Source organism: Propionicicella superfundia DSM 22317 (assembly GCF_000423465.1).
Classification (GTDB): domain Bacteria; phylum Actinomycetota; class Actinomycetes; order Propionibacteriales; family Propionibacteriaceae; genus Propionicicella; species Propionicicella superfundia.
This window is the reverse complement of sequence record NZ_AUIA01000012.1, coordinates 1-175,508: the sequence shown is the minus strand read 5'-3', so window position 1 is coordinate 175,508 and position 175,508 is coordinate 1. Positions and strand designations below refer to the sequence as shown.

Genomic DNA, 175,508 nt, shown 5'->3' with positions numbered 1-175,508 from the left:
TGTACGGTGCACACCGACAGAGGGTCGCAATTCCGCAGCAGAAAATTCGTCGGTGCGCTCCACCGCCACTCGATGGTCGGATCGATGGGCAGGGTCGGTGCCTGCGGCGACAACGCCGCCATGGAGAGCTTCTTCTCCCTGCTCCAGAAGAACGTCCTCAACCGGCACGCCTGGACCACCCGCGAGGAACTCCGGATCGCCATCGTGACCTGGATCGAACGCACCTACCACCGACGCCGGCGCCAAGACGGGCTGGGCCGATTGACCCCCATCGAGTACGAGACCATCATGACCACGACAGCCACTCAGGCTGCGTGACTAACCACTGTCACCTGATCGTGCAGCAGACCCCATCGTGGTGGAGCGAGCAGACGTGTTGCTCGTCGATCACGACGAGGTCCTGGGAACATGCTGATCCGCACGCTTGCCGCCGTCGGACTGACTGTAGGGGCGCTCCTGCTGGGGCCTACCCCAGCCGAAGCCGCCGGCCCACCCGTCGACTGCGGCTCGGATGCGCAGTGGGATGGTCGGCAGTGCAAGATCACGGCCACCAACTCGGGGCGAACCGGCGGTACGACGCTGAGCGACAGCGGAGGCGGCGGGCGGTCGGCGCCGCGAACCTGCTCCTTCGGGTCCATCCCGATGCCCTGTCAGGATGACCAGCTCGGGTGGTGGTCAGCTTCGAAGGGCTGCTACATCCAGCTCACCGATCCCCAGCCGCCCCAGTCGGCAGCTGCGTGGGGAGGGCGCACCGAAGGCGCCATCTACGATTGCGCGTTGCCACGCCGCGGGGTGTTCGGCGGCCTGCAATACAGGTTCTGGTCAGCCACAGCGCCCGCCGGTCCGGACCCTGAGGTCCTGGCGCAGCAGGCGATCGCGAGCATGAACTTGCGGCCGATCTCGATCGGGATCGTGCCGGAGGACCGGCCCGGCTCGGTGGGTCTGGTCGGCATGCCGGTGTGGCTGTGGGCTGCCAGTCCGGACGCGCAGTCGTGGGGCCCGATCACGCGGACCGCGTCTGCGTCCGGGGTGACGGTGACCGCGACGGCGAAGGTTCAGCGAGTCCGTTGGCAGATGGGCGACGGCGCCGTGGTCGTCTGCGGGGGGAAGGGCACGGTGTACGAGGACCGGTTCGGCAAGGCCGACTCGCCCACGTGCGGCTACACCTATCGCAAGCAAGGCACCTACACGGTGCGCGCTGAGTCGCAGTGGTCAGTGGCCTGGTCGGGCATGGGTGCCTCGGGCACGATCCCGGTCCTCCTCACCGATTCCACGACGATCACGATCGGCGAGCTTCAGGTCATCACCACCGGTTGATCGAGCGTCGCCCAACCCATCCACCCCCGTCCGTGCCCGCCCCCCACGAGAGCGAGTTACCCATGTCAGTGATCACCCGAACCAACGCGAAGACCCGACCGACGCCCCCGGGCGTTCCCGAGCCGCCCGAGCTGGCGCCGCCTCCGAAGCTGCGCCGACGTCCGGTCGCCCTCGTGGTGTCAGTGGCAACCGTCGTCGTCGGCTCGCTGCTGGGCTTGTGGCTGTGGACTGTCGCCGGCAACACAAGCGAGGTGCTCGCGGTCCGCACACTGGTGCATCGCGGCGAGGTGATCGACCGTGACGACCTGATGGTTGTGCGAGTCAGCCTGGATCCGGCGGTGAAGACAGTGCCCGCGAATCAGGAGGACGTGGTGGCCGGCCAGCGGGCGGCGCTCGACCTGGCGCCGGGTGGACTACTCACTCCGGACGACCTGACCGCCACGGTGGTGCCGGCCAGGGGCACATCGGTGGTGGGCATCGGCTTAGCGCCCGGGATGCTGCCTGCGGAGCCGATCGCGCCCGGGGACGCGGTGCGCGTCGTGCAGACCCCGGGCCAGCAGGGCGAGGTCGCGGGCACTCCCGTAACAGTTTCGGCAACCGTCGTTGGCGTCCACCCGTCGGAGGCAGGCGACCAGACGATCGTGGACGTGCTGGTCCCGTCGGAGGCAGCCGCTGATCTGGCCGCACGGGCAGCCACAGGCAAGGTCGCCCTGGTGCTGGATTCCCGGGAGAGGTGACCGACGTGTCGATCGTCGCGTTGACCGCAGTCTGCGGATCGCCGGGAGTGTCCACCACCGTAGTGGGGTTGGGCCTGTGCTGGCCCCGGCCGGTGGTGCTCGTGGAAGCCGACCCGACGGGCGGCTCGAGCATCTTGGCGGGCTACTTCCAGGGGCAGGTCGCCCACGAAGGCGGCTTGATCGAGTTGGCGATGGCTCAGCGGGAAGATCTGGTCGCGGCCGAATTGCCGCACCAACTTCTCGACCTCCCCGACTCGCAGGCCCGCCTGCTACCGGGGAGCAGATCCCACGCTCAGGCTGGCAGCTTGACCGCCTTGTGGCCGGCCCTGCTGGAGGCGTTGCGGGACCTGGACGAGACCGGCCAGGACGTGATCGTGGACGCGGGTCGTTTGGGTTTGGAGGGCTCCCCGGCGCCGCTGCTGTATGGGGCTGACGTGACGCTGCTGTTGACGCGGAGCACGTTGCCGGCGGTCATCGCCGCCACCTCGTGGGCCGAGACGCTGCGGGATCAGACGGAGGGCGCCGCGACCCGAGTCGGGTTGGTGGTGGTCGGCGAAGGCCACCCCTACTCGGCTCGAGAAGTGTCCGACGCGCTGGGCCTGCCGTTGGTGGGCACATTGCCGTGGGACCGCCGTTCGGCGGCGGTCCTCTCGCGCGCCCGGGGCTCGATCCCGAGGCGCGCACCGCTGCGCTCGGGCTTGTCGGCGTTGGGGGAGGCGATCCGCGCCCACGCCTCGGCGGGGGTGGGTCGGCCGGCGTCCCCGTTGGCGTGGTTGGCCCGTTCGGTTCCCCAGACCATGGGAGGTGCACGATGACGATGCCAGTCGATGACGGACGACCGGATCCGCGGTCGTTGCCATTGTTCGAGTCCCGCACCCGCCGCCCAACCCCGGCTGAGGGAGGGACGCCGCGGCGTCCGCCCCGGCCCAGGTCGGCCTCGGGGCTGCACGCTGTCACCGCCGTCGGCGAGTCCGCCGAGGACCTCACTCCGCGCCGCGCCGCTGGCACCGATGTGGACTGGGCGGTGGTGGCGGCGTTCCGGTCACAGGCGTCGGAGCTGCTCACCAAGCAGTTGGGTGACGACCGGCTGCACATGGACAAGGCGGCGCAGGAGGCGCTGGGTCGCTCGATCATCGTGGAGTTGCTGGAGGCGGCCGCAGCGGACGCTGTGACGGCTGGTCGGCCATCGTTGACGCTGACCCAGCAAGACAACTTGGCCCAGGCAATCTTCAACGCCTTGTTCCGGATGGGTCGCTTGCAGCCGCTGGTCGAAGACGACCGCGTCGAGAACATCATCATCACCGGCTACGACCGGGTGTGGCTGGAGTTGGCCGACGGCACCCGCCTCCCGGGCCCGCCGGTCGCCGATTCGGATCAGGAGCTGATCGACTTTCTGGCGTTCTTGGCGTCCCGGTCGGAGGTGAACGCGCGCCCCTTCAGTGAGGCCCAACCCCGGCTGCATCTGCGGCTGGACGACGGCTCACGGTTGGCGGCGACCGCGTGGGTGACCCCGCGGCCGTCCGTGGTGATCCGTCGGCACCGGCTCACCGAGGTGACCTTGGATGACCTGGTGACCCGCGGGTCTTTGTCGCCCCTGGCGGCGTCGTTCCTGACCGCGGCGATCCGAGCCCGGTTGTCGGTGGTGGTGTCCGGGCCGCAGGGTTTCGGGAAGACAACGATGGCTCGGGCCCTGTGTGGAGCGTTCGATCCGGCGGAGTCGGTCGCCACCTTGGAGTCGGAGTACGAACTCGCGTTGCACGAGATGCCAGGGCAGCACGCGATCGTGCACGCCTGGGAGTCACGGCCGGGTTCGGGCGAACGGGGCCCGGACGGCCGGACGGCGGGGGAATTCACCCTCAGCGACGCCTTGTTCGACTCATTCCGGTTCACAGTGGGCCGCACGATCGTCGGCGAGATCCGCGGCCCGGAGGCCTGGTTGATGATCAAGGCGATGGAGTCCGGGTCGGGGTCGATCTCGACGACCCACAGCGTGGACGCCGCCGGTGCGATGCGGAAGCTGACCACCTGCGCGATGGAGTTCGGCCCGCAGATCACCCACGAACTCGCCACCCTGAAACTCGCCGAGACGATCGACCTGATCGTCCAGCTGGACATGGATTCCGAAAGCTTGCCGAACGGCGCCGTGCGGCGCCGGCGATGGGTGTCGGAGATCATCGCGATCACCCCCGGCGAGAAGGAGAAGGGGTATGCGACCACCACGGTCTTCCACGCCGGGGACACCCGCCGCGCGACCGCGCAGACCCTGCCTGACAATCTGCGCCGCCTGGAGCGCCACGGGTTCGATCTGGCCGGCTTCCTCGCCGAAGCCCGCACCCACGGGGCGATCTCGTGACGGGGCTGCTGGCTGCCCTCGCCGGTGCCCTCGTCGCCGGTGGGGTCCTGGGCGTCATCGCCTCGCTCCGGCCGGTCCCGGTCGAGCCGGCCCTTGGGCCGCGCCGGAGTCCTGCTCTGCTGCGTCGGGTCCGCGCTATCCGTCCGCGCACCCGCGTGTTGGTGCTGGTCGGCGTCGGTGCGGGGGTGCTGGTGGCCGTCGTGACGGGTTGGCTGGTCGCGGTCGTAGCGGTCCCGCTGGCGGTGGTCGGCTTGCCCAACCTGTTGGCGTCCCCGGCCGCAACCGCCCAGATCGAACGCCTCGAGGCGCTGGCGGAGTGGACGCGGAACCTCGCCGGGGTACTCACCGTCGGGGTGGGCTTGGAGCAGGCCCTCGCCGCGACGTTGCGCTCGACGCCCGAGCCGATCAAGCCGGAAGTGTCCCGTCTGGTGGCCCGGCTCCGCGCCCGCTGGTCGACCGAGGAAGCGCTGCAGGAGTTCGCTGATGAGTTAGATGACGCCACTGGTGATCTGGTGGCCGCCTACCTGATTCTCGGCGCCCGCCGCCGCGGCAACGGCTTGGCGAGCGTGTTGCAGGGCCTGGCCGAATCGGTCGCCGAGGACGTCACCGCTCGCCGCAAGATCGAAGCCGACCGGGCCAAGCCCCGCGCGACGGCCCGGAATGTCACCTTGATCACGTTGAGCGTGTTGACGCTGCTGGCGTTCAACGGTCAGTTCATGGCCCCCTACGGCACTCCGCTCGGCCAGGCGCTGCTCGCGGTGCTGTTGGCCGCCTACGCCGGAGCCTTGGCGTGGATGCGCCGCATGTCCCAGGGCGAATCGTTGCCACGCTTCCTCGGCGATATGGAACGGCCAATGGACGTCGACCGTTCCAGCGCGGCGGGGGTGACGTCATGACCGGGGCCCAGCTCGCGATGGCCTCCGGCGCGCTGATCACGCTCGGGCTCGTCCTCGCCGGGTGGCGGCTCGTGCCAGCCGCCCCGGATCTGGCCGACGTCGTCGACCGGCTCTCACCCACCTACAGTCGCCGCCAGCGCGCCGTCGCCGCCGCGCCGGTGACCGGCGGCAAGGAGCGGCTCGGCCTGTGGGCCCTGCGGCACCTGCCGCCCTGGGTATGGGGCGCGATCCCCACTCGGGAACTCGCGCTGCTGCGGATCCCCCTGCCGCGCTACTACGGCGAGAAGATCACTTTCGCGCTCCTCGGCCTGGTGTTTCCCAGCCTGCTCACGCTGGCGGTGGGCCTCTTCGGCTTCCAGCTGCCCGTGGTGATTCCGGTCGCCGCGAGCCTGGCCCTGGCGGGGTTGTTGTGGTTCCTGCCGAACTGGAACGTTCGCGATGACGCCAAACGTGGCCGGCTTGAGTTCAACCGTGCCCTGGGCGCCTACGTCGACTTGGTCGCCCTCGAACGCAACGCCGGGTCGGGGCCCCGCCAGGCCATGGAGATCGCCGCCGGCATCGGCCACAGCTGGGTCTTCCGCCGCGTCGGGGAAGAACTTGCCCGCTCCCGCTGGTCCGGGCAAGCACCCTGGGATGCACTCACCGAGCTGGCCGACGACCTCGGAGTCCCCGAACTGGCCGATCTTGCCGACATCATGCGCCTGTCCGGGGAGGAGGGCGCGCAGGTGTACGCCACCCTGCGGGCCCGCTCCACCTCGATGCGAACGGCCATGCTCACCGGCGAACAAGGCAAGGCCAACGAGGTGTCCGAACGGATGGTGGTCCCCGGCAGCCTCCTCGGGGCCGTGTTCATCGCCCTCCTCGTCACCCCAGCCCTGCTGCGCCTCCTCACCTCCTGACCTCCCGCTACACCCAACCCACCCGAGAGGAAACAACCATGATGAACGCCCGCCTGATGACCGCGCTGCTGCTGGTCAAAGCCTGGCTCGACCCGAAGCTTCGAGACGAGCGTGGCAGCGTCAGCACCGAGCAGGCCGTCGTGACCAGCGCGATTGTGCTGCTCGCGGTGATCGTCGTCGCCGCGATATCCGCCTACGCCCAAGGGAAGATCGCCCTCCTCGGCTGACGAGGGCACGCTCATGAAGGGTCCACGGTCCGTCCGCCTCGAGGAGCGCGGATCGGCGTCGGTCGAGTTGGTCGTGCTGATGCCGCTGCTACTGCTGATCCTGTTCAGCAGTGTCCAAGGAGCGGTCTACTACCACGCCAGCGCGCTCGCGATGGCGGCCGCCCAGGAGGGCGCCCGGGCTGCCTCCCGCGAGAACGGCACTCTCGCTGCGGGGACCTCCGCAGCGTCGGCGTTCGTGACCGACACCGCCGGGGACTCCCTGACCGCCGTCACGATCCGTGGATCGCGGACGGCGGCCATCGCCTCCATCACTGTGACCGGGTCCAGCCTGAGCCTCGTGCCGGGCTGGACCCCCACGGTGGAACAGTCCGCCAGCCTGCCCGTCGAACGGATCACCTGATGGCCCTCCGAACCCGGAACGAACGCGGATCCGCCAGCGTCGAAGCCGTCATCGGCGTTCCCGCATTCCTACTGCTCGTCGGGTTGCTCGTCCTCGGCGGCCGCCAGGCGATCGCCCAGCAGGCCGTCCAAGCCGCGGCCAGCGACGCCGCCCGCGCGGCGTCCATCGCCCGCACCGCCACCGCCGCTCGCACGGACGCCACCACGGCCGCACGCCACAGCCTCGCCAACCAGGACCTCGATTGCGCCACCACGAGTGTGACAGTCGACACGGCTGCCTTCGCCACGGAGGTCGGGACGCCCGGTCAGGTTCGCGCCACCGTGTCCTGCGACCTCCGGCTGGACGACATCGGCCTGCCCGGCGTCTCGGGCACCAAGACCATCACCGCCACCATGTCCAGCCCCCTGGACACCTACCGGGGAAGGTGACGGCCATGACGGTTCGCACCCGACGTCTTAGTGACGAGCGAGGCTCGGTGAGTGTGTGGCTCGCCCTCGCCGCTGTCGCGCTCGTGCTGTGCGTCGGGATCGCCGTCGACCTGGGCGGACAGGTCCACGCCCAGCAACGGGCGCGCGCTATCGCCGCCCAAGCCGCCCGCACCGCCGGCGAGGAGGTCGCCGCCGCTCAAGCCATCCGCGGCCACACCCCCACGGTCGACGTCTCCGCCGCGAAGCGGGCCGCGTCGGCCTACCTCGCCCAGGCGGGAGTCACGGGCACGGTGACCGTCCGGTCCGGCAACGTCCTCGACGTCACCGTCACCGACACCTACACCCCGATGTTCCTCAGCTCGATCGGTGTCGGCACCCTCACCGTCACCGGACACTCCAGCGCCCGACTCGTCCGCGCCGTCCAAGGAACCGAACGATGATCCGCCGCCGGCTCGTTGGCCTGGCAGCCACCCTCGGTCTCGCCGCCCTGCTCGTCGGCCTCCCCTGGCTCCTGCTCCAGGTCGGGTTCGGCACGCTCCCCACCATCACCTCGTGGGCCGACCTGGCCGAGGTGCTGCTCAGCCGCGACGACGGCACCCTCGCCCTGGTGGCGATCAAGGGCATCGGCTGGCTCACCTGGGCGCTCCTCGCCGGTCTGATCATCCTCGAGATCGTTGCTCGTGCGCGCGGCGTCCAGCCCCGCGACCTGCCCGGCCTGCGGCTGCCCCAGGTTGCTGCAAGGCAACTCGTGGCCGCCGCGGCCGCCCTGTTCGTCGCCGTCCACGGCCCCACCCTCTCTGCCAACGCCGACCCCCTCCCCATCCCGACCGTCACGGCCAGCGAGACCGTCGCGCCGGCGGAGACGCACGAGATCACCGCCGTCGAGGAAGCGCCCCGAGCACCCGCCCACACCAGGCAACACACCGTGAAGCGGGGCGAGTCCTTGTGGTCGATCGCGGACGCCGAACTCGGGAACGGCCGCCGCTACACCGAGATCGCGGCCCTCAACACCCGCCTCCTGGACGGCAAGGGCGACGACTTCCTCCGCCCCGGCTGGGTGCTCACCCTTCCGGTGGACCAAGCGAAGTCCGCGTCCAGCAACGCCACCAGCGAGAGCTACACGGTGCGCAAGGGCGACACCCTCAGTGAGATCGCCCTCGACCACCTCGACGATGCCCGCGCCTACCCAAGGATCGTCAAAGCGTCCCGGGCGATCACCCAACCCGGCGGGCAACACCTCACCGACCCGGACGTCATCGATGTCGGCTGGACCCTCGCCATCCCGAAGGACAGTCCGGACATCACGAAGGAACGGCCGACGACGGTGAGTCGTCCACAGCCAAAGAAGGACGCGGGCCCAGGGTCCGAGGTCGACCAGCCGGCGCCGGCCGAGAACACCAAGGCAAATCAGCCGGCGGTCGTGGCGTCCCCGGCCACGACGCCAACCCAGACCGCGACCCCCCCGTCCACAACCACCGCGACTCGCGCGCCGGAGACGCCTGCCAGTTCCGCGGTCACCGCGGAAGATGCGGCACCCACCCCCGGCTGGCTGGTGAACGGATTAGTCGGTGCCGGCAGCATCCTCGCCGGGTCCCTCTGGCTAGCCCTTGGCCGGCGACGCGCCGCCCAACTGCGCAGGCGGCGTCCCGGTCGGATGATCGCCACCCCGCCCCCCGAGCTTGATCCAATAGAGAAGACGCTTCGCACCCAAGGCGCAGCCGCCGCCCTCGACGTCGCGTTCATCGATGAAGCCCTCCGCAGACTCGCCGCCCGCCAAGGCCGAGCCGGAGAGCCGATGCCACACCTCGCCGCGCTGGAACAGGCCGGTGACGTCCTGCGTCTACACCTTGCCGACCCGATGGACCTGCCCGAGCCGTGGCGGACGGCCCCCGACCGGCTCCGATGGGAGATCCCCACCAGTGTTGATCTCGCCCAGCTCGGACCGCTTGCCTCAGCCCTGCCCGCTGCCTACCCACAACTGGTCACCCTCGGCCTCGACGACCAGGGCCACCGTTGGCTGTACAACCTCGAAGAAGCCGGCGTCCTGCGCGTCACCGGCAACCCTGAACGAGTTCGCGGCTTCGCCCGGCACACCGCTGCCGAACTCGCCGTCCACCCCTGGACCCGGGACGTCCAGGTCGAGTGCGTCGGCGTCGCCGCCGAGGCCGTCGCTCTCAACCCCCGCCGCGTCCGCCACCACGACGCCGACGACATCACCGCCCACGTCATCGCCGACACCGTCGCCATGATCGACCGCACCAGGGAAGCCAACCTGGACATCACAACCGGACGTGCCACCCTTCTCGACGACCCGCTGTGGGACAGCCGCCTTCTCCTCCTTGACGCCCCCCGCACCGAGCTCACCGAGCAGCTGGTCCGACTCCTCAACGACCAGCACCGCCAGACCGGCACCGTCCTGGTGCTCATTGACACAGCCGACGCTCAGGCTGACCTCGACGCTGAGGTCCTCCAGTTCACCGGGGACGGCCGTGTCGTTCTGCCCGGGGTCGGGCTCACCCTGATCGCCGCCGGGCTCACCGCCCAGGAGACGGCTGGGTGCGCTGCGATCTTCGCTCAGGCCGACGAGCCCGACGTCGAGTATCCCGAGCACCCCGAACCTGCCGACGGCTGGCGGGCCCACACGAACCAGGCCGGCCAACTCCTGCCCGACCACACGATCCCGCGCGACGCGACTCCCAACGAGCCCGTCACCAACATGCTCCCTGAGGACGACGAGTTGTACCTCGACGTCGCAGCCGTCACCAGTGAGGACCTGGCAGCCCTGGCCCCGCACGTCCCGGAGCAGGTCGCTCGGCAGGTCGAGCGGGATGACCCCACCCTCGACGACGACCTGAGCACTTGGTTCGATCCCCACTGCAACCTGCCCAAGCTGATGCTGCTCGGCCCGCTGACCGTCCGAGTCGCGCCCACGGGAAAGCCCACAGCCGCCGCCGGACGCAAGCCCTACTTCAGCGAACTCCTCGCCTACCTGGCCACCCGCCCACACGGCGCCACCACCGAGGAAGTCGCCGACGCCATGCGCATCCCCACGGATCGCGTTCGCAAGGACATCCTTGCTCTTCGCAACTGGCTGGGGATCAACCCGCGCACCGGTCGCCAGCACCTCCCCGACAGTCGCCAAACGGACGCCGCACGCCTCCGGGGCCAGGCCGCGTATCAGGTCGAAGACGTCCTCGTCGACGCCGATCTCTTCCGCCGCCTCCGCGCTCGCGGGGAGGCCCGGGGAATCGCCGGGCTGGACGATCTTCGTCAGGCCCTGGCCCTGGTCCAAGGCACTCCGCTTGGACAACTCCGCCGAGAGGGCGGTGCTTGGCTCAGCGAAGGGCAGCGCCTTGACCAGCTCCTCCAATGCGCGATCGTCGACGTCGCCCACCTTGTCACCACTGCCAGCCTTGCCCTCGGCGACCACGCCACGGCCCAGGAGGCTGCCGAGATTGCCACCCGCGTCGCCCCTGCCGAAGAGACGGCTCAGCTCGACCTCGCGGCAGCACTCGCGGCCCAAGGGCACCACCGTGCCGCCGAGCAGCTCCTCCGAGACCAGGTCTTGAACCGCAGCGACGACGAGGACGAGATCCCGGCGGAGTTGCCGACGCGCAGCGAAAGAATCATCGACAACACGGAGAGGCCCGCGCGCTCCAGAGCCAGAGCCTCAGCGTGAAGGCACAAGGCGTCTAGGTCGGTGATCCCCAGAAGCAAGCCGCCCTCAGTCGAGGTCGAGTGGGACCGGAAGGGCTCGGACCACAGCCGGGAGAGCGGCGACCGGATTGTCAAGGTAGCGCTGCTCGACCGCTTCGCCGCTGAGCAGGCTCCGATGAAGGACCAAGCTCTCGAAGAGCGGCGTGCAAGTCGCGAGTTCCCACTTCACGGCATCCCCCTTGGTTATCGACGCCCCCAGTGAGGCCTCAACTGCGTCGAAGCCCGCCAAACCCGACGACAGGTCGAGGCCAACCCGCGCCTCCGCGCCAGCTCCCCTGGCGATCAACAAGAGGCAGTAGGCGAAGGACCGCACTCCCGTTACCAGTTGCCACTCGTCTCGCCACGCGTCCTCCGCCGCGAGTTCGACGATGGCCTGACGGGCTAACACGAGACGCTCGTAGCTGCTGGAGGATCCGTCCAGCGCGGCGAAGACAAACGAGTGGGCTCCGGTGAAGGCCACTCTGGCCCTGGCCAAGCCGCCGTCAACCTCAAGTCCGATGTCCATCGTGGCCCCGCGTTGGAAGGCGAGCCGCGCTGGCCCCGAAGTGGTGGTCACCCTGCTGAGCTCTGCGGCGCCACTCAGAAGGTCCGTGATGTTGGATTCAACCGTTATGGCGCCGGTACTCCGGTTTCGCGAAACGACGTCCCCAACTTGGAGGACGCGATCAGGAAACCACGTCGCCAGTACTCCTTGCTGCTCGTAGGCTGCGCGCGCGTATCCCGTTCCCACGCCTTCCGCCATCTCGGCCGCTCCTATTCTGCCGCCCAGGGAGGGATTCGGCCTGTAGCCATCAAACCCCACCCGTCGGCGAGCGCCAACGGGGCGAGCCGACCTGCCGCCAATGCCTCGTGGAGTGAGCAACCGTGGGCAAGTGCACGGACGCAGTGCGCGAGCAGTTCTGCGGTAGGACGTTGGGGCAGCGCCCAGGCTCCCCCGACCGCACAACTGGCTCCGCCGACGAGCAGACTCACCGGAAGGTTCAACGGAATGGTGACCGGGGGGGCTTTGGCCGACCAGCAACTTGCGACCAGAGCGGTTCGGCTACGTGAGCGAGTTGCGATCTCTTGGGCGCCTAGGACACCGCCAGGCAGGGCGAGCCTGAAGCGCAGGCCCTCCCCCAGACCGTGACCGAGGATGAGGAGCAGGTCGGTTTCCCTTCCTAGGCTTGCAGGCGCGAAGTCGACCAGAAGCCGCCCCGACGCGCGGGCTGCCATGAGTTCGTCGAGCAGGAGATCGGCGCCGTCTACCTGGTCGTCCACGAGCGCGGAGATGCTACGGACGCCAGTTGTCAAGGGATGCAGGCCTGCGTATGTGGTCAGAGAGGGCACTAGGCTTGTGCGACGCGTCTGTAGCGTTGGGACCGCCTGCCATGGGACGGTCCACAAGGGCCCCTCAGGGACGATCACAACGCCTCGGCGAGGCTCCGCCCGAAGGCGGCGAACAGCGTCGGAATGCACCAAGGATCCGAACAGGCCTTCCAGCTGCTCTTGACGAACGCTTCCAATGAAGCCGTGGTTGCCCGAAGCGAAGGCGTCAAGAACCGCGACGTGCTCTGGCCCAAGGGGACCGTCCTTGATCAGCACGCCCGTGGGCGGCACGATGAAGAGGCTGATCCAACGCTCCGCTGAAGAATTGCCGCCGCCCATGCGCCGACACAAGAAGCCGAAGTTGCCCTCGAGGCCAGCAACGCAATCGGCGAGATCAGGCCAGAGCCGGAAGTCCGCTGCGCCCTCGACTAGCCTTGCCTCCACCTCGGCAGGTCCTGCGTCGGATGGCAGTACCGTCACTTCCGACATCCCGGCATCGGCTAGCGCCTCCAAGAGTTCACAGAGAACGGAGCCGGTGGCCTCTGAAGTAGAGCATTTCAGGACGAGCACCACGAGTTCCAGTGCTGCGCGAACCGCCGGGGGGACGTTGCCGAAGCGCTGGCGCTGCCTGAGTTGCCGGACCACGACGATCAGCCCGCTACGCAGTTCGGGGACGTTCACGTCGTCGCCAGCCATGGCCTCGAAGGCGCGGACCAGACCGTCAAGGTAGCTGTGATCGCGGGCGCTGGACGCGCGGAGCGCACGAGTGACTTCGGCCATCAGGTGGGCCGCTCGCGGTCGGTCGCCGGCGATGGTGGCGTCACGCGCATCGGCCCAACGATGATCGCCTCCCGTCTCAGGAAAGAGAGACCGTGTGTCGATGGCCGCGCCCACCTCGTCCGACCAAGCCATTCGCGCGCTGTCTAGGCGCGTCAAGTCGTCGGGCGCCCGAGTGATCCGGGCGACGAGCGTGAGGGCTCTGGCGCGATCGAGCTCTCCGAGGGTCTGGGTTGACAATGCTTGCTGGCAGGCGGCGAGCGCGAGCGCGTGGTGCTCCAGCTCCCACGCGGCCTGGCCCGCACGCAACAGATCCTTGCCTGGATCGTCGGTGAAGCCCCGCCGCGCCATCAGGACTAGGGCCGCGCTGGCCAACGCCACCAACCCGTCGAAGGACTCCAGGCTGAGGAAGAGCCGGGCGACGTCGACGATCGCTCTCAGAGTCTCGTCGTCGATCTCACCGTCGGGCCGGTAGGCCGCCCAGACGCCTCCTGTCGCGACGGCAATGATCTCGGCCGGCGCACCTACCTCGACCAAGCGACGCGAAAGCACCCTCCCCTGGTCGGCGTCACCGGGTTGCGCGGCGCCCTCGCAGCAACGTAGCAGCAGGCCACTCAGCGCCGTGATTAGCGCAGGCACGGGATCCGCGGCGGCGGGGGTGTCGGACATGGATGGGCGCCGGGTCAGTTGGGCACTTGGAACACGAGGCTTGCACGGTCGCCGATGACGCCCACGAATCCCGTGATGGGCAGGTCTGTGCAGCGGGTCGCTTGGACGGCGATCGCGTAGTAACCGTCGCCCATGGAGTCACTTGCGGGCGTGTAGTCGATGCGGTCATGCACACCGCTCGACAGTTGGGGCGGAGTTCGCGCGGTCAATATGTCGTTCACCTCCACCTGCTCGGCACGGATCGAGACGATGGCTCCCGCTGGTTCGCACGCGCGGCCAGTCACTCCTGAAACGGTCAAGTGGGGGGTGTTGCCGATCGGTGGGCCAGTGAGGGCGGGGTCCCTCCGCTGTGCCGGGAGCTCGATGGTCGCCCTGGTCGAAAGACCCGTCCGGAGGTCGGAGACGACAGTCGCATACGTACCCGCGGTCTCCGGAAAGACCCCGTAGGTGAACTCCATCTCAGGCTGAGAGGTGAGGATTTCGGCCGACATCATGTACTCGTGATCGTCCGGACCGCGCATGCTGATCTGGATGATGGAGATCCCGAGATCGGAGAGCATGACCCTCAGCATCCGGTTCGACCCTGACGCGGCCACTGGCGTGAGGGTGACTTGAGGGGGAACAGTCGGGGGCCTGAGCACGTATGGGTGGACCCCGTTGTCCACCTCTGGGAAAGAGAAGCGCACTTCGCCCGCATTGAGCCCGGACACCGTCGTGGTCGGCGCGGTGTTGGGACCCGAGGAGTCAACCGAAACGGTGGGCGAGTCGGAGGCTCTTGGGGCAGCGGTGGATCGCACAGGGGTGAACGAGTCGTTCGTCGCTGTAGGGTTCCAGCGCCAATCGTTGATGCCGAGCACGTTGAAGGGGAGCGTTACCAGCACGCCAATCAGTGCAGCCGCGATGGCCAGCAGTACCCACTTGATTGCTCGACTCACCGGGCTCCGACTCTTCACCGTGGGGTCCCCCTGCACCTGCCCGAGACTTGGAAGGGGCCTCACGTCGACCGTGGCGACCGGGCTGGCCAGCGGTCGTCCTCATCCCCCGAGACCGACTCGACCAGCGTATCGGTTTCACTCCGCACCAAACCGATGCGTCCGCCGTCAAGGTGCTTAGGCTGACGAACATGGCTTGGACAGAGTGGCCCATTTCTTCGCCGTGGACATGCCACGCGACCAGCGTTGTCCTGCGCAACTGGGAGGAGTCCGATATCTCGTCGTCTCCTGGAGGGTCACCGCCTTGTCGGGCGTCCTTCGCGCGGGTTCCAACACGTCTTAGGGGACATTGGGGGACATAGCTCGGACATCGTCTGACAAGGGGGAACATCCGCCTTGTCAAGATGTCCGGGCCGAATCTGTGGATAGGAATACTAGGTTAGCCACGTTCTGGGGACATCTCGGGGTACATCGGTTTGATCCCTTTTCGTTGTGTTCATCCGCAACGGAAAGGCCAGATCGTGAGCGTGGAAACCGAATTGGGACTCGGCAGCAACCTGGAATCAGTCATCGTCGAATCGTGGCCATCCTGGGCCGCCACCCAGCCTGCGTTGGGCCGGGTCGACGACCCGCGCCAGCTCCGGGGTTGGCTCCAGAACGCCGACCCGGCGGAGGCCGATGAGGTGGTGTACGGGCTGGCTTGGCTGGCCTCGACCGACGGCGGCCACGACGTGGACGCCGCGCAGGCGCTGGCGTGGCTGCTGGTGCCCGGCGCGTCGTTCCTGGCCCGTCAGCTCCGGACCTTGTCCCGCGACATCGACCACATGGTCGCCGCCGAGCTGTGGATCTTGGTGTGCACGTTCCCGCTGCACCGGCGGAAGGTCATCCGCAATCTGATGTGGGATCTGCGCGCCAACGTGCTGGCGGCCTGTGAGGCGCCGGCGACCTTGCAGCGAAAGGACCCGACCTGGTACGCGTCGGTCGCTTCCCTCGACAGCGATCTGATGGCCGCGATTCCTGTCGAGCACGACCCGTCGGCGTTGGAGGAGTTGGCCGGCGTCCTGAACTGGGCGTGTGACCACCGGGTCATCGCCGCCGAGGACCGTAAGCTCGTGCTCCTGCTCGTCGAGGCGTCCCAGGATCTGCGGCTGCGCCAGACCCCCAGCCACGGACTGCTCGGCAACGAAGCGACCGCCACGGTCGCCGCCCTGCTCGGGGTGTGCGAGCGCACCGTGCGTCGTCGGGCTCGCCGCACCATCCGGGCCCTGACCGACGCGGCCCCTGCCTACACCCGGGTCGCCTGAACCTCTCCCGATTCGCTGCAGTCGGGGTGTCCGCGAACGGCGTCCCGGCTCACTTCTGGAGGGTGAGGTGAAAGCGCACATGACCAAAGACCTGAAGGCGTCGGCCCAACTGTTCGACGTCGCCAATACCGACGACGAGGTGATCGACGTTCTGGAGCGGCTGCTCGACACCCTGAAGCGGGGCCGGCAGGCGAAGGCCGACTTGGCCGGCCTGCCACCGGCTGACCTTCGCGCGGTGCTGATGTTCCGCGCCAACCGGCAGGCGTCCCGGTGACCGCCCAAGCTATGCGTCCGGTCGGGGTGGACGAGCTTCGCCGGGCATGGCTTGCGGTGCAGGCCGGAGACTTCCGCCGCCCGCACCCCAAGCAGCGCGCCGTCGCGCCAGCCTCGCCCGCGGCATCCGTGGAGTGGACGCCGGCGTCCGACGAACTCGTCATCCCGGTCGTGGGCGCGGCCGGCTCGTGCGGGGCCACCACGGTCGCTCTCGCCTTGGCGACCGCGGCCAAGGGTCGAGCCCGGGTGGTGGAGTGCGCCTCGGCTTCGCTCAGCGGGCTCGCTGCCGCCAGCACCGCCGAACTCGGTGCCGACGACCATGGCTGGGTCAACGGCACCCGCGACCACGTCCAGCTCGCCCGGGCCGAAGGCGTCCGCGCAAACCCGGATTCAGTCCCTTGCCCCTCGCCAACCGGCTCTCCTGTCGTGACGGTCGTCGATCTCGGCAGCCAGCTCGCGCAGGTCCTGGCCGGACACGGGTGGCTGGCCTCGCTCCTGGCCGGCGCCCCGACGGTCGTGGTGGTGGCCCGGGCTACCGTCCCAGGTCTTCGCCGCCTCGAGTCGTCGCTGCATCTCCTGGACGCCGACGGGGCTGTGGCCGCTGTGCTGGGTCAGCCGCACCGGCGTTGGCCCCGCGCCGTGGCGCACACCGTCGGTCCACTCACGGGCGCGCTGATCGACTCCGGGCGCCTCGTCGAGATCCCCGAGGATCGGACGTTGGCCGTCCACGGCCTGACCCCGGACCCTCTGCCGACCCCACTCCTGACCGCCGCCGGCGTCCTGCTGTCACTCATAGAAGGGAACTCCCACCATGCCCTCTGACTTGTTGGCCATGCTGCCATTGAAGGTCTGCCCGGTCGCCCCGGGCAACGCCGCCAAGTACGTCGACCAGATCACCGGCAACGTCTTGTGGGGGGTTGGGGTGCTGTTCCTGCTCGCCATCGTGGTCGGCATCGGCGCCATCGTCGCCGGCCGGCTGTTCTCTATGCCGCACGCCTCGAAGATCGGCATCATCTCTGTCGTCGTCGTGTTCGTCGCCGCGATCGGCTACCTCACGCTGCCCGGCATGCTCACCACCCTGCTCGGCGCCGGCTGCATCTGACCATGGCCACCACACCCACTCCCGAACCCGGCGCCTGGCCCCGCTGGCGACTGCTCGCCACCCTCGCCGGCGTCGTCCTCACAGCCCTCACCCTGCTGATCGGACTGGGCATTGCCGTGTGGACGACCCTCGTCACCGCCCCGGCACCACACCCGAGGACCGAGGAAGCGGCTGCGTTACCGGGCGAGGTCCGCGGGGACGCCTACCGCGACCAGCTGGCAGCTCAGCCCATGTTGCAGGTGCCCGCGGCCGCTGCGTCCACCCCGGACGTCTCCACCGCCCTCGCGCCGACCCTCGCGGTCGATGTCACGGACGCGGTCGGCCCGGCCGGGGTTCCCACCGGCTTCCCGCACACCCCCGGAGGCGCGGTCGCCCAGCTCGCCGCGATCGAGGTCACCGTGGTCGAGGCGATGAACATCCCCGTCGCCCACCAGGTCCACGCCGCCTGGAGCCTGCCGGGCGGGATCTCGGCGGGGGAGTGGACGATGACCCGCAACGTGCAGGTCTTCCTGAACGCCCTCGGCGACCAGGGTAATGCCAAGGACGACAGCGTCTTGGTCATGGCCAACCCGGCCGCCGGCCAAGTCAAGGGCACCGACGGTCCGGACTGGGTGCTGGCCTGTGTGCTGCTGGACGTCCGCGCCGCCGTCGCCACCACCGCCCGGATCGGCTACGGCCACTGCGAACGCATGTCCTGGCACGAAGGCCGTTGGCAGATCGGGCCAGGCACCCCACCCGCCAAGGCGCCCTCCACATGGCCCGGCTCCGACCTCGCCGTGCAGGCCGGCTGGCGCACCTGGCAGACCGGGTAGAGGGCGGACGCATGGGTGACCTGTTGAACCCGTTCGGGGCGCTGGCCTCGGCCGCCGGCAAGATCGTGGCGGACGCCTGGACCGCCGCCATGCTCGGGTTGTGGAACGCCGGGCTGTGGCTGCTTCGGCTGGCGCTGACCTTCCTGGACTTCCTACTCACCCCGGACCTGTCAGAGGACGGGCCCGGCTCTTGGCTGTACCGGGTCATGTTCTGGATCGCTGGCGCCCTGCTGCTGATCATGATGCTCGTCCAACTGGGGGTGGCAGTCACCAAACGCGACGGCCGCGGCCTCGCCCAGATCGCGATCGGCCTGGGCCAGTTCCTCGTCGTGTGGGGCGGCTGGATCGCCTACGGCATCACCATTGTCACTGCCGCCGGCGGGCTGACCCGCGCCCTGATGAAGGGCCTGCTCAACGTCACCAGCTGGACCGCCTGGCAACCCTGGGAACCGTTCACCCCCGCCGACATCACCGACGGCACGGTCGCCACCGTCCTCGGCCTGATGGGGCTGCTGCTGTGGATCGCCGCAATCGGTCACTTCCTGGTGATGCTGGTGCGCTCCGCCGCCCTCATGGTGCTGATGGCCACCACCCCCATCGCCGCCGCCGGCCTCGTCTCCGACGCAGGCCGGTCCTGGTTCTGGAAGAGCCTGCGCTGGTTCCACGCCGCCGCGCTCTCGCCGGTGCTGATGGTCCTGGTCCTCGGCGTCGGCGTCCAGTTCACCACCGGCGTCGCCAACGGCCTCACCGGCGTCCAAGGCGCCATCGGCACCGCAGTCCCCGGCGTCCTGCTCATCTGCGTCGCCACCGTCTCCCCGCTCGCCCTGTTCAAACTGCTCTCCTTCGTCGACCCCGCCACGACCAGCGGAGCCTCGCTGCGGGCCAGCATGGCTGCGGTCGGCGGCCTCCAAGGGCTCCTCACCGGAGCTGCCACTGGCGGCGGGGGCCGGGCGGCGGCCACCGACGAGCAGGGCCGCAGCGCCGGTGAGGACGGCGCGAGTGACGCCACCACGGGCCGGTTCAACAACGCCGTCGCGGGCGGACTCGGCCAGCTGGGTCCGGTCGGGCAGGTCGCCAGCCGAGGCCTGGGGCTGATCTCCGGTCTCGGCGCCGCCGGCGCCTCCGTGGGAGCCGACGTCACCAACCAGATGGGCGTGGGCCACAACACCTACCCGCCCGACTTCACCCGGGCCGGACGCCGCGCCACCTACGACGGTGGAGCATCCGGCGACCCCTCCGGGTCCTCGGGCGATCCGGACGCCGGCAGTACCAGCGGCGCGGGCGGCGACCCGGACGCCGCGCCGTTCGGCGCTGGTGGAACGGACGCCAACCCCTATACCTCCCCGTCCATCGCCGGAGGCGGCGCCGGCCGACCGCCCACCCCACCCACAACCCCGGCCGGTGGGGGGGCGGGCGCGGTGGCCGGTGACGTCAGCGTCGCCGATGCCGCCGTCCTCGTCGTCTGACCCCCACTTCAAAGGAGCACACCGTGGCCGTCTACTCCGACTACGCCAAAGACCGGATCGGCTGGTTCTTCGGGCTCACCGGCTGGCAACTGGGCACCCTCGCCGTCACCAGCCTGCCCGCGTTCTGGGCCCTGAACACCCAACACTGGGCTCTGGTCGGCACCCTTGCCGTCGCCTGGGCGCTGCTGACGCTTCTGGTGGTCGTCCCCGTCCGCGGCCGCTCCGCGACCGGCTGGTTCACCGCCACGATCAAGTACGCAGTCGGCACCCTGGCCGGCTGGACCCGCTTCCGGTCCCACGCCGCCCATGGACGCGCCGACGACCTCGCCCAAGCCGACCTGCCCGGCGTCCTCGCCGGCGTCACCATCCACGACGGCCCACCCCACGGGCCCACCCTCTCCCGGGCCGCGATCGTCCAGGACAAGGCTGCCCGCACCTGGGCCGTCACCTGCGCGATCACCCATCCCGGGATCGGCCTCGCCGACGCCGACGTCCGCCGCCGGCAGGGCGCCGGCCTGGCCGACCTCCTCGACGTCTGCGCCCGCACCGAACTCATCGACGAGATCCTGATCCTTGTACGAACGGTCCCCGACGACGGCGCCGAACGTGACCTGTGGATCCGGCACCACCGCCGCCCCACCAGCCCAAGGCTCGCGACGACCGTGAACGACGACCTGGCCGCCACCCTCGCCCGCGCCTCGGTCCGCACCGAAGCATTCGTCACAATCGTGGTTCCCGAAACCCGCCTGGGCCGCGAAGCCCGCGAGGCCGGCGGGGGTCTGGAGGGCCGCGCCCGCGTCCTGTACTCACTGATGGGCGAGGTCGAGGCCCAGCTCCGAGGCGGACTCTCCGCCACCGACGTCTCCTGGCTCACCTCACCGCAGCTCGCCCTCGCCGTCCGCACCGGCTTCGCCCCCGGCGACCGCGCCGGCATCATCGAAGCCCTCGCCGAGCGCGACACCAACCCGACGGTCAACGCCGACGTCCCGTGGGCGCAGGCCGGACCCTCCGGCGCCGACCACGCCCCCCGCCACTACTCCCACGACGCGTGGAACTCGATCTCCGCCACCGTCAAGCTGCCCGACAAGGGCGCGGCCCTCGGCGCGCTGGCTCCCGTCCTCGTCCCCTCCGAACCCGGCGAACGCCGCAGCCTGGTGGTGGCCTTCCCGATCCTGCGCCAGACCACCGCCGACCGGCAGTCCGCCAACCAGGAGTGGGCCGCCGACATGGGCGCCAGCCTCCGCGCCAAAGCCGGGGTCAAGATGCGCGCCCGCCAACGCGCGGACGCCGCGAAGACCTACCACCTGGACGACAAGCTCGCCCGCGGCCACGCCCTCACCCGCCCCTACGCCGTCGCCACCGTCACCGCCGCCAAGACCGCCCGCATCACCGAGTACGGCCGCAAACTGGACGCCGCGATCCGCCGCGCCGGCTACGCCCCCCTGCGTCTCGACCTTGCGCAGGACGCCGCGTTCGCCGCCTCCACCATCCCCCTCGGCGTCAGCCTCACCCGCCGGAGCGACGCATGACGCCCACCCGAGGCAGGGACACCGCGCGCCTGCTCGCCGACTTCGGCCACCAACTCCCCACCCTCCCGGCGTCCGCGCCGCCGGCCCGCGAGCCACGGCTGTTCCCCTCCACCCCACGCCGCGGCCCCCGCCGGCGCGGCCGAGGCTGGAGCCCTGCGGGGGCGCCGGTGTCGGTGTGGCGGATGACCTCCGACCAGGCACCGGTGTTCTGGCCGCTGATCGCCGCCCCCGGGCTGCCGCCCACCGGCGCTCAGATGGGCATCGACCACCTCTCCGGCGGCTCGTTCTACGCCGACCCCAACGGGTGGGTCCTCGACGATGCGATCCCGGTCACCAACCCGAACATCTTCGCCTTCGGGAAACCCGGACGGGGAAAGTCCGGAACCGTCAAGGCGTTCTGCCTGCGGATGATGGACTTCGGCTACCGGACCCTCATCCTCGGCGACCCCAAAGACGAGTACGAGAAGCTCTGCCACGCCCTCGGCGTCCAACCCTTCGCCATCGGACACGGCCTCGGCGCGCGGATCAACCCCCTCGCCTTCGGACCCCTCGCCCAAGGCTGGGGCGACCTCCCCGCCGCCGAAGCCCAACGCCGGGCGGCCATCGTGTTCGGACGCTGGCTCACCCTCGTCCGCGGCCTCGTCGGCTCCCAACGCCTCGGCGACCACCGCGTCCCCTTCGGACCCACCGACGAAGTCGTCGTCAAGACGGCCCTCGCGCACCTGACCGGCTACACCGCGGGCAACACCCAGCTGACCGAGACGACCATCCCGCAACTGTGGCGTCTGCTCGACCAACCCAGCCCCGAGCTGGTCGCCGCGTGCCGGTACGCCACCGAGCGCCAGTTCCTCGACGAGACCCGCCTGCTGAGGGACGCCCTCGGCCAGCTCGTCTCCGGAGCCTTGGCCGGGCTGTTCGACGACCACACCACCATCCAGGTCGACTGGACCGCGCCCATCCAATCCCTGTCGCTGTCGAGGCTGGAGGCCCTCGGCGACGAGGCCATCGGCATCGCGCTCACCTGCCTGAACTCGTGGGGGAGAGGGATGCGCGAATTGGCCGCCCCCGGCGACCTGCGGATCGTGGTCCGAGACGAATCCTGGAAACAACTCCGCCTCGGCCCCGACGCCGTCAAGAGCTTCGACGCCGACCTCAGGTTGTCCCGCCGCGACGGCGACATCCAGTTCGCGGTCGCCCACAAGCCCAGTGATCTGCTCTCGGCCGGGGACGCCGGGTCGCAGGCCACCGCGATCGCCAAGGACCTGCTCCACCTGGCCGACATCAAGATCCTCCACGGCCAGGACCAAGCTGTCGGCGAAGAACTCGAACGGCTCCTCGGCCTGGGACCCATCGCGCAAGACCTCGTCACCGGCTGGGCCATGCACGGCAAAGGCCGAGCCCTGTGGTGCGTCGGCGACCGCCAGTACAAGGTGGCGACGATCCTGCACCCCGCCGAGATGGCGCTCGCCTACACCAACGACGCCCTCGACGCAGCCCGATGAGGCCCGAACATGAGACCCCTCGCCTGGCTACTCGCGCCCGCCCTGGTGTTCCTGCTCGGCGTCCCACTCGGCACCGCCCTGATGGTCGCCACCATCGCCACCCCCGCCGCAGCCAGCGTCCTCGCGGGCCCCTGCAGCACCGTCGGCGCCGACGGAACCCTCGACGTCCTCGAACCCCTACCAGCACCAGGACCGGAACGACGGGCCAGCCTGACCAACCCGCCCACCGACATCCCCGCAGCGGTGCTGGCGCTCTATCAGGAGGCGGCCGCCGCCCACGGGCTGCCATGGCCCCTGCTCGCTGGCGTCGGCATGGCCGAGACCAACCACGGACGCCTCAACGCCACCTCCAGCGCTGGCGCCCAAGGACTCATGCAGTTCATGCGCGCCACCTTCGCCGCCTACGGCGTCGACGGCAACGGTGACGGCCGGGCGACCATCACCAACGACGCCGACAGCATCCACTCAGCGGCCAACTACCTCGCCGCCCTGGGCGCCGGCGAGGGCGGCGATGGCGTCCGAAGGGCCCTGTTCGGCTACAACCACGCCACCTGGTACGTCAACGACGTGCTCGCCTACGCCGCTCACTACGCCACCCAAGCCTGCGCCGCAGACGACGGGACCCTGCCGGGCGGGCCTGACGGGCCATGCCCGCCCACCGGCAGCGCCGCGGAACGAGGACTCCGGCCCTCGGCCCTCAGGGGGTTGCGGTGCGTGAAGGATGCCTTCCCGTGGATCCGGTCGATGGGTGGAGTTGGGCCGCGACCCAACGCTTCAGACCACCCCGCTGGCCGCGCCGTGGACTTCATGATCCCGGCCTGGAACACTCGCGCGGGCCGAGCTCGGGGCTGGCAAGTCGCCCACTGGCTCCAAGCCCACGCGGCCGAACTCAACGTCAAGTACCTGATCTTCGACGACCACGTCTGGCGCGCTTACCGCCCCTCACAAGGCTGGACGCGCTACACGCACCCAAATGGAGCCACTGCCAACCCGACGCTCCGCCACCTGGATCACGTTCATCTCTCAACGTTCTGAAACTCGAAGACGTGCTCTCGCGGGTCGTCCAAGTCGCGCGCCCTCCACCAATGCACGCCAGATGCCCAGTAGGGAACGTCGACATCGGTGGACAGAACCTCGCGGATCTGCTTGATGTGCGCAAGGCCCTTTCACTGGGCAAAGCAGCATGGTGGCGGCGATCGGTAGAGGCCGCTCCACTCTCGCTTGCCCAGCTGGCGGGCCGCTCCCGAAGATGAGCCCTTCGCCGGATGGCATCAGCGCGCCGGCGCTGAACTCGGAGGAGGGCGTCCGACTCGAAGGCGGCCGCGCGACGGCTTGGCAAGGAATTCGAGTTAGGCCAGGCTTCGGCCTAGCTCGGGATGCGCTCGCGGGCACGCTCCCGCGCCTGCTGGCGGAGCCTGGCCCGCACTTCGTCGTGGATCGTCGTGGAGACTTCCTCGGTGGTCTCGACCGAGACGACGACGGTATAGCGGACGTTCTTGCCTGCGCCGAGGCGTTGGGCATCGTCCATGCAGACGATGTGGATCGGGAACGCATCGCCGTCTCCGAACACCATCGCCCGCGTTCCTTGGACCAGTTCGTGCTGGAGGCTCCCTCGGCGGACGGTAAAGTGCTCGCCCTCGATCCGGTCGCCGGCCGCGAGGGCGGTGTCCGGGGTGTCGAAGTAGACCTTTGCACCGCGGTAGCGGGTGAGGTGCCCGACGGTGGGAACCGCGTACGCAAGGGTGATGGTGAAGCGGTGCCACTCCGCACGGGTCCGAAGCGACGGCGGCAGCGGGAGCTCGTAGGTGTGGCGCTGGTCTCTGCCGATCATGCCACCAGCGACAAGCACCGCGCGGTTCGTGGCGGCGCTGCCAAGGCGGGAAGTGTCGAGCCTTCCGTAGCCGAGCAGCGCCGATAGTTTGCGTCGGGCGTCCTGACCGTTGATACCGAGCTCTCGCCGGAAATGGGAATCCCAGCCTCCCCAACTGCTGGCATGAGCCAGCAGGGCGCGTACGAGCAGCGGGTGGTACTGCGGATCGGGCAGGGGCAGATCATCTTCGCTGTCGGCTCCCGCCTCGAGGATGTCGAACAGGCGGCTGGCCTCCCGAGTCACCAGGGCTGTGGCGTTGCTGGTGCCGACGCTGAACACCGTGTTGTTGGTCGCGCCGCCGCGGCCTGGTGCGGCGACTTGGAGGCCAGGTCCGGCGAGTGCAGTCGGGGCGAGCTCGAGCGCGACGGTTTCTTGGCCTGGCACGATGACGGGACGCGTGTAGAGGGCTCTTCCGCCGGTGTGGTGTATATCTGGCTTGACGGAGCGATCGACGCCGGGGCCTGTGGCTCCGTAGTGGGCCGGCGCCGATGGAGCGGTGATGTCCCATGCGGTGTCTGGAACGTTGAGGTCACCCAACGCGTCGTCGTGCGTCGCGCCGACCGTCAGGGCATTGAGGGCATCTCCAGGAGGGAGGATTCCCCGCAGAAGGCTTCCTTCGTACACGGCGTGAGTCGCGGCCGAGCGGGCGGCATCGACATCGTTCGTAGCCGTTGCGGGAATGATGATTGGGTCGTTGTGGTTCCCGGCGCTGACGATGAACAGAAGGTTGTAGGTGTGGGCGAGCCAGTCCAGCAGACGGCCGGTCGGACTCATTCTGCGGGTGAGTGCGCGTGCCGGGGCGCCGATGGAGAGGTTGACGACGCGGACGCTCGGCGCGGCTGCCTCCCGGCCCTCTTCGCCTTCTTGGATTCGTCGGATGGCACAATGGAGCAGGTCGGTGAGTAGCCGATCAGGCATGACCTGCTCGTGGATGGTTGGGAGATCCTGCGGGCGCATGATGGGCCGCACGTACACGGGCCGGCTCAGGGGTTCGCCCTGGGTGGTTAGGTCACCGTGGATAATGAGCGATGCCATCGCGGTGCCGTGGCTTCGGGCGGATACCGGATAGTTTTCGCCGAGAAGGTCGGGGTCGTCGACGATGAGCCGGCCGGCGAGCGCGTCGTGGTTTTGGAAGGGCAGGCCGTCTAGGAGCGCGACGCGGGGCAGGCCCTCGATACGTTCGCTCGGCGGGATGCGCACAGTGGCGATGGGATCCGACGTGGCTGGCGCGACGCTCATGGGTGTGAAGGGGCTGACGAACATCACCTCGTCCGTGGTCAGCAGGCGGATCGCTTCGGCTCCGTCATTGAGGACCGAATGGACCTGCTGGATCGGCAGTTCCGCGAGGAGTGCGTGGTAGCCAATGCCGCCGATCTGGGAGCGATCCAGGACCGTTCCGCCGCTGCTTGTGATGATCTGCTCGACGTACGTCTCAGCGGCTGAGCGCTGCGCGAGTTCGCGCCGGTACCAGAGTTCGACTTCGACGCGGACGGTGCTGACAGACTGGCCAATCATGTCGAGCGTTTCCTGCCAGCGCTCGCGCAGCCCGGTCTCGCGGATACGGTCCTCCGGCCCCCAGCGACGGATCGAAGTCAACTGCTGGAAGGCATCCTTGAACTTCCCCAGCCCGTGTACGAACGACACGTTCTGGTCCTGCTGCCACAAGGCGAACAGGCGGATGAGCTCGTCAATCGCCTTGGCGCTCGACATCACTAGATACAACGAGTGCTGCACCAGCTTGTCAGTGCGGCCGGTCTCCCGCTCGGTCATGTGGAAGTCGTCGTCGGGATCAGACCTGTCGCCGAGGAACTGGGAGAGAAACTCCAAGCCGTCGATTCGGTTGATCGCGTTCTGGAAGTCCTTGATGCTGCCAGCCAGGTCGAACACGACGACGAGAGCAGGATCGACCTCGTCGGGTGTGCCATCGGAGAGGCGGGCTCGCTCGGCGTCGAACGCAGCAGTCAGCTCACGGAACTGAGGCGTCAGCCGTTCGCCTTGGCGACCAGCGCCAGGCCGCGACAAGCGGGGCCGGTCACGAGACGACTGGGCGGGCCGGACATCAACGACTGGTGGCCCAAATGCCAGGAGCGACCTAGGCTCCGCGGTCACCCCGCTGCCTGCCCTCGCCGGTGCTCAAGCCGTTCCTGCACGATCCTGCGCACATTGCTGTCCGGAAGCTCAAGAACTGCCCGCCGGCGAACGTCGAGCGCGAACTCCTCTAGGTCCGCATAGCTCGACCCTGCGAGCTTGTCGGCTAGCGTGCGGGGCGCGAATCCGAGGTCGCCGCCCAGTCGAGCCGCGAGGCGTTCCAGGAAGCGCGTTGCCTGATCGCGGCTGGGGCGGTCGAGCTCCACGCGGACTTGGAACCGGCGCCAGGCAGCTCGGTCGAGCAGCTCGCCGTGGTTGGTTGCTCCGACAAAGATCACATGCGCCGGCAGCCTGTCGATTTGGAGCAGGAGTGTGGATACCACTCGCTTGATTTCGCCAGTCTCGTGCTCGTCGGATCGCTCCTTGGCGATCGTGTCGAGCTCGTCGAAGAACAGCACGCATCGACGGGTTCTAGCGAACTCGAAAGCGTTGTCGAGCCGTGCTGCAGTCTCGCCCAGGAAGCTCGACACAACGCCTTCGTAGCGGATGACGTAGAACGGCAGCATCAACTCGGCCGCGATAGCCTCGGCGACGCTCGTCTTGCCATTGCCGGGAGGCCCGGAGAGCAGGAGGCGGTTTCGCGGCTCGATGCCATAACTGCGCAGCAGGTCGGCGCGAGTCTGCTCCTCGACGAGCTCGCTGATAACGCGGCGGGCCACAGGGGCCAGCTCGATGTCGCTCAGGCGGTGACTCGGCACAATCTCCTGGACCAGATCGCGGATTGCCGCTGCTCGGTCATCGCGGACATGGCTCTGACCCGTGGTGGTGATGAGCTCCGAGAGCCGGTCAGCGAGCAGATGGTGCTGGTTGGCGCGCTCTTCCGAGATGACGGCCTCAACGAGCACCCGGAACCTGTCGCGATCACCGCGACGTTCGGCTTCTACGAGGTCAAGGAGCAGGTCCGCGCGTGCCATGTCCTGCCCTCTCTACCCGATGCTGCCACCTGCTTGCGATCCTAACGTTGACGGTACCGAGGCTACCGAACCGCGCCGACACGAGACGCCCCGTATCGCGCACTTCGTCGCTCCCGCACCCGCACGGCGACGAGCAGCGAAACGCTGGCCGGCCGCATCGTGATGAACTTCACCGCGTTCGAGAACGAGACGCAGGTCGTTCCCGAGTTCGCCAAGGACTGAACGATAACTAGACACCGGGCCTGCCCCGCCCACACATCCGGACAAGCCGCGGTGCGCGGACGATACCCTCCGGGTCGGTCGCCGCGCACTCACTGCCGCATGAGGCGTAAGGCGACGCCGTTCTTAGGCGAGCCGCGGCTGCCCTTAGGCGAGCCGCGGCTGCTGTGACGGCCTGAGTGGTCAATGCCACTGGACAGGATTGAAACCTACTGGCGGCTGAAGGTGCGGGCCAGCTTGAGCGCGTCCGTGGGGACTCCCTCGGCGTGCGGGCGCCAAATCGCATCACGGTGTCCGTAGAGGCCCCCGTTCATCACTTCTGGATGGTGAGAGCCCACCATCAGAAGGAGCGACCCCGATGAGCACAACAGCCTCGGGCACCGACGACGTCATCAACGGCGCGGATGTGCCCTTGATCGTGGAGGACCTGCTCTGCCAGATCGAGGTTCTCCGCGCGGTCAGCGGCGATCCGGCGGCGATCGCAGACCTGTGGGCGCAGGTCGACCTGCTTCGGGACCGGTGAACCGGATGGCCAGCACAGTTGGGCGGCGTCCGTCGTATGACCGGGACGCCGCAGAGACAGCCAGGAAGGCGACGTTGGAGTCGATGCACTCCCAGCTCGCCGAGCGGGTCGGGTCGTTGGACTCGCTGGAGGCGTGGGGAGCCTGGTTGCGGTTCGCGAACAGCTTCCACCGCTACTCGTTCAACAACACGGTCTTGATCTGGTCGCAGAAGCCGGAGGCGACGATGGTGGCCGGCTACCGGGCCTGGCAGGCCAAGGGCCGGCAGGTGCGGCGGGGTGAGCAGTCGATCAAGGTGTTCGGGCCGGTCACGACCCGCGAGCCGAGGCTGGACGACCAGGGACGCCCGGTACGCGGTGCAGATGGCAAGCCGGTCCAGGAGGTGCGGATCGTCGGGGTGAAGCCCGTGAGCGTGTTCGACGTGTCCCAGACCGACGGGGACCCGCTGCCGGAGCCACCGCAGGCGACGTTGTTGACCGGTCAGGCGCCCCCTGGGCTGTGGGACGCGTTGCAGGCGTTCGTCGAGGCTCAGGGCTACACGGTGACCCGAGGTGACTGCGGGGACGCGAACGGCGTCACCATGTTCGACTCCCGCCAGGTGCGCGTGCGGGCAGACATCGACGACGCAGCCGCGGTCAAGACGCTCGCCCACGAGGCGGGTCACGTCCTGCTCCACGCACCTGATCAGCGGCAGCCGTTCACGTGTCGCGGCGTCATCGAGGTGGAAGCCGAGAGCGTCGCGTTCATGGTGACCGCCGCCCACGGCCTGGACGCCTCGCAGTACACCTTCAACTACGTGGCCGGCTGGGCCCACCAGGCCGCGACCCCGAACGGGCCGAGCGTGGAGGAGATCGTGAAGGCCACCGGCCAGCGCGTGATCGGCGCCACCGACCGCATCCTGCAGACAACGCAACCCGCCCCCACCCTGGTGGACGAAGCCCTCGCCGACCTGGCCGTTCAGGTCGGCCGCCCCGTGGACGCCGTCACACCGACCCCAAGGACCACCGTGGACGCCGACGCGCGTGATGCGCGGGCGGTGACGACGCCCATCACCACGGACATCCCCGGGGCCAGGGCCGCGTCCGTGCCGGTGTCGGTGTGGGAGCGCGTGACGACTCCCGCGTTGGACAGCGCCGCCCGTGAGCGGCAGGCGCTGCCACAGCGGCCGGTTGGTCCAGCGCCGGCGCTGCGCCGATGACTGTCGACGAGGAGAAGGGAGCCTTCGATGCGGCCCGATGAGACGCCCAGTCGGTACCCGTACCTGATTAGTGTGCGGGGCGGACGCCCGGTCCCGGCGCGCCGGGATGGCAGCTACTACGTGTGTGCCTACGAGACGTTCCTCGGACTGTGGTGGCCCCCTCGTGATGTGCGCGTGCTCAAGTACGACCCGCACCGCGACTTCTACCGCGAACAACACCGGGCCCAGCAGGCCGAACAGTCAGACGCGAAGGACGCCGGTGCGCCGGTAGCCGACAGCCCCGCAGCCGCGGTCGAACCGGACGCCAACGGCGACACCCCACTGTGGGAGCGCGTGGAAAGCCCGAGCCCGCGTCCTCCGGCGCCCCCAACAGCCAGCTCGACGCCGCAGGCACCTCAGCGAGCGTGGAGGCGATGAGCATGGACGACACCGACCCGCTCGAGACCGACCGCGTCCACCCATGGTTCCTCAACAGCGAGGAGTTGGCCGCCACTCGGGCGAAGGTGGCCAAGCTGCAGCAGCGGGCCGTGCGAAAGGGGTTCACCGGCCGGATCGAACTAGCCGCGGTCCCGGCGTCGCGCAGCCACCAGTCGGCGGGCGGCCTGCCCGTCACCGAACACGGCTTCGACGTGACGATCACCGGGGAGCCACCCCGCTACCAGGGCTGGCGGTTCGTCGCTGCGGTGGACGCCGTCGACGGCGGCACCGTTCTGCGCTACCCGCCCGGCAACACCGCCACGATCGGCAACGACCAGATCCGCGCCGGGGAGTGCGACCACTGCCACACCACCCGCGACCGCCGGTCCACCGTGCTGGTCGCCCACGACGACACCGGCCAGGTGCTGCAGGTGGGCCGCTCCTGCCTGAAGGACTTCCTCGGCCACAACGTCCTGCCCGTGTTCCTCACCGACGACGAGGTCCGCGCCAGCCTCGGCGCATTCTCCTCGGGAGGCCCGGCTGCGTGGGACGTCCACAGCGTCCTGACCTACGCGGCCGCCGCGGTGGAGGCGTTCGGGTGGACGCCGGCGTCGGCGTCCGAACACGGACGCGTCCCCACACGCGATGTGGTCCGGCTCGCCCTGACCGGCGGCCGGGGCGCCGATCAACTTCGCGACCAACTCGCGCCACACCTGTCTGAAGCCACCGCCCGCTCGCCGCAGATCCGCACCGACCTCCTCGCTGGCCTCGTCAGCGACTCGGGGTACGAGGCCAACCTGGCCACCGTGCTGCGCGGCGAGGCGGTCGAGGCCCGGCACCTGGGGTTGGCAGTCAGCGCGATCACTGCCCACCAACGCCTGATCGCCGACCAGGCGCGTGAGACGACGCGCCGGGAGGCCACGGCGACGGTCGACTACGCCGGGACGGTGGGGGAGAAGGTCACGCTGACGGGCACTGTTCGCACGGCGATGCGCGTCGACGGGTTCACGTACCGCTCGCCCGAGCAAGTGCTGCTGGTCGTCGACTGCGGGACTGCCGTTGCGAAGATGACCACCGCCTCTGCTTGGGCGTATCCGCTCAAGGTCGGCGACCCGCTCACCGTCACCGGCACCGTCAAGGCCCACACGGAGTGGAACGGCATCAAGCAGACCGTTCTCACCCGCCCCAAGAAGCACGACCCACTGCCGATGCAGGCACCGCTCGCGGACGCCACCCCGCGCCTGTGGGAAACGGTGACTTCACCCCGGCTCGACGGCGCGGCCGCCGCCCTCAACACCACCACCCGGACGCCCGCCCCCGGCGTCGCCCCAGCCCGCTGACCCTGCCAGGAGGCTCCCGATGCAGCGCGATCGTCGCCACAATCCCTACCCCTGGACGTGGGAGATCCCCGCCGGAGTCGCCTGCACCGTGCTGCTGGTGCTCGCCGTGGGCGTCCATCTCGGCAACGGCCTCGCCCACCTCGCCAGCGGGCAGGGCTGGACATGGCCAGCCCAGTCGCAGCTGTTCGCCAGCATCCCTGCCGTCCTGAACAGCGCTCCAGCGACGAGCCCGGTCGGCGTCCACGCCTGGGTGATGGCCGTGGAGCTGCTGCTGCTCGGCGGGCTGGGCTGGGCCACCGTCGCCGGCTGGCAGCGGTGGGGACCTCCCCGGCTGAAAGGGGTCGCCACGCGCGATCAGGCCGAGCAGGTCCTCGGCGTCACCCGCCTGCGGAAGGTCGCCACCATCGTCCGACCCGACCTCCACCCGGTCCGCCGCATCCCAGGAGGCAACCGATGAAGCGATTCGATCCGACCCAGATCGGCTGGCGGATCGGCAGGGCATGGGAGCCACGCGGCGGCGAGTTGTGGTGCCCGTGGGACCGCACCGCCGGCGTCATCGGCCCACAAGGCTCCGGCAAGACCCTCGATCTACTCACCCCCGCCCTGTTGACGGCGCCGGGAGCGGCGCTGGTCACCCTCACCAAGGTCGACGACCTGCTCCTGACCATCACCGACCGTTCGGCCGGTGACCGGCCCTGCGTGGTCCTGGATCCGTTCGGGCTCGCCACCGGGCTCCTCGAGCTGGTGTGGGATCCCGTCGTCGGCTGCGTCGACCCGATGGTCGCCGAGCGCAGAGCGAAGGCGTTCACCGCCGGCACGGTGAAAGGGTCGATCCACTCCGGGCACGGCGACACCGCCGCCCGCTTCTACGCCGCCGAAGCCGCCAAAGTGCTCCAGGCCTACTTCCACGCCGCCGCCCTCACCGGCCGGACGCTGGACGACGTCCTCCGCTGGGTCGCCCAACCGCTCGCGACCACCGAGCCGTCCGAGATCCTGCGCGAGCACCCACACGCCGCACCGTTCTGGCACGGCCTCCTCCACGGCGCCTTGCACGGCGACGACCGCACCTCGAGCAACACCATCACCACCGTCCAACAAGCGCTGGCGCTGTTCTTCCAGGCCGACATCCGCCGCCGCTGCGTCCCCTCGGCGTCCCGGCCCGCCACTGACATCGCCGACCTCCTACGTCGTTGCGGCACCATCTATCTGCTCGGTCGTGAGGACCCTTACGCGTCGGCGTCGCCGCTGATGACCGCCCTCGCGGAGCACGTCCTCGACACTGCCCTCGCCCTGGCCAACACCTCGCCGTGGGGTCGGCTGTGCCCCCCCATGCTCGCCTGTCTGGACGAGCTCCCGTCCACCGCGCCGCTGCCGACCTTGCGGACGCGAATGGCCAACGAGCGCGCCTTGGGGATCAGCTTCATCTACGCCGCCCAGACCTGGCGGCAGCTCACGGCGATCTTCGGCGACCAAGAAGCCAAGGCCCTGTTCGGCCTGACGAACGTGATCGTCGTGTTCGGCGGCAGCAAGGACGTGGCGTTCAACCAAGAGATCTCCGACCTCGTCGGCACCGTCCGCGTCCCGCGTACTACCTGGCAAACCGGGCGCAATGGCCGAACCGTCTCGGGCGAGGACATCCCGATCCTGCGCTCCGAGGAGATCCGCCAACTCCCCGAACGCCAAGCCCTCGTCGTCGCCGAGAACAGCAAGCCCATCATCGCCAAGCTCACCCGCTGCATCGACGGGAAGCCTGGACGCGCCCTGCTCGAACGGCAGCGGTCGGCCCGCGACCGCGTCGCCGCTATGCGCCACGGCCAAGTGCCGGCGGACGCCCGCGCCACCGCCGCCCTGGTTGCCGCCCAGCGCGGCGGCCTCACCGACGACAGGAGGACACGGTGACCAGCACACCGGACGCCGACGGTGGGCTCGTGCGCGCCTTCCCGACACCCGGGCCGCTGCTCGGCACCGCGTACCGCGACTTGTACCTGGCCGCTGAAGGCAGCGACAACCAGAAGGCCACCATCGGCGACCCCAGCCTGCTGCCCAAGCCGTGGGACCCGCCGACCTGCCGCAACCCGCACCTTCGGGCCGAGCTGTGGGACTGGCTCGACCAGGTCGTGCTCTGGATCAACCACGAGTATGTCTGGGACCCGGACGGCATCATCCCGCCCTGCTGGCCGCACCACCCTCACGCCGTCCACGAGCTCGCAGTCCTCGCCGACCAACGCCGCCGCGTTGGGATCGCCCTCGACAGCAACGGACTCGAGGAATGGCACCGCTACACCCTCCCCGGCTTCCTCGACCGCCTGCGCGCCCGGCTCAAAGCCCACTGCGACCAAGACCACCAGCCTTGGCCATCCCGAGGCCGCAGCGCCCGCCACACCGATGAGCGGCAGAGTCAGCGAAGGCAGGACGCCTTCGACGGTGACGTCCGAGCACTCCGACCAGCCGAGCCGTTTGTGTCCTCACGGCCCAGACTCGCCGTGCTCAACACCGACACCCGAGAGATCACCACCGACTGATCACCCGCCGAACCGATCGTTGCCGCGGTCGCGTTTCCGGCCGCTGTCATGCTCACCTCTCGGGGCAACGCGGACGAGACACATCAGATGGGCCAACCTGCCCGTGCGTCTGTGCCACCTACTGGCGGCTGTCCGCCGACCGGCCTTCCGCCGTTCCGAAGGGCGATAGGGATAGCCTCAAACCATGGAAGCATCGATTGATCTCGCCGACGCAGTTGAGGCCCTTCGGAGAGATCTGGCCGAAGCAGCGCGGAGGGCCGAGAACCAAGGTCTGCAGTTCGAGATTGACGCCATCAACCTCACCATTCAGGCGACCGTGAGTCGCGGGGCTGACGGAAAGCTCGGTTGGGGGGTACTGGGTGTCGGAGCGAGCGCATCCACCACCTCATCACACACAATCTCGATTTCGCTCCTCCCGAAGGGCGAGACGGCCGATTTCAGAATTGCTTCGGTAGGCCGCGACTGATGGTTCTACCGACCGCAGAAGACTCTCACTAGTCGTGACGATCGGGGCTGGCATGACAGACTCCCAGGCGCACGGCTGGACATCAGCGCATCCGTTCCTAGAGCGTATCGTGAGAGTCCAAGTCGTCAACTCCGACGGTATCGCTCAGCACGGGAGCGGCTATCTTCTTGCAAACGATCTAGTCATCACGGCTGACCACTGTGTCCGCGGTCTCAACCCTGATGCCGACACTTCGAGCCTGAGAGTGACGCTTGCCGTAAATGGCCAGGATGTGCCGGTGGAATCAGTTACATCAGACCGCCAGACTGATATCGCTCTAATTAAGCTCGTTCACGCATCGGAACTTGCATCTGAGGACGTGAAGCTAAGCTCGATTGATCGATCGGCAAGTGGAATATTGCATGACTGCGCCGGGATTGGCTACCCAGAATTCTTTCGGAGCCCTCACACTCGTTCACTACGCACCGCCGAATTCCACGGAAACGTCTACGCTACCGACGGGCGCGATGAAGGGAAACTCTTCGTGCGCGAGCTCCAAATCGGCTTCATGGTGAACAGCATGGACAGGGGCCGAATACGCACCCGGCGCTTGGGCGCTCCGCCCGAGAGCGAATGGGCAGGTCTCTCCGGCGCCGCGGTCTTCTACAGGAATCGCCTAATCGGCATCGTTATTGAGCACGAACCTCACCTTGCTTCAAATATCATATCCGCGAGAGCGACGGATTCCTTTCTTCTGCGCGGAAATCCGGTTGGTGAGATGCTCCTCGGCGAGCATCGAGCTCTAATTGGAGAAGATTTGAAGCCCCCGCTTCCCCAGATTCGGCGGATTGCTACAAGTACCCGCGAGCCGTCGGTCGCACAGGCAGCACTTCCGATCCACCCCCTCGTGAAATCCGAGGCTCAGCGATACCGGCCTGTGTTTCTTCAATACCTGAATCCAGAAATACGGGCATGCTATGGGCGTGCTTACAACACAAGGTGGAGAGAGCGAGATCTCGCCGAAGCGCTACAGCTTACAAAGATATGCCTGCTTTGCACCGAGCATAGCCTCATCTTTCCTGCGTCTTACCTCTTTGAGGTTCCGATTATGCAGCCGTATTTATCGCGACTGGCTCCATTACGCGAAATGGGCCTAATACAGTATTCGTCTCACGTTCCTGACATGCGGGATTACATTGAGCACAAGGCAGGAGAATATCGCACCGACTTTCGGAATCCCTACAGCAAACGCCAGGGTGCGCGCATCGGCGGGTTAACCTACCGTCCGCTAGTAGGGCCAAGTGCCGCGGACGATATCGGTGAGGAGTGGATCGATTCGATTGAAGAAGGTGCGCTATCCGCAACCAAGAGGTCATTGTGGTCGAGGTGGCCAACGGGACTCGGGGATCCGTCCGACATCTTGGTTTCGATTCCGAATCGACTGGAAGGGCGCGCTTTCATTGCGAGATTCGTGAACGAGGCATTGCCGGTGTCGCTCGCACCCACTGAAGCGGCCGAGATTGCCATGTTCTTGTCTAGGTCGTACTTGCGTAGCTATCTGCTGAGGCTCGATGCAGCTATCGTTGGTCGGCTTCCCATCGGCGACTTCACTTGTGGGCTTGAAAGCGATCCTGGTGCCGCGCCGCGAATCGTTTCGTGGCGCATGGTGGTGGGCGCGCTCCAGTATCTGGGCTTGCGGGAGTGGCTACTAGACCATGCCTCCTGGGTTGAATTGGCCGAACTCTCAGAGGTTCCCGAATTGGGCGTCCTAGTGAGCCTAGCTACTGATGTTGATTCGGAGGGCATGATCCGACGTGCGGCGGTGCGTGCTCGGCGGCGGTTTCAGGTGACAAACTCGATCGGATTGCCCGCAGCGATAGAGCGCCTATCGGTGTTGGCGGAAGAGCTTCTTGTGGATCGACTCTACAGAAGGGAAGGAACTGATGACGATGATCTCTAAGTCTGTCTATTGCTCCGGGTCCATCGTGAAAGGAGGCGAGTCGACGCGAAAACTTGTCTGGTCGGCAACGGAGCGCGCTGAACTAGCTGGGGGTGCCCGGCCGGAAGAAGTGGTCTTCCTCAATCCTGACGATCCAATCTCCGATGGAGCGCAGGACCTGCTAGCTCAGTTCGGGCGCGACATGTTCCAGATCCACCTCGCCGACGCCGTAGTCGTGGATGGTCGGGAACGGCGTGGAATAGGTATTGGAGTCGAGATCGCCGCCGCCACAGCCATGGGTACCCCCGTCATCTTCGTAGCTCCGGCGGAGTCGGAGTATAGGCGAAGCAGGCTCGAATTCCGTGGTGCTGTTGTTATGGATTATGTGCATCCTCACGTGCATTCACTCGCTTCTACCATTGTTGATAGTTTTGCGGAGGCGGGAAAGGTGTTGAACTCACTTGAGCGGCGCCGACCACCTCGACCGATTCCACCTTGGATTAGACCTGCCATCGACCAGTATCGAGAGGTGCTGCTTCCGGACGACGAGCCGATGCGCCGAGCCCTCTTCGTCCTGAATCGAGCGGACGGCGTACTGTGACCGGGAAGTCCGAGATCTACGACGCGTCCGGGACGTGCGGTGTTCGCCACCTAATTGTTTCAGAGGATCCAGCACTTGAGGATCTCCTATTTACGCGCACAATTACCGGGGCGCCTTTCTGGGATGTGTGCTTGCGTTCGGCGCGCGCCCTAGTTCGTGCGGCTGGTCCTGATAGCTTCCGGGGCGCCTCCGAGCTCGTGCTCCTCAGCAAGGGTCTGCTCTATCAGCTCCAGGCGGCACTCGTTTCTGAGTTTGACTTTACGATTCCGGTGAACCTCATGGCTACGTCCCGAGTTGCCGCTGGAGCCGAGTCCAGCAGGGTGGTCGTCAGCTACAGTCAAGTCGATGCGGGGGGTAGCAGTCTGGTCATTGCAGACACGGTGGCTTCCGGATCAACCGTGCTTGCAGCGTTGGAAGAGTACCGACGCTCGAATGTGGTTGACTCCCTTATGGTGCTGTCGTTTGCTGGCTCCGCCGTCGGAGCGCGAAAGATAGATCGCTACTGCCAGGCCGAGGGCATAGAGTGTAAGTTTGTTTACGGGCTCGCTGCGTTTGGTCTCGCGCCGAATGGGTTCGATCTTTCCTTCTTGCATCCGGACACCGTCACGTCGGCTCGCTATGTTGAGCGCGCCTCCGCTCTCTTCGGCGGAGTGCCAGTCTCGGCTGTGGGCTGGGACTTCGGCTCTCAAGCGATGGCCCCGGAGAAGTATGGAGCCCTTTGTTGGCTCGAGGCCGAGTATTGGGGGATGCATGGTCACCCTGAGTTCAGGCTAGAGCGACGTCCCGAAGACTTCCGCATCGTGGAGAAGGAGCACTCGGCCTTTGACAGATAGGGAAGCTCGGCGTTGCCTGGTGAGCGTGTTGGGGCTTCCTGGATCCGGCAAGACCTCACAGGCGCGGACGTTGGCGAGGAGTCTTGATTGGCCGTACCTTGGCGCGGGCGGGTGGCTAAGAGGGCGAGCGGCGCAGGGCGACGTGGCCGCCGAGAGATGTGTGGCGAGCGGGCGCCCGATGAGTCCGAGGCTCTTCTCCCAGTTTTGGGATGGGGTCGCAAGCGTGCTCAGGGAAACAACAGGGCCGGGAGTGGTATTGGACGGCATCCCGCGCGATAGGAATCAACTGACGCTGATGGAGAGCGTGCTTTCGCCGGGTGGTCTTTGTCACGCTGTCTGGATCCTGGGTCTACCGGCAGACCTTGCACTTGAACGAGTCGTCGGCAGGCATTCTGGGCGAGCAGACGACGCCGCCGAAACAGCACAAGCAAGGATTGAGGGCGAGGTCCGCAATCTGACTGCGCTTCGACTCGCGTTCGATGGCTACCCAAAGGCACGTCTCTTGGTCTGCGACGCAACACTGCCGTTGGATCGGGTTGCGAGGGGGGGCGCCGACTTTGTGAGTGCGAACATCAGTGCTTGGCAGTATGAAGGACGGGGCACTTCCTGATCATCGGCGGGAAGCTCGGGTGTGCGGGAGCCGCTCGTGGTGCGCTGCGCGCGGTGGTGGATCTAGGGTTGAGTGATTCGACACCTTCCATCCCACAAACGACCACTTATCCGATCCCGCTGACGTTGACTCCTTGGCATCCGCCCAATCGAGCGAATGCGTAGCCCTGACCTGAGTCAGGCCCATCTGGCCGCAGTGAGTTGCACGTTCATGCTGGGGCGTCGGCTTGTTGGTCAAATCCCCGGAAGTGGTGTAGCCCGTTGATCCTTCGAGGGCCTGGGTTTAGAAGGGTTGTTCTGCTGGGTTGAGGGGGATGGGGTCGCCGGTGCCGGGGCGCCAGCCGCTGTGGGGGTCGAGGAAGTCGTCGGGCCAGGGGGCGGGGATGCCGTGTTCGTTCCACCAGCCGGTTTCGTGGCCGGCGGCGAGGGTGGCCAGGTATTCGGCGTGGGTGTGGCCTTGGGCGTAGCGGGGTCGGGTCATGCTGCGGTCTCCAGTTCGGGCAGGGCCAGCTCGGTGGTCGTGGTGGTGGGGGCGGGCTTGACGCGTGAGCGGGTGAGGACGTCGAGGGCGAGGTAGCGGCGGCCTTCGGCCCATTCGTCGTGTTGTTCGGCCAGGACGGCGCCGACGAGCCGGGTGATGGAGCCGCGGTCGGGGAAGATCCCGACGACGTCGGTACGGCGCCGGATCTCGCGGTTGAGGCGTTCGTTGGGATTGTTGGACCAGATCTGTCGCCAGACCTCTTTGGGGAAGCTGGTGAACGCGAGTACGTCGGCGCGGGCGGCGTCGAGGTGGTCGACGACCGCGGGCAGCTTCCCGGTCAGGGTGTCGAGCATCTTGTCGTACTGGGCGTGCACGGCGGTGGCGTCGGGTTGGTCGTACACCGAGTGCAGCAAGGCCTTGACCGCTCCCCAAGCGCTTTTGGGGCATACGTCGATCAGATTGGCCGCGTAGTGCGTGCGGCATCGTTGCCAGACGGCGCCGGGCAGGTTCGCCGCGATCGCCTCGACCAGCCCGGCGTGCGCATCGCTGGTGACCAGCATCACCCCTTGTAGACCGCGGGCGACCAGGTCAGCGAAGAACGTGTTCCACGCCTGTTTCGTCTCAGACGTGGCGACCTTGATCCCGAGCACCTCGCGGTGGCCGTCGGCGTTGACGCCGGTCGCGACCAGAACCGCGGCGTTGACGACCCGGCCGTCTTCGCGGACCTTCATCGTCAACGCGTCGGCGGCCACGAACGTGAACGGGCCGGCCTCAGCCAACGGCCGGGTCCGAAACGCGGTCACCTGGGTGTCGAGGTCGGCGGCCATCCGCGATACCTGCGACTTCGACAACGACGTGATCCCCAACGTGTGGACCAGCTTGTCGACCCGGCGGGTCGACACCCCCAGCAGGTAACAAGTCGCGACCACGCTGATCAGCGCCGCCTCGGCCCGCTTGCGCCGCTCGAGCAGCCACTCGGGGAAGTAGCTGCCCGAACGCAGCTTCGGGACCGCGACATCGACGGTGCCGACCCGGGTGTCCAGCTCGCGGTGCCGATACCCGTTGCGCTGGGTCACCCGATCCGGCGACGGCTGGCCCCACTCGGCGCCACACACCACGTCGGCCTCGGCCGACAACAACGCGTTGATCACCGTGGCCAGCAGGTGCCGCATCAAGTCCGGCGACGCATCACCCAACGCTTGGCCCAACAGGCGCGCGGGATCGACAATGTGAGGAGCGGTCATCGTGATGGTTTCCTTTCGAGAGTGCTGTGAGAGGTTCACTCGAAGGATCACGCGGTGGCCGCGCTCACGTCCCGGCGACATGCCGGGAAACGATCACACGAACCGCGCTACACCACTATCAGGGACGCAACTGGCTTGTTTGCCATTGAGCGATAGGGATCCTGGGCTCGCGCTTTACACGTCCATGCTGGGGCGTCGGCTTGTTTGCCATTGAGCGATAGGGATCCTGGGCTCGCGCTTCGCGGCTCCGGCTTGGGGCTGGGGCACGTGTTCTAGGACGCTCACATCGGACTGGCGGAGGAGCCGATTCTTAACGTCGCCGAGGCCACGAAGGGCGACCTGCGCCGCAGCGCTGGGCTGGTCGTTCCAAGCGTTCACCAGGTCGGCGAGGGTGAGGCGAAGCACGCATTCGGGGATGTCCAGCCTGTCGGTGAGGTCCTGCAGCCCGTTCTCCCACTGCTGGGACGGCTGGGCGGCGATGACGCGGAGGGCGTCGAGGGCTGCTTCGCCCGCGGGCAGGTGGCTGCAGCGTTCGTCGATCAGCCGCCGCGCAAGCGGTGAGGCGTTCTCGAGGGCTGACTCCAGGGCGTCGGCGCGTCCGGTGGCCAGGAGGTCTGCGGGGTCGGTTCCGTCGAGCAGGACGGCGTAGCGGGGGTCGTGACCGCACGGGGTAAGGATCCAGTAGTCGCGTTCGGCGGCGACGCGGCCGGCGAGGTCCGCGTCGGTGGCGACGATCGGCGTCCGATACCCGAGTTGGCGGAGTTGGGCCGCTTGTTCGTCGGTGAGTGAGGTGCCCAGTGGTGCGACGCCCATGTACTTGCCGCCGGTGGCGAGAGTGACGGCGATGGCGTCCATGGGTCCTTCGACGATGACGGGGGTGACTCCGGGCACGAGGGGTCCGGTGGTGTAGAGCTGGTCGCCCTTGTGGAACAGGGGCGTGTCACCGGTGTTGAGGTACTTGGGTCCGGCCTTGTCGTCTTCGGTGCGGTCGGGGTGGCGGCGTCCGACGAAGCCGAGGATGACGCCGTCGTGGCGGATCGGGAAGACGGCGCGGTCGCGGAACCGGTCGATCAGTCGCCCGGTCGAGGCGCGTGTGGCGACGCCGACGGCGAGCATCTCTTCATCTCTGACACCAAGCCGGTGCAGATGGGCGACGAGGGTGTTCCAGCCGGCGGGGGCGTAGCCGGGTTGCAGGTCGGGGTGTCCGGTGAGGTCGACGCCGAAACGCGATTCGAGGTAGGGCTGGGCCCAGGAGCCGGGGAGACGGTCCTGGTAGAAGGCGGCGGTGAGCCGGTTGATCTCGGCGAGACGCTCAGGGGTGGAGGGACAGTCGCGCCACGCGTCGGCGCGTTCGAACATCTTGCGGATGTCCTGATCGGTGGGTTCGGGCGGGCCGAGGGTGTCGCGGATCATCGCTTGCAGCGCCAGCCCGGCGCCACCATCGAGGTCATCCTCGTCGGCGTCCCACGGCCTGTCGTCGATGGGGTCGACAGCCACCGGCTCGTCGCCCTCAGCAGGATCGCCGATGATGACCGGGTGGGTGGGCTGGAACCCGTTCCACAGGTCGGCGGGGGGTTCGTCCGCGGGGTGCGGCGGTTCGGGTTCGTCGTCGACGGGGTGAGGCGGATCGGTGAGTGTTGAGATCCGCCAGACCAGGGCGAGGCACTCGTCGACCTGGTCGTCTTCGCTGGCGCCCACGCCGAGGAGATCGGCGGGGGTCCAGCCTTGTCGGACGCCATGGTCGACGGCGGTGACGAGGGCGGGCCACCAGCGGCTGGCCTGGAGTTCCGCGGCGCGTTCGGTGCCGACGGCCTCGGCGAGCGTGGTGGTCCAGGCGGTGGTGAGGGGCTGGTCGGTGTCGAGGGCGGCGGTGACGGCGGGGGTGAGGTGGCGGGCGATGCGCCACCACAGGGCGGCTGCGGGGTGGTCGTCGGGCAGGTTGCCCTCACCGGCTGCGGTGCGCAGCAGGGTGCGGGCGTTGAGCCCGGACGCGGACAGTTGCGCGAGCCTGGCCGCGAGAGTGGGGGTGAAGTTGTCCCCGGCGAGGCGGGGTTCGAGGCGCCGAAGGAGGGGGCACCATTCGGCGAGGGCGGGCTGGCGATCACCGGTGAGGCGGCGCTCGAGGTGGCGTTGCCAGCGCGCGGCGGCCTTCGGGAACTGTCGGTCCCCGGTGGGGCGCAGGTCGGCCTCCGGGACGCCCATCGCGGCCCTCCACACTGTGAGGTCAGCGATCGTCTGCCCGGTTAGCTGCCCGAGCGTGGACGCCAACCAAGCCGGCGTCCGCCCTGTGGTGATCGCCTGGAGGTGGACCGCGTCGGCCAGCTCGACGACCAAGCGGGCGCGGGCGTCCAAGTACGGTCCCCACGCGGAGTGATCGCGCAACCGGCTCGGGACCGCGGGGATCCACGGCAGCGGCCCGGGTTGGCTGCCGCGCAGGCCGGTGGCGTCGAGGCGCCAGTCGAGGACAGCTGCCGGATCGCCAGCCCCGGTGAGGGGCTGTTCGGCGGCGGCGCGGCGGAGTTCGGCGAGGGGGTCGTGGCCGTCGGCGGCGATCAGGAGCAGGTGGGCGCGGAGCGCGGGCCAGGCGTCGCACCACGGGACGCCGGGCAGGGCGCGGTCGACTTGGCGCTCGAGGGCGCGGACGGCGAGATCGCCGGCGAGGTCTTCGGCGGCCGCGGACAGGGCGTCGGTGTAGCGGGCGACGGCCTCGCCGAGCCGGACACGCGGATCAACAAGCTGCTGCTGGAGGCTGGTCGCCGAGGTGGGGGCGGTGTCGCGGGCGAGGATCTGTTCGAGTACATCGGTGGCCGTCAACGGGTGGATGGTGTCCGGCCGGATGACGCTGTGGGGGTCGCCGTCGCCGACGACTTGGAGGTAGACGTGGTTGGCGTGACGGCCTCGGGTCAGCATTGTGTAGAGCTGCTGGCGTCCCTCAGTTCCCGTGGCGAGGCCGTGCATCGTGTCGACCGACACGCCTTGAGCGGTGTGAACGGTGGACGCGTAGCCGAGTTCCACCGAGCTCGCGACGTAGTCGGCGGGCAGCACCACGCTGCGTCGGCTGCGGGTGTGGAGGGCACGGACGCCGCCGTCGTTGATGGCGGTGATGGTCCACCGGTCGCCGTTCTTCACCCAGTCCGTCGCCGACACGCGCAGGCGGCGGTCGTTGGTGCGGGTGATGATCACGTCCCCGACCGACGCGGACAGCCCGTCAGCCAACTCGACCTCGCCGCCGGGAAGAGTGCCGGCGAGACGATGACTGCGGGCGCGGGTGTTCAGCTCGGCGACGAGGTCGCGGGTGGGGGCGAGCATGATCGTGTCCAGACCGGCGGCTTCTTCGGTTTGCCAGGCGTCGAACACGGCGTCGGTCATGGTGGCCAGGTCGCCGACGTGGACGCGGCCGTGGTCGAGGTAGAAGCCGAGCGCTTCGGGGTTCCCGTCACGCAGGGCGAGGGAGGCGCCGCCTTCGGCGGGGTCGGCGAAGCGGACGAGCTCGTTCAACCGGGCCGCGCCGTGGCGGGTGGCGATGTCACGCAGGACGCCGCCGGCGCCGATTGCCGCCAGCTGTTGGTCGTCGCCGACCAGCCGGACGCTCGCCCCCGCGGCGAGGATGTGCCCGACAGCGGCGTCCAAAGAGAGGGTGTCGGCCATGCCGGCTTCGTCGATCACCACGAGCGTAGTGGGGCCGATCTGGGCGGCCCAGTCGGGCAGATCGTTGTGCTCGATCGACCAGGTGAGCTTCGCGAGGGTGTCGGTGTGGGTGTCGATCTGGTCACCCAACGCGGCGGCGGCGGCCGCGGAGGGGGCAAGGCCGAGGACGGTGCCGCCGGCGTCCGACCATGCTCGGGCGAGGGCGCGCATTGCGGTGGTCTTGCCCGACCCGGCGGGGGCGATCGCGACCTGGACGCGTGCCCCCGAGCACGCCATCGCGCGAACAAGGGCCACCTGGCCGGCGTTCAGCTCGACCCCGTTCGCCGCCGTCTCCAGTAAGGCGAGGTCGACGGTCGCCGGGTCGACCACCTTTCCGTCGCTGCGTCCGGCCGCTTCCACGAGCCGTTGTTCGGCGGCGAGGATCCGCGGTGACGTGAACAACTCGGCACCGGCCACGGTGTAGACGGACTGGCCGTCCACGCGCTGCAACGCGGCGGGTTCGGTGATCCCGTCGGTGGCGACGGCGAGCGGCAGTGAGTGATCGCTCAGCGCCGTGGCGACAAGCCGTTCCACGGCCGCTTCCAGATTGGCGGTGGGGACATTCGCAGCTCGGGCGCGGCGCTGGGCTTCGGCGCGCAAGTGCCAGGACTGCCACGTCGCCCGCGAGCTCTCGACGGTGCCGACGATGCTGGCCGCTGTCGTGGTGAACCAGGCGTCGTCCAGCACCGGGCCGGCGATGCGCCCTGGGTGGAGGGCAGTGTGGATCATGCGGCGAACGCCGTCCTGACCACCCAACACGGCTTCGGCCTGAGTGCGCCAGGCAGTGCGCTGCTCGGCCAGGGTGCGCGGCTCGTGCTTGGCCTCCCGGGTCTCGAGGTTCGCCTGCTGGGCCAGGCCGAGAGTCTCGATCGGGGTCGGCGGCCGCCCATGGGTGGCTTGGAACTCGACAGCGAGTTCGTCGCGGCGGGCTTCGATGCTGCGCCGGCGTGCCGACCAGCGGGTGTTCAACGCGGGGTCGACGCCGTCGATCTCGCGGACGGGGCGGCGTCCGGCCGACGTGGCGCGGTCGATGAACTGGACGCCGAGGGCGTCCGCCAGATGCCGTTCCAGGGCGGTGTTGTAGGTCTCCGAGGCGGTGACCTTCGCCTTGAACAGCACCCGCCCGTCGATGGACAGCCAGCGGCCATCGTGGGTCTGGACCTTATTCGCGACCGCGACGTGGGTGTGCAGATCGGGGTCGCCTGCCCGAGAGTCGCGGTGCGTGAACGCCGCCGCAACGAGGCCGCGGACGTTCACCTGCCGGACGCCCTTGGCGCCAGTCCGGGTGAACAGAGCGTGCGTCTCGACGAAGCGGAGCGAGTCGGCAATCGCCGCTTGGTGGCAGCGTTCGATCGTCGCGGCCATGTGCGGATCCGCCAACGCCCACAGGGTCGACACGCTCTTGACCGGCGAGAACGTCAGGTCGAAGCCGGCGATCGCCGTCGTCTGCGGACGCGACAACTTCGCGATCAACCCCGCCAACTCCCGTGCGTCCGCCGGTTCGCGGCCGAACTCGGCGCGGAAGAACTCCCGCCCCACCTCGGTACGAATCCGCGCCCGCTCACTCGCAGCGACCGCCGACCGGCTCGGCGCCCCTTCCAGCAGATTCAGCGCCGCAAATCGTTTGGCGACTTCAACGCGGAACGGGGACACGTCCGAGGTGTGGATCTTGAACGGCGACCCGAGCCGGGACGCCTCCCGGTAGTCGGCTTCGGTGAGCCCGGGGCCGTGCAAGGCGTCCATGCGCTGCTGCGCGAGGGGGTGCATCCCAGTGCCGAAGAGGTTCTGCATCTGCTCGGCGGTGACCAGGTCGCCGGCGTCCAGACCGTCGACGCCGGCCATGCCGGAGCCCAACCACACCCCGGGGGTCTCGCCGCTTTGCGTGTAGTAGGAGGCCAGGCCGGTGTGGCCCTTCTCGGTAGAGTCCTGCACCGCCACCTGCCGGGTCAGGTAGTCATACCCCGATCCGGCGGTGATCTTGTGAAGGCTCATCACACTCTCCAGAAGTGAGATTCAGGGCCTTCCACGGACACCTTCGCCGGGTCGACTTGCCTGGGTGCACCAGGTGTGTGCCACATGAGGACATCGGGACATTGGCAGGGACATGCTGGTCGGAATGGCGACGGCGGGTCCCAGGGGTGAACTCGTCACGGTTCAGATGGACGCGGCGAGGCGCGGAGCAGCATAGGGGTCAGGGGAACTCAGGACGGCTGGTGGCGACCGTCGGGGTCGAGCCGAGCTGTCCGTAGGTCCCCGTTTCACCCGCTCGGCACCGCGCGGATCTGGTTGAATGGCAGCACTACCGGGAGGGGACCCAACCATGGCGGAACTGGCGGCGTTGGACGCTGCCATGAGCTCGCAGAATGACCGGCCGGAGGGGCTCTCGGAGTTGTACGCGCAGGCGTGCGCTGTAAGCGGCAGCCGGAACACGGTCGCCACGTTCGAGACCGTGTTCACGTCCGAGGGGCACCCGTTCGACAGCATCCGGCCGAGGGGCGTCGCCTCGGTCGAGCGGGTGGAGTCCGGTCCTAACGTGTTCCTGCACCTGCGCGACCACGAGGGCCAGTGGGTCGTCGGCGCGTTCCCGACGCAGTTTCCGGGCGTGTTCGAGCTCGCGAGCGGGCTGCCTGCGACGCACCGGCAGTGGCGCAACGTGAGCAACTGGGTGGCGGCGTCGTCCACGGTGTCCCGCTGCTACCTCGACCACGACGACTTCTCCGCCATCGGGGACCGGTTGTCGGAGTTCGGGGATGTGGAGGTTGTCCGCATGTCCGCGCGCAAGCTGGAGGACGGCTCCGCGGTGAACCGCAGCTTCAAACAGCGCGAGAACCGTCTCCGTCCGTCCCACCTCGACCTGATCGAGGAGACCGAGGACTTCGGCGCCTCGGTCCGCACCTTGGAGCTCATGGTGTCGTCCACCATGCACGTGCACGTTCGTCGGCTTGCCGGCGCGACTCTCTACTCGGGAGACTTCGGCGTGTTCGCAGACCAGGTGCTCACCCGACTGGAGGAAGCGACCGCCCGCCGGAAGGGGCTGTTGTCCGGGCGTGCGCGCCGCCCGCAGCAGACCGTCCGGCCCGTGTCAGTATTCCTCCCGTTGGAGATGCTGAACACGCCCGCCGAGACCGGGGAGCTGTTGACGATCACGAAGTCGCTTCCGGACGTGTCGGTGGCCGTGTTCCACCGCAACCCCTACCTGCACTTTGCGGCAACGGACGAGCGGGACGGTTCGAACTTCGACGTGATGGTGACACGGCCCGACCGGATCGACCTCTATCCGGGGTACCGGGCGTCCGCGACCGCGCTCGCCCGCGTCGCGCAGTACCTCGGCGAACGGCTCGGCGCGGTCGCCATCGCCGACCCGCCCCCGGTCGAACCGGTAAGCCTCGACGACCTGCGCGCTCCCGTCGGGTAGGCCCATGCCGCGGGACGAGGGGGAGTTCACGCAAGCCAAGATCCAAGGACTGCTCGACGCCTACCGGCTCTACGACCGGTCCGTCGACGTGGTCTCCGCCTACCAATGGCTGTTCAGCGACCCGAGCAGCGCCACCCTGCCCCCAACGGTCGCCCACTTCGAACGGTTCCCGAACCTGGCCGGCCCCGACGGGAAGAAGGCCACCCCCGACTTCACCATCCTGTTCAAGGACGGCACGGGCATCGCGGCCGAGATCGCCAACATCGCCCTCCACGACAACTCGGTCGACAAGCTGTGCCGCCAGCTCGACCGTTACTCGCGGCTGGACCGGCTCCCTTCGGGACCGACGACGACCAGCCCGGTCAGCGTTTGCGACGTGCTGTATCTGTCCCCGTTCGACCTTGCACCGTCGGCCGCAAAACGCGTCTACGCTGACCGTCTCGACGCGGCCGGGCACGCGTTCAAGCCCCCGAGGCGGCCTGTCCTCGTTGCGTTCTCACAGCAGCCGGACAGGTACACGTTTACGTTCTGGCCCTTCCCTGCCAACGGCGCCCTGCACAAGGACAACGGGCGTCATCCCAACTACGGCGACTGGGACGAGGCGCTCAACATCAAGCCGCACATGTTCCAGGGCGTGAAGGTCACCCAGCCGTTCGTGAACGACCCCATCCCCCCGCTGTACCTGGCAACCAGGCTCTGGGCGAGCGTGTTCCCCAGCCTCGCCGGCGGACGCGGCACCGTGTTCACTGCGGGCACCCGCACCATCGCCGACCACCTGCGGACAATGTACGGGCGCTGCACCGTGGACGACGTGGAGTCGGCCATGGGCATCCTGTACGCGGCGAGACTCACCACCCGCGACAAGACCGGCACTTGGCACGTCAAACGCGTGGGGCTCCGCGCGGCGGACACTCACCAGGAGATCGCCGACAGGCTCCTACCGAAGCTGGAAACCGCCACGATCGCGCCGCAGAAGCCGAGGCGTCGCCCCGCCGGAACCCAGCCCCTGCCGGGCCAGACCAGCCTGTTCGACGATCTCCCCTGACGCACGGCCGCGCGAGCGGGCGACAAAGGGTCCTACGTCGTCCACCTCCGGGCCAGCAGCCGGTCGAGCGCCGTCCGAAAGATCTGCGGCGGCCGCGACCAGCTGTGCGCGTCACGGTCGGAACTGGCACGCGCCGCCTCGGCGAGGTCCACTCGGGCCTCGTTCACGGTGCGGACGAGCCCATCGAGAACGGCAACGTCGTCATGGGTGTGCGCGGGGCCTTGTGTTGCGTGGACGCCGACTGGCCCCTGATCGGCGGGGACTTCTTGATCCGCGACGTCGCCGTCGTTTGGCCCAAGAAGCTGTTCAAGCTCCTAACCCCGCCCGGTCCCTCGAGCCCGATCACATCACCGCTTTGCGGTGGCAACTCCCCGAGGCCTCCCCGCGAGTGAAGGGACAGCCTGCCGCCCCCCGGACCTGAGGCCGTCCTCCGCCCACGTGCGCGGCGGTGGTCGCCATTCGTCGCCGGACTGTCCGTGGACGGACCCTTGGCTCACTTCTGGAGGGTGAGAGGACTCACCGACCAGAAGGGAGCCGGCCCCTATGACCGACGCCAGAACGAGCGGGCAATCCATCCGCCGCGCCGCCCGGCAGGCGGCGATCGCCGCGCAGGCCAAGCGCCGCGCCCAGGCAGCCGAGCGCGACAAGCGACTGGACGCCGCCGCCCTCACGCTGATCGTCGCCCTCCGCGAGCGGGACGCCCTCGAACGCCAAGCCGGCGCCGCCATCTCGGCGATGCTCGCCGACGGACTCACTCTCGCCGACGTCGTCACCTGGATCGATGGCGAGACCACCCTCAAGGAAGCCAGCCGACTCGCCGAGCTAGACGCGGACGGGGGCCGGTCATGACGGTCGTCAACGTGGAGAGCCGGCTGCACGGAGGACGCTCCCTGGTCGGCTTCACCGAACAGGGCGAGTACGTGGCGGGCTGGCCCGAACTCACCTACGAGTCGCTCCGCGCGATCAACCACCTCACCAACCAAGGACCGATTCCTGCCCCGACCCTCTACCGGGTACTGGGCGAACTCAAGGGCATCGGCCATCTCCTCCCGCAGGCGTGCGCCCAGCTCGCCCGCGGCCTCGAGGAGTCCCTGCACGTCCTCGACGTGTACGACCACCGCCGCGATCCCGCGGCGTCCGTGACCGAAGCCGTGCTGCTCCTCAACCAGGCGCTCCGGGTGGCCACGGAACTGGGTTCCCTCCTTGAGGCAGCCCAGAGTGTGATCAGCGAGCAGGGATACCGCCCCGACGACGACCACCCCTGCCTGTTCGACGACCAGGACCACGAGCGATGACCTATCCGATCTCGACCGACCGGCCCCGAACCGTCCTGAGGAGCCTGCTGCTCAAGGCCGCCGTCGTCGTCCCAGACGTCCTCATCAGCAGCCTGCTCTGGCTGCTGATCATCGCCGCACTGCCGCCGGTCGTTGGATTCGTGCTCGCTGTCGGAGGCTTGGTCATCGGCGCGGTGCTCGCAGCCGGACTCGGCGAGGACACCGCGGTCCGGTTCCTCTACCGCGCTCGCCGCGCCACTCCCGCTGAGGCGCCGCGGCTGGCCGTGGCGTGGCGGAACGCGACCCACCAGGCCGACGCCGACGGCGTCCGTCTCCGGATCGTCAGCCACGGTCCGCCTGTCGGCACGGCCGGACGCCACCACGTCCTCCTGCGGCGGGACGTCGTGGCCGCCTACTGCACCAACCAGATCACCGCCCACCAGGTCGCCGCCCTAATCGCCCACGGCATCGGACGTCTCCACCACGGCCACACCCGATTCGACCTGCTCTGGGCTGTCTGGACCATCCCGTGGGACTTCGTCCGCGGCCTCGCCCATGCGATCGGACGCCGCGTCGCCTGGATACCAATGGTCCAGTTCGCCTGGCGCACCCGGTTCGTCGTCGGCACCATCGCAGTCGTTCTCGAGGCTCAGGCCGGACGCTGGCCGTCCCCGATCATCATCGCGGCGTTCATCATCCTCAGCTATCTGATGCCGATCGGTCGTCAGATCAGACATGGGATTGATATCTCTCTTGTGGTGCCGTGTCCGAAACGCGGCCCTTCCTTACCTGACCCTCCGGACAACTTCGAGCATGAGTCACGTCGGATCAGCTGAGGACGTGATCTGCACCTGCGACACCGAGAAGCCCTTCCGCGGGCGGGTGCGGTGAAGCGACGCCGAGCTCCCCCATTAGTTCGTGTGCAATGAGTGGCGCGTCCACAAGCCGTCCGTGTCGAACAAGGCCCAGATGGCTTCCATCCTCCATCGAGGTGATGGGGCCGAGCAGTGGTCCCAGTTGTTGGTGACGCCAGCGCGTTGGGGCCGTGCCGGAGTTGACGGCTTTGACGAGGTTCGGCCGATCCCAGATGACGAGGGCCCATCCTTTGCCGACTTGGCTGACTGCCCACACCCCGATCGGCAGGCTGCTCTCCGGCACATGGCCCGCTGCCAATCGGGCCACGCGATCAGGATCGCGGAAGTCGCCGGAGACGCAGAGGAGTCTCTTTCCGGGACGAGTGACCGAGTATCCAGCGCTCTCCAAGTCAGCGACGACGTCCGCGTAGGGGTCTTCCTGTGACCATTCGGCGACGTTCTCCATGACTTGTTCGGGATCAACGGGCATGCCGGAAGGTCTTCTCAGGAGCTTGCAGTACTCCTCCACCAGGTCGCGGCGTGCGTCCAGAACCCAGTAGGCGAGCTCGTCGCGAAGTCGGAGGAACCGCAGCGCCTTCTCGTCTCGTATGGTCAGATCGACCCTATCTCGCATCAGGGTTAGCGCCACTAGACCAAGGCTGGCAACCCGCTCGTCGACTTCCTTCATGTTGCGCGTATCGCGCCGCGAGATGGCTTTCAGCATCGTGGCGATGACGCGTTGAGGTTCTGGATCCTCTGCGTCCCAATCACCTGCCGACCACCAGATCATGGACAGTCGAAGGACAATCAGGCTCGAGGCCACCGGCACGGTGTTGATCACGTCGGCCCACTTGGCGATCCGGCGGCGGCGCGCGATACGAATGTCATCATGATCACCGGTGTGATCTGGTGGATCCAGCGGCGTCTCGTCCACAACGTCTGGGTCGGCGTCGACGGTCTCCGCTGTGTCGTCGGACAGCCCTGCCTCGGCATCCTCGACGAGAGTGTCCTCCCAAGCCAGGTGTTCACCATTGGGTGTGCTTGGAGGTGCTGGCATGCCGAGCCCGAACGCGGCCAGAGACCGGCCGTGGTGGGCCGCGGCTTGCTCTTGGCACCAGAGCCAATCGCTGGAGTCCGTGTCCCGTGCAGGCTCGGGCTGCCCGGGGAGGGCGTCTGAGCCGGGCGTCACTCGGGGAGCCTTGGAGGCCGAGAGATCGCTGGCGAGGTCCGCCAAGTCGCTCGCCAGGGCCGCAATGACGGTCAAGTCGGAACCGAACAAGTCACTCGGTTTGATGGTGGTCGTTCGAGACTTGATCGTCACGACCTGACGTCGGCTCACGCTGACCTTGTCGGTCACGAAGACGAGCCGGCCAGCATGCTCCGCGCCCTCGGCATCGTACGAGAGCAGTCTGAGGCGGCTGTTGGCTGGGACGGGGTCTGCCACCCGCACGATTGGCGTCGAGGTGCCGGCCGGCACTTGCCCGAGCGCTGACCAGATGCCTGGAGCCTCGCTTCGCAGGGACAGCTCGAGCGCCCCCGGTGACGCCAGAGGGCGGTTCAGCGTCAGGCTCAGATCCGAACCGGTCATCACCGCCGACAGCAGGAGCGGATGTGCTGCTGGAGCGCCCGCTCTCTGTTCCTCAGGGCCAGAGATGCTCACGCGAGGCACCTGTGCGATGCTCAGCGGAGCGCATGGAGGGAAGAGCGATTCCTGGACCCGGGCAAGAATGGCAATCTCGGTGTTACCGCTTCCGCTCGGGTCAAGTCCCCGGAAGTGGTGTAGCCGCTGATCCTTCGAGAGCTCGGGTCAGAAGGGTTGTTCTCCTGGGTTGAGTGTGATGACGGGGTCGAGGGTGCCGGTGTGCCAGCCGCTGTGGGGGGTCGAGGAAGTCGTCGGGCCAGGGTGCGGGGACGCCGTTTTCGTCCCACCAGCCGGTCTCGTGGCCGGCGGCCAGCGTGGTCAGGTACTCGGCCTGGGTGTAGCCGGGTCCTTGGGCGAGGATCTTGGGTCGGCGGGTCATGCTGCGGCCTCCTCGAGTTCGGGCAGGGTGACCTCGGTGGTCGTGGTGGCGGGTGCGGGCCTCATGCGTGAGCGGGCGAGGACGTCGAGGCCGAGGTAGCGGCGGCCTTCGGCCCATTCGTCGTGTTGTTCGGCCAGGACGGCACCGACGAGCCGGGTCACGCTGTCGCGGTCGGGGAAGATGCCGACGACGTCGGTACGGCGCCGGATCTCGCGGTTGAGGCGTTCGTTGGGGTTGTTCGACCAGATCTGTCGCCACAGCTCTTTGGGGAAGGCGGTGAACGCGAGCACGTCGGCCCGGGCCGCGTCGAGGTGGTCAACCACGTCGGGCAGCTTGCCGTCGAGGGTGTCGAGCATCTTGTCGTACTGGGCGTGGACGGCTTTGGCGTCGGGCTGGTCGTACACCGAGTGCAACAGGGCCTTCACCGCAGGCCAGCTGCTCTTGGGGCACACCGACATGAGATTGGCGGCGTAGTGGGTGCGGCAGCGTTGCCAGGCCGCGCCGGGCAGGTTCGCCGCGATCGCCTCGACAAGGCCGGCGTGAGCGTCGCTGGTGACGAGCATCACCCCGGACAGGCCGCGGGCGACCAGGTCAGCGAAGAAGCTGTTCCACGCCGGGCCGGTCTCCGACGTGGCCACCTTCACCCCGAGAACCTCGCGGTGCCCATCAGCGTTCACCCCGGTCGCCACCAGCACCACGGCGTTGATCACCCTGCCGGCTTCGCGGACCTTCATCGTGAGTGCGTCCGCGGCCACGAAGGTGAACGACCCGGCATCATCGAGTCGGCGGGTCCGGAACGCGCCGACCTGGGCGTCCAGGTCGGCCGCCATCCTGGAGACCTGCGACTTCGACAAGCTGGTGATCCCCAAAGACTGGACAAGTTTGTCCATCCGGCGGGTCGAGACGCCGAGCAAGTAGCAGGTCGCCACCACCGAGATCAGCGCCGACTCGGCCCGCTTACGCCGTTCCATCAGCCATTCCGGGAAGTAGGTCCCGGTCCGCAGCTTCGGGATCTCGACGTCGATCGTGCCGACCCGGGTGTCCAGCTCGCGGTGCCGGTACCCGTTACGCTGCGCGGTCCGATCAGGGCTGGGCTGACCCCACTCGGCGCCACAGATCGCGTCCGCCTCCGCGGACAGCAACGCGTTGATCACCGTCGCCAACAGCTGGCGCATCAGGTCCGGTGACGCGTCGGACAGGGCTTCGCCAAGCAGCCGGCCAGGGTCGACAATATGAGGAGCGGTCATCGTGGATGTTTCCTTTCGAGAGTGCTGTGAGAGGTTCACTCGAAGGATCACGCGATGACCGCGTCCACGTCCGGCGACATGCCGAACAACAGGATCACGGGAACCGCGCTACACCACTATGCGGGACTCAACTTCCGCTCGTCGCGCACAGCGCTGCATACGACAGGTTGGGGCTACCAGTCAGTGCGAAGACCTGCCCGTCCGGCGTGGTCCACTCGATGAGCTTGCCGTGTCGGTATCGCAGCCTTGTACGGGACAACTCGGCGTCTTCCACAATCTCCCAGTCGACGTGACTCGCTCGAAGGACTTGCTCCAGGGCAGTGGGGTTGAGCACCGTCCAGCCAGGTTGCACCATGACCGTCACGTGGCTGGGTCGCAGCCGCTGGATGACCGCGGCGACCCCTCGTGACGCGTCGTCGTGGAACGGCGCGTAGAGCCGGAGTTCCTCCGCCTTCGTTGTCGGCAGTTGTTCGATGATGGGGCCTCTGGTGCTCGATACAATCTGGTGGCCCGAGTCGAGCACGTTCGCGCAGCCCGCCAGGAGCGCCTTCAGTTGTCTGGACGCCCGGGTCAGCGACTCGGCTGCCAGAAGGTCAACCCCTTCGCCAGTGATGTCGTCAACCACGTCGGCGATCTGAGCCATTGCTGCGGGTGCTTCGACGAGATCGCCATACAGGATGGTCCAGGTCTCTGCGTTGTGCTGCCAGCCGCCCATGGTCACGTTGCCGGACCCCACCGCCACGAGGGCCCTCTTCGGGCCTACCAGCAACACGAGCTTGGGGTGGAAGGCGCCGGGTCGCGTGACCAACCCGATGTGGTAGTCCCTCCCGGCGTGCTTGGTGGCGTACGGATCCGGGTTCCACACCGAGCCGTCGCCTATCAGACAGACCCGTGCGCCGGCGCTTACGCATGCGCCAAGGATGCGAGCTTCGAAGAAGCCCGGGTCGGCGTTGAAGGTCAGGAATACCGCTTCGGTGGCTTGGTGGTCGCCGTGCGCTTCCTCGTTGAGGAGGAACGGCAGCGGATTCGCTACTTGCTGGACCGTGTCCGGATTCATCCGAGCAGCGCCTCTCCGCGTTGGGTTGGACGCCAGACAAGCGCTTCGTCCTTGCGTGATGCCAAGCAGAGCCCGGCACCCGCCATCACCGAGGTCAATTGATCCCACCGGAGGCTCACGGCCCCTCCGCTTTCGCTGCTGTCCCTGAAGATCAGGCCGTCACGGACGAACACGCGCGCCGGCACCCGGAAGGTTCCCGACTTCCGGGAGAACGAAGCCTTCATCAGCGCGATCCTTTGCGACCGGGCAACCAGGACCCCGACCAGCCAGCGCGCGAAGTCGGGCAGAGACCGGGCACTCCACTCTGCCCGCCACTCCGCCACCCATGAGGGGGCCAGTTCCTGCATCCCTTCGCTGGGATCTTGGAAGTAGGCCGCGACGCGGTCCGGCAGTCGTTGCACTCGTGATCCGCCCAGCAGGAGCAGGGCGAGGGAGCGGTCAAGGACGTTTCGCGCGACTAATGCTGGGTCTATCTCCGCTGGCAGGAGCCTGTCCCGATCTCCGACGTCGGGTAACGACTCGCAGTAGGAATCGATGGTCCCCGATGGCAGGGCCTCAGCCAGAACGTCACCCAAGCTGGCGATCGTGGTGAGCCCTGCGATCGAGTTCACTAGCTCCGCCCACAGGTCCCGCCAAGCGAGCACTGAACGGTTTCGTAGAACCACTCCCCGCCAAGCGTCAGCGATGTCGAGTGATGCGCATAGGGGGTCATCGGTCAGGGATTGGTCATAGGCCAGGATCGGCCATGCGTCTCGGGTGACCGACCGCACCTCGTGCAGCTGCAGGATTCGCAGGATCAAGCGAATGGTGGCTGACCTCCGCCCTCCATTGGAGCGGGGATCTGGGTTCGTCGGAACCAGGAGGCCGCGAAGCAGCCTGCCGTCAGCGGCGTCCGCGCATCCACACAGGCAACATCCCAGGCAAGCCCCGAGATCCCCGTTGTCGACGACATCATGGGCAGCCAAGTCCAAGACCGGTTCGAGAGCCACACGTACCTCGTCGAGCTTGAGGCCAACGCCCGGGGCGATGTTGGACGCCTCCCACTTGGTGAGGCCCAGCAATGACTCGGAGCCTCGATACGGGCCCCAGAAGCCCCAGCTGGCCTGGGCGTAGGTCCCAGGCCTAGAAAGCTGGGCGATGTCCAGCGAACCGGAGCTCATCGCCGCCCGGATGATGTCCGCGCCGTGGGGGGCCGACATGCCCGGATGTGCCCCGTGTTTCAGCGTGATGGCGGCCAGAACCACCTCGGCGCGCCGCAGAAGCTCCTGGGCTTCGGCCGCAACGAGGCCACGCCGGTGGGCCTCGTGGGCGACGAGCGCGTGCAGTGTGAAGTAGCGAGCGTGGGGAGTCACGGTCGTCACCCCGGGGAGCAGGCGAGCCACTTGGACCAGGGCATGACGCTCGACGGACAACGGATAGCGTCCTGCGTGACGGGACTCGAGTCCACCCCAGAAGGGACCGATCACCGCCGACCCGGAACTCATGCAAACCTCCTCGCCATCGATTGGGACTCCGTGTGCACGGCTCTGTTCCTACTCCACGCCTCGGCTTTCCCAGCGGCCGAATGTTTCGCCGTCAGCAGAGATCCACGCGTCGCGCCCGTTGCAGGAGCGCCCGAGGGCGATGGCCCCCGCGGTTGAGGGCGAGGAGAAGACTGCGTCGCGGGTGAGGCGTCCGTGTCCGTCTTCGACGACGATGGTGCCGTTGGCGACGAGCTTCTCGTGCAACGCCCTGTAGGACGCGTACGCGCGGGCCGTGCTTGGGGAGTACCGAGCGCTCTCGCGAACTGTCGCGACAATCACCGAGCTGGCGAGCATCGTGAACTCGCCGTCTACCTGCTGGGCGCGGGCGTCCACCCCGAGCTTGGAGTGGGTGAGCCGGAAGATGGGCGAGACTTGGTCCGCCGCCGCGGTGGCGACGAGTGGCTGTTGCTCACGCACCCGGATCGCGTTGATCCCCAGCACCGGCAGGATGACGTGCAGTTGGTCGACGAAGTAGTCCATGTCGGACCGATCGGCCTCGGGCAGTGGTGCGCGGGGTGGCTGAGTACCGTTCTCGAGTTCGACCCGAGCGGCCCGGGTCGCTAGCTCGATCAAGCGTGCCTCGAGGTAGCGGATGTGGCCCTTGGTCAGGTTCTCATCGGTGGACGTGATGACCACCACCCGGTCCCAGAACTCCTTGTTGCGCTGATGGTTCCGCAGGCGATCGGCGACGTCCTCGGCTTCGCCGACGTAGCACCGAACGCCCCCGATCGCGGTCTCATCGTCGCCCAGGAGCAAGTAGACGCCGGGGCGTTGGGCTTCCGGGCGCCTCAGCAGGTCCGCAAGGTCGGAGCGGCGTCCGGAGAGAACCTGTCCGGTCCAGTTCATGATCTGGGCCGTCGTGAGGCCCCCCGGCGTCCCGTCGACGAGAAACAGTCGTAGCTGTTTGCCTCCCATGATTCGACGCTATCGTCCTCACCCGACAACTTCTCGCCGGAACTCGTCGTAGGTGCCGATCAGGTAGTTGACCAGCGAGACCTGGAAATCGGGGTTGGCGAAGAACAGGTCGAACAGCATGCCGTTCTTCTCGTGCCGGTCGACAAGGAGGTCCTTGATCTTCTGTTCCAGCACGAGTCGGTACTGGCCTTTGTCGTTGTTCTCGGCTACGGCGCGCATGTCGTCGTCGCCCTTGACCACGACCCACTGCTGGTCGACCCACACCTTGTCGGCTTCGCCGAGGTCGGCGCCGTACTTGTCGTTCATCGCCGAGATCAACGCCGACAGCTTGTCCATCACCGGTTCGGTCTGCGGCCCCTTCCCCGCGCCGGGCAGGGCCGTCCCCGGCTCGTCGGACGCGGTCAGGGCGATCGCTGCGTCGGAGGTGACGGCGATCCGCAGGTGAGTCAGCTGCACCGATTTGCTCAGTTGGGGCGTCGGGTCGGTGTCTCCGGGCGGCAGCTCGAGCAGCAGCAGGCGTCCGTACAGGAACAGCCGCTCCAGATCGGCGTCGGTGAACGGCATCACCTGGGCGACGAAGGCGTACGCCCGACAGAAGTGCCGCAGCGTGGTCCGGAACGACTCCTGGGCATCGTCCTCCAGGGCTGCGAAGCGGCCCACGGCCGGGTCGAGGTTGCCATAGATCTCCGGCTGGCGGGCCGGGTCCTCCGACAGCAGGGCCGCGACGGCGGCGTCCATCTCCTCGGCCGACACGACTTGGGCGGCGAGCAGGTCGTGCTCCATGGCGTAGAGCACGTTCGGGTCCGTGGGGGTCGCGAACGACTCCTCATAGAACGGCTCGAACGCGGCCTTGATCTCCTCGGCGGAGTTGGCGAAGTCGAGCACGAACGTGTCCTGCTTACCCGGATGGGTGCGGTTGAGCCGCGACAACGTCTGCACGGCCTTCACCCCGGCCAGCTTCTTGTCCACGTACATGGTGTGCAGCAACGGCTCGTCGAACCCGGTCTGATACTTCTCGGCCACCACAAGCACCTGGCAATCGTCGCCGTGGAACTTCTTCGGCAGCTGGGGCTCGGAGAACCCGTTGATGCCCGCCTCGGTCCACGTGAGACCGGCCGCGTCCGGGTCGGTGACCGTCCCCGAGAACGCCACCAGCGTCCGCAGCGGATACGCGCCCTGGTCGTAGCCCTTCCGGGCGATGTACGCGTCCAGCGCCTGCTTGGTCCGCACGGCGTGCAACCTGGACCGGGTCACCACCATCGCCTTCGCGCGGCCGTCGATCTTCGCCTGCGTCTTCTGCAGGAAGTGCTCGACGATCACCTCGGCCTTCTGCTCCAACTGGTACGGGTGCAGCGACACGAACCGCGCCAACGCCGCCTTCGCCTTGGACGCGTTCATCTCCGGATCGTTGCGCGGGTGCGCGTTCGCCAGCTTGTAGTACGTCGCGTACGTCGTGTAGTTCGCCAGCACATCGAGGATGAACCCCTCCTCGATCGCCTGGCGCATCGAATACGTGTGGAACGGACGCCGCTGCCCGTCGGCGTCCAGGCGCCCGAACGTCTCCAGCGTCTTCGGCTTCGGCGTCGCGGTGAACGCAAAGAACGACAGGTTCTTCTGCCTGCCCCTCGCCACCGCGCTCGCGAGCAGCGCGGCGTCCGGATCGGCTGCCTCATCCGCCAACAACTCCGACGCCTCCGCGTCCGCAAGCGCGTTGCCGCCCTTCAACACCGTCTTGAGCTGCTTCACCGCATCCCCCGACGTCGAGGAGTGCGCCTCGTCCACGATCACCGCGAACCGGCGCCCCACCACCCCGGACGCCTCCCCGGCCGCGGCCTCCTCCGCCGCCTTGGCCGCCACCACCGGGAACTTCTGCAACGTCGTGATGATGATCCGCGCCGCGTTACCCTCAAGTGCGGCCTTCAGCTGGGCGGAGTTCTCATCGATCCGCACGATCGTGCCCGGCGTGTGATCCAAACCGGCCACCGTCTCCTGCAACTGCCGGTCCAACACCTTACGGTCCGTGATCACCACGACCTTGTCGAAGATCGGCTGGTCATCCGGGCCATGCAGCCGGGACAACTTGTGCGCCGTCCACGCAATCGTGTTCGACTTCCCCGACCCCGCCGAGTGCTGCACCAGCCGATCCACCCCGGCACCGTCGGTGTACGTCGCCGCCAGGATCGCCCGGACCGCGTGCCACTGATGGTAACGCGGGAACAACACGCCCCCGGCATGCGCGTGGACGAACGAGCCCAGCAGGTCGAGCCACGCGTCCCGCTGCCACACCTCCTCCCACAAGTAGGCCGTCTGGTAGCTGCCGGACGCCGCGGGCGGATTCCCCGCCGCCCCCGGACTCCCGCCGCCTGCGGTGCCCTGGTTGAACGGCAGGAACACCGTCTCCTGCCCCGCCAACCGCGTGGTCATCGCCACCCGGTGCGGATCGACCGCGAAATGGACCAGCGTGCGCTTGGCGAAGATCAGGTCGTTCGGGTTGCGGTCGGAACGGTACTGCGCCATCGCGTGCTCGACGTTTTGATGCGTCAGCGGGTTCTTCAGTTCCGCCGTCGCCACCGGGATGCCGTTCACCACCAACGTCAGGTCCAGCGAGTCAGCCTGGTCGGACTCGGAATGGTGTAACTGCCGCACGACCGCCAGGCGATTCGCCGCGTACCGTGCCACCTGCGCGTCATCGAGACCGCTCGCCGGCTTGAAGTAGCACAACCGCACATGGACGCCGGAATCCTTCACCTGATCACGCAGCACACTGATCGTGCCTCGATGATCCAGGGCATCGACGACGACCTTCGTGAAGTTCTGTCTGGCCATCGCCTCGCCCCCGTGTCGGGCGACCAACTGGGCCCAGGCCTTCGGCTGGGACGCCTGCACGAACGCGACCAGTTCATCAGAAAACACGCCCCGCTTGCGGTCGTAGGAAGCCGGCTGGACAGCCGACCAGGCGTTCGCAAGCAGGTGGGCCTCGATGTTGGCCTCGAACGCGGACTCGTGCGTGATCATTGCTCTCCCTACCCGGGGATGCCGCTGCCGGCGGTGGTCACGTCAAGATCCCCGGTCGCCGCAGCGGTGATGAGGGACTGCTTGTACTCATCGAGGATCACCATGGAACGCTTCAGGTCTTCGATCCTGCCCTCGGCCACAACACGCACCCTCCTGACGGCCTCACCCAATTGCAGCCTCTCTGCCACAGTGGCCGGGGTAGATACCCGCAGTGCCATCGCTGCGTCGACGGTCAGCTTCGGCTGCGCAGAGCCAGTCACCCAGGGGGATACGTCGAGCGACTCGATACGGGCCGCCCAGAAGTCGTGCGCCCCATCAAGTGGCTGGAGGACGTGAGCGTGGTTGTTCACCCAGTACCTACCATCGGCCACGAAGGCGATCGGTGAGGATCGAGCCAAGAGATTCGCGCCGTCTTCTGACAGAAGCACCCTCGGACCTTCAAACAGGTAGTCGTCGACCGAGTCGATGGCACCGGATGCCCCAAAGTAGGGGTAGGGCCCCTTTCGTTGTGCCCGTTCCTCGCCACTCAGCGGGACCCGCACGGCGTCCTCGGACGTCACGAAGCGCCGAAGCGCGCCCTCCATCCACGCAACTCCGATGCCGGAGACCATCCCGGCGACCTCGCTCCGAAACATCGCATTCACAAGCTTCATCTGGTCGGCGCGGGCAGCGATGATCCGGTCGATGCGGGCGACCCGGTCGTCGAGGAACTCCGCGATCCGCTGCTGGGCGTCTCGTGGGGGAAGCCACAACGGCATTTGATCGAGGTCTTGCTGCTGTATCCGCCGATCGAAGGTCGTATTCGCGCGCACGAAAAGGTCGTACTGATCCCGATACGGCTGGCTGCGGAGTAAATGGTGCAGGAATCGTGGCTCGACGTGGGTCGAAGACGTGAACACGCGATAGTCCGGACTAACGGCGCCCGCCAAGCTGGAGACTGCGATACTTCCGCCAGTCAGCCACATGGGATTGACTACCAGCTGATCCACCTCGACCAGCAAGCTGCGTTGCTCCGTGGCTTCGGACGCCTGTTGCCGATCGGTTGTTCCAGCCCGGGGATACAGGTAGCCCCCGCTTGAGAGCGACAGGCGGTCGACTGCTTCGCCGTCCGCGCCGCCGACCCGGGCGTCCGTCTGGCGCATGACGCGTTTGAAGACATGGCGTTGACTCCCAGTCCATGTCCGGCCTAGAGCCGCTTCGATTGCCAGGTTGCTCACGGTAGGAGCCCCTTCATCCAACCTTGGATCTGTTCCTCAAGCCCCTTGATCTCTGCGGCGATCTCTGTCACGGGCCGGGGCGGCGTATACACGTAGAACTGGCGAGTGAACGGGATCTCGAAGCCGACCTTGGTCTTGGTGTGGTCGATCCAGGCGTCTGGGGTGTAGGGGTGGATCTCGTTGCGCACGTGCGCCTCGGCAGACTCGACCAGCGCTTTGGCTCTCGCCTTCTCATTCAGCGCTAGCCAACCCTCGGGGAGGGGGATGTTCTCGGCGTCGCGGAGGCCCGGGTCGGGCTCGGGGCCGGACTTGCCCCGGATCAACGGCGCTCTCGGGTCGGCGACCGCCGCGAGCTTCACCAACTCCCGCACAACCGACAGGGGCGGGGCGGCGTCCAACTTCTTGAGCGCGGCCGTGAGGGCCGCGGCCGTGGCGTAGGGCGTCCCGACCAGCGACCCAAACGCCTCGCCGGCGGCGGGGGCGTCCTTCCAGGCGATCCAGGCCTTCGACGACTCCAAGGCTGCGAGGGTGTCCGGGTTGACCTCCCAGCGGCGGCGCAGCGGCCGTTCGACGGTGATCCGTTGGAAGCCGAAGGTCTCGTTGGTGAGGACCTTGACGCGCGGGTCGTCGGCGAACTCGCCTTGGGCGGCGCCGTACAGCTGGGCGATCTGTTCGATGGCGTCCGGGGTGAGTTCCTTGCGCTTGTCGCCGAGGGACTTGCGCATCCTCGTGCCCAGTTCGCGGGCGTCGATGAGGCGCACCCGGCCGCGGTCGGCGTCTGTCTTGTCGTTGGTGAGGATCCACACGTAGGTGGAGATGCCGGTGTTGTAGAACATCTGGTCCGGGAGGGCGACGATGCCCTCCAGCCAGTCGTTCTCGAGGATCCAGCGGCGGATCTCCGACTCGCCGGAGCCGGCCTGCCCTGAAAAGAGCGGCGACCCCGAAAGCACGATCGCCACCCGCGAGCCGGTCGGCTTCATGTGGGACAGCATGTGCTGCAAGAACAGCAGGGATCCGTCCGAGACCCGCGGCAGGCCGACGCCGAAACGTCCGTGGTGGCCGAGCTTCTCGTACTCGTCACGGATCGGGCTCGCGTACGCCTTCCAGTCCACCCCATAGGGCGGGTTGGCCAGGATGAAGTCGAACTTCTGCGTGCCGAACGCGTCGGACGTGAGGGTGTTGCCGTTGCGCATCCGGGCCGGGTCGATGTCCTGCATCATCAGGTCCGACTGGGCGATCGCCCAGGTCTCGTCGTTGAGTTCCTGACCGAACACGTTGACGATCGCCTTCGGGTTCAGGTCCCGGATTCGGTGCATCGCCCCCATCAACATGCCGCCCGTTCCGGCCGCCGGGTCGTACACGGTGCGAACGGGGATCGGGTTCTCGGTGAGTTCCTTCGACGCCTGCCCGGTCAGGAGCAGGTCGACCATCAGGGTGATCACCTCGCGCGGGGTGTAGTGCTCGCCGGCGGTCTCGTTGCTCATCTCGGAGAACTTCCGCAGCAGCTCCTCGAAGATGTAACCCATCGCCTCGTTCGAGACGACCACCGGCCGCAGGTCCAGGTCTGCGAAGTCCGCCATCACGGCGTATAGCAGCCCAGCGCGATCGAGCCGGGCGATCTTGTCGTCGAAGTTGTACGCCTCCATCACCCGGTAGGCATCGCGCGATAACAGGCGGATGTACGTCGCCAGGTTGTCGGCCAGGTTCTTGTCGTCGTTCAGCAGCGTGGCGAATGTCCACGGGGCGGTGTTGTAGAAGCGGCGGCCCGCGACCTTCCTCAACAGCGCGTCCTCGCCCTCGCCGATCGTGGTGAACGTCTTCGCCTTGGCGAGCACGGCGTCCTTGGTCGGCGCCAGCACGGCGTCCATGCGGCGCAACACCAGCAGCGGCAGCATCACCGATCCGTACTCGTGCTGCTTGAAGGTACCGCGCAGCTTGTCGGCGACCTTCCACACGAACGCGACCTTGTCCTGGAACCCCTGCGGCGCCATTGCCCCCCACTTCCTCTTCCCAAGTCACCCTAACGAGTCCGGTTGGCCCCTCGGCGATGGACCCGCGAGCGTGGAAGCTGAAGCCGCTGCTCCATGGGTCGTGATCGCCGCGCGCAGCCCTCTGAGTGCCGCCCGAAGGGGTTGAAACCGGTGCGATTGGGCACGTGTTGGGCACGAAGGTGTTGGCGGGGCTTTGAGAGACGAACGTTCCCCCTAGTGGGGAAGGATTGGAGATGGTGGGCCTAACTGGACTTGAACCAGTGACCTCCGCCTTATCAGGGCGGCGCTCTAACCGACTGAGCTATAGGCCCATACGCACATCCGGCGCCACAACGCCGAAAGCTGACTCTACCCGAGCACCGAACGCGGGCTCAACTCGGGACCGCCTGATGACGACCCGACGCGTCCTCAGTCCTCGGCCAGGGTGAGCTCCAACCCGCCGAGCATCGTGGCCGACAGGTTGTACAGGAACGATCCCAGGGTGCCCAGCGCCGTGACGAGGACGATGTCGATCGCACCGATCACCGCCGTCCCGCCCAGCACCTTGGCGCCGTTGAGGTACTGGTGGATGTCGAACGGCGTCGGGTCGGACGGCGTCGACACGAGCGTGCTGATGAACTCGTTGAGGTCGGTGAGCAGCCCCGACGCCTCGATGATCGTCCACAGGACGCCGACCGCGACCATCGAGATGATGAACCCCGCGACCGAGAACAGGAACACCGTCTTCATCACCGACCACGGGTCGATCCGGGCCAGGCGCAGCCGCGCCTTCCGCGTCCGCTTGCTCGGCGGCGCGGAGAGAACCTCTTCGGGACTCCTCGTGGACGCCGGACTCGACGACGGCGGAGCCTTCACGGTCGGCCGCAACGCGGTCTGCGCCGGGTCGTCGGCCGGCGTGAAGGCCGGAGCCGATGCCGGGGGAGCCGCGGGGGCGTCGGAACCCGGGAGCTTCGCCGTGGGAGCGGGGCGGAAGTAGTTCGCCGGAGGCAGATGCTCGGTCCCGGTGCCGACGCTTCCGCCGGTCCGGTAGACGCCCTGTTCGTCGCTCACTCGTCGTCCTCCTGTTGGTCCGTCGGGACCGCGGCCTCCTCGGTGGCCACTACGTCTTCCGTGTCAACGGTACTCGACTCGGCCGAATCCTCCTCGTCGGACTCCACGCCGGCCTCCGGATAGAGCGCGATCGCGGCGACGGCGTCGTCGGCCAGGATGCCGACGAACTTCACGCCCATCGTGTCCCGCCCCTTCGCCGGCACCTCGCCCACCGAGCTGCGGATGATCTGCCCCGACACCTTGATCGCGATGACCTCGTCGGACTCGCTGACCACCAGGCCGCCGACGAGGGAACCCCTGTCCTCGTTGAGCTTCATGGCCTTGATGCCGAGCCCGCCGCGGCCCTGGACGCGGTACTCGCTCACCGCGGTGCGCTTCGCGAACCCGCCGTCGGTCACCGTGAACACGAACCGGTCCTGCTCGGACGCGTCGGCGGCGATGATCGACATCGACAACAGCGAATCGCCCTTCCGGAACTTCATTCCGGTCACGCCGGACGTCGCCCGCCCCATGGGACGAAGCTGCTCGTCGTCGGCCGCGAACCGGATGGCCTGCCCCTTGCGCGACACCAGCAGGACGTCGTCGTCGGCGCCGCACACCTGGGCGCCGATGAGCTCGTCGTCGGGATCGCGGAAGTTGATGGCGATGACGCCGGCCTGCCGGGGCGAGTCGTACTGCGCGAGCGCCGTCTTCTTCACCAGCCCGTTGCGGGTCGCGAGCAGCAGGTACGGCGCATCGGCGTAGCTCCGCACGGTCAGCACCTGCGCGATCCGCTCCTCGGGCAGGAACGACAGCAACCCGGCGACATGCCCGCCCTTCGCGTCGCGACCGGCCTCGGGAAGCTGCCACACCTTCGCCCGGTACACGCGCCCGAGATTGGTGAAGAACAGCATCCAGTGATGGTTCGTGGTCGTGAAGAGCTGGTCGACGGTGTCGTCGGTCCGCAGCGTCGCGCCGCGCACCCCCTTGCCGCCGCGCTTCTGAACCCGGTAGAGGTCCGCCCGCGTCCGCTTCGCGTAGCCGCCGGCCGTGATCGTGACGATCATGTCGTCGTCGGGAATGAGGTCCTCGTGCGAGAGATCCCCCTCCTCCGACACGAACTGCGTGCGCCGGTCGTCACCGTACTTGTCGACGATCTCGCCCAGTTCGCTCGCGACGATCTGCCGCTGCCGCTGCGGCGTCGCGAGGATGTCGGTCAGGTCCGCGATCCGCCGCTCCAGCTCCGCCAGGTTGTCGATGATCTTCTGCCGCTCCATCGCCGCCAGACGCCGCAACTGGGTGTCCAGGATGTAGGTGGCCTGCAGGTCGTCGATGTCGAGCAGCTCCTTGAGCCCCTCGCGGGCATCCTCCACCTGCGGGCTGCGCCGGATCAGCGCGATCACCTCGTCGAGCATGTCCAGCGCCTTCACCAGGCCGCGCTGCAGATGCGCCTGCTCCTCCGCCTTGGCCAGCCGGAACGCCGTGCGCCGCTTGATGACCTGGATCTGATGCCGGATCCAGTAGGTGAGGAACTGATCGAGCCGCAGCGTCCGGGGCACCTCGTCGACCAGGGTCAGCATGTTGCAGCCGAACGTGTCCTGCAACTGCGTGTGCTTGTAGAGCTGGTTCATGACGACACGCGGCTGCGCGTCCCGCTTGAGGACGATGACGAGCCGCTGCCCCGTTCGCGCCGACGTGTCGTCGCGGATGTCGGCGATGCCGGAGATCCGCCCCGAGTTCACCAGCTCGGCGATCTTCAGCGCGAGGTTGTCGGGGTTGCACATGTAGGGCAACTCGGTGACGACGAGCAGCGTCCGGCCCGCCTTGTCCTCCTCGATGTTGATCACCGCGCGCACGGTGACGAGACCGCGTCCGGTGCGGTACGCGTCCTCGATGCCGCGGCGGCCCACGATCTGCGCCCCGCTCGGGAAATCGGGGCCCTTGATCCGCTCGATCGCGGCCTCCAGCCGCTCCTCGGGCGTCGACTCGGGATGCTCGAGGATCCAGCCGACGGCATCGGCGACCTCGCGCAGGTTGTGCGTCGGGATGTTCGTCGCCATGCCGACCGCGATCCCCGTCGACCCGTTGACCAGCAGGTTCGGGAACCGGGACGGCAGGACGACCGGCTCGCTCTCCCGGTTGTCGTAGTTGGGCTTGAAATCGACGGTGTCCTCGTCGATGTCGCGGACCATCTCCATGGCCAGCGGCGCCATCCGGCACTCGGTGTACCGCATGGCCGCGGCCCCGTCGTTGCCCGGCGAGCCGAAGTTGCCCTGCCCCGCGATGAGGGGCGCCCTCATCACCCAGGGCTGCGCGAGGCGGACGAGCGTGTCGTAGATCGCGCTGTCACCATGAGGATGGAAGCGGCCCATGACGTCGCCGACGACACGCGAGCACTTGTTCCAGCCCCGGTCGGGCCGGAACCCGCCGTCGTACATGGCGTACAGCACGCGCCGGTGCACGGGCTTGAGGCCGTCGCGGACGTCGGGCAGCGCCCGGCCGACGATGACCGACATCGCATAGTCCAGGTAGGACCGCTGGATCTCGACGTTGAGGTCGACCTCCTCGACGCGTCCAACCATGGGCTGAAGGCCCTGCTCGGTGCTGCTGTCCGGTGTCTCTTGCATGCGTGTGTGTCTTCCCTTGGGCGTTGGTGGGTCGATCAGATGTCGAGGAAGCGGACGTCCTTGGCGTTGCGCTGGATGAAGTGCCGGCGCTGCTCGACGTCCTCACCCATCAGGATCGAGAACATCTCGTCGGCGGCGGCCGCGTCGTCGAGCGTCACCTGCAGCAACGACCGCTTGGCCGGATCCATCGTGGTGTCCCACAGGTCCTCGGCGTTCATCTCGCCGAGGCCCTTGTACCGCTGGATCGGATTGACGTTCGGCAGCCTCTTGCCGGCCGCGAGGCCCGCGTCGCGGAGCTGGTCGCGCTGAGCGTCGTTGTAGGCGAGCTCGTGCGGCGCGTTCGACCACCGCAGCCGGAACAGCGGAGGCTGCGCCAGGTAGACGTGACCGGCCCCGATGAGCGGCTTCATGAACCGGAACAGCAACGTGAGCAGCAGCGTCCGGATGTGGGAGCCGTCCACGTCGGCGTCGGCCATGAGGACGATCTTGTGGTAGCGCAGCCGATTGATGTCGAAGTCGTCGTGGACGCCGGTGCCGAGCGCGTTGATGATCGACTCGACCTCACGGTTGGCGAGGATCTTCTCGGCACGGGCCTTCTCGACGTTCAGGATCTTCCCGCGGATCGGCAGGATCGCCTGGATGCGCGGGTCGCGGCCGCCCTTCGCCGAGCCGCCGGCCGAGTCGCCCTCGACGATGAAGACCTCGCACTCCTCGGGCTCCGTCGACTGGCAGTCCGACAGCTTGCCGCGCAGCCCGCCGCCGAGCAGTCCCTTGCGGCTGCGCGCCATGTCGCGCGCCTTGCGGGCCGCCAGACGGGCCGACGCCGCCGCCTGCGCCTTCTTGATGATCTCGCGCCCGTCCGACGGGTTCTTCTCGAACCAGTCCCCGAGCTGGTCGTTGACGACGCGCTGCACGAACGACTTCACGTCGGTGTTTCCGAGCTTGGTCTTCGTCTGCCCCTCGAACTGCGGCTCGGCGAGCTTCACGGACACGATCGCGGTCAGGCCCTCGCGGATGTCGTCGCCCGAGACGCGGTCCTCCCTCTTCCTCACCAGGCCCCACGTCTCACCCCACTTGTTGACGGTCTGGGTGAGCGCCGCGCGGAATCCCTCCTCGTGGGTGCCGCCCTCGTGGGTGTTGATCGTGTTCGCGAACGTGTGCACGGACTCGCTGTACGTCGTGTTCCACTGCATCGCGATCTCCAGCGCCAGGCGCTGCTCGGGAGAATGCGCCTCGAACGCGATCACGGAGCCGTTGATCGTCTCCCGCGCCCCCGTGAGGTAGCTCACGTAGTCGATGAGGCCCGCGTCGAAGCGGAACGTCTGCGTGCGAGGCTCCTCGGGCTCGTCGCTGGCGTACTCCTCGCCGTCCTCGTCGGACGGCGACTCCGGAGCGGGCCGCAGATCCTCGATGCTGATCGTGAGGCCCTTGTTGAGGAAGGCCATCTCGCGGAACCTCGTGACGAGCGTGTCGTAGGAGAACGTCGTCGTCTCGAAGATCTCGGGAGACGGGTAGAACGTGACCGTCGTCCCCGTCTCGGACGTCGGCTCCAGCCGCCGCAGCGGCCCCTCCGGATCGCCCAGGCCGAAGCTCTGCTGCCAGTGGTACCCGTCGCGCCGGACGTCCACGATGAGCTTGTAGGACAGGGCGTTGACGACCGAGACGCCCACGCCGTGCAGGCCGCCCGACACCTTGTACCCGCCGCCGCCGAACTTGCCGCCCGCGTGCAGCACGGTCAGCGCGAGCGTCACCGCGGGGATCTTCTCGGTGGGGTGCTCCTTCACGGGGATGCCGCGCCCGTTGTCGACGACGCGCACCCCGTCGCCGGGCAGGAGCTCCACGGTGATCGTGTCGCAGTACCCGGCGAGGGCTTCGTCGACCGAGTTGTCGACGACCTCGTACACGAGATGGTGCAGACCGCGCTCGCCGGTCGAGCCGATGTACATGCCCGGCCGCTTGCGGACGGCTTCGAGACCTTCCAGGACGGTGATCGCGCCGGCGTCGTAGGACCCTTCCGCCACGGTCGTCGCGGCGGCTCCCACCTCGACGTCGGGCACGGCCCGACTCACGTCTTCCGTCACAGGGTGCACTCCTTAAGCAGTTGCTCGAAGGCCGGGAAGGGGCGCCCCGGGTAAGGGGGTGGATGACCTCCGGGCCGCCATTGCCGAAATCGTTTCTAGTCTACCCGAACAGAGCCTCGGACCCCGCCTATCAAGGGCCATCGGGCCGCCGAATCGGGTTCGGCCGCGCGTCGAAGCCCCCGTGGAGCCGCTCGCAGGGGTGGGGCCATGGTCGGATATGGCCCTCGCGCCGCCGAGGGCTCACGCGCGCGCTGAGCCTCATCCGCGACGAGTCACCCCATGCGATCGTCTCCCCGGGCCCGGCGCGGGTCCAGTGGCGCGCCCCGCGATCACTAGGCTGCCCCCATGAACCGGCCCGCGGCGACCTGGTACGACACAGGTCCTCTCGCGACGGACTGGCCTGCGCCCGGCCCGCGCCGCCGGCCTCTTCCGGCGGTGATCGGACTGATCCTCGTCCTTCTCGTGGCGACCGTCTGGGCCTGCGGCGGCTTCCGCGAACGGACCGGACGCTTCCCGCTGGTCGCCGCGGGGACGACCGTCGAGACAGGGCAGCTCCGGGTGACGTTCACCCACGCCGACGCACGCACCTACGGCTCCAGCGGCGACGAGTGGGTCGTGACCGTGTACGGCCGGTGCGAGAACGTCTCCGACACGCCGCTGGAGCCGTCCAACACCGACGCGTTCGGCGGCAACGTCCTCGGCACCGAGGTGTACCGCTATGCCGAGCTGCTGCGGTTCGGCGGGCCGGGATCGGGCGCGACGCTCGACCTCAACCCGGGCGTGCAGCCCACCCGATGCGAGCTCAGCTATCGGTTCCCGCGCAGCACCGGGCTGACCGATCGCTTCGTCGTCGCCGTCCTCGACCTCGTCTGGAAGGACAACACGATCACCGGATCGGGCGAGTATTCGTGGGTGCAGCGCAGCACGGGCGTGAGGCTCGCCGTCCCCCTGGTGGTACTCGAACCGTCCGGTTCGTGACACTCGCGGCGCACGTAGCCGCGCCCTCGCTGCCCGAGCTGCCGCACTCGCCGGGCCTCCGTCACCGCCGCTCTCGAAGAAGGCCTCACCGAACTCGACCGCCACCAAGATCCGCTCTTCACCGAGCCAGGAGACGGGTTGGTCTTGTGAGTCAGCTCGCGGCGGCCATGTCGATGTTCAGGTGCAGATTCAGCGCGTGGGCGATCCGCCAGAGCATCGAGACGGAAGGCACCTGTCCGCCGTTCTCGATGGCAGAGATGACCGACTGCGTGGTGCCCATGCGACGGGCCAGCTCGGTCTGGGTCAGCCCGGCGGCCGTGCGGGAGGCGTAAACCAGCTCCGCGAGCCGGAGCCGCGCTTCCTCCTCGGTCTCGGCGGCGTCGAATCGGGCGCGCTCGTCGGGGGTCATGGCGGCCAGGGCCTCGGCCTCGGCCTCGCGGAACGGTGTGGTCTTCATGGTCACTTCCCCTTCTTCTGGGTCTTCTTGCGTTCGGCTTCGTGTGCCGCCTGGGCTCGGCGGGCTCGCAGGATCTCCGCTCGCTCGTTCTGGCGCCGCTTGCGGAATGTCGTCAGCGTGACGGCCTGACGTTCGGGATCGAGCACGTACGTGACCCGTCGTGCCACGCCCTCGCACGTGAACCGCAGTTCGCGTAGGCCGCCGCTGAGCTGCTTCGACAGCGGCATACCGAGCATGTGCCCTGCCTCTTCCAGTCGGGAGAACACACGACGGGCTGCTGCCTTCCCCTCGGGTGTCAGTCCCCGGTACCAGGCCAACACCTCGTCGGAGAACTCAACCGTCCATCGCATATTTGGAGTATATCAAGACCCCGATATCGTGACTAGCTGATATCGTCGTGAGGTGTCGGTCTCTTCGGCGGTATCGGTGGCTCGAACGCGGTTCCGAGGGCTCGCACCCGGGCTACTGCGCGACGTCCTCGCGGCGTTGTGCGCGCTCGGGCCCTGGAGACCGTGGAGCCGGCCTAAGTCGAAGAGTCCGGCGAGCTCAGGCCGGCGGGGGCCGCAGCAGCGGCCCGGTGCTCGTCGTGGAGACAGCCACGCCCGCCAGTCGGCCCAGTGCGGCCTCGGGGACGACGAAGACGGCGGCGAACGTGACGGGCGCGGCCGTCGGGGCGCTGGGGCATCGCTCGTCGCCGTAGGTCGACGACGACGCGGCCCACGACCGACCGTCGTCCTGGACCAGTCGCAGCAGGCACACCAGCGCGTCGTCGTCGACGATCGACGCCTCCAGGGTCGCCACGACGTACACGGCCCCGTCGCCGGGATCGTCCTCGTACCGCGTGAGGCTCCTGGACCGGTACAGGCCGAGCAGCCGGATCGACCCGTGCTCGGTCACGTAGGCCTCCCCGGCCTTCACGGGCCGGTAGTCCGTGTGGTCGTACCCCGTCGAGATCACCCGCGCCACGAACAGCGCCGTGAGGGCGAATCCCGTCGCCACGACCGCCCAGGTCAGCAACCACCACTGTCCGCGCGTGTACCGAGCCTTCACGAGATCACCTGCTGCGCCGGGCCCGCCGGGACATCGACGGTCACGGGCGGCGCGAACGCGTCGACGACGGCCTGCTCGACGCCCAGGTCGTACTCGGGGACGTTGTGCACCGACGTCAGCACCGCCGGCTGGGTGAGCCGCAACCGCGACCCGACGAGGGCCTCGCGCGGGAGCTCCACCACGAACGCGTCGGCGGTGTAGAAGCCCGCCTGCGGCACGACGACACTGCTGCGGGCCGCGAACACGCGCCCGCCCGAGACGATCTCGGCGTCGAGGGTCCCTCCGCCGCGCAGGCCCCGCACGGCGATCCTGGCGTCGACCACGAGGAAGACGTCGGCGGTCCGCGCGACGAACGCGCCGTCGGCGGTGAGGACGGTGCCGAGACGGACCTGGCGCGCCGAGACGGCCAGCCCGTCCTCGAACACGAACTCCTCGCCGACCTCGCGGGAGACCCGGACCGCCGTGTCGTCCGTCGGCACGACGGACACGAGAAGCGAGGCCACCAGGCAACTCGCGACGAAGAGCAGCACGGTCGCCAGGCGCCTCATGCGCGCTCCTCCGCGGCGGGCAGCGGCGCGGCGGCGCCGGCCTGCGCCCGGAACCGTTCCAGACACACTCCGAACGTGACAGCCAGCAGGCTCACCCGCAGCGGCTCGACGACGGCGACGCGGAGCGCGCCCGCCACGACCTCCAGGCCGAGCCAGGCCGTGAGCGGACGCCCGCCGATCGCCAGCACGAAGCCCGCCTCGACGAGATCCCCCAGGACCTGCGTCACCGCGTACAGCACGATCAGGGACGAGAGGGTCGGCACCCCGGCCTTCAGGATCAGCCGCAGAGACTGAAGGGTCGGCAGGTACTTGTCGTCGACGTCCCCGAGGAACGCCTCGGACAGTTCCAGTCCGAGACGCCGCCCCCGGCCGGACCCCGTCGCCAGTCGTGCCTCGGCGAGATGGGCACGGCGTTGCTGGCGACGCGTGAGGGGCACGGCCGCCGTGAGCGGGCGGCCCTTGCGCCACAGCTCGGCCAGCGACAGGACTCCGGTCCCGTACACGAGTGCGGCGACGGCCAGCCACAGAACGGGCGCCCCCACCGCCGTCACCACGGCCGGCCACGCCGTCTCGACGACGAAGGTCCACGCGTCCGCGACGATCTGGGGCAGGTCGATCCGGATCAGATCGCCGACGGCGCGCAGCCCGTCCCAGGGCACCTGCAGCCAGCCGGCCACCGCCCGGTCTCCCAGCCAGGACCACCCTGTGGCGAGGAGCTTCGATCCGCTCAGGATCACCAGCAGCATGAAGAAGCCCTCGATGAAGGCCGCGCCGAGCCCCAGCGCGCCGATCCCGGTGCGCTCGTGGAGCAGGTCCAGCCCGCGCCGGACCAGGTAGGCGACGACGACGATCACCACCAGCTCGACGCCGTTCTCGAGACTGCTGAGGGGGTTGAGCTTGTCGGTGAGGCCGTCCGAGCCCAGCCCGTTGACCAGCACCGCGTTGGTGACGAGCCGGTCCGCGGCCCGCTGCACCGTGTTGAAGACGGCGTAGATGCCGAGGAAGGGCAGGATCGTCACCGCGACCTGCTGGAGCACGGGCTGCGTGACCCTCACCTCGGGCGAGAGCTCCTCCATGTGCAGCAGCCGACCGGCGATCGCCAGGCATGCGACCGTCGCGGCAAGGACGCTCAGCAGCCCGGCCGACACGATGAACAGCGCCACGAAGGCGTTGGCCGGGGCGGCGATGGCCGCGACCCGCAGGCACGCCTGGAAACCGAACCACCCGAGCAACGAGAGGCACACCAGGTGCGGGAGGAGCCGCCACCACACGCGCACGGTGCGCATGGCGAGCTCCCGGCTCTCCCCTGCCCACTCTCGCAGCACCGTCATAGCCCCGGATGCTAGTCAGCCGTAGGTGTCGCGCGGACCACGACCCCCGCGAACGGTCCGTCTGCCATGCCTCCAGTCGGGTGCGTCAGGCCCGAGGATCCGCACCGACTCGACCTCTCCCTGCCCGAGCTCCGCGTTCAGGCGCGCGACGAGCTGAGCGGCCATCGTCCGCAGGGACGTCGCCCAGGCCGTGGAATCGGCCCTGATCGTCAGCACCTTGCCGGTGAGCCGCTCGGGGTCGGAATGCTGGGCGACCTCGGGACCGACGATCGCCGCCCATCGCCCGAAGACGGCCTGCACGGCGATGTCGCGCTCCCAGCCTTCGGTCCGGATCACGTCGTCGAGCGCCGCCGCGAGCGGCTCGGGGTCGGCCCTCGTGTCGGCCGGGGCCCGTGGCGCCTTCTTCCGGCGGCCGGAGGTCGCCTTCCCGCCGATGCCGGTCGCGAGCCTCCGGGCCAGCTCCAGCCCGGTCGGGTCGTGGACGCCCCCAGGAGCGGTCGTCCCGAGCGTCTCCGGCGCGACATCGTCCGGCTCGTCGTCAGGATTCGACACCGGGGATCACCTCCCCGTCGTGGACCTGGAACCGGGCCCCGCGCAACGCCGCGGGAACGTCCTCGGGCACGGCCGCGGTGATGAGCACCTGCTCCGCCGCCGCGACCTGCGCGGCGAGCCGGTCCCGGCGCGTCGCGTCGAGCTCGGCGAACACGTCGTCCAGGACCAGCACGGGACGGCCGCCCTCGGCCAGCAGCAACTCGTTCGCCGCGAGTCGTAGCGCCAGCGCCAGCGACCAGCTCTCGCCGTGACTCGCATAGCCGCGCGCGGGGAGATCGCCGATCGTGAACGTGATGTCGTCCCGGTGCGGGCCGACGAGGCACAGACCGCGGGCGACCTCGTCGCCGCGCCTGGCGCGCAGGGACGCCCCGAGCGCCGCGGCGAGTCCGGCCGGATCGACCGAGTCGGGCAGGTCGACCCGGGAGGCGTACGCGGCCGCGACGGCGTTCTTGACCGGCGCGATGGTCTCGTACGTCGCCTGCAGGTAGGGGTGGAGCTCGGCGAGGGTGCTGAGCCGCGCAGCCAGCAGCTCGCCGCCGTGGCGCGCCAGTTGCCCGTCCCAGGCGTCGAGCGTGATCGCGACATCGTCGGCCTCGGCGCGCCGTGGATTTCCGCCGAGCGATTTCAGCAGCGCCGACCGTTGCCGCAGAACCCGCTCGTAGTCGGCACGGACGCCGGCCAGCCGTGGCCACCGGGTGGTGACGAGCTCGTCGATGAACCGCCGCCGCTCGGCCGGGTCTCCCTTCACGATCGTCAGGTCCTCCGGCGAGAACACGACCGTCCGCAGGATGCCCACGATCTCGCGCGCCCGCCGCACGGCGGACCGGTTGAGACGGGCCCGGCCGGCCTTGCCCGGCGTGATCTCGACCTCCAGCAGGACTTCCCGGTCGTCGTCCACGCCGGCCTGGGCGCGGACGCGGATCACGGCGCCCGCAGCTCCGGCCCGGACGAGGGGCACGGTGCTGGAGACGCGATGCGAACCGCCGGTCGAGATGTACTCGACGGCCTCGACGAGGTTCGTCTTGCCCTGGCCGTTCGCTCCCGTGAACACCGTGACCCCCGGGCCGAGGGCGATGTCGGCCGACTCGTAGGAGCGGAAGTTCGACAGGGAGAGGTGGCGGACGAACACGATCCGGTTACTGCGGCAGCCGCATGAGCATGATGACGTGCCGGTAGTCGGCCATCGGCTCGCCGTCGAGCTCGGCCAGTCCCGTCAACAGGCATGGCTTGCCCGGCGCGGTGAACGAGAACTGCACATACGGGGCGTCGAGCGCTCCGAGCGCATCCGCGAGGTAGTGGGGGTTGAAGCCGGCGGCCGTCATGTTCGCGTCGGCCACGTGCTCGGTCACCGTGGCCGGGATCGCCTCCACCGCCTGCGCCTGGTCGCCGGTCGCCGCTTCGAGCGTGATGGACTCGTCCTCGATCAGCATCCGCAGCGAGGTGTTCCGCTCGGCCACGAGGGCGACGCGCCGGACGGAGGCGATCACCTCGGCCGTGGTGGCCCGCACCGTCACCGCCGGGGTGATGCTCATGAGGTGACGGACCTTCGGGAACTCGCCGTCGAGCAGCCGCGTCGTCGTGTGCCGCATCCCGCCGGCGCCGTGGCCCTCGAAGCCGATGATCCCTTCGCCGAGGGAGCTGTTCGACAGGCTGAGCGTCACCGTCTCGCCCGAGACCATGGATTTCGCGGTGTCGTTGAGGACACGCGCCGGAACGAGTGCCGCCCCGCTCGCCGCCGGGGTCGCCGGAGTCCAGGGGATCTCCTTGAGCGCCATCCGGTAGCGGTCGGTCGCCAGCAGCGACAGCGTGTCCTCGGAGATCTCCATCCGCACGCCGGTGAACACGGGCAGCAGTTCGTCACGGCCGGCGGCGACGACGACCTGGGCGACGGCTTGGGCGAACACCTGGCTCTCGATGGAGCCGGTCGCCTCGGGCATCTTCGGCAACTGCGGGTAGTCGGCGACGGGCAGGTTCTGCAGCGTGAACCGCGCAGAGCCGCACACGAGGGTCGTGCGGGTCTCGTCGGAGGAGATCTCGACCGGCTTCGCGGGAAGGGAGCGGGCGATGTCCGCCAGGAGCTTGCCGGACACGAGGGCCGTTCCCTCGTCGGTGACCGTCGCGGCGACCTTCACCTGTGCGGACGTCTCGTAGTCGAAACTCGACAGCGTGACGCCGTCGGACGACGCCTCGACGAGCAGCCCGGCCAGGATCGGTGCGGCCGGGCGCGCGGGAAGGCTGCGGGCCGCCCATTGGACGGCCTCGGCGAGAACGTCGCGTTCCAGACGGATCTTCACAACTGCCCCCTTGCGGCTTCGACATCGTGACTCGTGCGCCGGATGGCGAGGTCACGGGCCCTCGCATCATATCGCGAGGGGGCTTGGGGGCAGGGACGACCGGAGGACCGGGCGTGAGCGCGTGGGCGGGAGGAGGGGGACACGCTCCACAGGAGGGCGCCGATGTGATTTCTGATAGAGAGGTGAATTATCAATTCGTCTTCTCAGTAACGCCCGTGGATATGTGGACAACTCGGTGGATGACGTAGTGGGACGCGAAACGGGCGTCCACACGGGCTGTCGGTAACCCGAAACTACACGGGGAGGATCTTGGGACGGAGCGAGCCCTTCCGGACACCGGTTCGCGGTGTCCACGGTTATCAACAGGGTTGTCTACAGGTGTGTCGATCGGTCGGGGACGCGGGTGGGCCCGACGTTGTTGCCAAAACCCCTTGTAGGAAAGGTCGCCGACGGGCGTGCGCGGGGATACGACGCAGCGGGAGTCCGGCAAACGACGGACACGCGCTGTGGAAAACAAGCCGAGGAGGCGGTCAGTCGCCGCCCACGTGCTTCAGCCGGTTCGTGAGCTCGGCGACCTGGTTGAAGACGATGCGCCGCTCGGCGAGCAGGTGACGGATCTTGCGATCGGCGTGCATGACGGTGGTGTGATCGCGTCCGCCGAAGAACTGCCCGATCTTCGGCAGCGACAGGTCGGTGAGTTCACGACACAGGTACATGGCGATCTGGCGGGCGTTGACGATCGCCTGTGTGCGGCTGGCGCCGCAGAGGTCGTCGACCGTGGTGTTGAAGTACCGTGCGGTCTCCTCCATGATCTCCGCCGGCGTGATCTCGACGGGCTGATCGCGCGGGATGAGGTCCTTCAGCACTTCCTCCGCGACGGCGATGTCCACCTCTTTGCGGGTGAGACTGGCCAGGGCCGTGACGCGGATGAGCGCGCCTTCGAGTTCGCGGATGTTCTTGTCGATCCGGCTGGCGATGAACTCCAGGACGTGGTTGCCGACAGACAGCCTCTCCTGGTGTGCCTTCTTGCGCAGGATCGCGATGCGGGTCTCCAGGTCGGGCGGCTGGATGTCGGTGATGAGACCCCACTCGAAGCGGCTCCGCAGCCGCGGTTCGAGGGCCTCGAGCGACTTGGGCGGCCGGTCGGAGGTGAGGACGATCTGCTTCTGCATGTTGTGCAGGGTGTTGAACGTGTGGAAGAACTCCTCCTGCGTCTGGATCTTCGACTCCAGGAACTGGATGTCGTCGATGAGCAGGACGTCGACGTCGCGGTAGGTGCGGCGGAACTGCGCCGTGCGGTTCTCGGAGATGGCGTTGATGAAGTCGTTCGTCAGTTCTTCGGTGGAGACGTACTTCACGCGGGCCGTGGGGTAGTAGTTGCGGACGTAGTGGCCGACCGCGTGCAGCAGGTGGGTCTTGCCCAGTCCGGAGTGACCGTAGATGAGCAGCGGGTTGTAGGACTTGCCGGGAGCCTCGGACACCGCGGCCGCCGCGGCGTGCGCGAATCGGTTGGAGTCGCCGATGACGAAGGTGTCGAAGGTGTACTTGGGGTTGAGCCGGTCGCCACCGAGCGGGGGCGGCGAGGAGGGGCCTCCGGAGATGGGCGGCGCGTCGACCTGTTCGGGCTCGGCCGGCTCGGATCCGTTGGTCTCGGCCGCCTCGACCGTCAGCTCGGGCATGACCGTCACCCCGAGTCGTATCTCGTGCCCGTAGTAGTCGGTCAACTGGGCTTCGATGTAGGAGCGGTACTTGGATTCGATCCGGTCGCGCAGGAAGTCACCCGGAACGGCGACCATGAACAAGGACTCGTGGACGGTGATCGGCCTCGTCTGCTTGAGCCATGGTCTCCACGGCGCCTCGGCGTGATCCCACACCTGTCGCCACGCGGCGGCGAGCTGCTGGTCGGAGACGGATTGGCGGGCAGGGAGATCGCCGCTGTCCGTGGCTTGGCTCACCTGCACCTCCATCGACGGCTCGTTGTACACAGGCTTATCCACCATGTGCACGCGTGGATGGAACCTCGTGGGCAGCGGGGTAAGGCCAGGTGCGACACGTTAGCAGAGGCCTCTGCGTTTGCACCCGCCTCACAGAATAGTCCGGTCATTCTGCGGCGTGTCGCTGGACAAGTCGTGAATCAGGCGCCCAGGTTGCCCGATGCGGTGGTGGCCACGTATCGTTGTTCAGTCACTGACGTCAGTGGCTCTGTGCCCGGGTGTACAGAGTTCCTTCCCAGCTAGCAGCAAAGTTCGAGGTCGACTCGTGAGTAAGCGTACGTTCCAGCCGAGCAATCGCCGCCGCAGCCGCACCCACGGGTTCCGGCTCCGGATGCGCACCCGTGCGGGGCGCGCGATCCTCAGCGCTCGCCGCAAGCGTGGCCGCGTCCGTCTCGCGGGCTGACCGACGCCTTCGGTGCTCCCCGCGGTCCATCGACTCACCACACCGTCCGACTTCCGCACCACGGTGCGGCGGGGAGTCCGAATCAGTCGGCGGACCATGGTCGTGCACGCGCACCTGAGCGACGTCCCACCCACGCGGGTGGGATTCGTCGTCTCCAAGTCCGTGGGCAACGCCGTCGTCCGCAACCGGGTGAAGCGCCGCCTGCGTCACCTGGCGCGGCCCGGAGTGGAGACGTCCCCCCCGGTGAGCGTCGTCGTCCGTGCGCTGCCGGCCGCGGCGAGCCGGCCCGCTGAGCTTCCGGGCGACTTCGCCTCGGCTTGGTCGGAGGCGCTGGAGCGGTTGGGGGTGAGGCCGTGAAACGCCTTCTCATCGCTTTCATGAAGGCCTACAGGGCTGTCGTCAGCCCGCTGTACGGCCAGGTCTGCAAGTTCCATCCCACCTGTTCGGCGTACGCGCTCGAAGCTCTCGAAGTACACGGCGCGGCGAAGGGGAGTCTGCTGGCGGCGCGACGGCTGGTCCGCTGCCATCCCTGGTCCCTGGGTGGGTACGATCCCGTCCCCGGCAGCGAGCGCGAGAGAGCCTGGCTTGCGCGGCTGGAGGCGGAAGCACGGTCTTCGAGCGGGGCGAGCGCGCCCGCGGATAGGGGTACGTCTTGATCCCGGCACTCATCCCGATGGACATGTGGTCGGACTTCCTCGGTGTCCTGAACGCGGCGATGGAGCCCTTGTACTGGGCGGTCTCCGGGATCGTCGTGCTGGCGCACTGGCTGTTCTCCCAGTTCATGGATCCCGACTCCGGGTGGACCTGGACGCTGTCGATCATCTTCCTCACGGTCGTGATCCGGTCGCTGATGATCCCGCTGTTCGTCCGGCAGATCAACTCGTCGCGGAAGATGCAGTTGCTCGGGCCGAAGATGCGCGCGCTGCAGGAGAAGCACGGCCACGACCGGGAGCTTCTGGCGCAGAAGCAGATGGAGATGTACCGGGAGGAAGGCATCAACCCGATGGCTTCCTGCTTCCCGTTGATCGTGCAGATGCCGATCTTCATCGCGCTGTTCACGGTGTTGAGCGGGGCTGCGAGCGGTACGCCTCACGGCGCATGGCTGCGGGACAATGAGGCGCTGGTGGCGTCCCTGCAGAACGCCGAGATCCTCGGCGCGCGGATCTCGGACCGGTTCTGGCCGCTGACGGGCTTCGGCAGCGTGCAGATTCTCGCGCTGGTCCTGATCCTCCTCATGACGGGTGTGCTCTTCATCACCCAGTTGCAGCTCATGAGCAAGAACATGCCGCCGGAGGCCATGGAGGGCCCGATGGCGCAGCAGCAGAAGATCATGCTGTACGCCTTCCCGGTGATGTTCGCGATCGGCGGCGTGAGCATGCCGATCGGCGTCCTCATCTACTGGCTGACGTCGAACGTGTGGACGATGGGACAGCAGTACCTGCTGATCCACAACAACCCGGCTCCCGGGACTCCGGCCTACCTCGACTGGGAGGACCGGATGCGGCGCAAGGGCAAGGACCCTGAGGTCGTGGCGGCGAAGAGGGCCGGCAAGCTGAAGGGGAAGGCTCGCCAGCCGGAGACGACGACGAGCGCGACGGGCGTCGTCCGCCAGGGGCGCGCCGAGTCGTCGCGGAGGGGCGATTCGGGCAAGCCGGTCGCGGCGAAGAGCGGGTCTGCGGCGCCGAGGGGCCCGAAGGAGAAGACGGCGGCGGCCACGGACGACGCGACGGACGTGGCCGAGGGTTCGCCGGAGAAGAAGCAGGTGCAACGACAGCAGCCGTCCCGGCAGAGCCGGGCCAAGCGGAAGGGCCGGCCGGTGGGGCAGGCGTCCGCGGAGAACACGCAGGAGGGGATCGAGTGACGCAGGACGTCGTCAACGAGGCGGAGCCGGTCGCGGAGGCCGCGCAGCCGAAAGGCAAGGAGGCCCTCTGGAACGAGGGCGAGGTCGCCGCGGACTACCTGGAGGAGTTGCTGGAGATCGTCGATCTCGACGGTGACATCGACATCGACATCGAGGGTGGACGCGTCCACGTGTCGGTCGTGACGGATCCGGAGGAGTCGACGGGCCGGGACCCGGCGATCCTGGTGGGCAAGGAAGGCGAGGTCCTGGAGGCCTTGCAGGAGCTTTCGCGGCTGGCGGTGATGACGCTGACAGGTCATCGGAGCCGTCTCATGCTGGACGTGGCGGGGCATCGGCAGAAGCGGCGCGCGGAACTGCAGTCCATCGCCGCCGAGGCGATCGTCGACGTGAAGGAGTCGGGCGAGGAGGCCCGCCTTTCGCCGATGAATCCGTTCGAACGCAAGATCGTGCACGATGCGGTGGCCGCCGCGGGGTTGACGAGCGAGTCCGAGGGCGAGGAGCCGCACCGTCGGGTCGTGATCCTGCCGGCGAAGTGATCGAGGCCGACGCCGCGGCAGGCGACATCGCGTCCGATGTGTTCGGTCCGGGCCTCGCGACGGCGGAGGCGTACGTCGAACTGCTCCGGACGGTCGGCGTCGAGTGGGGTCTGATCGGCCCCCGGGAGTCGGCGCGCATCTGGGAGCGTCACATCTTCAACAGCGTCGCGGTGCGAGAGGTCGTCGCGCCCGGGGTGTCGGTGGTCGATGTGGGGAGCGGCGCGGGGCTCCCGGGGATCCCGCTGGCGATCGCTCGGCCGGACCTCCGGGTGACCCTGCTCGAACCGCTGCTGCGGCGGGTGACGTTCCTGGAGAGGGTCGTCTCGGAACTGGCGCTCGGGGAGCGCGTGCGGGTGGTTCGGGGCCGTGCGGAGGACTGGGGCCAGGAGGACGGTCGCTTCGGGGCGGTGGTCTCGCGCGCGGTCGCGCCGCTGGACAGGCTCGTGGGGTGGACGCGCGGGCTGCGCTCCCCCGGCGGAGCGATCTTGGCGCTGAAGGGTTCTCGTGCGGAGTCGGAGGTTGCGGCCGCGGCGGCGATGCTGCGGACGTGGCGCCTGCAGGCCGACGTGGTGGAGGTTCGGGCCGATGTGCGGTGCGAGGCGACACGAGTGGCTCGGGTCACCGCGCTGGCGCGGGGCAAGTAGCTAGATCTATATGTCGATATATAGCCGATCCTCCCGCAGCTCCCTCTGCCGCCGGTGAGGAGCGACGGTGCCGGCGGGCGCATGCCGCCCGACCTGGTCTCGCTCCCCGCTGGGTCCGTGTCGCTGTGGGACGCGAGGCGGAAGACGCGGCGGATGGCGACGCTCCGGGGCTTCGCGCTCGGGCGGACGCCGGTGACGTGGGCCCAGTATTCCAGCGTGCTGGGGATCGCGATCCCCGAAGGTGAGGTCGGCGACGCGCCCGCGCACTCGGTCTCGTGGCTCGATGCCGCTTCGTGGTGCAACGCGCTGTCCGGCGGCTGCGGTCTGTCGCCGGTCTACCGTTTCGGCGGGGGCGGCCCGAGGTGGGACGTGAGCGCCGATGGGTTTCGGTTGCCGACCGAGGCGGAGTGGGAATGGGCGTGCCGAGCCGGCACGGACGGGCCGCGCTACGGGTCGCTCGCGGACGTCGCGTGGACCGCTGCGGACGGCGTTGAGGGAGCGCAGTCGGTGGGTCGGAAGGTGCCGAACGGGTTCGGCTTGTTCGACATGCTGGGGAACGTGTGGGAGTGGTGCTGGGACCACATCGACCCCGCTCGGTACGCGGACTATCGCGTGCTCCGCGGCGGGGGCTGGGCTGACAAGCACTGGAGTGTCCGTGCGTCGGTGCGCCGGGGCAGCGCGCCCGTCGCGCGGCTGGACGATGTCGGGTTCCGTGTGGCGCGGGGAGCTGTCGGGGCGGCGGAGGAGCATGCCGCCCAGGGATGGTCGGATCAGGTGGATCGCGAGCGGGCCGGCCTGGGCGGCCCGGTGCCGCTCGGCTGGACGTCGCTACGGCCGTAGCGAAGGAGCTTCGCCCGCGCCGAGGGCTGAGTCTCGCTCCGCCAGGCGGCGATACGCGTGCGATCGGTGCGGGCGGACGCGCGGCGACGGGATGGACGGACAGGCGGCGGGCCGAAGACGGCCCCGCGCCGGGGGTCCGCCGGGGTGGTCGCGTGCTCCGGTAGGGTTGCGACAAATGGACGATCTGATCGCGCGACGGGCGGCCTTCGACACCGCGGAGTTCCCGGAGGAGGGGCTTGAGGTGGACGACCTGGCCCACGAGCCCGATGTTTCACGTGAAACATCGATGCGCATTCCGCCGAGTCCGCGGATCATCGTCGTGGCGAACCAGAAGGGCGGCGTTGGAAAGACGACGAGTGTCGTCAACATCGCCGCCGCGATGGCGCTGGAGGGTCTCCGCGTCCTGGTCATCGACCTGGACCCCCAGGGGAATGCATCGACCGCGCTGAACGTCGAACACCGCGAAGGCGTCGCTGGTACCTACGAAGTCCTGATCGACGGCGATGACATCATCGCGCACGTGCAGCGCTCACCGGAGTCGGACAACCTCTGGGTGCTCCCCGCCACCCTCGATCTTGCGGGCGCCGACATCGCTCTGGTGAACATGCACGGCCGAGAGACACGGCTCCAGCGAGCGCTGCAGCAGTTCCTGATCGACGCCTACGCGGACTACATCTTCATCGACTGCCCGCCCTCATTGGGGTTGCTGACGTTGAACGCACTCGTGGCGGCGCGGGAGATCATGATCCCGATCCAGTGCGAGTACTACGCCCTGGAGGGCGTGACCCAGTTGCTGCGCACCATCAACATCATCAAGGGGAACCTCAACGACCGGCTGGAGCTCACGTCCGTGCTGCTCACCATGTACGACGCGCGGACGCGCCAGGCGCAGCAGGTCGCCGACGAGGTCCGCGCCCACTTCCCGCAGACCTTGAGCGCGGCGATCCCCCGGTCGGTGCGCGTTTCGGAGGCGCCCAGCTACGGGCAGAGCGTCATCACATATCATCGCGCCTCAGCGGGAGCCCAGGCGTACCTGCAGGCCGCGACGGAGATCGCCGCGCAGGCGTGAGCGGAGGAGACGACATGAGCCGAACGCAACGCACCGGACTCGGGCGAGGGCTGGGAGACCTGCTCGCGTCGACGGAGATCTCCGAGCCGGCCGCGGACTCCCCCAGATACGAGACGATCCCCATTGCCGACATCGTGCCGAACCCGCGTCAGCCGCGTCGGGAGTTCGACGAGGACGAGCTGGCCGAGCTGAGCGCGTCGCTCCAGGAGCTCGGGCTGCTCCAGCCGATCGTGGTCCGGCCGCGGAAGCCGGACGGGTACGAACTCGTGATGGGTGAGCGCCGGCTCCGGGCGGCGACGGAGGCCGGGTGGCGCAGCATCCCGGCGATCGTGCGGCGTACCGAGGACGCCGACATGCTCCGGGACGCCTTGCTGGAGAATCTGCATCGAGCCCAGCTCAACCCGTTGGAGGAGGCCGCGGCCTACGAGCAGCTTCTTCAGGACTTCGACTGCACGCAGGAGGAGCTCTCTGCGCGCATCAAGAGGAGCCGACCTCAGATCTCGAACACGATCCGGCTCCTCCGCCTGGCCCCCGGTGTCCAGCGCCGTGTCGCGGCCGGGGTCCTCAGCGCGGGCCACGCGCGAGCGCTGCTCGGATTGGACGACCACGAGGCGCAGGAGCGATTGGCGGCCCGGATCGTGGCCGAGAACCTGACCGTCCGCGCCGCGGAGGAGCTCGTGGCGCTGTCCGCCCACGCGAAGACTCCCCGCCGGCCGCGCCCGGCACGCGAACCCGACCCGCGCGCGCGGGAGATCGCCGACGGGCTGTCCGAGCGCTTCGACTCGCGCGTGAAGGTGGAGGTCGGCAAGAACAAGGGCCGGATCGTGATCGAGTTCGCCGACGACGAAGACCTGCGCCGAATCCTCACCATCATCGAAAGCGATCAATCTCTTTATCGATAAACGGATAATCCGACCCGGATGGAGGAATCCATGGACGTGAAGGCAGTGAGAGGCGCGCTGCTGCGCTATCGGATCATGGCGTACATCGTGGGCGTCCTCCTCGTCGTGCTCATCCTCGTCGGCATGCCGCTGAAGTACCTGGGCGGGAACGGCATCGTCGTCACCGCCACCGGGATGCCGCACGGGTTCCTCTACATGGTGCTGCTGCTCGCCGCGTACGACCTGGGCCGCCGCGTCGACTGGCCCTGGTCGCGGATGCTGTGGATCATGCTCGCCGGGACCATCCCGTTCGTCACGTTCGTCGCGGAGCACTACGCGACCAAGGACGTCCGGGCACGCATCGCCGCCCATGAGGCGGCCTCCCCGGGGGGCGGCTCCGGCGTCGAGGGAGCGGCGGGAGCGACTGCCTGAGGACGCCGGTCAGAACTCGACGACGATCTTGCCCGTGGTGCGTCCCGTCTCGATCAACCGGTGCCCCTCGCGGAGCACATCGGCCGACAGGCCGTGCAGGACGGTTCCCAGCGTGGTCCGCAGCGCACCCGCGTCGACCATGCGCGCCACCTCCGTGAGCAACTCGTGCTGCCTGATCCGAGACGCCGTCCGGTACACGGGCCTGGTGAACATCCACTCCCAGTGCAGGGCGATCGACTTCTGCTTCAGCGCCTGCGCGTCGAAACCGCTGTCGATCATGACCAGATCCGATTCGGGGGCCATCGCCCGGAAGAGCTGATCCTCCAGGCCCTTCGTGTAGGCCGAGAAGACATACCGCACGCCGTCCGGAGCCAGCCCGAGCACCTGATCGGCCAGCGGGATCGTGTGATCGACGACATGGTGTGCGCCGAGCTCGGTCACCCAGGCCCTGGACTCGGGTCGGGAGGCCGTCGCGATGATCTCCAGCCGCGTGAGCTGCCGCGCGAGCTGGATCACCATCGACGCGACTCCGCCCGCGCCGCCCAGCACCAGGAGCGGGGACGGCTCCTCGCGTCCGACCTGGAGCCGGTCGAACAGGCCCTCCCAGGCGGTGACGGCGGTCAGGGGGATCGCGGCGGCCTCGGTGAAGCTCAGCGACGCGGGCTTCAGCGCGACGATCTGTTCATCGACGGCCTGGAACTCGGCGTTCGAGCCGTTGCGGAAGACATCGCCGGCGTAGAACACCTCGTCGCCCGGCTTGAACCGGGTCACGGCGGGACCCACCTCGGCGACGACCCCCGCCGCGTCGTACCCGAGCACGCGCCCGTCGGGGAAGTCACCCGACCCGATGCGTTGTTTGGCGTCGACGGGGTTGACGGAGACGGCTCTCACCTCGACGAGGATGTCGGTGGCGCCCGGAACCGGACGGGCGAGGGTCAGATCGATCAGGGACTCGGGGTCGGTGACGGGACGGGCCACGCGATACCCGACGGCGCGCATCGTGCTCATGCATCGACTCAAGCACCCTTCGACGCGAGGGGCAAGCACTCCCGGAGGAAACCGGCCTTCGACAACGGCTTATAGGGGCTCGCCCCGGCCTCCGGAGGAGGAGGACGACGCCGGCGCGGGGACCGCTGCGGAATCGGCGGACGCGCGTGTCGACGAACCGCCCATGGTGCGCCCGACACCGGTGGAACCCGTTCCGATGTCGCGGGCGATCTTGAGCGAGATCCCGATCGCGAACGCGGCGAAGGCCCACCACTGCACGGCATACCCCTCGTTGCGGATCGAACCCTCCCCCTCCGGCAGCGCCAGCGACGCACCCGACAGGCCGAGGGCGGCGGCGTCGTCGGAGCCGAGGGTGAGATAGCCGGGCATGAGCTGCTGCGGCCACCGCTGAGCGAGCACGGGAAGGCGGACGGCGGCCACCTCGCCGGATTGCAGACTCGGGGCCGGGTCGGGGGTCTTGTCGGAGGCGAGGAACACGCCCGTCACCGACGCGTCGCCCTCCGGGACCGGCACCTCGCCCCCGTCGCCCGGGACGCCGAGCACGACGGGGAGCACGCGACCATCGGCGAGCCGCAGGGCCGCGACGAGACGGACACGGCCGTCGGAGTCCCGCGCGACGACCTGCTGATCCGGAAGGTACGTGCCGGTGGCGGTCACGGGCCGCCCGTACCCGTCGGACACCGAGCTGTCGGGAGCCACCACCGAGCTCAGCGCGACCGGTGCGAGGTGCGCGCGCTCCTCGGCCGAGGCGGATCCCTGGTCCATGAAGACGCGCATCTGCCACAGCCCGAGCAGGCTCATGACGGCGGCGGCGGCGACGCCGACCGCGAGGACGAGCGCCTGCCTACCCCGCATGGCGGCTGAGATGCCGCTGCCTGGCCACCCGCACGAGGTCGAGACACAGCGACGCGAGACCCAGCCCCGCCGCCTCGATCCCGAGCGGCACGGTGGACGTCTCCGTCAGACCCGGGGCGACGTTCGTCTCGATGAAGACCGGCCCGTCGGGCCCGACGATGATGTCGGCCCGAGACAGCTCGGCGAGGTTCAGCCGGACGTGGGCCGACACGGCCATCTCGGCACACTCGGCCGCGACGTCCGCATCGATCTCGGCCGGGACGATGAACCGCGTCTCCCCGGCCGTGTAGCGCGCGGTGTAGTCGTAGGCGCCGGAGCGCGGACGGATCTCCACGGCCGGCAGGGCCTCCGGCCCCGAGCCGCGGTCGATGACGCCGACGGCCACCTCGACGCCGTCGATGAACTCCTCGAAGACGACCACCGGGCTGTAGCTGAAGGCGCCGACGATCGCCGCCGGCAGCTCACTGGCCTGGGTGACCTTCGAGTAGCCCAGGGCCGAGCCGCCCCGAGCGGGCTTGACCACGAGGGGGAAGCCGAACTCCTCGGCCAGCCGGGCGATGAGCGGCTGCGCACCCAGCTCCTGGAACATCTCCTGCGGCAGGGCCGCCTGCCGCGGCACCCTGACCCCGGCGGTCGCGACGACCGGGGTGCAGATCGACTTGTCGAAGGCGAGCCGGGCCGCCGTCGCGGACGCGCCCACGGTGGGGACGTCCAGCAGCTCCAGCACCTGCCGCAGCGAGCCGTCCTCGCCCACCCCGCCGTGGACGACGGGGAAGACGACCGGGTCGCTCGCCGTCTGCAGCATCCAGAACAGCTCCGGCGTGACGTCGGACTCCAGCACCGAGCAGCCGAGGTCGCGCAACGCCTGCGCCACGCGCCGTCCGGAGCGTAGCGAGACATCCCGCTCGTGGGACAGCCCGCCGGCGAGGACGACGATCGTCCCGTCGAATTCGGAGGCAGCAGCACTCATCGCGTTTCCCTAACTGATGTTCGGAGCCGGGGCGCCCGTGGCGTCGATGTGTCGCGGGACGTCGACCCCGAGCCCGAAGGTCTTGTGGATCTCAAGCTCATTGTGCAGTACCTCGCCGAGCCGCCGGGTGCCTTCGAGAATCCTCTCGGCGGTGGGGAAGCAGAACGACAGCCGCATGTTGCGGGAACCGAGGCCGTCGGTGAAGAACGCCGTGCCGGGCACATACGCCACCTTGGCGGTCACGGCGCGCGGCAGCAGGGCATACGCGTCGATGCCCTCGGGGAGGGTGACCCACACGAAGAACCCGCCGCGGGGATGCGTCCAGGACGTCCCCGCCGGCATGTGCTCGGCGAGCCCGGTGAGCATGGCGTCGCGGCGAGCGCGGTACATGTCGCGGAAGGCGACGATCTGGCCCTTCCAGTCGAAGTCCGTCATGTACTGCGAGATGACGAACTGCGAGAACACCGGCGGACACAGGGTCGCCGCCTCCTGCGCGATGAGGAGCCGCTCGCGGACGGCGTGGGGCGCGAGCACCCAGCCCACACGGAAACCCGGGGCGAACGTCTTGGAGAAGCTGCCGAGGTAGATGACGTTGTCGCCGTCGAGGGACCGGATCGCCGGCGTCGGCTCGTCGGCGTCGAGCTGCAGCAGCCCGTACGGGTTGTCCTCGACGATCAGCAGATCCTCCTCGCGGGCGACGGCGAGCAGGTCCCGGCGCCGCTCGAGGGACTGGGTGATCCCCGACGGGTTCTGGAAGTTCGGGACCGTGTAGAGGAACTTCACCTTCTTGCCGGCGGCGCGCAGCGTCCGGATCGCGGTGCGCAGGTCGTCGGGGCGCAACCCGTCGTCGTCCATCGCGACGTGGTGGATCTCCGCCTGGTAGGAGTTGAACGTGCCGATCGCGCCGACATAGGTCGGGGCCTCGGCCAGGACGACGTCGCCCGGATCGCAGAACAGCCGGGTCACGAGGTCGAGCCCCTGGGAGGAGCCGCAGGTCACGACCACGTCGTCGGGGTTGGCACGGATCCCTTCGAGCGCCATGACGTCGCAGATGCGCTCGCGCATCACCAGTTCGCCCTGGCCCGAGCCGTACTGCATGGCCTGGGTTCCGTTCTCCCGGATCAACCGGTCGACGGCAGCACCGAGTTCGATCCGCGGCAGATCGGCGATGTTGGGCATGCCGCCGGCCAGCGAAACGACCTCGGGCCGATTCGCGACCGAGAAAAGAGCTCGGACGGCGGATACGGACATCCCGTGGGTTCGCTCTGCGTAATGGTCGACGTACGTGTCCAGGACGGTGTCCCGGTGCAGCGGATCTGGTAGATGCACCCGTCTAGAGTAGACATGTCCCGCGGGCAGGCCGGGGACATCCAATTCCAGCAGGAGCGCGCGTCCATGCGGACTGTCAGCATCGGCTACGGACAGGTGGCGGGCCTGCCGCGCTGCCGGGCCGACTGCCTCGCGCGCGTCGAGGCGAACCTGCGCTGGGCCACGGCGGCCGAGTCCCGCTGGGGCGCGTGCGGGCTGGCGGTCGTCGATGACGACATCGTCGGATACGCCCTCATCGCCCCCTCGTGGCACGCCTCCGACATCGCTGCGTGGCAGACCGCGCCGGGCCAGGACGACGAGACCGACAGGCCGAGCGCGATCCTCGTGGCGCAGTGGGTCGACTCGCACGCCCACGGTCTCGACGTCCACCGGCTGCTGATCGACGGCATCGCGGCCCGGCTCGTCCGGACCGGCGATCTCGTGCTCGACGCGCGAGGTGCACGCTTCCGGCCGACCTGCCTGTGCCCGAGCGTGCGCGTCCTGCAGCGGTGCGGATTCCAGATCGAGGCCGAGCATCCCGTCACGCCGCTGCTGCGCCTGGACCTCGACCGAACGGTGCGGCACCGAGCGCGGCCGGGGTTGTGGGGCAGGGTCGTCACGGCGATCCGGCGCCCCGACCTGCCCCCTGCGCCGGCCCAGCGCCTGTGCGACGGAGGGAACGGCGGGGGTCGCCGGTGAGCGGGAGCCGGGAGAGGTCAGCCCCTCCCGGCACGGGTCGAACGCGTCACAGGTACTCGTCGAGCGCGCGCAGCAGCGTGGCCTTCGTCTTGCCGCCCTGGAAGGCCTTGACGACCTGCCCGCCCACGAAGATCTGGATCGTCGGCAGGCTGAGCACGCCCTGCTGAGCCGCGGTCTGGGTGTTCACATTCGTGTCGACCTTGGCGAAGGTGATCTTGTCTCCGTACTCGCCGGCGAGCTCCTCGATGATCGGCGAGAGCTGCTTGCACGGCGCGCACCAATCGGCCCAGTAGTCGACGAGGACAGGCTTCGACGAGGTCAGGACGATGTCGGCGAAGGTGGCGTCGGTCACATCTTGTACAGCGCCCATCGAGGGGCTCCCTTCTCGGCGGTTGGTCTCGGTCAGGGGACCATTCTGGCAAACACGGCCGACAGATCCGCGGATCGGCCCGGCCGGGCGGGCGGCGTCAGGACGCCAGCGAGGTGAGGTACCGTTCGGCGTCCAGCGCGGCCTGGCACCCGGTGCCGGCCGCCGTGATCGCCTGCCGGTAGGTGTGATCCACGAGGTCGCCGCACGCGAACACCCCGGGGACGTCGGTCGCGGTGGAGCCGGGTGCCGTCAGCACGTACCCGGCGGCGTCCAACTCGACCTGGCCGCGCACGAGCTCCGACCGGGGTTCGTGCCCGATCGCCACGAAGACGCCCGACACGGGGAGGTGGGAGGTCTCGCCGCTCACGGTGTCGGTGAGCGTCAGTCCGGAGACGGACGCGTCGCCGTCGACGGACGAGACGATCGAGTTCCAGCGGAAATCGATCTTCGGGTCGCGCGTCGCCCGGTCGATCATCACCTTGGACGCGCGGAGCTGATCGCGGCGGTGAACGACGGTGACCGACGTCCCGAACCGGGAGAGGAATGTCGCCTCCTCGAGAGCGGAGTCCCCGCCCCCGATCACGGCGATCGGCTTGTCGCGGAAGAAGGCGCCGTCACACGTCGCGCACCACGAGACACCTCGCCCGGAAAGGCGGTCCTCGCTCTCCAGCCCGAGCCGTCGGTAGCCCGATCCCATCGCGAGCACCACAGCGCGGGTCCGGAACTCCTTACCTTCCTCCGTGGTAACAACCTTCACATCGCCGGTGAGGTCGACGCTCACGGCGTCCTCCGAGACGAGTCGTGCACCGAAACGCTCGGCCTGCGCACGCATGTTCATCATCAGATCGGGGCCCATGATCCCCTCGGGGAAACCGGGGAAGTTCTCGACCTCGGTGGTGTTCATCAGCGCTCCGCCGCTGGTCAGCCCGCCTTCGACGACGATCGGTGAGAGATCGGCGCGTGCCGCGTAGATGGCGGCCGTGTACCCGGCCGGGCCGGAACCGATGATGACCAGGTCGGAAATCCCGCTCACGTGTCCTCCGTTTTCGCTCGTGCCAAGTCTCGCACCGCCCCGTGCCTCCCGAGTGCGGAGACACGCCCCCGGTAACCGGGGCGAGGGACCTCGACCGAGCGGTGACCGGAGCCGGTGGTACCGGCTATGGTGGAGAGCGGTGACGTGGCAGTGTCACCGCTCGTTCTAGAACGACCTGGAGCGAGGCTTTGTTCCATCAGGGCAGATTGAGCCTGTCAACTACAAGGACGTGGGAGCAGCATGAGCGAGAAGTATGTGATCGCTATTGACCAGGGGACCACGAGCACCCGGGCCATCGTTTTCAACCATTCCGGACGGTCCGTCGGATCCGGCCAGAAAGAACACGAGCAGATCCTTCCCCGGGCGGGCTGGGTCGAGCACGACCCGCTCGAGATCTGGCACCGTGCCCAGGAGGTCGTGGAGCTGGCGTTGCGGGAGTCGGGCGTGGCAGCGTCCGACGTCGTCGCCGTCGGCATCACGAACCAGCGCGAGACCGCCGTCGTCTGGGACAAGACCACCGGCAAGCCCGTCTACAACGCCATCGTGTGGCAGGACACCCGCACCGACAAGATCGTCGACGAGCTGGGTGGCGGCAACCAGGACAAGTACAAGGCCAAGGTCGGTCTGCCGCTGGCGACCTACTTCTCCGGGCCCAAGGTGAAGTGGATCCTCGAGAACGTCGACGGCGCGCGTGCGGCGGCCGAGGCGGGCAACCTCGTGTTCGGCAACATCGACACCTGGGTGATCTGGAACCTCACCGGTGGCGTGAACGGCGGCGTCCACGTGACCGACGTCACCAACGCCTCGCGGACCATGCTCATGGATCTCGAGACGCTGAGCTGGGACGCCGGCATCGCCGCCGACATGGGCATCCCGCTGTCGATGCTCCCGGAGATCCGCTCCTCCTCCGAGGTCTACGGCACGGTCAAGGAAGGCTCGCTGGCCGGCATCCCGGTCGCCGGCGACCTGGGCGACCAGCAGGCGGCGACGTTCGGCCAGGCCTGCTTCGAGGTCGGCCACGCGAAGAACACCTACGGCACCGGCAACTTCATGCTCATGAACACCGGCACCGAGGCCGTCCCGTCGAAGAACGGTCTGCTGACCACCCTGTGCTACAAGATCGGCGACCAGCCGGCCGTGTACGCGCTCGAGGGCTCCATCGCGGTGACCGGCTCGCTCGTGCAGTGGATGCGCGACCAGCTCGGCATCATCACCACCGCGCCCGAGATCGAGTCCCTCGCCCAGGGCGTCGACGACAACGGCGGCGTGTACTTCGTGCCCGCGTTCTCCGGCCTGTTCGCGCCGTACTGGCGTTCGGACGCCCGGGGTGCGATCGTCGGCCTCACCCGGTACGCCAACAAGGGCCACCTGGCGCGCGCCGTCCTCGAGGCGACCGCGTTCCAGACCCGTGAGGTCCTCGACGCGATGAACGCCGACTCCGGTGTGCAGTTGACCGAGCTCAAGGTCGACGGCGGCATGATCGCCAACGAGACCCTGATGCAGTTCCAGGCCGACATCCTGGACGTCCCGGTCGTGCGTCCGGTGGTCGCCGAGACCACGGCGCTCGGCGCGGCCTACGCCGCGGGCATCGCCGTCGGCTTCTGGAACGGCGAGCAGGACGTCATCGACAACTGGGCCGAGGACAGCCGGTTCGCGCCGAAGCTGGAGGCCGCCGAGCGCGATCGCCAGTACCGCCTGTGGAAGAAGGCCGTCACGAAGACCTTCGAGTGGGTCGACGACGACGTGCGCTGAGTCCGACAGGGCCTGACGACAGTCACCACACACGGCCCCGGCCTTCCATGGCCGGGGCCGTGTGCCGTGCCTACGACCTGATGGCGGCCACATCGCTGCCGGCGGGGCGGCGGCGGATCGGCGGCTACCGGCTCGGGGTGCAGCTTCTGCGGAGGAGGGGATCGGCGCTGCGCGCGGGCTCCTCCTCCTGCTGCTGCGCGGCCGCCGCTCGCCGGGCGGCCTCGGCAGCGATCGCGGCCTGCAGAGCGGCCGATGCCTCGGGCGGGATGATCTCGGCCGGCGCACCGGCCAGGATGCGGGAGACGGAGGCGACCTGGTCACCGGACGCGGCGCATTCGGCACAGGACGCGAGGTGAGCGGTGACGAGTCGCGATTCCGGCGCGGCCAGAAGCCCGGCATGCGCGTCGGCGATCTGCTCCGACGTGACGTGCTCCGTCATGGGCGTCCTCCTCTCGGACTCGTCGCCTGCGGCGGTTCGACGGACCTCGACGGCCCGCGGTTCCTCTCCTACGGTAACAAACCGCGTGTCTCCAGCAGCTCTCGGGTGCGGACCGACCCCTTGTCGAACGAGGCCTGCGGGGCGTGAGCAAGCAGCCAGCGGAACAGGGACGAGTGTCCCTTCGCCAGGCGGGACGTCCGCACCGTGTGGCGCTTCTTGTCGCTTGTCACAAGGGCGAAGTCAGGGCTGTGCCGATTCATGATGTACTTCACGGCCGTCACGTCGGCGCCGCGGATCTCCTGGGTTCGCGTCCCGTTGCCGATGCGCAGCCGGTCGCCTGTGAACTCGGCCCAGTGCTGCCCACGCCACCAGGACCACGCACAGTAACCTCCCAGGACGAGGGCGAGGACGAGCACCGCCTGCAGCCAGCCATAGGTCTGCTGATACACGAGGATGCCGGCGAGGACGACGAACGCGATCCCGGCGAACACGCATCGCCGCTGCCATTCGAACGTGTTGACGAGGCGGTTCGGCTCGCCGCCGGGCGGCGGTTCGACGCTCGGCGGCTGGGACTCAGACACGCGACTCCTTCAGGTGGGCCAGGAGAGGGGCGAGCTTCGCCCTCCCCCGTGAACACCGGCTCTTCACCGTCCCGACCGCACAGCCGAGGATGCGGGCGGCCTCCTCGACGCTGTAGCCGTCCATGTCGACCAGGACGATGGCGGCCCGCTGGTCGGCGTTGATCCTGCCCAGCGCCGCGACGATGTCGGCCCGCAGCTCGTGCCGGAGGATCGCATCGTCGGCCGTGCACGGCGCTGTCAGGAGCGTCGTCCGGTCGAGGTCGTCGGGCAGGGGCTCGGCGCGACGGACCTTGTTCCGGCGGAGCCGGTCGAGCCCCGCGTTGATGACGATGCGGTGCAGCCAGGTGAGGACCGCAGCGTCGCCGCGGAACCCGGCCGCGCGGCGAAACGCCGACACCATCGCCTCCTGGAGCACGTCGGACGCATCCTCGCCGTTGCGCACCGTGCGCAGCGCCACCGCCCAGAGCTGACTCTCGTGGCGGCGGACGAGGGTGCCGAAGGCGGCGGGATCCCCCGCCACGTGCGCACGCAGCAGATCCTCGTCGCTCCTCTCCGACGGTGTGCTCACCGGGTCATCTCACCACGATCTCGGAGATGCCGCCACGGAAACCGCCTCCGTCGGCCGGCAGGGACGTGAGGTACACGAGCACATAGCGGGTCGTCTCGGGGGTGGCCAGGTCGAAGGTGGTCGCCCCCTTCGCGCCGGACTTCGTGGCGACGGTCCGCCACTGGCTGCGCGACTGCCGCGGCGGGCTGTCGCTCGTCGTCGCCGTGATCGGCACCTTGATGTCGGCAGTCGTTCCCTGCCCGGTGAAGGTCACCGTGACGCTGGACACCGGTTGAGCCGAGCCGAGGTCGACGACCAGGCCGACTCCCGGCTTGAGCCCGCCGAGCTGGGGCCGGCCGCGGTAGAGCTCCGTACGCCACTGCGTCGCGGGATCGCCGTCCACCGCCAGGCCTGCGTCGGCGGTGTTCTCGTCCCCCGAGCCGCCGTCGGCCTGCGGGTCGAAGTCCAGCGCCCGGGTGATCGTGAAGGGCTGAGCGGTCGTGGCCGCGGTGGTCGGCTGCGTGTCGGCCCGGTCGGAGCGTCCCGCCTGGGTGATGGCGAGCACCGCGAGGCTTCCGATGAGCACGAGCGCGACGAACGCGCAGAGGGCGATCAGCCAGTAGCGCCGCCGCTGCGGTTCGCGGGGCGGGACGTGGTATCTGCTGCCGGCGCCGGAACCGGGCGTTCCCTCCGCGGTGGCGTCCGGCTCCACGGCGGGCTGCAGCGCCGTGGCCGGCGACGAGTAGTGCGCGGGCGGCGGCACGGGCGTGAACAGCACGCCGGTGTCGGCGAACATGGACGACGTCAGCTCGACGGTGGCGGTCGTGTAGTCCTCGCTCTCCTCGCCGGGCTCCGGCCCGACCGTCGCCGGGTCGGCGGGAACGGACACCGGCTCGACCGCCTCGTCCTCGGGTCCACTCGCGGCCGACGCCGAACTCGCCGCGCGGCCCGACGCCTCGAACAGCGGACGGACGGGCGCCTTCACCCGCCGCTCGAGGTCGCTGGTCGCGTCGGCCGTGCCGAGGATCCGGTTGAGGGCGACCGTCACCGCCAAGGCCGAGTCGGGAACCGGCTCGTTGCCGGGCTGGGGGTTGAGCAACTGGTCGCACAGGGTGTCGAGCGCCGCCGGGATCCCGGGCACGACCTGGCGCGGCGGGAGCACCCGGTCGGCGCGCAGAGGTGCCGCAGGCATGCCGAACGCGGGGCCGCCGGGGTACAGCGACACGAGGGTCGCGTACAGCAGGCGTCCGAGGGAACGCAGATCGGCGCGCTGGCCGTCGGGTTCGTCTCCGGGCGTCTCGGCCAGGGCGTCCTCGATGAGGAAGCCGACGATCTTGATGTTCCCCGAGGTCGTGACGATGACGGTGTCGGGATTGAGCTGGCGGTGGTACAGCCGCAGCGCGTGCACCCAGGTGAGCGCGTCCGCGAGCTCGCGCACCACGCAGGCCGACTCGAGACTCGACAGCGGCCCTGCGGCGAGCACTCGCTTCAGGGAGCTTCCCGCCGCGTACTCGCAGACGATGTAGGCGCTGTAGGCGGCCGCGTCGGTGCGTGCGGCATCCAGCACCCGCAGGAACCGGGCGTCGGTGATCGACGCCGACGAACGGGCCGCGGCGAGGATGGCGTCAGCGCGGGGATCCTCGGGGGGCAGGACGTGCATCAGCACCGGTCGCGACAGCGTCAGATCGAACCCGCGCCAGGTGAGGACGTCCACGCGGCAGGCGAGCAGCTCGTCGAGGCGGAAGCGGTCGGCGATCACGTCTCCGGCCTCGACCTTCGCGGCGCCGGACGACGCGACGACCGCGGTGGCGGGATCGTGCTCGTCGACGACGTCGGGGTAGGTCTGGATCGCGCCGGGCGTCTCGTCGCGGGCGAGCAGCGGTGCGAGCGTGGCCACCTCCTCGGCCGGCGGTGCCACGGGGGGAGCGGGCTCGCCCGTGTCGGCGTCCTGGTCAGCGGCCGCGGCGGCGGAGTCGGCCGTCTCCGCGGCGGGAGCCGAACGGCGGCGCAGCAGGGACAGGGTCTGCTGCACCTCGTCGATGCGCAGCTTCCGCGCGAGGGCCAGGAACGTCACGATGGCGACGGCCGCCCCGAGCGCCAGCCCGAGCAGTTGCGCCAGGAGCCGATCCGACCACAGCGAGATCGCCCACGCCACCAGCCAGGCGAGGACGCCGGCGGGCAGCGAGGCGACGAGCAGCCGGGCGAGATGACGGAGCAGCTCACGCGCGTGCAGCCCCGGCAGACGTGTTCGGAGGACGAGGAACGAGACCACCCAGCCGACGCCGTAGGCGATCGAGAAGGCGATCGCCAGCCGTGGGGCGACCGTGTCGGGGTTGTTCCACGGCATGACGAACAGGACGGCCAGGGCCGCGTTCACCGACGCGATGACGCACTGGATGAAGAACGTGACCCGGGTGTCCTCCAGTGCGTAGAACGCCCGCAGACAGACGTACTGGAGGGTGAACGGGACAAGGCCGAGCGAGAACGCCATCAGCGTCCACCCGACGAAGCCCGCGTCGGCGGAGCCTGTGCCGTGTCCGAACGCGACCTGGGCGAACGGCAGGCCGAGCGCGACGAACCCGATGGCGGACGGCAGCAGGAACGTCGCGGACAGCCGCATCGTGCGCATCGTCTCCGTGGCCACGCCGTCCAGGTTCCCGCTCGCGGCCAGCCGAGACGCCGACGGCAGCATCGCCGTCGCGAGGGACACCGTGATGAGCGAGTGCGGCAGGATCCACACCAGATAGGCGTTGAGGTACGCGGTCACCCCGGCGCCCTGCCCGCCGACCGTCGCCTGGGTCGCGAGGCGATCGACGACCATCAGCGCGAGTTGATTGACGCCGACGTACAGCAGGGTCCACTTGGCCAGGTTGAACGTGTGCCCCAGGCCGGATCCCTTGAAGTCGAAGCGGAGTCGGAACCGGAACCCGAGCCGGGACATGAACGGCACCAGCAGGAGGGTCTGGACGATGATGCCGCCGGTCGCGCCGATGCCGAGGTACAGCGTCTGCGTCTGGGAGAACGGCTCGGCATGAGCCCCGGCTCCTCCCCACAGCACGGCGTAGAGCGCGAAGACGATGATCGAGACGACGTTGTTGGCCGCGGGCGCCCACATCATCGGACCGAACTTCTCGCGCGCGTTGAGCACCTGGCCGACGAGGAAGAAGGCGCCGTAGAAGAAGATCTGCGGCATGGTCAGGTAGGCCAGGAGGACGAGCGACTCCCAGTGCGGCGCGAGCGCCGGCGTCCGCCAGTCGGAGTGCGTGTACAGGCTCATCACCCAGGGGGTGAGGAGCGTCATGATGACCGTGATGCCCGCCAGGAGCAGGAGGAACGCGGTCATCAGCCGGCTCACGAACTTCTGCCCGCCGTCGGAGTCGTGCCGCACAGCGCGGACGATCTGCGGCACGAGCACCGTGTTGAGGGCACCGCCGGCGAACAGCATGAAGAGGCTGTTCGGGACGGTCTGCGCGATGGAGAAGATGTCGGCCTGGCGCGTTCCGTTGCCGAGCACGAAGGAGATCATCATCACCCGTGCGAACCCCAGGATGCGGGACACGAGCGTCCCGGAGGCCATGACCGCCGTCGCCTTGAGCAGCTTGCCGCCGCTGCTCGGAGAATCCTGGGCGACTGTCATGCTGCCTCCTCGGCCCGGGTGCGACCCCGGGACTTCTTGAGCGACGCGACGGTGCTGCCGACCAGGACCAGCCCGGACACGGCGACGAGGATCCAGCCCCAGATGCCGTACTGGGTGGCTTCGACGATCACGTCGATGGACGTCCCGATGGGGGTGTTCTGGGTGGTCGACAGTTGCGCCGTGACCGTCGCGATGCCGTTGGCGGTGGCCTCGGGCCGGATGTTCACCGTCCGGCTCTCCTCGGGGTCGACGGTGATCGTCGTGGAGTCGCCGACCTTCAACCGCTGCGGGTTGGACGACGTCAGCCGAACCTTGACCACCACGGGATAGGAGAAGGTGTTGGTGACGGTGATGGGGAACTCGTTCACATTGCTCGACATGACGAACCGACTGCTCGCGCTCAGGACGACGGCGCCGTCCTGCAGTCCTGCCGTCGACTCGGCGGTCGCGCTCGACAGCCACCGGGCCCGGTCCTCCTCCTTGCCGACCCAGGCCGAACTGGCCGCCCGGGCGAGGAGCTGCGTCCGTGCCGTGGCGGTGGGCGCGGTCGGCGCGAGCTGCGCGAAGACGTCCATGCGTCCCGACAGCGTGGTGAGCTGACCGATCGTCGTGTCGGGCAGGCCCGAGACGGAGGTGCCGGTCGTGAAGGTGGGCGTGGCCGTGCTCGGGAGCTGGGAGATCACGTCGCCGACATGGCCGGTCTGCAGCCACGAGGGTGACGCGTCGAGGGCCGTGACGTCCGCGGTGGAGCTCACCACCCGCACCTGCACATGCCCGGATTCGCTGAGCAGCATCGCCTCACCGGCGAGGTACAGGCTGGTGCCGAGGGCGGCGCTCACGCCGGTCGGCGGATCCGGCGCCGACACGCGCAGCAGCGGAACCTCGTCCTGCACCCAGGTCGCGTCGGTCGACAGCAGCCGGGTCGCGATCGCCGTCGCCCCCGTGTCGGAGAGAGAGGAGACGGTCGTCGCGTCGGCGGCGAGATCGGACGGGAGGACGATGAGGCCCAGGGCGGCGATCGAGGCGTCCTCGGTCTCGGCGGCGGCCAGGGCCCGCGACAGGACGCCGGGGTCGTCCAGCCGTGCGGCGGTCCCGACATCGGGCAGCGCGTAGAGGGTGCGGTATCCCAGGGAGGCGGGCAGTTCGGCGAATCGGGCGAGCCAGTCCTTCGCGGCCTGCGCCCCGGAGCCGTCCACGGCGGTCTCGCCGCTCACGACGGAGTACCCCTGCGACATCGTCGTCAGCTCGGCGAACAGGGACGGGTCGATGACCCAGCTCAGCCGCTTCTCCTCGGCGGCCTTCAGGAGACGGTCCAGTCGGCCGCCGGCGGCGAGCTCGCTCGCGAGGTGGTCGTCGGCGAACCGGGAGCCTGCGATGTTCGACGGGGTGCTGGAGAACAGCACGAGGGGGGCGGCGGTGGCCGACGTGTCCGGGCCGGCGACCGGGACCACGGTCCGCACCCGGGCCAGGGTCTGGAAGCTGCTCGACCCGTCGGCGTTGCCACGGATGTCCACGCCGACCACGTAGGGGGCGCCGAGCGTGGTCACGCCGATCTCGGCCAGCGTCGCGCGGATCGTGAACCCGGCGGCAGCCCCAGGAGCGAACGAGGTGGCGTCGGTGACCAGCTTGGTGAAGTTGGCCTCCCGGGTCACGAGGCGCGAGCCCGCGGGCACCTCGCCGCCGTGCGTGACCGAGGTGAGCGTGGCGACGTCCCGGATGCGTTCCGCGGAGCGCCAGAAGATGACCTGCACGCCGTACGCGGCAACGGAGCCGGTGTTGGTGACCGTTCCTGACAGGACGACCTCGCTCGACGGCTCGCTCCCGGTCGCGCTGACACCGGTGAGCTGAACCGTGAGGGTCGGGTCGTCGGCCCGGGCGACGGGCGCCGTCAGGATGCTCGCGCTCAGGCACAGGAGGGTCGCCACCAGCAGACCGAAGGGCCGCGACAGCGCTCTCATCACCCGTCCATCGTACGGTTGGGCCACGCGACCCCCTGTCGGCGACGCGTTCGCGGCCGGGGAAAGGGCCCTCCCGGGCGCGGATGCCGGGGTAGAGTTGCGCGTCGTGCCAGGCCTGACCCGAGAACATGCCGACGCGCTGCGTGAGCTGGTGACGTCGAACCCGGTGCTGCCGCGACTGGCGACCGCGTTCGCCGGCGCGAAGCACGATCTGTACCTCGTCGGCGGTTCGGTGCGCGACGCGCTCCTCGGGCGCCTCGGCTCCGACCTGGACTTCGCCACCGACGCGCGTCCCGATGACATCGAGCGGTGTCTGCGGACGCTCACGCCGGCCACGTGGGACATGGGGCGCGAGTTCGGCACGATCGGCGCGCAGGTGTCGGCCGGCGGTCAGGAGTGGACGGTCGAGGTGACCACGTACCGGGCCGACAGCTACCACCCCGAGACGCGCAAGCCCACGGTCGCCTTCGGGGACAATCTGCGCGACGACCTCGCCCGGCGCGATTTCGCGATGAACGCGATGGCGGTCCACCTCGTCGACCGGACCTTCCACGATCCGTTCGGCGGCCTCACCGACCTCGCTCAGCACACCATCCGCACGCCCGGGTCCGCCGAGCTGTCCTTCAGCGACGACCCGCTGCGGATGATGCGGGGCGCGCGATTCGTGGCGCAGCTCGGGTTCGAGCTCGATGCGGACGCCGAGGACGCGATGCGCAGCATGGCCGACCGGATCTCCATCGTGAGCGCCGAGCGCGTCCGCGACGAGCTCGTGAAGCTGCTGAGCGCGGATCGTCCCCGCGCCGGGCTCAACGCCCTGGTCCGCACCGGGCTGTCCGATCATGTCCTGCCCGAGCTTCCGGCGATGAAGCTGCAGCGCGACGAGCACCACCGGCACAAGGACGTGTACGAGCATTCGCTCACGGTGCTGGATCAGGCGATCGCGCTGGAATGGCGGCTGCCATCGTCGCCCGACATCGTCAACCGGCTGGCGGCGCTGCTGCACGACATCGGCAAGCCGGCGACCCGCCGGTTCGAGGGCGGCGGGAAGGTGTCGTTCCATCACCACGAGATCGTGGGTGCGAAGCTGGCCCGGAAGCGGCTCCAGGCGCTGCGGTTCCCGACCGACCAGGTCAAGGCGGTGACGAAGCTCATCGAGCTGCACCTGCGCTTCCACGGCTACGGCGAGCAGGAGTGGACGGACGCGGCCGTGCGCCGCTACGTGCGTGACGCCGGCGACCAGCTCGAGCGGTTGCACATCCTGACGCGCGCCGATTGCACGACGCGGAATGTGAGGAAGGCGCAGCGCCTGGCCCGCGCCTACGAGGAGCTCGAGGTGCGGATCGACCAGCTCGCCGCGCAGGAGGAGCTCGACGCCTTGCGTCCCGACCTCGACGGCGACGAGATCATGGCCGCGCTCGGGATCTCCCCGGGTCCTGTGGTGGGGCGCGCCTACGCCTTCCTGCTGGAGCGGCGGATCGAGGACGGTCCGCTCGGAGTGGACGCCGCGCGCGCGGCACTGCTGGAATGGTGGGCGGGACAACCCGAGTCGGCGAGGGGGGACGACGATGCTGCTGGCACTCGATGAGGGGCGGACGCCGAGGGTCCATCCCGGAGCGTGGATCGCCCCCACGGCCGATGTCATCGGCTGGGTCGACGTCGGTGACCGGGTGAGCGTGTGGTACCAGACCGTGGTGCGCGGTGACCGCGAGAAGATCACGATCGGAGCCGGCTCGAACCTGCAGGACGGAACCGTCGTGCACGCCGACCCGGCGTTTCCGACCACCCTCGGCGAGAACGTCACGGTCGGCCACCGAGCCGTCATCCACGGGTGCACGATCGGCGCGAACACCCTGATCGGCATGGGCGCGGTCATCATGAACGGCGCCGTGATCGGCGAACAGTGCCTGGTCGGCGCCGGAGCGCTGATCCCGCAGGGGATGGTCGTCCCGCCGCGGTCCTTGGTGCTGGGTGCCCCGGCGAAGGTGAAGCGCGAGCTCACCGAGACGGAGATCGAGGCGGCGTTCGCCAACGGGCAGCGTTATCAGGCGCTCTACCCCGAGCACCGCCGGGTCACGGGGGAGGCGCAGGAACTGGGAGCGTTCGTCACCGGTTTCGGCGAAGAGTGAGCCGCGGCGCCGGCGGGGCCAGGGCCCTCCTCGCCCGCGTCCCGGCGGTCTGGCTCATCGTCGTCTCGATCGCCTCGGTGCAGTTCGGCGCCGCGTTCGCCAAGGGGCTGTTCGCGATCGTCCCCCCGACGGCGGTGGTGTGGCTGCGGCTGGTGTTCGCGTCGCTCATCCTGTGGGTGGTGGCGCGCCCCCGGCTGCGTGGCCGGGCAGGCCGCGACTGGGCGGCGGTGCTGGGGTACGGCGCCTGCCTCGTGGGGATGAACTGGGCGATCTACCAGAGCTTCGCGCGCATCCCGATCGGGTTGGCGGTCACGCTGGAGTTCCTCGGACCGCTCGTCGTCGTGATCGCGGGCTCGCGGCGGGTGCGCGACCTGCTGTGGGCCGTGCTGGCCGCGCTGGGCGTGGCGCTGCTCGGGTTCGTCCCCGTCGACCCCGACTGGATCGGGATCGGCTTCGCGCTGCTGGCGGGGGCGTGCTGGGCGGGGTACATCCTGTTCGGCAAGGCGACGGGCCGGCAGTGGGAGGGCGTCAGCGGGGTCACGGTCGCGACGAGCCTGGGCGCGGTGGTGATGGTCGTCCCGGCGGTGCTCGCCGGGGGGTCGGGCGTGTTCGCGCCGGAGGTCCTCGCCATCGGGCTCGCCGTGAGCGTCCTGTCGTCGGTGGTGCCGTACGGACTGGAGATGGTGGCGTTGCGGTCCATCAAGCCCAACCTGTTCGGCATCCTCATGAGTCTTGAGCCGGCCGCGGCTGCGCTCGCCGCGCTGCTCGTGCTGCACGAATGGCTGTCGCCGGTGGAGTGGATCGCCATGGCCTGCGTCGTCGTGGCGAGCATCGGGGCGACGAGGTCGGCGCGCGACGTGGCCCCGGAGCTCTCCGGGGGGCAGTGACCGGCGCCGCAAACCCGCCGAACGCTCCCGAACTCGCGGAAACCTGCCCGAAACCGGCAGAAGGAGAGCGCTCGGCGGACCCGCGCACCCGGCGAACGCTCCCGAACTCGCGGAAACCCGCCCGAAACCGGCAGAAGGAGAGCGCTCGGCGGCAGTGACGCGCGTCGCCCGCTCACAGCGCGGTCCCAGGCCCGGCCCGGCACAATGGATCGCATGATCCCCCTGCTCACCTGGGTCTTCCCGGACACCCTCATCGTCATCGCGATCATCCTGGTCTTCGCGGTCGCCTCGCACCTCCTGCTGCGCAAGGCGATCTCGATGATGACGAACCAGATGGTCCGCAAGGCCCGCGCCCGCGCCGAGAAGGACGCCGGCGGCGCGACGTCCGCCCAGGTACGGGTGGAGCAGAGGACGGCCACGATCGGATCGCTGCTGCGCAGCATCGTCGCGTTCGTGGTGTGGATCATCGCGATCCTGATGATCCTGTCCGCCCTCGGCATTCCGCTCACCCCGCTGCTCGCGTCGGCCGGCGTGGGCGGCATCGCCCTCGCCTTCGGGGCTCAGAGCCTCGTCAAGGACTTCCTCTCCGGAGTGTTCATGATCATGGAGGACCAGTACGGGGTGGGCGATCTCATCGACGTCGGCGACGTGACGGGGACGGTGGAGGAGGTCACCCTGCGCGTGACGCGACTGCGGGACGCCGACGGCATGGTGTGGTACATCCGCAACGGCGAGATCCTCCGCGTCGGAAACGTGTCCCAGGGCTGGTCGACCACGAATGTGGACATCCCGCTGGCCACCGGCCAGGACACCCAGAAGGCGATCGACGTCCTCGCGGGGGTCGCCGAGAGTTTCGCCGCCGACCCCGAGTGGACCGACGTCCTCCTCAACCCGCCGTCGGTCCTGGGCGTCGAATCGATCTCGGCCGGGCAGATCACGCTGCGGATGAGTGTGAGGACCGCCCCCAACCAGCAGTGGGCTCCGGCGCGGGCGCTGCGCGAAGCGTCCGTCACCGCCCTCGCGAAGGCCGGCTTCCGCGCCCCCGCCCTGCCGTCCTACGACCCGAACATCTGACGCCCCCGGCGTGCAGAACGCAGCCGTCCGCGCGGTCGCAGGCCCGGGCTCTCGCGGACGCGACCGACCCGGAGGTCGCTAGCTCATCCCCTTCACGAAGGCCGACAGCAGCGGGCCCGCGGTCCGCGTGCCGGAGGTGCCGTCGTAGACGAAGGCCGACACGGCCAGCGATGTCCCCTTGTACCCGATCATCCACGCATGGGTCTTCAGATCGGAGCCGCTGCCGTATTGCGCCGTGCCGCTCTTCGCGCCGGTGACGATGCCCTTGAGGCTCGATCCCGACCCCTCGTCGACCACGGCCGACATGAGCGACTGCAGCGTCTTCGCCTCGGCCCCGGAGAGGGCGGTGCCGGTCGGCGTCACCGACGTCCCCGGGATGAGCGAGGGAACGACGGTCTTTCCCGCCGCGACCGAGGACGCGACCGCGGCCATGGACAACGGTGAGACGAGAACCTCGCCCTGGCCGATCATCGCCTCGGCGCGGGCGACCGGGTCGCTCGGGCTCGGGACGGAGCCCCAGAACGAGTAGAACCCGGGCTCGTAGTCGATCCCGACGCCCAGGCTGCCGGCGGCGTCGGCGAGTGACGCGGCGTCGAGCGTGCCGTAGTTGGACACGAACGCCGTGTTGCACGATTCGGCGAAGGCCGTCCGCAGCGTGATCGAGCCCAGCTTGCTGGAGGGGTAGTCGGAGTAGTTCTTGATCGTCCGGCCGTCGACGGTGGTCGTCGAGTTGCAGGTGACGGTGGACTGTTCGGTGAGGCCCTTGCGCAGCAGCGCCAGCGAGGTGATCACCTTGAACGTCGAGCCGGCCGGGTAGCGCCCCTGCGTCGCGATGGACAGCTCGGAATCGGCCGTGGTCGCGGCCGCGAGGATCTCGCCGGTGCTCGGGTTCACGGCGACCAGTGCTGCCTGCGCGGACGACGCGAGCACCGTCTCGGCCAGCTCCTGGGCCTTCGTGTCGAGGGTGAGCTTCAGGGTCGTCCCGGCGACCGCTTTGCGTTCGAGGACGACGACGTCGGGAATCTCGGACGCGGCGGCACCGGCCGAGGACGTGGCCGAGGAGGGGGTCGCCGAAGCCTGTCCCGTGGCCGTGGCGGAGCCGGACGGCGACGCGGAGGCGGTGGCCGCCGGCCGCGCCGCGATCGAGATCTTGACCCCGGCCGTGCCGCGGAGCTGCTTGTCGTAGAGCAGTTGAAGCCCGCTCACACCGACGATGTCCCCGGCCAGCACCTCACCGTTCGACTCCTTCACGACCTCCGCGGACGCTTCACCGGTGACGCCCACCACGGGCTGGGCGAAGGTGCTCGCGCGCCCGGGCGCCGCCGCGTACACGCGGGTCTTCTGGGCCGTGGCCCCCGGCACGTCGTACATGGCCGCGGGGGCGCTGTAGCCCGCGACGGTCGCGGCCGGCACCCAGGCCTTCGCGCCGTAGGCCTTCACCTTCTTGACGTAGTTGTCGGCGTTGATGTCCAGCACCTTGGCGAGAGCCCGGGCCGACGACTCCCATTGGCCGGAGCCGATGTACGTCTTGTCGAGCCCGATCCTGTATCCGTCGGTCAGCCCGGCGATGACCGTGCCGTTCCGGTCGGTGATCGAGCCCCGGTCGCCGAGCGCCTGTGTGCGGACCAGGCGGGTCTGCGCGGTGAGCTGCGGGTGGAGGATCGCCGGCGTCCACCGCACCTTCCACTCCGAGTCGTGCTCCAGCACCGCCTGGGTCTGATACGACCAGTCGCCGCCGGGCAAGGTCCAGGCGACCGTCAGGTCGGCGGTCGCGATGTACCCGGAGCTGTCGTCGGAGACCGTGATGGTGCCCACGGTGACCTTCGGCAGCGCGCCCATCGTGCCGAGGGCGGCGGTGAGATCGTCCTGGGCTCCGGCGGAGTCCACGAGCGTGACGCCGTCGAGCTTGCCGGCTCCGAGCGCCGACGCGAGCGTGCCCGCTTCGGCGGTCGGGACGTCCGGTCGCGGCCCGAGGCCGATCGACGTGCAGCCCGAGACGGCGAGCAGCAACGCCAGGACAAGGGCGAACACGGTGGCGGGGCGACGACGCATGACGACACTCCTTTCGTCCTCCGAGGGTATCGTCCAGGGCTGACAGCCGCTCCGTGATGCGGCCACGCACAGGTGCCTCGTCCGGCGGCGTGCGCTGAGTACACTGTCGGCGATGTCCGAATCGACCCGCATCGTCGTCGTGACCGCCGGGCTGAGCGTCCCGTCGTCCAGCCAGCTTCTCGGGGAGCGGCTCGCCGCAGCACTCACCGAGCGCCGGCCGGATCTGACGCTGTCCAGCGTGCTGTTGCGGGAGCACGCGACCGATCTGACGAACTACCTCCTCACGCGCGTCCCGTCGGCCGCCCTCCGGGGTGTGCTGGACGATATGACCGCCGCCGACGGGGCCGTCGTCGTGACGCCGGTGTTCAATGCGTCGTACTCCGGCCTGTTCAAGCTGTTCTTCGATGCGCTCGACGAGGACACGCTGGCCGGCAAGCCCGTCCTGCTCGCGGCGACGGGCGGTACCCCGCGGCATTCGCTCGTCGTCGACCAGGCGATGGCGCCCCTGTTCCGCTACCTCAAGGCGATCGCGGTTCCGACGGGGGTCTTCGCCGCCACCGCCGACTGGGGGAGCACCAGCACCGGTCTGTCCGGGCGCATCGGCCGGGCGGCCGGTGAGCTGTTGGACCTCCTCGACCGCCTGCCGCGGCGGGTGCCCACCGACGAGTTCGAGGACGTCGTGGACTTCTCGAAGCTGCTCGGTCGCTGACCTCGCCCTGGTGACGGCGTCGCTGCGACTCGCTGCCGATGTATGCCGAATCGGCTAGACAGCCGCATAGATTGCTCGCATGGATCCGATCCGCAACCCGTACGCCCCGGGCGCCGGCGCCCGTCCGCCGGAACTGGCGGGTCGCGACGACACGCTGCGCGCGTTCGATGTCGTCCTGAAGCGGGTGGCCCAGGGACGACCCGAGCGGTCGCTGGTCCTCACGGGGCTCCGTGGCGTGGGCAAGACGGTGCTGCTGAACCGGTTGCGCTATTCGGCCGTGCAGGCGGGGTGGGGCACGGGCAAGCTGGAGGCGCGTCCGGGAGCGGACCTGCGCCGTCCGCTCGGCGCAGCGATCCACATGGCGATCCGCGAGCTCGGCCACGCCGATGCGCAGGCCGTGCTCGGCACCGTCAAGGCGTTCGTCGAGAGACAGGCGCGGCCCGGCGCGAAGCCGTCGGAGCGGTGGCAGGCCGGTATCAGCGCGCCGCTGGTAACGGGCCGTGCCGATTCGGGGGACATCGAGATCGATCTCGTGGAGCTGTTCACCGACGTGGCCGGCCTCGCGGCCGACCATGGCACGGGGGTGGCGCTGTTCCTCGACGAGATGCAGGATCTGGGGCCCGGCGACGTGTCGGCGGTGTGCGCGGCGTGTCACGAACTGGGGCAGCAGGGACTGCCGCTGATCGTGGTGGGCGCCGGCCTGCCCCATGTGCCGACCGTGCTCTCGGCGAGCAAGTCCTACAGCGAGCGGCTGTTCTCGTATCAGCGCATCGGCCGGCTCGACCGGGCGGCCGCCGATCTCGCGCTGAGCGTCCCCGCCGCGAACGAGGATGCGGCGTTCGAGCCGGAGGCGCTCGACGCGATGTACGAGCTGACGGGCGGCTACCCGTACTTCATCCAGGCCTATGGAAAGGTGGTCTGGGATCTGGCGGCGGCATCCCCGATCACGGTCGAGGACGTCCGCTCCGGGGCGCCCGAGGCCGAGGCCGACCTCGCCGTGGGCTTCTTCGGATCCCGCTTCGAGCGGGCCACGCCCGGTGAGCGCGACTATCTGCGGGCGATGGCGGAGCTCGCCGCCGACGACCTCGGGGCGGTGGCGTCGGCGGACGTGGCGGGGCGGCTGGGGCGTAAGCCGCAGTCCCTGTCGCCGGCCCGCGACAGCCTGATCAAGAAGGGACTCGTCTACTCCGCCGCCCGGGGCGCGGTCTCCTTCACGGTGCCGCATTTCGGGAAGTACCTGCGCGATCAGGGCTGAGGAGATCCTGCCCTCCGGCGTGCTCGCGCGAGCTCTCTGAGGGCCGCAGCGGCGTGACGCGCGTGGTCCCAGCGGCGGGCCTCGAGCCCCGTCGGCACGGTGATCCCGGTTGTGGCAAGCTGCGCGAGTTCGCGCCACCGCGGTTCACGGCATCGCTCGCGGTCTGCGCCGGCCCTGGTCGAGGAGACCGGCGCGCCTACTGAGCCGGGAGGATATTTGGAAAGACCTTCCGGAAATTCACTACTCACTTCACCATGTCATTCACCTGGTCAATTCACCTACTGGTCGAAGATGCGCAGAATTGTTGGGATCACGCGGATACGCGGCACGGCAGAGTCGTTCGTGAGGGGGGTGGCGGTTCGATCGACTCGGAAGATACCGGTATGATTACTCACTGTGATATGAGGGCATACTCAATTGGGAGGTTTCGGATGGTGAATCGATCAGAAACGCGCTCAAAAGGCCGCGCTTCGCTCACGGGTCGTACTCCGATATCCCGGCTCTGGCTACCGTTATTACTGGTTCTCCCTGGCGTGTCGATGCGCAGGTTGGAAGCAGCGGCGGTGTCCTCCCATCGGTCGTGCGGACGACAACCTTGGCGATACGCGGCTGGACCTCAGAAGGTCGGCAAGGGTCACTTGGCCCCCCGGCAAGGGTCCCCCGACCCTCAAGCGGCACTTGCCGACCTTGCCCCGAACCGATGCGGAGCCGCTCGGCGGAAGGGGCGCCATGGCCGGCCCGACGAGGCACGGCGGGTGCACGGAGGGCCCACGCAGACATGAGCGATGAGCTGAGCCCGTCGATAACCGCGGTGCGCTGGCTGGAGTCCGGCAGGGACGTCCTCATCCGGTGCGACGACGGGTTTCAAGGATCCGCCCTCCTGCGTCAGGTCGCGGGGGTCGCAGAGGCCCAGGGGTTCGTGACTCGTCAACTGGACCTGGACGACATGGGCAACGGGACGGCCGGAGCGACGCCTCGCGCCGCGCAGAGGCCGGGGCGAGCCGAACGCGACATCGATGTGCCGCGCCCCGGCGGGCGCGCCGTGGTCCTCGTCGAGGACCTCAGCGAGTTCAGCCCGGGTGCCGTCGAGCAGTTGTCCCGCACACTGCGGCGTGGACACGCCCTGCTGGTCGCCACGACGGCGCTCGACCTGGTGCGTCATGGGGATCCGCATCTGGGCAGACTGGTGGCGAGCCGTGGGCCGGCCGAGATCCGGGTGCCTGCCATGGGGTACTCCGAGATGATGGCTCATGTCGAGGAGAGACTCGGTGGGCCGGTGGAGGCCCGTCTGGTCTCGTCGCTCCTGGCGCAGTCGGCCGGGCTTCCTTCGGTCGCGGCAGCCGTCCTCGACGCCGGTCGGGTCGCCGACGTGATCCGGCTGGAGGACGGCGTGTGGAGCCTGACCGGAGACGTCTCGGCGATCCCGTTGGATCCTGTCGCCCACCTGCTCTGCGCGCGGCTGTCCGCCTCGGACGTGAGCGGGCTCGTGGCGCTGTCGGTGATGGGGCCGGCCAGCCCGTCGGAGCTGTCCGACCTGATCCCTCCCGAAGCCCTGGAGCGGCTGGTGCGGAGACATCGGGTGATCGCACACGGCAGACCTCCCCACACGGTGATGTCGGTGAGCCCGCCCGCCCTCGCCGCTGCGCTGCGCTCCCGGGCGGTCGAGTCGGACACCGAAGGGCTGGACCTCGGTGCAGGCGCCGCCGGCGACCGGATCGGTGGACCGCCCGACCTGCTCGGTCTGCTGCTGTCGCCCGACGCCGAGCACCGCGGCGAGTTCCGCAGGCGGGCGCTCGAGATCATGACGATGGTCCAGGACGTCTCGCACCGCCAGGAGGTCGAGGCGCGCGACCGGTGGCGGCGCTCGCGCAGCGTCGAGGACGCCGTCGACTATCTCGGGATCCTCCTGCAGCGTCCGACGAGAGAGCTGGCCCGCGAGGTCTTCTCCTCGACGCGGGAGCACGGAGACGCGGGCCTGACGGAGAGATTCCGCCTGCTGCAGGTGCGCTGGATCAAATGGCTCGGTGAGGACACCCCCGAGTGGGAGGACTTCGCCGCCCAGAATCAGGACGACGACGGGCCGATCGAGAGGGTGAACGCGATCGTCCGCGCCGTCCTCGCGTCGGCGCCGACGCCGCAGGGCGATGCCGACCTGGCCTCCGTCATTCCGCTGTCGGCGGCGGCCGAGGAGCCGACGCGCTCCCTGGGCTATGTGCTCGAAGCGACCGCGCTGCACGAATCCGGACGATTCGATCTGGCCCTGCGCCTGTCGGATCCGGCCTTGCGTCCCGAATGGGTTCTCGGCGACATGTGCACCTTCCTCGACGGGGTGTACCACAAGGTGCTGCTCGCCCTCGGGCGCGTGCACGAGTCCTTCTCGGCGAGCCGGGAGCGCCTCGCGCAGGCTCTGGACGACCTCGACCAGACCGGTATCCGGGTCTATGCGGTCGGCCTGGCGCAGAGTCTGGTCGCGATGGGCATGAACGAAGCGGCCGGCTCGCTGGTCTTCGCGGTGCTTCGTCTCGGACCGGCGGGACCGGTCGGAAGCGGGTTCTACCAGCACCTCCTGATCCTCGCGGCGGCGCACACGATGAACGACGAGAGCGCCGGGGCGAGCCGCCTCCTCGCCGAGGAGCTGGAGCGCCTCCCGGTCACCCATCTGAGGACGGTCGATGCCCCGCGCGAGATGGCGAGGGCGCACCTGTCACGGCTCGACGCCAGGGACGAGGAGGCCGACGATCTGATCTGGAGCGAGGGTGAGCGGCTCGCCCGTGAGGGCCGCCTGCACAATGCGCTGGTGGTCTGGAGCCAGCTCTCGGCGATCCCGAGCCCGCGGCAGATCGAGGCGATCCGGGCCGTGGCGGACGTTCGCCCGGCACCGCTGATGGCGCGGATCGTCGCGGTCCAGGAGGCTCTGGCCGGTGGCGACCTCGCAGCGGTGACGGACGCTGCGCGTGACGCGCCGCTGAGCGTGTCCCCCCCGCTGGCGGCAGCCGTGCTGGACTTCGTGGACGGCGAACGCCGGAAGCGGGGAGAGGCACCTCTCGGTGAGCGCGAGCGGGCCGACCTGGTCGGCGAGGACCTCTCTCAGTGGCTGGCGACCTTGACACACCATCGCCGGACGACTGTTCTCTCGGGCCGTGAGAAGGAGATCGTCCGTCTCGTGGCGGAGGGGCGCAGCAACCAGGAGGTCGCCACCCTGCTGGGGGTCAGTCGGAGAACCATCGAGAACCACGTCCACCGCTCGCTGAAGAAGCTCCGCCTGGCCGGACGCGACGATTTCCGCTCGGTTCAGCTCTGAGCGTCGTTCGTGGTTCACGCCGGAAAAGGAGGCCGATGGGCGACGGGGAGAGGGCACTCAACGCCCATCGAGGTTCCGCTCACACAACCGCCTCACAGCGCCGCCCACGCACTCATGGTCCTCCGAGCTGCACTCAATGTTCGGGGGCCTGCACGGTGAGTGCGGGGGGATGCGCTTGACAATGACACCCGATCGGGAGCCAACGAACAGAAGCCTCACAAAGGGCCGAGCAGCGATGTCCTGGACACCTGCAACCGTCCTGCGGGTCGCTTCGCTCCCGAATCCGTTCGCGTGACGGCAAGCCCTCGTGGCCCGCCTATCGTCATCGAGAAATAAAAGGGGAGCAGCAATGATCAACCAACGGCGCAATCGGAAGCGGGGGCTGAATCGCCTGCTCGCTGCGGTCGGCACCCTCGTGGCGGTGGCAGCACTGGCCACCGCCGCCGCGTTCACCGACTTCGCAAACCTGAACCTGGGCAACGGGACCGACGACTCCGGCATCGGCGGCAACAACAGGTTCAACATCCAGGTCGTCAACACTGCGGCCGACGGCACGCCGATCCCGGGTGAGTGGCAGGAGGCCAACACCACGGAGGGCGTCAACATCAAGGTGCCCGGCGCCGACCTCATCACCCCCGGGGACACGGTCACGGTGGACATCCCGTTCCGCAACGAGAGCCCCGTGCTGAGCGCCGCCATCGCCTTCTCTCTGCAGGACCGCCCGGGCTACACGTCCGATGCGGAGATCGCGGCCGCGCTGCGCTACACGATCGAGCTCGACGGCACCCCGCTGGTGACGAACGTGGACCAGGACACGGTCGTCAACTACGACCTCGGCACCTGGGTCACCGGTGACGGTGGCGTCCTCACGGTGGCGATCACCCTGCCCGACCAGGGCAGCGAAGCGGCGAACAACGCGCTGCAGGGCCAGGTGTCCTACGTTCAGGCGCACTTCGACGCGACGTCCGTCGCTCCCTGAGCCAGCCTCCTCCCGAGGCGGTCCTGGGCAGGTGGCCCCCGCCCAGGACCGCCTCATGAGAGGCGACGCGAATCCGCAGAGAGGGGAACGCGACCATGAGCAGGTCATGGACAGGCTGGCGCCGACTGACGGCCGCCGCCGGGAGCATCATCGCCGTCGGGGCGCTGCTGACAGCCGCGGCGATCACTGATCGCAGCGACGTCGACGTGGTGCTGGACGGATCGTCGAACACCTTCGACATCATGGTCGCGGGCCAGGCGGGCACGCGAACCTGGACACCCGCCGAGGACGTCTGGGAGCAAGGCGACGTCGAGCCCTTCCGCATCAGGCTCGCCAACGGCGACACGGACATCGTGATGGCCCCGGGCAGCTCGCTCGACGTGCGCGTGGCCGCCAAGAACGCGAGCCCCCGCCTGGCGAGTCACATGACGCTGACCATCTCCGACCCCCAGCCACGTGGGTCCGAGACCGACCCGGCGACCGGGAACTTCGTCGAACTCTACGACCAGCTTCTCTTCACGGTCCGCGACGGCAGCACGGTGCTCTTCGACCGGGTTCCCGCCCCCGACCTGACCAGCTATACGTGGTCGCACCCGGTGAGTTCGGGCGACCACCTGCTGCTGGACGTCGTGATCGAACTGCCCGATTCGGTGGACAACCGGTGGCAGCTCGCCAGCACCGATGTGCAATTCCACTTCGAGGGGACCAGCGCATGACCGACAAGACCCATCGTCCCCGCGGTGTGACGCGCCTCGTCCTGGCGGCCTCGGCCCTGATCGTCCTCGGCGTCGCGAGCACGAGCGCGGCGTTCACCGACCATGCCGTCGTCAACCTCGGCACGGGCTCGCCGGGCTCCGGCGTCGGCAACCCGAACAGGTTCGACATCGCGATCCACGACGACGACGACGTGCTGCAGGACGCCGACACGCGGGCCACGGCGGTCGTCCTGTCGCTCACCTCCGGGACCGCGCTGTCGGAGACCGATCCCGTCGTGTTCGACGCCACGGTGCTCAATCGTGACCCCGGCGTGGCCGGCGACCTGTCGATCCAGCTCTACGATCCCGATCCGGTGACCGACGACGTGTTCGCCGCGCTGCGCTTCACGATCTACCTCGACGGCAGCCCGACGGCGTCTCTGACGGGTCTGACGTCGACCGAGGTGAACGCCGCCGGGCTCACGATCACAGACGTGGAGCCGGGCGAGGAGCACACGATTCGCGTGTCCGCGGTCCTCGCCTCCGGCACCGCTCTGGGCAACGCCGGCAAGACCACGCAGGTCGGCCTGCAGGTGGAAGGAGAGAGCCGATGAGCCCCCGGAGCTGGGCACGCACCGTGTCCGTCGGACTCGCGTCGCTCGTGCTGACGGTGCTCGCACCTGTCGCCGCGCAGGGAGCGCCGACCGACCTGATCGACTCGACCCCCGCGACCGTCGTGCTGTCGGTCCCCGCACCCGGCGAGACCCGCGAATGGGAGATGTCGGTGCGCAACCTCACCGACGGGGACCTGCCGCTGAGCCTTCAGGTTCTCGGCGACGGGGGGCAGGTGCTCTTCACCGGTCCCACCCCCCTCGAGCTCACGGTCAGGGACGCGTCCGGCGTGCTGATCGACGCGGCGCCGGTCGGAGGCCTGCTCGATTCGGCGGTCGAGCTCCCGAGACTGCCTGCGGGCGCCACGTACTCGCTGAGCGGCTCGGTCGAGCTTCCCGCGGAAGCCGACAACCGCTACCAGGGCGTATCCGGATCGCTCACGCTCCGCTTCGTCACCTCGGTCGACACGCCGTCCGAGGCGCCGCACCAGGGTCCCGGCCACCTGGCCTTCACCGGCGCCAACGTCGGCGTGGCTCTGATCGTGCTGGCGGCGGCGCTGATCCTGGCGGGCATCATCCTCACCGTCCGCTCGCGCGCGAAGGGAACCGAGTCATGAAGAGGACCGGGAAGTGGTCCCGTACCACCGTCGCCGGCATCGCCCTGACGCTGGGCGCGGTCGCTCTGGCCGGCGGCGGGATCACCCTGACGGCCGCCGGCTACGTCGACACGACGCACGCACGCACCGCGTCCCTCCAGGTCAGCACCGAGCCGGAGTTCCAGGTCGGCCTCTCCCGCAACGCCCGCATGGTCGACACGGGACTGGGTCTCTCCGACGACGGGAACGTCTATGTGTGGGGCCTGACGAGTCTCAACATCAACGGCGGGGCGAGCGATCCCGGCGTGCAGAAGCCGCCGCAACGGGTCCCGATCGCCGAGGGCACGGTGCGACAGGTCACCGGCCAGATCTACGACGCCAATGCGCTCGACAAGGACGGCCACGTGTGGGGCTGGGGGCAATACAACGCCCGCAACGGCACCGATGCGACCCGTTCGGACGGCCTTCCGCGGCAACTGCGGATCGAAAGCGCCTGGGACGGGACGGGCGCCGTCCTGGACCAGATCATGACGATCAGCTCGACCGAGTACGCCGGGGCGGGCATCCGCGCCGACGGCACGGTCTGGCACTGGGGCTCCTCGACCGGGTACGGCGGCAACAGCGGTGCGGGCGCGAGCCAGCTCACGGGCCTGCCCGACCCGACGGTCGCCGGCAACAAGCCGGTGTACCTCAAGGGCGCCTACACGAACTTCTTCGTGATCCTGGAGAACGGCGACGTCTACTACTGGGGCGGCACGGGGGGCAGCAGCCTCCCGTACGGCACGGGCAACGCGGGAGCGACGGCGACCAAGCTGACGGCGCTGAACTCGTGGATGAAGGCGAACGTCGCACCGGGCGATCCCTACATCGTGGCGATCGACGGCGGCATCAACATGGGCGGCGCGCTGCTGTCCAACGGACAGGTGCTCAGTTGGAGCCGCACCGACGCGTCCCGCACGGGCCGCGGCGCGCCGATCTCGCCGGCGATCGTCCCGACCCTGTCGGGCATCACCTCGATGCAGTTCTCGTTCACCGGCGTCGCCCTGGGCAAGAACGACGGTTCGCTGTGGGGCTACGGCGCCAGCGATGACTACGGCCAGTTCCCCGAGCTCCCCACGCAGATCGACACCAACGTCGTGCAGTACGCCGCGGGACAGGGGTACTACATCTGGCAGAAGTCCGACGGCACGTTCTGGGGGCGCGGGTACAACCCGCAGGGCGCGATCGGGCTGCCGATCGGATCGCAGTACAGCAACCGCCAGATCACCAGTCCGAGCCTGAGCGTGGTGGCACAGTGAGGAGATTCATGAGGATGGACCGAGAGCGTTCCGCACGTACGCGGGCCGGCGGGCGCCTCCTGTCCGGGCTGAGCCTGATCGGGGCCGTCGCGGTCGTGGCCAGCATGGCCGTCTCCTCGGCCGCCTATACCGACATGGCCAACCTGAACCTGGGCGGGTCGGGAATCGGATCGGAGGACCGGTTCGACATCGCGGTGGTCCTGCCCGACAACACCGTCGTCCAGGCCGACGGCCCCGCCGGCGTGGACTGGGACGTCGAGGGCGCCGAGAGCCTCGTGCCGGGGCATTCGGTCACCACCGAGATCCCGGTGTTCAACAACTCGCCCTCGTTCGACGCCGACGTGACGATGACCATCAGGGTCCGCAACGGCGACGGCTCCGTCGGGTCGGCGCCGAACATCACGGCGTTCCTCCGGTTCACCGCGAGGCTGTCGGGCGGGACCTACGTGTTCACCGACGCGACCCTGGCCGACGCCACCGGGTCGATCGGGGAGCTCGCGAAACGGGATTCGGCCGCCTTGACGGCGGGCGACACCTATTACGCGGGCGCTCCGGGCAGCGACGAGACGGTCTCCCTGACCGTGACGTACCTCGACGCGAGCGGAGTCGAGGACTACAACGGGGGCCAGTCGGCGCTGGCCGTGCACTTCGATGCGGAGTCCGTTGCGCCGTGAGCGTGTGGTGAAGCACGATCCGGGCCGCGTCCGGGTCGACACACCGCGGCGTAGCGCGGAAGAGGGCCGGGGGAGCCTGTCGCTGCCCTGGCGGGTGTGGTCGGTCGTGCGCTCGGTGATCCTGACCCTTGCGGCAGCGCTCGGAGTCGTGTGCCTCGTCGCCTTCGGGGTGTCCTTCCTGGTCGGCGTGCGCCCGCTCGTGGTGATCTCGGGTTCGATGGAGCCGGCGATCCCCACCGGTTCGGTGGTCTTCACCCGGACCGTTCCGGCCGCCGAGCTCGCGGTCGGTGACGTCGTCACTGTCGAGCGACCTCGGGTCGGAGGCCTGGTGACGCACCGGATCGTCGCGATGGAGCCCGGCGACTCCGGGAGCTACGAGCTCACGCTCCAAGGCGATGCGAACCGCACTCCGGACTCATCGACGTACACGGTCTCCGAGGCAGGTCGATACATGTGGCACGTCCCGTACCTGGGGAACGTCGCGCTCGTGCTGCAGAGCAGAGGCGGAATCCTCACGGTGGTTGCGGCCGGCCTCCTGCTCATCGCGGTCTTCCTGCTGGACCCGGCGTCTTTTCACCACCGTCGTGCGCGGAGGACAAGGAGCCGGGATGACACGTGACGAGCCGGTGACGAGCCGATCCGAGCCGGGCGACGTCCCGGACCTGCCGGGCCCCCACGCGGACGATCCGGACCCCCGCGCCGAGACGCTGGTGCGGGCCGCCGTCGAGGTGCTGACCGCCGCGCTGCCGGGGGCGGTCGCGTCGAGGGCAGCCCACGACGAGCTCGTGGCCGCCGTTCCGGCCGATCTCGAGGGTCTCGGCGACGGGGCGCGACGCAGGGTCACCGCGGCGATGATCCTGGTCAAGACCCGTGCGAATGCCGTGTACGAGGCGGTGGCGCTGGCCGACGCGGAGCGCGCCCTCCTGCCGGCCGCGCGCAAGGCGGATCTGGGCGACGCCGCTCTTTCGGCCTGCTGGGCTGCGGCATCGGAGGCATACGCGGCCCTCGGCCTGCCCCGACGCGGCAGCGCGTGCGCGCGCAATGCCGCCGAGTACGCCAGGGCGGCCGGTGACGATGCGCATCTGTTTCGCGCCCTCGAACTGCTGACCGTCAACAGGGCGCTCAACGGCGAACTCGGCCTCACCCGGGAGTCGGCGAACGCCGCCCACGAACTGGAGCGGAAGCACGGCTGGGAGAACACGTCGACCGCCTATCTGCTCCTGGTGGGGGAGGTCCTGCACGCCTATGACACCCTCGACGTGGACACGCTCGTCACCTGCGCGGAACGGTTCCGGCGCGGTCAGCCCGGAGACCCGGCGTGGGTCGCGATGGCCTGCTATGCCGAGGCGATCGAGCTGCTGATCCGAGGCCGGCACAGCGAGGCCCTCGCCGCGATCACCCGGGTCACCAACAGCAGCGATCAGCTACGCATCCCCCTGATCGTGCAGGGGTTCGCGACCGGTTTCGTCGCGACGGTGCTGACCGCCCGTGGCGAGCCGCAGCGCGTGCTCCAATTGCTGGACGGCAGGGAGTCGTCCCCTGGGCACGCGCTGTGTTACGACGTCCACCGCGCCTCGGCGTACCTGCTTCTCGGGAACGACCGGCAGGCGCTCGTCACGACCGATGGATGCATGCGGCTGGGCACCGACCACTGCCTGCGCACCCTGCCTCCGGTGCTGCTGCAGCGTGCGATCGCCAACCACCGTCTCGGTCATCACGCCGCCGCGGATGCCGCCCTCGCCGATGCCTTCAGCCTCTACCGCTCGACCGGCGCGACGGGTGTCCCCCTCAGCATCGTGCCCCGTGGTGACCTGGAGGAACTCCTCGCCCGACTCCGGGCCCGGCAGCCCCATCTCGCGAGCGATATCGACGAGCTGAGCGCGAATGCGCTGGCCTCCTTCATCACCGTCCCGACGGACCTCCCCGTCCCTCCCAGCCTGACCAAGCGGGAGACCCTCGTCGCGCATCAGCTCCGCGGGCAGGGAACCATGGCCGAGATCGCCGGAACGCTGCTCGTGTCGGTCAACACCATCAAGACACAGATCCGGTCGCTCTACCACAAGCTCGGCGTCTCCTCGCGCGAGGACGCCGTGGCCCACCTCGAGCGCTCCGGTTTCTACGACCGGTCGAGCTGACGCGGATACAGCGGCGCCGCTTCCTGCGCATGAACGTCATCGCTTCGCTCGCCAGGCACATTCCACGGGTCGCTGCTCCTGAGGAGCGGCCCTCTCGCCCGGTGTCGCGCCGGGACGGACCGACAGCAGCGCAGCGACGCTGCCCGTCCGGGCCTCGGGAGCCTTTCCCCAAGGGGTGACCGGGGCGCGGGGGACCTCTCCTCCCCCGTTCCGACACGTGGGCCCGAGGTCTCCGGATGACCTCGGGCCCACCTGTCGTCCCTGGTCGTCGACGACGCGCGTCGAGCGTCCCGGACGTCGATGACACACCAGCCGGCGTCGCCGAGGAACCGTCGCGGTTGATGCTCGGCATGCTCGACGCGCTGCGCGACGCGTCCTGACCCGGGGTACGGCGTCACGTCACCGATTCGACCGTGTCGGGCGGTGCGGATGTCGCCGCCGGCGTGGGGCGTCCGGCGCGGCGTCGCGCTCCGACAAGCACACCGGTGACGACGAGGACGCCTCCGGCGACCTCCAGCGCGCCGGGAACCTCTCCCAGGGCAAGGGCCGCGGTCAGCATGCCGACGACGGGCACGAGCATGGAGAAGGGAGCCACCACGCCGGCCGGGTGCCGGGCCATGAGCCACGTCCAGATGCCCGACCCGACCGCGGTCCCGATGATGCAGGTATACGCCAGCCCGAGCCACGCGGGCGCGGCCGGGGCGTCGAACGCCCCCGCCCATGCGGCGGCGATGCGTCCCGGTCCCTCGACGAGCAGGGAGAGGACAAGCATCGGCACCGGGACGACGACCGACATCCACAGCGTCAGGTGCAGAGGGTTGGGCGGTTTGGCCTGGCGGCTCGCAAGGTTCCCGAATGCCCAGCCGACCGCTCCGAGCAGCACCAGAAGGAACGGCACGAACGCCGCGGCCTGGGCGCGGGCGAGACCGACGACCATCAGTCCGCTGACCGCGATCCCGATCCCCGCCCATGCGCGGGCCGAGACGTTCTCGGCGAGCAGCAGCCGTCCCAGCACGAGCGTGAACGGGGCGGACGCCTGCAGCACGAGCGAGGCGAGTCCGGTCGGCATCCCGGCTGCCATCCCGGCGTAGAGGAAGGTGAACTGGACGACCCCGAACCCCAACCCGTAGCCGAGGAGGTAGCGCAGGGGCACCGCCGGCCGAGGCACCAGCAGCAGCGTCGGGACGGCGATGAGGGCGAAGCGCAGCGCCACGAGGAAGAGCGGCGGGAACTGTTCCAGGGACGCGTGGATCGCGAGGAAGTTCACGCCCCAGATGACGGCCACGAGGACGGCGAGCAGGCGGTGACGGAGGGGCACGGGGCTGATCCTGGTGGATCCTTCGGTGAAGGACAAGCGGACTATTGCGAAGGGTACCTTTAGGCTTCCTTCATGGATCTGCGGCATCTCGAACTCCTTCGCGAACTGGCCGACCGGGGCACGATCACTGCGGTCGCCGAGGCGACGTTCCGCTCCCCGTCGGCGGTCAGCCAGCAGCTCCACACGGCCGAGCGGGCCTTCGGCGTCCCGCTCGTCGAGCCGGACGGCCGCCGGCTCCGGCTCACCCGTGCGGGCCAGGTGCTCGCTGCCGGCGCGGTGGGTGTAGCGGTGACCCTGGCCCAGGTGCAGAGGGACCTGGATGCACTGCAGGATGAGCCCGCCGGCGCGGTGTCCGTCGCGGCTCTGCCGAGCGCGGCGGAGTACCTCGTGCCGCCGCTGTTGATGGGCAGGGCAGACTCGCCGATCCGCATCGAGGTGGCCGACGAGGACGTATCGGAGGCCGACTTCGCGACGCGGGCCGCCGATCATGACATCGTCATCGGGCACAGCCTGACGGACGTCCCGCCCTGGGCCGATCGCGTGGCGGTCGAGGTGCTTGTCCGGGAGCCCTTGGATGTCGCCCTCCCGGTCGGCCATCGGCTCGCCGGTCGTGTCGGCCTCACCGCGGCCGACCTCGGCGGTGAGGACTGGATCGGCGTCCCCCTCGGGTTTCCCTTCGACACCGTGCGGATCGCCATCGAGAACCGGTCGGGCGCCGCCCTCAACGTCGTGCAGCGGCTCCGGGACAACCGGCTGGTCGAGGCGCTGGTGGCCGCCGGTCTCGGGTGCGCGATGCTGCCCCGGTTCACCACGCGTCCACGCCCCGACCTCGTCACGATCCCGCTCACCGACGTCCGCTCGGAGCGTTCCATCCTCGCCCTCGGACGTCCCGATCGCTTCGCCCGGGCGGCGGTCCGCGCAGTGCTGGACGACCTGCACGCCATCGGTGCCGCCCAGCGGTGATCGCCCGTCCACCGAGTTCTGCACACCTGTGGAGAACTACATCACTGTGATTCGGCCGTCGCGACGCCCGGCCGAGAGCGCATTGCCGTCGTAGATCTAGGTAGACATTCGGACTAGAACGAGTCATGAAGACGATCACGGTCGGCCAGATGCGGCAGAATCCGACGGCCATGCTCGCTGACGTCGAAGCCGGGGAGGTCTACCGAGTCACCCGCCACAACCGCGAGATCGCCCGCATCGTTCCCCGAGCACACGGGATCGAGTTGCTGCCCCGCAAGCGACGCACCGGTTCGAAGCTCGCGGAGTTGCCCGCCCACGAGGTGCGCACCGCGGCCTCGGTCGACGAACTGCTCGCAGACGAGCGCGACCGGTGACCATCTTCTACCTCGACACGTCGGTCGCGCTGCGGGCGCTGCTCGGCCACTCGCCCTCGGCGGCCGCCTGGGTCGACGACGTCACCGCCCAGGACGAGCATCTGGTGGTCTCGTCGCGCATCCTTCGCACAGAACTCACCCGGGTTCTCCGTCGTGAAGGACTGCCGGTGAACCGGCGCGACGAAGTTCTCGACGCCCTGAGCCTCGTGCCGATCACCGAAGGGGTGCTGGCTGCCGCCGAGGCGATCCAGCCCCGCGTCACGACCCTTGACGCGATCCACCTCGGGTCCGTGATCGCCGCAGGCCTGGACGCGACGATCGTCAGCCACGACACCACCATGCTTGCCGCGGCCACATCGCTCGGCTATCCGACCTACGACCCCGTCGACGAGCGGTAGAAGAGCCACAGCGCGCCGGCCGGCCAGCCCCGGGACCCGGCCTGCCCGACGGCCGGGACGAGGCGCCGAACGCTCCCAAACCTCCGGAAACCCGCCCGAAACCGCCAGTTCCAGAGCGTTCGGCGCTCCCATTGCGCAGCCGAATCCGGCGCGGAAAGTCACGCCCGGTGCCGAGGATGGTGTGCCGCAACCGTCTCGCGAGTGGAGGCGCGGCGCGGAATCAGGTCGAGCGGCACGGGATCGGACCGTGAGCGGGTTCGTCTGGACCCGGCCGTGACGAGGCAAGCCGATCCCTCATTTTCGGGTAACGGCCGCGCCGGTCAGGCCAGGGAGGGTAGCGTCGCTGCTGAAACTTCATATCTTGCGGAGGGAAGAAGCCGGTCTAATCCCGGCACTGACGCGCAACCGTAGATCGACGTTGTCGATGAGTCGGACCAACCCTCCTCAAGAGCTTCATCACTACACGCTGTCGCGAACACACGGGTAGGCCTCCTCGGCTTCTCCGCGTATTGCAGCGGGAAGGACGCCGATGTCGGGCCCACGCGCGGACGAGATCACCGATTCCGCCGGCTCGTCGGCTCCGGAGATCACCGGGCGGGTGCTCCAGGCTCACCATCGGCGATCCGCCCTTCTCCTCATCGTGGCGGCAGTGGTGTGTGTCCTCGTCGCCCTCATCTCGGCCGGCATCGGTCCCGCCTACATCCAGTTGCCCGACGTGGTCCGGATCATCGGCCACCACCTCATCGCGGCTCCCGGCGAACGGACATGGTCGGTGACGGCCGACACGATCGTGTGGGTCACGCGTGTCCCCAGAGTCATCATGGGGATGGCGACGGGCGCCACGTTGGCCATGGCGGGCGCGGCGTTGCAGGCGATGGTCCGCAATCCGCTCGCCGACCCCTACATCCTGGGCGTCAACAGCGGCGCCTCCACCGGAGCGGCCATCGCCATCGTCGTCTTCGCGGGGAGTGGGGGCGGAGCCCTCCTGCTGTCGGGCTCAGCCTTCCTCGGGGCTCTGGGTGCGACCCTGCTGGTTCTGGCCATCGCGGGATCCCGCAGTGAAGGTGGCCCCATGCGGCTGATCATGGCCGGGATGGCCGTGGGCTACGCGCTCAGCGCTGCGACGAACTTCTTGATCTTCACGTCGGACTCGGCAGAGTCCAGTCGATCCGTCATGTTCTGGATGCTCGGCTCCCTGGCGAACGTCCACTGGTCCACGGCCATGCTGTCCTCGGCGGTCGGCCTGGTCGTCCTCGTCCTTCTCGGCGCGCAGGCCAGCACCCTGGACGTCCTCGCCTCCGGGGACGAGGCGGCTCTCACCTTGGGAGTCACACCACAGACGGCGCGCATCGTGCTGATGCTCGTCGTGTCGCTGGCGGTCGGAGTCGTTGTCGCCGGGGCGGGAAGCATCGGGTTCGTCGGACTCGTCATCCCCCACCTCGCCCGAGCCCTGGTCGGATCCCGGCACCGCGTGCTCATCCCCGCTTCGGCTCTCCTCGGGGCGGCCTTCCTCGTCCTCGCCGATGTCGGAGCCCGAATGCTCTTCGCTCCGCAGGAGATGCCCATCGGGGTCATCACCGGCCTCGTCGGGGCACCGTTCCTCCTGGCCCTCGTCCACCAGAAAAAGACAACACGGCGCAGCGCCATGGTTCGCCGTGCAACGCATTGAATGGAGTCACAATGGTCAACCGATTTCGATCTGTAGCCGCATTGGCCGGGATCGCCATCGTCCTCACAGCATGCGGAAGCCCCGTCGCCGTCCCGTCGTCCCCGTCGTCAGGGGCCGCCGCTTTTCCCGTGACAGTGACCAACTGCGGAGCCGAGGTCACCCTGGACGCGGCGCCCACGAGCATCTTCATCGTGAACAACGACGACATCGCGATCCTCGCCGAACTCGACGCTCTCGATCTCGTGGTGGCGCGCACGGCCGAGCCCGTCGAGGGGGTCTACTCCGATGAGGTGCTCAGCGCCCTCAAGGGCATCCGGCTCGTCGCCACCGAGACCGGGTCCACAGGCGGATCGATCATCTCCATCGAGACCATCCTCGATTCCGGAGCCGATCTCGTGCTCGCTCCCGAGAACGCGGTGGACCGAGAGACACTGGCGGCCTCGGGTGTGGCGCTGTACTCCCCTCCGGCCTACTGCGACAACGCCGGCACGCAGAGTTCCGGCGCGGCGACCTTCGACCTGGTGTACGAGCAGCTCCGCACCTTCGGTACCTTGCTCGGGAAGTCCGAGCTGGCCGAACAGCGAATCAGCGAGCTGACGTCCACGGTGCCGACGACGTCGACGGACAGGGGAAGCGCTGTCGCGTTGTACGTTCCGACCGGAGGAGGAACCCTCTACCCGTACGGGGCCGCGAGCATGGTCACCCCCGTCTTCGCGGCGGCGGGGCTCTCCAATGTCTACGCCGACACCGCCGATCGGGTCTTCGAGGTGAATATCGAGGACTTGCTGCAGAAGAACCCGGAGACCGTCGTGTTGCTGTTCTCCGACGGGACCGCGGAGACAGCCATGGCGAACTTCCGCGCCGTGGCGGGAGTCGAGGCCTTGTCGGCCGTGAAGAACAACCGGATCATCGCACTGCAGTTCCCGTTCACCGACCCGCCGACACCGCTGTCCATCGCGGGGGTGAGCAAGCTGACCTCGGCGCTCGACGACCTGCCGTGATCACGGCCCGCGGACTCGTGTTCACCCGCCGGGGGCGGCCCGTTGTCGATCGGGTCGACCTTCAGGTGCCGACGGGTCGCACACTCGGGGTGGTCGGCCCGAACGGGAGCGGCAAGACGACGCTGTTGCGGCTCCTGTACGGCTCCCTGACCCCCATCGAGGGAACCGTGGAGATCGACGGCCGGCCGCTCGCCCGGCTCGGCCGGCGAGAGGTGTCACGCCGGTTGGCCGTCGTTCCCCAGTCGGAGCATGCAGAGATCGCGTTGTCCGTCGCGGACACGGTTCTCCTGGGCCGGTTGCCCCATCGGTCGTGGCTGTCCGCCCCGGGAGCCGACGACTACGAGGTGTGCGCGCAGGCGCTGAACCGCCTGGGCATCGGGGATCTGGCGGAACGACCGATGTCGCAGATCTCCGGTGGCGAGGCCCAGCGGGCACTCCTCGCCCGGGCGTTCGCTCAGTCCGCGGATCACCTGCTGCTCGACGAGCCCACCAACCATCTCGACGTTCGGCTGCAGCACGAGGTGCTGGGGACCGTCCGGGAGATGGGAGCGACGGTCATCGTCGTTCTGCACGATCTGAACCTCGCTGCTCGCTACTGCGACCAGGTCCTGCTGCTCGACGGGGGGCGGACAGTCGCCTGTGGGCCTCCACCCGACGTCCTCACGGCGCACAATCTCGAACCGGTCTATCACGTGCCGGTGTGTGTCCTTCCATTGCCTGACGGCCGCGTTCACCTCATGTTGGCCGAACACCGCAACGTCACATCGAACCTGCTCGCTCACGAAGGAAGTCCCCGATGACCCACGCCGCTCCGCTCGCTCCTCCGCCGACCCCCAGGCACCTCCTCGACCGCTGGGATGCTCAGCAGACCGCCTATGTTCGCCAGCGAGCCGGGCGATTCGACGTCATGGCCCGGGTGATCGGGCACCTATGCCCCCCGCAGGCCCGGGTGCTCGATCTCGCGAGCGGCCCCGGGTCGCTGACCCGGCTCGTGCGGGAGAGGTTCCCTTCTTCGACGGTCGTCGCGCTCGACAAGGATCCTCTCCTGCTGGCGATCGCCTCCGATGTCTTCGCGTCCGATGCGCAGGTGCAGGTTGTCGAAGGCGATCTCGACACCCCGGAGTGGGTGAGGACGGTCGACGGGCCCTTCGACGCGGTCATCAGTTCTACGGCTCTGCATTGGCTGAGCCCGGACGTCCTCGCGCGGGTCTACGGCGAGCTGGCCCCGTTGATCGCTCCTGGCGGGGTGTTTCTCAACGGCGACGATCTGCTGTACGACGCGACGTCCAACCCCACGCTGCGACGGGTCGCCGCCGCCGATGATCGTGAGCAGCAGCAGAGGTGCTTCGGCGACGGTGTGGACACCTGGGACGACTGGTGGGCAGCGGCGTCTGCGGCCCCGGCGTACGCCGAGGCCGTCGCCCGGCGCTCGACGGTCTGGGCCGAGAGCGGCGGCGTCATGCCGGTCAGTCTCGGATTCCATCTGGAGGCTTTGCGTAGCGCGGGATTCGCAGAGGTCGGGACGGTGTGGCAGCACCTCGACGACTATGTCGTGGCGGGGATCCGATGAGTCGCCGTCGTCGTGTGCCCCGCGGTGCCGAGAGTTCGGGGCGGACGAAGGACGCGATGAGTCGGGAGTTGGAGGACCTGTGGTCCGACGGCGCGTCGGACTACGACCGCATCGTTCGCCGCCAACTGTCGAACGGCGCCGATGTGGGCCACTGGACCGAGGAGTTGTCGTCCGTCGTCGGACGTCCGTCGTCGGATGTGCTGGACATCGGCTGCGGTCCTGGCTTCTTCACGGTGATCCTGGCCAGGCTCGGGCATCGAGTGACGAGCGTCGACGGGTCCGAGGAGATGGTGCGATCCGCCGCGCGCCATCTGGCCCGCCAGGGAATCGACGCCCATCTGTACCGCGGAGACGCCGTCCTGTTGGAGCGCGAAGAGACCGATTCGATGGACGCCATCGTCTCCCGGGATGTGGTGTGGACGCTGTACGATCCGGCGGCCGCCTACCGGCGGTGGCTTGAGATCCTTCGACCGGGAGGCGTCCTGGCGGTCTACGACGGCGACTACCGGCGCGGGCGCCGATCTCCGCGTCTGTCGGCGTGGCAGACGCTGTCCCGGGCACTCATCCGGTTGACGGAAGGCAAGAGGTCGTCCACGGAAGGCCGCGACAGGAATGCATCGGCGTTCTCGGAGCTTCCCGCCGTGCACGCCGAGCGTCCGCGTCTGGATCGGAGGCTGCTCGAAGAGGCGGGGTACGTGGACATTCGCATCCGCGCGGATCGGTATCGCAATAGCCGGCGAAACCTCGAACACTGGAAGTACGGCTACCAGGGCAGGAAGTTCGCCGTCACCGCCCGGAAGCCGAAGGCGGCCCGGACGGCCGAAGGCGCAGGGACGAGTTGAGTCTGTACCTGGAGGTAGGTACAGTGAGGGCGTGGATTCCCGGGAGCGTCTGGTCGTCGCGATGAGCGACCTCATGTGGGAGCGCGGCTATGCCGCGACCAGCCCCCGTGAGGTGCGCGAGCGTTCCGGTGTCGGCCAGGGCAGCATGTACCACCACTTCGCGGGGAAGCGCGACCTCGCCCTGGCGGCCCTCGAGCGCAACTGCGCCGACCTGCTGCCGGCGACGCAGGAACTGCTCACGGCGCCGGGCGATCCCCTGGCGAAGCTGACCGCCTACCTGCGTCGTCCGCGCGCGGCGCTCCGGGGCTGCAAGGTGGGGCGGATGACGCAGGATCCGCTGGTGGCGGCCGATCCGGGCCTGCTCGCCCCGGTCGCCGCGGCGTTCGAGGCGGTGCACGAGGGCCTGGCCGCGGTGATCAGGGACGCGATGGCACGGGGGGAGCTTCGCGACGACCTGGATCCGGATCGCCTGGCCAGCACGTTGTCGGCGACGATCCAGGGCGGCTATGTGCTGGCGATCGCGGCGCAGGACCCCGGTCCGTTCGAGGCCGCCTGTGCGGGTGCCCTGGACCTGCTCCGAGCGGCCGTGCCGACGACCGCTCTCCGCGTCGCGGCGCCTGCCGCGACCGAAACGAAGGAAGTGTGAGATGACTGTTCGCATCGGGATCAACGGCTTCGGACGGATCGGTCGAAGCTACCTGCGCGCCGCGCTGGCCAACGCGGCCGATGTCGAGGTGGTGGCGGTCAACGACCTGACCGATGCCGCCACGTTGGCGACGCTGCTCGAGTGGGACTCGATCTCCGGCCACCTGGACGGCGTCACCGTCGACGGCACCGTGATCGGCGTCGGGGACAACCGGATCACCGTGTTGTCCCAGGCCGATCCTGCGGCCATTCCGTGGGGTGAGTACGGTGCCGACGTGGTGATCGAGTCCACGGGGCGGTTCACCGACGGCGCCACGGCGCTCGCGCACCTTCGTGGCGGCGCCCGCAAGGTCATCGTCTCCGCGCCCGCGAAGGGGGACGTCCCCACGTTCGTGCTCGGCGTGAACGACGACACCCTCGATCCGACGGCCTCGGACGTCTTCTCCAACGGCTCCTGCACGACGAACTCGCTCGCGCCGCTGGCGAAGGTGCTCAACGACCGCTTCGGCGTCGAGAGCGGTCTGATGACCACCGTCCACGCCTACACCGGCGATCAGCGGCTGCACGACGCCCCCCATTCCGACCTCCGCCGGGCTCGCGCCGCCGCGGTGTCGACCATCCCGACGTCGTCGGGTGCGGCGAAGGCGATCGGAAAGGTGATCCCCGCGCTGGACGGACGCCTGACCGGCTTTGCCCTGCGGGTGCCGGTGCCGGTGGGTTCGATCACCGACCTCACCGTCGTCGTGCGGCAGACCGCGACAGCGGCCGAGATCAACGCCGCCTTCGCCGAGGCCGCCGCCACGGCGCCGCTGTCCGGCTATCTGCAGTACTCCGAGGCCCCTCTCGTCTCGGCCGACATCGTCGGAAACCCGCACTCGTCCATCTTCGACGCTCCCCTGACGGAGGTCGTCGGCAACCAGGTGAAGGTGCTCGGCTGGTACGACAACGAGTGGGGCTTCTCGAACCGGCTCGTCGAGTTCTCCGAGCGCATCGGCACGGCCGTCTGAGGCGGCCTGCCCGAGGCGTCGTCCGGTTCCGCCGCTCGCGGCGCCGAGCCTCGGGTGCTGTGTTCAGTGCCCGAGTCGTTCGATCTGTCGGATCGCGGCGGCGATGCCGTCTTCGTCCGCCGTGCGCCGGGCGAGCTCGGCGGCGTGGCGCCTCACGGGCCGGGACTCGGCCGCCGCGACGGCTCGCCGGACGAGTTCGACGCCGGGTTTTCGGGGGTTCAGCGGGGCTGAGGCGACGCCCAGTCGGTGGAGTCGGTCGGCCCAGAACGGCTGGTCCATCGAGATCGGGACCGGGATCGACGGGACGCCGGCGGCGACCGCCTGGTGGGCGGTGCCGGCACCGCAGTGGTGGACGATGGCGGCGCAGCGCGGGAACAGCCAGTCGTGGGGGACGAAACCGGCGACCCGGTGGACGCCCGCGGGCAGGTCCTCGTCGCTCGGCGTGCCCGAGCCGCACGCCAGGACGATGCGCCGGGGCGCAAGGCCCGCGAAGAGGGCGTCCAGCAGTCGGTGCATGCCCGTGAAGCCCTGCATGGAACCGAACCCGACATAGACCGGGGGCTCGCCGGCGTCGAGGAACGCGTCGAGGGCGGGGTCCGGTTCCCCGTGGCGCGTGGGGAGGTGCCAGCGTCCGGTGATGGCGAATCGGCTTGTGGGCCAGTCGTCGGGGTGCGGAACGAGTGTCGGCGACCAGGCGCAGAGGGTGAAGGCGTCGCGGGTGGGGTCTTCGACGGGAGCCTGGCCCAGCGCCCGGCGCGCGTCGTTGAGCGGGCCTTTGGCGTTCAGCCAGCCGGCCCGTTGCACCAGCCTGCCGGCCGGACGTCTGAGCACCCGGGGCAGTGAGGGCAGCCCCGCCCCGGCGGGCGTCATGGCGTGCGTCGGCGCGAGGGGCTGCAGAACCGCGAGGACAGGTCGGGCCCCGATGTCCCGGGCGACGGCGAGGGCGTGATAGTGCGCGGTGGGCATCGCCACGACGACATCCGATCCCCGGGCGACCTTCTGGATGAGCGCGAGCCGCGCCCGGTCGTGGGCGTCGTAGTCCCTCAGCGACTTCCAGGTGAAATGGCCCGCCTCGACGGCCAGCGCCGCGGGCCGCCCCGGCTCCATCAACTCCTGGAAGCTGCCGGCCAGGGCATGGAACTCGAGTCCGTGACGGGCGGCGAGGCCCGCACCGGCCTGGTCGCCGACCGTCACCACCCGGTGGCCTGCGGCATCCAGCCCGGCCGCGAGCGCCACCAGCGGCAGAGCGTCGCCCGTGCTGCCATAGCTGACCAGCGTGACCTTCACCGCGCGGCCCGCTCTGCCGCGTCGAACGGGGCACACTGCGCCTCGACGATCGACCGCATCAGCCGGCGCGCCGTATCCGGTGGCACGGAGGACGCCGCCAGCGAGAAGCAGAGCGCCGAGAACGACAGCCAGATCACCGACGCCGCCAACGCGGCGGGCGACTCCTCCGGCGGCAGCCCGTCGTCGGGGAACAGCCCGCGAAGCGCGTCGGTGACCTCGTGGACGCGGGCCAGGTTCTGCTCGTGGTCGGACGACCGCAGGTAGGCCACGAAGTAGTCCTGGATCTGGCCCGGCGTCGCGATGGAGACCTCCACCATCCTCCCCGTATAGGCCCACACCCGCTCGGTGACGGTCGACGCCGCCGACGCCGCGCGGATCATCGCCAGCGAGTTCGCCGTGGAGAGCTCTTCCACGCTGCGCAGGAAGAGGTCGTCCTTGGACCCGACGCTCGCCACCGTGCCGACCGACACTCCGGCGGTCTTCGCGATCAGCGGGATCGTCGCCGCCCGGTAGCCCTGCTCGGCGAAGATCTTCGAGGCCGCCTCCGTCACCTTCGCGACCGTTGCGGCGCGGGCCTGCGATCTCGTCGCCACGCTTCCTCCTGAATGCGTTCACTGAAGGCGTTCAGAATAGCCTGCCGTCTGTCCGGCCCCGGCGAATCCGACACAGAAACACGCTCAGGCTGGGGATTCTGAGATGAGGGGCGGGTAAAGACTCCGAGACTCGTGACGTTATGACACTGGCCCGAGCACCCTTCTGGCAGCCGCTTCGCGGGTGGCGTGCCGCGGGTGGGGAACGGGGCGTACCGCGCCTACTCGTCGAGCGGAAGTTGCGGCTCCGCCTTGCCTCTTCGCCTGGTGGCCTTGGTGGGAAAGCGCGGCCCAGGGCCGTATCGGACGGACTTGCCACGTGTCTGTGAGGAGACGCGGACGAGGATCTCGCGCCCCACAAGCTCCTGGAGCATGTCCCTCGCGGCGTAGACATCAACATCGAAGAGCCGCTGGAGTGTCGCGTTGTTGATGGTGCCGTAGTCACGGATGTGCTCGATGACCTTCCGATCCGAGTCGGACCTGTTGCGCCTGCTGTACGCGACGGCCGAACCCAGCCGCGCGAGACTCGGTCCCGTGAATCTGTAGCGGGGGTTGCGGCGGCCCACGGTCCCGGTGGTGGCCTCCAGGATCTGTGCGTCTCCTGCCGCGAGCCTGTGCAGGGCAGCCTGTGCATCCTCGACACTCCTTTGGATGACGGGCGCGACCTCGGTGGCCGACACCGACTTCCGGGTACACAGCAGGTGTGTGATGAGAAGGGCATCCGTGTCGTTCTGCTCGTCTGGTGGCATCTCTGCGAGGAAGCGGGCGAGTCTGGTGTTCGGCGGGCCGGCCTTGAACTGCACGACCGTCTCGGGGGCATCTCCGTCGATCACCGCCACGGAGGGGGTGTCCTGGCCGCTCTTGACCGCTTCGCGGTACATCCGATCCACGCCCTGACCGAGTTCCTCGGCGAGCCCGATGCTGCGCATCGCCCGGGCAAGCGCCCTGAACCTTGGCTTGGAACCGTGCGTGAGGATGTTCGCCGGTGTGATCCCGGTGACCAGTGGCCCCGGTGAAGTGATGGAGAGTTGCTCCGGGGAGTGTTCGATCGTCACCGGCCTGCGTCCGCGGAGGTCACCGTGGATCAGGGCGTTTCCGAGCGCTTCCCGGATGGCATCCGGGCTGAAGTCGCTGAGGGTGAGTTGCTGTCCGGTACTCGTTGTAAGCGGGTAGCTGGTGGTGCGCGAACTGATGAGTTCCAGGCACTCCCGGAACGCGATCAAGGACGGTGCCTGCCACCTGCGGACCAGGTCAGACTCCCCGGCTGTTGTTCGGCGGTGCTGGTAGACCAGCACTTCGTGGTTCTCTCCGGCTCTGGGGCCGCACAACAGGATCGCCCCGGCATGGTTGAGTGTGGTCGCCCCTGTGACCAGGAGGCCCAGTTCCTGCAGGACAGCCGGCAGTTCCAGGGGCGCCAGACGACGCTGCTGCTCCTTTCCCGCAGTCGTGAGGTAGGAGCGCAGGACCGTTTCGGCCACAGGATCGACCTCGCTGATCTCGCGCCCGCTGCTGTTCTCGCTCCAGTCGGCGCCGCGCCGTTCCTCCGTGATCCGGGCGATCTCCTCGGGCCGCATGGGCAGGCACTGTGACTCAACCCGGCGGGTGGCGGCGCCCTTCCTGGTGGTGTGGACGGCGAGTCCCTCGCCTACCCTGATCACGACCAGACGATGTCCGCTGTACTGCAGCGCCTCGGCCTCCACAGTGAGGGGTGGCTCAGTCAGTTCGTAGATCCTCGCTCGAATGATCGCCGGGTCGAGTTCGGTGCTGACGAAGGCCTCGTCGCCTCTTCGTTTGTCGTGGATCCCGACGACGATCGTTCCTCCCGACGCGTTCGCGAAGCAGAGCGCGGCTTCCGCGAGGTCCTGCGCAGTCTCCTTCAGCGTGGATCCCTCGGTCTTGAAATCGAGGTGCGCTCCCTCGAGGTCGCCGCCGCTGGCGGCGCCCGATTCGATCCTGCTCAGGGTCGACGTGATCGGCGCCTGCACTTTGGACCTCCTTTGGGGATAGCGACAGTTTGTCAGTTCCCCCAAATTAGCGTCAAACTGGTCGGCGCGTACGGATAGAGACAGGCCGTACGTCGCGGGAGCCCCGCAGCAGGGCCCCCAGGAGAAGTGGTCCGGCGGGGCGTTGATAGTCTCCGGGCGTGGTGAACCTTCTGGCCCAGTGTGGAGACCTCGAGGCCTACCTGGGCGGCTCGGCAGTGATCGACCTCGATCACGCCGAGGTGCGCTCGGCTCATGCTGCGATCGTCCGGGACATCCGTGACCCCGTGGCGCTGGCACGGTCGATCTACCTGTTCGTCCGCGACGAGATCCGACACTCGCTTGATGCGGGCGACACGACAGTGACGTTGATCGCGAGCGAGGTGCTGCGCCACCGCACAGGGCTGTGCTACGCCAAGTCCCACCTGGCAGCGGCGCTCTACCGTCTCTCGGGGATCCCGACCGGGTTGTGCTACCAACTGGTGCGCAGCGAGAGCCGGCTCGTGCTCCACGGGCTGGTCGCAGTGCACCTCGACGGAGGATGGCACCGTCTGGATGTGCGGGGCAACAAGCCGGGGGTCAACGCCGAGTTCGACCTGCGCCAGGAGGAACTGGCGTTCCATCTCGACGCATCCCTCGGTGAGACCGATCTTCCCGACCTGTTCTCGAAGCCCGCACCGGCGATCATTCAGGTGCTGCGTTCGAGCGACGACATCCAACAGATCGAGCTGCCTTGTCGGTTGGGCTGATCCACCGCACCGGCGCTTGAGCAGAGACTTACACCGGTGTAGTTCTCCACAGGTGTGGACAGGGCTGTGGGCAGGGCGAAGGAGGTCGGCCCGCAGCGCTCACGTCGCGCAGGGGATGTCCAGCAACTCCAGCAGATGGACGGCGGCGGCGGTCTCCGCGCTCTTCGGACCGGTGACCGCCGAGACGACCCACTCGGGCCCGGCGTCGGCCGGGAGCTGAGCGACCACCAGGTCGGCGGCCTGAGGCTTGGACGCGATGGTCTGAGGCACCATCGCCACCCCGAGGCCGCGGTGCACGAGATCCAGCAGGGTGTGGCTGTCGTTGACCGTGCATCGGACCCGTCGGTGCACACCGTGCGTGCGGCAGACCTCGTCGTTGAGGGAGCGCACGGCCCAGGACTCGTGGAAGTCCACGTAGTCGAGGCCGTCGAGGTCCGACCAGGCGAGACGGGGCTGCGCCGCGAGGGCGTGCTCGGGCGGGCTCAGCACGACGATCGGACACCGCGCCAGCTCGATCCGGTCGAGTGCGCCGAGGTGGTCGGGCGTGGCGACGAAGGCCGCGTCGAGCTCCCCGGCGCGGATCAGGTCGAGCAGGTCATAGGACCCGGCCTGGGTGAACTGGATCACCACCTGGGGATAGCGCCGGTGGAAGCGCTCGAGCAGGCCGGGGACGTCGACGACCCCGAGACACTGCTCGGCCCCCACTCTCAGGTGTCCCGACAGGGCGCGGGTCGCGCGCACCACAGCATCGCGCCCCGCACTGGCCCGGCTGAGCAGTTCGCGGGCATACGGCAACAGGGCGTGGCCCGCGTCGGTGGGCTCGACGTGACGCGTCGTCCGGGTGAACAGGACGGTGCCCAGCTCTTTCTCCAGGCCGCGGATCGCGGCCGACAGTCCCGACTGGGACACCCCGCACAGCGCGGCCGCCCGCGTGAAGTGCTGCTCGTCGGCGAGCGCGACGACGTATTCCATCTGACGCAGGTCCATTGATGCGCATCTCTTCTGAAACGAATGAAATAGACTTGTTGGACTTCTAGGTTACCCGCTCCTAGGGTGAACGGAGTCAGCGCGGGCGACCCCGACCTGCGATCAGCGCGAGAGGGAGGCTCCCCGTGATTCAGCGTGTCCTCGGTTCCCGGACGGTCGGCGCGATCGGTCTCGGCGGCATGCCGATGTCCATCGAGGGACGACCGGACGCCGACCGTTCGATCGCGACGATCCACGCCGCGCTGGACGCCGGCGTCACCCTGATCGACACCGCGGACGCCTACCATCTGCACGCCGGCGAGGTCGGGCACAACGAGGAACTGATCGCCCGGGCGCTGGCCGGCTACGGCGGTGACACGTCCGAGGTCCTCGTCGCCACGAAAGGCGGCCACCTGCGTCCCGGCGACGGGACGTGGACTCAGAACGGCCGTCCCGACCACCTGAAGGAGGCGGCCAAGGCGTCCGCCCGGCGGCTCGGCGTCGAGGCCATCGGCCTGTACCAGTTCCACCGACCCGACCCCGACGTCCCCTATGCCGACTCGATCGGCGCGATCCGCGAGCTCCTCGACGAGGGCGTCATCCTGCAGGCGGGGATCTCCAACGCCGATGTCGCCCAGATCGACCTGGCGAACGACATCCTGGGCGGCCGGCTCGTCTCGGTGCAGAACCAGTTCTCCCCCGCCCACCGCTCGTCGCTCGCCGAACTGGAGCATTGTGCGACACTCGGGATCGCCTTCCTGCCGTGGAGCCCGTTGGGCGGCATCCGCAACGCTGCGGCGCTCGGCGGCCGGCACGCCGCCTTCGCGAGGATCGCAGCCGCACACGGAGTCAGTCCCCAGCAGGTCACCCTCGCGTGGGAACTCGCCCTCGCGCCGATCGTCATCCCGATCCCCGGCGCCTCGCGCCCCGCCAGCGTCCAGGACTCCGTGAAGGCGGTCGGACTGACGCTCTCGGCCGACGAGATCGCCCTCCTCTCGCAATCCTGACCCACCCGGACCACCAGCAAAGGAACACCATGAAGACCTTCACCCTGCCGGGCACCGACCTGGTCGTCCCGGCCATCGTCACCGGCGTGATGCGCATCCAGGAGAAGTCGGACGCCGAGGTGCGCGCCCTGTTCGACGCGTCCCTCGCCGCCGGGATCACCTTCTTCGACCACGCCGACATCTACGGCAACCTGCCCGCCCACGGCTGCGAGGCCCGGTTCGCCGAGGCGTTGCGGCTCACGGCGTCCCAACGTGCCGAGATCGTGCTGCAGACCAAGGCCGGCATCGTGAAGGACGGGCCGTACTTCGACTTCTCCTACGACCACCTGGTCGAGGCCGTGAACGGATCACTGGCCGCGCTCGGCACCGACTACATCGACATCCTGCTGCTCCACCGCCCCGACGCGCTGGTGGAGCCCGAGGAGGTCGCCCGCGCGTTCGACGAGCTGGAGGCGGCCGGCAAGGTGCGCCACTTCGGCGTCTCCAACCACACGCCGGCCCAGATCCACCTGCTGAAGAGGTACGTGCGGCAGCCGTTGGTGGCCAACCAGCTCCAGTTGTCGATCACCCATGCGCCGTTGATCACCCAGGGTCTGGCGATGAACATGGGCGCCCTCGACCAGTCGGTCGACCGGACGATCGGCACCCTCGACTTCTGCCGCCTGAACGACATCACGATCCAGGCCTGGTCGCCGTTCCAGGCGGGCTTCTTCACCGGGCCGTTCCTCGGGAACCCGGAATTCGCCGAGCTGAACGCGGTCGTCGACAGACTGGCGGCGCAGTACGGCGTCCCGCCCGAGGCGATCGCCACCGCCTGGATCACCCGCCACCCGGCGCAGATGCAGGTCGTGCTCGGAACCACGAATCCGCAGCGGCTCACCGCGGCGGCGCAGGGGGCCGACGTCGTGCTCAGCCGGGCGGAGTGGTACGAGCTGTACCGGGCAGCGGGCCACATCGTCCCGTGATGCCGGGATGAGCCCTCGGTGGACGATCCCGGGGCTCAGCGCCGCGCCGGCGTAGCTACGCTCCGGCCGGGAAGCTACCGGGGGACGGGCAGCATCGCGGCCCAGGCGTAGCGACCCGGCCGGAGCGTAGCCACGGGACGGCTCACAGACTTGTCAAAGAAAGCCCACATGGTTGCCACAAGGCACCGAGGTCCTCTTGTGGGCATGACTGCTTCCGTGATCGATCCGCCCGCCCGGCCGACGGCGCCCATCGCCGAACCGGCCCCGGCGAGGCGGCGCCGCGACTGGCTCCGCGCCGGGACCTACGCCGCCCTCCTCGTGGGGACGGCGGTCCTGTACCTGTGGGGCCTGGACCAGAACGGGTACGCCAACTCGTTCTACAGCGCGGCCGCCCAGGCGGGCAGCCAGGACTGGGTCGCCTGGTTCTTCGGCTCCTCCGACGCCGGCAACTCCATCACCGTCGACAAGCCCCCGGCCTCCCTGTGGCTGATGGGCCTGTCGGTCCGGATCTTCGGTCTGAGCTCGTGGTCGATCCTGGTGCCGCAGGCATTGCTCGGCGTCGGCAGCGTCGCCGTCCTGTACGCGTCCGTGCGCCGCACGGTCCTGCGCGGCTGGCCGGCGCTCGAACGCGTGGCCCCGCGGTCCGACCCGGCCCGCTTCGCGCACTGGACCGCGCTCGCGGCCGGCGCCGCCCTCGCGCTCACCCCCGTCGCGACGCTGATGTTCCGGTTCAACAACCCCGACGCGCTGCTGGTCTTCCTGCTCACGCTGAGTTCGTACTTCACGCTCCGCGCCACCGAGAACGGCTCCCGGCGGTGGCTCCTCGCCGCCGGCGTCGCGATCGGCTTCGGCTTCCTGACGAAGATGCTGCAGGCGTTCTTGATCCTGCCGATCCTCGTCCTCGTCTACATCGTCGCCACCAAGGCAACCTGGAAGCGCAAGCTCGTCGACCTGCTGATCGCGTTCGCGGCCGTCGTCGTGTCATCGGGCTGGTACGTCGCCGTCGTCGAGCTCACTCCGGCGAGCCTGCGCCCCTACATCGGCGGGTCGCAGAACAACTCCATCCTCGAGCTGATCATCGGCTACAACGGCCTCGGCCGGATCACCGGAGACGAGGTCGGCTCCGTGGGCGGCGGCAACCAGGCCGGTCCCGGCACCGGCACCGGCGGCCTGCTCCGCATGTTCACCGACGTGTCGGGAGGCATGGTGTCGTGGCTCATCCCCGCCGCGCTCGTGCTGGGGATCGTCGCGCTCGTGCTGCTCGGCCGACGGCTGAAGGGCATGGAGGACGACCGGGCGGCCGGGTACCGGCTGCTGCGCGGCGGCGTCGCGCTGTGGCTTGGCTGGCTGGTGATCACCGCGGCCGTGTTCAGCTTCATGAGCGGCATCTACCACGACTACTACACCGTCGCCCTTGCTCCGGCGATCGGCGGGACGCTCGCGCTCGGCGGCGGCGTCGTGTGGGCGCACCGGCAGGGCTGGGTCGCGCGCATCGCGCTCGCGGCCGCCGCCATCGGCTCGGCGATCTGGGCCGTTGTGCTGCTGCAGCAGGCCGGCGGCCTGTACGCGATGCTCGGCTGGGGCGTGCTGGCGGTCGGCCTTGTCGCGGGCGCGGCCCTGGTCCTCGCCCACAGGCTGCCGCGCATCCTCGCATCGGCCGCCCTCGTGGCGGCCCTGGCCGCCGGGCTCGCGGGCCCGACGGCGTACTCGATCCAGACCGCGGCCACGGCGCACACCGGCTCGATCGTCACCGCCGGGCCCGTCACGAGCTCGGGCGGCGGCTTCGGCGGCGGACGCGGCGGCATGGGCCAGGGCGGTCCGGGCGGCACCAGCCAGCAGGCGCCCGGAGGCCAGGGCGGGCCCGGCGGCACGGGCAACCTTCCCCAGGGCGGCTTCCCGGGCACCTCGAACTCCGGGCAGACGACCGGAACCAGCCAGCAGGCACCGACCGGACAGGACGGGATGAGCACCGGCGGCGGCATGGGCGGGCTGCTCAACGGCACCGACGCGAGCTCGGAGCTCGTGGCGCTGCTCAGCGAGAACGCCGACGGCTTCACGTGGGTCGCCGCGACCACCGGCTCGCAGAACGCCGCCAGCTACCAGCTCGCCTCCGGGTACGCGGTGATGCCGATCGGCGGCTTCAACGGCTCCGATCCGTCGCCCACCCTGGAGCAGTTCACGCAGTACGTCGCCGAGGGCAAGATCCACTACTACATCGCCGGCTCGATCGGCGGCCAGCAGAACGGCGGCTCGGACGCGGCGTCGGAGATCGCCACCTGGGTGGAGGAGAACTTCACCGCCCAGACCGTCGGCACCACCACCGTCTACGACCTCACCGAGAGCGAGTGATCCGAGGACATGACCGTCACCCATCACGGCACCGCCCGCGACCACCGTCCGTCCGCCCGCACAGCCACCGTCGAGTTCGTCGTCCCCGTCTACAACGAAGAGGTCGACCTCGCCGAGTCCGTGCGGCGTCTCGACGACGCCCTGGCCGCGTCGTTCCCCTACGACTACCGGATCACGGTGGCCGACAACGCATCCACGGACGCGACGTGGGCCGTCGCGCGGGACCTGGCGCAGGAACGTCCCACCGTGCAGGCCGTCCACCTCGATCTCAAGGGCCGGGGCCGGGCGCTGAAACAGGTGTGGCTGGCGAGCGAGGCCGATGTCGTCGCGTACATGGACGTCGACCTGTCGACCGACCTCAAGGCCGTGCTGCCCCTTGTCGCACCGCTCGTCAGCGGACACTCCGACGTCGCGATCGGCTCCCGGCTCGCACGCGGCTCGCGGGTGGAGCGCGGGCCGAAGCGCGAGTTCATCTCCCGCACCTACAACCTGATCCTGCGGGGGACCCTGCGCGTGAGCTTCAGCGACGCGCAGTGCGGGTTCAAGGCGATTCGCACCGATGTCGCCCGTGAGCTCCTGCCGCTGGTCGAGGACGACAACTGGTTCTTCGACACCGAGGTGCTGGTGCTGGCGCAGCGCGCGGGGCTGCGCATCCACGAGGTGCCGGTCGACTGGGTGGACGACCCGGGCTCGACGGTCGACATCGTCGCCACGGCGACCGAGGACCTGCGCGGCATCTGGCGGCTGTTCACGGGACTGACGTCCGGACGCGTCCCGCTCGACCGGGTGCGTGCGTCCCTGCGGCGGTCGGCCCCGGCGCCGGCGACGCCGGTGGGGCTGCTGTCGCAGCTCATCCGTTTCGGGGTCGTCGGGGTCGCGTCCACGGTGGCGTACTTCGTGCTGTACCTCCTGCTGCGCGACGTCGTCGGGGCCCAGGCGGCGAACCTCGTGGCCCTGCTGGTCACGGCCGTGGCCAACACGGCCGCCAATCGCCGGCTCACGTTCGGCATCCGCGGCAGCGAGGGGGCGCTCGCGCACCAGCTCGGCGGTCTGCTGGCGTTCGCGGCTGCGCTCGGCCTCACGAGCGGTTCGCTGTGGGCCCTGCACAGCCTGGCGCCCGCCGCGGGCCGGGGAGCCGAGGTCTTCGTCCTCATCGTGGCGAACGCGACGGCGACCCTGCTTCGCTTCGCCGCTCTCCGGTTCATGATGCACAAGCCCCGGCAGGAGCCCGACGACGCGTAGGGCCTGTGCAGCGGTTCCGTGCCGAGCTCACCCGGCCACGGCTCCAGGAGGCACGCCTCAGATGACGCCCTGGGCGACCATCGCGTCGGCGACCTTGACGAAGGCGGCGCAGTTCGCCCCCACGACGTAGTCGCCGGGACGGCCGTACGTCTCGGACGCCTCCAGCGCCGCCGTGTGCATCGCGGACATGATGTCGCGCAGCTTCTGCTCCGAGTCGGCGAACGTCCAGCGCTGCCGTGCGGCGTTCTGGCTCATCTCGAGAGCCGATGTCGCGACGCCGCCGGCGTTGGCCGCCTTGCCCGGCGCGAACAGCACCCCGGCCTCCTGGAACGCGTCGACCGCCTCGGGCAGGGAGGGCATGTTCGCCCCTTCCGCCACGGCCAGGGCCCCGTTGGCGATGAGGGACGCGGCGTCCCGGCCGTCCAGCTCGTTCTGCGTCGCGCAGGGGAGCGCGACCTCTCCGGGTACCTCCCAGGGGCGGCGTCCCGGCAGGAAGCGAGCGCCGGGGCGGCGCTCGGCGTAGGCGGAGATGCGCAGCCGCTCGACCTCCTTGACCTGTTTGAGCAGCTCGACGTCGATGCCGTACTCGTCGACGACGCAGCCGGAGGAGTCCGAGGCGGTGATCGGCAGGGCGCCCACGTGGTGGGCCTTCTCGATGGCGTAGATGGCGACGTTGCCCGACCCCGACACCAGGACGCGCCGCCCTGACAGCGACAGTCCTCGCGCCTGCAGCATCTCCTGCGCGAAGTACACGGTGCCGTACCCGGTGGCCTGCGTACGCACCTCGGCGCCGCCCCAGCCGGTGCCCTTGCCGGTGAACATGCCCGACTCGTGACGGTTGGTGATCTTGCGGTACTGGCCGAACAGGTACCCGACCTCGCGCGCGCCGACGCCGATGTCGCCGGCCGGGACGTCGGTGTGCTCGCCGAGGTGCCGGTACAGCTCGTTCATGAACGACTGGCAGAACCGCATGATCTCGGTGTCGCTGCGCCCGTGCGGGTCGAAGTCGGAGCCGCCCTTCCCGCCGCCGATGCCCTGCGCCGTGAGCGCGTTCTTGAAGATCTGTTCGAACCCGAGGAACTTGATGATCGAACTGTTCACCGACGGGTGGAACCGGAGACCGCCCTTGTAGGGCCCCAGGACCGACGAGAACTGCACCCGGTAGCCGCGATTGACGTGGACCCGGCCCTCGTCGTCCACCCACGGGACGCGGAAGATGATCTGGCGCTCGGGCTCGACGAGCCGTTCCAGGATCCCGTCGCCCAGATAGGACGGCTCCTCCCGCAGCACGGGCTCGATGGATGCCAGCACTTCGTAGACGGCCTGGTGGAACTCCGTCTCGCCGGGGTTTCGGCGCAGCACGGAGGCGAAGGCGGGCCGGACTCCGGCCGGGAGCGTGTCCGGATCGAGGACATGGGACACAGCGGGGTGCGTGGTCATCCAGGGGTCTCTTTCTGTGCGGGCGACGTCGGCGGCCGAAAGGCCCTCCGCCAAGTGTCCCAACGTCCCGGCGCGCCGGGACGACCCTCCCGCACCTCGGAACGGCGACATGATCGCGGCGTCCCCGACGGCGACCGTGGAGCATCCCCTCCTCGCATGCCGGGCGCCGCCGGCGCCGGCCCCTCTGCCCGCCCGGGACCTCTCCTTGTCCACGGGACCGGGGTTTCCGGCTCTGAGAACGTGTATTGTCCCCTCAGGTCCACCCATTCAAAGGGGAACTCGTGCCCGACGATGTGCAGCAGCAGCCCTTCTCCGATGACCCCGCCACGACCGGCGCGCGATTCACTCCCGAAGCCGCGGACGGTGCTCCGCCGCCGCTCGACGCGTTTCGCACGTCCGCCGACGGCCTGGGGGCGGCACCGCTGGACGCCCCGGCCTGGACCGCCCCCGTCGCCGGCCCCACCGAGCCTGCGGCGGGCTCGACCGGTCCCTCGACCCTGACCCCTCCGGCGGGGGCGCCGGACGGCTACGCGTCGTCGCCCTATGCCGCGCCGTCTTCGGCGGGAGTGCCGGACGGCTACGCGTCGTCGCCCTACGCCGCGGCCGCCGGTTCCGCGCCCGACCCGGCCTGGCCGCAGCCGTCGGGCCAGGCCTACCCCTCCGCCTACCAGCCGACCGCCCCGGGCGGTTACCCGCCGGCTCCGCAGGGCGGTTACGAGCCTGCCGCTCCGAGCGGCTACCCGTCGGTTCCGCAGGGCGGATACCCCTCCGCCTACCAGCCGACCGCCCCGGGCGGTTATCCGTCGGTTCCGCAGGGCGGTTACGAGCCTGCCGCTCCGAGCGGCTACCCTTCCGTTCCGCAGGACGGATACCCCTCCGCCCCGCAGGGCGGTGCCGTGCCCGGCTTCGGCGCCCCGCCGAGCGCGGCAGGGTCCTATCCGCCGGTCGCGCCTCCTGGCTACCCGCCGCAGGGCGTCGCCGCGCCGGGAGCGCCGGTTCCGGGGGCGTACGCCGCCCCGGGCGTCCCGGTCGCCCAGGCACCCGCCGGCCCCGAACGCGTCGGCGCGGGCCTGCTCTTCGCGGTCGGCGGGATCCTGCTGGGCGTCGTCCTGTCGACCATCATCTGGCGGATGGGCTTCTTCGCGTCGATCACGAGCTTCGTGATGGCTGCCGCCGCGATCTGGCTGTACGGCGTCGGTGCGAAGACCGCACCCAGGAAGGGCGCTGTCCCGCTGATCGTGATGATCCTCCTCGGCGCCGTGCTCGCGCTGGTCGTCGGAGTCGGCAGCGACATCTATTTCTACGCGATCGACGAGGGCTTCTTCGCCTCGGATGCGATGGCGCTCACGATCGACAACATCGCCAACCCCGAGATCTGGTCCGGGTACGTTCCCGCAGTCGCCATGTACCTGCTGTTCGCCGGGCTCGGCACCTTCCGGGTCATCACGAGTCTCGCCAAGCGGTGACGCGGCGGGGCTACCCGTCTCTGCCGATATCTAGCCGTTTCCGTAGAGTGATCTAGACTTTGCGATCGCCGCGCGGAACCCGGCGGCGTCCAGGTCACGGCCGAACCCCGCGAAACCGGGTTCGAGCCAGCGTCCCTCCGCGAGCGGGCCGAGGTCGAGCGCATCGAATCCCAGATCGTCGAGCAGGCCGATGAGCGTGGCCCGGTCGCGGTCATGGTCCGTGGCGAAGGCGAGGGTGCGGCGTAGCGGGTCGCCGGCCGGCAGAGAATCGTCCTCCAGGTCGCCGAACCCCAGATGGTTCAGTGTCTTGGCGAGGCGCATCCTCGGGTTCAGCAGGGCATGCTCCTCGGACGTCGACCGCTCCGGCAGCGGCGTGCGCGACCAGTCGACCGGAGGCCACCGGTTCATGGCATCGACGACGAGCCGGTCGGCGAACAGGTGCCACGGCAGGGTGCGTGCCGCGCCGTAGGGGACCGCGAGGACGATGACGTCCGCCCGGCGCGCCGCGTCCTCGTGGCCGACCGCGACAGAGCCGGGGACGGACACGTCCAGGAAGGGCTGCAGCGAGGTGTGGCGCGGAGACCCGACGTACAGCACGTCCCATCCGGCCGCGAGCGCGAGGCGCCCGATCGCCTCGCCGACCTTGCCCGGACCGAAGACGGCCAGCGTGCGGCCGCGCGCGTCAGCGGTCGCCATGGCGGTGCACGGAGTCCGGGATCATTGAGCAGATCGTACTCGCGGCGCTTTTCGCCCAGAAAACCATGACAAAAGGAATGAGCCCGGCGCCGCGAGTACGACGCTCCTGAGGGTGGATTCCCGGGCCGATCCCCCCGAGTCGGCCCGGGAGATGCTCCCGAGGTGGTTTCTACCCTTGCCGCTCAAGAGCACCGACGGAAGACCCTGATACAGGGGACACCACACTTTTTTTCCACGGACGTCCGAACGTCGTGAACGAGGCCGCGAGAATTCCCTTTCCCGCACCCGCGGCAGCCACCGCCGCGGACGTGTCGAGCCCGGCCGCCAGGCGCGTGTGCAGGTCGTCCATGATCTCCCGGGACAAGCGGTCGGGGACGGGGGTGAGCGGTGCGACGACCGTCCCGACGCCGAGTTCGCGCAGCGAGGCGGCCAGCCCCAGTCCCTCGTCGCCGGCGCGCGGTGTCACCCGGCCCGCGTCGCATGCCGAGAGCACGGCGAGGGACACGCGCAGCGCCTGCCCCTCGAACTCGTGCGCGAACAGGACGCCGTCACCGAGCCGGAGGCTGGAGAACAGCGGGTTCTCCGCGCGATGCTCGCCGTGCGCCGCGACGTGGACGAGGTCGCTGCCGGTGAGCGCCGCGATCAGACCGCGGCCGGTCGAGTCGGCGGCGGCGATGGCGCGACTGCCCGGCCACGCGACGGAGACCGCGCTCACCTCGGCGTCGGCCTCGGGCAGATCGGGGCCTGCGACCGCCGTCACTCGGGGCGCCACGACCACGTGGGCGCTGTCCGCCCAGTCGGTGACGGTCGCGGCGACGGTGACCGGCATCTGCCGCAGCCGGGGCAGCATGCCCCACGGCACCAGATTGAGCTGCGACGGGGGCGCGACGACGAACCGCCCGGGAGCGAACCCGGCCGGCAGGAGCAGACCGTCCAGGGTGGAAAGACCTCGTGTCAGCGACGCGTGGATCGCACCCGACAGGGGATGGCCCTCCGGGAGGCGGGACGCCGCCGTGAGATCGGCTCGCACTCGGCGCGTGGCCTCGAGGACCGCCGCGACCGGCACGCCGGGATGCAGCCGCAGGTCTCCCGCGGGCGTCACCTCCACCCGCTCGAACGCGTCTCCGGCCTGGGCCAGCACGAGCAGCGTCTCGCTGCGCTCACGCACCGCCGCGGTGACGGCGTCGATCGAGAACGAGCCGGCCGGGTCGCGCTCGCCCTGCGCCGCCGCCCGCCACGAGAACTCGCGGATCCGGCGCGCGACCTCGTCGGTCTCGCGCTGAACGCGCGCGAGGTCGTCGCCCTGGGCGATCCGCGCCTCGTCCCGCAGGTTCCGCAGCCGGGCGAGAAGCTCCGCCTCGCGCGGATCGGACGGAGCGCGCACGGACGCCTGCCCGCGGAGCGCACCGCGCCAGCGGTCGACGCGCTCCAGGACATCGGCGGCGTCCCCCCGCTCGACGGCGAGCCGGCAGTCGAGCTGCGCCAGCCGCTGCCCATGCCCCGACAACGCGGTACGAAGATCGATCGAGGCGCTCTCCCGCTGCGCGGCGGCGAGGGCACGCGCCGCGGCGGTGAGCTCGTCCCGCGCGGCGTCCGCGTCCCCGGCGGCCAGAGCATGTTTCGCGGCCGCGAGACCGTAGTGGAGTCGCGTGGTGATCTGCGGCGAGTCCCGCAGCGGTGCCGCAGCCGCCCACGGCGCCGCGGCCTGCGGGTCGCCGGAGTCGAGGAGCGCCTCGGCCCACGCCAGCCCGGCCTGCTCGGCGGCGAGGGTGTCCCCATTCGCCGTGGAGGCCGCGTGCAGGGCGGCGGCGAGCCGCGCCCGGCGCCGGACCGTCCCCGGGAGTTCCGCCAGCGCGTCGAGCTCGGCCAGCAAGGCGCGGACGCGCCAGCCGGGCTCCTTGCGGGCGGCGAACCGGCGTCGCGCCTGTCGAGCCCAGTCTCGCGCCGCGTCGGGATTGCCGCGCAGCAGTTCGCAGCGGGCCGTCTCCAGCTCCGACTCGGCGACGTCGTGGTCGCTGCCGTTCGCCGCACACAGCCCGGCCGCCGATCGCAGCATCTCCCGGGCCTCGTCCAGCAGACCGGCGTCGAGGAGGGCCCGGGCATGGTCGAGCCGCGCCACGCTGCGGTCGGTGTCGACGTCCATCGCGTCGGCCCGCTCCATGAGCACCAGGGCGTGCGGCAGGTTGCCGCGCAGGAACTCCATGTACCCGCCGTTGTGCAGCGCCATGAACTGCAGGTTCGGCAGACCGGCGCGCCGCGCGAGCTCGGACGCCTCCTCGTTGCGGGCGACAGCCCCCGGGAGATTCCCCGCCCATGACTCCAGCAGAGCCCAGTTGAGCGTGACCTTCGCCTGGGAGTCCAGCGGCATCCCGGCACGATGGCCGGCGGCCCGCCGGGCCACGTCGACGGCCGCGGCGTGGTCCCCGCCCCGGCTGAGCACGGACGCGCGCTGGAACAGGACCGCACCCAGCAGATCCTCCCGCTCCCACTCCGTGGCCTCCGCCTCGGCGGCGGTGAGGGCGGCGAGCGCCGCGGGAAGGCCCTGGGCGTCGAACGCGTGCCAACTCCACGTGACGGCGACCCGGATGCGCAGCTCCCGCCACCGGTCGTGGTCGGCGGAGCTCGCCGCCGGCTCCGCGCGCGCGACGACATCCCGCGTCCGGTTGATCAACTCCCCGAACTCGGCGAACCGGTATTGCGCCTGGGCCGCGAGCGCCTGGTCGTACAGGTGCTGCGCGGCTGTCAGCTCGTCGGCGTCGGACGTGGTGGCCTCCTGCTCGCTCCTCACAACTCGATGGTCGGGGTGACGACCGGTGGCGTGCCGGAGATGAGGAGGCGGGTGGGTCGTCGCGGGACGTCGTCCCACGCGAGCCGGCCGTCCTCGTCGGCGCGTGCGGTCCTCTTGCTCCCCTCCTGCCACAGCTCGATCTCGACCCCCGGGGTGGTCACCCAGGCGTCGATCCGGACGGTGTCGTCGCGCCCGCGCTCGGGCGTGACCGTGATCATCAGGCTGACGCGGCTGGCGGTGAACGAGATCGTGTCGAACACCTCGGGCGCGGACTGCGACCGGACGGTCTCCAACTCCGACATCCCCTGCAACTCGGCCAGCTCGGCCTGGAGCGCCCGCAGCGAGAGCTCGAACCGGATGCGGTCCGTCAGCCCGGCCGGAGGCGGGTCGGCCTGGTCCTGCACTCTGGCGAGGTCGGCGAGGATCCGGGCGTCGAACTCGTCGAGCGGCTCCGAGGCCAGTGCGTCGATCTGCGGGATGCTCATGTCAGGCTCCAATGGGGGTCGGTGAGGAGGGCCTTCCGGAGGGCGGCGAGGCAACGTCCGCGGGTGGGCCCGATCGAGCCCACGGGCATGCCGAGGCTCTCGGCCAGGACGGCATAGTTCGGGGCGTCCGCGAAGCAGATCACCCGCATCAGCACCTGGCAGCGCGGGCTCAGCCGTTGCACGTGATCCCACAGCCGGCGGTCCCGGTCGTCGCGCAACACCTCTTGTTCGGGATCGGCCGCGGATGCCGTGCCGAGCGGCTCCCCGCGCGGCGGCACGGGCTCGTCGAAGTCGGTCGGCGTCGCCCGTCCGAGCCGGGCCGACACCCGCCAGGACTCCCGCCGCGTCGTCGTGACGAGCCAGGCGAGGATCGCGCCGGGCTCGGCGATCCGGTCCCCGCCCTCGTACAGCTTCACCCAGGTGCCCTGGACGACGTCCTCGGCCGTGGCGGCATCGAGCCCGCAGGCGCGCGCGGCGTGCCACAGGACGGGCGTCACGAGATCGACGAGCGTGCCCAGCGCCCCGACATCCCCGTCGCGATACGCGGTGAACGCGGCGGTCGCCCTGCCCGGGAGCGTGTCGGTGGCCGAGGCAGTCACCGGTCGTCCTTCAGCAGGTGCTCGACGGCACCGAGCCCGCGCTTCACGAACGCGTCCCTGTCGATCTCGGGAAGGACGTCGACGTCCGCCAGGAAGGCGGCGACCTCTCCGGCGAAGACCGGAGCCGCGAAGGACGTCCCGCTCCACAGGGAGAACCCGCACCGGTAGTCGTCGGGGTCGATCGTCGCGCGCTCGAGCCCTTCGTAGGTGAGCCGGGCGCTGGCCTGGATCGCCCCGTGCAGCGTCGTGGGGACGGTGCTGACGAGGTTCGAACCGGCCCGGTGGCAGGTGATCCACGCCCCGGCGTTGCTGAAGTACGCCACCGTGCCGTCCGGGTTGAGCGCCCCCACGCTGATGAGGGGCACCTGGCCGGGGTCGCGCGGCTGCAAGGTGAACGCGGCCGGGAACATCGGTGCGGTGGTGGACGAGTTGCCGGCGGCCGCGATCACGGCGACGCCCCATCGTCCGTAGTCGGACAGCAGATCCCACAGCGGGCCGTCCGCGGCGGCGTCCTCCGGGTCCTCGTGGTAGTACCCGAGCGACAGGTTCGCGACATCGATGACGTCCTCGGGGCGTCCCTCCACGATGCCGAGGACATGCCGGACGAGCATCAGCACGAGCGTGTTCGTGAGCGCGTCCTCGGGAACGACGCCCTCGTCGGTCATCACCGGGACGACGAGGGTACGTGCCTCGGGGCTCTCCTGCCGGACGATGCCGGCGATGAACGTGCCGTGCCCGGTGTCGGCCTGGATGCAGCCGTCGAGGGGGTTGACCTGCGGGGTCGGGAGCTGGCACGTCTCGAAGTCGCCGCCCAGTCCCAGCAGCAGACCGTCGAGGCGGACGTCGGACGTCGCGCGCGCCGGGTCGGCGAACCACGGGTGGGTGCCGAGAGCCGTGTCGAACACCGCGACGACCGGCGGACGCTTGAGGCGCTTCGCCCGCTTCGCCGGGTCGGGCAGCACGAGCGACACCGGCGTCCGACCGCCGGCACCCGCACGCCCGTACTCGACGGCGGGGCCGGGCGTCCCGAGGCCGGCGTAGTAGGGCAGTCCGGCGTAGTACGGCAGCCCGGCGTAGTACGGCAGCCCGGCGTAGTAGGGCGCCCCGTCGATCGCGGGCGCGGACGTGAGGATGTGGACGAGGCTGAGCCGTCCCTGCCAGGTCTCCCGGTCGTCGGCGCGGAGCCGCTGCAGGAAGGGCCACGCGTCGATGGGGGCCTGCTGCCGGCTCGCCGGGACCAGGTTCGCGCGCAACGTCCAGTGGCGTTCGAAGATCTCCCGCACCTCGGGATGACGCTCCGACAGGCGCCGCACGATCTCGAGGTCGTGCTCGACATCGGGTGGCAGTTCGAGCCGCACATCGCCGGCCTGGAGCCGCGCGTTGTACTCCGCCACGGCGTCGGCCCCGGAGATGCCGCGGATGAGGACCGAGCTGCCGACGTACGATGTCGGGCTCGGCTCGCGGCCATCGGGCAACGTCACGGCCTCGGTCGGGTTCAGGACGCGGGCCCCGAAGCGCTGGGTGATATCGGGGGGCAAGAGGGGCGTCGGCGACAGGTGCTGCGCTCTCTCGGAGTTGTTCTCGGACACTCGTCAGCTCTTTCTGCTCGGTCGCGCGTTCAGGCTACTGACTAGTTCAGTTACAGCGAAAGAGCGCTTTTCGAGGACTGTGATACCTCCGGATCTCGACCTGTCCCGTCCGGTCGGCGGTTCCGGGTCCGGACAGGGGGTCGCGCGGAGTTCTGTACCGAATGCGGCCGGTCGAAACGCTCCGACGGGCCGGCTGCGGAGTTATGCACCCTATGAGCGCGCCGGACATGGCCATAACGCAAAGAAACACGCGGTCGAGGCGCCTCGTGGCGTGAAGCGTCCCTGCACGGTACAGAACTCCGCAATCCGGACGACCCGGCCCCCGTCCCCCGAGTCGGACGACGTCTCGGAGGACCCGGGGCCGGGCACGGCGGGCTAGATCGCGGTGTACCCGCCGTCGATCAGGATGACGTCGCCCGTGATGAGGTCCGACGCCGAGGACGACAGGAACAGGACGAGATCGGCGACCTCGACGGGCTGCCCGAACCGGCCGAGGGGGATCTTGGCCAGCATGGGATCGGCCTTGGCCGGGTCGCCCCAGACCTTGGTCCCCATCGGGGTGAGGATGACGGTCGGCGCCACGGCGTTGACCTGGATGTTGGACGGGCCCCACTCGAGCGCCATCATCTTCGTGAGCATGTTGATGCCGCCCTTGGAGGCGCAGTACGCGCCGTGGCCGTCCAGGGCGATGACGCCGGCCTGGGAGGAGATGTTGACGACCTTGCCGGACTTCTGCGCGATCATCGGCCCGACGACCTCCTGCGTGAACGCGAAGGGCGCAGTCAGGTTGACGGCGATGGTGTCGTCCCAGTCCTCCTGGCTCAACTCGGTCAAGGGGGCGATGCGGGCGATGCCGGCACAGTTGACGACGATGTCGGCCACGCCACCGAGCGCGGCCAGGGCGTCCCTCGCCGCCTGCCGTGCGCCGGATGCGGTGAGCACGTCACCGGTCACGACGTGCACGGGGTTGCCTGCGGCCTTGACGAGAGCCTCGCTCTCGGCCAGGGCCGCGGTGTCACGGCCGACGATGGCGACCTCCGCTCCGGCCTCGGCGAGCACGACCGCGCACGCCTGACCGATTCCGCGGGAGCCGCCGGTGACGATTGCCTTCTTGCCCGACACAGTGAAGCGATCCGCGTAGCTCATGTGAACTCCTTTGTCCGTCGAGGGTGAACGGCGGCGCGAACGACCACCGTTACCGGGCAGTATCCCATCGGGCGGAGGGAGCGCCCGGGGCCGCGGGGGGAACCGCCAGATGAGCGCCGGGCCGCTCCGTCCACAGATGCCGGGAAGGGGCCACGGCCGGTGCGACGGGACGCGTGGGGACGATTCCGGCAGCGACCCGGCCGCCTCCGCCCCACGGCCGGCGCGACGGGACGCTGTGGTGCTGGTTGGTGTGCCGGGTGAGAATGCCCACAGCGGACATGACGCGATCGTCCGGCGGAGGGAGCCACCGTGGAGCTGTCCATCTTGATCGCCATCGCGGGCGTGGTGCTCGTCGTGGCGGTGACGACTCTCGCCCCGCGCGTCAGGGTCGCCGCCCCGCTGCTGCTGGTCGTGCTCGGCATCGGCATCAGCTTCCTGCCCTTCGTCGACGCCGTCGAGATCGAGCCCGAGTGGATCCTCGCCGGCATCCTGCCACCCCTGCTGTACTCGTCGGCGGTCGGCGTGAAGACGATGGAGTTCCGGCGTGACCTGCGGGTGATCTCGGCGTTCTCCGTCGTCCTCGTGGTGGTGTCCGCCGTCGTGGTCGGCGGATTGATGTCGCTGCTGATCCCCGGTCTCGGGTGGCCGCTGGGGATCGCGCTCGGTGCGATCGTGAGCCCGACGGATGCGGTCGCGACATCCATCGTCAAGAAGGCGGGCATCTCGCCTCGCATCGTCACGATCCTGGACGGCGAGAGCCTGCTGAACGACGCGACGGCCCTTGTGCTGCTGCGGTTCGCCGTCGCGGCGATCGGCGCGTCGGTGAGCGTCTGGTGGGGCGCGGCGACATTCCTGTACGCGGTGGTCGTCGCCGGGCTGATCGGGTTCGCCGTGGGACACCTCAGCCTGTTCGTGCGGGCGCGGGTGGGCTTCGTGACGGGCAATGTGCTCATCTCTCTCACCATCCCGTACGTGGCCTATCTGCCGGCCGAGGCTCTCGGGGCGTCGGGGCTGGTGGCGGCCGTCATCGCCGGCCTCGTGGCCGGGAACGCGGGTCCGCGGGTCCTGTCCGCCGAGGTGCGCGTCACGACCGACGCCGTGTGGCGCACGATCGAGCTCGTGCTCGAGTCGGCGATCTTCCTCGTGATGGGACTGGAGCTGTTCGGGTTGGTGATCGAGGTCACCGAGCAGCACTTCAGCGTCGGCGCGGCTTTCGGGATCGGGGCGTTGGTGGCGACGGTCGTGCTCGCGGTGCGGGTCGTGTTCGTGGCGCTGTCCCTGTGGTCCCTCAAACGGCGCGCCGCCCGCCTCGAGCAGAGCAGGGGCGTGCTGGACAGGATGGAGGCCCGCCTCGCCGACGGCATCCTGCCCGCGCTGCCGGATGCGGGCGCCGGCCGTCCCGGGGATGTCCCGCGATCCGGGCCGGGCGCCCCGCTCGTCGGCGCCGTGCGGCGGCGGCGACGCCTCCCCACCAGCGCGGAGCAGTGGGAGCGGTTCCAGCTCATGCTTGCCCGGCGCCGCGCCGACCTGGACTATCTGGCCTCGGAGCGACTCGGTCCGCGCGAGGGGACGCTGCTCGTCGCGGCCGGGATGCGCGGGGCCGTGACACTGGCCGCCGCGCAGACGCTTCCGCACGGGACGCCGTACCGGTCGTTGCTGATCCTCGTGGCGTTCGTCGTCGCGGCCGGGACGCTCCTCGTTCAGGGCGGCACGCTCGGCCCGGTGGCGCGGCGTCTCGGGCTGGCGGGGACGGCGGCCCCCGATCCTGCCGCCGCCGACGCCGTGCGGGTGGAGCTCAACAAGGCCGCGGTCGCCAGGCTGAACGACCCCGCGCTGCGTCGTCCCGACGGGACGCCCTTCTCCGCCGGCTTCCTGGAGGCGAGCCGACGCCAGTGGGACAAGCTGCGCGAGGTCCGCGACCGGGCGGCGGAGGCCGATCTGCAGGCCGAGTTCGCCGACCTGCGCAGCATCGTCCTCGACGCCCAGCGTCACGAGCTGCTCCGGCTGCGGGACATCGGCTCGTACCCGACCGGCGTGCTCGACGACGTCCTGCGCCAGTTGGACGCCGACCAGATCGGGATGCAGGTCCGGATGGGCTCCGGCGAGTAGTGACGGGCCGGCGCTGTTCGCGCGGGGGTTCGTGGGTCTACCGTGGGCGTCACCCCCCTCGGGCGGGCACGAAGGAGGTGCCATGGATTCTCACCCCTTCGGGTCGAGCGGGACGACCGCCTCGGCCCTCGCGTGCGGGAGTCGGCCGAGCCGCGGCCCGCGGATCGAGCCCGGCGTCCCGGCACGCGTCGGCAGCGTGCGCAGGGGCGTGGTGCGGAGGACTCTCGTGCGGGCCGATCCGGGTGTCGGCTCGGCCGGACGTCCCGGCTGAGCAGGTGGACGTCCGACCCCCCGGTTCGGGGCATGTGCTCGAACCGCTCACCGTGCACACCGCCGCCGAGGTGCTGGCCTGGGTGTCCTCGCGGCGCGACGCCGTCCAGTTCGCCGGCCCCGACGTCGCCTGGCCGCTGACACCCGAGTTGCTGGTGGCCGGGACGTCGGGCCATGTCCCCCATGCGTTGCGCGATGTCGACGGGCGGCTCGTCGCGACGGGTTCGCTGCGCCGCACCGGGGAGCGGGTCGGCCGCATCGGCCGGGTGCTCGTCGATCCGGCGGCGCGCGGTCGCGGGTGGGGGAGGCGGATGATGCTCGCGCTCCTGGACCGTGCCCGCGATCTGCCGGGGATCGACGTGGTGGAGCTGGGCGTGTACACCTTCAACACGGCGGCGGTCGCCCTCTACACCGACCTCGGCTTCCGTCCCACGGGAGCCGAGCGGAGCACGGTCGTGGCCGGGGAGGTGTGGATCTCGCTGGAGTTGCGCCGCCCTTTGTGAGCCCGTCTCCGGTGAGCCGACCGCCTCAGACGAGGTCGGAGTCGGACACGGCCGCGAGAACCGCCCGCAGATCCATCCACCACTGCTGCCGCGGTCGTCGGTACGTGGGATCGACCTCCTCGGCCATGTGGGACAGCGGGGAGGAGCGCACGGCCGAGCGCACCAGGCCGACGTAGCTCGACTCGTCCGAGCCCGACGTGAGGCGCGTCTCCAGCTCGCGCAGCGCGTACGACACCAGCCGCACGGCGAGCAGGCGGTCGAACGGCGTCGGCGTCCCGCCCTGCTGGACGTGGCCGATGACCTGGGTGCGGACGTCGTAGCGTCCCTGGGCCTCCTCGTTCAGCAGCGCGGCGAGGAAATCGGTCGTGTAGTTCTCGCTGGCCCGCTCGTTGCGCACGGCCAGGAACAGCCGTCGTCCGGCCGCGAAGGACTTCTGCAGCCAGGCCACGTCGGCCGCGAGGTCGGACAGGTGGGTCGGCGTCTCGTGCAGGTACACGCGTTCGGCGCCGCCCGCGAGCCCGCCCATGAGCGCCAGGTAGCCGCAGTAGCGGCCCATGGTCTCGACGACGAACGACCGGGTGGTCGCGCTGGCGGACAGCTTGATCCTGTCGATCGCGTCGACGACGGTGTTGAGCGCGGTGTCGGCTCCGATGGCCAGTTCCGACCCGGGCAGGTTGTTGTCGATCGTTGCGGGGACGCACACGATCGGGATGCGGAACGCCGGGTACCGGTCGCGTTCGCGGTGCAGCAGATGCGCCGCCTGGTACGCGTTCCACCCGCCGGTCACCAGCAGGGCGTCGATCCGATGGGATTCGAGTTGCCGGCTGACCCCGTACAGCATCTCCACGGTCGGCACGGTCCGCCGGATCCCGAGGTCGCAGCCGCCGGAGTCCGCCCAGCCCTCCACGTCGGACCATCCGAGGTCGACGACGTCTCCTTCGATGAGCCCGGGGAAGCCGTTGCGGATGCCGACCATCGTCATCCCGCGACTGATGCCGAGCCGCACGGCGGCCCAGTCGGCGGCGTTCATGCCCGGAGCGAGGCCGCCGACGTGGATGATCCCGATCCGCTTCGCGTCGGAGCCCGGTTCGACCCGGGAGGGTTCGGACAGCTCCCGGAACGTCTCCATGTCCCGGGCGAAGGACGGTCCGCGCAGGTCCATCGCCTCGTCGTAGCGTCCCTCGGCGATGAGGGACGGCACGCGCCGTGTCGCCGCCACGGCCTCCATGAGGGGGACCCGGGTGACCCTGTTCCCGCGGAAGCCGATCACCGGGCCGGTCTGTCCCGGTGTCGCCGTGAGCACCTCCTGGGCCGCCTCGTACCCGAGCCAGGTGCTGGCCCAGCGGTCGTACGCGCTGGGGGTGCCGCCGCGCTGGATGTGGCCGAGGATCGTGACCCGGGTGTCCTCGTGGAGGGTCCGCTGGATGACGTCGGCGATGTCCTGCGCCGTGATCGGCCGGCCCTGGCGATCGGTCGCGCCCTCGGCGACGACGACGATCGAGTGGCGCCGCCCGGCCGATCTGCCCCGCGCCAGCTCGGTGCACATCCGCTGCTCCCAGCCCTCCTCGGGGGGCTGCTCGGGCACGAGGACGTAGTCGCAGGCGCCGGCGATCGCGCTCATCAGGGCGAGGTAGCCGCAGTGTCGACCCATGACCTCCACCACGAAGCAGCGGTGGTGGCTGGCCGCCGTGCTGACGAGGGCGTCGACGGCGTCGACGATGCGGTGCAGGGCGGTGTCGGCGCCGATGGTCATGTCGGTGCCGACGAGGTCGTTGTCGATGGACCCCACGAGCCCGGCGAACATGAGGTGCGGATGGGCATCGGCCGTGGCCTGGTCGAGCTCGCCGGAGGCCACGAGGTCGGCGAGGAGGGACGGCCATTCCTCGCGGAAGACGTCCAGCCCCGACAGGCTGCCGTCGCCCCCGATCACGACGAGCCGGTCGATGCCGATGGCGAGCAGGTTGCGTGCCGCACGCAGCCGTCCGGAACGCTCCCGGAAGTCGGTGCTGCGGAAGGTGCCGATGACGGTGCCGCCCTTGTGGAGGATGCTGCCGACGTCGTCCCAGTCGAGTCGGCGGATGCCGTCGCCACCGTCGATCATTCCTTGATAGCCCTCGTAGATCGCATACACCTCGGCGCCGGTCTTGAGGGCGGTGCGGGTGACGGCGCGGACGGCTGCGTTCATGCCCTGGGCGTCGCCGCCGCTGGTCAGGATCCCCATGCGTACGGGCGAATCGACGTTCGTGAGTACCGCGGACATGTCTCCTCCTGCTCCGTGTGGGTCCATCATGCCCGGCGAGGGCGCGAGAGGTATTCGTTCGATCCACCATTTCGCTTGTCGTTGCGGCATAGAGTGTCTTCAGGTCATGCTGGGTGAACGTTCGAGACATCCGGAGTAAATCGAGCGGGGGCGCGGCATTTCCCTTGGTCTTCGCTCCACGCGCTGCGAGTTGTTTTTCGCAGGCGGACCGTGAGGAGTCATCGTGCTCGGCAGGAGTAGGGCGGCGTCGGCGATCGCGGCGGCGATCCGTCCAGGCACCGCGTCGCTCTGTGGTGTCGAGGTGGCGGTGCCCAACGCCCGCGAGGCGACACGGTTCCTGTCGGGAGGATTGCTGTATCCCCTTGCCGCCCATACCGACCGGACGATGTGGTTCGGCCAGGACGACGGTGCGGCGGTTCTCGGCGCCCGGCTGGAGGCCGGAGCGCGACGGGGCGTCAACGGGACGTTCTTCCGGCTCCTGTACGCGACGCCCGGCGACCTCGCGATCGTCCTCGCCTCCGTCGGCGTCAACGATCCTCAGTGGCTGGTCGACGGGGTGCGCGCGCATCGCACCGACACGTTCCTGCTTTCGGCGTGCGACGGCGTCCGGGTCGAGATCAGCGCCCCCGCCCCGGACGATCGCAGTGTTCGGCTCGACGCCGACGAGTACCTGGCCGAGCACCTCACCGACGAGGGGCGCGCGGTCGTGACGGCGTGCGCGACCGGCGTCCCCGCCGATCGCCCGGCCTCGGCGCTGACCCGTGTGGCCCTCCACCTGCGGGACCTGCGCGATGCGGTGTCGTTCTTCGGGGACGTCCTGGGGTTCCGCCAGCAGCAGGCCCGCCCGAACGGGGTGGTCATGACCAACGGCGCCCAGGTGATCGACCTGCAGCGCACGCGTCGGCGCGTATACGGCCCGGCCGGGTTGTCGTTCGGGGTGGAAGCGCCCGAGCAGTTGGCGGCTGTGGCGGACGCCGTTCCGCCGGCCACCTGCGAGCAGCGGGACAACTCGGTGCGGATCACCGGTCCCGAAGGGTTGCGGGTCACGGCCTGTCTGATTCGGCGTCCCGACTCCGGTGCTCTGCTGCGGGAGCTCATCGCGGATTCCTGAGGCCGCCCCTCGCGCCGGATCGCGTCTCGGTGGAGAGTTGTTGTTGGACTACCAACAACAACCCTCCACGTACCCGTCGGTAACTCGGATCTGTCAAGATTCCGGTGAGCTCGGGTACCGTCAGCCGAGCAGCCTGTCCTCCAGCGCGTTCTGGTCGGCGGCGGACCAGCCCATGGCCGTCAGCAGGGGACCGACGCCGCCCCACACATCGTCGGTGACGTCGAGCAGGGCGGCCATCACCTCGGGCCGGGCGTGGAACATCTCCAGCGGGACGTCGTCCAGCCGTCCGGTGTACGTGCGAGCCTGCCGCATCCGCTCCACGACGGGTCCGATGCGCTCGGTCGTCAGCGCGTAGTCGGCGACGATGTCGTCCCGGGCGACGCCCAGTGCGCCGAGGGCGAGGGCGACGACGGTGCCGGTGCGGTCCTTGCCCGCCGCACAGTGGACGAGCGCCGCGCCGTGCGCGGTGCCCACGACACGCATCGCGTCCAGGATCGCCCGCGGACGCTCGGTGATGTAGCCCAGGTAGGACGCCGCGACGGGGTCGGCCAGCAGCGTCGACGCGTCCTCGGGCAGGGGGACCGCCGCGTCGGGGAGCTGCTCCTCCTCCTCGGGCACGAGGGAATGCCAGTGGTACGTCACCCAGCCCTGGCCGGCGAGCGGCGTCGGCCCCTCGCTGCGGATCTCGAACCCGCTGCGCAGATCCACGACATCGCTCAACCCCAGGTCGTGCAGCCGGGACACGTCCGCCGCGGTGAGCGACTGCAGATTGTCCGACCGCCACAGCCGCCCCGGCACGATCTCGGCGCCGCCGGACGTCCGCAGGCCACCGAGGTCACGCAGATTGTCGAGCCCGTCGAGCTCGATCCAGCCGGTCATTGCGCGGGACGGGAGTTCGTGGAGACACCGGGCGTCCCGTCGTGGACGATCTTGCCCGGGTTGGCCCGCTGGTCGGGGTCGATCCCGGCGAACAGGGCACGCTGCAGGCGGACGCCGCCGGTCGAGATGTCCTGCTCCAGCCACGGCGAATGCTCCTCGCCGACGCCATGGTGGTGCGACACCGTCGCGTCCAGGTCGATGAACGTCTGCTGGATCCTGGCCTTGACGGCGTCGTAGTGGACCAGCGCGTCCGGACCGGAATCGGTCAGCGCGAACGTGAAGTACTGGCAGGCGCCCGAGTGGTAGCTGTGCGACAGGTGGCACATGATGTACCCCGGCAGGCCCAGCTCGCGCCGCGTCGCGTGGAACCGCTCGACGACCGTGTCGTGGATCTCCAGCATCCTCGACCACGGCGACGCCGTCTCGGACACGTCGGCCATCGCGCCCCGGTCGAGCAGGAAGTCGCGGATGTACGGGGTGTCGAACTTCTTCTGGTCGTACAGCGCCCCCGGCCCCTTCCCGACGCCGAGGCCGCCGTGACGCTTCACGATCCTGCCCACGAGCGCCTTCTCGTAGCGGACATGCGTCGGGCTGCCCTCGTAGCCGATGAACGACAGGCAGAGCTGCCCGAGATCCCAGCCGGTCCGCTTGAGGTACGCGGTGAGTCCCTTCGTGACCCACTTCGACACGCCGCGGCTCTTCTTGCCGGTGGCCATCGAGAACGCCGTCTCGTACGCGTCGGACACGCGGGTCACGGTCGGCGCGGCGTCCGACTCGGAGATCTCCCGCATCGCCTCGATGCCGGCGGCGTACGACGGGAAGAAGTACGCCTGGATCTCGCGCACCTCGGGCAGCCGGTGGACGTCCACGGTCGCCTCGGTGATGACGCCCAGCCGTCCCTCGGAGCCGAGGATCATCTCGCGGACACTCGGCCCGGAGGACGTGCTCGGCAACGGGCGGAGGACGACGAGGTCGCCGTCGGGCAGCACCATCCGCAGCCCGCGGGTGATGTCGGCGATGTCCCCGTACCGGTCGGACTGCATCCCGGACGACCGTGTCGCGATCCAGCCGCCGAGCGTCGAATGGGTGAACGAGTCGGGGAAGTGCCCCATCGTCCAGCCCTGCGCGTTGAGCTGCTCCTCCATGTCGGGCCCGAGGACGCCGGCCTGGATCGTGGCCAGGCCCGACTCGGCGTCGATGGACAGCACCCTGTTGAGGCGCCCCACGTCCAGCGACACGACCGGCCGGGTCTCCTCGGGCAACGGTTCGAGCGCGCCCACGATGTTGCTGCCGCCTCCGAACGGGATGACGACCGCGCCATGCTCGGCGGCGACCCGGACGATCGCCACCACGTCGTCCTCGTCACCCGGGTACACGACGACGTCGGGGACGCGGGGGAGCACGTTGCCGCGGATCCGCACCAGGTCACGGACGCCCTTGCCGTAGGTGTGGACGACCCGTTCGAGATCGTCGGTCGTCGTGTTCTGCGACCCGACCGCCGAGACCAGGTCGGCCTGGAGGCCGTCCGGCAGGCGCGACGCCGGGATCGTGAGCGAGGAGAAATCGGGCGGCGGGGTGGCGGGGACGGTGATGTCCACGCGGATCGCCTCGTAGATGAAGGGGGCCAGCTTCGGCTTGTCGTCGGCCGTGAACGCGTGGTCGGGCACGCCCCACCCCCACCACTTCATGTGGGCCACATCGGTCATGGTTCCTCCCCCTCCTTCTCTTTCTTCGTGTCGGCCTTGCGGTCCTTGTCGGCCTTGGTCGTCGCCAGCGCGTCCTTGGCGGCCTTGCGGAGCGCGGCCGCGCGCCGGAAGTCCTCCTGGGTCGGCATCCCGTAGGCCCGCGCCGTCGTGTCGTGCAGTTCGAGGATGTAGCGACGCAGCCGGTCGGAGAACCGGTGCGCGTTCTCGACCGGCGCGGCGGTCTGCGCCCGGCCGAAGACGACATGGACGTGCGGACGTCCGTTGACCGGCACCGACGCCGTCGTCGGCATCGCGGCGTGCGCGCCGACGAGCGCGATCGGCAGCACCGGCACGTCCCGGCTGATGGACAGCGCGGCCGCCCCCGGCGTGAAACGCCCCATCGCGCCGGTGCGCGAGCGGGTCCCCTCGGGGAACAGGAGCAGCGACGTCCCGTCGGACAGCAGCGCCCCGGCGATGCCGCGGTTCTTCTTGCCCTTCATGCCCTTGCGGTCCACCGGGAACGCGTTGAAGAACAGGGACGTCGCCGCGCCCTTCGCCTTCTTCTCGAAGAAATAGTCGGCGGCCGCGCCCGTGGCGAGGTTGCCGGTGATGCGCCGCGGCAGCGCCCCGAAGATGAGCGGCGCGTCCAGATGACTGGAGTGGTTGGCGATCACGACGAGCGGATTCTCCAGCGACTCCAGATGCGACCGGCCGTGGATATGGACGTGCAGTGCCGACCAGAAGTAGGGCTTCATGACCATCTGCTGGGCGACATAGCGCGCGGACGCGTGCACGGCAGAGCGGTAACGGCTCAGATCCGGCTCGCTCACCAACGGCTCATTTCTGTCGCTCCCGATCGGACCCGGCACATGGTACTCACTCGCGGCTGCGAACGAGAGCCCTGGAGATGAGGCGTATCACGGAACGGGGTGCATGCCGGACGAAGAAGGTGCCGAGCTTCCACATCGCCGTGGGCACCGACTGGGGCCTGCCCTTGAGGATGTCGCCGAGCGAGAGGCGAGCCATCGTGTCGGCGTCCACCCAGGCCCAGCCCGGCAGCGAGTTGCGGATGCCCGCCCGCGTGTGGAACTCGGTCCGGACCCAGCCGGGGCTGATGTTCGTCACGGTGACGCCGGTGCCGGCGAGCTCGTTGCGCAGCGACTCCGAGTAGGTCGTCACCCAGGCCTTGATGGCGGAGTAGTTGCCCTGCGAGATCCACGACGACATGGAGCCGGTGTTGGCGATCCGGCCGTGGCCGCGGACCTTCATCCCTCGCCCCGCCGCTCCGCCGAGGACGAGGACGGCCCTGATCATCACGTCGAACGCTCGCTCGTGCTCGGTGGTGTCGGCGTCCAGCAGCTTGCTCTTCAGACCGAACCCGGCGTTGTTGATGAACAGGTCGATCGGGCGCTCGCCGGTCTCGAGCCGCGCGGCCACCGTGTCGACGTCGGTCCGGACGGCGAGGTCGGCGCTGATCGTCTCGACCTCGATCCCGAACGTCTCGGTCAGCTCGGTCGCGCTGTCGCGCAGGCGTGCGGTGTCCCGCGCGACGAGGACGAGGTCATACCCTTGCGAGGCGAGGTGACGCGCGTAGGCGGCGCCGATCCCCGACGTCCCGCCTGTGATCAAAGCCCAGCTCATATCTGCAACTGTAGTGGCGCATTGCCCCGGTCACAGGGCCGACCGCGGAGTCCAGACGGCGACCCGCCGGGTCTGTGCCGCGGCCGCGCCGCCGCGGTCAGGCGGTGACCCGCTGGGCCAGCCAGGCCAGGTCGGCGGCCTGCCCCTCGACCCCGCCCGGTGTCTCGACGCAGACCGGCGCGCCGGCCGTCGCGACCACCTCGACGAGACCCTCGGGGTCGCAGTGCCCCGCACCCAGGTTGGCGTGACGGTCCGCGCCCGACCCGAACGCGTCCCGCGAGTCGTTGGCGTGGACGAGATCGATGCGACCCGTGATCGCCCGGATCGCGTCGGTGAGCCCCGACAGGTCGAGACCGGCCGCGTGGGCGTGGCACGTGTCGAGGCAGAAGCCGACCCGATCGCTGCCCGTCGCGGGAGCGATCGTCGACCAGAGACGGTCGATGCGTTCGAGGTGGCGGGCCATCGCATTGTCCCCGCCCGCGGTGTTCTCGATCAGCAGCGGGACCGGGATGTCCAGGCCGTCGATGCACTTGCGCCAGTTGTCGAAGCCGGTGTCGGGGTCGTCGTTCTTCAGGACGTGCCCGCCGTGGACGATGACGCCGGCGGCCCCGATGGACGCCGCCGCGGTCAGCGTCTGCTGCAGCAGCTTGCGCGACGGGATGCGGATCCGGTTGTTCGTCGTCGCGACATTGAGGACGTACGGCGCGTGGACATACAGCGTCACTCCCGCCGCGGCGGCATCGGCGCGGAGCGCCTCGGCACCCCCGTCGTAGGCGATCGCCGGACCCTTCCACCCCTGCGGATCGCCCAGGAAGAACTGGCTCAGTGCCGCGTCGCGTGCCCGGGCCTCCGCGAGCGGATCGACCTGGTCGACGTGAGCGCCCATCAACGTGCTCATGGTCCGCAGCCTACCGACCGGGCATCATGGAAAGAGCAGTGGGGCCGGGTCGGCCCGCGGAGGGCCGGAGGAGCACATGGATCGGGGCAATCTCGCCGTACGCCTGGCGGCGGCAGGGGTGGAGAACGGGGACCGGATCGCCACCCGGGTCGCCGAGGGCGACGGGTGGCGCACGGCCACATACGAAGAGCTCTGGGGTGAGGTGCGGCGGGTCGCGGCTCTCCTGGTCCGCTCCGGCATCCAGCGAGGCGACCGCGTCGCCATCTTCGCGCCGAACCTGCCCGAATGGACGGTCGCCGATCTGGCCGTCCTCACGGCCGGGGCCGTCGTCGTCCCGCTGTACGCCACGAGCGGCGAGTCCGAGGTTCGCCATGTTCTCGCCGACGCCGGCTGCGTCGCCGCCTTCGTCGCCTCGGGCGCGGAGTTGGCGGTCATCCCCCGCGCCGAGTTGCCCGACCTGCGTCTCGTCGTGTCCTTCGCGGACGCCGGTGCCGACATCCCCACTCTCGCCGGGCTGCCCGACCCCAGCGCCGCCGAGGAGGCCGAGATCGACACCCGCCTGTCGGCCGCGACGGCCGACGACCTGGCGTCGCTCATCTACACGTCCGGGACGACCGGTGTCCCCAAAGGGGTGATGCTCACCCATCGCGGCTTCACGTTCCAGGTCGACAGCCTCGACCAGTTCTTCGACGTCACCGCGGACGACCACAGCCTGTGCTTCCTCCCGCTCAGCCACGCACTGGAACGGGCGTGGACCTTCTTCGTGCTCGCCCACGGCTGTATGAACACGTACTGGCCCGACCCGCGGACCGTCGCCGACGGGATGGTCGCCGCGCGGCCGACGCTGCTGGTGAGCGTCCCGCGGTTGTACGAGAAGGTGTTCGCCGTCGCGCATCAGCGGGTGCGGGGATCGGCGTTCAAGCGGGCGGTCTTCGGCTGGGCGATGGGCGTCGGGACGCGCGCGCAGGACGCCTACCTGGACGGTCGGCGTCCCGGTGCCTGGACGCGCGCGCAGGTGGCGGTCGCGGATGTCCTCGTGTTCCGGGCGATCCGCGATGCGATCGGCGGGCCGAAGACCGTGCTGGCCTGCGGCGGCGCCCCGCTGCGCCGGGACGTCCAGCAGTTCTTCTCGGCGTGCGGCATCCAGTTGCTGTCGGGGTACGGCCTGACGGAGGCGTCGCCGCTGGTGAGCTTCGACGCCCCGGCGGCGTGGCGGGTCGGCGCGTCGGGTCGCGTCGTGCCGGGCGGGGAGATCCGGATCGGCGACGGCGGGGAGATCTGCTACCGCGGGCCGAACGTGATGGCGGGGTACTGGGGGATGCCCGAGGAGACGGCGCGCGTGCTGCGCGACGGCTGGCTGCACACCGGCGACGTCGGGCATCTCGACGAGGACGGGTTCCTCCTCATCACCGACCGGATCAAGGACCTCATCGTCACGTCCAACGGGAAGAACATCGCGCCGGCCCCCATCGAGGGGATGGTGCTGGCCGACCCGCTGTTCGAGTACGCGATGCTGCTGGGGGACAACCGTCCCTACGTCACGCTGCTGGTCAGCCCGTCGCTGCCGAACCTGGAGGAACTGGCCAAGCAGTTGCAGCTCACGTGGTCGAAACGGGAGGAGCTGTTCGAACTGCCCGAGATCCTGGAGGAGACGAAGCGCCGCATCGCCGAGCTCACCGAACGGCTGGCGCACCACGAGCAGATCAAGGACGTGCGGATCGTCTCCGACGAGTTCAGCACCGAGAGCGGGCTGCTGACACCGACGCTGAAGGTGAAGCGCAAGGAGGTCGAGCACCGCTTCCACGAGCTGATCGACGAGATGTACACGAAGTTCGACGGGCGGAAGCGGTGACGGCCGACGCTCCCGGCCCGGCGCGCGACCGGGAGCCCGGCCGCGTGGGGGAGCGCTTCGCTCCGGGGGAGTCGCCGACCGGCGGGGATGTCGGTGTCGGGGCGGACGTCCCGTCCGGATCGGGGATCGGTGTGGGCGAGGCGCTGGCCGAGCTGCGGGCAGGGGCGGTGCTGGTGGACGTCCGCACGCCGAACGAGTACCGCACGGCCCACGCGCAGCCGGCGATCCACATCCAGCTCGGATGGCTCGCCACCGACGTCCCGGCGCAGGTGCCCGGACGCACGATCGTGACGATCTGCTCGTACGGCAACCGGGCGTCCCAGGCGGCGGCGCAGTTGGCGGCCGACGGGTACCGGGCGTTCTTCGTCCGCGGCGGGCTGGCCGCCTGGCGCGAGGCGGGCGAGCGGGTCGTGTCCACGCCGCGGTCGCGCTGACGCTCGTGTAGCTACACCTCGGCCGGGACGCTACCGGGGGACGGGTAGCGTCCCGGCCCAGGCGTAGCGTCGCGGCCAGACGGGCGGCCACGGCGCTGGAGATCATGAACACGGCGATCGATTTCCGGGAGCGCGTTCGCCGGACGACGACATCGGCCAGGATGGTGCGGATCGAGGTCGGCGGCCGCGCGTTCGACGCGGAACTCCTGTCCTGCGCGGAGGTCGGCCAGGAACTGGTGGCGCTCGTCCACCCCGACGTCTGTTTCGTCGCCGGCGGGCCGGGGCTCACGCGACTGGACTTCCGGTGGGAGCAGGAGCCGCCTCCGCGCCCGTGAGCCGCCGTCGTGCGGCATCGCGGGAGCGGTGTCGGCGGGGGGAGCCGCGGAGGTCTCCGGCTTTGGTCGCGGCGAGGCGCGTCCAGTAGAGTGGCACCTTGTGTGCGGGCCCGAGCCCGTGACACAGGCATTCGCCCTCCTGCCACGGGATCGCCCCGTGGCCGTTCGAGACCAGAGGAGGTGGAGTTCGCGCATGCGCACCTACGAGATCATGGTCATCATCGATCCTGACGTGGACGACCGGCAGGTCACTCCGCTGTTGGACAAGCATCTGACCGTCATCACCAAGGCCGGTGGCACCGTCGACAACGTGGACGTGTGGGGTAAGCGCCGGATGGCGTACGAGATCAACAAGAAGCCCGAGGGCATCTACGCCGTGCTCAACGTGACGGCCGCGCCTGACGACGTGAAGGAACTGGATCGCCAGTTCACGATCAACGAGCAGGTCATGCGGACGAAGGTCCTGCGGACCGACAACTGAGCCCGGCGACTGTCCACAGCCTCCCGGTCGGCTCTTCAAACGCGTCGCACCGGCCTGGCAGACTTACGGACAGTCACGACTCACCGATAGAAGGCACTCATGGCAGGCGAAACCATCATCACCGTGGTCGGCAACCTCACCGCCGACCCTGACCTCCGCTTCACCCCGTCGGGAGCGCAGGTGGCCAACTTCACCGTGGCCTCCACGCCGCGTACCTTCGACCGTCAGACCAGCGAATGGAAAGACGGCGAGGCGATGTTCCTCAACTGCTCCGTGTGGCGGCAGGCGGCCGAGAACGTGACCGAGACCCTCACCAAGGGCATGCGCGTCATCGTCCAGGGGCGTCTCCGCTCGCGTAGCTACGAGACGCGCGAGGGGGAGCGGCGCACCGTGTTCGAGATCGAGGTCGACGAGATCGGCCCGTCCCTGCGGTACGCATCGGCGAAGGTCACCCGCAACAACAGCGGTGGTGGTGGCGGCAACTACTCGTCGGGCGGCAGTCACAACACGGGTGGCGGTAACGACCCGTGGTCCGGTGGCGACTCCCGACCCGCCGCGCCGGCCAGCGACCCCTGGGCGCAGCCCCAGAGCGACGAGCCCCCCTTCTGATCCCCTTCCGCAGACGCCTGCGGAGCCCGGAGACCCGGGCAACGACCAGGGCCATGACCGGCCCGGACACACGAGGAGAACCACCGTGGCCGCGCCACGCAAGCCGAACAACAAGAAGAAGATCATCCCGGTGAAGTCGATCAAGATCGGCCACATCGACTACAAGGACACCGCCACGCTGCGGAAGTTCATCTCCGAGCGGGGCAAGATCCGCGCCCGCCGCGTCACCGGTCTGTCCGTCCAGGAGCAGCGCAAGGTCGCCACGGCGATCAAGAACGCGCGCGAGGTCGCGCTCCTGCCCTACGCGTCCACCGCTCGCTGACAGGGGGAAGGTATGAAGCTCATTCTCACCGCTCCCGTCGAGCACCTGGGCATCCCCGGGGACGTCGTCGACGTGAAGGACGGCTACGGCCGCAACTTCCTCCTTCCTCGCGGTTTCGCGATGGCCTGGAGCAAGGGCGCCGAGAAGCAGATCGACGGCATCAAGCGCGCCCGTGACGCCCGCGAGATCCGTGGCATCGACCACGCCAAGGAGGTCCGCGACCAGCTCGAGGCACTGTCGGTCGAGGTCGGAGTGCGTGCCAGCGGCGAGGGCAAGCTCTTCGGCGCCGTCACGTCCGCCGAGATCGTCCTGGCCGTCAAGAAGGCCGGCGGCCCGCAGCTCGACAAGCGCGTCGTCGAGATCACCAAGCCGATCAAGTCGCTCGGCGCGCACACCGTCGGGCTCAAGCTGCACGAGGCCGTCACCGCGCACATCACGGTGTCGGTCGTCGCGGCCTGACATCCACGTACGAACGGGCGGCATCCTGCGTGGTGCCGCCCGTCGCCGTACTCGCGGGCTGCTGACCGATCCACGACGAGCCGCCAGGAGCGCAATGCCCGGTCGTCGATCCGGGTGCGGCGGATGCCCCCGGCACCCTGGTCCGTGACCGGACGGTTTGGGATACTCGGGTCCATCGCGCATCGATGAGGAGTGCCCATGCCCGAGCTGACTGTGGCTGACGGAGTTTCGCTGTACTACGAGGATTCCGGCGGTGACGGTCGTCCCGTCGTCCTCATCCACGGCTGGTCGCTCTCGGCGGCGGCCTGGGCGGCCAACGTCGGCCCGTTGACGGCCGCCGGGTATCGCGTCGTCGCGTACGACCGCCGCGGCTTCGGCCGGTCGTCGAAACCGTCGACCGGGTACGACTACGACACGCTCACCGCCGATCTGGCGTCCCTCATGGAGCAGCTCGACCTCACCGACGCCGTGCTCGTCGGCTTCTCCATGGGCGGCGGAGAGGTCGCGCGCTACCTCGGTACGCAGGACGTCGGCCGGCTCGCCGGCGTGGTGTTCGCGTCGTCCGTCACGCCCGCGCTGGGGATCACCGACACCAATCCCGGCGGGGCGATGCCGATCCAGGGGTTCACCGACATGCAGGACGCCTGCCGCGCGGACCGCGAGGGCTTCCTGGAGGACTTCCTGGTGTCGTTCTTCTCCACGCCGACCGGGCTGAAGGCGTCCCCCGAACAGGTGGCGGCCGCGCACGAGATCGCCGCGCAGGCCGCGCTGCCCGCGCTCGTCGAGACCATCGGGCTATGGGCGCAGGACTTCCGCGCCGACCTGGCGAACGCCGGCGTCGCGGTGCTCGTGATCCACGGGGAGGGCGACCAGAACGTCCCCTTCGCCGCCAGCGCGGCCCGGATGGGCGACATCATCCCGACCAGCCAGTTGGAGGTCATCCCCGACGGGCCGCACGGCATCAACGTGACCCACGCCGAGGCGTTCACCAGGGCGTTGATCGGGTTCGCCGACGTCCTCTGACGCGGCCGTCAGGAGACCGAGCCGAAATGCGCCTCGGGCCGGTTCTCCAGGGCGAGGCGGATCCGGGTGACGTTGCGCTCGGTCATCGGCGGCAGCGCCGACACCGGGAAGAACTCGGCGCGCGTCGCCTCGCCGTCCACGGGTCGCGGATCGCCGGTCACCCAGCCGCAGCGGAACACATGGTCGATGTACTGCGTCCGGTCACCGTTGTCGTAGGTGATCGTCTCCGTCACGGTGAGCCAGACCAGCCGCTCGGCGACGGCCTCGACGCCGGCCTCTTCGGCGACCTCCCGGACGGCGGCGGCGTGCGGCTGCTCCCCGGGGTCGATGATGCCGGCGACAGGCCCCCATTCTCCGTTGTCGGCCCGCTGTACCAGCAGCACCTCCGTGTCGTCGGCGACGCCGCGCACGACCACGGCCGTCGATCCCGACAACCACAGCGGCATGGTGCCGACGTGCTGACGAAGCTGGACGATGAACTCGGGAGTTGGCACCGTCTCAGGGTAGCCCGGTCGGCACGCCCCCTCGATGCAACGGGCGCGGGTCAGCTCGGCGTGTGTTCCTGGCTCCCGGCGCAGGGCTGGTCACTTCTCGTCGCTGCCCGCGCGAGGCCCGGCCCGGCTAGGATTCCGGCATGATCACCGCGATTGTGTTCGTGTCGGCGGACGTGGCGCGGATCCCCGAGGTCGGCCAGGCCATCGCGGATCTGCCCCAGGTCAGCGAGGTCTACTCCGTGACGGGGACGATCGACCTGATCGCCCTCGTGCGCGTGAAAACCATCGACGACGTCGCCACGGTCGTCGCCGATCACCTCAACAAGGTGCCGGGGGTCGAAGGGACCGAGACGCACATCGCTTTCCGCACGTACTCCTCCGGCGACATCGAGGCCGCCTTCTCCCTGGGTTCCTGAACGCGGTGACGCGGAGCGCCTGCAGCTCCTCGGACGCTCGGAACCCGTCTCCCGGCGTGTCCGGCCGGACCGATCCCTCAGGGGAGTCCGCAGCCCGCGCCGCAGCGGGCCGGTCGACCGGACTGCGGGTTTGTGTACCTTACGAGGGTCCTTCACGTCGGAGTGAGCCCCGACTGCGGAGTTCTGCACCCGATGACGGCGCCAGGCGGGCTGATCGGGTACGAAACGGCGCATCCTGGCGGTGAGCCCGCTCCGACCGCCCGCATTCGGTACAGAAAAGCGCACAATGCGCGTGCCGTGGACGGTCCCTTCGTCACGCGCCGATCTCGCCCGGGGCGTGCCCCACGATCGACACGGACACCATCCGCACCGGCGGGGACGCCGTCGCGCTCGGCCCAGGTCGGCAGGGGACCTTCACCGTCCCGATCCGCGGGGGCCGGCGGGGAGCCGCTTCGGGCGGCCCTTCTCACCGCTCAGCCCGGTCGGGAACCGATGCAGCATGCTGGGGCGGTCGCGCGGCGCGCACGATGCCGTCGGCGACCGACAGGTCGTGCTCCGCGACGTCGAGCTTCGTCCACCCGTGGGCGGGGAAGCAGTCCCGATCGGGGTCGGTTGAGGCGTACGGTCCGCCCGCTCGCCTCCAGTTCGACCGCGGTGCTCGGCATGCGGGGCCGGCAGTACGGCTAGCGCAGGCCCCACTGCTTGGCCAGGGACTTCGCCTCGGCGGCCGGGCCGCGCGATCCCCACCAGTCCCCGGCCCGCAGCCGCAGCGCAGCCGACTCGCGCAGGGTCTCGACCAGCTCGGCCCCGAACGCGCCGGGGTCGGCGGAGGCCGCCGGACGCAGCGCCTCGACGAGACCCTCTGTCGCCCGCCGGAGCGCCTTGCGGTCCCCGGTCGACCGGGCGGCGTCCCGCTCCACGCGAGCCGCCACGAGCGGGTCGAGGGATTCGGCGGCGGGTTCGGTGACGGGCGCGGGGGACGCGACGGTGATCCCCGACGGTCCCTGGGCCGGGGTGGGTGTGGGCTCTTTCGTGTCGGTCGTGGCGGGTGTGGTGGGGTTCTCTGCGGTAGGTGCGGGGGGTCCCTGGGCCGGGGTGGGTGTGGGTTCTTTCGTGTCGGTCGTGGCGGGTGTGGTGGGGTCTTCTGCGGTAGGTGCCGGGGGTTCGTGGGCCGGGGCGGGTGTGGGTACGTCCGTGTCGGCTGTCGCGGGGAGTTCGGCGGCGGGAGCGGAGGGTTCCTGGGCCGGGGAGGGCGGCGCCGGCTCGTCTGCGAGCGCGAGCGGATCCGGCACCTCCTGCACCGCGATCGCAGCGTTCTCGCGGTCGAGTCGCGCGAGTTGCTGTTCGAGCAACGCCAGCTCGAGTCGTTCGCGTTCGGCCGCATCCGTGGCACGGGCGAGTTCTGCGGCGAGAGCAGCCTCTCGTTCCTCGGCGTCGCGTTCCTCGGCGTCGCGGCGGTGCTGCTCGATCCGCTCCTGGCGGCGGCGTTTGGTCTCCTGCCGTTCGGCCTTCTCAGCCGCACGCATCCGCTCGTCCTCGGCCTGGGCAGCGGCCCTCTCCTCCGCGGCGCGCCGGGCCGTCTCCGCGTCGCGCTCGGTGGCGAGTCTCCGCTCCCGCTCGGCGCGTTCGGCGTCGGCGGCGGCGTAGGAGTGCTCCGCACGGGCACGGATGTCATCTTCGTCCCGAGACGCGGCGGCGCGGGCCGCCGGGGCGGACGAGGCGAGATCGGCCACGGCGCGCGCCGTGAGAGCGGCGAGCCGCTGTGAATCGAACGAGGCGGCGAACGGTCCGCTCGGCGGATCCCAGGACCCGACGGCCGCGGCGACCGGCACCGCCGCTCGCGCCTGCTCGGCCGCTGCCCGGATCGCCGCGGCGTCCTGGCCCGTGGCGGCGAGCGCCTCCGCGTATGCGGCGAGCGCCGTCGCATCGGCTCCGGTCACCTCTCCGTGAGACAGCCCGTTCTCGACGAGTGGCTCCAGCTCCGCCACGGCACCCTGCGGATCGCCCATCGCACGGAGGGCCTGCCCCGCCGCCAGCGCGGCCGCATCGGACGGGCTGTGGGCGGCCGCGTCCTGCGCCACGTCGAACGCCTCCCGCGGGCGCCCGGCCGCCAGCAGGTGGGTGGCCAGCTCGGCCTCGGCGAGGCCCAGCCAGGCGGTCGCCTCCGGGATCCGGGCAGTCAGGGAGGCCAACGCCGCCACCGCCTCCCGGTCGACCGCGAGCGCCGACGCGACCTCGCCCTCGTCGGCCAGCCGCCCGGACAACGCCGCGAAGGTCGGGTGAAGGCGTTCGGCCAGCCTGGCGAGCCGCGTCGGGTTCACCTTCGCCGGGCTGCTCAGGTCGACACTGCGGCGGTAGTGCTCGACCGCAGCCCGCGACCAGGCGAGGCCCTCCTCGCGGCGACCCGCCGCCCACCGGGCGTCGGCGACGGCCGAGAGCACACGGAGCGCGAGGAGCGGAGGGACCCCGGGGGTGACGTCGAGCGCGACGATCGCCGCGTCGGCGGACGTGTTGGCTCCGCCCGCGTCTCCCGTCGCGAGCGCTGCCGCGACCTGCGCCACGAGGGCGCGCAGCCGCGTGCGAGGGTCGCGCACCAGGTCGAGCGCGGGGAGTTGCTCGAGGACGGCCAACGCCGTCGCCACCGACGCTCCGGCCGCGTCCGGCAGCCCGAGCCCCGCCTGCGTGTCGGCGAGCTGGACGGTCGCGTGGACGAAGCGGGCCGCGTCGTCGGCCGGGGTGTACGGCCCGAAGGACCCATGGGCCGCCAGCAGCCGACCCGACAGCGCCACCGACTCCTGGGCATCGGTCGCCGCCTCGACCCACGCGCATGCGTCCAGGCGCTCGTCGGTGAGCCGCACCAGTTCGTCGGCCAGTTCGGGCTGCCGGGCGGGATCGGATCCCACCCACCCGCGCAGCCGTGTCACCGACGAGGCGAGCCGCTTCGCCGCCGCGGGGTAGTTGTCGAGCGTCATGGAGTGCCTCCGATCGTCCCCATTCCACCACGGACGCCGAAACCGTTCCGGGTGTCGCCGGTCAGCGGGGACGCGGGCGGCTCAGTGGACCTCGCGCAGCGCCCCCGTCGCCACGTCGAACACGAAACCGCGCACAGCGTCCGTGTGCAGCAGGAACGGAGACGCGGTGATGCGCGCGATGGACTGCCGGACGTCCTCGTCGAGGTCGCCGAACGCCTCGGCGCTCCAGGGCGGCTTGATGCCGGTGTCGGCCTGGATCTGTGCCTTGAACGCGTCGTCGGTGAACGTGAGCATCCCGCAGTCGGTGTGGTGGATGAGGATGATCTCCGTCGTCCCGAGGAGGCGCTGGCTGATCGCCAGGGAGCGGATCTCGTCGTCGGTCACGACCCCGCCGGCGTTGCGGATGACGTGGGCTTCGCCCTCGCCGAGGCCGAGGATGCCGTAGACGTTGAGGCGGGCGTCCATGCATGCCACGACGGCGACATGCCGCGAGGGCGGCAGCGGCAGGGGACCCTGGAAGGTGGCGGCGTAGGAGGCGTTGCGTGCGAGGTACTCGTCGGTTGCGGTCATGGGTACTCGATTCGTGAGTGCGGTTCGGGAGGGTGCGGACGATCCCGCGACAGGACACGGTCGGGGCGCAGGTCGAGGGAAGGCCGCGGGCGACGGGGTGCCGGTGCGTCGGTGGGACGGGACGTCGACGAGGGACGCGTCAGACCGGCGGGCGGGTGCGACGACACCGGCAGCCGGGCATTCGGCCCTGGTTCGTGGTCGTCGACATGCGGCGACGCTAGGCGCGGGACCGCGGGACTGTCAATGCACTGTCCACGCTCGTCACGGCGACGCTCGCCCGGCGGAAGCGACGTCCGGCACAATGGCGGGAGCGAGGGCGGGGACCGTGGTGCCGCCGTTCCCTCGTACACCGGGAGGGATCCGCGAGGAGCCCCCTCGGCCCCCGTCGGAAGGAGGACGATGCCTCGTCCGGTCGCCGTGTACCCGGCCTTCCGGCGCGGCCTCGAACGCCTGGGGCCTCGCGCCCGACGCGTCCTGGACGCGGCCACCAGTCCGTTCGGCTCGATTCTCCGCGCCGAGCGCGCGGGGCGTCGCATCGCGCTCACCTTCGACGACGGTCCCGATCCCGACGTGACGCCGCGGCTCTTGGCGGGGCTTGCCGACGCGGGCGCGCAGGCGACCTTCTTCCTGCTGCTGTCACGCGTCCGCCGGTTCCCGCGGGTCGCCGCCGCCGTGGCGGACGGCGGGCACGAGATCGCCCTGCACGGGCTCGATCATCGTCGGCTCACGACGCTGCCGCTCGCCGAGGCCCGCCGGTCGATCACGTTCGCCCGGGCCGAGCTGTCCGAGCGCTTGGGGACCGAGGTCCGCTGGTTCCGCCCTCCGTACGGCGCTCAGACCGTGCAGGTCTGGCAGCACGTCCGCCGCGAAGGGATGGAGACCGTGCTGTGGGGCCCCGGTCTCGCCGACACCGAGCAGGTCGCGGTCGCCGAGCGGCGACGTCGGCGACGCGCCCGGCCCGGCGACATCGTCCTCGGCCACGACGGGGTGGCCGACCGCGACGACGGGGTGGACGATCCGCCGCCGCCCGCGCTCGACCGGGTCGCCTGGGCCCTCGACGCCGTTCGCGAGTACCAGGACGGGGGGCTGACCGTCGGCACGGTCGGGGCCCTGCTCGACGCGGGGACGGCCGTCAAGGGCGCCCGCTTCACGAGGTGAGGCGGTCCGCATGACGTTCGCGCTGCTCGCGCTCATCTGCCTGGTCGCGTTGTCGGGTCCGCTGTTCAATCTCAGCCCCGCGCTGCGACTGCCGGTCGTGATCGGCGAACTGTTCGTCGGGGTGGCGCTCGGCGAGACGGGGCTGCGGATCGTCGACGGATCCGACCCCACCCTGACGTTCCTCGCCGAGATCGGTTTCGCCCTCGTCATGTTCGTCGCGGGGACGCACGTGCCCCTGCGCAGACCGGCGATGCGCGCCGGGCTGCCACGCGGCATCCTGCGTGCCGTGCTGGTCGGGGTGCTGGCGATTCCTGCCGGGTTCGGGCTGGCGGCGCTGTTCGGCACCGGGCACGGCTCCCTGTACGCGGTCGTGCTCGCGTCGTCCTCGGCCAGCCTGGTCATGCCGGTCCTCGGCGGCAGGGTCACCAGCCCGGCAGGGGTGCAGATGCTCGTGCAACTGGCGGTCGCCGACGCAACCTGCATCGTCGCGCTGCCGCTCGTCCTTCAGACCGACCGGGCGGGGACGGCGGCCCTCGGCTCGCTCGCCGTCGTCGCGGCGGGCGGTGTGGTGTATCTGGTGTTGCGATGGGCCGAGGCCGGTGGGTGGCGGCGGCGCGTCCACGACCTGAGCGAGGAACGCGGGCTGGCGGTCGAGTTGCGTGTGACGCTCACTCTGCTCTTCGGCCTGGCTGCGATCGCCGTCGTCAGCCATGTCTCGATCATGCTGGCCGGGTTCACACTGGGCCTGGCCGTGGCGGCGGTGGGCGAGCCGAAGCGGGTGAAGAACCAGGCATTCGCCCTCACGGAGGGTTTCTTCGGGCCGGTGTTCTTCGTGTGGCTCGGGGCGACGCTGAATCTGCGCGATCTGCTGTCGCACCCGCAGGCCGTCGCGCTGGGGCTGTGCCTCGGTCTGGGTGCGGTGCTCGTCCACGGCGCCATGGCGCTGACTCGACAGCCCTGGCCGGTCGCCGTGGTGACGGCCGCTCAGCTCGGGGTCCCGGTCGGCGCGGTGACGATCGGGACGCCGCTGGGCGTCTTCGCTCCCGGCGAGCGCGCGGCCCTGCTGCTCGGGGCGCTCGTCACGGTCGGGGCCGTGGCGCTCGTGGCCCGTCCGCTGCGCGACGCGATCCGCACCGATCCAGCGGCGCACCGGGGCTGAACCGGTCCGGGGGAGGCGCGGGTCGAGCCCCTGCGTTCGGGCCTTTCTCCTTCACTTTATTTCACCCTGTCTCACCTTCTTTCACCTTCTTTCACCTTATTCTCACCTCCTCGGTTCATCCTGTTCTCGGGGCGGCATCGCGGCGATTCCTGAACCCGGGTGCGCCCGACGTCTCGGCGCACGGAGCGGCTCGCGTCCCTTGCATATAAGGGACGCCGTCCCGTCGCGGTCGCCTTCCCGGTGATTCTGGATGGTCGCGCAGACAGATCCTGCCTAGATCCGAATCTGTGTCAACAATGCTATTGTTGATTTACATCAAGGTTCTTGAGAAATTGTTCGATCCTGCTCGTCCGTTGGCGTCATATGCCCTGGGGTTGTGGGCTCCTCTCGTCGAGACGCACGGCGCAGGATCACCTCTCCTGCTCCGCACCCCGAGGCGGAAGACGGGTGGAAAGGACGCTATGGCGCACGTATCAGCGACAGCCAACTCGCTGTGGTGGCTGCGGTCCCTCCTTGAGGCATACGCCGGGTCGGAACTGCCGGACTGGGATGCATTCGCCGCGCAGATCCAGCACGTGAGGGTGGCCGCCGGAAGGACGGTCTTCACGGTGGGCGACGACGGTCCGCACTGCCTGTATGTGGTCCAGCACGGCTTGGTGAAGGGGTTCGCACGCGTCGACGGGCGTCCGGCCTGGTTCTGGGAGGAGGGCGAGGTGATCTCCCCCTTCCCGATCGTGAACGCCGGAGCCATGAAGCGGATCGCCCTGAACGGTGTGCACCCGCGGTCCCGCGGCATCCACCTCGGCCTGGATCAACTGCCTGTGTCGCGTGCGGTGGCCGTCGAGCCAAGCCAGATCTTCCGCATCGACGTGGACGTGCTCGACCATCTGTCCGGCACGCATACGGCGTGGTCACGTCTGCTGTACTCGATCGCCTTCCTGCGCGTCGCGACGCTGTACGCCGACACGGAACTGCTGCGGGTCAAGCCCGAGGAGCGGTATCGCCGCGTCGTCGTGGAGCGTCCGTCGCTCGTGCGCCGCATCACCCAGCGAGACCTGGCGGGAAACCTGGGCATCACGGAGGAGGCCCTCTCCCGGATCGCGAAGCGGATCCGCGAGGAGTGAGGTGCCTGCGCCGTCCCAGCCGGGTTCGGGTCGCGCGGGTCGGTCAGGACGCCTCGCCGTCGTTCCCGGGATCGGGCGGCGCGGAGCCGTCCCTCTCCGCGAGAGGAATTCGCCCCCCGCTCGCCGTTGATCGCGTTGATGGTCGTCAAGGACTCTCGCTCGTCGTCGATCACGGTCGGGCTGTGCTTTGGTTCGGTTACCAGAGGGTGGCACGATGCCAACGACCGTCCTGAGTTTTCGGGGCGGGCCCCAATGATGGCAGCGATGGGGGCTCGGGTGGTTCTGGGTGCTCGTTGTTACCGCCTGGGGTTTCGGAGACGAGGGGGGCCTCCCGTGGGAGACGACAGAGCACGGCTGCCGGGGTCGATCAGCGGCATGGATCGGCGGAGAGGGCTCCGGGGTGCAGCCGCTCCCGGATCGACAACCGGGCGGATGACGCGCGGTGCCGCGGGCTTGGCGAAGCTGCTGGCACTGGCCCTGTTGAGCGTCCCGCTGGCTGTCGCTGCACCCGCCAGTGCCGACGTCCCGGTGCCCACGGAGGGATCCGCGACTCCCTCTGCGGCCGAATCGACGGTGTCCCCGACGGCGACGCAACAGGATGGCTCCCAGGAAGCGGCGCAGATCGTTCCCGGGACGGACGAGACGTCGGCGACGCAACACGACGGCTCCCAGGAATCGGCGCAGATCGTTCCCGGGACGGACGAGACGTCGGCGACGCAACAGGATGGCTCCCAGGAATCGGGGCAGGCCGTTCCGGGGACGGACGAGACGTCGGCGGCGACGGGCTCGGAGCCCACGAGCGAATCCGCGAAACCGCAGAGCGCCGCGCCGGGCTCGTCGACCCCGTCCGCTGCCCGCGGCCGCCAGGCGGACGCCGACGCCGACTGGGTGCTGGTGAAGAAGGTGGTCGACGCCCCCGACGGCGTGTCCGTGCCGGGTGGCACCGCGTTCGGGGTGGACTACACCGTGGACGGGGGATCGTCGCAGACCACGAGCGTGTCGCAGGATCTGCCGGTGCTGATCACAGGCGTCCGTGTCGGGCAGGAGGTGTCGGTCGCCGAGACCGGGCTGCCCGCCGCGCCGGATGGCTATCGGTGGACCACCGCCGCATACGGCCCGCGCGAGGTGACGCCCGGGACCGGCTGCTACGCCGGCGCCGGGGGCGCGGGCGGTGGCGGTTCCGACGAGCGGCTGAAGCAGGACATCACCCCGCTGGTCACGACCACGAACGGGATCCAGTTGTAC

At 69.5% G+C, this 175,508-nt stretch carries 159 protein-coding genes and 1 tRNA gene; 98 read left to right on the top strand and 62 right to left on the bottom strand.

What is annotated here, in order from left to right; all coding sequences use genetic code 11:
* The 12 genes from G555_RS17255 to G555_RS0101630 form a co-directional block, all read left to right on the top strand.
* On the top strand, positions 1-318 hold a 318-nt coding region (locus G555_RS17255; RefSeq protein ID WP_028707646.1), incomplete at its 5' end, for an integrase core domain-containing protein.
* Positions 319-882: 564 nt separating this feature from the next.
* The gene (locus G555_RS22725) at positions 883-1,317 is read left to right on the top strand and encodes an ATP/GTP-binding protein (RefSeq protein WP_156887382.1); all 435 of its coding nucleotides are present in this window, start codon (positions 883-885) and stop codon (positions 1,315-1,317) included.
* Positions 1,318-1,379: 62 nt separating this feature from the next.
* On the top strand, positions 1,380-2,054 hold the full coding sequence (locus G555_RS17245) for an SAF domain-containing protein (RefSeq protein ID WP_211223128.1): 675 nt from the start codon (positions 1,380-1,382) through the stop codon (positions 2,052-2,054).
* Between the two features lie 5 nt (positions 2,055-2,059).
* A complete protein-coding gene (locus G555_RS0101670) occupies positions 2,060-2,869 on the top strand; it encodes a CpaE/TadZ family protein (RefSeq protein ID WP_028707535.1) in 810 nt (269 codons plus the stop codon).
* The gene (locus tag G555_RS17240; RefSeq protein ID WP_245581158.1) at positions 2,866-4,407 is read left to right on the top strand and encodes a TadA family conjugal transfer-associated ATPase; all 1,542 of its coding nucleotides are present in this window, start codon (positions 2,866-2,868) and stop codon (positions 4,405-4,407) included. The genes G555_RS0101670 and G555_RS17240 overlap by 4 nt, the downstream gene beginning before the upstream one ends.
* Positions 4,404-5,303 (top strand): type II secretion system F family protein, encoded by a 900-nt coding sequence (locus G555_RS17235; protein ID WP_051208182.1) that lies wholly within the window; start codon positions 4,404-4,406, stop codon positions 5,301-5,303. The genes G555_RS17240 and G555_RS17235 overlap by 4 nt, the downstream gene beginning before the upstream one ends.
* The gene (locus G555_RS0101655) at positions 5,300-6,202 is read left to right on the top strand and encodes a type II secretion system F family protein (protein WP_028707534.1); all 903 of its coding nucleotides are present in this window, start codon (positions 5,300-5,302) and stop codon (positions 6,200-6,202) included. Before G555_RS17235 ends, G555_RS0101655 begins: the two co-directional genes overlap by 4 nt.
* Before the next feature lie 38 nt (positions 6,203-6,240).
* Entirely contained in the window at positions 6,241-6,429 is a 189-nt protein-coding gene (locus G555_RS0101650) for a hypothetical protein (RefSeq protein WP_028707533.1), read from the top strand.
* Between the two features lie 13 nt (positions 6,430-6,442).
* Positions 6,443-6,829, top strand: a complete 387-nt coding sequence (locus tag G555_RS0101645) for a TadE/TadG family type IV pilus assembly protein (RefSeq protein WP_028707532.1) — start codon at positions 6,443-6,445, stop codon at positions 6,827-6,829.
* The gene (locus G555_RS0101640) at positions 6,829-7,257 is read left to right on the top strand and encodes a TadE/TadG family type IV pilus assembly protein (protein ID WP_028707531.1); all 429 of its coding nucleotides are present in this window, start codon (positions 6,829-6,831) and stop codon (positions 7,255-7,257) included. The genes G555_RS0101645 and G555_RS0101640 overlap by 1 nt, the downstream gene beginning before the upstream one ends.
* 5 nt (positions 7,258-7,262) lie before the next feature.
* Positions 7,263-7,697, top strand: coding sequence for a TadE/TadG family type IV pilus assembly protein (locus G555_RS0101635; RefSeq protein ID WP_028707530.1), 435 nt, complete (start codon positions 7,263-7,265; stop codon positions 7,695-7,697).
* Positions 7,694-10,936, top strand: a complete 3,243-nt coding sequence (locus tag G555_RS0101630; RefSeq protein WP_028707529.1) for a LysM peptidoglycan-binding domain-containing protein — start codon at positions 7,694-7,696, stop codon at positions 10,934-10,936. The genes G555_RS0101635 and G555_RS0101630 overlap by 4 nt, the downstream gene beginning before the upstream one ends.
* 45 nt (positions 10,937-10,981) lie before the next feature.
* On the opposite strand, the gene G555_RS0101625 is transcribed toward G555_RS0101630, so the two are convergent.
* From G555_RS0101625 to G555_RS22120, 3 genes are read right to left on the bottom strand one after another with little or no spacing between them, the layout of a single operon-like run.
* Positions 10,982-11,716: a hypothetical protein gene (locus tag G555_RS0101625; RefSeq protein WP_028707528.1), complete on the bottom strand. Its 735-nt coding sequence runs from the start codon at positions 11,714-11,716 to the stop codon at positions 10,982-10,984.
* An 11-nt stretch (positions 11,717-11,727) separates the two neighbouring features.
* Positions 11,728-13,728 carry a CHAT domain-containing protein gene (locus G555_RS0101620; RefSeq protein ID WP_028707527.1) on the bottom strand — a complete coding sequence of 667 codons (2,001 nt, stop codon included), beginning with the start codon at positions 13,726-13,728 and terminating at the stop codon, positions 11,728-11,730.
* A 14-nt stretch (positions 13,729-13,742) separates the two neighbouring features.
* On the bottom strand, positions 13,743-14,663 hold the full coding sequence (locus tag G555_RS22120) for a hypothetical protein (protein WP_156887381.1): 921 nt from the start codon (positions 14,661-14,663) through the stop codon (positions 13,743-13,745).
* Between the two features lie 518 nt (positions 14,664-15,181).
* On the opposite strand from G555_RS22120, the gene G555_RS0101610 reads away from it, so the two are divergent.
* The 9 genes from G555_RS0101610 (at position 15,182) to G555_RS20960 (ending at position 23,683) form a co-directional block, all read left to right on the top strand.
* Entirely contained in the window at positions 15,182-15,964 is a 783-nt protein-coding gene (locus G555_RS0101610) for a hypothetical protein (RefSeq protein WP_156887380.1), read from the top strand.
* 79 nt (positions 15,965-16,043) lie between these two features.
* The gene (locus tag G555_RS0101605) at positions 16,044-16,238 is read left to right on the top strand and encodes a hypothetical protein (protein WP_028707524.1); all 195 of its coding nucleotides are present in this window, start codon (positions 16,044-16,046) and stop codon (positions 16,236-16,238) included.
* The gene (locus G555_RS0101600; protein WP_156887379.1) at positions 16,235-17,059 is read left to right on the top strand and encodes a hypothetical protein; all 825 of its coding nucleotides are present in this window, start codon (positions 16,235-16,237) and stop codon (positions 17,057-17,059) included. The genes G555_RS0101605 and G555_RS0101600 overlap by 4 nt, the downstream gene beginning before the upstream one ends.
* Positions 17,049-17,339, top strand: coding sequence for a hypothetical protein (locus G555_RS0101595; RefSeq protein ID WP_028707522.1), 291 nt, complete (start codon positions 17,049-17,051; stop codon positions 17,337-17,339). Before G555_RS0101600 ends, G555_RS0101595 begins: the two co-directional genes overlap by 11 nt.
* Before the next feature lie 2 nt (positions 17,340-17,341).
* Entirely contained in the window at positions 17,342-18,151 is an 810-nt protein-coding gene (locus tag G555_RS20965; protein WP_051208180.1) for a hypothetical protein, read from the top strand.
* 11 nt (positions 18,152-18,162) lie between these two features.
* Entirely contained in the window at positions 18,163-19,617 is a 1,455-nt protein-coding gene (locus G555_RS17225) for a TrbL/VirB6 family protein (protein WP_156887378.1), read from the top strand.
* A 23-nt stretch (positions 19,618-19,640) separates the two neighbouring features.
* Positions 19,641-21,146 (top strand): SCO6880 family protein, encoded by a 1,506-nt coding sequence (locus tag G555_RS0101580; RefSeq protein WP_028707521.1) that lies wholly within the window; start codon positions 19,641-19,643, stop codon positions 21,144-21,146.
* Positions 21,143-22,648 carry an ATP-binding protein gene (locus tag G555_RS0101575; RefSeq protein WP_028707520.1) on the top strand — a complete coding sequence of 502 codons (1,506 nt, stop codon included), beginning with the start codon at positions 21,143-21,145 and terminating at the stop codon, positions 22,646-22,648. The genes G555_RS0101580 and G555_RS0101575 overlap by 4 nt, the downstream gene beginning before the upstream one ends.
* Before the next feature lie 9 nt (positions 22,649-22,657).
* The gene (locus tag G555_RS20960; protein ID WP_028707519.1) at positions 22,658-23,683 is read left to right on the top strand and encodes a lytic transglycosylase domain-containing protein; all 1,026 of its coding nucleotides are present in this window, start codon (positions 22,658-22,660) and stop codon (positions 23,681-23,683) included.
* Positions 23,684-24,014: 331 nt separating this feature from the next.
* On the opposite strand, the gene G555_RS0101565 is transcribed toward G555_RS20960, so the two are convergent.
* Together G555_RS0101565 and G555_RS0101560 are read right to left on the bottom strand one after the other, a co-directional pair.
* Entirely contained in the window at positions 24,015-26,405 is a 2,391-nt protein-coding gene (locus tag G555_RS0101565; RefSeq protein ID WP_245581157.1) for a S8 family peptidase, read from the bottom strand.
* A 218-nt stretch (positions 26,406-26,623) separates the two neighbouring features.
* Entirely contained in the window at positions 26,624-27,580 is a 957-nt protein-coding gene (locus G555_RS0101560) for an AAA family ATPase (RefSeq protein ID WP_028707517.1), read from the bottom strand.
* Positions 27,581-28,157: 577 nt separating this feature from the next.
* Here G555_RS0101560 and G555_RS22115 point away from each other — a divergent pair.
* From G555_RS22115 to G555_RS23320, 11 genes are all read left to right on the top strand, one after another.
* Positions 28,158-28,322 carry a hypothetical protein gene (locus G555_RS22115; protein WP_156887377.1) on the top strand — a complete coding sequence of 55 codons (165 nt, stop codon included), beginning with the start codon at positions 28,158-28,160 and terminating at the stop codon, positions 28,320-28,322.
* 5 nt (positions 28,323-28,327) lie between these two features.
* The gene (locus G555_RS17215; RefSeq protein ID WP_211223127.1) at positions 28,328-29,518 is read left to right on the top strand and encodes an ArdC family protein; all 1,191 of its coding nucleotides are present in this window, start codon (positions 28,328-28,330) and stop codon (positions 29,516-29,518) included.
* A gap of 419 nt (positions 29,519-29,937) precedes the next feature.
* Positions 29,938-31,275, top strand: coding sequence for a major capsid protein (locus tag G555_RS0101545; protein ID WP_028707516.1), 1,338 nt, complete (start codon positions 29,938-29,940; stop codon positions 31,273-31,275).
* Positions 31,276-31,294: 19 nt separating this feature from the next.
* Positions 31,295-31,732 carry a hypothetical protein gene (locus G555_RS0101540; RefSeq protein WP_028707515.1) on the top strand — a complete coding sequence of 146 codons (438 nt, stop codon included), beginning with the start codon at positions 31,295-31,297 and terminating at the stop codon, positions 31,730-31,732.
* The gene (locus G555_RS17210) at positions 31,729-33,174 is read left to right on the top strand and encodes a type IV secretory system conjugative DNA transfer family protein (protein WP_036920600.1); all 1,446 of its coding nucleotides are present in this window, start codon (positions 31,729-31,731) and stop codon (positions 33,172-33,174) included. Before G555_RS0101540 ends, G555_RS17210 begins: the two co-directional genes overlap by 4 nt.
* Positions 33,171-33,797 (top strand): hypothetical protein, encoded by a 627-nt coding sequence (locus G555_RS17205; RefSeq protein WP_051208176.1) that lies wholly within the window; start codon positions 33,171-33,173, stop codon positions 33,795-33,797. The genes G555_RS17210 and G555_RS17205 overlap by 4 nt, the downstream gene beginning before the upstream one ends.
* 184 nt (positions 33,798-33,981) lie before the next feature.
* Positions 33,982-34,263 (top strand): trypco2 family protein, encoded by a 282-nt coding sequence (locus tag G555_RS22110; protein WP_156887376.1) that lies wholly within the window; start codon positions 33,982-33,984, stop codon positions 34,261-34,263.
* Positions 34,264-34,297: 34 nt separating this feature from the next.
* A complete protein-coding gene (locus G555_RS21630) occupies positions 34,298-36,202 on the top strand; it encodes a S1 family peptidase (protein WP_156887375.1) in 1,905 nt (634 codons plus the stop codon).
* Positions 36,186-36,782, top strand: coding sequence for a hypothetical protein (locus G555_RS22105; RefSeq protein ID WP_156887374.1), 597 nt, complete (start codon positions 36,186-36,188; stop codon positions 36,780-36,782). Before G555_RS21630 ends, G555_RS22105 begins: the two co-directional genes overlap by 17 nt.
* 197 nt (positions 36,783-36,979) lie before the next feature.
* On the top strand, positions 36,980-37,615 hold the full coding sequence (locus G555_RS0101525; RefSeq protein WP_028707514.1) for a hypothetical protein: 636 nt from the start codon (positions 36,980-36,982) through the stop codon (positions 37,613-37,615).
* A gap of 19 nt (positions 37,616-37,634) precedes the next feature.
* Positions 37,635-38,225, top strand: a complete 591-nt coding sequence (locus G555_RS23320; protein ID WP_169337843.1) for a nucleoside monophosphate kinase — start codon at positions 37,635-37,637, stop codon at positions 38,223-38,225.
* Positions 38,226-38,507: 282 nt separating this feature from the next.
* On the opposite strand, the gene G555_RS0101520 is transcribed toward G555_RS23320, so the two are convergent.
* From G555_RS0101520 to mobF, 3 genes are all read right to left on the bottom strand, one after another.
* A complete protein-coding gene (locus tag G555_RS0101520) occupies positions 38,508-38,705 on the bottom strand; it encodes a hypothetical protein (RefSeq protein WP_028707513.1) in 198 nt (65 codons plus the stop codon).
* The gene (locus G555_RS0101515; RefSeq protein WP_028707512.1) at positions 38,702-39,949 is read right to left on the bottom strand and encodes an IS256 family transposase; all 1,248 of its coding nucleotides are present in this window, start codon (positions 39,947-39,949) and stop codon (positions 38,702-38,704) included. The genes G555_RS0101520 and G555_RS0101515 overlap by 4 nt, the downstream gene beginning before the upstream one ends.
* A 174-nt stretch (positions 39,950-40,123) precedes the next feature.
* A complete protein-coding gene (gene mobF / locus G555_RS17200; RefSeq protein ID WP_051208174.1) occupies positions 40,124-45,628 on the bottom strand; it encodes a MobF family relaxase in 5,505 nt (1,834 codons plus the stop codon).
* 358 nt (positions 45,629-45,986) lie between these two features.
* On the opposite strand from mobF, the gene G555_RS0101505 reads away from it, so the two are divergent.
* The 5 genes from G555_RS0101505 (at position 45,987) to G555_RS0101480 (ending at position 50,206) form a co-directional block, all read left to right on the top strand.
* Entirely contained in the window at positions 45,987-47,051 is a 1,065-nt protein-coding gene (locus G555_RS0101505) for a hypothetical protein (protein ID WP_156887373.1), read from the top strand.
* Between the two features lie 4 nt (positions 47,052-47,055).
* Positions 47,056-48,096 carry a hypothetical protein gene (locus tag G555_RS0101500; protein ID WP_028707510.1) on the top strand — a complete coding sequence of 347 codons (1,041 nt, stop codon included), beginning with the start codon at positions 47,056-47,058 and terminating at the stop codon, positions 48,094-48,096.
* A gap of 543 nt (positions 48,097-48,639) precedes the next feature.
* Entirely contained in the window at positions 48,640-48,945 is a 306-nt protein-coding gene (locus G555_RS0101490) for a hypothetical protein (protein WP_028707509.1), read from the top strand.
* Complete coding sequence (locus tag G555_RS17190) at positions 48,942-49,391, top strand: hypothetical protein (protein ID WP_051208172.1); 450 nt, start codon at positions 48,942-48,944, stop codon at positions 49,389-49,391. The genes G555_RS0101490 and G555_RS17190 overlap by 4 nt, the downstream gene beginning before the upstream one ends.
* Positions 49,388-50,206 (top strand): hypothetical protein, encoded by an 819-nt coding sequence (locus G555_RS0101480; protein WP_028707508.1) that lies wholly within the window; start codon positions 49,388-49,390, stop codon positions 50,204-50,206. Before G555_RS17190 ends, G555_RS0101480 begins: the two co-directional genes overlap by 4 nt.
* On the opposite strand, the gene G555_RS0101475 is transcribed toward G555_RS0101480, so the two are convergent.
* The 12 genes from G555_RS0101475 to gyrB form a co-directional block, all read right to left on the bottom strand.
* Positions 50,199-51,884 carry a hypothetical protein gene (locus tag G555_RS0101475; RefSeq protein ID WP_156887372.1) on the bottom strand — a complete coding sequence of 562 codons (1,686 nt, stop codon included), beginning with the start codon at positions 51,882-51,884 and terminating at the stop codon, positions 50,199-50,201. The two genes, G555_RS0101480 and G555_RS0101475, sit on opposite strands and share 8 nt — an antisense overlap.
* A 357-nt stretch (positions 51,885-52,241) precedes the next feature.
* On the bottom strand, positions 52,242-53,492 hold the full coding sequence (locus tag G555_RS0101470; RefSeq protein ID WP_028707506.1) for an IS256 family transposase: 1,251 nt from the start codon (positions 53,490-53,492) through the stop codon (positions 52,242-52,244).
* A 127-nt stretch (positions 53,493-53,619) separates the two neighbouring features.
* A complete protein-coding gene (locus tag G555_RS0101465) occupies positions 53,620-54,549 on the bottom strand; it encodes a phosphatidylserine/phosphatidylglycerophosphate/cardiolipin synthase family protein (protein WP_028707505.1) in 930 nt (309 codons plus the stop codon).
* Positions 54,546-56,033: a hypothetical protein gene (locus tag G555_RS0101460; protein WP_036920596.1), complete on the bottom strand. Its 1,488-nt coding sequence runs from the start codon at positions 56,031-56,033 to the stop codon at positions 54,546-54,548. Before G555_RS0101460 ends, G555_RS0101465 begins: the two co-directional genes overlap by 4 nt.
* A gap of 48 nt (positions 56,034-56,081) precedes the next feature.
* Complete coding sequence (locus tag G555_RS0101455) at positions 56,082-56,987, bottom strand: GIY-YIG nuclease family protein (RefSeq protein ID WP_028707503.1); 906 nt, start codon at positions 56,985-56,987, stop codon at positions 56,082-56,084.
* A gap of 18 nt (positions 56,988-57,005) precedes the next feature.
* Entirely contained in the window at positions 57,006-60,002 is a 2,997-nt protein-coding gene (locus tag G555_RS0101450; RefSeq protein WP_028707502.1) for a type I restriction endonuclease subunit R, read from the bottom strand.
* Between the two features lie 8 nt (positions 60,003-60,010).
* Complete coding sequence (locus tag G555_RS20955) at positions 60,011-61,219, bottom strand: restriction endonuclease subunit S (RefSeq protein WP_156887371.1); 1,209 nt, start codon at positions 61,217-61,219, stop codon at positions 60,011-60,013.
* Complete coding sequence (locus G555_RS0101440) at positions 61,216-63,210, bottom strand: type I restriction-modification system subunit M (RefSeq protein ID WP_028707500.1); 1,995 nt, start codon at positions 63,208-63,210, stop codon at positions 61,216-61,218. The genes G555_RS20955 and G555_RS0101440 overlap by 4 nt, the downstream gene beginning before the upstream one ends.
* A gap of 234 nt (positions 63,211-63,444) precedes the next feature.
* Positions 63,445-63,521: transfer RNA gene (locus tag G555_RS0101435), tRNA-Ile, on the bottom strand.
* Positions 63,522-63,618: 97 nt separating this feature from the next.
* On the bottom strand, positions 63,619-64,260 hold the full coding sequence (locus G555_RS20950) for a DUF3566 domain-containing protein (RefSeq protein WP_051208170.1): 642 nt from the start codon (positions 64,258-64,260) through the stop codon (positions 63,619-63,621).
* Positions 64,257-66,866: a DNA gyrase subunit A gene (gene gyrA, locus G555_RS0101425; RefSeq protein WP_028707499.1), complete on the bottom strand. Its 2,610-nt coding sequence runs from the start codon at positions 66,864-66,866 to the stop codon at positions 64,257-64,259. The genes G555_RS20950 and gyrA overlap by 4 nt, the downstream gene beginning before the upstream one ends.
* Before the next feature lie 35 nt (positions 66,867-66,901).
* Complete coding sequence (gene gyrB, locus G555_RS0101420) at positions 66,902-68,935, bottom strand: DNA topoisomerase (ATP-hydrolyzing) subunit B (RefSeq protein ID WP_051208198.1); 2,034 nt, start codon at positions 68,933-68,935, stop codon at positions 66,902-66,904.
* Between the two features lie 357 nt (positions 68,936-69,292).
* Between gyrB and G555_RS0101415 the strand changes: the two genes are divergently transcribed.
* Positions 69,293-69,925: a hypothetical protein gene (locus tag G555_RS0101415; protein ID WP_028707497.1), complete on the top strand. Its 633-nt coding sequence runs from the start codon at positions 69,293-69,295 to the stop codon at positions 69,923-69,925.
* A gap of 151 nt (positions 69,926-70,076) precedes the next feature.
* Here G555_RS0101415 and G555_RS0101410 read toward each other — a convergent pair whose 3' ends face one another.
* The 9 genes from G555_RS0101410 to dnaA form a co-directional block, all read right to left on the bottom strand.
* The gene (locus G555_RS0101410; RefSeq protein ID WP_028707496.1) at positions 70,077-70,382 is read right to left on the bottom strand and encodes a helix-turn-helix domain-containing protein; all 306 of its coding nucleotides are present in this window, start codon (positions 70,380-70,382) and stop codon (positions 70,077-70,079) included.
* 2 nt (positions 70,383-70,384) lie between these two features.
* On the bottom strand, positions 70,385-70,732 hold the full coding sequence (locus tag G555_RS0101405) for a type II toxin-antitoxin system RelE/ParE family toxin (protein ID WP_028707495.1): 348 nt from the start codon (positions 70,730-70,732) through the stop codon (positions 70,385-70,387).
* A gap of 196 nt (positions 70,733-70,928) precedes the next feature.
* Complete coding sequence (locus G555_RS0101400; RefSeq protein ID WP_028707494.1) at positions 70,929-71,432, bottom strand: hypothetical protein; 504 nt, start codon at positions 71,430-71,432, stop codon at positions 70,929-70,931.
* Positions 71,429-71,980: a hypothetical protein gene (locus tag G555_RS0101395; protein WP_028707493.1), complete on the bottom strand. Its 552-nt coding sequence runs from the start codon at positions 71,978-71,980 to the stop codon at positions 71,429-71,431. Before G555_RS0101395 ends, G555_RS0101400 begins: the two co-directional genes overlap by 4 nt.
* Complete coding sequence (locus tag G555_RS0101390; protein WP_156887368.1) at positions 71,977-73,311, bottom strand: hypothetical protein; 1,335 nt, start codon at positions 73,309-73,311, stop codon at positions 71,977-71,979. Before G555_RS0101390 ends, G555_RS0101395 begins: the two co-directional genes overlap by 4 nt.
* A gap of 15 nt (positions 73,312-73,326) precedes the next feature.
* Entirely contained in the window at positions 73,327-73,863 is a 537-nt protein-coding gene (locus G555_RS0101385; protein ID WP_084634505.1) for a DciA family protein, read from the bottom strand.
* Entirely contained in the window at positions 73,850-74,992 is a 1,143-nt protein-coding gene (gene recF / locus G555_RS0101380) for a DNA replication/repair protein RecF (RefSeq protein WP_028707490.1), read from the bottom strand. The genes G555_RS0101385 and recF overlap by 14 nt, the downstream gene beginning before the upstream one ends.
* A gap of 7 nt (positions 74,993-74,999) precedes the next feature.
* Positions 75,000-76,157 carry a DNA polymerase III subunit beta gene (dnaN, locus tag G555_RS0101375; RefSeq protein WP_028707489.1) on the bottom strand — a complete coding sequence of 386 codons (1,158 nt, stop codon included), beginning with the start codon at positions 76,155-76,157 and terminating at the stop codon, positions 75,000-75,002.
* 530 nt (positions 76,158-76,687) lie between these two features.
* A complete protein-coding gene (dnaA, locus tag G555_RS0101370) occupies positions 76,688-78,157 on the bottom strand; it encodes a chromosomal replication initiator protein DnaA (protein WP_084634504.1) in 1,470 nt (489 codons plus the stop codon).
* Between the two features lie 259 nt (positions 78,158-78,416).
* Between dnaA and rpmH the strand changes: the two genes are divergently transcribed.
* The 10 genes from rpmH to G555_RS17150 all read left to right on the top strand — a co-directional run bounded on the left by rpmH (position 78,417) and on the right by G555_RS17150 (position 84,817).
* The gene (gene rpmH, locus G555_RS21620) at positions 78,417-78,554 is read left to right on the top strand and encodes a 50S ribosomal protein L34 (RefSeq protein WP_084634503.1); all 138 of its coding nucleotides are present in this window, start codon (positions 78,417-78,419) and stop codon (positions 78,552-78,554) included.
* Positions 78,555-78,566: 12 nt separating this feature from the next.
* Entirely contained in the window at positions 78,567-78,911 is a 345-nt protein-coding gene (rnpA, locus tag G555_RS0101365) for a ribonuclease P protein component (RefSeq protein ID WP_028707487.1), read from the top strand.
* Positions 78,908-79,210, top strand: a complete 303-nt coding sequence (yidD, locus tag G555_RS21615; RefSeq protein ID WP_084634502.1) for a membrane protein insertion efficiency factor YidD — start codon at positions 78,908-78,910, stop codon at positions 79,208-79,210. Before rnpA ends, yidD begins: the two co-directional genes overlap by 4 nt.
* Positions 79,207-80,415, top strand: a complete 1,209-nt coding sequence (gene yidC / locus G555_RS17175; RefSeq protein WP_245581156.1) for a membrane protein insertase YidC — start codon at positions 79,207-79,209, stop codon at positions 80,413-80,415. The genes yidD and yidC overlap by 4 nt, the downstream gene beginning before the upstream one ends.
* Positions 80,412-80,951, top strand: coding sequence for a Jag family protein (locus tag G555_RS17170; RefSeq protein WP_036920593.1), 540 nt, complete (start codon positions 80,412-80,414; stop codon positions 80,949-80,951). Before yidC ends, G555_RS17170 begins: the two co-directional genes overlap by 4 nt.
* Positions 80,948-81,595 carry a 16S rRNA (guanine(527)-N(7))-methyltransferase RsmG gene (rsmG, locus tag G555_RS17165; protein ID WP_084634501.1) on the top strand — a complete coding sequence of 216 codons (648 nt, stop codon included), beginning with the start codon at positions 80,948-80,950 and terminating at the stop codon, positions 81,593-81,595. The genes G555_RS17170 and rsmG overlap by 4 nt, the downstream gene beginning before the upstream one ends.
* 81 nt (positions 81,596-81,676) lie before the next feature.
* Positions 81,677-82,435, top strand: a complete 759-nt coding sequence (locus tag G555_RS0101345) for a formylglycine-generating enzyme family protein (protein ID WP_028707486.1) — start codon at positions 81,677-81,679, stop codon at positions 82,433-82,435.
* Between the two features lie 175 nt (positions 82,436-82,610).
* Positions 82,611-83,504, top strand: a complete 894-nt coding sequence (locus G555_RS17160; RefSeq protein ID WP_036920588.1) for a ParA family protein — start codon at positions 82,611-82,613, stop codon at positions 83,502-83,504.
* Positions 83,505-83,518: 14 nt separating this feature from the next.
* The gene (locus tag G555_RS17155; protein ID WP_036920587.1) at positions 83,519-84,406 is read left to right on the top strand and encodes a ParB/RepB/Spo0J family partition protein; all 888 of its coding nucleotides are present in this window, start codon (positions 83,519-83,521) and stop codon (positions 84,404-84,406) included.
* A gap of 30 nt (positions 84,407-84,436) precedes the next feature.
* A complete protein-coding gene (locus G555_RS17150; protein ID WP_245581155.1) occupies positions 84,437-84,817 on the top strand; it encodes a DUF3817 domain-containing protein in 381 nt (126 codons plus the stop codon).
* 9 nt (positions 84,818-84,826) lie between these two features.
* On the opposite strand, the gene G555_RS0101325 is transcribed toward G555_RS17150, so the two are convergent.
* The 4 genes from G555_RS0101325 to G555_RS0101310 all read right to left on the bottom strand — a co-directional run bounded on the left by G555_RS0101325 (position 84,827) and on the right by G555_RS0101310 (position 88,979).
* On the bottom strand, positions 84,827-85,825 hold the full coding sequence (locus G555_RS0101325; RefSeq protein WP_211223126.1) for a zinc-binding alcohol dehydrogenase family protein: 999 nt from the start codon (positions 85,823-85,825) through the stop codon (positions 84,827-84,829).
* A 69-nt stretch (positions 85,826-85,894) separates the two neighbouring features.
* Complete coding sequence (locus G555_RS17145) at positions 85,895-86,680, bottom strand: SURF1 family protein (RefSeq protein ID WP_051208161.1); 786 nt, start codon at positions 86,678-86,680, stop codon at positions 85,895-85,897.
* Positions 86,670-87,650 (bottom strand): D-alanine--D-alanine ligase family protein, encoded by a 981-nt coding sequence (locus G555_RS0101315; RefSeq protein WP_028707484.1) that lies wholly within the window; start codon positions 87,648-87,650, stop codon positions 86,670-86,672. The genes G555_RS17145 and G555_RS0101315 overlap by 11 nt, the downstream gene beginning before the upstream one ends.
* A 9-nt stretch (positions 87,651-87,659) precedes the next feature.
* The gene (locus tag G555_RS0101310) at positions 87,660-88,979 is read right to left on the bottom strand and encodes an aminotransferase-like domain-containing protein (protein ID WP_028707483.1); all 1,320 of its coding nucleotides are present in this window, start codon (positions 88,977-88,979) and stop codon (positions 87,660-87,662) included.
* Between the two features lie 15 nt (positions 88,980-88,994).
* Between G555_RS0101310 and G555_RS0101305 the strand changes: the two genes are divergently transcribed.
* Complete coding sequence (locus G555_RS0101305; RefSeq protein ID WP_028707482.1) at positions 88,995-89,657, top strand: hypothetical protein; 663 nt, start codon at positions 88,995-88,997, stop codon at positions 89,655-89,657.
* A gap of 46 nt (positions 89,658-89,703) precedes the next feature.
* Here the strand turns inward: G555_RS0101305 and trxA are convergent, their stop codons facing one another.
* Both trxA and trxB read right to left on the bottom strand, forming a co-directional pair.
* Entirely contained in the window at positions 89,704-90,027 is a 324-nt protein-coding gene (gene trxA / locus G555_RS0101300; RefSeq protein WP_028707481.1) for a thioredoxin, read from the bottom strand.
* Between the two features lie 97 nt (positions 90,028-90,124).
* Positions 90,125-91,060 carry a thioredoxin-disulfide reductase gene (gene trxB, locus G555_RS0101295; protein ID WP_028707480.1) on the bottom strand — a complete coding sequence of 312 codons (936 nt, stop codon included), beginning with the start codon at positions 91,058-91,060 and terminating at the stop codon, positions 90,125-90,127.
* Between the two features lie 240 nt (positions 91,061-91,300).
* Here trxB and glpK point away from each other — a divergent pair, with 240 nt between their 5' ends.
* Complete coding sequence (gene glpK / locus G555_RS0101290; RefSeq protein ID WP_028707479.1) at positions 91,301-92,812, top strand: glycerol kinase GlpK; 1,512 nt, start codon at positions 91,301-91,303, stop codon at positions 92,810-92,812.
* A gap of 124 nt (positions 92,813-92,936) precedes the next feature.
* Here glpK and G555_RS0101285 read toward each other — a convergent pair whose 3' ends face one another.
* From G555_RS0101285 to G555_RS0101265, 5 genes are all read right to left on the bottom strand, one after another.
* Positions 92,937-93,251 (bottom strand): hypothetical protein, encoded by a 315-nt coding sequence (locus G555_RS0101285; RefSeq protein ID WP_028707478.1) that lies wholly within the window; start codon positions 93,249-93,251, stop codon positions 92,937-92,939.
* A gap of 68 nt (positions 93,252-93,319) precedes the next feature.
* Complete coding sequence (locus G555_RS0101280; RefSeq protein WP_028707477.1) at positions 93,320-93,832, bottom strand: hypothetical protein; 513 nt, start codon at positions 93,830-93,832, stop codon at positions 93,320-93,322.
* Positions 93,825-94,400: an RNA polymerase sigma factor SigM gene (gene sigM / locus G555_RS0101275; protein WP_028707476.1), complete on the bottom strand. Its 576-nt coding sequence runs from the start codon at positions 94,398-94,400 to the stop codon at positions 93,825-93,827. Before sigM ends, G555_RS0101280 begins: the two co-directional genes overlap by 8 nt.
* Before the next feature lie 4 nt (positions 94,401-94,404).
* A complete protein-coding gene (gene murJ, locus G555_RS20945) occupies positions 94,405-98,016 on the bottom strand; it encodes a murein biosynthesis integral membrane protein MurJ (RefSeq protein WP_051208159.1) in 3,612 nt (1,203 codons plus the stop codon).
* The gene (locus G555_RS0101265; RefSeq protein WP_028707475.1) at positions 98,013-99,974 is read right to left on the bottom strand and encodes a DUF6049 family protein; all 1,962 of its coding nucleotides are present in this window, start codon (positions 99,972-99,974) and stop codon (positions 98,013-98,015) included. The genes murJ and G555_RS0101265 overlap by 4 nt, the downstream gene beginning before the upstream one ends.
* Before the next feature lie 106 nt (positions 99,975-100,080).
* Between G555_RS0101265 and G555_RS17135 the strand changes: the two genes are divergently transcribed.
* The 4 genes from G555_RS17135 to G555_RS17125 all read left to right on the top strand — a co-directional run bounded on the left by G555_RS17135 (position 100,081) and on the right by G555_RS17125 (position 104,061).
* Complete coding sequence (locus G555_RS17135) at positions 100,081-101,559, top strand: CCA tRNA nucleotidyltransferase (protein ID WP_051208191.1); 1,479 nt, start codon at positions 100,081-100,083, stop codon at positions 101,557-101,559.
* Positions 101,540-102,100, top strand: a complete 561-nt coding sequence (locus G555_RS17130; protein WP_051208156.1) for a gamma carbonic anhydrase family protein — start codon at positions 101,540-101,542, stop codon at positions 102,098-102,100. Before G555_RS17135 ends, G555_RS17130 begins: the two co-directional genes overlap by 20 nt.
* Positions 102,097-102,987, top strand: coding sequence for an EamA family transporter (locus G555_RS0101250; protein ID WP_028707474.1), 891 nt, complete (start codon positions 102,097-102,099; stop codon positions 102,985-102,987). The genes G555_RS17130 and G555_RS0101250 overlap by 4 nt, the downstream gene beginning before the upstream one ends.
* 213 nt (positions 102,988-103,200) lie before the next feature.
* A complete protein-coding gene (locus tag G555_RS17125; protein ID WP_211223125.1) occupies positions 103,201-104,061 on the top strand; it encodes a mechanosensitive ion channel family protein in 861 nt (286 codons plus the stop codon).
* Between the two features lie 78 nt (positions 104,062-104,139).
* Here the strand turns inward: G555_RS17125 and G555_RS17120 are convergent, their stop codons facing one another.
* Positions 104,140-106,113 (bottom strand): penicillin-binding transpeptidase domain-containing protein, encoded by a 1,974-nt coding sequence (locus G555_RS17120; RefSeq protein ID WP_051208154.1) that lies wholly within the window; start codon positions 106,111-106,113, stop codon positions 104,140-104,142.
* A gap of 112 nt (positions 106,114-106,225) precedes the next feature.
* On the opposite strand from G555_RS17120, the gene G555_RS0101235 reads away from it, so the two are divergent.
* The 11 genes from G555_RS0101235 (at position 106,226) to G555_RS0101185 (ending at position 118,366) form a co-directional block, all read left to right on the top strand.
* The gene (locus tag G555_RS0101235; RefSeq protein WP_028707473.1) at positions 106,226-106,822 is read left to right on the top strand and encodes a CE1759 family FMN reductase; all 597 of its coding nucleotides are present in this window, start codon (positions 106,226-106,228) and stop codon (positions 106,820-106,822) included.
* Between the two features lie 79 nt (positions 106,823-106,901).
* Positions 106,902-108,077 (top strand): ATP-binding protein, encoded by a 1,176-nt coding sequence (locus G555_RS0101230; protein ID WP_028707472.1) that lies wholly within the window; start codon positions 106,902-106,904, stop codon positions 108,075-108,077.
* Between the two features lie 778 nt (positions 108,078-108,855).
* Positions 108,856-111,378, top strand: a complete 2,523-nt coding sequence (locus G555_RS22965; RefSeq protein ID WP_028707471.1) for a helix-turn-helix transcriptional regulator — start codon at positions 108,856-108,858, stop codon at positions 111,376-111,378.
* Positions 111,379-111,727: 349 nt separating this feature from the next.
* Positions 111,728-112,357, top strand: coding sequence for a hypothetical protein (locus tag G555_RS0101220; RefSeq protein WP_028707470.1), 630 nt, complete (start codon positions 111,728-111,730; stop codon positions 112,355-112,357).
* A 95-nt stretch (positions 112,358-112,452) separates the two neighbouring features.
* On the top strand, positions 112,453-113,073 hold the full coding sequence (locus tag G555_RS0101215; RefSeq protein ID WP_028707469.1) for a hypothetical protein: 621 nt from the start codon (positions 112,453-112,455) through the stop codon (positions 113,071-113,073).
* Complete coding sequence (locus G555_RS0101210) at positions 113,070-113,666, top strand: hypothetical protein (RefSeq protein WP_028707468.1); 597 nt, start codon at positions 113,070-113,072, stop codon at positions 113,664-113,666. The genes G555_RS0101215 and G555_RS0101210 overlap by 4 nt, the downstream gene beginning before the upstream one ends.
* Positions 113,663-114,280: a hypothetical protein gene (locus tag G555_RS0101205; protein WP_028707467.1), complete on the top strand. Its 618-nt coding sequence runs from the start codon at positions 113,663-113,665 to the stop codon at positions 114,278-114,280. Before G555_RS0101210 ends, G555_RS0101205 begins: the two co-directional genes overlap by 4 nt.
* On the top strand, positions 114,277-115,557 hold the full coding sequence (locus tag G555_RS0101200) for an RCC1 domain-containing protein (protein WP_028707466.1): 1,281 nt from the start codon (positions 114,277-114,279) through the stop codon (positions 115,555-115,557). The genes G555_RS0101205 and G555_RS0101200 overlap by 4 nt, the downstream gene beginning before the upstream one ends.
* Before the next feature lie 8 nt (positions 115,558-115,565).
* Positions 115,566-116,231, top strand: coding sequence for a hypothetical protein (locus tag G555_RS0101195; RefSeq protein WP_156887365.1), 666 nt, complete (start codon positions 115,566-115,568; stop codon positions 116,229-116,231).
* Positions 116,232-116,238: 7 nt separating this feature from the next.
* Entirely contained in the window at positions 116,239-116,850 is a 612-nt protein-coding gene (locus tag G555_RS17115; RefSeq protein WP_169337842.1) for a signal peptidase I, read from the top strand.
* Positions 116,840-118,366 carry a helix-turn-helix transcriptional regulator gene (locus G555_RS0101185; protein WP_028707464.1) on the top strand — a complete coding sequence of 509 codons (1,527 nt, stop codon included), beginning with the start codon at positions 116,840-116,842 and terminating at the stop codon, positions 118,364-118,366. Before G555_RS17115 ends, G555_RS0101185 begins: the two co-directional genes overlap by 11 nt.
* A 394-nt stretch (positions 118,367-118,760) precedes the next feature.
* Here the strand turns inward: G555_RS0101185 and G555_RS0101180 are convergent, their stop codons facing one another.
* Complete coding sequence (locus G555_RS0101180) at positions 118,761-119,684, bottom strand: EamA family transporter (protein WP_028707463.1); 924 nt, start codon at positions 119,682-119,684, stop codon at positions 118,761-118,763.
* A 72-nt stretch (positions 119,685-119,756) separates the two neighbouring features.
* Here G555_RS0101180 and G555_RS0101175 point away from each other — a divergent pair, with 72 nt between their 5' ends.
* The 10 genes from G555_RS0101175 (at position 119,757) to gap (ending at position 128,153) form a co-directional block, all read left to right on the top strand.
* Positions 119,757-120,647, top strand: a complete 891-nt coding sequence (locus G555_RS0101175; protein ID WP_028707462.1) for a LysR family transcriptional regulator — start codon at positions 119,757-119,759, stop codon at positions 120,645-120,647.
* A gap of 125 nt (positions 120,648-120,772) precedes the next feature.
* Positions 120,773-121,021: a type II toxin-antitoxin system Phd/YefM family antitoxin gene (locus tag G555_RS0101170; protein WP_028707461.1), complete on the top strand. Its 249-nt coding sequence runs from the start codon at positions 120,773-120,775 to the stop codon at positions 121,019-121,021.
* Complete coding sequence (locus G555_RS0101165) at positions 121,018-121,419, top strand: PIN domain-containing protein (RefSeq protein WP_028707460.1); 402 nt, start codon at positions 121,018-121,020, stop codon at positions 121,417-121,419. The genes G555_RS0101170 and G555_RS0101165 overlap by 4 nt, the downstream gene beginning before the upstream one ends.
* 529 nt (positions 121,420-121,948) lie before the next feature.
* The gene (locus tag G555_RS0101160) at positions 121,949-123,088 is read left to right on the top strand and encodes a FecCD family ABC transporter permease (protein WP_051208150.1); all 1,140 of its coding nucleotides are present in this window, start codon (positions 121,949-121,951) and stop codon (positions 123,086-123,088) included.
* A 128-nt stretch (positions 123,089-123,216) separates the two neighbouring features.
* A complete protein-coding gene (locus G555_RS0101155; RefSeq protein ID WP_169337841.1) occupies positions 123,217-124,089 on the top strand; it encodes an ABC transporter substrate-binding protein in 873 nt (290 codons plus the stop codon).
* Positions 124,086-124,889, top strand: coding sequence for an ABC transporter ATP-binding protein (locus G555_RS17110; protein ID WP_051208148.1), 804 nt, complete (start codon positions 124,086-124,088; stop codon positions 124,887-124,889). The genes G555_RS0101155 and G555_RS17110 overlap by 4 nt, the downstream gene beginning before the upstream one ends.
* Positions 124,886-125,659, top strand: coding sequence for a class I SAM-dependent methyltransferase (locus G555_RS17105; protein ID WP_051208145.1), 774 nt, complete (start codon positions 124,886-124,888; stop codon positions 125,657-125,659). Before G555_RS17110 ends, G555_RS17105 begins: the two co-directional genes overlap by 4 nt.
* A 56-nt stretch (positions 125,660-125,715) precedes the next feature.
* Entirely contained in the window at positions 125,716-126,501 is a 786-nt protein-coding gene (locus G555_RS20940; RefSeq protein WP_051208143.1) for a class I SAM-dependent methyltransferase, read from the top strand.
* 31 nt (positions 126,502-126,532) lie between these two features.
* Positions 126,533-127,147: a TetR/AcrR family transcriptional regulator gene (locus tag G555_RS0101135; protein WP_028707457.1), complete on the top strand. Its 615-nt coding sequence runs from the start codon at positions 126,533-126,535 to the stop codon at positions 127,145-127,147.
* Position 127,148: 1 nt separating this feature from the next.
* Positions 127,149-128,153: a type I glyceraldehyde-3-phosphate dehydrogenase gene (gene gap, locus G555_RS0101130; RefSeq protein ID WP_028707456.1), complete on the top strand. Its 1,005-nt coding sequence runs from the start codon at positions 127,149-127,151 to the stop codon at positions 128,151-128,153.
* A gap of 63 nt (positions 128,154-128,216) precedes the next feature.
* Here gap and G555_RS0101125 read toward each other — a convergent pair whose 3' ends face one another.
* From G555_RS0101125 to G555_RS17095, 3 genes are all read right to left on the bottom strand, one after another.
* Positions 128,217-129,440 (bottom strand): glycosyltransferase, encoded by a 1,224-nt coding sequence (locus G555_RS0101125; protein ID WP_028707455.1) that lies wholly within the window; start codon positions 129,438-129,440, stop codon positions 128,217-128,219.
* Positions 129,437-130,033, bottom strand: a complete 597-nt coding sequence (locus G555_RS22715; protein WP_028707454.1) for a TetR/AcrR family transcriptional regulator — start codon at positions 130,031-130,033, stop codon at positions 129,437-129,439. Before G555_RS22715 ends, G555_RS0101125 begins: the two co-directional genes overlap by 4 nt.
* A 218-nt stretch (positions 130,034-130,251) precedes the next feature.
* Positions 130,252-132,015, bottom strand: a complete 1,764-nt coding sequence (locus G555_RS17095) for an RNA-binding domain-containing protein (RefSeq protein WP_084634494.1) — start codon at positions 132,013-132,015, stop codon at positions 130,252-130,254.
* 158 nt (positions 132,016-132,173) lie between these two features.
* Here G555_RS17095 and G555_RS0101110 point away from each other — a divergent pair, with 158 nt between their 5' ends.
* The gene (locus G555_RS0101110) at positions 132,174-132,761 is read left to right on the top strand and encodes a transglutaminase-like domain-containing protein (RefSeq protein ID WP_211223124.1); all 588 of its coding nucleotides are present in this window, start codon (positions 132,174-132,176) and stop codon (positions 132,759-132,761) included.
* 99 nt (positions 132,762-132,860) lie between these two features.
* On the opposite strand, the gene G555_RS0101105 is transcribed toward G555_RS0101110, so the two are convergent.
* Complete coding sequence (locus tag G555_RS0101105; protein WP_028707452.1) at positions 132,861-133,748, bottom strand: LysR family transcriptional regulator; 888 nt, start codon at positions 133,746-133,748, stop codon at positions 132,861-132,863.
* A 125-nt stretch (positions 133,749-133,873) separates the two neighbouring features.
* Here G555_RS0101105 and G555_RS0101100 point away from each other — a divergent pair, with 125 nt between their 5' ends.
* The 4 genes from G555_RS0101100 to G555_RS17085 all read left to right on the top strand — a co-directional run bounded on the left by G555_RS0101100 (position 133,874) and on the right by G555_RS17085 (position 139,290).
* On the top strand, positions 133,874-134,734 hold the full coding sequence (locus G555_RS0101100; protein ID WP_028707451.1) for an aldo/keto reductase: 861 nt from the start codon (positions 133,874-133,876) through the stop codon (positions 134,732-134,734).
* A 29-nt stretch (positions 134,735-134,763) separates the two neighbouring features.
* Positions 134,764-135,699 carry an aldo/keto reductase gene (locus G555_RS0101095; RefSeq protein WP_028707450.1) on the top strand — a complete coding sequence of 312 codons (936 nt, stop codon included), beginning with the start codon at positions 134,764-134,766 and terminating at the stop codon, positions 135,697-135,699.
* Positions 135,700-135,903: 204 nt separating this feature from the next.
* Positions 135,904-138,048: an ArnT family glycosyltransferase gene (locus tag G555_RS17090; protein WP_051208186.1), complete on the top strand. Its 2,145-nt coding sequence runs from the start codon at positions 135,904-135,906 to the stop codon at positions 138,046-138,048.
* A 9-nt stretch (positions 138,049-138,057) separates the two neighbouring features.
* On the top strand, positions 138,058-139,290 hold the full coding sequence (locus tag G555_RS17085; RefSeq protein ID WP_051208136.1) for a bifunctional glycosyltransferase family 2/GtrA family protein: 1,233 nt from the start codon (positions 138,058-138,060) through the stop codon (positions 139,288-139,290).
* 57 nt (positions 139,291-139,347) lie between these two features.
* Here the strand turns inward: G555_RS17085 and gdhA are convergent, their stop codons facing one another.
* Positions 139,348-140,730, bottom strand: coding sequence for an NADP-specific glutamate dehydrogenase (gene gdhA / locus G555_RS0101080; RefSeq protein WP_084634492.1), 1,383 nt, complete (start codon positions 140,728-140,730; stop codon positions 139,348-139,350).
* 281 nt (positions 140,731-141,011) lie between these two features.
* Here gdhA and G555_RS0101075 point away from each other — a divergent pair, with 281 nt between their 5' ends.
* Entirely contained in the window at positions 141,012-142,196 is a 1,185-nt protein-coding gene (locus G555_RS0101075) for a hypothetical protein (RefSeq protein ID WP_028707448.1), read from the top strand.
* Between the two features lie 30 nt (positions 142,197-142,226).
* On the opposite strand, the gene G555_RS17080 is transcribed toward G555_RS0101075, so the two are convergent.
* From G555_RS17080 to G555_RS0101045, 6 genes are all read right to left on the bottom strand, one after another.
* Positions 142,227-142,892, bottom strand: coding sequence for an NADPH-dependent F420 reductase (locus G555_RS17080; RefSeq protein WP_036920581.1), 666 nt, complete (start codon positions 142,890-142,892; stop codon positions 142,227-142,229).
* A 169-nt stretch (positions 142,893-143,061) separates the two neighbouring features.
* Positions 143,062-145,680, bottom strand: coding sequence for a CHAT domain-containing protein (locus G555_RS0101065; protein ID WP_028707447.1), 2,619 nt, complete (start codon positions 145,678-145,680; stop codon positions 143,062-143,064).
* Complete coding sequence (locus G555_RS0101060) at positions 145,677-146,165, bottom strand: hypothetical protein (protein WP_028707446.1); 489 nt, start codon at positions 146,163-146,165, stop codon at positions 145,677-145,679. Before G555_RS0101060 ends, G555_RS0101065 begins: the two co-directional genes overlap by 4 nt.
* Entirely contained in the window at positions 146,162-146,764 is a 603-nt protein-coding gene (locus G555_RS0101055; RefSeq protein ID WP_028707445.1) for an RNA polymerase sigma factor, read from the bottom strand. Before G555_RS0101055 ends, G555_RS0101060 begins: the two co-directional genes overlap by 4 nt.
* The gene (locus G555_RS17075; protein ID WP_051208132.1) at positions 146,761-148,353 is read right to left on the bottom strand and encodes a S8 family serine peptidase; all 1,593 of its coding nucleotides are present in this window, start codon (positions 148,351-148,353) and stop codon (positions 146,761-146,763) included. The genes G555_RS0101055 and G555_RS17075 overlap by 4 nt, the downstream gene beginning before the upstream one ends.
* 375 nt (positions 148,354-148,728) lie before the next feature.
* The gene (locus G555_RS0101045) at positions 148,729-149,499 is read right to left on the bottom strand and encodes a glucose 1-dehydrogenase (RefSeq protein ID WP_028707444.1); all 771 of its coding nucleotides are present in this window, start codon (positions 149,497-149,499) and stop codon (positions 148,729-148,731) included.
* A gap of 309 nt (positions 149,500-149,808) precedes the next feature.
* Between G555_RS0101045 and G555_RS0101040 the strand changes: the two genes are divergently transcribed.
* The 3 genes from G555_RS0101040 (at position 149,809) to G555_RS22495 (ending at position 152,381) form a co-directional block, all read left to right on the top strand.
* Complete coding sequence (locus G555_RS0101040; protein WP_028707443.1) at positions 149,809-151,608, top strand: cation:proton antiporter; 1,800 nt, start codon at positions 149,809-149,811, stop codon at positions 151,606-151,608.
* Positions 151,609-151,690: 82 nt separating this feature from the next.
* A complete protein-coding gene (locus tag G555_RS22500; RefSeq protein WP_028707442.1) occupies positions 151,691-151,879 on the top strand; it encodes a hypothetical protein in 189 nt (62 codons plus the stop codon).
* 4 nt (positions 151,880-151,883) lie between these two features.
* Complete coding sequence (locus G555_RS22495; protein WP_169337840.1) at positions 151,884-152,381, top strand: GNAT family N-acetyltransferase; 498 nt, start codon at positions 151,884-151,886, stop codon at positions 152,379-152,381.
* Positions 152,382-152,406: 25 nt separating this feature from the next.
* Here G555_RS22495 and G555_RS0101025 read toward each other — a convergent pair whose 3' ends face one another.
* A complete protein-coding gene (locus G555_RS0101025) occupies positions 152,407-154,641 on the bottom strand; it encodes a 6-phosphofructokinase (RefSeq protein WP_028707440.1) in 2,235 nt (744 codons plus the stop codon).
* 223 nt (positions 154,642-154,864) lie between these two features.
* Here G555_RS0101025 and G555_RS0101020 point away from each other — a divergent pair, with 223 nt between their 5' ends.
* Positions 154,865-155,752: a hypothetical protein gene (locus G555_RS0101020; protein ID WP_028707439.1), complete on the top strand. Its 888-nt coding sequence runs from the start codon at positions 154,865-154,867 to the stop codon at positions 155,750-155,752.
* Positions 155,753-155,872: 120 nt separating this feature from the next.
* Here G555_RS0101020 and G555_RS0101015 read toward each other — a convergent pair whose 3' ends face one another.
* The 5 genes from G555_RS0101015 to G555_RS0100995 form a co-directional block, all read right to left on the bottom strand.
* On the bottom strand, positions 155,873-156,631 hold the full coding sequence (locus tag G555_RS0101015; RefSeq protein WP_028707438.1) for a tyrosine-protein phosphatase: 759 nt from the start codon (positions 156,629-156,631) through the stop codon (positions 155,873-155,875).
* Complete coding sequence (locus G555_RS17070) at positions 156,628-158,337, bottom strand: FAD-binding oxidoreductase (protein WP_051208126.1); 1,710 nt, start codon at positions 158,335-158,337, stop codon at positions 156,628-156,630. Before G555_RS17070 ends, G555_RS0101015 begins: the two co-directional genes overlap by 4 nt.
* Complete coding sequence (locus G555_RS0101005) at positions 158,334-159,146, bottom strand: lysophospholipid acyltransferase family protein (protein WP_028707437.1); 813 nt, start codon at positions 159,144-159,146, stop codon at positions 158,334-158,336. Before G555_RS0101005 ends, G555_RS17070 begins: the two co-directional genes overlap by 4 nt.
* Positions 159,147-159,192: 46 nt before the next feature.
* Complete coding sequence (locus G555_RS0101000; protein WP_028707436.1) at positions 159,193-159,957, bottom strand: SDR family NAD(P)-dependent oxidoreductase; 765 nt, start codon at positions 159,955-159,957, stop codon at positions 159,193-159,195.
* A gap of 97 nt (positions 159,958-160,054) precedes the next feature.
* Positions 160,055-160,855, bottom strand: coding sequence for a deoxyribonuclease IV (locus G555_RS0100995; RefSeq protein WP_028707435.1), 801 nt, complete (start codon positions 160,853-160,855; stop codon positions 160,055-160,057).
* 76 nt (positions 160,856-160,931) lie between these two features.
* Here G555_RS0100995 and G555_RS0100990 point away from each other — a divergent pair, with 76 nt between their 5' ends.
* The 8 genes from G555_RS0100990 (at position 160,932) to G555_RS0100955 (ending at position 166,370) form a co-directional block, all read left to right on the top strand.
* Positions 160,932-162,707: an AMP-dependent synthetase/ligase gene (locus G555_RS0100990; RefSeq protein WP_051208122.1), complete on the top strand. Its 1,776-nt coding sequence runs from the start codon at positions 160,932-160,934 to the stop codon at positions 162,705-162,707.
* On the top strand, positions 162,704-163,141 hold the full coding sequence (locus G555_RS0100985) for a rhodanese-like domain-containing protein (protein ID WP_051208119.1): 438 nt from the start codon (positions 162,704-162,706) through the stop codon (positions 163,139-163,141). The genes G555_RS0100990 and G555_RS0100985 overlap by 4 nt, the downstream gene beginning before the upstream one ends.
* Positions 163,142-163,245: 104 nt before the next feature.
* The gene (locus G555_RS0100980) at positions 163,246-163,476 is read left to right on the top strand and encodes a hypothetical protein (RefSeq protein ID WP_028707432.1); all 231 of its coding nucleotides are present in this window, start codon (positions 163,246-163,248) and stop codon (positions 163,474-163,476) included.
* A 193-nt stretch (positions 163,477-163,669) separates the two neighbouring features.
* Positions 163,670-163,957 carry a 30S ribosomal protein S6 gene (rpsF, locus tag G555_RS0100975; RefSeq protein WP_028707431.1) on the top strand — a complete coding sequence of 96 codons (288 nt, stop codon included), beginning with the start codon at positions 163,670-163,672 and terminating at the stop codon, positions 163,955-163,957.
* A 99-nt stretch (positions 163,958-164,056) separates the two neighbouring features.
* Positions 164,057-164,566, top strand: coding sequence for a single-stranded DNA-binding protein (locus G555_RS0100970; RefSeq protein WP_028707430.1), 510 nt, complete (start codon positions 164,057-164,059; stop codon positions 164,564-164,566).
* Positions 164,567-164,651: 85 nt separating this feature from the next.
* On the top strand, positions 164,652-164,888 hold the full coding sequence (gene rpsR / locus G555_RS0100965) for a 30S ribosomal protein S18 (protein WP_028707429.1): 237 nt from the start codon (positions 164,652-164,654) through the stop codon (positions 164,886-164,888).
* 12 nt (positions 164,889-164,900) lie between these two features.
* A complete protein-coding gene (rplI, locus tag G555_RS0100960; protein ID WP_028707428.1) occupies positions 164,901-165,347 on the top strand; it encodes a 50S ribosomal protein L9 in 447 nt (148 codons plus the stop codon).
* 198 nt (positions 165,348-165,545) lie between these two features.
* Positions 165,546-166,370 carry an alpha/beta fold hydrolase gene (locus G555_RS0100955; RefSeq protein WP_028707427.1) on the top strand — a complete coding sequence of 275 codons (825 nt, stop codon included), beginning with the start codon at positions 165,546-165,548 and terminating at the stop codon, positions 166,368-166,370.
* Positions 166,371-166,378: 8 nt separating this feature from the next.
* Here G555_RS0100955 and G555_RS0100950 read toward each other — a convergent pair whose 3' ends face one another.
* Positions 166,379-166,864: an NUDIX hydrolase gene (locus G555_RS0100950; RefSeq protein WP_028707426.1), complete on the bottom strand. Its 486-nt coding sequence runs from the start codon at positions 166,862-166,864 to the stop codon at positions 166,379-166,381.
* A gap of 140 nt (positions 166,865-167,004) precedes the next feature.
* On the opposite strand from G555_RS0100950, the gene G555_RS0100945 reads away from it, so the two are divergent.
* Positions 167,005-167,280 carry an Lrp/AsnC family transcriptional regulator gene (locus G555_RS0100945; RefSeq protein ID WP_028707425.1) on the top strand — a complete coding sequence of 92 codons (276 nt, stop codon included), beginning with the start codon at positions 167,005-167,007 and terminating at the stop codon, positions 167,278-167,280.
* 683 nt (positions 167,281-167,963) lie between these two features.
* Here G555_RS0100945 and G555_RS22955 read toward each other — a convergent pair.
* Complete coding sequence (locus G555_RS22955; protein WP_028707424.1) at positions 167,964-170,252, bottom strand: hypothetical protein; 2,289 nt, start codon at positions 170,250-170,252, stop codon at positions 167,964-167,966.
* 81 nt (positions 170,253-170,333) lie between these two features.
* Positions 170,334-170,822: a beta-class carbonic anhydrase gene (locus G555_RS0100930; RefSeq protein WP_028707423.1), complete on the bottom strand. Its 489-nt coding sequence runs from the start codon at positions 170,820-170,822 to the stop codon at positions 170,334-170,336.
* A 399-nt stretch (positions 170,823-171,221) separates the two neighbouring features.
* Here G555_RS0100930 and G555_RS22490 point away from each other — a divergent pair, with 399 nt between their 5' ends.
* The 4 genes from G555_RS22490 to G555_RS0100910 all read left to right on the top strand — a co-directional run.
* Entirely contained in the window at positions 171,222-171,980 is a 759-nt protein-coding gene (locus G555_RS22490; protein WP_051208116.1) for a polysaccharide deacetylase family protein, read from the top strand.
* Between the two features lie 10 nt (positions 171,981-171,990).
* Positions 171,991-173,139, top strand: coding sequence for a cation:proton antiporter (locus tag G555_RS17065; RefSeq protein WP_051208112.1), 1,149 nt, complete (start codon positions 171,991-171,993; stop codon positions 173,137-173,139).
* A 461-nt stretch (positions 173,140-173,600) separates the two neighbouring features.
* Entirely contained in the window at positions 173,601-174,263 is a 663-nt protein-coding gene (locus G555_RS0100915; protein ID WP_028707421.1) for a Crp/Fnr family transcriptional regulator, read from the top strand.
* Positions 174,264-174,695: 432 nt separating this feature from the next.
* Positions 174,696-175,508, top strand: an 813-nt coding sequence (locus G555_RS0100910; protein WP_028707420.1) for a hypothetical protein, incomplete at its 3' end; no start/stop codon positions are given.

Coding starts and splice junctions, on each gene's coding strand:
- G555_RS0101575 (WP_028707520.1), top strand. CDS start 21,143: ATGACGCCCACCCGAGGCAGGGACACCGCGCGCCTGCTCGCCGACTTC.
- G555_RS17210 (WP_036920600.1), top strand. CDS start 31,729: ATGAAGCGATTCGATCCGACCCAGATCGGCTGGCGGATCGGCAGGGCA.
- G555_RS17145 (WP_051208161.1), bottom strand. CDS start 86,680: ATGCGGGGTAGGCAGGCGCTCGTCCTCGCGGTCGGCGTCGCCGCCGCC.
- G555_RS22500 (WP_028707442.1), top strand. CDS start 151,691: ATGGATTCTCACCCCTTCGGGTCGAGCGGGACGACCGCCTCGGCCCTC.
- G555_RS0101105 (WP_028707452.1), bottom strand. CDS start 133,748: ATGGACCTGCGTCAGATGGAATACGTCGTCGCGCTCGCCGACGAGCAG.
- G555_RS17245 (WP_211223128.1), top strand. CDS start 1,380: ATGTCAGTGATCACCCGAACCAACGCGAAGACCCGACCGACGCCCCCG.
- G555_RS17155 (WP_036920587.1), top strand. CDS start 83,519: ATGAGCCGAACGCAACGCACCGGACTCGGGCGAGGGCTGGGAGACCTG.
- G555_RS0101285 (WP_028707478.1), bottom strand. CDS start 93,251: ATGACGGAGCACGTCACGTCGGAGCAGATCGCCGACGCGCATGCCGGG.
- G555_RS0101015 (WP_028707438.1), bottom strand. CDS start 156,631: ATGACCGGCTGGATCGAGCTCGACGGGCTCGACAATCTGCGTGACCTC.
- G555_RS0101500 (WP_028707510.1), top strand. CDS start 47,056: ATGCCGCGGGACGAGGGGGAGTTCACGCAAGCCAAGATCCAAGGACTG.
- G555_RS0101460 (WP_036920596.1), bottom strand. CDS start 56,033: ATGAGTTCCGGGTCGGCGGTGATCGGTCCCTTCTGGGGTGGACTCGAG.
- G555_RS0101345 (WP_028707486.1), top strand. CDS start 81,677: ATGCCGCCCGACCTGGTCTCGCTCCCCGCTGGGTCCGTGTCGCTGTGG.
- G555_RS0100995 (WP_028707435.1), bottom strand. CDS start 160,855: ATGAGCACGTTGATGGGCGCTCACGTCGACCAGGTCGATCCGCTCGCG.
- G555_RS0101390 (WP_156887368.1), bottom strand. CDS start 73,311: ATGACGGTGCTGCGAGAGTGGGCAGGGGAGAGCCGGGAGCTCGCCATG.
- G555_RS0101630 (WP_028707529.1), top strand. CDS start 7,694: ATGATCCGCCGCCGGCTCGTTGGCCTGGCAGCCACCCTCGGTCTCGCC.
- G555_RS0101520 (WP_028707513.1), bottom strand. CDS start 38,705: ATGACCCGACCCCGCTACGCCCAAGGCCACACCCACGCCGAATACCTG.
- G555_RS0101265 (WP_028707475.1), bottom strand. CDS start 99,974: ATGAGAGCGCTGTCGCGGCCCTTCGGTCTGCTGGTGGCGACCCTCCTG.
- G555_RS17105 (WP_051208145.1), top strand. CDS start 124,886: ATGACCCACGCCGCTCCGCTCGCTCCTCCGCCGACCCCCAGGCACCTC.
- G555_RS0101490 (WP_028707509.1), top strand. CDS start 48,640: ATGACCGACGCCAGAACGAGCGGGCAATCCATCCGCCGCGCCGCCCGG.
- G555_RS0101325 (WP_211223126.1), bottom strand. CDS start 85,825: ATGAGCACGATGCGCGCCGTCGGGTATCGCGTGGCCCGTCCCGTCACC.
- G555_RS0101540 (WP_028707515.1), top strand. CDS start 31,295: ATGCAGCGCGATCGTCGCCACAATCCCTACCCCTGGACGTGGGAGATC.
- G555_RS17190 (WP_051208172.1), top strand. CDS start 48,942: ATGACGGTCGTCAACGTGGAGAGCCGGCTGCACGGAGGACGCTCCCTG.
- G555_RS17065 (WP_051208112.1), top strand. CDS start 171,991: ATGACGTTCGCGCTGCTCGCGCTCATCTGCCTGGTCGCGTTGTCGGGT.
- G555_RS17240 (WP_245581158.1), top strand. CDS start 2,866: ATGACGATGCCAGTCGATGACGGACGACCGGATCCGCGGTCGTTGCCA.
- G555_RS0101645 (WP_028707532.1), top strand. CDS start 6,443: ATGAAGGGTCCACGGTCCGTCCGCCTCGAGGAGCGCGGATCGGCGTCG.
- G555_RS0100970 (WP_028707430.1), top strand. CDS start 164,057: ATGGCAGGCGAAACCATCATCACCGTGGTCGGCAACCTCACCGCCGAC.
- G555_RS0101045 (WP_028707444.1), bottom strand. CDS start 149,499: ATGAGCTACGCGGATCGCTTCACTGTGTCGGGCAAGAAGGCAATCGTC.
- G555_RS17150 (WP_245581155.1), top strand. CDS start 84,437: ATGGACGTGAAGGCAGTGAGAGGCGCGCTGCTGCGCTATCGGATCATG.
- G555_RS17215 (WP_211223127.1), top strand. CDS start 28,328: ATGGCCAGCACAGTTGGGCGGCGTCCGTCGTATGACCGGGACGCCGCA.
- G555_RS0101200 (WP_028707466.1), top strand. CDS start 114,277: ATGAAGAGGACCGGGAAGTGGTCCCGTACCACCGTCGCCGGCATCGCC.
- dnaA (WP_084634504.1), bottom strand. CDS start 78,157: ATGGTGGATAAGCCTGTGTACAACGAGCCGTCGATGGAGGTGCAGGTG.
- rpsF (WP_028707431.1), top strand. CDS start 163,670: ATGCGCACCTACGAGATCATGGTCATCATCGATCCTGACGTGGACGAC.
- G555_RS0101305 (WP_028707482.1), top strand. CDS start 88,995: ATGTCCCGCGGGCAGGCCGGGGACATCCAATTCCAGCAGGAGCGCGCG.
- G555_RS17225 (WP_156887378.1), top strand. CDS start 18,163: ATGGGTGACCTGTTGAACCCGTTCGGGGCGCTGGCCTCGGCCGCCGGC.
- G555_RS0100945 (WP_028707425.1), top strand. CDS start 167,005: ATGATCACCGCGATTGTGTTCGTGTCGGCGGACGTGGCGCGGATCCCC.
- G555_RS22490 (WP_051208116.1), top strand. CDS start 171,222: ATGCCTCGTCCGGTCGCCGTGTACCCGGCCTTCCGGCGCGGCCTCGAA.
- G555_RS0101625 (WP_028707528.1), bottom strand. CDS start 11,716: ATGGCGGAAGGCGTGGGAACGGGATACGCGCGCGCAGCCTACGAGCAG.
- G555_RS0101405 (WP_028707495.1), bottom strand. CDS start 70,732: ATGCGATGGACGGTTGAGTTCTCCGACGAGGTGTTGGCCTGGTACCGG.
- trxA (WP_028707481.1), bottom strand. CDS start 90,027: ATGGGCGCTGTACAAGATGTGACCGACGCCACCTTCGCCGACATCGTC.
- G555_RS0101235 (WP_028707473.1), top strand. CDS start 106,226: ATGTCCGAATCGACCCGCATCGTCGTCGTGACCGCCGGGCTGAGCGTC.
- G555_RS17120 (WP_051208154.1), bottom strand. CDS start 106,113: ATGCGTCGTCGCCCCGCCACCGTGTTCGCCCTTGTCCTGGCGTTGCTG.
- G555_RS0101175 (WP_028707462.1), top strand. CDS start 119,757: ATGGATCTGCGGCATCTCGAACTCCTTCGCGAACTGGCCGACCGGGGC.
- G555_RS0101620 (WP_028707527.1), bottom strand. CDS start 13,728: ATGTCCGACACCCCCGCCGCCGCGGATCCCGTGCCTGCGCTAATCACG.
- G555_RS0101595 (WP_028707522.1), top strand. CDS start 17,049: ATGCCCTCTGACTTGTTGGCCATGCTGCCATTGAAGGTCTGCCCGGTC.
- G555_RS0101025 (WP_028707440.1), bottom strand. CDS start 154,641: ATGTCCGCGGTACTCACGAACGTCGATTCGCCCGTACGCATGGGGATC.
- G555_RS0101185 (WP_028707464.1), top strand. CDS start 116,840: ATGACACGTGACGAGCCGGTGACGAGCCGATCCGAGCCGGGCGACGTC.
- G555_RS22725 (WP_156887382.1), top strand. CDS start 883: ATGAACTTGCGGCCGATCTCGATCGGGATCGTGCCGGAGGACCGGCCC.
- G555_RS0101315 (WP_028707484.1), bottom strand. CDS start 87,650: ATGAGTGCTGCTGCCTCCGAATTCGACGGGACGATCGTCGTCCTCGCC.
- G555_RS0101480 (WP_028707508.1), top strand. CDS start 49,388: ATGACCTATCCGATCTCGACCGACCGGCCCCGAACCGTCCTGAGGAGC.
- G555_RS0101230 (WP_028707472.1), top strand. CDS start 106,902: ATGGATCCGATCCGCAACCCGTACGCCCCGGGCGCCGGCGCCCGTCCG.
- G555_RS0100980 (WP_028707432.1), top strand. CDS start 163,246: ATGAACACGGCGATCGATTTCCGGGAGCGCGTTCGCCGGACGACGACA.
- gyrA (WP_028707499.1), bottom strand. CDS start 66,866: ATGCAAGAGACACCGGACAGCAGCACCGAGCAGGGCCTTCAGCCCATG.
- G555_RS0101195 (WP_156887365.1), top strand. CDS start 115,566: ATGAGGATGGACCGAGAGCGTTCCGCACGTACGCGGGCCGGCGGGCGC.
- rplI (WP_028707428.1), top strand. CDS start 164,901: ATGAAGCTCATTCTCACCGCTCCCGTCGAGCACCTGGGCATCCCCGGG.
- G555_RS0101465 (WP_028707505.1), bottom strand. CDS start 54,549: ATGAATCCGGACACGGTCCAGCAAGTAGCGAATCCGCTGCCGTTCCTC.
- G555_RS0100955 (WP_028707427.1), top strand. CDS start 165,546: ATGCCCGAGCTGACTGTGGCTGACGGAGTTTCGCTGTACTACGAGGAT.
- G555_RS17125 (WP_211223125.1), top strand. CDS start 103,201: ATGATCCCCCTGCTCACCTGGGTCTTCCCGGACACCCTCATCGTCATC.
- G555_RS0101205 (WP_028707467.1), top strand. CDS start 113,663: ATGAGCCCCCGGAGCTGGGCACGCACCGTGTCCGTCGGACTCGCGTCG.
- G555_RS0101060 (WP_028707446.1), bottom strand. CDS start 146,165: ATGAGCATCCCGCAGATCGACGCACTGGCCTCGGAGCCGCTCGACGAG.
- G555_RS20965 (WP_051208180.1), top strand. CDS start 17,342: ATGGCCACCACACCCACTCCCGAACCCGGCGCCTGGCCCCGCTGGCGA.
- G555_RS17085 (WP_051208136.1), top strand. CDS start 138,058: ATGACCGTCACCCATCACGGCACCGCCCGCGACCACCGTCCGTCCGCC.
- G555_RS0101545 (WP_028707516.1), top strand. CDS start 29,938: ATGGACGACACCGACCCGCTCGAGACCGACCGCGTCCACCCATGGTTC.
- G555_RS0101440 (WP_028707500.1), bottom strand. CDS start 63,210: ATGGCGCCGCAGGGGTTCCAGGACAAGGTCGCGTTCGTGTGGAAGGTC.
- gdhA (WP_084634492.1), bottom strand. CDS start 140,730: ATGACCACGCACCCCGCTGTGTCCCATGTCCTCGATCCGGACACGCTC.
- G555_RS0101515 (WP_028707512.1), bottom strand. CDS start 39,949: ATGACCGCTCCTCACATTGTCGATCCCGCGCGCCTGTTGGGCCAAGCG.
- G555_RS22955 (WP_028707424.1), bottom strand. CDS start 170,252: ATGACGCTCGACAACTACCCCGCGGCGGCGAAGCGGCTCGCCTCGTCG.
- G555_RS17080 (WP_036920581.1), bottom strand. CDS start 142,892: ATGGCGACCGCTGACGCGCGCGGCCGCACGCTGGCCGTCTTCGGTCCG.
- G555_RS0101095 (WP_028707450.1), top strand. CDS start 134,764: ATGAAGACCTTCACCCTGCCGGGCACCGACCTGGTCGTCCCGGCCATC.
- mobF (WP_051208174.1), bottom strand. CDS start 45,628: ATGAGCCTTCACAAGATCACCGCCGGATCGGGGTATGACTACCTGACC.
- G555_RS0101210 (WP_028707468.1), top strand. CDS start 113,070: ATGACCGACAAGACCCATCGTCCCCGCGGTGTGACGCGCCTCGTCCTG.
- G555_RS22115 (WP_156887377.1), top strand. CDS start 28,158: ATGAGCACAACAGCCTCGGGCACCGACGACGTCATCAACGGCGCGGAT.
- G555_RS0101655 (WP_028707534.1), top strand. CDS start 5,300: ATGACCGGGGCCCAGCTCGCGATGGCCTCCGGCGCGCTGATCACGCTC.
- G555_RS22965 (WP_028707471.1), top strand. CDS start 108,856: ATGAGCGATGAGCTGAGCCCGTCGATAACCGCGGTGCGCTGGCTGGAG.
- glpK (WP_028707479.1), top strand. CDS start 91,301: ATGAGCGAGAAGTATGTGATCGCTATTGACCAGGGGACCACGAGCACC.
- G555_RS22110 (WP_156887376.1), top strand. CDS start 33,982: ATGGAAGCATCGATTGATCTCGCCGACGCAGTTGAGGCCCTTCGGAGA.
- G555_RS22105 (WP_156887374.1), top strand. CDS start 36,186: ATGACGATGATCTCTAAGTCTGTCTATTGCTCCGGGTCCATCGTGAAA.
- gap (WP_028707456.1), top strand. CDS start 127,149: ATGACTGTTCGCATCGGGATCAACGGCTTCGGACGGATCGGTCGAAGC.
- G555_RS0101220 (WP_028707470.1), top strand. CDS start 111,728: ATGATCAACCAACGGCGCAATCGGAAGCGGGGGCTGAATCGCCTGCTC.
- G555_RS0101215 (WP_028707469.1), top strand. CDS start 112,453: ATGAGCAGGTCATGGACAGGCTGGCGCCGACTGACGGCCGCCGCCGGG.
- G555_RS0101450 (WP_028707502.1), bottom strand. CDS start 60,002: ATGATCACGCACGAGTCCGCGTTCGAGGCCAACATCGAGGCCCACCTG.
- G555_RS17160 (WP_036920588.1), top strand. CDS start 82,611: ATGGACGATCTGATCGCGCGACGGGCGGCCTTCGACACCGCGGAGTTC.
- G555_RS0100915 (WP_028707421.1), top strand. CDS start 173,601: ATGGCGCACGTATCAGCGACAGCCAACTCGCTGTGGTGGCTGCGGTCC.
- G555_RS0101560 (WP_028707517.1), bottom strand. CDS start 27,580: ATGGCACGCGCGGACCTGCTCCTTGACCTCGTAGAAGCCGAACGTCGC.
- G555_RS0101455 (WP_028707503.1), bottom strand. CDS start 56,987: ATGGGAGGCAAACAGCTACGACTGTTTCTCGTCGACGGGACGCCGGGG.
- G555_RS20940 (WP_051208143.1), top strand. CDS start 125,716: ATGAGTCGGGAGTTGGAGGACCTGTGGTCCGACGGCGCGTCGGACTAC.
- G555_RS20960 (WP_028707519.1), top strand. CDS start 22,658: ATGAGACCCCTCGCCTGGCTACTCGCGCCCGCCCTGGTGTTCCTGCTC.
- G555_RS0101650 (WP_028707533.1), top strand. CDS start 6,241: ATGATGAACGCCCGCCTGATGACCGCGCTGCTGCTGGTCAAAGCCTGG.
- G555_RS0101000 (WP_028707436.1), bottom strand. CDS start 159,957: ATGAGCTGGGCTTTGATCACAGGCGGGACGTCGGGGATCGGCGCCGCC.
- G555_RS0101605 (WP_028707524.1), top strand. CDS start 16,044: ATGACCAAAGACCTGAAGGCGTCGGCCCAACTGTTCGACGTCGCCAAT.
- G555_RS0101635 (WP_028707530.1), top strand. CDS start 7,263: ATGACGGTTCGCACCCGACGTCTTAGTGACGAGCGAGGCTCGGTGAGT.
- G555_RS0100930 (WP_028707423.1), bottom strand. CDS start 170,822: ATGACCGCAACCGACGAGTACCTCGCACGCAACGCCTCCTACGCCGCC.
- murJ (WP_051208159.1), bottom strand. CDS start 98,016: ATGACAGTCGCCCAGGATTCTCCGAGCAGCGGCGGCAAGCTGCTCAAG.
- G555_RS0101170 (WP_028707461.1), top strand. CDS start 120,773: ATGAAGACGATCACGGTCGGCCAGATGCGGCAGAATCCGACGGCCATG.
- G555_RS17090 (WP_051208186.1), top strand. CDS start 135,904: ATGACTGCTTCCGTGATCGATCCGCCCGCCCGGCCGACGGCGCCCATC.
- G555_RS17070 (WP_051208126.1), bottom strand. CDS start 158,337: ATGACCGATGTGGCCCACATGAAGTGGTGGGGGTGGGGCGTGCCCGAC.
- G555_RS0101160 (WP_051208150.1), top strand. CDS start 121,949: ATGTCGGGCCCACGCGCGGACGAGATCACCGATTCCGCCGGCTCGTCG.
- G555_RS0100990 (WP_051208122.1), top strand. CDS start 160,932: ATGGATCGGGGCAATCTCGCCGTACGCCTGGCGGCGGCAGGGGTGGAG.
- G555_RS0101505 (WP_156887373.1), top strand. CDS start 45,987: ATGAGCTCGCAGAATGACCGGCCGGAGGGGCTCTCGGAGTTGTACGCG.
- G555_RS0101640 (WP_028707531.1), top strand. CDS start 6,829: ATGGCCCTCCGAACCCGGAACGAACGCGGATCCGCCAGCGTCGAAGCC.
- G555_RS0101395 (WP_028707493.1), bottom strand. CDS start 71,980: ATGAGGCGCCTGGCGACCGTGCTGCTCTTCGTCGCGAGTTGCCTGGTG.
- G555_RS0101415 (WP_028707497.1), top strand. CDS start 69,293: ATGAACCGGCCCGCGGCGACCTGGTACGACACAGGTCCTCTCGCGACG.
- G555_RS0101410 (WP_028707496.1), bottom strand. CDS start 70,382: ATGAAGACCACACCGTTCCGCGAGGCCGAGGCCGAGGCCCTGGCCGCC.
- G555_RS17130 (WP_051208156.1), top strand. CDS start 101,540: ATGCTGCTGGCACTCGATGAGGGGCGGACGCCGAGGGTCCATCCCGGA.
- G555_RS0101470 (WP_028707506.1), bottom strand. CDS start 53,492: ATGACCGCTCCTCATATTGTCGACCCTGGCCGGCTGCTTGGCGAAGCC.